218 protein-coding genes, 5 tRNA genes and 1 pseudogene (1 of these 224 cut by a window edge) are annotated in these 228,872 nt (G+C 56.7%); 82 read left to right on the top strand and 142 right to left on the bottom strand.

The features are described from left to right. Together znuB and znuC are read right to left on the bottom strand one after the other, a co-directional pair. Positions 1-267 carry the 5' portion of a zinc ABC transporter permease subunit ZnuB gene (znuB, locus tag CPJ18_RS09825; protein WP_103657948.1) on the bottom strand. Its footprint begins 552 nt before the window's first position, so 267 of the gene's 819 nt are visible here — the first part of the coding sequence; it begins with the start codon at positions 265-267; its stop codon lies beyond the left edge, outside the window. Next, the gene (gene znuC, locus CPJ18_RS09820; RefSeq protein ID WP_103657869.1) at positions 260-1,156 is read right to left on the bottom strand and encodes a zinc ABC transporter ATP-binding protein ZnuC; all 897 of its coding nucleotides are present in this window, start codon (positions 1,154-1,156) and stop codon (positions 260-262) included. The genes znuB and znuC overlap by 8 nt, the downstream gene beginning before the upstream one ends. 103 nt (positions 1,157-1,259) lie before the next feature. Between znuC and znuA the strand changes: the two genes are divergently transcribed. Beyond that, the gene (znuA, locus tag CPJ18_RS09815) at positions 1,260-2,246 is read left to right on the top strand and encodes a zinc ABC transporter substrate-binding protein ZnuA (protein WP_103657868.1); all 987 of its coding nucleotides are present in this window, start codon (positions 1,260-1,262) and stop codon (positions 2,244-2,246) included. Between the two features lie 82 nt (positions 2,247-2,328). After that, positions 2,329-3,534, top strand: coding sequence for a GTP-binding protein (locus CPJ18_RS09810; protein ID WP_103657867.1), 1,206 nt, complete (start codon positions 2,329-2,331; stop codon positions 3,532-3,534). Between the two features lie 107 nt (positions 3,535-3,641). On the opposite strand, the gene CPJ18_RS09805 is transcribed toward CPJ18_RS09810, so the two are convergent. From CPJ18_RS09805 to CPJ18_RS09795, 3 genes are all read right to left on the bottom strand, one after another. Beyond that, on the bottom strand, positions 3,642-3,968 hold the full coding sequence (locus tag CPJ18_RS09805; protein ID WP_103657866.1) for an RcnB family protein: 327 nt from the start codon (positions 3,966-3,968) through the stop codon (positions 3,642-3,644). Positions 3,969-4,146: 178 nt separating this feature from the next. Beyond that, positions 4,147-5,181, bottom strand: coding sequence for an L-glyceraldehyde 3-phosphate reductase (mgrA, locus tag CPJ18_RS09800; protein ID WP_103657865.1), 1,035 nt, complete (start codon positions 5,179-5,181; stop codon positions 4,147-4,149). 90 nt (positions 5,182-5,271) lie between these two features. Next, positions 5,272-7,734 carry a beta-mannosidase gene (locus CPJ18_RS09795; protein WP_425353156.1) on the bottom strand — a complete coding sequence of 821 codons (2,463 nt, stop codon included), beginning with the start codon at positions 7,732-7,734 and terminating at the stop codon, positions 5,272-5,274. Between the two features lie 413 nt (positions 7,735-8,147). Here CPJ18_RS09795 and CPJ18_RS09790 point away from each other — a divergent pair, with 413 nt between their 5' ends. After that, positions 8,148-9,206 carry a LacI family transcriptional regulator gene (locus tag CPJ18_RS09790; RefSeq protein WP_103657946.1) on the top strand — a complete coding sequence of 353 codons (1,059 nt, stop codon included), beginning with the start codon at positions 8,148-8,150 and terminating at the stop codon, positions 9,204-9,206. A 50-nt stretch (positions 9,207-9,256) separates the two neighbouring features. Here the strand turns inward: CPJ18_RS09790 and eno are convergent, their stop codons facing one another. Next, positions 9,257-10,531, bottom strand: a complete 1,275-nt coding sequence (gene eno / locus CPJ18_RS09785) for a phosphopyruvate hydratase (protein WP_103657864.1) — start codon at positions 10,529-10,531, stop codon at positions 9,257-9,259. A gap of 225 nt (positions 10,532-10,756) precedes the next feature. After that, positions 10,757-11,605, bottom strand: coding sequence for a 3-deoxy-8-phosphooctulonate synthase (gene kdsA / locus CPJ18_RS09780; RefSeq protein ID WP_103657863.1), 849 nt, complete (start codon positions 11,603-11,605; stop codon positions 10,757-10,759). A gap of 274 nt (positions 11,606-11,879) precedes the next feature. On the opposite strand from kdsA, the gene lexA reads away from it, so the two are divergent. Beyond that, positions 11,880-12,602 (top strand): transcriptional repressor LexA, encoded by a 723-nt coding sequence (gene lexA / locus CPJ18_RS09775; RefSeq protein WP_103657862.1) that lies wholly within the window; start codon positions 11,880-11,882, stop codon positions 12,600-12,602. Between the two features lie 391 nt (positions 12,603-12,993). Next, positions 12,994-13,671, top strand: coding sequence for a glutathione S-transferase family protein (locus CPJ18_RS09770; protein ID WP_103657861.1), 678 nt, complete (start codon positions 12,994-12,996; stop codon positions 13,669-13,671). Between the two features lie 23 nt (positions 13,672-13,694). On the opposite strand, the gene CPJ18_RS09765 is transcribed toward CPJ18_RS09770, so the two are convergent. After that, a complete protein-coding gene (locus CPJ18_RS09765) occupies positions 13,695-16,181 on the bottom strand; it encodes a ComEC/Rec2 family competence protein (RefSeq protein ID WP_245445375.1) in 2,487 nt (828 codons plus the stop codon). A gap of 261 nt (positions 16,182-16,442) precedes the next feature. On the opposite strand from CPJ18_RS09765, the gene gltA reads away from it, so the two are divergent. Next, positions 16,443-17,732: a citrate synthase gene (gene gltA, locus CPJ18_RS09760; protein ID WP_067643142.1), complete on the top strand. Its 1,290-nt coding sequence runs from the start codon at positions 16,443-16,445 to the stop codon at positions 17,730-17,732. A 90-nt stretch (positions 17,733-17,822) separates the two neighbouring features. Here gltA and CPJ18_RS09755 read toward each other — a convergent pair whose 3' ends face one another. The 19 genes from CPJ18_RS09755 to CPJ18_RS09665 form a co-directional block, all read right to left on the bottom strand. Next, positions 17,823-18,554, bottom strand: a complete 732-nt coding sequence (locus tag CPJ18_RS09755; protein WP_103657860.1) for an amino acid ABC transporter ATP-binding protein — start codon at positions 18,552-18,554, stop codon at positions 17,823-17,825. Then, entirely contained in the window at positions 18,532-19,191 is a 660-nt protein-coding gene (locus CPJ18_RS09750) for an amino acid ABC transporter permease (protein ID WP_077122659.1), read from the bottom strand. Before CPJ18_RS09750 ends, CPJ18_RS09755 begins: the two co-directional genes overlap by 23 nt. Continuing rightward, the gene (locus CPJ18_RS09745) at positions 19,188-19,859 is read right to left on the bottom strand and encodes an amino acid ABC transporter permease (RefSeq protein ID WP_103657859.1); all 672 of its coding nucleotides are present in this window, start codon (positions 19,857-19,859) and stop codon (positions 19,188-19,190) included. Before CPJ18_RS09745 ends, CPJ18_RS09750 begins: the two co-directional genes overlap by 4 nt. Before the next feature lie 72 nt (positions 19,860-19,931). Continuing rightward, complete coding sequence (locus CPJ18_RS09740) at positions 19,932-20,717, bottom strand: transporter substrate-binding domain-containing protein (protein ID WP_103657858.1); 786 nt, start codon at positions 20,715-20,717, stop codon at positions 19,932-19,934. Positions 20,718-20,728: 11 nt separating this feature from the next. After that, positions 20,729-21,433 carry a GntR family transcriptional regulator gene (locus tag CPJ18_RS09735; protein ID WP_103657857.1) on the bottom strand — a complete coding sequence of 235 codons (705 nt, stop codon included), beginning with the start codon at positions 21,431-21,433 and terminating at the stop codon, positions 20,729-20,731. 133 nt (positions 21,434-21,566) lie between these two features. Continuing rightward, complete coding sequence (gene lpxB / locus CPJ18_RS09730) at positions 21,567-22,763, bottom strand: lipid-A-disaccharide synthase (RefSeq protein ID WP_103657856.1); 1,197 nt, start codon at positions 22,761-22,763, stop codon at positions 21,567-21,569. Beyond that, positions 22,760-23,626: an LpxI family protein gene (locus tag CPJ18_RS09725; protein WP_103657855.1), complete on the bottom strand. Its 867-nt coding sequence runs from the start codon at positions 23,624-23,626 to the stop codon at positions 22,760-22,762. Before CPJ18_RS09725 ends, lpxB begins: the two co-directional genes overlap by 4 nt. Positions 23,627-23,629: 3 nt before the next feature. Next, positions 23,630-24,442, bottom strand: coding sequence for an acyl-ACP--UDP-N-acetylglucosamine O-acyltransferase (gene lpxA, locus CPJ18_RS09720; RefSeq protein ID WP_103584092.1), 813 nt, complete (start codon positions 24,440-24,442; stop codon positions 23,630-23,632). Next, positions 24,439-24,906: a 3-hydroxyacyl-ACP dehydratase FabZ gene (gene fabZ, locus CPJ18_RS09715; RefSeq protein ID WP_077100982.1), complete on the bottom strand. Its 468-nt coding sequence runs from the start codon at positions 24,904-24,906 to the stop codon at positions 24,439-24,441. Before fabZ ends, lpxA begins: the two co-directional genes overlap by 4 nt. Beyond that, positions 24,899-25,963, bottom strand: a complete 1,065-nt coding sequence (lpxD, locus tag CPJ18_RS09710; RefSeq protein ID WP_103657854.1) for a UDP-3-O-(3-hydroxymyristoyl)glucosamine N-acyltransferase — start codon at positions 25,961-25,963, stop codon at positions 24,899-24,901. The genes fabZ and lpxD overlap by 8 nt, the downstream gene beginning before the upstream one ends. Positions 25,964-26,012: 49 nt before the next feature. Then, positions 26,013-28,361 (bottom strand): outer membrane protein assembly factor BamA, encoded by a 2,349-nt coding sequence (gene bamA / locus CPJ18_RS09705; RefSeq protein WP_103657853.1) that lies wholly within the window; start codon positions 28,359-28,361, stop codon positions 26,013-26,015. A gap of 201 nt (positions 28,362-28,562) precedes the next feature. Next, positions 28,563-29,696: an RIP metalloprotease RseP gene (rseP, locus tag CPJ18_RS09700; protein WP_103657852.1), complete on the bottom strand. Its 1,134-nt coding sequence runs from the start codon at positions 29,694-29,696 to the stop codon at positions 28,563-28,565. Positions 29,697-29,726: 30 nt separating this feature from the next. Further along, complete coding sequence (locus CPJ18_RS09695) at positions 29,727-30,560, bottom strand: phosphatidate cytidylyltransferase (protein WP_077100990.1); 834 nt, start codon at positions 30,558-30,560, stop codon at positions 29,727-29,729. Then, positions 30,560-31,303, bottom strand: a complete 744-nt coding sequence (locus tag CPJ18_RS09690) for an isoprenyl transferase (RefSeq protein WP_077100992.1) — start codon at positions 31,301-31,303, stop codon at positions 30,560-30,562. Before CPJ18_RS09690 ends, CPJ18_RS09695 begins: the two co-directional genes overlap by 1 nt. 61 nt (positions 31,304-31,364) lie before the next feature. Continuing rightward, positions 31,365-31,922 (bottom strand): ribosome recycling factor, encoded by a 558-nt coding sequence (gene frr / locus CPJ18_RS09685; protein WP_077100994.1) that lies wholly within the window; start codon positions 31,920-31,922, stop codon positions 31,365-31,367. Between the two features lie 65 nt (positions 31,923-31,987). Beyond that, positions 31,988-32,710: a UMP kinase gene (gene pyrH, locus CPJ18_RS09680; RefSeq protein WP_067644183.1), complete on the bottom strand. Its 723-nt coding sequence runs from the start codon at positions 32,708-32,710 to the stop codon at positions 31,988-31,990. Positions 32,711-32,912: 202 nt separating this feature from the next. After that, positions 32,913-33,839, bottom strand: a complete 927-nt coding sequence (gene tsf / locus CPJ18_RS09675) for a translation elongation factor Ts (RefSeq protein WP_077100996.1) — start codon at positions 33,837-33,839, stop codon at positions 32,913-32,915. Between the two features lie 244 nt (positions 33,840-34,083). Beyond that, a complete protein-coding gene (rpsB, locus tag CPJ18_RS09670; RefSeq protein ID WP_067643195.1) occupies positions 34,084-34,863 on the bottom strand; it encodes a 30S ribosomal protein S2 in 780 nt (259 codons plus the stop codon). Between the two features lie 192 nt (positions 34,864-35,055). Beyond that, on the bottom strand, positions 35,056-35,904 hold the full coding sequence (locus CPJ18_RS09665) for a cell envelope integrity EipB family protein (protein WP_103657851.1): 849 nt from the start codon (positions 35,902-35,904) through the stop codon (positions 35,056-35,058). A 115-nt stretch (positions 35,905-36,019) separates the two neighbouring features. Between CPJ18_RS09665 and CPJ18_RS09660 the strand changes: the two genes are divergently transcribed. From CPJ18_RS09660 to CPJ18_RS09645, 4 genes are read left to right on the top strand one after another with little or no spacing between them, the layout of a single operon-like run. After that, the gene (locus tag CPJ18_RS09660) at positions 36,020-36,490 is read left to right on the top strand and encodes a RidA family protein (RefSeq protein WP_103657850.1); all 471 of its coding nucleotides are present in this window, start codon (positions 36,020-36,022) and stop codon (positions 36,488-36,490) included. Next, positions 36,487-37,227, top strand: coding sequence for a glycerophosphodiester phosphodiesterase family protein (locus CPJ18_RS09655; RefSeq protein ID WP_167397868.1), 741 nt, complete (start codon positions 36,487-36,489; stop codon positions 37,225-37,227). The genes CPJ18_RS09660 and CPJ18_RS09655 overlap by 4 nt, the downstream gene beginning before the upstream one ends. Continuing rightward, entirely contained in the window at positions 37,224-38,414 is a 1,191-nt protein-coding gene (locus CPJ18_RS09650) for a GNAT family N-acetyltransferase (protein WP_103657849.1), read from the top strand. Before CPJ18_RS09655 ends, CPJ18_RS09650 begins: the two co-directional genes overlap by 4 nt. A gap of 24 nt (positions 38,415-38,438) precedes the next feature. Beyond that, the gene (locus CPJ18_RS09645; protein ID WP_103657848.1) at positions 38,439-38,858 is read left to right on the top strand and encodes an HIT family protein; all 420 of its coding nucleotides are present in this window, start codon (positions 38,439-38,441) and stop codon (positions 38,856-38,858) included. Here CPJ18_RS09645 and CPJ18_RS09640 read toward each other — a convergent pair. From CPJ18_RS09640 to cckA, 7 genes are all read right to left on the bottom strand, one after another. Then, positions 38,839-39,777, bottom strand: coding sequence for a phosphatase PAP2 family protein (locus CPJ18_RS09640; RefSeq protein WP_167397867.1), 939 nt, complete (start codon positions 39,775-39,777; stop codon positions 38,839-38,841). The two genes, CPJ18_RS09645 and CPJ18_RS09640, sit on opposite strands and share 20 nt — an antisense overlap. Positions 39,778-39,842: 65 nt before the next feature. After that, the gene (locus tag CPJ18_RS09635) at positions 39,843-40,190 is read right to left on the bottom strand and encodes an AzlD domain-containing protein (RefSeq protein ID WP_153366743.1); all 348 of its coding nucleotides are present in this window, start codon (positions 40,188-40,190) and stop codon (positions 39,843-39,845) included. Further along, positions 40,187-40,942, bottom strand: coding sequence for an AzlC family ABC transporter permease (locus CPJ18_RS09630; protein ID WP_103657942.1), 756 nt, complete (start codon positions 40,940-40,942; stop codon positions 40,187-40,189). Before CPJ18_RS09630 ends, CPJ18_RS09635 begins: the two co-directional genes overlap by 4 nt. Positions 40,943-41,012: 70 nt before the next feature. Next, entirely contained in the window at positions 41,013-43,523 is a 2,511-nt protein-coding gene (gene clpA / locus CPJ18_RS09625) for an ATP-dependent Clp protease ATP-binding subunit ClpA (protein ID WP_103657846.1), read from the bottom strand. Positions 43,524-43,533: 10 nt separating this feature from the next. Next, positions 43,534-43,887: an ATP-dependent Clp protease adapter ClpS gene (gene clpS / locus CPJ18_RS09620; protein ID WP_077101015.1), complete on the bottom strand. Its 354-nt coding sequence runs from the start codon at positions 43,885-43,887 to the stop codon at positions 43,534-43,536. A gap of 186 nt (positions 43,888-44,073) precedes the next feature. Next, positions 44,074-44,715 carry a helix-turn-helix transcriptional regulator gene (locus CPJ18_RS09615; protein WP_167397866.1) on the bottom strand — a complete coding sequence of 214 codons (642 nt, stop codon included), beginning with the start codon at positions 44,713-44,715 and terminating at the stop codon, positions 44,074-44,076. Positions 44,716-44,888: 173 nt separating this feature from the next. Then, the gene (gene cckA / locus CPJ18_RS09610; RefSeq protein ID WP_077122678.1) at positions 44,889-47,480 is read right to left on the bottom strand and encodes a cell cycle histidine kinase CckA; all 2,592 of its coding nucleotides are present in this window, start codon (positions 47,478-47,480) and stop codon (positions 44,889-44,891) included. Positions 47,481-47,838: 358 nt separating this feature from the next. Here cckA and CPJ18_RS09605 point away from each other — a divergent pair, with 358 nt between their 5' ends. The 3 genes from CPJ18_RS09605 to CPJ18_RS09595 all read left to right on the top strand — a co-directional run bounded on the left by CPJ18_RS09605 (position 47,839) and on the right by CPJ18_RS09595 (position 51,321). Beyond that, positions 47,839-49,026, top strand: a complete 1,188-nt coding sequence (locus tag CPJ18_RS09605; protein ID WP_103657844.1) for a flagellar biosynthetic protein FliO — start codon at positions 47,839-47,841, stop codon at positions 49,024-49,026. 142 nt (positions 49,027-49,168) lie between these two features. Further along, a complete protein-coding gene (locus tag CPJ18_RS09600; RefSeq protein ID WP_167397865.1) occupies positions 49,169-50,107 on the top strand; it encodes a DMT family transporter in 939 nt (312 codons plus the stop codon). 86 nt (positions 50,108-50,193) lie between these two features. Continuing rightward, complete coding sequence (locus CPJ18_RS09595; protein WP_103657941.1) at positions 50,194-51,321, top strand: S-(hydroxymethyl)glutathione dehydrogenase/class III alcohol dehydrogenase; 1,128 nt, start codon at positions 50,194-50,196, stop codon at positions 51,319-51,321. Between the two features lie 255 nt (positions 51,322-51,576). Here CPJ18_RS09595 and CPJ18_RS09590 read toward each other — a convergent pair whose 3' ends face one another. From CPJ18_RS09590 to coaD, 6 genes are all read right to left on the bottom strand, one after another. Next, complete coding sequence (locus tag CPJ18_RS09590) at positions 51,577-52,725, bottom strand: aminodeoxychorismate synthase component I (protein ID WP_103657842.1); 1,149 nt, start codon at positions 52,723-52,725, stop codon at positions 51,577-51,579. 22 nt (positions 52,726-52,747) lie between these two features. Then, positions 52,748-53,878: a tRNA guanosine(34) transglycosylase Tgt gene (gene tgt, locus CPJ18_RS09585; RefSeq protein WP_103657841.1), complete on the bottom strand. Its 1,131-nt coding sequence runs from the start codon at positions 53,876-53,878 to the stop codon at positions 52,748-52,750. After that, the gene (queA, locus tag CPJ18_RS09580; protein ID WP_103657840.1) at positions 53,878-54,960 is read right to left on the bottom strand and encodes a tRNA preQ1(34) S-adenosylmethionine ribosyltransferase-isomerase QueA; all 1,083 of its coding nucleotides are present in this window, start codon (positions 54,958-54,960) and stop codon (positions 53,878-53,880) included. Before queA ends, tgt begins: the two co-directional genes overlap by 1 nt. A 157-nt stretch (positions 54,961-55,117) precedes the next feature. Continuing rightward, positions 55,118-55,627, bottom strand: coding sequence for a peptidylprolyl isomerase (locus tag CPJ18_RS09575; protein ID WP_077101028.1), 510 nt, complete (start codon positions 55,625-55,627; stop codon positions 55,118-55,120). A gap of 35 nt (positions 55,628-55,662) precedes the next feature. Continuing rightward, on the bottom strand, positions 55,663-56,232 hold the full coding sequence (locus CPJ18_RS09570; RefSeq protein ID WP_077122683.1) for a peptidylprolyl isomerase: 570 nt from the start codon (positions 56,230-56,232) through the stop codon (positions 55,663-55,665). Positions 56,233-56,259: 27 nt separating this feature from the next. Next, the gene (gene coaD / locus CPJ18_RS09565; RefSeq protein WP_103657940.1) at positions 56,260-56,754 is read right to left on the bottom strand and encodes a pantetheine-phosphate adenylyltransferase; all 495 of its coding nucleotides are present in this window, start codon (positions 56,752-56,754) and stop codon (positions 56,260-56,262) included. Between the two features lie 430 nt (positions 56,755-57,184). On the opposite strand from coaD, the gene CPJ18_RS09560 reads away from it, so the two are divergent. The 8 genes from CPJ18_RS09560 (at position 57,185) to CPJ18_RS09530 (ending at position 63,796) form a co-directional block, all read left to right on the top strand. Continuing rightward, a complete protein-coding gene (locus tag CPJ18_RS09560) occupies positions 57,185-57,364 on the top strand; it encodes a hypothetical protein (protein WP_077101031.1) in 180 nt (59 codons plus the stop codon). Positions 57,365-57,408: 44 nt separating this feature from the next. After that, the gene (locus CPJ18_RS27445) at positions 57,409-57,543 is read left to right on the top strand and encodes a hypothetical protein (RefSeq protein WP_281063037.1); all 135 of its coding nucleotides are present in this window, start codon (positions 57,409-57,411) and stop codon (positions 57,541-57,543) included. A gap of 243 nt (positions 57,544-57,786) precedes the next feature. Continuing rightward, positions 57,787-59,682: a peptidylprolyl isomerase gene (locus CPJ18_RS09555; RefSeq protein WP_103657839.1), complete on the top strand. Its 1,896-nt coding sequence runs from the start codon at positions 57,787-57,789 to the stop codon at positions 59,680-59,682. Between the two features lie 25 nt (positions 59,683-59,707). Beyond that, on the top strand, positions 59,708-60,721 hold the full coding sequence (gene trpD, locus CPJ18_RS09550; protein WP_103657838.1) for an anthranilate phosphoribosyltransferase: 1,014 nt from the start codon (positions 59,708-59,710) through the stop codon (positions 60,719-60,721). A gap of 10 nt (positions 60,722-60,731) precedes the next feature. After that, the gene (trpC, locus tag CPJ18_RS09545) at positions 60,732-61,547 is read left to right on the top strand and encodes an indole-3-glycerol phosphate synthase TrpC (protein WP_103657837.1); all 816 of its coding nucleotides are present in this window, start codon (positions 60,732-60,734) and stop codon (positions 61,545-61,547) included. Further along, a complete protein-coding gene (moaC, locus tag CPJ18_RS09540) occupies positions 61,544-62,026 on the top strand; it encodes a cyclic pyranopterin monophosphate synthase MoaC (protein ID WP_103657836.1) in 483 nt (160 codons plus the stop codon). The genes trpC and moaC overlap by 4 nt, the downstream gene beginning before the upstream one ends. A gap of 61 nt (positions 62,027-62,087) precedes the next feature. Next, positions 62,088-63,305 (top strand): molybdopterin molybdotransferase MoeA, encoded by a 1,218-nt coding sequence (locus CPJ18_RS09535; RefSeq protein WP_103657835.1) that lies wholly within the window; start codon positions 62,088-62,090, stop codon positions 63,303-63,305. 14 nt (positions 63,306-63,319) lie between these two features. Next, positions 63,320-63,796 (top strand): pyridoxamine 5'-phosphate oxidase family protein, encoded by a 477-nt coding sequence (locus CPJ18_RS09530; RefSeq protein ID WP_103657834.1) that lies wholly within the window; start codon positions 63,320-63,322, stop codon positions 63,794-63,796. 63 nt (positions 63,797-63,859) lie between these two features. Here the strand turns inward: CPJ18_RS09530 and CPJ18_RS09525 are convergent, their stop codons facing one another. The 6 genes from CPJ18_RS09525 to CPJ18_RS09500 all read right to left on the bottom strand — a co-directional run bounded on the left by CPJ18_RS09525 (position 63,860) and on the right by CPJ18_RS09500 (position 69,830). Continuing rightward, positions 63,860-64,573 carry a DNA helicase gene (locus CPJ18_RS09525; RefSeq protein WP_103657833.1) on the bottom strand — a complete coding sequence of 238 codons (714 nt, stop codon included), beginning with the start codon at positions 64,571-64,573 and terminating at the stop codon, positions 63,860-63,862. Positions 64,574-64,767: 194 nt separating this feature from the next. After that, positions 64,768-65,637: an ornithine carbamoyltransferase gene (locus CPJ18_RS09520; protein WP_103657832.1), complete on the bottom strand. Its 870-nt coding sequence runs from the start codon at positions 65,635-65,637 to the stop codon at positions 64,768-64,770. Between the two features lie 18 nt (positions 65,638-65,655). After that, a complete protein-coding gene (locus CPJ18_RS09515) occupies positions 65,656-67,284 on the bottom strand; it encodes a CTP synthase (protein ID WP_103657831.1) in 1,629 nt (542 codons plus the stop codon). 157 nt (positions 67,285-67,441) lie between these two features. Further along, positions 67,442-67,891, bottom strand: coding sequence for a preprotein translocase subunit SecG (gene secG, locus CPJ18_RS09510; RefSeq protein ID WP_103657939.1), 450 nt, complete (start codon positions 67,889-67,891; stop codon positions 67,442-67,444). A 102-nt stretch (positions 67,892-67,993) separates the two neighbouring features. Next, entirely contained in the window at positions 67,994-68,764 is a 771-nt protein-coding gene (gene tpiA / locus CPJ18_RS09505) for a triose-phosphate isomerase (protein WP_103657830.1), read from the bottom strand. A 184-nt stretch (positions 68,765-68,948) separates the two neighbouring features. After that, positions 68,949-69,830 carry an alpha/beta fold hydrolase gene (locus tag CPJ18_RS09500; protein WP_103657938.1) on the bottom strand — a complete coding sequence of 294 codons (882 nt, stop codon included), beginning with the start codon at positions 69,828-69,830 and terminating at the stop codon, positions 68,949-68,951. A gap of 172 nt (positions 69,831-70,002) precedes the next feature. Between CPJ18_RS09500 and parE the strand changes: the two genes are divergently transcribed. From parE to CPJ18_RS09475, 5 genes are all read left to right on the top strand, one after another. Then, positions 70,003-72,069 carry a DNA topoisomerase IV subunit B gene (gene parE, locus CPJ18_RS09495; RefSeq protein ID WP_103657829.1) on the top strand — a complete coding sequence of 689 codons (2,067 nt, stop codon included), beginning with the start codon at positions 70,003-70,005 and terminating at the stop codon, positions 72,067-72,069. Positions 72,070-72,178: 109 nt separating this feature from the next. Then, entirely contained in the window at positions 72,179-72,448 is a 270-nt protein-coding gene (locus tag CPJ18_RS09490; protein WP_103657828.1) for a BrnT family toxin, read from the top strand. Next, on the top strand, positions 72,426-72,680 hold the full coding sequence (locus CPJ18_RS09485) for a BrnA antitoxin family protein (protein WP_245445374.1): 255 nt from the start codon (positions 72,426-72,428) through the stop codon (positions 72,678-72,680). Before CPJ18_RS09490 ends, CPJ18_RS09485 begins: the two co-directional genes overlap by 23 nt. A gap of 159 nt (positions 72,681-72,839) precedes the next feature. Beyond that, the gene (grxD, locus tag CPJ18_RS09480) at positions 72,840-73,175 is read left to right on the top strand and encodes a Grx4 family monothiol glutaredoxin (RefSeq protein ID WP_077101464.1); all 336 of its coding nucleotides are present in this window, start codon (positions 72,840-72,842) and stop codon (positions 73,173-73,175) included. 135 nt (positions 73,176-73,310) lie between these two features. Continuing rightward, positions 73,311-74,519 (top strand): multidrug effflux MFS transporter, encoded by a 1,209-nt coding sequence (locus CPJ18_RS09475; protein WP_103657826.1) that lies wholly within the window; start codon positions 73,311-73,313, stop codon positions 74,517-74,519. 66 nt (positions 74,520-74,585) lie between these two features. Here the strand turns inward: CPJ18_RS09475 and CPJ18_RS09470 are convergent, their stop codons facing one another. From CPJ18_RS09470 to CPJ18_RS09450, 5 genes are all read right to left on the bottom strand, one after another. Next, positions 74,586-75,410: an inositol monophosphatase family protein gene (locus tag CPJ18_RS09470; protein WP_077116871.1), complete on the bottom strand. Its 825-nt coding sequence runs from the start codon at positions 75,408-75,410 to the stop codon at positions 74,586-74,588. Positions 75,411-75,433: 23 nt separating this feature from the next. Beyond that, positions 75,434-76,261, bottom strand: a complete 828-nt coding sequence (locus CPJ18_RS09465; protein WP_103657825.1) for an inositol monophosphatase family protein — start codon at positions 76,259-76,261, stop codon at positions 75,434-75,436. A gap of 46 nt (positions 76,262-76,307) precedes the next feature. After that, a complete protein-coding gene (ttcA, locus tag CPJ18_RS09460; protein ID WP_077116875.1) occupies positions 76,308-77,186 on the bottom strand; it encodes a tRNA 2-thiocytidine(32) synthetase TtcA in 879 nt (292 codons plus the stop codon). 71 nt (positions 77,187-77,257) lie between these two features. After that, entirely contained in the window at positions 77,258-78,187 is a 930-nt protein-coding gene (locus CPJ18_RS09455; protein WP_077116877.1) for a glutaminase, read from the bottom strand. 62 nt (positions 78,188-78,249) lie between these two features. Continuing rightward, positions 78,250-80,118: a L,D-transpeptidase family protein gene (locus tag CPJ18_RS09450; RefSeq protein WP_483416160.1), complete on the bottom strand. Its 1,869-nt coding sequence runs from the start codon at positions 80,116-80,118 to the stop codon at positions 78,250-78,252. 458 nt (positions 80,119-80,576) lie between these two features. Here CPJ18_RS09450 and fumC point away from each other — a divergent pair, with 458 nt between their 5' ends. Next, entirely contained in the window at positions 80,577-81,968 is a 1,392-nt protein-coding gene (gene fumC / locus CPJ18_RS09445) for a class II fumarate hydratase (protein ID WP_103657936.1), read from the top strand. A gap of 314 nt (positions 81,969-82,282) precedes the next feature. Beyond that, positions 82,283-83,347, top strand: coding sequence for a GGDEF domain-containing protein (locus CPJ18_RS09440; protein WP_077116879.1), 1,065 nt, complete (start codon positions 82,283-82,285; stop codon positions 83,345-83,347). A 25-nt stretch (positions 83,348-83,372) separates the two neighbouring features. Here the strand turns inward: CPJ18_RS09440 and CPJ18_RS09435 are convergent, their stop codons facing one another. The 3 genes from CPJ18_RS09435 to CPJ18_RS09425 form a co-directional block, all read right to left on the bottom strand. After that, positions 83,373-83,981: a pyridoxamine 5'-phosphate oxidase family protein gene (locus CPJ18_RS09435; protein ID WP_103657935.1), complete on the bottom strand. Its 609-nt coding sequence runs from the start codon at positions 83,979-83,981 to the stop codon at positions 83,373-83,375. 63 nt (positions 83,982-84,044) lie between these two features. Continuing rightward, complete coding sequence (locus tag CPJ18_RS09430; RefSeq protein ID WP_103657824.1) at positions 84,045-85,862, bottom strand: monovalent cation:proton antiporter-2 (CPA2) family protein; 1,818 nt, start codon at positions 85,860-85,862, stop codon at positions 84,045-84,047. Positions 85,863-85,899: 37 nt separating this feature from the next. Next, complete coding sequence (locus CPJ18_RS09425) at positions 85,900-86,268, bottom strand: gamma-butyrobetaine hydroxylase family protein (protein WP_077116885.1); 369 nt, start codon at positions 86,266-86,268, stop codon at positions 85,900-85,902. A gap of 179 nt (positions 86,269-86,447) precedes the next feature. On the opposite strand from CPJ18_RS09425, the gene moaA reads away from it, so the two are divergent. The 5 genes from moaA to mobB all read left to right on the top strand — a co-directional run bounded on the left by moaA (position 86,448) and on the right by mobB (position 90,840). Further along, entirely contained in the window at positions 86,448-87,437 is a 990-nt protein-coding gene (gene moaA / locus CPJ18_RS09420) for a GTP 3',8-cyclase MoaA (protein ID WP_245445382.1), read from the top strand. 142 nt (positions 87,438-87,579) lie between these two features. Then, complete coding sequence (locus tag CPJ18_RS09415) at positions 87,580-88,482, top strand: DMT family transporter (protein ID WP_103657934.1); 903 nt, start codon at positions 87,580-87,582, stop codon at positions 88,480-88,482. Beyond that, the gene (locus CPJ18_RS09410; protein ID WP_103657822.1) at positions 88,479-89,699 is read left to right on the top strand and encodes a multidrug effflux MFS transporter; all 1,221 of its coding nucleotides are present in this window, start codon (positions 88,479-88,481) and stop codon (positions 89,697-89,699) included. The genes CPJ18_RS09415 and CPJ18_RS09410 overlap by 4 nt, the downstream gene beginning before the upstream one ends. Beyond that, positions 89,699-90,325 carry a molybdenum cofactor guanylyltransferase MobA gene (mobA, locus tag CPJ18_RS09405; protein ID WP_103657821.1) on the top strand — a complete coding sequence of 209 codons (627 nt, stop codon included), beginning with the start codon at positions 89,699-89,701 and terminating at the stop codon, positions 90,323-90,325. Before CPJ18_RS09410 ends, mobA begins: the two co-directional genes overlap by 1 nt. Next, complete coding sequence (gene mobB / locus CPJ18_RS09400) at positions 90,322-90,840, top strand: molybdopterin-guanine dinucleotide biosynthesis protein B (protein ID WP_103657820.1); 519 nt, start codon at positions 90,322-90,324, stop codon at positions 90,838-90,840. The genes mobA and mobB overlap by 4 nt, the downstream gene beginning before the upstream one ends. 50 nt (positions 90,841-90,890) lie before the next feature. Here the strand turns inward: mobB and CPJ18_RS09395 are convergent, their stop codons facing one another. The 13 genes from CPJ18_RS09395 to CPJ18_RS09335 form a co-directional block, all read right to left on the bottom strand. Then, positions 90,891-92,489 (bottom strand): LysM peptidoglycan-binding domain-containing M23 family metallopeptidase, encoded by a 1,599-nt coding sequence (locus CPJ18_RS09395; RefSeq protein WP_245445373.1) that lies wholly within the window; start codon positions 92,487-92,489, stop codon positions 90,891-90,893. 297 nt (positions 92,490-92,786) lie between these two features. Next, complete coding sequence (locus tag CPJ18_RS09390; RefSeq protein ID WP_167397864.1) at positions 92,787-93,440, bottom strand: protein-L-isoaspartate(D-aspartate) O-methyltransferase; 654 nt, start codon at positions 93,438-93,440, stop codon at positions 92,787-92,789. Continuing rightward, positions 93,437-94,213, bottom strand: a complete 777-nt coding sequence (surE, locus tag CPJ18_RS09385) for a 5'/3'-nucleotidase SurE (RefSeq protein WP_103657817.1) — start codon at positions 94,211-94,213, stop codon at positions 93,437-93,439. Before surE ends, CPJ18_RS09390 begins: the two co-directional genes overlap by 4 nt. A 167-nt stretch (positions 94,214-94,380) precedes the next feature. Continuing rightward, positions 94,381-95,664 carry a serine--tRNA ligase gene (gene serS, locus CPJ18_RS09380; RefSeq protein WP_103657816.1) on the bottom strand — a complete coding sequence of 428 codons (1,284 nt, stop codon included), beginning with the start codon at positions 95,662-95,664 and terminating at the stop codon, positions 94,381-94,383. Positions 95,665-95,756: 92 nt separating this feature from the next. Continuing rightward, entirely contained in the window at positions 95,757-96,569 is an 813-nt protein-coding gene (tatC, locus tag CPJ18_RS09375; RefSeq protein ID WP_077101085.1) for a twin-arginine translocase subunit TatC, read from the bottom strand. Then, positions 96,566-97,363, bottom strand: a complete 798-nt coding sequence (gene tatB / locus CPJ18_RS09370; RefSeq protein ID WP_103657815.1) for a Sec-independent protein translocase protein TatB — start codon at positions 97,361-97,363, stop codon at positions 96,566-96,568. The genes tatC and tatB overlap by 4 nt, the downstream gene beginning before the upstream one ends. 58 nt (positions 97,364-97,421) lie before the next feature. After that, positions 97,422-97,655, bottom strand: a complete 234-nt coding sequence (locus tag CPJ18_RS09365; protein ID WP_077101088.1) for a twin-arginine translocase TatA/TatE family subunit — start codon at positions 97,653-97,655, stop codon at positions 97,422-97,424. A 158-nt stretch (positions 97,656-97,813) separates the two neighbouring features. Beyond that, on the bottom strand, positions 97,814-98,545 hold the full coding sequence (gene scpB, locus CPJ18_RS09360) for an SMC-Scp complex subunit ScpB (protein ID WP_103657933.1): 732 nt from the start codon (positions 98,543-98,545) through the stop codon (positions 97,814-97,816). Continuing rightward, positions 98,535-99,380: a segregation and condensation protein A gene (locus CPJ18_RS09355; RefSeq protein ID WP_103657814.1), complete on the bottom strand. Its 846-nt coding sequence runs from the start codon at positions 99,378-99,380 to the stop codon at positions 98,535-98,537. The genes scpB and CPJ18_RS09355 overlap by 11 nt, the downstream gene beginning before the upstream one ends. A 50-nt stretch (positions 99,381-99,430) precedes the next feature. Beyond that, a complete protein-coding gene (gene nagZ / locus CPJ18_RS09350) occupies positions 99,431-100,447 on the bottom strand; it encodes a beta-N-acetylhexosaminidase (RefSeq protein WP_103657932.1) in 1,017 nt (338 codons plus the stop codon). A 257-nt stretch (positions 100,448-100,704) separates the two neighbouring features. Next, positions 100,705-103,623, bottom strand: a complete 2,919-nt coding sequence (locus tag CPJ18_RS09345; protein WP_103657931.1) for an SPOR domain-containing protein — start codon at positions 103,621-103,623, stop codon at positions 100,705-100,707. 66 nt (positions 103,624-103,689) lie between these two features. Then, positions 103,690-105,447 (bottom strand): arginine--tRNA ligase, encoded by a 1,758-nt coding sequence (argS, locus tag CPJ18_RS09340; protein WP_077101478.1) that lies wholly within the window; start codon positions 105,445-105,447, stop codon positions 103,690-103,692. Between the two features lie 74 nt (positions 105,448-105,521). Continuing rightward, positions 105,522-106,739: a deoxyguanosinetriphosphate triphosphohydrolase gene (locus tag CPJ18_RS09335; RefSeq protein WP_103657813.1), complete on the bottom strand. Its 1,218-nt coding sequence runs from the start codon at positions 106,737-106,739 to the stop codon at positions 105,522-105,524. 177 nt (positions 106,740-106,916) lie between these two features. Between CPJ18_RS09335 and erpA the strand changes: the two genes are divergently transcribed. Both erpA and xth read left to right on the top strand, forming a co-directional pair. Beyond that, positions 106,917-107,246, top strand: coding sequence for an iron-sulfur cluster insertion protein ErpA (gene erpA, locus CPJ18_RS09330; RefSeq protein WP_067643356.1), 330 nt, complete (start codon positions 106,917-106,919; stop codon positions 107,244-107,246). Between the two features lie 95 nt (positions 107,247-107,341). Beyond that, complete coding sequence (gene xth, locus CPJ18_RS09325) at positions 107,342-108,139, top strand: exodeoxyribonuclease III (protein ID WP_103657812.1); 798 nt, start codon at positions 107,342-107,344, stop codon at positions 108,137-108,139. 165 nt (positions 108,140-108,304) lie between these two features. Here the strand turns inward: xth and exoR are convergent, their stop codons facing one another. From exoR to CPJ18_RS09295, 6 genes are all read right to left on the bottom strand, one after another. After that, positions 108,305-109,099 carry an exopolysaccharide production regulator ExoR gene (exoR, locus tag CPJ18_RS09320; RefSeq protein ID WP_077101098.1) on the bottom strand — a complete coding sequence of 265 codons (795 nt, stop codon included), beginning with the start codon at positions 109,097-109,099 and terminating at the stop codon, positions 108,305-108,307. A gap of 42 nt (positions 109,100-109,141) precedes the next feature. Then, positions 109,142-109,393 carry a hypothetical protein gene (locus tag CPJ18_RS09315; protein ID WP_245445372.1) on the bottom strand — a complete coding sequence of 84 codons (252 nt, stop codon included), beginning with the start codon at positions 109,391-109,393 and terminating at the stop codon, positions 109,142-109,144. Between the two features lie 227 nt (positions 109,394-109,620). Next, positions 109,621-110,829: an OmpP1/FadL family transporter gene (locus tag CPJ18_RS09310; RefSeq protein ID WP_103657811.1), complete on the bottom strand. Its 1,209-nt coding sequence runs from the start codon at positions 110,827-110,829 to the stop codon at positions 109,621-109,623. Positions 110,830-111,268: 439 nt separating this feature from the next. Then, positions 111,269-114,112 carry a valine--tRNA ligase gene (locus CPJ18_RS09305; RefSeq protein WP_103657810.1) on the bottom strand — a complete coding sequence of 948 codons (2,844 nt, stop codon included), beginning with the start codon at positions 114,110-114,112 and terminating at the stop codon, positions 111,269-111,271. A 152-nt stretch (positions 114,113-114,264) separates the two neighbouring features. Continuing rightward, a complete protein-coding gene (locus tag CPJ18_RS09300) occupies positions 114,265-115,185 on the bottom strand; it encodes a PopZ family protein (protein WP_103657809.1) in 921 nt (306 codons plus the stop codon). Between the two features lie 213 nt (positions 115,186-115,398). Beyond that, complete coding sequence (locus CPJ18_RS09295) at positions 115,399-116,070, bottom strand: protein-L-isoaspartate O-methyltransferase family protein (protein WP_103657808.1); 672 nt, start codon at positions 116,068-116,070, stop codon at positions 115,399-115,401. 247 nt (positions 116,071-116,317) lie between these two features. Here CPJ18_RS09295 and CPJ18_RS09290 point away from each other — a divergent pair, with 247 nt between their 5' ends. The 6 genes from CPJ18_RS09290 (at position 116,318) to CPJ18_RS09265 (ending at position 119,804) form a co-directional block, all read left to right on the top strand. Next, entirely contained in the window at positions 116,318-116,470 is a 153-nt protein-coding gene (locus CPJ18_RS09290) for a DUF3309 family protein (protein ID WP_077101108.1), read from the top strand. A 143-nt stretch (positions 116,471-116,613) separates the two neighbouring features. After that, positions 116,614-116,687 (top strand) — tRNA-Cys (locus CPJ18_RS09285). 180 nt (positions 116,688-116,867) lie between these two features. Next, positions 116,868-117,155, top strand: a complete 288-nt coding sequence (locus CPJ18_RS09280; protein ID WP_077101109.1) for a hypothetical protein — start codon at positions 116,868-116,870, stop codon at positions 117,153-117,155. A gap of 73 nt (positions 117,156-117,228) precedes the next feature. Then, on the top strand, positions 117,229-117,474 hold the full coding sequence (locus CPJ18_RS09275; RefSeq protein WP_077116970.1) for a DUF982 domain-containing protein: 246 nt from the start codon (positions 117,229-117,231) through the stop codon (positions 117,472-117,474). Positions 117,475-118,039: 565 nt separating this feature from the next. Next, complete coding sequence (locus CPJ18_RS09270) at positions 118,040-118,813, top strand: competence/damage-inducible protein A (protein ID WP_103657807.1); 774 nt, start codon at positions 118,040-118,042, stop codon at positions 118,811-118,813. 145 nt (positions 118,814-118,958) lie between these two features. Next, entirely contained in the window at positions 118,959-119,804 is an 846-nt protein-coding gene (locus CPJ18_RS09265) for a universal stress protein (protein WP_103657806.1), read from the top strand. Between the two features lie 166 nt (positions 119,805-119,970). On the opposite strand, the gene CPJ18_RS09260 is transcribed toward CPJ18_RS09265, so the two are convergent. The 4 genes from CPJ18_RS09260 to CPJ18_RS09245 form a co-directional block, all read right to left on the bottom strand. After that, positions 119,971-120,744, bottom strand: coding sequence for an amino acid ABC transporter ATP-binding protein (locus tag CPJ18_RS09260; RefSeq protein ID WP_077101118.1), 774 nt, complete (start codon positions 120,742-120,744; stop codon positions 119,971-119,973). 10 nt (positions 120,745-120,754) lie between these two features. Further along, positions 120,755-121,912, bottom strand: coding sequence for an amino acid ABC transporter permease (locus tag CPJ18_RS09255; RefSeq protein ID WP_103584147.1), 1,158 nt, complete (start codon positions 121,910-121,912; stop codon positions 120,755-120,757). Positions 121,913-121,915: 3 nt separating this feature from the next. After that, positions 121,916-123,112, bottom strand: coding sequence for an amino acid ABC transporter permease (locus CPJ18_RS09250; RefSeq protein ID WP_103657805.1), 1,197 nt, complete (start codon positions 123,110-123,112; stop codon positions 121,916-121,918). A 100-nt stretch (positions 123,113-123,212) separates the two neighbouring features. Beyond that, a complete protein-coding gene (locus tag CPJ18_RS09245; RefSeq protein ID WP_153366745.1) occupies positions 123,213-124,235 on the bottom strand; it encodes an amino acid ABC transporter substrate-binding protein in 1,023 nt (340 codons plus the stop codon). A 444-nt stretch (positions 124,236-124,679) separates the two neighbouring features. Between CPJ18_RS09245 and CPJ18_RS09240 the strand changes: the two genes are divergently transcribed. Then, positions 124,680-125,867 (top strand): cystathionine beta-lyase, encoded by a 1,188-nt coding sequence (locus tag CPJ18_RS09240; RefSeq protein ID WP_103657804.1) that lies wholly within the window; start codon positions 124,680-124,682, stop codon positions 125,865-125,867. A gap of 107 nt (positions 125,868-125,974) precedes the next feature. Here CPJ18_RS09240 and CPJ18_RS09235 read toward each other — a convergent pair whose 3' ends face one another. Both CPJ18_RS09235 and CPJ18_RS09230 read right to left on the bottom strand, forming a co-directional pair. Next, positions 125,975-127,144, bottom strand: coding sequence for an FAD-dependent monooxygenase (locus tag CPJ18_RS09235; RefSeq protein ID WP_103657803.1), 1,170 nt, complete (start codon positions 127,142-127,144; stop codon positions 125,975-125,977). A gap of 25 nt (positions 127,145-127,169) precedes the next feature. Next, the gene (locus CPJ18_RS09230) at positions 127,170-127,415 is read right to left on the bottom strand and encodes a zinc-finger domain-containing protein (protein ID WP_103657802.1); all 246 of its coding nucleotides are present in this window, start codon (positions 127,413-127,415) and stop codon (positions 127,170-127,172) included. Positions 127,416-127,567: 152 nt separating this feature from the next. Between CPJ18_RS09230 and CPJ18_RS09225 the strand changes: the two genes are divergently transcribed. The 6 genes from CPJ18_RS09225 (at position 127,568) to CPJ18_RS09200 (ending at position 130,976) form a co-directional block, all read left to right on the top strand. Then, on the top strand, positions 127,568-128,356 hold the full coding sequence (locus tag CPJ18_RS09225; protein WP_103657929.1) for an alpha/beta fold hydrolase: 789 nt from the start codon (positions 127,568-127,570) through the stop codon (positions 128,354-128,356). Between the two features lie 134 nt (positions 128,357-128,490). Beyond that, positions 128,491-129,315, top strand: coding sequence for a serine O-acetyltransferase (gene cysE / locus CPJ18_RS09220; protein ID WP_103584152.1), 825 nt, complete (start codon positions 128,491-128,493; stop codon positions 129,313-129,315). Between the two features lie 118 nt (positions 129,316-129,433). Continuing rightward, on the top strand, positions 129,434-129,637 hold the full coding sequence (locus tag CPJ18_RS09215) for a DUF3126 family protein (protein WP_067642622.1): 204 nt from the start codon (positions 129,434-129,436) through the stop codon (positions 129,635-129,637). Between the two features lie 157 nt (positions 129,638-129,794). After that, positions 129,795-129,983 (top strand): hypothetical protein, encoded by a 189-nt coding sequence (locus CPJ18_RS09210; RefSeq protein WP_103657801.1) that lies wholly within the window; start codon positions 129,795-129,797, stop codon positions 129,981-129,983. A gap of 5 nt (positions 129,984-129,988) precedes the next feature. Beyond that, positions 129,989-130,576, top strand: a complete 588-nt coding sequence (locus CPJ18_RS09205) for an ATPase (RefSeq protein WP_103657800.1) — start codon at positions 129,989-129,991, stop codon at positions 130,574-130,576. Positions 130,577-130,901: 325 nt separating this feature from the next. Further along, positions 130,902-130,976 (top strand) — tRNA-Glu (locus CPJ18_RS09200). Positions 130,977-131,064: 88 nt separating this feature from the next. Here the strand turns inward: CPJ18_RS09200 and recJ are convergent. The 5 genes from recJ to gatC all read right to left on the bottom strand — a co-directional run bounded on the left by recJ (position 131,065) and on the right by gatC (position 135,840). Further along, positions 131,065-132,867 (bottom strand): single-stranded-DNA-specific exonuclease RecJ, encoded by a 1,803-nt coding sequence (gene recJ, locus CPJ18_RS09195; RefSeq protein ID WP_167397871.1) that lies wholly within the window; start codon positions 132,865-132,867, stop codon positions 131,065-131,067. Between the two features lie 96 nt (positions 132,868-132,963). Further along, positions 132,964-133,164, bottom strand: a complete 201-nt coding sequence (locus CPJ18_RS26580) for a hypothetical protein (protein ID WP_146258668.1) — start codon at positions 133,162-133,164, stop codon at positions 132,964-132,966. A gap of 237 nt (positions 133,165-133,401) precedes the next feature. After that, a complete protein-coding gene (locus CPJ18_RS26575; RefSeq protein WP_146258667.1) occupies positions 133,402-133,683 on the bottom strand; it encodes a hypothetical protein in 282 nt (93 codons plus the stop codon). Between the two features lie 330 nt (positions 133,684-134,013). Further along, the gene (gene gatA / locus CPJ18_RS09180; RefSeq protein ID WP_103657928.1) at positions 134,014-135,495 is read right to left on the bottom strand and encodes an Asp-tRNA(Asn)/Glu-tRNA(Gln) amidotransferase subunit GatA; all 1,482 of its coding nucleotides are present in this window, start codon (positions 135,493-135,495) and stop codon (positions 134,014-134,016) included. Positions 135,496-135,552: 57 nt separating this feature from the next. Then, positions 135,553-135,840, bottom strand: a complete 288-nt coding sequence (gene gatC, locus CPJ18_RS09175; RefSeq protein WP_077116997.1) for an Asp-tRNA(Asn)/Glu-tRNA(Gln) amidotransferase subunit GatC — start codon at positions 135,838-135,840, stop codon at positions 135,553-135,555. Positions 135,841-136,094: 254 nt separating this feature from the next. Between gatC and CPJ18_RS09170 the strand changes: the two genes are divergently transcribed. After that, on the top strand, positions 136,095-136,952 hold the full coding sequence (locus CPJ18_RS09170; RefSeq protein ID WP_103657797.1) for a M48 family metallopeptidase: 858 nt from the start codon (positions 136,095-136,097) through the stop codon (positions 136,950-136,952). 52 nt (positions 136,953-137,004) lie between these two features. On the opposite strand, the gene CPJ18_RS09165 is transcribed toward CPJ18_RS09170, so the two are convergent. Further along, positions 137,005-137,709: a metal-dependent hydrolase gene (locus CPJ18_RS09165; RefSeq protein ID WP_077101154.1), complete on the bottom strand. Its 705-nt coding sequence runs from the start codon at positions 137,707-137,709 to the stop codon at positions 137,005-137,007. 83 nt (positions 137,710-137,792) lie between these two features. On the opposite strand from CPJ18_RS09165, the gene CPJ18_RS09160 reads away from it, so the two are divergent. Together CPJ18_RS09160 and ruvX are read left to right on the top strand one after the other, a co-directional pair. After that, complete coding sequence (locus tag CPJ18_RS09160) at positions 137,793-138,095, top strand: alkylphosphonate utilization protein (protein ID WP_103657796.1); 303 nt, start codon at positions 137,793-137,795, stop codon at positions 138,093-138,095. A 10-nt stretch (positions 138,096-138,105) separates the two neighbouring features. Next, positions 138,106-138,597, top strand: a complete 492-nt coding sequence (ruvX, locus tag CPJ18_RS09155; protein WP_103657795.1) for a Holliday junction resolvase RuvX — start codon at positions 138,106-138,108, stop codon at positions 138,595-138,597. On the opposite strand, the gene CPJ18_RS09150 is transcribed toward ruvX, so the two are convergent. From CPJ18_RS09150 to CPJ18_RS09145, 3 genes are all read right to left on the bottom strand, one after another. Next, positions 138,537-138,866 carry a DUF6105 family protein gene (locus tag CPJ18_RS09150; RefSeq protein WP_077101159.1) on the bottom strand — a complete coding sequence of 110 codons (330 nt, stop codon included), beginning with the start codon at positions 138,864-138,866 and terminating at the stop codon, positions 138,537-138,539. The two genes, ruvX and CPJ18_RS09150, sit on opposite strands and share 61 nt — an antisense overlap. After that, the gene (locus CPJ18_RS26780; RefSeq protein WP_153366750.1) at positions 138,863-139,024 is read right to left on the bottom strand and encodes a hypothetical protein; all 162 of its coding nucleotides are present in this window, start codon (positions 139,022-139,024) and stop codon (positions 138,863-138,865) included. The genes CPJ18_RS09150 and CPJ18_RS26780 overlap by 4 nt, the downstream gene beginning before the upstream one ends. 203 nt (positions 139,025-139,227) lie before the next feature. Further along, positions 139,228-139,872 carry a TetR/AcrR family transcriptional regulator gene (locus CPJ18_RS09145; RefSeq protein WP_103657794.1) on the bottom strand — a complete coding sequence of 215 codons (645 nt, stop codon included), beginning with the start codon at positions 139,870-139,872 and terminating at the stop codon, positions 139,228-139,230. Between the two features lie 401 nt (positions 139,873-140,273). On the opposite strand from CPJ18_RS09145, the gene CPJ18_RS27440 reads away from it, so the two are divergent. Beyond that, positions 140,274-140,399, top strand: a complete 126-nt coding sequence (locus CPJ18_RS27440; protein WP_281063036.1) for a hypothetical protein — start codon at positions 140,274-140,276, stop codon at positions 140,397-140,399. 12 nt (positions 140,400-140,411) lie between these two features. Here the strand turns inward: CPJ18_RS27440 and CPJ18_RS27165 are convergent. From CPJ18_RS27165 to CPJ18_RS09130, 3 genes and pseudogenes are all read right to left on the bottom strand, one after another. Then, a pseudogene (locus CPJ18_RS27165) lies at positions 140,412-140,580 on the bottom strand (type II toxin-antitoxin system HicA family toxin). 31 nt (positions 140,581-140,611) lie between these two features. After that, complete coding sequence (locus tag CPJ18_RS09135; protein WP_103657927.1) at positions 140,612-140,854, bottom strand: DUF1902 domain-containing protein; 243 nt, start codon at positions 140,852-140,854, stop codon at positions 140,612-140,614. A gap of 104 nt (positions 140,855-140,958) precedes the next feature. Beyond that, positions 140,959-142,611, bottom strand: a complete 1,653-nt coding sequence (locus tag CPJ18_RS09130) for an acyl-CoA dehydrogenase family protein (protein WP_077101167.1) — start codon at positions 142,609-142,611, stop codon at positions 140,959-140,961. A gap of 153 nt (positions 142,612-142,764) precedes the next feature. Between CPJ18_RS09130 and CPJ18_RS09125 the strand changes: the two genes are divergently transcribed. The 10 genes from CPJ18_RS09125 to rpmG all read left to right on the top strand — a co-directional run bounded on the left by CPJ18_RS09125 (position 142,765) and on the right by rpmG (position 154,913). After that, entirely contained in the window at positions 142,765-143,706 is a 942-nt protein-coding gene (locus CPJ18_RS09125) for an aspartate carbamoyltransferase catalytic subunit (protein WP_103657793.1), read from the top strand. Then, complete coding sequence (locus CPJ18_RS09120) at positions 143,703-144,995, top strand: dihydroorotase (protein WP_103657792.1); 1,293 nt, start codon at positions 143,703-143,705, stop codon at positions 144,993-144,995. Before CPJ18_RS09125 ends, CPJ18_RS09120 begins: the two co-directional genes overlap by 4 nt. 33 nt (positions 144,996-145,028) lie before the next feature. Next, positions 145,029-145,646, top strand: a complete 618-nt coding sequence (gene plsY, locus CPJ18_RS09115) for a glycerol-3-phosphate 1-O-acyltransferase PlsY (protein ID WP_167397863.1) — start codon at positions 145,029-145,031, stop codon at positions 145,644-145,646. A gap of 33 nt (positions 145,647-145,679) precedes the next feature. After that, positions 145,680-146,822, top strand: a complete 1,143-nt coding sequence (gene dprA / locus CPJ18_RS09110) for a DNA-processing protein DprA (protein WP_103657791.1) — start codon at positions 145,680-145,682, stop codon at positions 146,820-146,822. Between the two features lie 445 nt (positions 146,823-147,267). Beyond that, entirely contained in the window at positions 147,268-149,979 is a 2,712-nt protein-coding gene (gene topA, locus CPJ18_RS09100; RefSeq protein ID WP_103657789.1) for a type I DNA topoisomerase, read from the top strand. Continuing rightward, on the top strand, positions 149,976-152,327 hold the full coding sequence (gene rnr, locus CPJ18_RS09095; RefSeq protein ID WP_103657788.1) for a ribonuclease R: 2,352 nt from the start codon (positions 149,976-149,978) through the stop codon (positions 152,325-152,327). The genes topA and rnr overlap by 4 nt, the downstream gene beginning before the upstream one ends. A 19-nt stretch (positions 152,328-152,346) precedes the next feature. Further along, complete coding sequence (locus tag CPJ18_RS09090) at positions 152,347-152,787, top strand: DUF983 domain-containing protein (RefSeq protein ID WP_103657787.1); 441 nt, start codon at positions 152,347-152,349, stop codon at positions 152,785-152,787. Positions 152,788-152,838: 51 nt separating this feature from the next. Further along, positions 152,839-153,474 (top strand): NUDIX hydrolase, encoded by a 636-nt coding sequence (locus tag CPJ18_RS09085; RefSeq protein ID WP_103657786.1) that lies wholly within the window; start codon positions 152,839-152,841, stop codon positions 153,472-153,474. 9 nt (positions 153,475-153,483) lie between these two features. Beyond that, positions 153,484-154,656: an MFS transporter gene (locus tag CPJ18_RS09080; RefSeq protein ID WP_077101186.1), complete on the top strand. Its 1,173-nt coding sequence runs from the start codon at positions 153,484-153,486 to the stop codon at positions 154,654-154,656. An 89-nt stretch (positions 154,657-154,745) separates the two neighbouring features. Continuing rightward, complete coding sequence (rpmG, locus tag CPJ18_RS09075) at positions 154,746-154,913, top strand: 50S ribosomal protein L33 (RefSeq protein WP_003496403.1); 168 nt, start codon at positions 154,746-154,748, stop codon at positions 154,911-154,913. Between the two features lie 791 nt (positions 154,914-155,704). Here the strand turns inward: rpmG and CPJ18_RS09070 are convergent. Continuing rightward, complete coding sequence (locus CPJ18_RS09070) at positions 155,705-157,072, bottom strand: PleD family two-component system response regulator (protein ID WP_103657785.1); 1,368 nt, start codon at positions 157,070-157,072, stop codon at positions 155,705-155,707. 15 nt (positions 157,073-157,087) lie between these two features. Then, positions 157,088-157,459, bottom strand: coding sequence for a response regulator (locus CPJ18_RS09065; RefSeq protein WP_067642545.1), 372 nt, complete (start codon positions 157,457-157,459; stop codon positions 157,088-157,090). Positions 157,460-157,589: 130 nt separating this feature from the next. On the opposite strand from CPJ18_RS09065, the gene CPJ18_RS09060 reads away from it, so the two are divergent. Further along, positions 157,590-157,898, top strand: coding sequence for a DUF3572 domain-containing protein (locus tag CPJ18_RS09060; RefSeq protein ID WP_103657784.1), 309 nt, complete (start codon positions 157,590-157,592; stop codon positions 157,896-157,898). Positions 157,899-157,902: 4 nt separating this feature from the next. On the opposite strand, the gene CPJ18_RS09055 is transcribed toward CPJ18_RS09060, so the two are convergent. Together CPJ18_RS09055 and CPJ18_RS09050 are read right to left on the bottom strand one after the other, a co-directional pair. Beyond that, positions 157,903-158,178 carry a BrnA antitoxin family protein gene (locus CPJ18_RS09055; RefSeq protein WP_077117031.1) on the bottom strand — a complete coding sequence of 92 codons (276 nt, stop codon included), beginning with the start codon at positions 158,176-158,178 and terminating at the stop codon, positions 157,903-157,905. Further along, positions 158,144-158,566 (bottom strand): BrnT family toxin, encoded by a 423-nt coding sequence (locus CPJ18_RS09050; protein ID WP_245445370.1) that lies wholly within the window; start codon positions 158,564-158,566, stop codon positions 158,144-158,146. The genes CPJ18_RS09055 and CPJ18_RS09050 overlap by 35 nt, the downstream gene beginning before the upstream one ends. Here CPJ18_RS09050 and CPJ18_RS09045 point away from each other — a divergent pair. From CPJ18_RS09045 to CPJ18_RS09035, 3 genes are all read left to right on the top strand, one after another. Further along, on the top strand, positions 158,565-159,851 hold the full coding sequence (locus CPJ18_RS09045) for a DNA polymerase IV (RefSeq protein ID WP_103657783.1): 1,287 nt from the start codon (positions 158,565-158,567) through the stop codon (positions 159,849-159,851). The two genes, CPJ18_RS09050 and CPJ18_RS09045, sit on opposite strands and share 2 nt — an antisense overlap. 133 nt (positions 159,852-159,984) lie before the next feature. Beyond that, positions 159,985-161,214 (top strand): L,D-transpeptidase family protein, encoded by a 1,230-nt coding sequence (locus tag CPJ18_RS09040; protein ID WP_245445369.1) that lies wholly within the window; start codon positions 159,985-159,987, stop codon positions 161,212-161,214. A 90-nt stretch (positions 161,215-161,304) separates the two neighbouring features. After that, entirely contained in the window at positions 161,305-161,595 is a 291-nt protein-coding gene (locus CPJ18_RS09035) for a hypothetical protein (protein WP_103657923.1), read from the top strand. Positions 161,596-161,611: 16 nt separating this feature from the next. On the opposite strand, the gene dnaE is transcribed toward CPJ18_RS09035, so the two are convergent. The 25 genes from dnaE to CPJ18_RS08910 all read right to left on the bottom strand — a co-directional run bounded on the left by dnaE (position 161,612) and on the right by CPJ18_RS08910 (position 189,142). Continuing rightward, the gene (dnaE, locus tag CPJ18_RS09030) at positions 161,612-165,106 is read right to left on the bottom strand and encodes a DNA polymerase III subunit alpha (protein ID WP_103657782.1); all 3,495 of its coding nucleotides are present in this window, start codon (positions 165,104-165,106) and stop codon (positions 161,612-161,614) included. A 425-nt stretch (positions 165,107-165,531) separates the two neighbouring features. Then, the gene (locus CPJ18_RS09025; RefSeq protein WP_103657781.1) at positions 165,532-166,215 is read right to left on the bottom strand and encodes an ABC transporter ATP-binding protein; all 684 of its coding nucleotides are present in this window, start codon (positions 166,213-166,215) and stop codon (positions 165,532-165,534) included. 15 nt (positions 166,216-166,230) lie between these two features. After that, positions 166,231-167,538, bottom strand: a complete 1,308-nt coding sequence (locus CPJ18_RS09020) for a lipoprotein-releasing ABC transporter permease subunit (protein ID WP_103657780.1) — start codon at positions 167,536-167,538, stop codon at positions 166,231-166,233. Positions 167,539-167,558: 20 nt separating this feature from the next. Further along, positions 167,559-168,881 (bottom strand): proline--tRNA ligase, encoded by a 1,323-nt coding sequence (gene proS / locus CPJ18_RS09015; protein ID WP_103657922.1) that lies wholly within the window; start codon positions 168,879-168,881, stop codon positions 167,559-167,561. Positions 168,882-169,552: 671 nt separating this feature from the next. Further along, on the bottom strand, positions 169,553-169,822 hold the full coding sequence (locus CPJ18_RS09010; protein ID WP_103657779.1) for a DUF1467 family protein: 270 nt from the start codon (positions 169,820-169,822) through the stop codon (positions 169,553-169,555). 153 nt (positions 169,823-169,975) lie between these two features. Next, positions 169,976-170,380: a methylmalonyl-CoA epimerase gene (mce, locus tag CPJ18_RS09005; RefSeq protein ID WP_103657778.1), complete on the bottom strand. Its 405-nt coding sequence runs from the start codon at positions 170,378-170,380 to the stop codon at positions 169,976-169,978. Positions 170,381-170,438: 58 nt separating this feature from the next. Next, positions 170,439-172,106, bottom strand: coding sequence for a ribonuclease J (locus tag CPJ18_RS09000; protein ID WP_103657777.1), 1,668 nt, complete (start codon positions 172,104-172,106; stop codon positions 170,439-170,441). Positions 172,107-172,298: 192 nt separating this feature from the next. After that, a complete protein-coding gene (locus tag CPJ18_RS08995; RefSeq protein WP_103657776.1) occupies positions 172,299-173,069 on the bottom strand; it encodes a biotin--[acetyl-CoA-carboxylase] ligase in 771 nt (256 codons plus the stop codon). Then, positions 173,066-174,511 (bottom strand): NADH-quinone oxidoreductase subunit NuoN, encoded by a 1,446-nt coding sequence (gene nuoN / locus CPJ18_RS08990; RefSeq protein ID WP_103657775.1) that lies wholly within the window; start codon positions 174,509-174,511, stop codon positions 173,066-173,068. Before nuoN ends, CPJ18_RS08995 begins: the two co-directional genes overlap by 4 nt. An 18-nt stretch (positions 174,512-174,529) precedes the next feature. Next, positions 174,530-176,041, bottom strand: a complete 1,512-nt coding sequence (locus tag CPJ18_RS08985; RefSeq protein WP_077101207.1) for an NADH-quinone oxidoreductase subunit M — start codon at positions 176,039-176,041, stop codon at positions 174,530-174,532. Continuing rightward, positions 176,041-178,038: an NADH-quinone oxidoreductase subunit L gene (nuoL, locus tag CPJ18_RS08980; RefSeq protein WP_103657774.1), complete on the bottom strand. Its 1,998-nt coding sequence runs from the start codon at positions 178,036-178,038 to the stop codon at positions 176,041-176,043. The genes CPJ18_RS08985 and nuoL overlap by 1 nt, the downstream gene beginning before the upstream one ends. Positions 178,039-178,045: 7 nt before the next feature. Then, positions 178,046-178,354, bottom strand: a complete 309-nt coding sequence (gene nuoK, locus CPJ18_RS08975) for an NADH-quinone oxidoreductase subunit NuoK (RefSeq protein ID WP_077101210.1) — start codon at positions 178,352-178,354, stop codon at positions 178,046-178,048. A 30-nt stretch (positions 178,355-178,384) separates the two neighbouring features. Beyond that, on the bottom strand, positions 178,385-178,999 hold the full coding sequence (locus CPJ18_RS08970) for an NADH-quinone oxidoreductase subunit J (protein ID WP_077101212.1): 615 nt from the start codon (positions 178,997-178,999) through the stop codon (positions 178,385-178,387). 135 nt (positions 179,000-179,134) lie between these two features. Then, positions 179,135-179,626: an NADH-quinone oxidoreductase subunit NuoI gene (gene nuoI, locus CPJ18_RS08965; RefSeq protein ID WP_103657773.1), complete on the bottom strand. Its 492-nt coding sequence runs from the start codon at positions 179,624-179,626 to the stop codon at positions 179,135-179,137. Positions 179,627-179,664: 38 nt separating this feature from the next. Further along, the gene (gene nuoH, locus CPJ18_RS08960) at positions 179,665-180,708 is read right to left on the bottom strand and encodes an NADH-quinone oxidoreductase subunit NuoH (protein WP_067652772.1); all 1,044 of its coding nucleotides are present in this window, start codon (positions 180,706-180,708) and stop codon (positions 179,665-179,667) included. Positions 180,709-180,720: 12 nt separating this feature from the next. After that, complete coding sequence (gene nuoG, locus CPJ18_RS08955; RefSeq protein ID WP_103657772.1) at positions 180,721-182,802, bottom strand: NADH-quinone oxidoreductase subunit NuoG; 2,082 nt, start codon at positions 182,800-182,802, stop codon at positions 180,721-180,723. 174 nt (positions 182,803-182,976) lie between these two features. Beyond that, on the bottom strand, positions 182,977-184,281 hold the full coding sequence (nuoF, locus tag CPJ18_RS08950) for an NADH-quinone oxidoreductase subunit NuoF (protein WP_067652768.1): 1,305 nt from the start codon (positions 184,279-184,281) through the stop codon (positions 182,977-182,979). A gap of 11 nt (positions 184,282-184,292) precedes the next feature. Then, positions 184,293-185,417, bottom strand: a complete 1,125-nt coding sequence (locus CPJ18_RS08945; protein WP_077117056.1) for an NADH-quinone oxidoreductase subunit E — start codon at positions 185,415-185,417, stop codon at positions 184,293-184,295. Between the two features lie 16 nt (positions 185,418-185,433). After that, positions 185,434-185,688 (bottom strand): hypothetical protein, encoded by a 255-nt coding sequence (locus CPJ18_RS08940; protein ID WP_103657771.1) that lies wholly within the window; start codon positions 185,686-185,688, stop codon positions 185,434-185,436. Further along, positions 185,688-186,878: an NADH-quinone oxidoreductase subunit D gene (locus tag CPJ18_RS08935; RefSeq protein ID WP_077101220.1), complete on the bottom strand. Its 1,191-nt coding sequence runs from the start codon at positions 186,876-186,878 to the stop codon at positions 185,688-185,690. The genes CPJ18_RS08940 and CPJ18_RS08935 overlap by 1 nt, the downstream gene beginning before the upstream one ends. Next, positions 186,875-187,477 (bottom strand): NADH-quinone oxidoreductase subunit C, encoded by a 603-nt coding sequence (locus CPJ18_RS08930; protein ID WP_103584181.1) that lies wholly within the window; start codon positions 187,475-187,477, stop codon positions 186,875-186,877. Before CPJ18_RS08930 ends, CPJ18_RS08935 begins: the two co-directional genes overlap by 4 nt. 17 nt (positions 187,478-187,494) lie before the next feature. After that, a complete protein-coding gene (locus CPJ18_RS08925; RefSeq protein ID WP_067652756.1) occupies positions 187,495-188,079 on the bottom strand; it encodes a NuoB/complex I 20 kDa subunit family protein in 585 nt (194 codons plus the stop codon). Beyond that, positions 188,070-188,435, bottom strand: coding sequence for an NADH-quinone oxidoreductase subunit A (locus CPJ18_RS08920; protein ID WP_042619792.1), 366 nt, complete (start codon positions 188,433-188,435; stop codon positions 188,070-188,072). The genes CPJ18_RS08925 and CPJ18_RS08920 overlap by 10 nt, the downstream gene beginning before the upstream one ends. Positions 188,436-188,945: 510 nt before the next feature. Next, positions 188,946-189,022, bottom strand: a tRNA-Asp gene (locus CPJ18_RS08915). A 43-nt stretch (positions 189,023-189,065) separates the two neighbouring features. After that, positions 189,066-189,142: transfer RNA gene (locus tag CPJ18_RS08910), tRNA-Asp, on the bottom strand. 548 nt (positions 189,143-189,690) lie between these two features. Here CPJ18_RS08910 and CPJ18_RS08905 point away from each other — a divergent pair. Then, positions 189,691-189,766 (top strand) — tRNA-Val (locus CPJ18_RS08905). A 547-nt stretch (positions 189,767-190,313) separates the two neighbouring features. Here CPJ18_RS08905 and CPJ18_RS08900 read toward each other — a convergent pair. Beyond that, positions 190,314-191,114 carry an NAD-dependent epimerase/dehydratase family protein gene (locus CPJ18_RS08900; protein WP_077117064.1) on the bottom strand — a complete coding sequence of 267 codons (801 nt, stop codon included), beginning with the start codon at positions 191,112-191,114 and terminating at the stop codon, positions 190,314-190,316. 293 nt (positions 191,115-191,407) lie between these two features. Between CPJ18_RS08900 and kdgD the strand changes: the two genes are divergently transcribed. Together kdgD and CPJ18_RS08890 are read left to right on the top strand one after the other, a co-directional pair. Beyond that, positions 191,408-192,313, top strand: a complete 906-nt coding sequence (gene kdgD, locus CPJ18_RS08895; protein WP_103584183.1) for a 5-dehydro-4-deoxyglucarate dehydratase — start codon at positions 191,408-191,410, stop codon at positions 192,311-192,313. After that, on the top strand, positions 192,310-193,446 hold the full coding sequence (locus tag CPJ18_RS08890; RefSeq protein WP_103657770.1) for a mandelate racemase/muconate lactonizing enzyme family protein: 1,137 nt from the start codon (positions 192,310-192,312) through the stop codon (positions 193,444-193,446). Before kdgD ends, CPJ18_RS08890 begins: the two co-directional genes overlap by 4 nt. A gap of 218 nt (positions 193,447-193,664) precedes the next feature. On the opposite strand, the gene CPJ18_RS08885 is transcribed toward CPJ18_RS08890, so the two are convergent. The 5 genes from CPJ18_RS08885 to clpP all read right to left on the bottom strand — a co-directional run bounded on the left by CPJ18_RS08885 (position 193,665) and on the right by clpP (position 201,663). Further along, positions 193,665-195,860, bottom strand: coding sequence for an esterase-like activity of phytase family protein (locus CPJ18_RS08885; protein ID WP_103657769.1), 2,196 nt, complete (start codon positions 195,858-195,860; stop codon positions 193,665-193,667). A gap of 222 nt (positions 195,861-196,082) precedes the next feature. Next, complete coding sequence (hupB, locus tag CPJ18_RS08880) at positions 196,083-196,376, bottom strand: DNA-binding protein HupB (protein ID WP_448726493.1); 294 nt, start codon at positions 196,374-196,376, stop codon at positions 196,083-196,085. Between the two features lie 183 nt (positions 196,377-196,559). After that, positions 196,560-198,977: an endopeptidase La gene (gene lon / locus CPJ18_RS08875; RefSeq protein WP_103657768.1), complete on the bottom strand. Its 2,418-nt coding sequence runs from the start codon at positions 198,975-198,977 to the stop codon at positions 196,560-196,562. A 415-nt stretch (positions 198,978-199,392) separates the two neighbouring features. Next, the gene (clpX, locus tag CPJ18_RS08865; RefSeq protein ID WP_103657766.1) at positions 199,393-200,670 is read right to left on the bottom strand and encodes an ATP-dependent Clp protease ATP-binding subunit ClpX; all 1,278 of its coding nucleotides are present in this window, start codon (positions 200,668-200,670) and stop codon (positions 199,393-199,395) included. 360 nt (positions 200,671-201,030) lie between these two features. Next, positions 201,031-201,663: an ATP-dependent Clp endopeptidase proteolytic subunit ClpP gene (clpP, locus tag CPJ18_RS08860; RefSeq protein WP_077117071.1), complete on the bottom strand. Its 633-nt coding sequence runs from the start codon at positions 201,661-201,663 to the stop codon at positions 201,031-201,033. A 485-nt stretch (positions 201,664-202,148) separates the two neighbouring features. Between clpP and CPJ18_RS08855 the strand changes: the two genes are divergently transcribed. From CPJ18_RS08855 to CPJ18_RS08845, 3 genes are all read left to right on the top strand, one after another. Beyond that, the gene (locus CPJ18_RS08855) at positions 202,149-203,360 is read left to right on the top strand and encodes a GGDEF domain-containing protein (protein ID WP_245445368.1); all 1,212 of its coding nucleotides are present in this window, start codon (positions 202,149-202,151) and stop codon (positions 203,358-203,360) included. A 68-nt stretch (positions 203,361-203,428) separates the two neighbouring features. After that, positions 203,429-205,186 (top strand): gamma-glutamyltransferase, encoded by a 1,758-nt coding sequence (gene ggt, locus CPJ18_RS08850; RefSeq protein WP_103657764.1) that lies wholly within the window; start codon positions 203,429-203,431, stop codon positions 205,184-205,186. A 41-nt stretch (positions 205,187-205,227) separates the two neighbouring features. Further along, a complete protein-coding gene (locus tag CPJ18_RS08845) occupies positions 205,228-206,475 on the top strand; it encodes a cytochrome P450 (protein ID WP_103657763.1) in 1,248 nt (415 codons plus the stop codon). Positions 206,476-206,490: 15 nt separating this feature from the next. On the opposite strand, the gene CPJ18_RS08840 is transcribed toward CPJ18_RS08845, so the two are convergent. Further along, positions 206,491-206,847 (bottom strand): cupin domain-containing protein, encoded by a 357-nt coding sequence (locus CPJ18_RS08840; RefSeq protein WP_103657762.1) that lies wholly within the window; start codon positions 206,845-206,847, stop codon positions 206,491-206,493. 45 nt (positions 206,848-206,892) lie between these two features. Next, positions 206,893-208,152 carry a glycerate kinase type-2 family protein gene (locus CPJ18_RS08835; protein WP_103657761.1) on the bottom strand — a complete coding sequence of 420 codons (1,260 nt, stop codon included), beginning with the start codon at positions 208,150-208,152 and terminating at the stop codon, positions 206,893-206,895. 145 nt (positions 208,153-208,297) lie between these two features. Here CPJ18_RS08835 and CPJ18_RS08830 point away from each other — a divergent pair, with 145 nt between their 5' ends. Beyond that, entirely contained in the window at positions 208,298-208,531 is a 234-nt protein-coding gene (locus CPJ18_RS08830; protein ID WP_077117083.1) for a flagellar basal body-associated FliL family protein, read from the top strand. A gap of 9 nt (positions 208,532-208,540) precedes the next feature. Here the strand turns inward: CPJ18_RS08830 and CPJ18_RS08825 are convergent, their stop codons facing one another. Further along, complete coding sequence (locus CPJ18_RS08825) at positions 208,541-210,268, bottom strand: ABC transporter ATP-binding protein (RefSeq protein WP_103657921.1); 1,728 nt, start codon at positions 210,266-210,268, stop codon at positions 208,541-208,543. A gap of 224 nt (positions 210,269-210,492) precedes the next feature. On the opposite strand from CPJ18_RS08825, the gene CPJ18_RS08820 reads away from it, so the two are divergent. After that, entirely contained in the window at positions 210,493-211,686 is a 1,194-nt protein-coding gene (locus CPJ18_RS08820; RefSeq protein WP_103657920.1) for an AI-2E family transporter, read from the top strand. A gap of 6 nt (positions 211,687-211,692) precedes the next feature. Here CPJ18_RS08820 and CPJ18_RS08815 read toward each other — a convergent pair whose 3' ends face one another. Further along, on the bottom strand, positions 211,693-212,148 hold the full coding sequence (locus tag CPJ18_RS08815) for a GNAT family N-acetyltransferase (RefSeq protein WP_103657760.1): 456 nt from the start codon (positions 212,146-212,148) through the stop codon (positions 211,693-211,695). A 111-nt stretch (positions 212,149-212,259) separates the two neighbouring features. Between CPJ18_RS08815 and CPJ18_RS08810 the strand changes: the two genes are divergently transcribed. Continuing rightward, a complete protein-coding gene (locus CPJ18_RS08810) occupies positions 212,260-212,670 on the top strand; it encodes a hypothetical protein (protein WP_077101251.1) in 411 nt (136 codons plus the stop codon). A 2-nt stretch (positions 212,671-212,672) separates the two neighbouring features. Here CPJ18_RS08810 and CPJ18_RS08805 read toward each other — a convergent pair whose 3' ends face one another. The 3 genes from CPJ18_RS08805 to CPJ18_RS08795 form a co-directional block, all read right to left on the bottom strand. Continuing rightward, positions 212,673-213,824: a DUF2336 domain-containing protein gene (locus tag CPJ18_RS08805; protein WP_153366754.1), complete on the bottom strand. Its 1,152-nt coding sequence runs from the start codon at positions 213,822-213,824 to the stop codon at positions 212,673-212,675. Between the two features lie 131 nt (positions 213,825-213,955). Beyond that, positions 213,956-214,564 (bottom strand): flavin reductase family protein, encoded by a 609-nt coding sequence (locus CPJ18_RS08800; RefSeq protein WP_103657758.1) that lies wholly within the window; start codon positions 214,562-214,564, stop codon positions 213,956-213,958. After that, positions 214,564-215,145, bottom strand: a complete 582-nt coding sequence (locus tag CPJ18_RS08795; RefSeq protein ID WP_103657757.1) for a nitroreductase family protein — start codon at positions 215,143-215,145, stop codon at positions 214,564-214,566. The genes CPJ18_RS08800 and CPJ18_RS08795 overlap by 1 nt, the downstream gene beginning before the upstream one ends. 109 nt (positions 215,146-215,254) lie before the next feature. On the opposite strand from CPJ18_RS08795, the gene CPJ18_RS08790 reads away from it, so the two are divergent. Then, positions 215,255-216,235 carry a hypothetical protein gene (locus CPJ18_RS08790; protein ID WP_103657919.1) on the top strand — a complete coding sequence of 327 codons (981 nt, stop codon included), beginning with the start codon at positions 215,255-215,257 and terminating at the stop codon, positions 216,233-216,235. A 12-nt stretch (positions 216,236-216,247) separates the two neighbouring features. Here CPJ18_RS08790 and CPJ18_RS08785 read toward each other — a convergent pair whose 3' ends face one another. The 5 genes from CPJ18_RS08785 to CPJ18_RS08765 form a co-directional block, all read right to left on the bottom strand. After that, positions 216,248-216,559 (bottom strand): type II toxin-antitoxin system RelE/ParE family toxin, encoded by a 312-nt coding sequence (locus tag CPJ18_RS08785; RefSeq protein WP_103657756.1) that lies wholly within the window; start codon positions 216,557-216,559, stop codon positions 216,248-216,250. Then, a complete protein-coding gene (locus CPJ18_RS08780) occupies positions 216,559-216,819 on the bottom strand; it encodes a CopG family ribbon-helix-helix protein (RefSeq protein ID WP_103657755.1) in 261 nt (86 codons plus the stop codon). Before CPJ18_RS08780 ends, CPJ18_RS08785 begins: the two co-directional genes overlap by 1 nt. A 127-nt stretch (positions 216,820-216,946) precedes the next feature. Next, positions 216,947-218,959, bottom strand: coding sequence for a threonine--tRNA ligase (gene thrS, locus CPJ18_RS08775; RefSeq protein ID WP_103657754.1), 2,013 nt, complete (start codon positions 218,957-218,959; stop codon positions 216,947-216,949). A gap of 115 nt (positions 218,960-219,074) precedes the next feature. Continuing rightward, the gene (yidD, locus tag CPJ18_RS08770) at positions 219,075-219,434 is read right to left on the bottom strand and encodes a membrane protein insertion efficiency factor YidD (RefSeq protein WP_103657753.1); all 360 of its coding nucleotides are present in this window, start codon (positions 219,432-219,434) and stop codon (positions 219,075-219,077) included. 3 nt (positions 219,435-219,437) lie between these two features. After that, a complete protein-coding gene (locus CPJ18_RS08765) occupies positions 219,438-219,878 on the bottom strand; it encodes an iron-sulfur cluster assembly scaffold protein (protein ID WP_103657918.1) in 441 nt (146 codons plus the stop codon). A 261-nt stretch (positions 219,879-220,139) separates the two neighbouring features. Between CPJ18_RS08765 and folE the strand changes: the two genes are divergently transcribed. The 3 genes from folE (at position 220,140) to CPJ18_RS08750 (ending at position 222,408) form a co-directional block, all read left to right on the top strand. Next, on the top strand, positions 220,140-220,766 hold the full coding sequence (gene folE / locus CPJ18_RS08760) for a GTP cyclohydrolase I FolE (RefSeq protein ID WP_077101265.1): 627 nt from the start codon (positions 220,140-220,142) through the stop codon (positions 220,764-220,766). 125 nt (positions 220,767-220,891) lie between these two features. After that, positions 220,892-221,365, top strand: coding sequence for a phosphoribosyl-AMP cyclohydrolase (gene hisI, locus CPJ18_RS08755; protein WP_103657917.1), 474 nt, complete (start codon positions 220,892-220,894; stop codon positions 221,363-221,365). Between the two features lie 89 nt (positions 221,366-221,454). Next, the gene (locus tag CPJ18_RS08750; RefSeq protein WP_103657752.1) at positions 221,455-222,408 is read left to right on the top strand and encodes a patatin-like phospholipase family protein; all 954 of its coding nucleotides are present in this window, start codon (positions 221,455-221,457) and stop codon (positions 222,406-222,408) included. 12 nt (positions 222,409-222,420) lie between these two features. Here the strand turns inward: CPJ18_RS08750 and CPJ18_RS08745 are convergent, their stop codons facing one another. Both CPJ18_RS08745 and CPJ18_RS08740 read right to left on the bottom strand, forming a co-directional pair. Next, complete coding sequence (locus tag CPJ18_RS08745) at positions 222,421-222,855, bottom strand: CBS domain-containing protein (protein WP_103657916.1); 435 nt, start codon at positions 222,853-222,855, stop codon at positions 222,421-222,423. A gap of 157 nt (positions 222,856-223,012) precedes the next feature. Next, on the bottom strand, positions 223,013-223,762 hold the full coding sequence (locus CPJ18_RS08740; protein WP_103657915.1) for a rhomboid family intramembrane serine protease: 750 nt from the start codon (positions 223,760-223,762) through the stop codon (positions 223,013-223,015). Between the two features lie 231 nt (positions 223,763-223,993). Here CPJ18_RS08740 and CPJ18_RS08735 point away from each other — a divergent pair, with 231 nt between their 5' ends. The 3 genes from CPJ18_RS08735 to CPJ18_RS08725 all read left to right on the top strand — a co-directional run bounded on the left by CPJ18_RS08735 (position 223,994) and on the right by CPJ18_RS08725 (position 226,427). After that, positions 223,994-224,551: a PAS domain-containing protein gene (locus CPJ18_RS08735; RefSeq protein ID WP_103657751.1), complete on the top strand. Its 558-nt coding sequence runs from the start codon at positions 223,994-223,996 to the stop codon at positions 224,549-224,551. Positions 224,552-224,644: 93 nt separating this feature from the next. Continuing rightward, on the top strand, positions 224,645-225,256 hold the full coding sequence (locus tag CPJ18_RS08730) for a PilZ domain-containing protein (RefSeq protein WP_077117113.1): 612 nt from the start codon (positions 224,645-224,647) through the stop codon (positions 225,254-225,256). 562 nt (positions 225,257-225,818) lie between these two features. Continuing rightward, on the top strand, positions 225,819-226,427 hold the full coding sequence (locus CPJ18_RS08725; RefSeq protein WP_103657750.1) for a transglutaminase-like cysteine peptidase: 609 nt from the start codon (positions 225,819-225,821) through the stop codon (positions 226,425-226,427). A gap of 117 nt (positions 226,428-226,544) precedes the next feature. Here CPJ18_RS08725 and CPJ18_RS08720 read toward each other — a convergent pair whose 3' ends face one another. Both CPJ18_RS08720 and CPJ18_RS08715 read right to left on the bottom strand, forming a co-directional pair. Further along, positions 226,545-226,979 carry a DUF1489 family protein gene (locus CPJ18_RS08720; protein ID WP_103657914.1) on the bottom strand — a complete coding sequence of 145 codons (435 nt, stop codon included), beginning with the start codon at positions 226,977-226,979 and terminating at the stop codon, positions 226,545-226,547. A 55-nt stretch (positions 226,980-227,034) separates the two neighbouring features. Then, positions 227,035-228,438 (bottom strand): L-serine ammonia-lyase, encoded by a 1,404-nt coding sequence (locus CPJ18_RS08715; protein ID WP_103657749.1) that lies wholly within the window; start codon positions 228,436-228,438, stop codon positions 227,035-227,037. Positions 228,439-228,872 lie beyond the last annotated feature (434 nt).

Here is a 228,872-nt window from a genome sequence, read left to right as displayed (position 1 = left end):
AATGCCCAGCAGCGCATCCGACGATAGAGCCTGACGCTTTTGCAGAAACAGCAAAATCAACGACACCACGGATGCAACGATGAAGACGCTGACAATCAGGTTGAGTTGAAATAGCAGGGATAGCGCCACGCCCAGCAGCGCCGAATGCGCCATTGTATCACCGAAATAAGCCATGCGGCGCCATACGACGAAGCAACCCAGCGGACCCGCCATCAGCGCCACGCCCACACCGGCAACCATGGCCCGCACAAAGAAATCGTCAAACATGCCGGGCTCCATGGCTATGGTGGTCATGATCATGATGATCGTTGCCGCAGCCGCAATCATCCGCATGATGATCATGCTCATCATGGTGGTGACCGTCTTCCGGATGACAATGGTCTGTCACCGATCCATCCGCATGCTGCACCCGACCATCCGGCAAATGCGTGTGATCGTGCTGGTGACTGTAGATGGCCAGCCCCTTTGCCGCGTTACCACCGAACAGGCGCATATATTCCGGGCTTTGGCTCACGGCTTGGGGCGTTCCCCGGCAGCAGATATGACCGTTCAGGCAGATCACCGTATCCGTCTCAGCCATGACGATGTGCAGATCGTGCGAAATCAGCAAAATACCGCAACCGGTGGAATTTCGGATATTTTTGATGAGGTCGTAGAGCGCAATCTCGCCAGAGAAATCCACACCCTGCACCGGCTCGTCCAGCACCAGCAGGTCCGGCTTGCGGGCAATGGCGCGGGCCAGCAATGCGCGCTGGAATTCACCGCCAGACAGATGCTGCACCTCCGCTTTCGCCAGATGGGCAATACCGGTGGCGTTCAAGGCAGCGTCTATTTCACGTGGCGGCAATTGCCCCGTCAGGGTCATCAGACGATAAACCGTCAGCGGCATCGTCCAGTCGACCGAAAGCTTCTGCGGCACATAGCCAACTCTCAGTCCGGAAATGCGTGAAACGCTGCCCTCGTCCGGCTTCAGAACACCGGTTGCCATTTTCGCGCTGGTGGATTTGCCAGACCCATTCGGCCCGATCAGCGTGACGATCTCGCCGCGCCGGACGGAAAACTCCACGCCGCGCACCAGCCAGCGGCCATTGCGCTGAACGCCGGCGTTGGAAAGGGAAACGAGATTGTCGTCACTCCGGGCCGGAGAATGAAGCATGTGTTTTTCCAATTGTCGCTGTTGCCTATGGCTATCGCATACGTTATAGCGTTACGCAACATATGTAATAACATAACAATTCCATACAAGTGGAGCATACCGCATGAAATCTATCGCCGCCATTCTTCTCGCATCCGCAGCCATGATCGCCTCTTCAAACGCCATGGCCGCACCCAACGTGGTGGTTTCGATCAAGCCCATCCATTCCCTGGTGGCTGCAATCATGGACGGCGTGGCTGAGCCGACATTGATCGTGGATGGCGGTGCTTCCCCGCATACCTACAGCCTGAAGCCTTCCAACGCCAAGGCGATAGAGGGTGCAGACGTGGTGTTCTGGGTCGGTGACGGCCTGGAGAAATTCCTCGAAAAGCCGCTCCAGTCTTTGGCAGGTAAGGCGACGGTGGTGGAACTGGATGACGCCAAGGGCATCGAAAAACTCAAGTTCCGCGAGGGTGGCCCGTTCGAGGCCCATGATCATGAAGAGCATGAAGGCCACGACCATGCGCATGAGGAAGGTCATGACCACAAGCATGAGGCGGAGCACAGCCATGATGACGGGCATGATCATGACGAAGGTGAATATGACATGCACCTGTGGTTAGACCCTGCCAATGCAAAAGCCATGGCTGTCGAAATTGGCAAGACGTTGATGACCGCAGATCCCGGCAATGCCAAGACCTACCAGGACAACACCAAGAAGCTTGTCGATAATATCGATGCGCTGGACAAGGAAATCGCTGCGACTGTCGAGCCCATCAAAGACAAGCCCTTTGTCGTTTTCCATGATGCCTATCAGTATTTCGAGCATCGTTACGGCGTGAAAACCGCGGGCTCGATAACGGTCAGCCCGGAAAACACACCCGGCGCGGATCGCATCAAGCAGATCCACGCCAAGGTGAAGGAGCTGAACGCGACCTGCGTGTTTGCAGAACCTCAGTTCGAACCGAAGCTCGTCAAAGTCGTGACTGAAGGCACAAATGCAAAGTCCGGCACGCTCGATCCGGAGGCCGGCACACTGAAGGCTGGGCCGGACCTGTATTTCCAGATGATGCGCGGTATCGCGACATCGTTGAAAGATTGCCTCTCGTAACACCGACAGCGAATAGGAAGGTGGCGCTTTGCCGCCTTTCATTTTACCCAGCAATGTAATAATATTACATAAGGAAGATTCCATGGCTGAAAAACTGCCTGTAACCGTCTTGTCGGGTTTTCTCGGCGCGGGAAAAACCACTCTTCTCAACCACATCCTGGCCAACCGCGACGGACTACGCGTTGCCGTTATCGTCAATGACATGAGCGAAGTGAACATCGATGCGGCACTCATCAGAGATGGTGACGCCAATCTTTCCCGCACGCAGGAACAGCTTGTGGAAATGACCAATGGCTGCATCTGCTGCACTCTGCGGGACGATCTCTTGAACGAAGTCCGGCAGTTGGCGCAGCAGAACAGGTTCGATTATCTGCTGATCGAATCCACCGGCATCGCAGAGCCCCTGCCCGTCGCCGCGACGTTCGATTTTCGGGACGAGGATGGGCAAAGCCTGTCTGACGTTGCCAAATTGGATACGATGGTGACCGTCGTCGATTGCGCCAATCTGCTGAAGGACTATGGTTCGGCGGACTTTCTGGCGGATCGCGGCGAGACAGCCGGTGATGGTGACAACCGCACTCTTATCGACTTGCTGGTGGAGCAGATCGAATTCGCCAATGTCGTGATCCTGAATAAGGTTTCCATCGCGACAGAGGCAGAGCGCGATGCTGCTCGAAAGATCATCGTCGGCTTGAACCCCGATGCGAAACTGATCGAAGCCGATTTCGCCAAGGTTGAACCCAAAAGTGTTCTTGGCACCGGTCTGTTCGATTTTGCCGAAGCGGAAACGCACCCCCTATGGTTCAAAGAGTTGCACGGGTTCAAACAGCACATTCCAGAAACCGAAGAATACGGCATTCGCTCTTTCGTCTACCGCGCAAAGCGCCCTTTCGATCCGGCTCGCTTCCACGCCTTTATCAACCGGGAATGGCCGGGCGTCATTCGCGCCAAGGGCTTCTTCTGGCTTGCTACTCGCCCAGACCATGTCGGAGAAATTAGTCAGGCCGGTGCGCAGGTCAAGACTGGCAAGATGGGGCTGTGGTGGTCATCCGTACCCAAACAGCATTGGCCGGAAGACCCGGGTTTCGAGCGGATGCTGGCACCCTATATGGATAATATCTGGGGAGATCGGCGGCAGGAAATCGTCTTTATCGGTGCCGACCCAATGAGAGAGGTAGAGCTTCGCGCGGCACTCGATGAGTGTCTGGTCAAGGCAAAGGTGTTTACGCCGACCGCTTGGTCTCATATGCAAGATCCGTTTCCAGACTGGAGTTGGAAAGCGGCATGAGGAAAGTATCGAATTTCCGCTGTACTGATGTCACGGATGACATCGCCTCAAATGAAAACTGCGGCCATGGACAAAGTCCACGACCGCAGATGACTTCGAGTTACGGCTTAACGAGCGCCGGACAGTCCGATGATGATGCCGTTGGCAACGTTGATCAGCAGGTACTGATTGTCGACGCGAACCCAACGCTGGCCGCGACCTGGCTCTCTCAGGCTATGGCGGCGATAATCACGGCGATCGATTACATGACGACGTTCCGCCGCAGATAGGCGCTGACCACGGTCCCAGCGATGCTTCTTGATGATCACCTTCTTGGTGGTGACGCTCCGCTCCATTGTTCTATTGCCCGGGCGATCATCGTGGCGGCTCTGCGCCTGCGCCATGGGGGCTGCAAGAACGGTGGCGGCGAGAAGGATGGAGAAGAACTTTTTCATCGGTGTTTCCTTTCGTGAAGTGATGGGCTGACCCTATCGTCACAACAATGAACGGAAACTGAATTCTGAAATTACAATTCTGTAATGGTTGTTAATGGTTAGCGCGATCACTTAAAGTTTATGAGGACTGGAAAATATGGAAAAAGGCCGCCCCGGATGCTCAGGGCGGCCCTTTCGTTTATGCCTTCAGTTCAGCGGATTTTGCCCAAAGATTGATATCCGCATCCTTGGCAAAGTGGTCGATCTCGGCCAGCTCTTCGGTGGTAAAATCGGGCTTCTCGAGTGCCTTGACGCAATCTTCGACCTGCTCTGGACGGCTGGCACCGATCAGCGCGGTGGTAATGTGGCCGCCACGCAGCACCCAAGCAATGGCTATCTGTGCCAGCGTCTGGCCACGTCGTTCCGCAATCGCGTTCAGTCCGCGAATGTTCTCGATGTTGCGCTCGTTGAGGAAGGCAGGGTTCAGCGACTTGCCCTGGCTGGCGCGGCTCGCATCCGGCACCCCGCCCAGATATTTCGTCGTCAGCATACCCTGCGCAAGTGGAGAGAACACGATGGAGCCGATGCCGAGCTCCTCCAGCGTATCGACCAGACCATCCTCTTCGATCCAGCGGTTGATCATCGAGTAGCTGGGCTGGTGAATAATGCAGGGCGTTCCAAGCTCTTTCAGAATAGCGGCCGCCTCACGCGTACGCTGCGAGTTATAGGAGGAAATACCGACATAAAGTGCTCTGCCTGACCGCACGATATGATCCAGCGCGCCGCAGGTTTCTTCCAATGGCGTGTCGGGGTCGAAACGATGCGAATAGAAGATATCCACATAATCCAGCCCCATGCGCTTCAGGCTCTGGTCGCAGGACGAAATCAGATATTTGCGGCTGCCCCACTCGCCGTAAGGGCCCGGCCACATGTTGTAACCGGCCTTGGAAGAGATGACCAACTCATCGCGATAACCAGCGAAATCGGTTTTCAGGATCTCACCAAAAGCGGTCTCGGCGCTGCCGGGAGGCGGGCCGTAATTGTTGGCGAGATCGAAATGGGTGATGCCGAGATCAAAGGCCTTTCGGCAAATATCCTGCTTGGTCTTGTGCGAAAAATCATTGCCGAAATTGTGCCACAGGCCCAACGAAATCGCCGGAAGCTTCAGCCCTGATGTGCCGCAATGATTGTATTTCATGGACGCGTAACGGTTTTCAGCCGGTTGCCAAGCCATGGATATTCCTCCCTAAACTGCTGTAAGCCTGCGAAAGAACTCCGCAGGTGTGATGTGGTGGTTCGAACTTAAAGAGATGCTGCCTCCGTATCAACCTTGCGATTGAGATGAAAACAGATCGAAAATCTTAAAAACAGGTCGTGACGTCTGCGCCTTATCGGTCGCTGCGAAAACGATGCGTCGTGTTTCTCCGGCAGCCAGATCGAACAGGTTGTCGGAATATCGCCCGGCCACATCGGCCTCGATCATCACGAACAGCGCAAGCCCGGTGGCGCTGATCTCTAGTTCGAACTCGCCGTCGCCCAGCGGTTTGACGCTGTAATCAAGACCGGACGGCTGAAGATCAATTGCCTTATAGATATCAGGGACGTGGTGTCCTTCGCCCGTCATACCGTTTGAGGCGATGAAGTTCCAGGAGAGCAAGGCACCCTCGGCCAACTGTTTCATATCGATTTCCGTCATGATGACGGCTGCATCCGGCCCGCAGGTGCCGCTTGCGGATTTCAGCGGCGTGCGCGTTCCATCGGTCGAAAGCGCGAAGATATTCATATCGATCTCCACCTCTTCCGCCGTGTCGTTGACGGTGGAAAATCGCACGGTGCTGCCGTCTTCGGATGGAATGGCGGACACCGTCACGGGCTGGAAGAAGCGCCGTGCGGCGTAGTGCAACGCTTTCCAGCTACCGCCGTAATCCAGGCTCGACCAGGAGGCCACCGGCCATGTGTCGTTCAGCTGCCAGTACAACGTGCCCATGCAATGGGGTTTGAGCGAGCGCCAATATTCCACTGCCGTTTTGATCGCCAGAGCCTGCTGCACCTGGCTGATATAGACGAAATTCTCGAAGTCCTTCGGAAAACGAAAATAGCGGAACATGGTCCCCGCAATCCGCTCATTGCCGCCCGCGTTCTTCTGGTGAAGCTCGATCACCGGCGATGAGATGTTCATGTCCTTTTCGTCCGCATAGGTGCGGATAACAGGCATGGACGTATAGGACTGGAAACCGAATTCCGAGCAGAAGCGTGGCTTCACGGCACGGTAATTGTCGAAAGACTTGTTCTCGTGCCAGACGGACCAGTAATGCATGTCGCCGGAACCATCGGCGTGCCAAGCATCGCCGTAATCCAGATAACCAGACGCCGGGCTGGATGGCCACCATAGGGCAGACGGCGCGGCCTTCTTGAGCGCCTTCTCGATGGTTCGGTTCAGCCGATCATAGGCGACCAGATATCGGTCGCGGTTATCGCGGGACTCTTCAAACCAGTTGAGCGCACCGACGAGTTCGTTGTCACCACACCACAGTGCGATCGACGGATGCGACGACAAACGCTTCACCTGATAATCGACTTCGTGCTCGACATTGTCGAGAAACTCGTCCGTACACGGATAGAGATTGCAGGCAAACATGAAGTCTTGCCACACCATCAGGCCCAGCCGGTCGCAGAGATCGTAGAACCAGTCCTGCTCGTAGAAGCCGCCGCCCCAGACGCGGATCATGTTCATATTGGCTTCGACGGCCGAGGACAGCAAATCCTCGGTCTTTTCCCGGCTGGTCAGAGACTGCAAGGCGTCGGCCGGAATCCAGTTCGCGCCACGGCAGAAGATTTCCCGCCCGTTGATGCGAAAGGCAAAGCGGCTTCCCGCTTCGTCCTTGTCCGTCAGCAGCTCCACAGTGCGAAAGCCAATCTGCCTCGTTGCGGTTTCATCCGGCAATTCAACGGTGAGTGTGTAGAGCGCCTGTTCACCACTGCCCGCTGGCCACCAGAGCTTGGGTTTTTCCACGAAGAAAACGTGTCGAATCACCGTCTCACCGGCGTGAACACCGCAATCAAGCCGCAGCCTTTCATCGCCAAGCGAAAGATGAACAGGCACGCTGGCAGGCTGCGCGGCATAGAGAGTGAGATCGACATGAAGCTCAACACCGCCATCGACATGATGTTGCGAGGTGCTGACATGTTCGATGCGCGCCGTATCGAGACGTCGAAGGGCAATGGTTCCATAGATGCCGAGCGGAGCGAGCGCGATATTCCAGTCCCACCCGAAATGGCACTGAGGTTTGCGCAGCATATTGCCATGTGGAATCGGAGAATTACCGGGGTGATAAGGAACGTAGAACGGCTGTGCTGCCTGTCGCTCCGCGCCAGCCGTGATGCTGGAATGAAAATGGATGCGAATGGTGTTTTCGCCGGGCCGCAGGGCTGCAGCGACATCCGGTCTATAACGACGAAAGCAGTTGTCGGCGGAAAGCACCGGAACATCATTTATGAAAACGACAGCAACAGTGTCGAGATAGTCGATATCCAAATACCAGTCGGCATCGGCATCATCCAGCTGAAAGCTACGCTCGATAACCCAGTCACGGTGACCAACCCACTGCACATCATTTTCGTTACGCCCGAAATAGGGATCGGGAATGACCTTCGCTTTATGCAAAGCCGTGTGCACATCACCCGGAATGTTGATACGGGCGTGATGGTCGCCTTCAGCGGAGGACAGTTTCCATTCGCCGGAAAGATCGATTGCAACGTCGTTTGCGTAAGAAGATGTCATGTCCATGCCCTGTCATTTCGTGATGCACCGTCGTGAGGAAACACTGAATCGGCATTCAAACACCCGTGCTCGCCTTTTCAAGGGCAAGGTTGAAAATGCCTGACTGCTATCTTTGGCATGTCTCCTCATCCTCCTCCGGCAACGTTACTGTAAAATTTGCGAGGCGTCACGAGTGATTGAGTTGGGGCGCGATGATTATCAAATAAGAATAAAAATATTGAAATAAATACAGCAACTTACATAGGTTTTCTTACGTGAAATCGGGCAACATCCACTCCTTTTGGACGATATTTTTCTCGGTATCACAAGGTCTTCAGACGCTTAAAGTCGCCCGATCATTCACGACCGGAGCGTCCGCGCTTTGCAAGGACAAAAAACCAATCTACCATAGTCTCCCGCAAGGTATGGCGAGTGGCGACATGAATGATGGCATAGAGACTGAACCCGGCGGGCAACCGCTACCGGGCAATGAGCGCCCAACGCTCAAGACAATCGCCTTGATGACAGGCCTTGGTATCACCACTGTTTCCCGGGCCTTGAAAGACGCGCCGGACATCGGCGCCGACACCAAGGAGCGGGTGCGCCAAGTCGCACAGCAGATCGGCTATCAGCCAAACCGCGCGGGCGTTCGTTTGCGCACCGGCAAGACCAACGTCATCGCACTGGTGCTGAGCGTGGATGAGGAGCTGATGGGCTTCACCACCCAGATGGTGTTCGGCATCACCGAAATTCTGTCCAGCACGCAGTACCATCTGGTCGTCACGCCCCATACCCACGCCAAAGACCCGATGATCCCGATCAGGTATATTCTCGATACCGGCTCTGCCGATGGCGTCATCATTTCGAAGATGCAGCCTGATGATCCGCGTGTGCGTTTCATGACGGAGCGCAACATGCCGTTTGCCACCCACGGGCGGACGGATATGGGCATCGTCCACCCCTATCATGATTTCGACAATGAGGCTTACGTCTATGAAGCCGTGAGGCGGCTTTCCCAATGCGGGCGAAAGCGCATTGCCGTCCTTCTGCCTCCGGAGCAATTTTCATATCACGATTACGCACGTCATGGGTTCGATAGAGGCCTGCGCGATTTTGGCCTCACAGAGTTTCCACTGACGAGCATCAGCAACGACACACCGCTCGATCAGATCAGGGACGAAAGCAGGGCACTGATGCTGAGTGACGATTGTCCTGATGGGTTGGTGTCCATTAGCGGCAGTTCCACCATCGCCTTCATCGCGGGCATAGAGGAAACCGGCAAAAAGATCGGCACGGATATCGACGTCGTCTCCAAGCAGTCCGCGGATTTTCTCAACTGGCTGCGTCCGGAAATTCACACAATGAATGAGGATATCAAGCTGGCTGGCCGCGAACTGGCGAGAGCATTGCTGGCCCGTATCGATGGAAAACCGGCGGAAGGCTTGCAGACCCTCAGTCAGCCGGTGTGGTCAAGCCGCGCACCGAAGTTCAACACATAAAAAAGGCCCGGAGCGATCCGGGCCTCTTGTTCAAATGTCGTTCGCGAAGCTTAGCCGCGCAGGATGGAGCGACCGGCATAAGCTGCCTGCGGACCCAGCATTTCCTCGATGCGGATCAGCTGGTTGTACTTGGCCAAACGGTCAGAGCGCGACAGCGAACCGGTCTTGATCTGTCCGCAATTGGTCGCAACCGCGAGATCGGCAATCGTGGAGTCTTCCGTTTCGCCGGAGCGGTGAGACATGACGGCGGTATAACCAGCCTTGTGCGCCGTTTCGACAGCATCAAGCGTTTCCGTCAGCGAGCCGATCTGGTTGACCTTCACGAGAATGGAGTTGGCAACGCCCATCTTGATACCATCACGAAGGCGGGCCGAGTTGGTCACGAACAGATCGTCACCAACCAGCTGAACCTTGGAGCCGATCTTGTCGGTCAGGTACTTCCAGCCATCCCAATCGTCTTCGGCCATGCCGTCTTCGATGGAGATGATCGGGTATTTGGCTGCCAGTTCAGCAAGGTAATCCGCCATGGCTTCAGGCTCGAGCGTGCGGCCCTCGCCTTCCATCTCGTATTTGCCGTTCTTGAAGAACTCGGTGGAGGCGCAATCGAGAGCCAGCGCAACGTCGTCGCCTGGTTTGTAACCTGCCTTTTCGACGGACTTCATGATGAAGTCGAGAGCCTCAGGCGCGCTCTTCAGGCCCGGCGCAAAGCCGCCCTCATCACCCACATTGGTGTTGAAGCCCTGTGCCGACAGTTCCTTTTTAAGAACGTGGAAGATTTCAGCGCCGATACGGACCGCGTCACGGATGTTTTCCGCGCCAACTGGCATGATCATGAATTCCTGGAAGTCGATCGGATTGTCGGCATGTGCGCCGCCATTGATGATGTTCATCATCGGCACAGGCAGCAGATGCGCGTTCGGGCCACCGACATAACGGTAAAGCGGCAGGCCAGTCGTTTCGGCAGCAGCCTTGGCAACAGCCAGGGAAACGCCGAGGATGGCGTTGGCACCGAGGCGGGACTTGTTTGGTGTGCCGTCAAGCTCGATCAGGGTCTGGTCGACATGAATCTGGCTTTCGGCATCGAAACCGCCCAGCGCGTCGAAGATTTCGGTGTTGACCGCTTCGACTGCCTTTTCAACGCCCTTACCGAGGTAGCGCTTGCCACCATCACGCAGTTCTACGGCTTCGTGCGCGCCTGTCGATGCGCCCGATGGAACTGCTGCACGACCGAAAGAGCCGTCTTCCAGGTAGACATCGACTTCGACAGTCGGATTGCCACGGCTGTCGAGAATTTCGCGTGCGATGATATCGGTAATGGCTGTCATGATCTCTCCCTTGGGACTGGAACAGGATTTTTCAGTTGCCTGTCTTAAAGTGCATACCGAAAACTGTGAAGCGCTTTTCGAATGATCGGCGCGATAAACAGGGCGACGGAATAGCGACTCGATGTGAAATTCTTCAGTCGCTGTAGACGACGCGCAAGAAATTACAATGACGGTGCCCGTTTCAGGCACCGCTTTTCAATAAAAGCCGATTGAGGCCAAAACCCGTCATGCAGATTTGGCGATATCGTCAAAGGCTAGCAGCTTTTCGAGCAATTTCGGCATGTCCTTCAGGTGAACCATGTTCGGCCCATCCGATGGCGCGTTGTCCGGGTCCTCATGTGTTTCCACGAAAAGACCCGCAATGCCGACGGCAACAGCAGCACGCGACAATGTTTCCACGAATTCGCGTTGACCACCCGTCGAACCGCCCTGCCCGCCCGGCTGCTGCACGGAGTGGGTAGCATCGAAAACAACCGGCGCGCCCAGAGATGCCATGATCGGTAGGGAGCGCATATCGGACACCAGCGTATTGTAACCGAAGGATGCACCGCGTTCGCACAGCAGCACATTCGGGTTGCCGCTATCGTTCAGCTTCGCCAGAACGTTCTTCATATCCCACGGCGCCAGAAACTGGCCTTTTTTGACGTTGATGACGCGACCGGTCTTGGCAGCTGCCACCAGCAGATCCGTCTGACGGCTGAGAAAGGCTGGAATCTGCAGAATATCCACGACGGGCGCAACGATGCCGCATTGTTCTTCCGTGTGAATATCCGACAGAACCGGAAAGCCGAACTGCGTCTTCAACTCGGCAAAAATTTCCAATGCCTTGTCGATACCGATGCCCCGCTGGCCGGAGAGAGACGTGCGGTTGGCCTTATCGTAAGAAGACTTGTAAACCAGCCCGATACCCAGCTTGCCACACAGCTCTGACAACGTTTCCGCAATCATGAATGCGTGGTCGCGGCTTTCCATCTGGCAAGGCCCGGCGATCAGCGAGAAGCGTTCTGTATTGGAAAAAGAAACCGCCTTGGAGCCCTGCCCCGCAACGACTTTCAGATTGTTCGTTACACTCATCGTCTTTCCTTGCAATAAAGCGGGCGATTCCGATGGTGCAGACCATCGAGATACTCCCTCATCTTTCGTTGGCCACGCATTTAGCAGCAAGGCGGGCCAGAGTCACGGTTTAGGTCCGCGCAAGACCATCTGATGATGCTGATTTCACGCATCAACAGATGCTTCAATGAATTTCACCGAATTTTAAGGGATTGCAGAACACATATGGAACATATAGTGTTCGTTCTGTATTTGTTTCGCGAATCTTAGCCTCTAATTCCAAGGGTGTTTCTTCATGCTCACGCGCAAACAGCAGGAATTGCTTCTGTTCATTCATGAAAGAATGAAAGAGTCCGGCGTGCCGCCATCTTTCGATGAAATGAAAGATGCACTCGATCTTGCTTCAAAATCAGGTATCCATCGGTTGATCACCGCACTCGAGGAGCGCGGTTTCATTCGCCGGCTACCGAATCGGGCGCGTGCTCTGGAGGTTATCAAGCTTCCCGAATCCTATTCGCCACAAGCCAAGCCTCAACGCGGGTTTTCACCCAGCGTAATAGAGGGTAGCCTGGGCAAATCCAAGGTGGCTGAACAGCCGTCCCGTCCCGTAGCGTCCAACGACAGCGCACCCAATTCCGTTAGCGTCCCAGTTATGGGCCGGATAGCTGCTGGTGTGCCGATTTCCGCAATTCAAAACAACACCCATGACGTTGTCGTTCCAATGGACATGTTGGGTTCTGGCGAGCACTACGCGTTGGAAGTCAAAGGCGATTCGATGATCGAAGCCGGTATTTTCGATGGTGATACGGTCATTATTCGCGATGGAAGCACTGCAAATCCGGGCGACATCATTGTGGCTCTGGTTGATGACGAGGAAGCAACGCTGAAGCGCTTCCGTCGCAAAGGCGCTTCCATTGCGCTGGAGGCTGCAAACCCTGCCTACGAGACGCGAATTTTCGGACCGGACAGAGTGAAAATTCAAGGCAAGCTGGTCGGTTTGATCCGCCGTTATCATTGATATACCGCGGGCATGCGTTGTCATGCCCGCTACTCAAATCATGTTTTGACAGTCATAATATTCCTGCCAGCCTGTCTGAAATATCCATTTAGAACCACGGAAAAAATCGCGGCAGTTAGGCTGCAAAAGCTATATTCATTAGCCGGGTCACGAAATCCGTGAATTTGGCGTATCCCGATCTCTTTGCATCTGAGAATCACGACGTCGCTGTGTGCCTCGCGCTCGTCTTATCGAAGATCGAACGAGTTGTGACCTATGTTGGCGTACCTAAATGCTGTTTTTGAGTGGGTCTGTCGCGGCCATCAAATAGTTTGATGAGCACTATCACTCCGGCGGTCTGTATCAGGTTTATTGCGTGCCGTATTGATGGGCGATAACGGGGAATATTGACGTGTATGATCTTTACATAGCCAACAAGAATTATTCTTCATGGTCCCTGCGGCCATGGGTTTTGATGCGAACCTTGAAGATTTCGTTCAACGAAAAACTCGTGCAGTTTGGCACGTCGAACCACGATTTCACGCGCTTCTCTCCGTCGGGAAAGGTGCCCTGCCTCGTAGAAAACGACCTGACCGTATGGGATAGCTTCGCCATCGCTGAATATCTGGCAGAGCGCCATGATGGTGTGTGGGCAAGTGATACCAAAGCGCGCGCATGGTCGCGCTCGGCGACTGCCGAGATGCATTCCGGTTTTCAAGTTCTGCGCAACGAACACCCCATGAGCGTCGGGTTGCGTATACGACCGTCGTCCATCAGCGAACCCCTGCAGAAAGACATATCCCGAATAGATGCGCTCTGGCAGGAAGGCTTGTCAGCCTTTGGCGGTCCGTTTCTGGCAGGGGAAAACTTCACCGCCATAGATGCGTTCTACTGCCCCGTTGCATTCCGGTTCCAGACCTACTCTACACCTCTGTCAGTGGAGGCCGAAGCTTACAAAAATCGTCTCCTTTCCCTTTCCACCATGCAGGAATGGCAGGCTGCTGCCTTGCTGGAAACGTGGCGAGATGCGGGTCACGAGGCTGAGGCGCGGGCGGTGGGAGAATGGACAGCGGACCTGCGCGCCAAGTAGTGGATGGAGACAACTGCCAAACGCTATGGGTCTAGCGCCAACATATTTTCGATATGCGCAGGCAACTCGGGATCGAAGTCCTCGCTGCGCCAATCATAACTGCGATGCATGGTCCATGATCGATCCTGACCCTGCATCGCAACCTTCGCCCGTAGAACGGGGTTACCTTTACGACCAAGCCAGACTTCCATTGAGCCGGTACGTCGTAATGTTTCCTGACTGATCAGGATCGCACCGGACCGACAGGCGGCGAATGGCACTCTGCGTGTCGTCACCACCAGATCGGCAACGTCGCATGCTGTTCCCGTCAGCGCAGTGTTGGAAATAACCGCGACAGTGACGCCCTTCTGCGACTTCGCCACACACCACATATCTTTGCGGCAGGTGAATATATCCGTGGCACCAGTTGCTGCTCGCATCTCCTCGGCAGCCCTCGACTTTTCGATATCGCTCAAACCCGCCGCACGGGTCTGAGCGCTGATCGCTTCCTCTGCATCGTCACCAGCAGGTGACGCGACACGCTCCAGCATTTTGGGTGCGACATGATGCGGTGGGAGCGGCACGGCCCTTTGCCATTGCTCGTAAACGAAGCCGGAGGCGCGTTGTTTGGTGGATGCAACTGTCTCTGCGGATGTCAGTGCGACCAACGAACCGTCCTCATAGATCAGCAGGTCCGGTTTATCGCGCCCCTGCTCGATCACGAGCATGGCAAAGCTGGCGGCTATGAAGGGCAAACCAATCAAGGCAAGCCGTGTGCGAAGCAGTGCCAGCAGCAGGAAACCCGTTGTTGAAATCGCTAGAAACCAGCCGTTTTGCCGTCCAATCGTCTCGTCACCGCCCCAACTCGACACTGTCCTGGCAACTTCGATGACCATCGCCATGCCATAGCCCATGATTTTCAGGAATGGAGCGTCAAGTCCGAACGGCATCAGCAGCATGCCGATCAGCGCAAACGGCATGACGATCAGAGACATGATCGGCATCGCGGCAAGATTTGCTGCCAGCCCATAGGTGGTGATGCGATGAAAATGCTCGATGGAATAGATTGCCGTCGATATGCCACCGATCAGTGACGTGATCACCACCCCGCCGATGATCGTCGCAGCCTTGCTGCCTATCGATAACCACCATGGTGGCCGGGAGATGACGAGACGCTCCCGCTCGCCGCGCCACCGGCTCCAGAACGCATACGCCGAGACGAGCGCGAGCGTTGCTGCAAACGACATTTGGAAGCTCGGCCCCATAACCTCGTGCGGCGACAGAACGATGATGACGATCGCCGAAAGTGCCACGTTGCGCAGGCTGATCGACGGCCTGTCCACCAGCACCGCAAACAGCATGATTGACATCATCAACCAGGCCCGCTCTGCGGACACCGCAAACCCCGAGATGAGATAATAGGCCAGTGTCATCAAAAGCGCTGCAAAGGCAGAGATTTTCTTGACCGGCCAGCGCTGGGAAAACCCGGGAAACAGGCTGAACACGGTTCGCATTCCGATAAAGAAAATGCCAGCGGCAAGCGCCATATTCAGCCCGGAAATCGCAACGATATGCGCCAGACCGGAAACCCGCAGAGCCTCCATCGTCTCATTGGAAATAGCACGTCTCTCATCGGTGATAATCGACGCGGCAAACGCACCCGCATCACCACCGATCAGGTCACGAATGCGTTGAGCGATATGGCTGCGAAGTTGGTAGAGCCATGTATCGGCATCCTGCATGAAGCTGCTGGCACCCGGATCATCTGGATTTGCGGGCAGTATTCTGGGTGCCCCATAGAAAAATCCCGTCGCACCAACACCATTGAAGAAGGACGCAAATGCAAAGTCGTTGAGGCCTGGCAGAGCTGGGCCGGAGGGCGGAGAAAGGCGGGCTTTTCCGCTGACTGTCTGGCCGATGAGGACTGCATCATGTCGACTTCGGGCCACCACGGAAATTCGCTCCGGCGGTCGCGAAAGCGTCGGTTCGGACGTCGATTTCAAGGCGACGACATATCGCCACGATCCCCGTGCGTCCAGTTCGCGACGCTCGACGGTTCCGGTAATCGTCGTGGTCACCGGTGTGTCCAGCATCACGGTCCCTGCCCTGCCCGTTTCCCAATCGGCAAGCAGCATGCCGAACAAAAACAAGGCGACCGCTTTCAAACCAGCAGACATGACGCCAGGGCGATAAAACAGCGCACAGGCCGCTATCGCAAAGCACACGGCCTCCCAGAGAATGAACTGTGTCGAAGGTGTCACCGACAAAGAAAACCAGAACGCGGCACCTGCCGCGATGAGAACGGGAACGAAAAGAAAGTCCTGGCGATGGGAAACCTCTTCCTCCAGACAGCGTCCGAGCCAGCCTCTCAGTCGTAATATCGGACGACGGGGAGAATGAGAGCCGCGTCCCTCAATCGTCAGTGATCGGTTTGACGTGTGCAGGGGCAACAGTAGCTCATCGAGTTCCGTCTGCGCAACGGTGCTCGTTTCCGCGAGGCGGAAATGCTGCTTTTCTTCGTGTGTATTCACGTACCGCCGCCCCCTGCCGCAGAGGGTTAGTTTGCAACCCTGAAAAGCAGATTGCAACCATTTGCGCGATTAAGGAAGCATTGACCTAGAATGAAACACTCTGCCGTGGAAATGCTTCATTTCGAGATATTGACGTGCCGCAATGCACAATTTGCCTTTTGGATAGCTTGGCTTTATCGCGCGGATCATATAGCTAAATCGCTGACGCTTAAACTGGCTGATGCGTCACCCCGCATCGCCTGCATATTTCGGAGGTATGGTATGACGGAAACTAGCGCGACAGTGACACTCGGCGATAAAAAGGTCGATCTTCCTGTCCGAGAAGGCACGATCGGACCGAAGGTTGTAGATATCGGTACGCTTTACAAGAACACCGGTACCTTCACTTACGACCCGGGCTTCACGTCCACTGCCTCTTGCGAATCCAAGATCACCTATATCGATGGCGACGAAGGTGTTCTTCTGCACCGCGGCTATCCCATCGAGCAGCTGGCAGAACAGGGCGACTTCCTCGAAACCTGCTATCTGCTGCTTTACGGCGAACTGCCGACGACGGCACAGAAGAAAGACTTCGACACCCGCGTAACGCGCCACACCATGGTGCATGAGCAGATGAGCCGCTTCTTCACCGGCTATCGCCGCGATGCCCACCCGATGGCCGTCATGTGTGGCACGGTTGGCGCTCTGTCAGCCTTCTATCACGACTCGACTGACATCACCGATCCGCATCAGCGCATGGTCGCCTCGCTGCGTATGATCGCGAAGATGCCGACGATTGCGGCAATGGCTTACAAATACCACATCGGCCAGCCCTTCGTTTACCCGAAGAACGATCTGGATTACGCCTCCAACTTCCTCAACATGTGCTTTGCCGTACCTTGCGAAGACTACAAGGTCGATCCGGTACTGGCCCGCGCCATGGACCGCATCTTCATCCTGCATGCCGACCATGAGCAGAACGCGTCGACATCGACCGTGCGTCTTGCCGGCTCTTCGGGTGCAAACCCGTTCGCATGTATCGCAGCGGGCATCGCATGCCTCTGGGGCCCTGCGCACGGCGGTGCCAACGAAGCCGCGCTCAACATGCTGAACGAAATCGGTTCGGTTGATCGTATTCCTGAATACATCGCTCGCGCCAAGGACAAGAACGATCCATTCCGCCTGATGGGCTTTGGCCACCGCGTTTACAAAAACTACGACCCGCGCGCCAAGATCATGCAGAAGACGATGTATGAAGTGCTGGAAGCCACCGGCAATGGTGACGACCCGATCATGCAGGTTGCGCTGGAACTCGAAAAGATCGCTCTTTCCGATCCATACTTCGTCGAAAAGAAACTCTACCCCAACGTCGACTTCTACTCCGGCATCACGCTGAAGGCTCTCGGCTTTCCGACGACCATGTTCACCGTTCTGTTTGCCCTGGCCCGCACCGTCGGCTGGATCGCCCAGTGGAACGAAATGATCGAAGACCCACAGCAGCGCATCGGCCGTCCACGCCAGTTGTATACGGGTGCCGCAAAGCGCGATTACACGCCGGTTTCCAAGCGTTAAGTTCAGCAGCATCGATAAGAATCATAAAGCCGGGCCAACGCCCGGCTTTTCTGTTGCTACAAAGCTCAAAAGCTTAATTCCACCACGCTTTCAATGCGCAGTCACGCCCAGAAACTGTTTCAACTCCGGCGTCTTGGGTGCCGAAAAAACCTCCTCCGGGGGGCCTATCTCATGAACCTTGCCTTCATGCATGAAGACGACCCGTGAGCAGACATCGCGGGCGAATTTCATTTCGTGGGTTACCATGACCAGCGTCATGCCTTCTGCGGCCAATTCCCGTACCACGGCCAGAACTTCCGAGACGAGTTCCGGGTCGAGGGCAGACGTGATTTCGTCACACAAAAGCGCGGTGGGCTGCATGGCCAGTGCCCGGGCAATGGCAACACGTTGCTGCTGGCCACCCGACAGTTCGTCGGGATAGGCATCGAATTTGTGGGCCAGACCGACACGCTCCAGCATCTTGCGTGCCAGTGCTTCTGCGTCCGTCCTCGGCGTTTTCTTCACAACGGTTTGCGATAGCATGACATTTTCGCCGACATTGAGATGCGGAAACAGATTAAACTGCTGAAAGATCATGCCGACCTTCAGCCGCAAGGCTTTCAGGTGAAGCTCGTCATCGATGAACTGAGCACCAGCCACAGAAATCGCGCCAGACGAGATAGTCTCGAGACCATTGATGCAGCGCAATAGCGTTGATTTTCCCGATCCGCTCTTGCCGATGATCGCGATGACCTCGCCCGGAGCGATATCCAAATTGATGCCTTTGAGAACCTCGTTGCTGCCGAAGCTTTTGCGGACTTCAGTGATTTCGATGAGCGACATTGAGCTTCCTTTCGAGGATCTGGCTGCTTTTCGACAATGGCCAGCACAGAGCGAAATAAATGAGGGCAACGAGGCCATAAACGGTGAAGGGCTGGAACGTGGCGTTGGTGACGATCGTGCCTGCTTTGGAAAGCTCCACGAAACCGATGATCGAGGTAACCGCCGTTCCCTTGATGACCTGAACCGCGAAGCCGACCGTGGGTGGAATGGCCACCCGCATGGCCTGCGGCAGAATGACATAGCGCATTTGCTGCAAGCGCCCCATGCCAAGGCTGGCGGATGCTTCCCACTGCCCCTTGGACACAGCCTCGACGCATCCGCGCCATATCTCGGTGAGGAATGCCGCAGCCCAAAGGATGAGCGTCAGTCCGGCAGCCAGCCAGGCCGGAACATCGATGCCGACCAATCCCAACCCGAAGAAAGCGATGAAAAGCTGCATGAGCAACGGCGTTCCCTGAAACAGCTCCACGTAATATTTGGAAAAGACCCGCAGGGATTTCTTTCTGGAAATGCGCATAAACAAAAGCAAGAGACCGACGGCTGCGCCGCCGAGGAAAGACACCAGCGAAAGAAGAACCGTCCAGCGGGCTGACAACAGTAGGTTTCGCAAAATATCCCAAGTGGTGAACTCGATCATCGGGCACTCCTTCTGGGAAAGATGAAGCCGCCAACAACCAGAAGCAGCTGCCGCAACAAAATGGCGAGCGCGAGATAAATGACCGTCGATACCATGTAGGCCTCGAAGGCGCGGAATGTGCGCGACTGGATGAAATTGGCGGCGAAGGTCAAATCTTCCGCGGCAATCTGCGACACGACAGAAGAGCCGAGCATGACGATGACGACCTGCGATGAGAGGGCGGGCCAGATGCGCTGGAGCGCTGGTACGAGCACGACGTGACGGAAGGTTTCGAACCGCGTCATGGCAAGGCTCGCTCCGGCCTCGAACTGACCTTTTGGAGTCGCCTGAATACCGGCGCGAATGATTTCGCAGCTATAGGCCCCGAGATTGACGACCATGGCGATATTGGCCGCCGTCAGTTCGTTCAATTGCAGGCCCAATGATGGCAGGCCGAAGAAGATGAAAAACAACTGGATGAGAAACGGCGTGTTGCGGATCATCTCCACGTAAACAGCAATCGGCGGACGCAGCCATGTCGGCCCCAAAGCCCGCACCCATGCGCAAAAAATGCCGAGCGAAATTCCCAGCACACCACCGATGGCAATCAGCTGCAGCGTGATGAGAACGCCCTTCACGATTGCCGGATAATATTCGAGAAGCCACCCAAACTCGAAGGTGTAGTTCACGTTGGTTCCTTTCGAAAAAATACAAGGAACCGCGCCCTGCTCGATGACAGGGCGCGACTTTTAAAAATTGATTCAGAGATCTTTAGGCAAATCGGTTTTCAGCCACTTCTGGGCAATCGCATTGAGGCTGCCGTCGGCTTTCGCAGCAGCAAGGATCGCATCGACTTTCTCACGCAAAGCGGGCTGGTCCTTGTTGAGGCCGATATAGCAAGGAGAGTTCTTGATGAGGAATTTCAGTTCCGGCCGCTTTGGCGGGTTCTTTTCCAAAATAGCAGCCGCAACGACGTTGCCGGTCGCAACCGTTTCCACCTGCCCAGACAGGAAGGCCGAGATGGTGCCGTTATTGTCTTCATAGCGCTTGATGGTGGCATCGGCTGGCGCGATCTTCGTCAGTTCCAAATCCTCCACAGCACCGCGTGTGACGCCGATCGTCTTGCCCGACAGGTCTTGGGCCTTCTCGATCTTTACGGCATCAGGTGCGAAAACGCCGTTGAAGAAGGGTGCATAAGCAACCGAGAAATCGATTACCTTCTCGCGGTCGGCATTCTTGCCGAGGCTGGAAATAACCAGATCGACTTTGTTGGTCTGGAGATAAGGAACTCGGTTCGCGCTGGTAACCGGTACAAGTTCGGTTTTCACGCCCAGCTTTTCAGCAATCAGGTTGGCGACATCGATGTCGTATCCACGAGGTGCCATGTCGATTCCGACGCTACCGAATGGCGGGAAATCCTGCGGAACCGCAACACGGATCGATCCGCGCGCAGAAATATCGCTCAAGGTATCCGCCGAGGAAGGAGCGGCGAAGCTCACACTGGCGGCGAGAGCTAAGGCAGCGAAAAATGTACGTCTGTTGAACATTATGAAATCTCCTAAATGGTTGCGTGAAGGGCAGGAAGGGAAAGTGAACTGCGAAGATTGGAGTATTGGTCGCGCTGGCGCGTCAGATCGAGGCCTGTTTCGACCTCGTCCAGATGCGTGGCTGCAAGGTCTGCCGCCTTGGAAAAGTCACCCGCATCCATCGCCTCGAACATGCGGCAATGTCCCTCGTGAGACTGGGCTGCGTGAAAATCCGATTGGTACAACATCGAAATAAGAATGGTGCGGGCGGTCAGGTCGCGCAGGAGGTCGGCAATGATTTCGTTTCCGGCAATTTCGGCAATACGAATGTGGAAATCGCCCATCAGGCATGTCAGCCGTTGCCGATCGCAAGCAGCCATCGCGTCCTTTTCTTCGCTCAAGTGATCGAGAAGAATTTGGCGACCCTCTGGGGGCAGCCTCGTCATGCTTCGCAACAGACCGCACTCGATGACGCGCCGCGCCTCGTAGACTTTAATCGCCTCCTCGGCCGACGGCTCTACGACGAACCAGCCGCGACGTGGACTGACCTTGACGACGCCACGGCTGCCAAGACGCATCAGCGCTTCGCGTATCTTGGTGCGCGACACACCATAAATTTCTGCGAGCTGACTTTCGCCCAACCGGGTTCCGGGGCGTATTCGAGCGGAAAGAATGCCGGAAACGATGGCCTTTTCTATCGCAGTTTGGTCGGTGTCGGGTGCATGTCTATCTTGCATACAAGATGGAAAAGCAAACGATGTGCCAATTGATCAGCACAAAAGATCGCAGGCCTAATCATCTCGACAGGTCGGCAGAACAGTGATTTTTGATTATTTTTTAAGCTGGGCCGATTTGGACACCGGTCAAATATTATGCGCCACGGCCAAAGGCACCAGTCTTGCTGCGATAGACAGACAGCAAAATCTCAGCACCAACCTCGCCCGGAGGACGCTCGGTGCGCAGACGCTCCTGCACCAGCGCAAAACCTTCCAGCATGGCCCGTCGCTGGAGCGTATTGGACGACAGTCGCTCCGCCCAACGCAGCATGGAACCTGCGCGAACCACTTCGTTGATATACTCCGGCACCACGGCATAATCTGCAATCAGGTTGGGCAGAGCCCCCGTCCAGGTCTTGATGCGCCTGCTCAGCATGGTGAAGATCCAGTCCGTTTTGTAGACTGAAACCACCGGCACATGGGCCAGCGCAAGCTCCAGAATAACGGTTCCAGACGCGGCAATGGCAGCATCTGCCTCAGCAAACGCCTGCCACTTGAAGGCTGCACCCGTATCGATCTGAGGGCGGACATGATCCGGCCAGGACGCCGCAAGCCCACGGATCAAGCTTTCCTGTCTGGGCACCGTTGGAAGAACAAATCGTGTAGGCCCATTTCGCTCGACGAATGCCTGCGCCGCGTCCCTGAACGGCTCCATCAACCGCGTGATTTCGGTCGACCTCGAGCCAGGCAGCAGAAGAATGGTTCTTGGCTCTCCCAAGCCAGGCAGAGGTCGCGCGGCACGCTTTGCACGGACCTCTAGTAGATCAGCATCAACGCTCAGCCGATGGCCGACGAATGTTGTCGGCGGGCCGCCAAGGCGTCGCATGGTCTCAGGCTCGAACGGCAGCAGTGCCAGCACGTGATCGACATAGGACAGCATCGCCGTTGCGCGGTATTCTTTCCACGCCCAGACGCTTGGGCAGACGTAATTGATAACCGGCAACTGCGGCAACGCTTTGCGTACACGCTTGGTAACGCGGTGCGTGAAATCCGGGCTGTCGATGATCAACAAAACATCCGGCTTTGCGGCAATAATCGCATTGGCCGTTTCCTTGATTCTCGCGATCATCTGCGGCAGTTTTTTCAAAACTTGCGTGAAGCCCATGATCGACAATTCGGAGTAATCGAACAGCGAAACGAGGCCTTCTGCGATCAGGCCATCCCCGCCGACGCCGACCAGTTCGACACGGCCCGGATATTGCTGCTTCAAGGCTCGCACCAGATCCGCCCCCAGCAGATCGCCTGAGACTTCCCCGGCGATCACCGCCAGTTTGAGAACGCTGTCGGTCACATCATCTCTCCCGCAAGGCCCACATCTATACCACAGACGAACAACCCGGCATCATCGGCAGCCCGCAACATGACCTCACGGTCCAGCACGAACGCCCTGCCCGCTTCGACCGCTATGCCGGCAAGCCCGGCCTTCGCAGCATTTTCAACGGTGGATGGACCAATGGTTGGTAAATCGGCGCGAATGTCTTGCTGCGGCTTGCACAGCTTGACCAGAACGCCTTTCCTGCGGCTGGAGATGCGCCCCTCTGCGCGTAAAAAGGCAACGCGCGCCAGCATGCCATCGGTCCCCTCGACGCCTTCCAGCGCCACGAGGCGCCCGCCGACGGAGACAGAGCCCTGCCCTACGTCCAGCGCGCCGAGTGCGAGTGCGGCCTTGGCGGCCTTGGCGATATCCCTGTGGTCATCGTCCCCTGGCGCGACTTTACCGAGCGCACCCGTCGTTGCCAGCAGAGCCGGCGCAATCTCATGCGCACCGATAACCCGTGCGCCCTGCGCTTCAATCAGCCTGATCACCATTTGCAGCACCGTATCATCACCACCGGACAACAGGGTGCGGATGATGGACGGCATTTTTGCGATCATTTTCAAGTTGGGGCGAATCTCTCGCCACTCAGGGCGCCGCGAAACGCCACCCGATAGCACGACGCGGTCGATACCCTGTGCAGACAGCAGTTTACCGAGCGCCGAAACATCGCCAACGCTGATCGAGACACTTTCGAACTTCGTCCAGTCAAGATCGGCTTCGTTTTTCAAACGGATGATGAAGGGCGTCTCACCTGACTGTTGCGCGGCCTCCGCCACATAGTAAGGAAGAAACCCACTACCAGCGATGATTGCCAGCCGCCCCGCACCCTGTGTCACAGCCTATTTTCCACGGTGGGGCGAGGAAATTGCCCTATCATTGGCAGCAGCAATAAAGTCGATGATTTCAAGCGCCTGCGGGCACTCCAGATATTCATCTCGGATGGCGGCGGCGTTCGTGCGAACATTGCCCTCACTCTCGAATATCTGCTTGTAAGCACGGCGAACCTTGTGAATTTCAGCACGCTCGATGCCTGCGCGCGTCATGCCGACGATGTTCAGACCGCTCAAAATACCGGGATTGCCATTCAGCATCCCATAGGGAACGACATCGTAGCTTACGGCGGACAGCCCGCCGATAAAGGCTTGGCGGCCAACACGCGTGAACTGATGTACGGCAGAGCCGCCACCCAGAATGGCCCGGTCCTCGATCGTCACGTGACCCGCCAGCATGACGTTGTTGGACAGGATGATATTATTGCCCAGACGGCAATCATGCGCCACATGCGCATAGGCAAGGAACAGATTGTTGTTGCCGACAACAGTGGTGCCGCCATGTTCGACGGTACCGGTGTTCATCGTCACACCTTCACGGATTGTGCAGTTTTCACCGATGACCAGCGTCGTGTCGACCGCGCTGTGGTGTGCACTCTGCGAATCGCCGCCAATCACGGCCGACGGCCAGATTTTCGTGCCCTTGCCGACTGTGGTCGAGCCCAGCACGACGACGTGGCTGATCAACTGAACATCATTATGCAGCGTAACTTTGGGGCCGACATGGCAGAACGGGCCGACGACGACGTTTTCACCGATGACCGCACCGTCTTCAATGAAAGACATCGGGTGAATTTTGGCCGAAGCCGCAATCTTGCTCATTGCTGATCCTCGGGGATCATCATTGCTCCGATATCGGCTTCGGCAACCAGAACACCGTCAACCTTGGCATCGCAGTGGAATTTCCAGACATTGCCGCGCTGGCGCTGCTTGACGACATAGATTTCCAGCCGATCGCCTGGTACGACAGGCTTGCGGAAACGCGCATTGTCGATCGTCATGAAATAAACGAGGTTGCCACCATCGCCCTGCTTGCGCGCACAGATGGCACCCGCCGTCTGCGCCATCGCTTCCACGATCAGAACGCCCGGCATGATGGGACGATCCGGGAAGTGACCCGTGAAATGTGGCTCGTTGACCGTCACGTTCTTGATGCCAGTTGCCGAGTTATCAGCGTCGATATCGATGATCTTGTCGATCAGCAAAAATGGATAACGATGCGGCAGCAGCTTCATCACCTCGAGGATGTCAGCCGCGCCAAGCGCCGTCTTTGTCTCTTCAGACATTCTTCTCTCCTGTCTTCTTGTCTCGCTCCTCAGCACGGGCCAGCAACTCGGCCATATCGCGCAGGAAATGTTTGAGTGGCCGCGCCGGCACGCCGCCATATTTCGCGCCCGCCGGCACGTCGGCGACAACGCCGCTCATTGCCGCAATCTGCACGCCGTCTCCAATGGTGATATGGCCGTTGATACCGCTGGCACCGCCAATCATCACACCATCGCCAATGCGAGTGCTGCCGGCAATGCCGACTTTGCTGACGATGCCGCAATGACGACCGATGCGCACGTTGTGACCAATCTGAACCTGATTGTCGATTTTCGTACCTTCACCAATCACCGTGTCGTCCATCGTGCCACGATCAACCGTGGTGTTGGCACCAATCTCGACATTATCCTGAATGATGACGCGACCGATCTGCACGATCTTGATCATACCGCGCGGCCCCGGAGCGTAACCAAAACCGTCCTGCCCGATGCGCGCACCGTTGTGAATGATCACGCCATTGCCGATCAAAGCCGAAAGAATGCTGGCACCGCCTGCGATCGTGCAATCACGCCCAATCTGAACGTCTGCCCCAATGACCGCACCTGGTCCAATCCGAGTACCTGCGCCGATATGGGTATTCGCGCCGATAACAGCGAATGGCTCCACCACAACCCCCGCCTCCAGCTTCGCGGATGGATCGACATGAGCGGCGGCGGAAATTTCGGTCTCCTGCCCGGCGATCGCCGATGGCTTCATCGCGGAAGGATGCAGCAACGCTCCCGCCTGCGCAAAAACCATATGGGGATTTTTGGAGATAAGAGCCGGAATATGATCAGGAATGAGCCCTTTGAGAGCCGTGTCACAAATGACGGCTGCAGCCTCACACGTCAGCAACTCATCCCGGTTTCGACGCGAAAGAATGTAGCAAAGCTGATCGGACTTCGCGCGGTAAACAGGCGCAATCGAACGCACCAGGCGATCACCCGCAGCCTCATCAGACAGTTCCGCCCCAAGACGGTCTGCGATGTCTCTCAATCGCATGCCATCATGGGGCGGAAAAAAAGCATTATATTCCATCAGCCGGATACTCCAGAACGTTCAAACTCGCAGTTCTGGACTGCCGATATCAGAAAGTGTTGGACATGCCAAACCGGAAATTCTGCACTTCGTCGTAGTCTTCCTTCATGAAAGGAACTGCATAGTCTACGCGCAGAGGACCAAACGGCGAAGCCCACATCAGACCGATACCAGCAGATGCACGGATCGAGCTATCGTCCTGCACGTTTTCACCAGCAGCAGTACGAACCTTATTGCCATAAAGCGTACCAGCATCAACGAAACCGGCAAGGCGCAGACCGAAGTCTTCAGGAACGCCAGGCATAGGAGCCGTCACTTCAGCAGAGGCTGCAAAGTACGTCGTACCACCGATGGCGTCATCACCGATGCGCGGGCCAATACCGTCATTCTCGAAGCCACGGATCACGCGGCCGCCGATTTTGAACTGATCGAAAACAAGCAGATTGTCGCCAGTCGGGGCAACATAACCAGCCTGACCCGTGATCGAACCGATAATGTCGTACTCGTCAGACAGCGTGTGGTAATAACGAGCCTTCGCATAAATCTTGTAATACTCGGAGTCACCACCAAGACCTGCAAATTCGTTTGTCAAAGCACCTTGCCAGCCTTCGCGTGGCATGTTGCGGTCGTCCAAGGAATTGTAGGCGAGCGTGTTGGAAATGATCGATTGCGTCCAATTGCCGCCATTGATCAAATCAACGTAAGGGCTAGCCAGGTTCACATAGTTACCCGCACCATCGACATCGTCGTAACCAGATTTTCCATCATACTTGATCTGCTTGTACGTGTACTTGAACGTCGTCGCCAGATTTTCCGTGATGGGTGCAGTTACGCGGAGCGCAAAGCCCTGCTCATCATAGTCATAGTAGTCTTCGTTCGAGCTCTGGCTCTTGAACAGATCGAAACCTGCGGCAAGGCGATAGCCAAGGAAGTAAGGCTCGGTGAACGAAAGGTTGTACGTACGCGCGTCGTCCTGGCCGGCACCAGCAGCAATACGAATGTACTGGCCGCGACCAAGGAAGTTCTTTTCTTCGATCGATGCTTCAAGAAGCGCACCATCGTTCTGGGAATAACCAGCACCGATACCGAACGAGCCGGTTGCCTGATCTTCAACGTCAACCACGATCACGACGCGGTCAGGAGCGCTGCCCTGCGATGTGCCGATGTTGACCTTGGAGAAGTAGCCGAGTGCTTCGAGACGACGCTTGGCAGCACTGACAACCGTCTGGTTGAAAGCATCGCCTTCGCTGATGTCGAATTCGCGACGGATAACATAATCACGCGTACGTGTGTTACCGCGGATTTCGATACGCTCGACATATGCACGCTCGCCCTGATCGACGATGTAGGTCACACCAATGGTGTTGCCAGCCATGTCACGGTCGCCACGCGGCGTCACGCGTGCAAAAGGATAACCTTCTGCGGAGACGCGCTTGGAAATGGCTTCGATGCTCTGCTGAACTTCTTTGGCGCTGTAACCAGCACCGGACTTGGTTTCGACCAGACCCTGCAGCTCAGAACCATCGACACCTGGAACGGTGGATTCGACAGCCACATTACCAAATGCATAACGCTGACCTTCGTCAACGTTGATCGTGATTGTGTATTCGTTGGTCGCTTCATCCAGAACCGCGTCCGAAGACGTTACCCGGAAGTCGGCATAGCCGCGGTTGTAATAGAACTGGCGCAGCGCTTCTTCGTCAGCGCGCAACTTGTCCTCATTGTAGACATCCTTACGCGTCAGGAACGACAGCATGTTGGATTTCTTGGTGTTGAGAACGGCAGCAAGACGGCCATCGCTATAAGCGTTGTTACCGACGAAATCGATGCGAGCGATCTTCGTGCGTTCACCTTCGTTGATGACGAAAGCAAGGTTGACGCGACCCTGACCGACATTCACGACCTGTGTCGTAACCTGAACGTCACTACGACCAATGGCAGCATAGGCGTCCTTGATGCGCGCAATATCGGCAGTCACGAGTGTCTGGTCGTAAGGACCGAGAGACTGCGTCTGAACGATACCCTGAAGCTTGTCGTCCTTGATCTTGCGGTTGCCGTTGAAAACGACCTGGTTGACAAGATTGTTCTCGCTCACCGTCACAACGAGCGTCTTACCAGAAACGCTCATGCTGACGTTGGAAAAATAACCCGTCGCATAAAGGCGCTTGACCGATTCATCGATGTCAGCGTTGGAAAAATTCTGACCGGGAGCGATCGTGATGTTGGACCGCACAGCGTCCGCGCCGGAGCGCTCAGCGCCACGCACGTCAACTCTGCTGATGACAGCCGCATTGGCAACTCCAGAAGAGACGAGCACTCCCAGAACTGCAACCGAAGAAACACCAGCAGACAGCGCAACCGCCGACACCGCGTTCAAAAACTTTGAACCAGCCTTCATTTTTAATTCTTACCTTTTCCCGTTGTCCCTCAGCGGGCGGAACCCGACTCCGGCCATCTGTCGTCGTTTTACCTGCTTTTCCTCTACAAGCAAGCCCGACCGTTAATTTCTGTTTACTTCGCAAGCTACCGTGGCTCAATCGCCACTTTGGCATCAAAACAAGGTAAACGCCCCGTTAAAAAATCAGCTCTAAAACCCCATTCAGCCAATCAAGCTGCTGATATCATTCCAAGTCGCAAAAACCATTAGACTGAAAATCATTACCATTCCAATACGGAAAGCAAACTCCTGAGCACCCGGTCCAAGCGGTCTGCCACGCACGGCCTCGATGGCGTAAAACACCAGATGGCCGCCGTCCAGAATCGGGACCGGCATCAGATTAAGCAGGCCAATCGAAACAGAAAGCAAGGCCGCAAGCTGAATGACAGCTGCAAAACCGAGAGATGCCATCTGACCTGATGCCTGAGCGACACGCACAGGACCGCCGAGTTGATCTGCATTCATGCGACCAGTGACGAGGTTGCCGATATAGGCAAACGTGCCGGTGACGACGTGGCCGGTCTCACGCACACCTTCAATCAGCGCCTCAGTGGGCGAATAGGTGACGTGACGGAAATTGCCGCGGGTCTGGTCGGTGACGATGCCGATAATGCCCAGCTCCATCTTGTTGCCGAACTGATCCTTCGTCTCGGTTCTGGTCGGCACCATGGGCAGAACGATATCCTGACCGTTTCTTTCCACAGTCACGGTGATGGGCGTGCCTGGACGAACAGCAACGTAGCGACGAACATCCTCGAACGTCTTGACGGCTTCACCATCGATGGCGACCAGCCTGTCACCCGCCAAAACACCGGCGGACTGCGCCACACTGTTTTCGCGCACTTCGGAAACGATCGGATCGGAAATCATGCGGCCGTAAATGGCAAAAAGCGCTGCAAAAATCAGGATTGCCAAAATGAAATTCGCGATAGGGCCAGCAGCGACGGTTGCCGCCCTTTTCCACAACTTTGCACCGGCAAGCGTCTGCGCGCGCTCTTCCAGCGTCAGGTTGACAAGGTTGTCAGTGTCCGGCTTGCTGGCGACATCCTCGTCGCCGAAGAATTTCACGTAACCGCCAAGAGGAACAGCCGAGATTTTCCAGCGGGTTCCGTGCTTGTCGGTAAAGCCGACCAACTCAGGGCCGAAACCGATGGAAAAAGCTGTGGACCGTATGCCGCACCAGCGGCCGACCAGATAATGCCCCATCTCGTGAACGAAGACGAGAAGAGAAAGCACGAGAATGAACGGCACCATATAACCGGTCAAAAATCCAACCGTCGCCGTCACCATATCCATATTTTCCAAGCCTTTCGCTCAACGCTATAATCAGAATCCAGGCAGAATTCCGCTACCTGATCCTGGTACATCACCGGTTATCGCCGCGTGAACGACAGCAATGAGGAATACGGTAAAGCAGGCAAAAACAAGACCGTCAACCCGGTCCATGAAGCCGCCATGCCCGGGGATGAGATGGCTGGAATCCTTCACCTTGAAGCGGCGCTTGATAAAGGATTCGAACAGGTCGCCAATCTGGCTGAAAACGGACAAAGCCAGCGCCAGCGCCAAGACGACGACCCCGATCCGTCCATGGTAGATTGCCGAGACCGCGCCGCCCGCCACGACACCTGAAACCGTACCACCGATGGCGCCGGACCATGTCTTGCCGGGCGAGATCGATGGCGCCAGTTTCGGCCCGCCAATGGCACGACCGACGAAATAAGCCAGAATATCCGTTGCCCAGACAATGGCGAAGACGAACACCATGGCAACAATGCCCGTTGGTTCCTCACCACGGATGGCCGCAAGCGAGATGCCGCTGAGCCCGGAATAGATCATACCGCCGACAAGCCACCAGTTTTTGCCGCGCAGGACTGGAAACAAAGCTGCGGTCAGCGTAAAGCCAGACAGCAACGGCAGATCAAGAGAGGGCTCCCCGAAAATCGTGTTGCCGCTGATCACCGCAATGGCAAACCAACCCCAGGCATAGCCAGTCGGGTTGGTATCGGACAGTTTGGTGATGGACGTCCACTCGTAATAGATCAGCAGCGACAGAACGCCGGCAAAAAGGCGGAACATCATTCCGCCATACCATGTGGCGGTCAGAATAACGGCAGCCAGCACGAGGGCGGATATGATCCGCAGCTTGAGTTCGCGGCTCATTACGCGCCCGCCAGGGCGACTTGATCCGGCAGACCGCCGAACCTGCGGTCGCGCGTCATATATTGATCGATTGCGGAAAAGAATGTCTTGCGGTCGAAGTCCGGCCAGTAATCGGGAATGAACAGAAACTCCGAATAGGCAGCCTGCCACAACAGAAAATTGGACAGACGCTCTTCGCCACTTGTGCGGATGATGAGATCCGGATCCGGAATTCCCGCCGTATCAAGACGTGCGGTAATGGCGTCTGGGGTAACCGCGGAAACGTCGATCTTGCCAAGGGCTACGTCCCTGGCAAGGGAGGCCGCAGCGCGCGCAATTTCGTCACGAGAGCCGTAGTTAAACGCAATGACCAAGGTCAGCGCCGTGTTGTCACGCGTCGTCTGTTCGGCTTCCGTCAGCAATGCGCTGATATCGTCGTTCAGGCCTTCGCGATCACCGATCACGCGAATGCGAACATTCTCTTTGTGTAGATCGGCAAGGTCCCGGCGAATGAAAGCCTTGAGAAGCCCCAGCAGATCGCTGACTTCGGTAACCGGCCTGCGCCAGTTTTCTGAGGAGAAGGCGAAGAGTGTGAGATATTTCAGCCCGCATTCGCCAGCCGCCCTCACCGTCTCGCGCACGGCCTCGACCCCGCGCCGGTGCCCCATGATACGGGGAAGACCGCGCTGCTTGGCCCAACGCCCGTTACCATCCATGATGATGGCAACATGCTCAGGCAGTGAGGAACGTGTAATGTCCGACATCTCGATCCAGTTTAAGCAACGCGGAAGATAAAATAATACACAGGGTTGGCGATAACGCCACCTACACCTGCATGATTTCTCTTTCCTTCTCGCCAAGCAAGCGATCAATGTCCGAAATCGTATCATCGGTCATTTTCTGAACCTTTTCAGACAGCGAACGGCTTTCGTCCTGACCGATGTCACCATCCTTTTCGGCTTTTTTCAGACCGTCCATACCATCGCGGCGAACGTGGCGGATCGCGACCTTAGCCTTTTCGGCATAATCATGCGCGACCTTGACGAGCGACTTGCGGCGCTCTTCATTGAGCTCCGGCAAGGGAATACGCAGGTTCTGGCCATCGACGATCGGGTTCAGGCCAAGGTTCGATTCGCGGATTGCACGGTCGACGGCGCCAACCATGGACTTGTCCCAGATGTTCACGCCCAGCATGCGGGCCTCGGGAACCGTGATATTGGCGACCTGCGACAATGGTACGCGCGAGCCATAGGCATCAACCGTCACGGGGTCGAGAATGTTTGCCGAAGCGCGCCCGGTGCGAAGCGATGCGATATCGCTTTTGAAGGCATTGATCGCGCCATCCATGCGACGCTTGATATCGTTGATGTCAGTACCACTCATATTCATACTCCGTCAGTTCTGGCCTTACCGGCCCAATTTCACACCGTGGAATCAGCGCCCGGCCATCATTTGTCGTGCACGATGGTCTTGCGACCGCCGCCCGTCAATATTGCTGCAAAACCGCCCTTCTCGTGAATGGAGAAGACGATGATGGGAATGTGGTTTTCACGGGCAAGCGCAACAGCGGCGATGTCCATGACCGCAAGTCCCTTGCCCAATACTTCCGAGTGAGTCAATTCGTCAAAGCGGGTCGCCGTCGGGTCTTTCTTCGGATCGGCAGAGTAGATGCCATCAACCTGCGTACCCTTGAAGATTGCCTCGGCACCCATTTCCGCTGCGCGAAGTGCTGCAGCAGAGTCAGTCGTGAAGAACGGGTTGCCGGTGCCGCCCGCAAAAATCACGACTCGGCCCTGCGCCATGTGGGACAGTGTGGCGCGCTGTGAGAAGCTTTCGCAAATTTCCGGCATGGCGATGGCCGAGAGAACGACGGTGTCGATGTCGAGCTTGCGCAGAGAGGTCGCAAGCGCCAGTGCGTTGATGACGGTCGCCAGCATGCCCATATGGTCGCCGGTGACGCGGTCTCCACCCTTGGAGGCCACAGCAACTCCGCGGAAGATGTTGCCGCCGCCAACCACGACGCCAACTTCGACACCCATGGCACGCGCCTCGGCGATATCGGAGGCAATACGATCTGCAACAGCGACGTCGATCCCGAAACCCTGATCGCCCATAAGGGCTTCGCCCGACGCCTTGAGAAGAACCCGTTTATAAAGCGGCTTGGAAGACATCATGACTCCTTAAAGCATGTCGCGCACGGTCAAATGTTTGTTTGCAATGACACATGCGAAAACCAGAGGAAGCTACACCGACCGGACAAATCCAAAAGACTGCCCTGCCCGCGCAGGATATATATAACCGGAACGCGGATACACGAAGGGCACCGCGTTGTCACGCGATGCCCCGTAGTTTTCCCAGGTTTGGGTAAAGAGATCAGCCCTTGGCGACCGCAGCAACTTCAGCAGCGAAGTCGGTTTCTTCTTTTTCGATGCCTTCACCAAGCAGCAGGCGAGCCATGCCGACGACTTCGATCTTGGCACCGGCTTCTTTTTCGGCTTCCTTGACAGCGTCGCCAACCGTGATGTCAGGGTTGATGACGAAGGCCTGCGACAGAAGAGCAACTTCTTCGAAGAACTTGCGCATACGACCGTCAACCATCTTTTCGATGATGGCTTCTGGCTTGCCGGATTCACGAGCCTGTTCGATGAAGACGTTACGCTCGCGCTCTGCAACGGCGGCGTCGACTTCTTCAGAACGGATGGCAAGTGGGTTGGTCGCAGCAATGTGCATGGCAATCTGACGGCCGATGGATGTCAGAACAGCCTTGTCGCCTTCGGACTGCAGTGCAACAAGAACGCCAAGCTTGCCAATGCCGTCGCCAGCAGCGTTGTGAACGTAGGTCGCAACAACGCCGTGCTTGACTTCGAGCAGAGCAGAGCGACGAAGCGTCATGTTTTCGCCGATCGTGGCGATTGCGTCCTTGATGGTGTCGGCAACAGTCTTGCCGGACGCTGGGTAGGTCGCAGCAGCAACCGCGTCAACAGAGCCGTCAGTCGTCAAAGCAACCGAAGCGACGCCACGAACGATGTCCTGGAAGGCGTCGTTACGGGCAACGAAGTCGGTTTCGGAGTTGATTTCAACGACAACAGCCTTGTGACCGGCAGAAGCAATACCAATGAGACCTTCAGCAGCTGTACGGCCGGACTTCTTGTCAGCCTTGGCAATACCCTTGGCGCGCAGCCAGTCGATTGCAGCTTCCATGTCGCCGCCGGTTTCAGACAGCGCCTTTTTGCAATCCATCATGCCTGCGCCAGACTTCTCGCGCAGTTCCTTTACCATTGCGGCTGTAATTTCGCTCATTGTGTGCCTCTTGCGGTTCGTCGGTCACGGCGCCATTGCGGCACGACCTAAATCGGATTTTGGGAACGAATGTACCCGGAACTGTGACAGCCTGATGAAAAGGCCATCACGAAACGTTTTAATTTCACGCGTTGCCGTGAAGGACTGCGTGATTGAAACGAACAAGGCCGCCGAACTTTTCTAGTCCAGAACGGCCTTGTCTCGTCTCATGGAGAAGGCGGCATATCCATGCCGCCTATAAGCTTTATTCGGCAGCTGTCTCGGCTGCTGCTTCTTCAAGTGCTGGCTCGATCGGAGCTTCTTCAGAAGCGCCGATGTCACGACCGGAAGAACCCTGCTGACGTGCGATACCGTCGATGGCTGCACGGGCAATCAGATCGCAATAGAGCGAGATTGCGCGCGACGCATCGTCGTTACCTGGGATCGGGAAGTCGATCTGGTCTGGATCGCAGTTCGAGTCGATGATAGCAACGACCGGAATGCCAAGACGCTTGGCTTCTTCGATCGCGATCTTTTCCTTGTTGGTGTCAACAATGAACATCAGGTCAGGAACGCCGCCCATATCGCGGATACCGCCGAGTGCCTTTTCAAGCTTCTCGCGTTCGCGCTCAAGGTTCAGGCGCTCTTTCTTGGAGTAGCCAGATGCGTCGGAGTTGAGGATTTCGTCGACCTTGCGCAGGCGCTGGATCGAGTTCGAAATCGTCTTCCAGTTGGTCATCATGCCGCCGAGCCAACGCGAGTTGACGTAGTACTGAGCGGAGCGCTTTGCGCTGTCTGCGATGATTTCCGAAGCCTGACGCTTCGTGCCGACGAACAGAACGCGACCGCCACGGGCAACCGTGTCAGACACGACCTGAAGGGCGCGCGACAGCAAAGGAACTGTCTGAGCCAAGTCGATGATGTGAATGTTGCTGCGGTCGCCGAAGATGTACGGCTTCATCTTTGGGTTCCAGCGATGTGTCTGGTGACCAAAGTGAACGCCAGCTTCCAGAAGCTGACGCATAGTGAAATCGGGCAATGCCATGCCTAGTTATCCTTTTCCGGTTGAACCCCCGCGAAGCAAACAGCACCATCAAGATGGCACCACCGGGCGGAACGAACCGGATTTCTCCCGGAACATCCCAAGCTTCGCGTGTGGAATGGTGTGCCGCATACAGGCAGATTCTTCGAAAAGCAAGCTTTTATGCACAAAATTACGAAAACAGATCGATGCGTTTCAGCGGATTGGCTTGTTATCGCAGTTTTCCGCCTGAAGAATATCCAGCTTGGCAAGCTTGCCCGTCAAAACGAAATCGCCGTAATCCATGGTCAGGTCACGGGTGATTCCATTTTCATAGAGCTTGAACGACATGCGGTAGATCGGCAGAGAGTCCGTGCCTGCCTTGTCGTTATAATAGGCAATCGTGACCGGCCAGAAGGGCGTTTTGGCGAAGTCACCGGCCATGCTGACATCGGGGTCCGCGTCGCCGTCTTTGGGCACCTGCTGCTTGCCAACCAGCGTAGAGGTGATCAGGCTCTCATCTCCATCGTCAGATCCATCGAACACCCGCGATTCGAAGATGCGCTTTCCAAGCTTGGCGTTTTCGATAACCTGGAACATATGTTCGGTTGGAAACTCGCCAGCGGCAAGATCGATCTTCCTGGCGTCCGGCTTGGTCAAATCGATTTTCATGGTGCCATTGGCGTCGGCAGCTGAGCCCGTGACTTCCTTGTCCAGCTTGTCATCGGTAAAGGACTTGGTCTCGAACTTGAATGTCTTCGACGCAGCATCTTCGAATGTCGTCGTCTGCTGGTCGGTCATACGCACCGCGTCGCCGGTATTGATCTGCGTGACGAAGCGGAAATCCGTCTTGTAGCCTTTGCAGGAAGACCCGGTGAACTCGTACACCATTCTGCCCGTCATGCCCTCGATGCCGGAACGGTCTGATGCGTCCTTCAACTCCAGGTCATACACGGCGCGGTGGGAAATCAGGTTCGGAATATTGGCAGGCACGGCACTTGCGACCTCAGGAGCCACGATAAAAGCACCGGAAGCAAAAGCAACTGCGAGGTTCCTAACAAACATTCAATATCTCCTGTTGGACTCACTGCTCATATTGTACAAGCAATCGCCCGGCTTTTGGACATCATGATCTGTCTGCCGGATTTTTGAAAGATTTACAACAAAAGCGGAGACGAAAATGTCGGATGCCATCGAAGCTCGCCTCAAGGACCTTGGCTACACCCTGCCTGTTGCCGCAGCACCCGCTGCAAACTACGTCCCATTCACTATCAGCGGTAATCTGCTCTATATTTCAGGCCAATTGCCGATGGAATCCGGCAAGGTTGCGGTCACGGGCCATGTGGGTCGCGATGTCGACGTACCAACCGCCCAACGCGCGGCTGAACTGTGCGCCATCAACATTCTCGCACAGATAAAGGCAGCCCTCAATGGCGATCTGTCCAAAGTACGTCGCGTTTTGAAGCTCAATGGCTTTGTTGCGTCCGTCCCTGAGTTCACCGAGCAGCACCTCGTCATCAACGGTGCCTCGAACCTCATCGCCAATGTATTTGGCGATGCTGGTAAACACGCGCGTGCAGCCGTCGGCATGGCCTCCCTGCCCTTCAATGCCGCAGTTGAAATCGACGCCATCTTGGAAATCGACGTATGACTTTGAAGCTCTCATGGTTGACGGAAACGCCAATCGCCCATCGCGGCTATCATGACCAGAACAAGCTGGTGTGGGAAAATACGCTGACCGCATTTTCCCGTGCCATCGAAGCCGGTTTCGCCATCGAATGCGACCTTCAACTGGCCTCCGATAGTGTACCCGTCGTCTTCCACGACGACGAGATGACGCGGTTGACAGGCATAAAGGGCGACGTGCGGGAACGCACATCCGGCGAACTCGGCCTTTTGTCTGTTGGCCAGACGAAGGACAAGGTACCGACGCTCAAGCAGCTTTTGAAACTCTGCGCTGGCAAGGTCCCGCTCGTTCTGGAACTGAAGGGTCGCGAAGCCGCCGGCATCGATGACGGGTTTGCAGAAACCGTTCTGGAAATGCTGGAAGGTTATGAGGGCCATGTTGCGCTCATGAGCTTCGATCATCACTTGCTGAAAGACCTGAAAGCCGCCGGCTCGCCCTGGCCTCTCGGCTTGACGGCGGAAGGTGCCAAACCGGAAAACTTCTTCAAGCATGACGAAGCCATGCAGATCGGCCTCGATTTTATCTCCTATGCCTGGGCACATTTGCCAAACAGCTTTATCGAGGCGCAAAAAAAACTTGGGCTTCCCATCATTACCTGGACGGTAAGGGATGAAAATGGTCGCGAGACATCCTATAAATATGCTGACCAGATAACGTTTGAGGGTTTTGACCCGAAAGAAAGCGTTCCAACCAGCGCATGAGCGAAGAATATTCCATTCGCGTAGAGCAGTCCTTTAGGGATATTGACCCGGAAAGCTGGAACAGGCTTTCCGGCACGTCGAAATCTACGCGAACGGAAGACTACAACCCCTTCATATCGCATGCATATCTGCTATCCATGGAGGAGTCAGGATCGGCGACCTCCAAGACTGGCTGGCGCGGTCATCATCTGCTTTTGGAGAAGGGCGATGGTACGCTGTCCGGCGCAATACCGGCCTATTTGAAGAGCCACAGTCGCGGCGAATATGTTTTCGATCAGGGTTGGGCAGATGCGCTGGAGCGGGCGGGTGGAAACTATTACCCCAAGCTGCAATGTTCCGTGCCTTTTACGCCCGCAACCGGGCCACGGCTGCTGACGAATGGCATCGACAGCGCTGCCTTCAAACAGGTTCTGGCGTCCGGATTGAGGCAGGTCACGGAACGTCTGGGCGTATCATCCGCGCATGTCACCTTCGCGCCGGAGGATGATGTCAGTGCGCTAGAGGATGAGGGGTTCCTGACCCGCACGGATCAGCAATTCCACTTCATCAACAATGGCTACCGCGACCACGCGGATTTTCTGGATGCGTTGTCATCGCGCAAACGTAAGAGCCTGAAAAAAGAGCGCCGTTCCGCGCTGGAAACCGGCATCGAAATCGACTGGCTGACCGGCAGCGATCTGACCGAAGACGTTTGGGATCAGTTCTACGCCTTCTATATGGATACCGGCAGCCGCAAATGGGGCCGTCCGTATCTCACCCGCGAATTCTATTCGCTGATCGGCCAGCGCATGGCTGACGATATTCTGCTGGTCATGGCCAAGCGTGAAGGCCGGTATATTGCCGGTGCCATCAACTTCATCGGCGGTGACGCTCTTTATGGCCGGCACTGGGGTTGCATCGAGGATCATCCCTTTCTGCATTTCGAGGTTTGTTACCACCAGGCCATCGACTTCGCGCTGTCCAAGGGACTGAAACGCGTCGAGGCCGGGGCACAGGGTGAGCATAAGCTGGCGCGCGGATACACGCCGGTGACCACCCAATCGGCCCACTTCATCACCCATCCAAGCCTGCGCAGAGCCATTGCCGACTATCTGGAGCGCGAAAAGAGCGAAGTGCAGGAGATCGGCGACTATCTCGATGAACACAGCCCGTTCCGTAAGGGCGACCGGCAGGAAACCGACGAATAGTCGAGCAGACACGAGGAACAATCCATGACCTACGACACCAACAATATCTTCGCCAACATCCTGCGCAACGAAATCCCTTGCGTGAAGGTCTACGAGGACGACGATACATTGGCCTTCATGGATGTAATGCCGCAAGCGCCCGGCCATGTACTGGTCATCCCAAAGACTGGCTCACGCAACATTCTGGATGCCGATCCCAAGATCTTGGCAAAAACGATCGCCGTGGTTCAGAGAATTGCCGTTGCAGCGAAAGAGGCGTTCGACGCCGACGGCGTTTACGTCGCGCAGTTCAACGAACCTGCCGCAGGCCAGACGGTGTTCCACCTGCATTTCCATATCGTCCCGCGCAAAGAAGGCGAGCAGATGAAGCCTCACAGCGGCGCCATGGCTGATGTGGCATTGTTGAAGGCGCAGGCTGAGAAGATTAAAGCGGTTCTTGCTTGATGTTGAGAGGGTTGTTGGCTTCTGAAGCGGACAGCCGTGACAGCAGTTTTCCAGCAAGCAGATAAGCGACCACGAACATGACGATACCGCCAAAAACATCGCTGAGGTGATGGCCACCATGCACGAGAATGGCCGGCACCATGGCGATGTTGACCAAGGCTACGAATGGAAAAATCCATTTGAACCTTGCCATGAACACGACGGCCATACACGCCATGACCGTATGGAATGATGGGAAGCCGATCAGGCCGAGTACGTTCGCGGGTGAGATGTAACTCGGTCCGTCGCGGCCGAGGCGCAGCAGTTCTTCGCCATATTGCGGCGTCACTCCCAAGTCGATCTTGGACAAGATGTCAGGCGAGATCGCATAGAGTGTCGACGGTCCAAATGTTGGAAAGAGCGTCCAAATCGCGATGCACCCCGATACACCGATGACGCCTGTCAAAAGAAAATGCCACAATGCCTTTGCCTTGCCGGAAAAGCCAAGAAGCAAAACAACGAACACAAGCTGCGGAAGCGAGCTGAAATACACCAAAAAGAGTGTCTTCGAAACGACAGGCCACTGCGATGCCAACGTCACAGCGTCAGGCCAGCTATAACCCAGCGCCGCATCAATTTGCACGAGCATGGAATCGAAGGGTAATGAGCGGATTGGCAGCAAAAGGTAATTGAAGACGGAAGCGACCAACGTAAAGATGATAAACAGACCCGAGGCACCCAGTGCGAGTGCGATGCGTTCCTCTCCCCGTAAGACCCGATAATATTGACCGCCAGCAATAAGTGCCAGGCCGACACAAGCTGGAAGCGCGTAGCCAAACCAATCCACCGCCACGCTCTTTACGAGCAGGAGCGCGATATCCAGCACCGCAATTCCAGCAATGAGGGAAGCAAAAAAACGTTCAGCCGGCAACCACCGCATGGGCATCTCCATTACGGTGAGTTTTAGAACCAAAGCCTGAAATTCGCGTAAATGCGGCTGTGGCCTTATCGTAAATCCAGAGCCACCAAGCCGAGCGTCAACAACAGCAATGGCACGACGACACCGACAAGAATGCGTTGCCCAGCCATCAGAAAGACCGCAAAACCAATCCCCGCAGCGCCAATACGCAGCCACAGCGGAGTGTGCTCCAGCGTTCCCGTGGGGAAAACGATCAGCTTTGCCGTCACCGCCATGACGAGAGCGGTCGCGACTGCCCTCACCCAGTTGAGTGTTTCCGAACCCTCTTTCAGCCGGTTGCCAGCGAGTACGCCCAGCCAGCGCCAGAGGTCCGTGGCGATCCAGCCTGCGATGGCGATGAAGAGATAAGGTGCCCACCACGCGTCGGTTATCATGGCTCACCCTCCGCCGTTGCAGGTTCGATTTTGCGGCGGAACCAGAAACGGTCGATGAGATAAGCCAGCGTTCCGCCGCCGATACCGGCGTAGAGAATATCGAATTCCGGCTCGATGACGGCGAATAACGGACCGCCAATCACTCCGATCACAAATGCGACCTTGACGACCGAATGTCGTGCAGACGCCCAGATGGACGACACGAAATAGACCGGCGTCAAAAAGAAGAGAACACCGGCGACGACTGGCGGAAAAGCGGCAACCACGCCGTAGCAGACAGCAACGATCAGCGCATTGATGAGTGTCAGCGTCATGCCGAAGCCTGCAAACCAGGCCACCCTCGCCTCACGCGGCACCTTGCTCAGGTTCTGTGTGGCAAAGACCCATGCGGTAATGGCGACAAAATGGGAGAGGAACAGCAACAGCCATGTCGGCGTCTTTGCGGTGCGCATTTCCGGCACGATGGACGCCACCATCGGCATCATGCGGATGGATGACAACGTCACCACCAGAAAGCAGGTCGCCAGCCCCGCGCCGCTGGTCATGGCACCAATCAGGATCATTTTCGCCGGTAGCGCCCAGATCGTCAGCGTCATGAAAACAGCTTCACCTCGAGTCACGCCCGATTCAAGTGCAAAGGCACTGAAACCCACGAATGATGTCATGAGGATGAGAGAGGGGAGCGAAAAAATCCCCTTCATTCCTCGGATAAACCAAAGATAAAGAGGTTCTGCTTCGCTTTCTAAGGGCATGTCTGCTTCCGGTATCGACATAGAAAATGCCGGGCGCAAACCCGGCACTTATCGTTAATTGAAAGTCATATCACTTCTTTTTAGGAACCTTGGGCACCGTGTTGGCCTTGCGACGCGGCTTGGCGTTCTCGTCCACCTTATCGGTTTCCGCTACGACGGTCTCTGCTTCTGCTTCCGGTTCCGCCTTTGTGGCTTTTGCCTTGCTCTTGGCTTTGCCAAGAGATTTGGCAGCCTTCAGCTCGGCTTCCGGCTTCGGCTTCACGGGTGCCGTTTCCGACAGAACATTCAGCTTCAGACCTTCAGACCCATCATCGTTCTTGCCCATGGCAACGCTGACGACACCACCCTTCTTGAGCTTCCCAAAGAGAATCTCGTTGGCAAGGGGCTTCTTTATGTATTCCTGAATGACGCGGCCGAGCGGACGCGCGCCCATTTTCTCGTCATAGCCCTTCTCTGCCAGCCAGGCGATGGCATCCTCATGCAGGTCGAAAGTGACATTGCGTTCGGAAAGCTGCGTTTCCAACTGCATGACGAACTTCTGAACCACCTTGTGGATAACGGCAGTCGGCAGCGGCGAGAACGGAATGATCGCATCCAGACGGTTGCGGAATTCCGGGGTGAACAAGCGGTTGAGTGCTTCTTCATCCTCACCAGTACGCTTGGAAGAACCGAACCCGATGGCGGATTTGGCCATTTCCGACGCGCCCGCATTCGTCGTCATGATGAGAATGACGTTGCGGAAGTCGATCTTCTTGCCGTTGTGGTCCGTCAGCGAACCGTGATCCATGACCTGCAACAGAATGTTGTAGATATCCGGATGCGCTTTCTCGATTTCGTCCAGCAACACGACGGAGTGCGGATGCTGATCCACGCCATCGGTCAAAAGTCCACCCTGGTCGAAGCCGACATAGCCGGGAGGTGCACCGAGCAGGCGCGATACGGTGTGCCGCTCCATATATTCCGACATATCGAAGCGCAGCATTTCCACGCCGAGAGAGGCGGCAAGCTGCTTGGCAACTTCCGTCTTGCCGACGCCGGTCGGGCCGGAGAAGACGTAGGAGCCAATCGGCTTGTTGGGCTCGCGCAGACCGGCACGGGCAAGCTTGATCGCGGTGGACAGCGCCTCGATGGCGATATCCTGACCGTAAACCACCGAGCGCAGTTCTTTTTCCAGATTGGCGAGAACCATCTCGTCATCCTTCGATACTGTCTTGGCCGGAATACGCGCCATCGTCGCGATAGTTACTTCGATCTCCTTTTCGGTGATCAGCTTGCGACGCTTGGATGGTGGCAGCAGCATCTGTGCCGCACCCGTCTCATCGATGACGTCGATTGCCTTATCTGGCAGCTTGCGGTCAGAGATGTAACGGGCCGAAAGCTCCACCGCAGCCTTGATGGCTTCGTTGGAATAACGCAGGTGGTGATAGCTCTCGAAATAGGGCTTCAGGCCCTTCATGATTTCGATAGCATCTTCGATAGACGGCTCGTTGACGTCGATCTTCTGGAAACGACGGACAAGCGCCCGATCCTTCTCGAAGAACTGGCGATATTCCTTGTAGGTGGTCGAGCCGATGCAACGGATCGCACCGGAGGAGAGAGCAGGCTTCAGCAGGTTGGACGCATCCATAGCACCACCAGACGTCGCCCCCGCACCGATGACGGTATGGATTTCATCGATGAACAGAACAGCACCGGGAAACTCTTCGAGTTCCTTGACGACCTGCTTCAAACGCTCTTCGAAGTCACCGCGGTACCGGGTACCGGCCAGCAATGTGCCCATATCCAGCGAGAAGATCGTATCGTTCTTCAACGCTTCCGGCACTTTACCTTCAACGATTCGTTTGGCCAAGCCTTCGGCAATCGCCGTTTTACCGACGCCTGGGTCACCGACGTAAAGCGGGTTGTTCTTGGAGCGACGGCACAGAATCTGAATGGTGCGGTTCACCTCGGCATGACGGCCGATCAGCGGATCGATCTTACCGCCACGCGCCTTGTCGTTGAGATTGACGCAATAGGCCTTCAGCGCATCCTGCTGTTTTTTGGGTCCAGCACTATCTTCTTCGGAACCGGTGTTACGGGCCGGCTTGGCTTCGTTTTCGTTTTCTTCCGCGCCACGCGGCGTGCGGGTCTGCGATGTCCCGGGACGTTTGCCGATGCCGTGGGAGATGTAGTTGACCGCGTCGTAGCGGGTCATTTCCTGTTCCTGAAGGAAATAGGCGGCGTGGCTCTCGCGCTCGGCAAAAATCGCGACGAGCACGTTGGCACCGGTGACCTCTTCGCGTCCCGACGATTGAACGTGGATGACGGCTCTCTGGATAACGCGTTGGAAACCGGAGGTTGGTTTTGAGTCCTCGTCGTAACCTGTGACGAGATTAGAGAGTTCACTGTCCACATAATCGACGACGGTCTTGCGGAGCGCGTCGATATCGACGTTGCAGGCACCCATAACGGCGGCAGCGTCTGCGTCGTCTATCAAGGCCAGCAACAGATGCTCAAGCGTCGCATATTCGTGATGACGCTCATTTGCGAAGGTCAATGCCTGATGCAGCGCCTTCTCTAGACTTGGGGAAAAAGTTGGCACGTTGCGATCCTCATTTCTTTTCCATGACGCACTGTAGCGGGTGCTGGTGCTGTCGGGCGAAATCCATGACCTGACTTACTTTTGTCTCTGCGACCTCATATGTGAATATGCCGCATTCACCGACGCCGTGCTGATGCACATGCAACATGATGCGGGTCGCTCCTTCCCTGTCCTTCTGGAAGAAACGCTCCAGAATGTGAATAACGAACTCCATGGGAGTATAATCGTCGTTCAGCAAAAGAACACGGTAAAGATTAGGCTTTTTCGTTTTTGGTTTTGTGCGGGTGATAACGGAAGTTCCGCGGTTTGTGCCGCCATCTTCCCCTTCGCTATCGCCTTGCATGTAGATCGACGTCGCGATCATCTTTCATCATTCTCCAGATCAAACTCGCACTAGTTTTTCGACGGCGAGCCAGAATTTCGCTAACCTTTATTTAGGTCGTTACAGAGTGATTTTAAGCCCCCCGCACCGCACTGCAATCACTAATACGTTCACTCGCAATGAAAGTGTGAAGAGAAGCGTGACCCAAAGGGATTTGCGCAAGCCCTCCTAACGCGCCAATCCTCGCCTCAGCGTGACCGCAACGGCATGTTCAAAGGTCGCAACCTCCATCTTGCTGCAAATCGAAGAAACCAGATAACTTATCGTAATACTGGAAAGACCTATTTTTTCTGCGATGACATCGAAACCATCACCGTCTACGGCAAGAAAAAGCACCTGCTTCTCAAGGCCGGAAAGAGGTTGTCTCGCTTCAGTTTTCGCACGACCGATGATCGCCAGGCGGACATGCAGGTGAAACACCAGCACGTTCAATTGCTCGAGCTCATCGATATCGACACACGCGCGATCTCCTAAAAAACCGATGAGGCGCGGCCAGGATGAAATACCGAGCGCAGGAAAGCTAATTCCCATCGTTATGCCGGTAGCACGAAACATCTCTGCGGTTTCTGCAGTAATTTCGCCTATGGCTTGCTTCTGTATTATATCCCATGGCATCGGCCCCAAAGTTCCTGGCAAATGCTGCGAAAGCTGGGCGACGAAATTCGTCAGGCGGTCTTCTATTTTATAGGAAACGGCTGCTGGAACATTCGATGGAAAAAGAAACGAGATAGGCTCCCCTTCGTCCAGACGCGATGTATCGAACACGCAGTAATACTGAAATCCAAACAACTGCTGGATTTCAGTCAGCATCAGGCCGACCTCTTCCACCGTGTTCGTTTTCTGCAGTCTGATGAGAAGGTCCTCGTGAATTTTAAGCCTCTGCATCAAAAGAAATGGCCATCCGTTAGGGACAGGATGGCCGGGCGAACGACCAAGTCAGCTTGGCGCTCCAGCGGAAAGAGTATTGTGACAGGCTATGCCTGTCAATTTTCACTATCCAGCATCTCGCGTACCGCCACGGCCAGTTGCTTCAGCGAAAACGGTTTTGGCAAAAAGCCGAACTTTGCATCGGCCGGAAGGTTCTTCGCGAAAGCGTCTTCGGCATAACCGGACACAAAAATGAACTTCATGTCGGGGTAGGTTTTGCGCAACTCGCGCAACAAGGAAGGCCCATCCATTTCCGGCATGACGACATCCGAAACGACGATGTCGACTTTACCCTCGAGCTCCTCCAGCACTTCCAGTGCTTCGGTGCCGGAACCAGCCTCGTGAACCGTATAACCACGCGTTTCCAGCATGCGCTTGCCGCCGCGTCGCACCGCCTCTTCATCTTCCACAAGAAGAACGACGGCTGAATTCCCCGTAAGGTCCTGCGGCTCTTCCTTGACCAAGGCCTTAGCCGCAGCATCCGCGGCAGCCTGAGCCGCTTCGCCTTCAAGTGGCGCTACCACTTCTATGATGTGGCGCGGCAGGAAGATACGGAACGCCGTTCCTCTTCCCACTTCCGAATCCGGGTAGATGTAACCGCCGGACTGCTTGACGATGCCGTAGACCATGGAAAGACCAAGACCCGTGCCCTTGCCGACTTCCTTCGTCGTAAAGAAGGGCTCGAAAATCTTGTCCATGATTTCGGGTGGAATACCCGTGCCGGTATCCGCAACCTCGATCATGACAAGGTCTTCGGCTGGAATATCCGAGCGTCCAAGCGCGACGACATCGTCCACGGACATATTGCGGGTGATGATCTTGATCTTGCCGCCTGTAGGCATCGCATCGCGCGCATTGACGCAAAGGTTGATCAGAACCTGCTCGAACTGCGAAAGGTCTGTTTTGACAGGCCAGAGATCGCGGCCGTAATCCACTTCCAATTTGACGTTGGTGCCCGATATCAACCGGTCGACCAGCATGCGCAGATCGCCAATGACGTCGGTCAGGTTCAGCACCGCCGGACGCATGGTCTGCTTGCGGGAGAACGCCAGAAGCTGCCGCACGAGAACGGCTGCACGGTTGGCATTGCGCTTGATTTCCATCAGATCGGCAAAGCTGGCATCGGCAGGTCGCGCCTGCAACAGAAGATGGTCGGATGAAAGCAGAATCGCCGTCAGCACGTTGTTGAAGTCATGCGCGATACCGCCCGCCAATGTGCCGACCGCATTCATTTTCTGCGTCTGCGCCATTTGCGTTTCGAGCGCTTTCTGCTCGGTCACTTCGATGGCATAGACGATGGCAACCTCTTCCGGCGCCTCATCGTCCTGATCGATGACCGCATGGACGTAGAAACGGAAATGCCGCGTCTCGTCGGTTGGGTGGCGCGAATCGAATGGCGCGATATCGCCCTGACGGTCCTTGGCCGCGTCGATGGCCTGCAACAGCTTCGGCTTGTCATTATCCAGCAGAACCGCATCGAGAACGACACCATTGTCGATATCGTCACGCCCGACAACGCCGGAGAAGAGCTTCAGGAACGGCGCGTTGGTGCGCAGAATGCGACCATCGCCATCCAGCGAGGCAATCGCCATCGGCGTATTGTTGAAGAAGCGCGTGAAGCGCATGGCAGATGCCGACTCGGCGTTTTCCTTGCCCTTGGAGCGCATAAGCACGATCGTGCGGCTTTCGCCCGGTGCACCGTCCCGTGTCGCGGTAACCTGATGCACCAGCCTAGCTGGCATGCTCTGACCGTTCACCCGGCGCATATCGAGATCGAGCATTTCGGTGCGGTTGGTGCCCGCATGCGGCTGGACTGACTCGATCAGCGCCATGCCCTCACCCGCCACGATATCCGAAACCGTCAACGAACCGGGAGAGAACTGCGCAAGATCTATCCCTAGCCATTGCGAGAGCGTGGCGTTGAGATAGACGATTTCGCCTCTCTTGCCCGCGGAGAAGAAGCCAGCAGGGGCGTGATCGAGATAGTCGATGGCGTTCTGCAACTCGCGGAAAAACCGTTCCTGATCTTCACGCTCCGTGGTGATGTCGGCGATCTGGAAAACATGAAGATCGTTGCCGCTGGCATCCTTCAGCAGCCTTGCCTTCAGGCGATACCAATGCGGACCGGACTGCGAAGTGGTTTCGCTCAATGGCTTCAGAAGACGAAACTCTTCGTAACCGTCCTTGCCCTCGCGAAGTGCGTTGATCAGCCTGTAGAGCGCCTCGGTCGATTCCCGATCGCGGGAGAGCAATGCTTCCAGGCTCTGAATTTCGGTTGCCTTCGTCGCACCCGTCATCTGGCAATAGGTCGCGTTGGCATAGACCAACCGACCCTTCGGATCGGTGATCAGCGTTCCATCCGGATGGGACGACAGAAACTGCCGCGCCATGCCATCGGATTGAGATTGTGGCATGACCTCGATGAAGCCGATGGCCGACGACACCAGAAAAAAGATGCCGAGCATGGCCAGAACGCCGAGAATGCCGAGGACGACCTCGTTTTCCAGCGAATCCTTGAAATAGACGAAAGCGACGGCTGCTGCGACGAGAACGAGTGCCAATAGCAAAATGCGCAGAAGGGTGCCGGATCTTGCCCGCCTGTCCACCAACGGGAAGTCATTGTCGCTGGCTTGGCTCACCTTGGTCATAGAGGCTCTAACCCTTGCAATTTTGCCGACCCATGGACATTCGAAGACAAATACTCCGAACGGAATCGCTTTTGTCTATCCCTTGTAGCAATTTGCCGAAATGTCAAAAAGCTCCGCCGCACCATAAACCTTTGCCAATACACAACGAATACGGCTGATTTCATGCGATATCGGTCTCTGCGTGGCCGCTTTGCCACGCCGAAAGACGCCCACCTGACCAACACGGCAGCATTTTCATGACGGGATGCTGATAAAAACTTGTGCTCAGCGCAAAAAAATCGTCTTTTCGCTTCAAACCGCTTGAAAAAATCAGGTACGGCAATCATTTGCCCTCCAAAAGACCAAAGGGACTGGCTCAATGATGGAAGAATTTATCGGCACTTATGGCAACAACCTGATTGTTGCTGTCGTCGGTGTCGGCGTGGCACTTCTGGCAATGGCCATCATCATGTGGCTCATTCGCAGACGCGGTGGTTCTTCTCCCTTCATTCGCGGCGGCAAGAACCGTCAACCCCGTTTGCAAGTGCTGGACGCCACGGCCGTCGATGCCCGCCGCAGGCTGGTTCTCGTGCGTCGCGATAATGTCGAACACCTCGTCATGATTGGCGGCCCAACCGACATCGTTATCGAAAGTGGAATCGGCGCCATTCCGATCATGAGAGACGTGCGCGATCCGCAGGACGACCTACTGCAGGCACCACCCCAGGAAAAATCCATCGCTTCGAACCGCCCAAGAGCTTTGACGTCTGCGAAAGACGAAGACATTCGTGCAACAGCACCCATCGCCACAGCTGCTCCAGCTCCGGCCGCAGCAACCGCACCGGTCGCTCAGCCTAGGCCAGAGCCAAAACCTGCGCCGAGCGTTGCGCCACCTCGGCCAATCGCCGCAGCTCCGCCAAAGCCTACCGCTCCTCCCATTGTTGCTGCACCACCAGCTCCTCCCGCTCCGCGCCCCGTTCAGCCGGCATCGCAGCCTGTGCCAGAGGCCGCGCCTGCTCCAAAGCCGGTCGCCAGAGAGCCCATTTCCCCACCTCTGACTGCCGCCGTCGTTCCTGCCGTGACAGCCGCCTCCCTACAACAAGAACCGGTCGCAAAACCAAGCACGCCCGAACCTGTCGTCGTTCAGCAGGCAGCACCGCCGCCCGTCGTTGTGACGCCGCCACCCGTAGCTGCGCCTGAACCTGTCATCGATCAACACAACGCGGTCGATTTCCTCGATGCAGCGCGGGAGCGCGTGTTGCCGACGTTCCGCACCGCCACCCCGCTGACCGCCACCGCTAATATCGCAAAACCGGAACCTCTGGCACCCGGCGAAAGCGGTGCGGTCTTTGGCGATCAGTTGACGAGCGATTTCGAAAGCTTCCTCGAAGCGGAAATCGCCAAGAACAATGCTGCGGAAGCACCTGATGTCAGCCTCGAGCCAAGACAGCAGCGGGAGTTTACAGAACCCGTTTCCCCACCAGCACCGGGTACATCGACCGACCAGGACGTCCAGAAGGAAATGGCGCGCATTTTCGGTGAGATGGCCGTCACCCGCGACAAATAATCCTCGCCGCTACGGCCTCATCTGGGAACTGCCTGACGGCCTGCCGATACCCTCGGCGGGCCGTCGGTTTTTGCAGTCCCTAAGCGTTGTAATTGCTTCGCGACTCTGATCAACGTCGCTGACGGGAACAAAGGGTGATCGAATGACCGCGTCGGCAACAAGCGCAACGGCATTAAAGGGCATGCTGATCATGGCGGGCTGCATGATCGTGCTGCCGGTTATGGATGCCATTGCCAAATACATGGCCGTCAGTCAGGGCATGTCGCCCGCGCAGGTGACGTTCTACCGCTTCTTCTTCCAGCTCGTCTGCACCCTGCCCCTGCTGCTGATCATGTCGCCTCGCGCACTTCTCTCCGCCAAGAGACCATGGCTCAATCTGCTCCGTGGCGTCTTGCATGCGGCGGCGAGCCTGGCCTTCTTTGCCGCGGTCAAATACATGCCGCTGGCGGACGTGTTTGCGATCTATTTCGTCGAACCCTTTTTGCTGACAATGATGTCGGCGCTGTTTCTGGGCGAGAAAGTCGGCTGGATGCGCTGGTCAGCAATTGCCGTGGGTTTCATCGGCGCGATGATCGTCATTCAACCGAGCTTCGAGGTCTTTGGATGGACGTCACTTTTGCCGGTCGCCTGCGCTTTTCTCTTCACGCTCTACCTCTTCCTCAATCGCGCGATGGGCGATGCGGACAGTCCGCTGGTCATGCAGACCATGGCGGGCATTGCCGGTACGGTGTTCATGGGCGTAGCGCTGTTGCTTGGTCATGGACTGGGCGATGTGAACTTCGAAATGTCGCTGCCCGGCTGGGGCCATGGCCTGGCGCTTCTGGTTCTGCTCGGCTCGATATCCGGTTACATGCACCTTCTCGTCGTAAAGGCCTTTCGTCTTGCGCCGGTGTCGCTGCTGGCGCCTTTTCAGTATTTCGAAATCATTTCCGCGACGGTTCTCGGTTACGTCCTGTTTTCAGACTTCCCAACCGCGTCGAAATGGCTCGGCATCGTCATCATCGTCGCGTCCGGCCTTTTCATTATCTGGCGCGAGCGCCGGGCTGCAAACAAGACGATCACCGAGGTCGCAGAAGTTTGACGAATATGGGCTCTTGCCCTTGTTCCAGCCGTTGAGGTCGGGCAAAAGTCTTCTCGACTTATATGCATACAATCATGGAGACGAAAATGGACGTTCGCGCCGCAGTCGCTGTTCAGGCAGGCAAGCCACTGGAAATCATGACGGTTCAGCTGGACGGTCCACGCTTTGGCGAAGTGCTGATCGAGGTCAAGGCGACCGGCATCTGCCACACAGACGATTTTACGTTGTCCGGCGCAGATCCAGAGGGCCTGTTTCCAGCCATCCTGGGCCATGAGGGCGCAGGGATCGTGGTTGATGTCGGTCCGGGTGTCACATCGCTGAAAAAGGGCGACCACGTCATTCCGCTTTACACGCCGGAGTGCCGTGAGTGCTATTCCTGCCTCAGCCGCAAAACCAACCTGTGCACCTCTATCCGCGCCACCCAGGGCCAAGGCCTGATGCCGGATGGCACTTCGCGCTTTTCCATCGGCAAAGACAAAATCTTCCACTACATGGGCTGCTCGACATTCGCCAATTTCACGGTCCTGCCGGAAATTGCACTGGCCAAAGTCAACCCGGATGCTCCATTCGACAAGATTTGCTATATCGGCTGCGGCGTGACGACGGGCATCGGTGCCGTCATCAATACGGCCAAGGTTGAAATTGGCTCAACGGCAATCGTCTTCGGTCTGGGCGGTATCGGCCTCAACGTATTGCAGGGCCTTCGCCTTGCCGGTGCCGACATGATTATCGGCGTCGATATCAACAATGACCGCAAGGCCTGGGGCGAAAAATTCGGCATGACGCACTTCGTCAATCCGAAGGAAGTCGGCGATGACATCGTGCCTTACCTCGTCAATCTGACCAAGCGTAACGGCGACACCATCGGCGGTGCGGACTACACATTCGATTGCACAGGCAACACCAAGGTCATGCGTCAGGCGCTGGAATCCTCACATCGTGGCTGGGGCAAGTCAGTCGTCATCGGCGTGGCCGGTGCCGGTCAGGAAATCTCCACCCGTCCGTTCCAACTCGTCACGGGACGCAACTGGATGGGCACCGCCTTCGGTGGCGCACGCGGCCGCACGGATGTTCCAAAGATCGTTGACTGGTACATGGATGGCAAAATCCAGATCGACCCAATGATCACCCACACCATGCCGCTTGAAGACATCAACAGAGGCTTTGAGATGATGCATTCCGGCGAGAGCATCCGGGGCGTGGTTGTTTATTGATTGATTGATCAATCAACGCTGTCCTTCGGCGGAAGCGCCGGAGGACATTGCTATCAGGACCAGACGACTTTACGCATGTCGCGCCCCTAACCTCCTCATTCCTGTGCTTGTCACAGGAATCCAGTCGTCGTGCGTCTGCACGGCGAAAAGACTCTTCTCAGCCCAAAGACTTGGGCTGGCTGGATTCCTGTGACAAGCACAGGAATGAGGGACGATAGGGCGGTGGCGGACTGACATGTGACGACAGTCTAGAAGCTAAACCAGCCGCTTCTCACCCGTAGCAAACTTCGCCTTCAGCAAGCACTCGTCGTATTCCGCATCCGCCGTCGAATCGAACACGATCCCGCCGCCAACATTGAAGGTCGCCCTGCCACCCTCGAACAAGGTTATCGTGCGGATCGCGACAGAAAAGCGCATGTCACCACCGGGTGAAATCATCCCAATTGCACCGCAATAGACATTGCGCGGACCGATCTCCAGATCGTGAAGGATCTCCATCGCCCGCATCTTCGGCGCACCCGTTACCGAACCGCAGGGGAAAAGTGCCGCGAAAACATCCTCTACCGTCATGTCGGGCAGAAGCTTCGCCCGCACATGGCTCACCATCTGGTGAACGGTGGGATAGGTCTCGATCTCGAAAAGTTTCGGGACATCCAACGTGCCGACTTCGCCAATGCGCGAAATGTCGTTGCGCAGCAGATCGACGATCATGCGGTTTTCGGCGAGCGTTTTTTCGTCCTTCAACATCCCGGCAACCAGCGCGGCGTCCTGTGCCGGTGAAGCGCCGCGCTTGATCGTTCCCTTCATAGGATGCGTTTCGATCCAGCCGTCCTGCACCGCGAAAAACAGCTCGGGTGATCGCGACAGGATGACGGGGCCGCCGAGGTTGACGAGGGCTCCATATTTCACCGGCTGCCGGTCGATCAGCGACCAGAAGGCCGTGAGCGGATCGCCGTTCCAGCGGGCGTGGACAGGCATGGTGAGATTGGCCTGATAACAATCACCCTGCCGCAAATGCTGGTGCAGCTTTGAAAACTGCTTTCGGTAGTCTTCAAGGGTCCATCCGGGTCTGATGTCGCTTAGAAAATCATCCGCACTGATGAGTGGACCGGGGCTCGCCTGCTTCACATCACCGGCTGGTGATGTGAACACGCCGAAGCACAGCAACGGCACATCGCGCTTGGCACCCGCCAGCGGTGCCAGCTTTTTCTCGAAGAGATAGCCCGCCTCATAGGACATGTAGCCAGCGAGGTATTTGCCTGCGGCTCGCGCAGCCTGCATTCGGGCGAGAGCGGGAAAAAACTCTTCCGCCTCATGCGCAACGATCATCTCTTCCGGATCGGTAAACAGCGTTACCGAGCCGGTCGTGTCATCGCGAAAAAGCACATAGGGTGCGGTCAGCAAATCCGTTCAATCCCTCAAAACGTCAGATGGGATCGATATCGCCTTTCGCCCACATTTCAATGGTCTCAGCGTAGAAATCCGCAAAGCGGCCTTCTTCGATGGATTTGCGGATGCCCTGCATCAGCTCCTGATAATAGGCAAGATTGTGCCAGGAGAGCAGCATGCCGCCCAGCGCCTCGTTGGAGCGGGCGAGATGATGTAGATAGGCGCGGGAGTAATCACGCGATGCCGGGCAGTTGGACTGCTCGTCCAGCGGGCGCATATCTTCCGCGTGGCGGGCGTTGCGAATATTCACGCGGCCGCGCCGGGTGAAGGCCAGACCGTGGCGACCGGAACGGGTCGGCATGACGCAGTCGAACATATCGATGCCGCGCGCCACGGATTTCAGAATATCATCCGGCGTGCCGACGCCCATCAGATAGCGCGGCTTTTCGGTCGGTAAAACCGGTAGGGTGATGTCGAGCATGCCGAGCATGACTTCCTGCGGCTCGCCCACGGCAAGACCGCCGACGGCGTAACCCTTGAGGTCGAGTTGCTTCAAACCTTCCGCCGAGCGAATGCGCAAGTCCGGCTGGTCTCCGCCCTGCACGATGCCGAACATGGCTTTGCCCGGTTGCTCGCCAAATTGAACGCGGCAACGCTCGGCCCAGCGTAGCGACATTTCCATGGCGCGCTCGATTTCCTTGCGCTCGGCAGGCAGTGCGATGCATTCGTCCAGCTGCATCTGGATGTCCGAATCGAGCATGCCCTGAATTTCGATAGAGCGTTCCGGTGACATATGGTGCAGCGAGCCATCCAAATGGCTTTTGAACGTCACACCCTTTTCGTCCAGTTTGCGTAGGCCAGACAGCGACATGACCTGAAACCCGCCGCTATCCGTCAGGATCGGGTGCGGCCATCGGATCAGCTCATGCAGACCGCCAAGACGTTGAACACGCTCCGGGCCGGGTCGCAGCATTAGGTGGTAGGTGTTGCCCAAAATGACATCGGCACCCAGTTCGCGCACCTGCTCCAGATACATGGCCTTGACGGTGCCAACCGTTCCGACCGGCATGAAGGCCGGTGTGCGGATTGTGCCGCGCGGCATGGCCACTTCGCCAAGGCGCGCGCCGCCGCTGGTTGCTTTGAGGGTGAAGGTGAAGTTCTCTTGCATCAAATTTTCCGGAAAAGGAGGCTGGAATCGCCATAGGAATAGAAACGGTAACCGGTCTTGATCGCGCGGCCATAAGCCTCGCGCATCGTTTCCAGCCCGCAGAACGCCGACACCAGCATGAACAGCGTCGATTTCGGCAGATGAAAATTCGTCATCAGAATATCGACTGCCTTGAAGCGATATCCCGGTGTTATGAAGATGCCGGTTGGACCGGACCAGGGCATGATCTGCCCATCATCGGTAGCCGCACTTTCGATCAACCGCAGCGAGGTAGTACCAACGCAGACGATACGCCCACCCCTCGCCTTGACCGCATTCAATTTGGCCGCCGTTTCCTCGGAGACGGTGCCGATTTCGAGGTGCATCTTGTGCTCCTCGGTATCATCGGCCTTAACGGGCAGAAACGTGCCAGCGCCGACATGCAGCGTCACGAAGTGCCGCTCGATACCCGCCGCGTCCAACGCTTCGAACAGAGCGGGCGTGAAATGCAGGCCTGCGGTGGGAGCCGCAACGGCACCTTTTTCGCGAGCGTAGATCGTCTGGTAGTCAGTCTGGTCCTGCGCGTCTTCCTGGCGCTTAGCCGCAATGTAGGGAGGAAGCGGAATATGGCCGACGGAGGCGATGGCCTCGTCCAGAACGGGGCCGGAGACGTCGAATAACAGGGTGATCTCACCCTCCTCGCCCTTCTCCTCGACCGTCGCCTCAAGGAAAGCAAGGCCGCAGGCATTGTCACGCTCGTAACCAAAGCGGATGCGGTCGCCCTGCTTGATGCGCTTGCCGGGCCGCGCGAAAGCCTTCCAGCGGCTGGCATCAGCGCGCATATGCAGCGTGGCAGACACCGCCGTCTCCGGCGCACCCTCCCGCAGACGCACACCTTCGAGCTGGGCGGGAATAACGCGGGTGTCGTTGAAGACAAGCGCATCGCCGGGCTTCAGAAAGCTCGGAAGATCGAAAACCTGATGGTCCGTCATGCTGCCTGCATTCGGATCGACCACGAGCAGACGCGCACTGTCGCGCGGGCTGGCCGGGCGAAGCGCGATGTTGTCGTCAGGAAGGTGGAAGTCGAACAGGTCTACACGCATGATGGGCTCTTAGAGTTTTCGCGACTGGTTCCCGTGCTACGCTTTCGTCTTCCCTCATTCCTGTGACGAGCACAGGAATGAGGGAGAAACGGCACCAGAATATCAAAACCCGCCCCGCAGTTGCCTGCGAGGCGGGCCAAATGTCTATATCCTACGCTCAGGCTGCAGAAGCAAGGCGGATGGAGACGATGGAATCGGGATCCTTTACAGGCTCGCCGCGCTTGATCTTGTCGATGGCTTCCATGCCTTCGATGACCTGGCCCCAAACCGTGTACTGCTTGTTCAGCCATGGGCTGTCGGTAAAGCAGATGAAGAACTGCGAGTTGGCAGAATTCGGGCTCTGCGAACGGGCCATGGAGCATGTGCCGCGAACGTGAGAAATGGCGGAGAATTCGGCCTGAAGGTCAGGCTTTTCAGAGCCGCCCATACCGGCACGTGCCGGGTTGAAGCTTTCAGAACCCTTCTTGCCGAACTTCACGTCGCCGGTCTGCGCCATGAAATCGGTGATGACGCGGTGGAAGACAACGCCGTCATAGGCCTGCTCGGACACCAGTTCCTTGATGCGCGCAACGTGGCCTGGGGCCACTTCCGGCAAAAGCTGGATGACGACCTTACCGGTCGTTGTTTCCATGATGAGGGTGTTTTCCGGATCCTTGATCTCGGCCATGGTATCTCTCCTTCTAGTGTGGCTTTCGCCCGGTTTTATTTCTTGCCGACGGTAACTTTGATCATGCGGTCAGGGTCGGTCACTTCGCCGTTTCCACCCTTACCACGCTTGATCTTGTCTACGAATTCCATGCCGGACACGACTTTGCCGACAACCGTATATTGTCCGTTGAGGGACGCGCCCTTGTCGAACATGATGAAGAATTGCGAGTTGGCGGAATTCGGGTCCTGCGAACGTGCCATGCCAACCGTGCCGCGCTCGAACGGAACCTTGGAGAACTCCGCTGGCAAATCCGGCATATCGGAACCGCCTGTACCCGCGCGCTGGGCGCTGAAGGACTTGGCCATATTGCCGTACTGCACGTCACCCGTCTGGGCCATGAAGCCCTGGATCACGCGGTGGAAAGCGACGTTGTCATAAGCGCCCTTTTCGGCCAGCGCCTTGATCTGCGCGACGTGCTTGGGGGCGACTTCCGGCATAAGCTGTATGACAACAGGACCGTCCTTCAATTGAATGGTCAGAAATTCGGCGGCAGACGCCAGGCTGCTGGCAGCAATCGCGCTGATGAACAAGACGCCAGCGAAGGCAGATCGAAGCAGTTTCATTGGATGGGCTCCAGATAAAGGGCTGAATTATCTCTTCAGCTTGCTGTTAAGGGCTTCAAGCACGGCTTGCGGCACAAACGCTTCCACATTGCCGCCCATGGAGGCGATCTGGCGAACCAATGTGGCGGTAATGGGCCGCGATGCCGTTCCGGCGGGAAGAAAAACGGTCTGGATGTCGGGTGCCATCTGCCTGTTCATGCCCGCCATCTGCATTTCGTAATCCAGATCCGTGCCATCCCGAAGGCCGCGAACCAGAAGGCTGGCACCGTGTTCACGGGCGGCGTCCACGACAAGATTACCAAAAGAAACGACCTTCAGACGGGACGCGGCATCCGGCACGACATCATTTAGGGAACGACGAATGAGGTCGGCACGCTCATCAAACGTAAACAATGGTGCTTTGCCCGGATGAATACCAATCGCGACGATCACTTCGGACGCGACGTTCAGTGATTGAATCAGAACGTCGAGATGTCCGTTGGTCATCGGATCAAAGGATCCGGGATAAAAGGCAATCGTCATATCGCTCTCGATATTTCCGCGCGGCGTGCAAATGAATGTGCCGCCTTTTGTCATGGAAGACCGGGCTTCGCAAGACCTTGGGGTAGCAAGCATCCTGTGACGCACCCGTTGGAGGTGCCTGAACAGCGTATGAATGCACCATTCAGGGTGGCTTCAAACCGCATCGCTATAACGGTCTCATCGAATGGCAACGGGCGTCAAACCCCAATCGGAGACGGAAATGCTGGTTTTCATGATGGTCCTGGCAATCGCGACATCCCTCGTCGTTGAATATGTCTTTATGGATTGACGTGAACTGCCGACTTTCTGAACGCCAGATGAACGAAGCATTCAAGCAAGCTTCACAGGCGCAATGCTAATCGATTTTTAACAATTTAGCGGAACTGGATTCAGTATCGCGCGTTCAAATCCCAGGTAAAGGAACAGACAGATGTTTATCAAAGAAAAACAGTCTACTTCGGCTAAGATCGGCGTGATCAGCACAGCTTGGACAATGTTGGTTATTGCGATGCTGGCAACGACGTTCAGCCTTTACGGACAAAAGACACAGCAGAACGGCCCTGACTATCCTCAGCTTACCGCCCGCAGTCAGTATATGAACTACTACTGATCCGTCGGGAGTGATATAGCTACCACCTCTGGAGTTATACTTCCATGCTTACATTCTTGACAGTGCTTATAGCCCTCATCAGCGTAATGTTTGTTGCATCAGTCATCTCGGTGGTGACGGAAACCCGCAAGGAAGGAGAGGACTTCAGAGAGATGATGGAACGCAACAAGGCGTTCTGATCGCGCCAAAAGTGTCCCATACCAACAGTTTTCGACCCCAAACAGCCGCCCATTCGTGAGGCGGCTTTTTTGATGTCACCGTCATCCGCATCGATAACACGGCACCTCAAACCCGCTTCCTCACGCCATCGTTTGCAAACAGGCGCTTTTCAACGGAATTTAGCCTTCAATTTCAAAGTGGATTGATTTAAGGAAGCCCCATAGACCCGGCTAATGGGCAAATATTGTGAGGTTTGCATAACGATGCTCGATTCCCTGAGAAATGCTTCTCGAACTTTGGCGGCAAAGATTCTTCTTCTCCTCCTCGTCCTTTCCTTTGGCGTGTGGGGCGTTTCCGCTTCTCTGGTGTCGACGAACTCGCATGCCGTGATGACGGTTGGCGACCAGACGGTGACGCCGAACGAGTTCCGTTTTGCCTATCAGCGCCAGCTGGCAGATGTTGGCCGCCAGTTCGGCACGCGTCTGACGACGGAGCAGGCGAAAGCATTCGGCATCGACCGCCAGGTGTTCAGTCAGCTTTCTGCGGGTGCCGCGTTGGATGAGCTCGCATCGAAGATGAACCTCGGCCTCTCCGAAGACCGTCTGGCAACGTTGATTGCTGAAGACCCCGCCTTCAAGTCGCCCAGTGGCCAGTTCGACCGCAACCTGTTCAGCCAGCGTCTGCGCGGCGCAGGTTTCAATGAAGATGATTACGTCAAGGAACGCAGCAAGGTCGCCGTGCGTGGCCAGATCGTCGATGCTGTTTCGGATGGCTTCAAGCCGCCGCAGGTCTTGGTCAATGCGCTGAAGCAGTATCGTGATGAGCAGCGCTCCATTGAATACGTCCTTCTGTCGAATGCCAATATCGATCCAGTCAAGGCACCGGGTGACGATGTGCTTGCCGCATGGTTCGAAAAGAACAAGGCGCAGTACCGCGCACCGGAATATCGCAAATTCACCTATGTGAAGCTCGAAGCAACCGACATTGCCGATCAGGGCGCGATTACCGATCAGCAGATTTCTGATTACTATGAGGCCCACAAGGATAGCTTCCGCACGGCCGGACGTCGCACCATCGAGCAGCTGACATTTGCCGATAAGGAAATGGCGGAAGCAGCGGCCGCACAGATTCGCGCCGGTACCACGACCTACGATCAGGTCGTGAAAGATCAGGGCAAGCAGCCCGCAGACGTAACGCTTGGCGAATTCACAAGAGACACCGTTCCTGATCCATCGATTGCCGATGCGGCTTTCGGCATCCAGAAGGATGGCGGCGTGTCTGCGGTTCTCGACGGTGCCTTCGGCCCGGTTATCCTGCGCGTGACCGGCATCAAGAACGAAAGCATGAAGACGCTGGATGAGGCGAAGGAAGAAATTCGCACCACACTTGCCACGACGAAAGCTGCTGAAGAACTGAACAACGTTCATGACCGTTACGAAGATTTGCGTGGCGGCGGCGCGTCCCTGACGGATGCGGCAACTCAGCTCAACCTCAAGCCAGTGACCGTAAACGCCATCGATTCCAACGGCGGCGACGAAAAGGGCAACCCGGTTGAAGGTCTCCCGACCCCTGCCCTGTTGGCCGAAGTCTTCAAGGCCGAACAGGGTGGCGATGCGCCTTCCGTCAACATCGGTCGCGATGGTTACGTCTGGTTCGATCTTCAGCAGATTACTCCGCCACGTGACCGTACGCTTGACGAGGTCAAGGAACAGGTCGTTGCCGACTGGACCGCAGAGCAGCAGCGCACGGCGTTGACCGCAAAGGCGGATGAGTTGAAGGCTCGCGCCGAAAAGGGCGAGGCTCTGGCCGCGATCGCCGGTGAAATGGGTCTTGGCGTTGAAACCAAGATGGGCCTTCGCCGCACCAGCGAAGATGCAGTTCTGGGTCAGCAGGCCGTGTCTGCCGTCTTCGCCGGCGCGCAGGGCCTCGTTGGCGCAGCACCGGATACGGAAGGTTCCAGCCGCATCCTGTTCAAGGTCACCGAAGTCAACACCACGACGCCAACGGATGCGCTCGACAACAGCGACCAGCAGATTACCGCCATGGCAAATGCTGCTGGCGACGATATGCTGGACCAGATGGTCAACCGCCTCCAGAACGATTACGGTGTGACCATCAATCAGGCTGCGGCCGATCAAGCCATGACCGCTGCTTACTAAGCCACTATCCGGGGGACATGAGGACATGGCTGAGCTGAAGCCGCTGATTGCCAAGGTTGCCAATGGCGAAAGCCTGAACCGGGACGAGTCTCGTCAGGCGTTCGACATTCTGATGTCGGGCGGCGCAACGCCATCGCAGATCGGTGGCTTCCTCATGGCCCTGCGCGTGCGCGGAGAAACCGTGGATGAAATCGTCGGCGCCGTGTCGTCCATGCGTTCGCGCATGCTTCCCGTCACCGCGCCTGCCGACGCCATGGATATCGTCGGAACCGGCGGCGATGGCCTTGGCACCTACAACATCTCCACGCTCGCTTCCATTATCGTGGCAGGCACCGGCGTACCTGTTGCCAAGCATGGCAACCGCGCCTTGAGTTCAAAATCAGGCACGGCGGATGCGCTTTCAGCACTCGGTGTGAAACTCGATATCGGACCGGAACTGATCAGTCGCTGCGTCAGCGAAGCCGGTCTCGGCTTCATGTTCGCCCAGCTTCACCATTCCGCCATGCGCCATGTTGGCCCCAGCCGGGTGGAGCTTGGCACACGCACCGTCTTCAACCTGCTCGGACCTCTCTCCAATCCGGCGGGCGCGAAGAAACAATTGCTCGGCGTCTTTTCGCCACGCTGGCTCGTGCCGCTGGCAGAAGTGCTGCGTGATCTCGGCTCCGAAAGCATCTGGGTCGTTCACGGTGACGGTCTGGATGAAATCACCACCACCGGCACCACACACGTGGCAGCACTTGAGAATGGCAAGATCAGAACCTTCGATCTAACGCCAAAGGATTTCGGCGTTGATGTCGCCAGCATCGAAGACCTCAAGGGCGGCGATGGCATTGCCAATGCGGCCGCTCTTCGCGGCGTTCTGGGCGGAGCCAAGAACCCTTATCGGGATATTTCCCTGTGCAACGCCGCTGCCGCTCTGGTGGTCGCAGGCAAGGCCGAAACATTGTCAGATGGCATGAAGATCGCAAGCGCCTCTCTGGAGGATGGCAAGGCCGCTGCGGCCCTCGACAGGCTGGTTGCGGTTTCGAACGAGGAGTAGGGGCAAGCCCATGAGCGACATTCTGAAAAAGATCGAGGCCTACAAGCGCGAAGAGATCGAGGCTGCGAAAGCCAAGGTATCCCTGGCCGATCTCAAAGCCATGGCTGCCGATCAGACCGCACCGCGCGGTTTTTACAATGCGCTGAAGCGCAAACAGGCGGATGGCACATTCGGCCTCATTGCGGAAATCAAGAAGGCCAGCCCATCCAAGGGTCTCATCCGCCCGGATTTCGATCCGCCCGCTCTGGCAAAAGCCTATGAAGCCGGTGGTGCCGCCTGCCTTTCGGTGCTGACCGATACGCCGAGTTTTCAAGGCGCGCCGGAATTTCTGACGGCTGCGCGTGACGCCTGCGCCCTGCCCGCGCTGCGCAAGGACTTCATGTTCGAAACCTATCAGGTCCATGAAGCTCGCGCCTGGGGTGCCGATTGCATTCTTCTCATCATGGCATCGCTTTCCGATGACGAAGCCAAGCGCCTGGAAGACGAAGCCTTCTCGCTGGGCATGGATGTTCTGGTGGAAGTGCATGACGAGGAAGAGACCGAACGGGCGCTGAAACTCGCCTCTCCGCTGCTCGGCATCAACAATCGCAACCTGCGCACCTTCGACGTCAGCCTGGAAACCAGCGAGCGGCTGGCCTCGATGGTTCCTGCCGACAAACTGCTGGTCGGCGAAAGTGGCATCTTCACCTTCGAAGACTGCACGCGCCTCCAGACATCAGGCATAACGACATTCCTCGTTGGTGAAAGCCTGATGCGCAAGGATGACGTCGCAGCTGCCACCCACACGCTGCTGACAGGCCGCAACGACATTCTGGCAGCCGAATGAGCGACGATCTGAGCCTCACCCATATCGGTGCGTCTGGCGAAGCGCATATGGTCGATGTCGGTGACAAGGCCGAAACCATACGCGTTGCGGTCGCCGAGGGTTTCGTGAAGATGAAGCCGGAAACGCTGTCGCTGATCCGCGATGGCAATGCCAAGAAAGGCGACGTGATCGGCACGGCGCGTCTGGCCGGCATCATGGCCGCCAAGCAGACATCCAACCTCATTCCGCTGTGCCACCCCTTGATGCTGACCAAAGTCTCGGTGGATATTTCCGAGGATGACGCCCTGCCCGGCCTGCGCGTTCAGGCCACGGTAAAGCTGTCCGGCAAGACGGGCGTCGAAATGGAAGCACTGACCGCAGTTTCCATCGCGTGCCTTACCATCTACGATATGGCGAAAGCCGCCGACAAAGGCATGGAGATCGGCTCCATCCGCCTTTTGGAAAAAACGGGCGGAAAATCCGGTCACTTCAAGGCCTGAACAGAAGAGTGAACGTGGCACTGCCGGATTTATTCAGGCGGCCACAGGAAGAGGAAACGCCATGAAACCCCTCTTGCCCGTTGCTGAAGCCCAGGCGCGATTGCTGGGTGCTGCAACACCTGTCACAGCCATTGAACTCGTAGCGCTGGCAGATGCAGATCAACGCGTTCTCGCCCGCGATCTGCACGCCCGGCTCACGCAGCCACCTTTCGATGCTTCTGCCATGGATGGATATGCGCTGAGAGCAGCAGATGCCCCGCAGATGGGCTCGACTTTGACCGTTATCGGCACGGCAGCAGCGGGTCATGCCTTTTCCGGTACAGTCGGTGAAGGTCACGCCGTGCGCATCTTTACCGGCGCGCCGTTGCCTGAAGGTGCCGACGCGGTTCTCATTCAGGAGGATGCCGAGCTTCTCGACGCTGGCAAGATCCGCACCACCTTCGACGTCACCGCAGGGAGACATATTCGGCCCCGTGGCCAGGATTTCCTGGAAGGCGAAGCGGTACTGAAGGCGGGAACGGAACTGGCTTTCACGGACATCACCGTCGCCGCTGCCATGAACCATGCGGAGCTTGCCGTCTATCGCAAGCCTGTCATCGCCATTCTGGCAACGGGTGACGAACTGGTGCCACCGGGCGGGGCCCCCAAAGCCGCGCAGATCATCGCCTCGAACACCTTCGGTGTTTCGGCCCTAGCCCGCAAAGCCGGTGCCGACATTCTCGACCTCGGCATCGTGCCAGACGACGCAACCCTCATTCGCGCCGCAATCGACAAAGCCGTGGCTGCCCGCGCCGACGTTCTCGTCACACTGGGCGGCGCCTCCGTTGGTGATCACGATCTTGTTCAGGCGGCATTGAAGGCACAAGGAATGGTGCTCGACTTCTGGCGCATCGCCATGCGCCCCGGCAAACCGCTGATCGTCGGCTCGATAGGGGAAATGCAGGTGCTGGGCCTGCCCGGCAACCCCGTCGCCAGCCTCGTATGCAGCCTGCTCTTTCTGGAACCCCTCATCCAAAAACTGAGCCACCGCCCAATCGCCCCCCGCGAAACAACCGCCAGAACCGCCACGACACTCAAAGCCAACGATATCAGGCAAGACTATCTCCGCGCTCGAATCATCGGCCACGAGAACGGTCAGCAAGTTGTCGAAGCCTTCACCAAACAGGATTCAGCGATGATGAAAATCATGGCGCAGTCAGATTGTCTGATCGTACGCGCGCCGTTTGCTCAGGAGTTGGAGGCTGGTGGGGAGTGTGTGGTGGTTAGGTTGCGGGCGTAGTTGGGAGAATTCCGATGAACACAATCAATGAAGCGATCCAAACCGACATAGATAACTCTGTCTTATGTTGGCTCGCCACAGCAGATTCGTCGGGCGTTCCAAACGTAAGTCCTAAGGAAATTTTTTCGAGTTATGGCGAGGATCGTATCATCGTCGCTGATATTGCCTCGGCCAATTCCGTCCGAAATATTCGCGCCGACCCCAATGTCTGCGTCAGCTTCATTGATATCTTCCGCCAACGTGGATTCAAGATTGTAGGAACGGCCGTTATCATTGAGAAGGACGATGCCAATTTTGCGATCGTTGGCGCACAGGTACTGCAAATGGCTGGCGACGATTATCCAATCCAGCGCATCATCTCGATTGAAATTACGAAAATTTCACGCATTTGGGCTCCAAGCTACAAGCTCTTTCCCGACAGATCAGAGGCAGACCGCATGCGAGGCGCATATGACGCCTATGCCGTTACGCCAAACGCCGTGGCGGAATGATGCCTTCAACATTATGGGGAAGGCCGTCGCAACTTTTCTATGCTGCCACGACGGCCCTTGGCACTAAGCTACCTTTTTAAAATCCATCTCGTTTCCATGCAAAAAGCATGTTTTGGTAAAGAGACCCAGATCGATATCATTGGGTAGACGAATGTCGTTGATGTCAGGAAGTCGCTTCGCATCCGGGTCGAAAGATCGGTCGATTTGAGAGACAAAGACCACGATTGCCCCAGTCCTTCTCGCAAATTCAGCAAGAGCCAAAACCTGCTCCGAAAGCGGTGGCTTGCTTCGGTCTTGGTCCAGGATTTGGAGGAAATCGATAACGATGACACTTCCTCTTTCCACGCCTGTAAGATGCTGGATGATGTAATCGGCACTGATTGCATTGGACGTCATGATCTGGAGCGTATCGGCAACCTCAGAATTGCCTTTACTGATCGTGCGGATGTGCTGCCAGGCCTGTTGTTCCGTAAACTCGAGCGTGAACAAAATAGCTCGTCTTTTATCCCGAAGTGCATCCACTAAAAGGCGCAAAGCAAATCTTGTCTTGCCCTGCCCGGGGCGACCAGCCACCAGCAGCATGTCGCCATCGTGCAACCGATCAAGTGCTTTCTCCGGCTCTTTCAGTGCCATGTAATGCGAGGACAGCAGGCTCCAGCTTGCAAAGCCTTCTTCCCGAGCTATCGCGTCCAATGTCGTGTGCAACGGCATTTTCTGATCGCGGGCCATAAGCTTTGCCCGACGTTTCAACTGAAATATGGGTGCAGATAGTGTCATCGATTGACCTCCTCTACGAGCCGTACGCGCAACCCCTCCTTATGCGTCGCTCGAACAGGTGGTTCGATGATAGTCAGGTCACCCCATACGGACAGTACTTCCCCGATAGGAGGGAGGAGGCGTGGGTCAAGCCTAAACCAATGCTAGCGCTCGTGGTGATTCGGTTCAAGCATGTGTGTGGGTCGGCAGCTCTTTCAGGGCTCGGAAACCACCCATTCCAACAAAGCGTTCTGGGCGTGGAGCAAGTAAGCCTTCGCCACTTGGCTCTGGCAAAGCATATGTTCCATGGCGTCGTCACTCACTTCCCTGCCTCGCTCCACGGGCGGACACGGAAGAAAAATGGCATCAGTTTTGAGCTGATCCAGAACGGCTGCGGTTATGCGGAACTGCTTCAATTGCTCTGGATCGCCATCGCGCACCCAGGAATCAGTAATAACGACATCCGCATTCATCAACTCCCGCATATCGGTGCTCGCGCGAAAACGCTCATTCAGCAGCCGCTTTTCGCGAACATGCCATTGTTGAGGATAGACCTGCACGACGTCGATGGGTAACGCGATGGATGCCTCGACCCAAGAGCGCAGAATATTGGCGTCGGGTGCCACGCACACCACTTTCAGGCCTTCGATATTACCGCGCTGACGTTTAATATAGCTCAGATCACCCAGCGTTTCACACGGATGATTGGATGTAGTACGGGCATTGATCACAGGTGCCTTTGAGCAAGCATCTAACTCTCTCAATGTTTCGAGAGATCGCGTGCGCAAGATGAGAATATCGAACCAGTTGTCGAGATAGCCGGCCAAATCGGCTGTCGTTTCACGCACGTCGAATTGGACGGGAGGTTGTACGCTCAATCCGCCCATGGCTTGAATACCAAGATCGAACGCAGTCGTGTTGCGCCAACCCGTATCAGCGGCAATGACCGCCAAACGTTTTCCCGCCAGGCATTGCGGCATGGTCCTCAACGACCAAGCCCGCGCTAATTCCTCGGCACGGGCTATGATTGCGTTCAACGTGTCTGCATCAAGCTGATGGAATTCCAGAAAACTCTTCTTTGTCATCGTTTTCCGGGATGCTCCTCAAACCAACCGGCTCCGCTCCAGCGCCGCTTCAATAAAACTCGCAAACAAAGGATGCGGGTCGAGCGGGCGGCTCTTAAGTTCGGGGTGGTATTGCACGCCGATGAACCATGGATGGTCAGTGTACTCAACTGTCTCAGGCAGAACGCCGTCCGGGGACATGCCGGAGAAGACGAGGCCGCAGTTTTCGAGGCGGTCTTTGTAGTCTACGTTGACTTCATAGCGGTGGCGGTGGCGCTCGGAGATATCCGTGGAGCCGTAGATTTCGGCGATCTTGGTGTCTTTCTTGAGCGATGCCTTGTAAGCACCCAGACGCATCGTGCCGCCGAGGTCGCCGGCCGCGTTGCGCTTCTCAAGCTCGTTGCCCTTGACCCACTCGGTCATCAGGCCAACGACAGGCTCCGGCGTGGTGCCGAATTCGGTAGAGGAGGCCTTTTCGATGCCAGCCAGATTGCGGGCCGCTTCCACGACTGCCATCTGCATGCCGAAGCAAATGCCGAAGTAAGGCACCTGACGCTCACGGGCATATTGGGCCGCGCGGATTTTGCCTTCAGAGCCACGCTCACCGAAACCGCCGGGAACGAGGATGGCATCGACCTTTTCGAGATACGGTGCTGGATCTTCCTTTTCGAAGACTTCCGACTCGATCCATTCCAGATTGACCTTGACGCGGTTGGCAAAGCCACCGTGATGCAGGGCTTCGATCAACGACTTATACGCGTCCTTGAGGCCGGTATATTTGCCGACGATCGCAATCGTCACTTCGCCTTCCGGCGTGTGGATGCGGTTGCAGACCTCTTCCCACTGCTCCAGGCGTGGCTTTGGCGCAGGCTCGATGCCGAAGGCGGCCAGCACTTCGTTGTCGAGGCCTTCCTTGTGGTAGGCAATCGGAACGTCATAGATGTTGGCCACGTCAAGCGCCTGAATGACAGCGGATGGACGCACGTTGCAAAACAGAGAAAGCTTGCGGCGTTCGGCCTCGGGAATTTCCCGGTCGGCACGCACCAGCAGAATATCCGGGTGAATACCCAGCGCCTGCAATTCCTTGACGGAGTGCTGCGTCGGCTTCGTCTTCAACTCGCCGGCTGCAGGAATGTAAGGCATCAGCGTCAGGTGAACGAAGATGGCCGTGCCGCGTGGCAGGTCGTTCTTGGCCTGACGGATCGCCTCCATGAACGGCATGGCTTCGATGTCGCCCACCGTGCCGCCGATTTCGCAGATGACGAAGTCGTATTCCTCATTGCCTTCGGTCACGAAATTCTTGATTTCGTTGGTGACGTGCGGAATGACCTGCACCGTCGCGCCGAGATAATCGCCGCGGCGTTCCTTGTCGATGATGTTCTTGTAGATACGACCCGTGGTGATGTTGTCGGTCTTGGTGGCCGAACGTCCTGTAAAGCGTTCGTAGTGACCAAGATCGAGATCCGTCTCCGCGCCGTCATCGGTCACGAACACTTCACCGTGCTGGGTGGGGCTCATCGTGCCGGGGTCGACATTGAGATAGGGGTCAAGTTTGCGAAGTCGCACCCGGTAACCACGGGATTGCAACAACGCTCCGAGTGCTGCAGCGGCAATGCCCTTACCAAGAGAGGAGACCACGCCGCCTGTTATGAATACATATCGCGCCATGGGATTCACCGGTTACCTTTAATTGAGTGATTCCGCCAGCCAAAATTTATGTCAGAGCGCATTCATCTGTTGATGACGCGACACGGCATGGCCGGAATGTGAACAAAAGAAAACCGGCAGGCTTTTGGCCTGCCGGAGTGTTATGCGTCAACCGGGTTTATTGGCCGGTCGGAACTGCGTTCGAATTGGCCGGGGCTGGTGTTGCCGGAGCCGGGGTCGCTGGTGGCGGCGTCGTTGTCGACGGGGCGGCAGCGCCGTTGGTCGATGATGGCACACCGTTCTGAGCCGGAGCAGCAGGCGTCGAAGACGATGGCCCAAGCGTATCGAGAATGCCGTTGCCCTGACCCTGTGTCGCCGGAATGCGATCCAGAATATCCGTTGGGCGCGCTTCGTAGCGTGTCAGAAGACCAAGGCCGAGAGACGTGACGAAGAACAGCGCCGCAAGGATGGCTGTTGCGCGCGTCAGCGCATTGGCAGTGCCGCGCGCGGACATGAAGCCGGAGCCGCCGCCGATACCAAGGCCACCGCCTTCGGAGCGCTGAACCAGAACCACACCGACGAGCGCCAGCACGATCATGAGATGAATAACAATCAGTACGTTCTGCATGACAATCCATTCCATGCCCCGTTTGGAGCACAATGAAGAAGTTTGCGGCTCTTTACATGAGGCGAAAGCGTATTCCAACCCCCTGCGAGACGAAAGACGACATCAAGCCGTCAATTGCTCATATGCCGCGTAGATGGAGAGAAAATCGGACGCTTTCAAGCTGGCACCACCAATCAGCGCGCCATCGACATTCTCGACGCCCATCAGTTCCAGCGCGTTGGTTGGCTTGACCGAGCCACCGTAGAGAATACGCATGCCCTGCCCTTCCGCACCGAAGCGCTTGACCAGTTCCTCACGCATGAAGGCGTGCGCTTCCTTAACATCCTGCGTGGTCGGCGTCAGGCCGGTGCCGATGGCCCACACTGGCTCATAGGCAATCACGGTGTTTTCTGCCACAGCCTCGTCCGGCAGAGAGCCGGAAAGCTGGCGCTTGAGAACATCCAGCGTCTGGCCGGCTTTGCGTTCATCCGCCGTCTCGCCAATGCAGATGATGGCGACCAGTTCCGCCGCATAGGCCGCAGTGGCCTTGGCGCGAACCAGATGGTCGGTTTCGGCATGGTCCGTGCGGCGCTCCGAGTGGCCGACGATGACATGGGTGCCGAAGCAATCGGCAATCATTTCAGCGGAAATATCACCCGTATGGGCACCCGACGGGTTCTGGTGGCAATCCTGCGCGCCGATCTTCAATGGGCTGTCATCGCACAGCGCCGTTGCCACATAAAGTAGCGTGGAAGGCGGGCAGATCAGTGCGTCCACCTTGTCCGAAAGTGGACCTTTGACACCCTCGGCCATCGCTTTGATCTGATCAAGCGAATCGCGTGTTCCGTTCATCTTCCAGTTTCCAGCGACGAGCGGGCGAACATCAGGGGTCATGGGCGATCTATTCCTCTTAACTTCAAAAGCGCTCACCAAAGTGCAAGCGCTTATGGCGGCCAGTTTCCATTATGTCTTAAAGGCTAGCGATTGTATTTGGTACAAAAAAGAATGCTTTTGGTTCATAACATTGGTTAAAATCGCAGCAATTCGCTTGTTTTCGTCGTTTTGACGCCATCCCTGCTCAATGCGTGACCAAAAAATTCAGCACCGCACGCCAGTCCGTCATGCGTACCGGGGTACCGTGGGTGCCGGATTGATAGAGCGTGAAGCGTGTCGGCTGGCCAGCTTTCAGCAATGTGCGGAAAATACCCGCCTGCTGCTGCGCCGAATAAACCTTGTCTTCGCTGCCATGCGTAAACCAGACGGGCTTTTTGGCTTTCGCAAAAACGCTTTTGGGAAAGTCCGGGTCAACCGCACCGCCAAGAATTGCCATGCCCTTGAGATTCGACACTGCCTGCGCATCGCGGCTGATACCATAGCAAATGAAACTGCCCATGGACGCACAGGCGAGAATGACGGGACGCCCGCCGGAATTGGCGTTTGCATCAGCAATTAATGCGGTAATATCCGCCACGCCCTTCTCATCGAAGCTACGCACGCTCGGCGCATAATAGGTGCCGCCATTGGCAACCGCCAAATTCTTCAGTCGATTGAAATTGCCGCCGAAGGTATAGTCATTCATGCCCAGCCTGCGATCGCCGCCGCGACCGTGAATGAAGATCACTGTGAAGGCCTGACCGGTTGCCGCACCAACGCGACCAACCTCCAGCGCCCTGCCCCCAACCGCGACTGTCTCCAGCTCTTGAAACTTCTTCGGCGCAAGGTCGACATATTGGCGCTTCACCCGTCGCTCCGGCGTATCGTCGCGCCCATTGATGTCACGCATTTCCTGATAATCGATAATTTCAGACGCGCCATTATCGCCTGTGGAAAGCACCGGCTGGTTGGAAAACAGCTCGTCCTTGAAGGGTTTCAGCGGCCCGCTGCTGCTTTGTGCAGAGGCTGGCACGATGGCAACAGACAGGCAAAAAAGAGTACAAAAGGTGAAGATAGCTGTGGACATGCCTTGAGGAACCATTTCATTTGAGCCAGAACACTTGCCATCCGGGCAAGCGCGGCGCAATCCTTGGACGACGCGAAAACCGATCATCCGTGCTTGAGTAGCAACATTGGGTTGCCGTTGTGGCAAATCATATGCCTGCTCGCATGGCCAAATTCTGACTGAACTGGGCACAATGGACGACAGCAACGATCTTTTTTCAAGCCAATCCGCTGCAAAGCAACAGGAGCCGGAGCCGCGTGAACCGGCGCTCACGCCTGTGGTGAAAGCTGTCGCCAGCGCGCCGAAGCCTGCGGTCGCAACCACCTCGTCCGAGCAGGAATATGGTGCTTCGTCCATCCGGGTGCTGGAAGGGCTGGAGCCCGTGCGCATGCGTCCCGGCATGTATATTGGCGGCACGGATGAAAAAGCGCTGCACCACCTGTTTGCCGAAGTCATCGACAACTCCATGGACGAGGCCGTCGCCGGCCACGCCAATTTCATCGAAGTCCACCTGGACACCGAAGGCTTTTTGACGGTCAGCGACAACGGTCGCGGTATTCCCGTGGAAAACCACCCGCAGGTTCCCGGCAAGTCCACGCTTGAAGTCATCATGACCAAGCTGCATGCGGGCGGCAAGTTCGATGGCAAAGCCTATGAAACGTCGGGCGGCCTTCACGGCGTCGGCGTATCCGTCGTCAATGCGCTGTCCGACCTACTCGAAGTGGAAGTGGCCCGAAACCGCAAGCTTTATCGCCAGCGTTTTTCACGCGGCATTCCCATGGGCGGTCTCGAAGAACTGGGCGATGTGCACAATCGTCGCGGTACGCGCGTTCGTTTCCATCCCGATCCGCAGATTTTTGGCGACCACGCAAAGTTCGACCCGGCCCGCATTTTTCGCATGGCGCGTTCCAAGGCCTATCTGTTCGGCGGCGTCGAGATACGCTGGAGCTGCGATCCCGGCATGGTGCCACCGGACGGTGACATTCCGGAAAAGGCTGTTTTCCACTTCCCCGGTGGCCTGAAGGATTATCTGGCGGCAACGCTGGGCAAGGACTTTACCGTTACTCGCGAAATCTTTTCTGGCAAGACGGAAAAGACCGGCGGTCACGGCGCCATGGAATGGGCCGTGACTTGGTATGGTGGCGATGCCCAGCTGCATTCCTACTGCAACACCATCCCCACGCCTGAAGGCGGCACCCACGAGGCTGGCCTGCGCATCGCGCTGACCAAGGGGCTTAAGAACTACGCCGAACTGACGCAGAACAAGCGCGCCCGCGAGATCACCACCGATGACGTGATGATCTCAGCCGTCGGCATGCTGTCCGTCTTCATTCGCGAGCCGGAATTCGTCGGGCAGACGAAGGACAAGCTGGCAACCGTCGAAGCCCAGCGCATCGTTGAAAACGCGCTACGTGACCCATTCGACCATTATCTCGCCGGCAACCCCAACGAAGCGGCAAAGCTTCTGGATTGGGTCATCGAGCGCTGCGAAGAGCGTCTTCGTCGCCGCAAGGAAAAAGAAGTCAACCGCAAGACCGCCGTTCGCAAGTTGCGCCTCCCCGGCAAGCTGGCGGATTGCTCGCAGAACACAGCCGAAGGTGCCGAGCTTTTCATCGTCGAGGGTGATTCGGCTGGCGGTTCGGCCAAGCAGGCGCGCAACCGCGCCAATCAGGCCATTCTGCCGTTGCGTGGTAAAATCCTCAACGTCGGCAGTGCCAGCCGCGAAAAGCTTTCCGCCAACCAGCAGATCGCCGATCTCATCCAGGCACTCGGTTGCGGCACCCGCACCAAGTACCGCGACGAGGATTTGCGTTACGAGCGCATCGTCATCATGACCGATGCCGACGTAGACGGCGCGCACATTGCCTCGCTGCTGATCACCTTCTTCTATCAGGAAATGCCCGAACTCATCCGCGGCAGCCATCTCTATCTGGCCGTGCCGCCGCTCTACGTCATTCGTCAGGGTGCCAAGACGGTCTACGCCCGCGATGACGTGCATCGTGCCGAGCTGATGGAAACGGTCTTCAAAGGCAAAAAGGTCGAAATCGGCCGCTTCAAAGGCCTTGGCGAAATGATGCCGGCGCAGTTGAAGGAAACCACCATGGACCCATCCAAGCGCACCCTTCTGCGCGTGGAAATCGATGACGTGGATTTCGAAGGCACCCGCGAAGCCGTGGACAACCTGATGGGCACCAAGCCCGAAGCCCGCTTCCGCTTCATTCAGGATCGTTCGGCATTCGCGGAAAATCTGGATATTTGAGATAGTGGTAACCTATACCCTGATCCGGATATTATGAAAGGGGTGCCTTAAGTTTGCGTCCCCAACAGTATGTATATTGCAATTCACCCACTTAAATCGTATATACAATATGGAAATTGAATTCGACCCTGCCAAAGATGAAATCAATATCGAAAAGCACGGGATGTCTCTTTCTCGAGCGGTCGATCTCGAAATTCTTGCCTTCGTTGAGGATGACCGTAACAGATACGGAGAGGTTCGATACCGGGCATGGGGCCTGATTGATGGCAAACCACATTGCCTGGCCTTTACGCACCGAGACGGACGACTACGCGCGATCAGTCTTCGTCGGGCGCACAAGAAGGAGTATGACAGTTATGTCAAACAAAACAGTCATTGATGCCGACAATCCGGAATGGACCGATGCCGATTTCGGGCGTGCAAAACCTGCGTCGCAACTGCCTGATGATATCGCGGCGTTTTTTCCCAAAACACGCGGCCAGCAAAAAGCACCGACGAAAATTCCCCTCTCCATTCGCTTGAGCCCGGAGGTGGTGGACCATTACAAGGCGACAGGCCCCGGCTGGCAGGCGCGCATTGACGACGTATTGAAAAAAGCTGCTGGTCTCTGATCAGCCCAGCTCGTTCTGTCTCGTATACCGACCAACGCACAGACGATATGCGCGATCCGCTTGGATTTTTTGCCATTCATGGCTGGAAATCGCCCGCCACCATGTTATTTAAGAACAAACGAAGCAGCGGCCTTGAACCGCGTGTGAAAGGAAATGGCCATGAGCGGCATTCACGAAATGATCGACGGCGAAGTGAAGAGCAACGATATCGTGCTTTTCATGAAAGGCACCCCGCAGTTCCCGCAGTGTGGTTTCTCCGGGCAGGTCGTACAGATCCTCGATTACCTCGGCCTGCAGTATAAGGGCATCAACGTGCTTGCCGACGCAGATCTGCGTCAGGGCATCAAGGATTACGCCAACTGGCCCACCATTCCGCAGCTTTACATCAAGGGTGAGTTTGTTGGCGGCTGTGACATCATAAAAGAGATGTTCCAGTCGGGCGAGCTTCAGGACCAACTTCAGGAACAGGGTATCAGCGTCCGCGGAGCGGCCTGATTCCGGCCGGGATAACCCGGCCCCCCTACTTTTAAAAACATGTCTAGGCGTTGCCCCAAGCAACGCCTTTGCCGTTCTTTTGGGACAACGTCTGTGACAAATCTTTCACAATCTGATCCGGCGCGCGCCATCTCCATGGGGCGCACGGAATTTATCGGTCTCGCAGCCGCGCTCATGGCGCTGAACGCACTCGCCATCGACATCATGCTTCCTGGCTTGCAGGAAATCGGCGCGTCGCTGGGTGTCGATAATGAAAACCATCGGCAATATGTCATCTCGGCCTATCTGCTGGGTTTTGGCATTTCGCAACTGTTCTACGGCCCGATTGCAGACCGCTTCGGTCGTCGCAAACCCATGCTGTTCGGCCTCGGCATCTATATTCTCTCCTCCATAGCGGTGATCTTCGTTCCGTCCTTCGCAGGCCTTCTCGTCCTGCGCTTCATTCAGGGCATCGGTTCGGCAGCAACACGCGTCATTACCATTTCCATCGTTCGTGATATTTACGGCGGACGACAGATGGCGGAAGTCATGTCGCTGATCATGATGGTGTTCATGGTCGTACCGGTCATCGCACCGGGTACAGGACAGATCGTGCTGTTTTTCGGTGATTGGCATCTGATCTTCGGCTTCATGGCTGCAATTGCCGCCATCGTTACCGTCTGGATGTATCTGCGTCTGCCGGAAACTCTGCACCCTGAAGACGTGCGTCCGCTTACCGTCGCATCTGTCCTGCAGGGCTTCAAAATCGTTCTCACGAACCGCGTGGCGCTTTGCTACACCATCGCCAGCACCGTCATCTTCGGCGCGCTGTTCGGCTTCATCAACTCGGCAGAACAGGTCTATAAGGGCATTTATGGACTTGGTGCCTGGTTCGCTGCTGCCTTTGCCGGTGTGGCCCTGTTCATGGCGCTGTCGTCCTTCCTCAATTCCCGCCTCGTCGGTCATTTTGGAATGAGAAAGCTGTCGCATGGCTCGTTGATCGGCTTCATCGTCATCACATTCGTGTGGCTGATGGCGCAGATTTTCGGACCCCAGCCCATGCCGTTCTTCCTGTTTATCGTGATGTTCGCCTTGGCGATGTTCCAGTTCGGCCTCATTGGCTCGAACTTCAACTCTCTGGCCATGGAACCGCTGGGTCATGTCGCCGGTACGGCCTCATCGGTCATCGGCTTCATGAGCACGATCGGCGGCTCTATGATCGGCGCGGCCATCGGCCAGGCTTTCGATGGCACGGCTCTGCCGATGGTGGGCGGCTTCTTCATCGTTTCCGTCGTGGGCCTCAGCTTCGTGCTGCTTGGCGAAAAAGGTATCCTGTTTCATCCACAGAACAAACCGACACATTGAAAATACCAAGAACGCAAAAGGCGCGGATGGAGACATCCGCGCCTTTTGCGTTTCAACAAGCTCCGCTTAGACCGTGAAAATCTTCTCGCGCAACAGTTCCCATGTCTCTTCATTGGGTGCCAGCAGAAGACCGCCGCTGGTGTGGTGCGGAAGATAGGGCGAACCATCGAAGCGGGCAGCGTAAGCACCCGCCTCCTGCGAGATCAGCGTGCCGGCCAGATGATCCCATGGCATCAGTTTGTTATACATCAGGAAGTGCATGTGGCCGCCGCAGAAGGTGCGGTATTCGTGGGCTGCACAGCGGTAGCTGGTGAACAGGCGCACATCGGCCAGATTGTTCAGCAAACGGCGGCGCACATCGCCCTCGAAATAGCCGGTATTGGCAATGCCGACCATTTGCGAAAGTTCGGGCGCAGGCACGACATTCATCTGGCTCTGCGATCCATCGGCGCTGCACATCCATGCGCCGGAGCCCTTTTCAGCGATGACCCAGTCATTGCCCATGGGATCATAGATGATGCCCGCGACCGTCTCACCCTTCGATACAACGCTTAGCATCACGCCAAAGAGCGGCAGACCGGCAGCGAAGTTGAAGGTCCCATCGATGGGATCGACAACGACGGCAAGATCTGCCTCGCCCAGCTTGGTCAGAAGCGATGGGTCGGCCGCAACGGCTTCTTCACCCACGAAAAGTGCATCCGGCATGAATTCGGCCACCCGGTCACGAATCAGACGCTCAGCAGCCTCATCGGCCTCTGTCACGAGATCGATGGCTTCCGTCTTTATGCGCACGTCACCCTCGCCCAGATTGCGAAACCTCGGCATGATTTCCACACCTGCCGCCTCCTGAAGGGCATTGGCAAGCGATGCGATGTCGAGTTCAACGGTCATGGGTGTTCCTTCCTAGTATCAAATCAAAGGCCGACGATTTCGCGGCGTATCATCTTCCAGCTGTCCTTATCTGGGGCGGACAGAATGCCGCCTGACAGATCGCCGGGGCGGTAGGGGGTGCCATCGAACTTGGAAGTGTATCCGCCCGCTTCCTGATGCGTCAGCACACCGGCCAGATGGTCCCACGGCATCAGCTTTTCATGGCCGATGAAGTGAATCTTGCCGCTGGAAACCAGCCAGTATTCATGCGCCGAGCAATTCAGCGAAAGCGCCATCTTGGTCTTGGTCATGTTGGCGGCGATCACCGGGCGGCGCTCTTCGAAACTGTGGCCCCAGGAAAAAACGCCAACCATCTGAGAGAGATCGACAGGCTTTGCCGCCGTCACTTTCGCTTCGCTGCCGTTCTTGCGTTTCAGCGTTGCGCCCGCACCTTTAACCGAAACAATCGTATCACCCATGACAGGGTCGTGGATGATGCCCGCGACCGTTTCCCCTTTTATGGTAACGGCGAGCAAAGTACCGAATGCGGGCAGACCGGATGCATAATTGAACGTGCCGTCGATCGGGTCGATCACGAAGGCAAGCGGCGCATCGACAAGTGCTGGAATAACCGAATGGTCGGCATCATAGGTTTCTTCGCCAACGATATGGGCTTTTGGAAAACGTTCCAGCAGAGCAGCGGTGATGCGCTTTTCCGCCAGAATATCCGCCTCGGTCACGAGATCGATAACGGAGGTTTTTTCGGAGATGTCGGAAGCGCTCAAATTACGGAAGCGCGGAATGATGTCGTTCACCCCGGCGTCTGCAACGGTCGAGACAAGGAATTCAAGATCGGAATCGGAAAGTGTCATGAAGCATTTCTTTTAAAAATGGGAAGAGCTTCCACGACCTAATCTCCTAGCATGACGGATCGGTGACAGTCAGGCCTGCAAAATCGAAAAGCTTGGTGTCGAGCAGATGAGAGGGGTTAACGTGCGCCATGGCGCGCAACATCACATCCTTGCGGCCCGGCATCCGTCGCTCGATATCGGCCAGCATGTCTTTCATGGCATTGCGCTGAAGACCGTCCTGCGAACCGCACAGGTCGCAGGGAATGATCGGAAACTCCATCGCAGTCGCAAACTTCGCCATGTCCTCTTCCGCGCAATAGGCCAGCGGACGCAGCACCATGACATCGCCTTCGTCATTCATCAGTTTCGCCGGCATGCCCGCAAGCCGCCCGCCATGAAACAGGTTCATAAAGAAGGTTTCGAGTATATCTTCGCGATGGTGACCCAGCAGCAGCGCATCGCAGCCCTCTTCACGGGCAATGCGGTAGAGATTACCGCGCCGCAGCCGCGAACAGAGCGAGCAATAGGTGCCACCCGCAGGCACCTTTTCCTTCACGATGGAATAGGTATCGCGATACTCGATACGATGCGGCATGCCGATCTTGGTCAGATAGTCCGGCAGGATATGCTTGGGGAAATTCGGCTGGCCCTGATCGAGATTGCAGGCGATGAGTTCGACCGGAAGAAGGCCGCGCCATTTCAAATCCAGCAGCAGCGCCAGCAGTCCATAGCTGTCCTTGCCGCCAGAAAGGCCGACCAGCCAACGCTTCTGGCCTTTCAGCATATCGAAATCATCAAAGGCCTGGCGCACATTGCGCAACAGCCGTTTGCGCAGCTTGTTGAACGAGACGGAGCGTGGTGCATTGGCGAACAGCGGATGCGCGCCACCCTGCTCTTCAGGCTCGACGCCTTCGGGCATGTCATCGATGTCTGCGGCAATGTTCATGGCAATCTCGCTTGGTCCTGAACGCGCGTCAGCGTTCCAGGTTCAGGGAATGCCCGCATATGCCGTGAAGATCAAGCCCCGAATACGGACCAGCCCATTTCGTTTGCCAGCATTTCCAGCGCAACAGAGCCCAGAGCCGAATTGCCGACTTCATTGAGGCCCGGCGACCAGACGGCGATGGACGCCTTTCCGGGTGCCACGACCAGAATGCCGCCACCCACGCCGCTCTTGCCCGGCAGACCGACATGATAGGCAAAATCGCCCGAGCCATCATAATGGCCGCAGGTCAGCATCAGCGCGTTGATGCGCCGTGCCCGTTTTTCCGAAACCACGGAGTGGCCAGTCACGGGGTTGCGGCCACGATTGGCCAGAAACAGCCCTGCCCGTGCCAGTTGCACGCAGTTCATGGACAGCGCGCACTGGTGAAAATAAACGCCCAGCGTATGATCGACCGGATGGTGCAGATTGCCAAAACTGCTCATGAAATTGGCCAGAGCGAAGTTTCTATAGCCGGTCGTCTGCTCGGATTTCGCAACCCTGTTGTCAATGGAAATCGTCTCGTCATCGGCCAGGTAGCGCACGAAGCGCAGCACCTCGCCAATCGCCTCACGCGGCTGGTGGCCCGCCAGAACCATATCGGTAACGACAATGGCACCGGCGTTGACGAAGGGGTTGCGTGGAATGCCCATCTCCCGCTCCAGCTGAACGATGGAGTTGAAAGCAGAACCGGAGGGTTCGCGCCCTACCCGCTTCCACACACTCTCTCCCGTCTTGCCCAGCGCAAGTGTCAGCATGAACACCTTGGAGATACTCTGTATCGAAAACTGCACCTTTGCGTCGCCAGCCACAAAGGTTTGACCGTCCACGGTGGTCACGGCAATGCCGAACTGCTTTGGATCGACCTTGGCAAGCTCGGGAATATAATCGGCCACCTTCGCGGCACCCAGTCGCGGCTGCATTTTTTCGGTGATGGAATTGATAACCGTCTGAATGTCCCGCATTGCCCCTGCCCTCATAAAGAAAAAGCGCCCGTGAAGGCGCTTTTGATGTTGTAATATATGCCTTAGATCGAAGACGCACGCGCCTTCGTCGTCGTGTCGAACGCCTTCATGACGTAGCTGTCGCGATCATAGACGTCGTCGAAATACTGCACGTGGCCGTCCTTGTCCGGCCATGCCGTGAAGTAGGACACGTAGACAGGAACCTTGCCCGATACCTGAACAGCGCGGTTCTGGCCTGCAGCAATCTGCTTGTTCACGTTGTCCATGGTCGTGCCGAGAACGGCAGCAGCCATGCGACGTGGATCGACCAGACGGATACAGCCGTGGCTCAGCGCACGCATATCGCGGTTGAAGAAGCTCTTCGCAGGCGTGTCATGCATGTAGATGGCATGTGCGTTCGGGAACAGGATTTTCAGGTCACCCAGCGCATTGTCGCTGCTCGGTGGCTGGCGCACGGAAACCGCATTGGTGGAGCCGTACCAGTTCACCTCGGAAGACGAGACCGAACGACCGTTGACCTGAACTTCGTAGCCCAGACGGTCCAGGTAAGACGGATCGCGGCGCAGCTTCGGCAGCATCTCGTTGATGATGATCGACTGCGGAACGCCCCAGTAAGGATTGAATTCAACCGTCTGGATTTCGTCCTGGAAGAAGTAGGTCTGGTTCGCCTTGGAACCGATGACCACCTTCATGCCGAAGTCCTCGACACCTTCATTATGATAATAAGCCATGAACGCAGGCTGGTTGATGAAGACGAACCGGTCGCCCAGATCGGCTGGCAACCAGCGAACCTGTTCCATGGCCACTTCCAGCTTGGCGATCTTGGCTTCGTTGCTGTCGCCGGTCATGGCGCGCACGGTTGCACGGCCAATAACACCGTCAGCCTTTAGGCCGTTTTCGCTCTGGAATGCCTTGACCAGATCAACGAGATCAGGCGTGTATTCCGGCGTCTGCTGGTAGCTGGAGAGCGTCGAGGCATGGCCAGTCTTCAAAGTGGCGGAAGAGCGATGCTCGATAGCCTTGACGACACTTGCCATATCGGCGTTGTTTTCACCGGGCTTGAGAACGAGATCGGCAGGCACGACGACCTTGTTGTCGGCGTCCTTGTCTTCATCCCGCAGCTTTGCCAGCTCGGCTTTCAGCGCCTGATATTCAACGTTGGATGGCTCACGGCTGCGCAGATAGGCAGCAACATCCGGGCTGAGGCTGGCAAGCTTCAGAACCGGCGTCAGATTGACCGTCTTGCACTTGAAATCATGATAGCCGGACAGCTTGTTCGGATCGACGCGACCGCGTGTCGTGTCCTGCACATAGGCCAGAACCTTGGCCGAAAGCGCCAGTTCAAACTGCATCATGGCAGGAGGAATGGACTGCTGTTCGGAAACGGATGCGTTCTGCACCTGAGCTGCCGGTTCTGCCGAAATGCTGGCTGTCACGTCCTGCGAAGGCGCGGAAATGCTGTAGTCGGTTGGGTTGAGACCGCTGTCACCGACCTTTTCAAAAAATGCGAGAACGGCGCTGGCGCGCTCATTCAGATCGCCATTCGAAACCCAGATCGGCTGTCCGCCTGCGTTGTAGTAGGATTCCAGCGCCTTGGCGATTTCGGGCGTTGCCGAGAGCTTAACGCCTGCAAGACCAGCGGAAAACTTCGACGTGTCGACAGCGCGCGCGCCATCGGCCTTGTACGTATAATATCGAGGGCCGGAAACACGCGGCAATGGCTCAGGATCGACATCGCGTGTGGATGCGCTGCCCTGCATAGTTGTCGTAACACCCGGCAGACCGCGATCCTGGCGCTCACGCTCGACCTTGCCTGGTCCACCACGCAGAAGGTCCATGAGGGTCACTGCACCGGCCGAGCCGGGCATCGCCGCCGAAACGGAAAGTCCGAGAGCCAGTATGAATGCTGCCGATGATTTTCCAGAAGTGATTTGCAATTTATTCCTCGCCGCATCCCGCGCCATCATTCATCGAGGCGCATATAAAGAGTATGTGTCTGTCTAGCTGATTGGTCTGCTTTTGGAAAGAAAACGCACGAAGTCCAATCAAGTGCCAGACATGAGTTTCCGTCACGAAAAAATCGCTTCGGCATGGTGCCCACGTTTGGCGAGAATAGTTAAATTTCTCTTTAATTTCCTAACATTGCGCAAACAAGTTTTCGACAGTGGTGCCAATGATGGCATAAAATCCACGCAATCGAACGACGTGACAGAAAAGCCACGCGCCCGGACTTTCGGGCCGGATGTCTGCGTTTGAAGTCCCCTGGGAAATATGGTGCCACACCGCAGGACAGGCTTTCCATGATTGCGCTATCGCTTTATATGTCTGCGCGCGCAAGGCTGGCGGAGAAGCTGTCTTGGCGCTGGACCGCACAGGAGAGGCAGGACTGATGACAGCCACACGCACCGAAACCGACACATTTGGCCCTATCGACGTTGCAAGCGACCGTTATTGGGGCGCTCAGGCACAGCGTTCACTCGGCAACTTCAAGATCGGCTGGGAAAAGCAGCCCGCCTCCGTGGTTCGTGCGCTCGGCATCGTCAAGCAGGCTGCTGCCCGCACCAACATGGCGCTAGGCGGACTGGACACACAGCTGGGCGAGACCATCATCAAGGCCGCGCAGGAAGTCATCGATGGCAAGCTCAACGATCACTTCCCGCTCGTCGTCTGGCAGACCGGTTCCGGCACGCAGTCGAACATGAACGCCAACGAAGTCATCTCCAACCGGGCGATTGAAATGCTTGGCGGCGAGATGGGCTCCAAGAAGCCGGTTCACCCCAACGACCACGTCAATATGAGCCAGTCGTCCAACGACACCTACCCGACGGCCATGCACATTGCCTGCGCTGAGCAGATCGTTCACCACCTGTTGCCAAGCCTCAAGCACCTGCATGCAGCACTCGACGCCAAGGCCAAGGGCTTTGCCCACATCATCAAGATCGGCCGCACCCATACGCAGGATGCAACACCGCTGACATTGGGTCAGGAATTTTCCGGTTATGCAGCTCAGGTTGCTTCCGCCATCAAGCGCATCGAACTGACATTGTCAGGCCTTTATGAGCTGGCGCAGGGCGGCACTGCTGTCGGCACAGGGCTCAACGCACCGGTCGGCTTTGCCGAACAGGTTGCGGATGAGATCGCCAAAATCACCGGACTGCCCTTCATCACTGCGCCTAACAAGTTCGAAGCTCTTGCAGCCCATGACGCCATGGTCTTCTCGCATGGTGCGATCAACGCGGCGGCAGCAGCGCTGTTCAAGATCGCCAACGATATCCGTTTCCTCGGCTCCGGCCCACGTGCTGGCCTTGGTGAACTCGCTTTGCCAGAAAACGAACCCGGCTCCTCCATCATGCCGGGCAAAGTCAATCCGACACAGTCGGAAGCCTTGACGCAGGTTTGCGCGCATATCTTCGGCAATCAGGCAGCAATCACCTTTGCGGGCTCGCAGGGTCACTTCGAACTCAACGTCTACAACCCGATGATGGCATATAACTTCCTGCAGTCCGTTCAGTTGCTGGGCGATGCAGCCGTGTCCTTCACCGACAATTGCGTCGTCGGTATCGAAGCCCGCGAAGACAACATCAAAAAGGGTGTCGAGAACTCATTGATGCTGGTGACGGCGCTGAACAGCAAACTCGGCTATGACGCCTGCGCCAAGATCGCCAAGACCGCTCACAAGAACGGCACGACACTTCGCGAAGAAGCCGTCGGCGGCGGATACCTGTCGAACGAAGAATTCGACCAGTATGTTCGCCCAGAGAACATGATCGGCCCCAAGTAACGTCGAAATCTGGAAACGGCTCTTACGGGCCGTTTCCAACCATCTTAGAATACTGGACACCTTTAAAAATATTCAAGAATTTTACATAGCTATAAGAAATTACCTCTATAAATTAGCCCGTAAAATGGTATGGGAAATGGCCCCTTCTGCTTTAGGCGATTCTAATTATAAAAATAAGCGTCCGCGGATGGATTGAGGTATTTGATGATACGACTTTCTCACAATCAATATTGATTTTCGTCACCGAAGCTTTCCAAAAGGAAATCTGAAAGACGAGTGGGATAGATACTAACTTTACTACCGGGAGTGACTTGATGAGTACGACATCAACGCCGAAGGCACCTGATATCGCAGCGCAGATTCTCTTTGCAATGCGTAATATGGGTGTTGTACCCATTCCAAGGAACTATAACCTCTTCTATGAGGCCTATATCGGATCAAACCCTGCTTTGACCCGTGACCTCGCTGCATTGGGCACACTTGCGACGCAGGAAGAACTGGACGAACTCGGCGCGCGTTATTTCGACCATACTCATAGTCAACTGCTCGAATCTGCGCGAGAAAAACTTCACTCCGAACTGAATGCGCTTCTGGTGGTCTTGCAACATGAGCAGACATGCCTCGAGAACTACAATCGTATTCTGGATGAAACCCGGGCCGGTATCGCGGATAAAAATCAATCCAGCACACATCTTCTGCGCACGGCCATTTCCATGCTGGTGGATGCCACCGGCAATAAGATGACGGAAAATGAAACCACATTCAAAAACGTGGATCGTCACGCCGCCGAAATGCAGCAGGTCCGGCTTGAGCTTGATGAATACAAGCGCATTGCCAACACGGATTCCCTGACGAGGCTCTCCAATCGGCGGGCGTTCGATGACAAGCTGGCTTCGATGTACGACACCAGCATCGGTCTTCATCTATCTGCGCTGGTGCTGCTGGATGTCGATAACTTCAAGCGCATCAACGATACCTTCGGTCATCCGGTGGGCGATAAAATCCTGGCGAGCGTCGCTTCGATCATCAAAGCCAATGTCCGCAAGGACGGTTTTATCGCCCGAAGCGGTGGCGAGGAATTTGCGATCATCCTCGATGGCAACAATCAGGAGGAAATCCATGCGGTCTGCGAGCGTATCCGCACGTCGCTGGAGAAGACGCCGTTCCGCAACTCCAAATCCGGTGTCGATTACGGACAGGTAACGATCTCCATCGGTTACGCGCTCGCCTCGCAGGCGCAAAACCCTGGTGAGCTATATGCACGCGCCGATACCGCCATGTATCACGCCAAGGAAACCGGTCGTAACCGCACCATTTTCTTCGAGGACGGCATGCAGAAGAATTATGCCAACAAGAGTTGGCTTATTTACAAGCAGTGAGCCGAGGTCTCGGCTCTACCGCTGCTCACCACATGGTCTTGGCTGCCCGTTCCGGCCATTCACGGTCATAGGTTTCCTTGTCGAAATCCGCCTTCGCGGCTTTCAGAAGCGTTCCGGCTGTCGGCAAGGCTGCGGGATCAACGAAGTTTTCCGCGTTCCACAATTCGGAACGGATGAGCGCACGCGCGCACTGAAAATAGACCTCATCGATCGTGATCACGGTAACTGTGCGTGGATGCTTTCCGTCCATCTCGAAACTGTCGAGCAGCGCAGGGTCGATGGACACGACGGCCTTTCCGTTGATCCGCATCGTCGTGTTGGAACCGGGAATGAGAAACATGAGCGCCACCCGCGGATCGCGCACGATGTTCAGCAGCGAGTCGATGCGGTTGTTGCCGCGCCAGTCCGGCAGCAGCACGGTCTTTGCATCCGCAACCCTGACAACTCCGCCTTTGTCACCGCGCGGTGAGCAGTCCATACCTTCCGGCCCGACCGTCGCCAGCGCCACAAATGGCGATGCTTCGATCATCTGTTTGTATTCAGCCGTCAGCGAAGATGTGACCTTTACGACAGATGCTTCGGACGACTCACCGTAAATCGTCTTCAAATCTTCCACAGAGCGAATAATCGTCATGATGAACTCCTTCTCCACAGTCCCGCTTGAACAGGACTGTCACGACAATGATGTGACAGCGCGCTAGCTATCCTCTCGCGCCTCTTCCCGCGCTTCGCGTTCGGCACGCTCACGCGCCGTGCGCGCTGCGACGATATCGGCAGGTTGCGCATTGCCGCGAATGAGAGAGCGTCCGGCATACACGCCACCCACCACCTCAAGCGCAAAACGCTCCTTGTCGACATCACGGAATTCCTCGATCAGGCGTTCTGCCAGATCAGTCTCCTCACCGATCGCGGTCAGCACTTTTTCGCTGAAATTGAGCGCAGATTCGTATGTCTCGCGGATCTGATAATCCACACCTGCCTTCAACAGATCGAGCGCATGGCCGCGATCATAGGCCCGCGCCAGAACAGGCACCAAAGGAAACTCGTGCTTGACGATCTCTGCAATGCGAATGGCCGCTTCCTTGTCGTCCACGCAGATCAGCACCGCACGGGCCGAGCCCGCACCTGCCGCATGCAGAATCTCGGCGCGGGAGCCATCACCGTAATAGACCTTGAAGCCGAAACCGGAGGCATCGCGCACGAAGTCGGCATCCTTGTCGACCAGCGAAAGCGTATAACCACGCGCCAGAAGCGGCTGGCTGACGATCTGGCCGAAGCGACCAAAGCCGATCATGAGGATGCTGCCGTCAACATCTTCGGGCAGATCGAGATCACCGGTTTCGGGCGCTTTCTTCGGCACGATACGATCATGGGCGATGACCATCAGCGGCGTCAGGATCATGGAAATGATAATGGTCGCCGTCAGCACGGCATTGGCTTCGGCATCGAGGATACCTGCAGCGACGGCTGCGGAATAGAGCACGAAGGCAAATTCACCGCCCTGCGCCATCAACACCGCCCGCTCGATGCTTTCGCGCTGGCATGTGCCCACCACACGCGCCACGCCATAGATCAGCAGTGCCTTGATGAGCATGTAGGCAACGACGCTCATCAGCACGAGTTGCCAGTTGGCCGCAATCACCGTCAGGTCGATCGCCATGCCGACGCCTAAGAAGAACAGGCCAAGCAGAATGCCACGGAAGGGCTCGATATCCGCTTCCAGCTGATGGCGGAAGGACGATTCGGACAGCAAAACACCGGCCAGAAATGCGCCCATGGCCATGGAAAGCCCGCTGACCTGCATCAGCAGTGCTGATCCGAGAACAACCAGCAGGGCCGCAGCCGTCATCACTTCGCGGGCGCCGGACGCGGCGAGCAGCCGGAAGAACGGGTTGAGCAGATACCGGCCGGCAAGGATCAGCGCGACGATGGCGGCAAGCGCAATCCCGATAGAGGTGAACCGCTCCGTCAAAGTCACGGTCTCGCCGCCCGCACCGAGGAACGTCACAAGCACCAGAAGCGGCACAATGGCCAGATCTTCGAACAGGAGGATTGCAATGATCCGCTGGCCCTTCAACGTCGACATGCTGTTGCGCTCCTGCAGCATCTGCATGACGATGGCGGTGGATGTCAGTACGAAGCCGGTGCCCGCGACGAAAGACGGGATCAGCGAAAATCCGAGCGCAAGGCCGATCATCGTCAACCCTGCCATGCAGGTCAGTACCTGCAGAGCACCAAGCCCGAAAATATCCTTGCGCATGGACCACAGCCGCGAAGGCTGCATTTCAAGGCCGATGATGAAGAGGAACATCACCACGCCGAGTTCGGCAATATGAATGATGGCTTGCGGATCCGAGAATGCTCCAAAACCGAAGGGGCCGATGACTAAGCCGGCGGCGAGATATCCCAGCACCGAGCCCAGCCCGATACGTTTGAAGATCGGGGCCGCGATGACGCCTGCCGCCAACAGGACGACAACTTGCGCCAGATCATTTGCATTTCCCTCGACCGCCAAGTGTCACCCCCGTAACGTCATGAAATATTGTCTTCTGCTACCGGATTTTACGGTCCCGGCTCAAGCCTTTTTCAGCCAGTTCCTGCTCATAGGCACTGAACAGAGTGTCACCCTTTTCCCCCAGCTCGAACAGATATCGCCATGTGAAAATTCCACTGTCATGACCATCATCGAAGGCGATGCGCACGGCGTAATTTCCTGTCGCGACAACGGAGCGGATCGTGACGTCCCGTTTGCCTGGAACGGTTATCTTCTGGCCCGGCCCATGACCTTGAACCTCGGCGGAGGGAGACAGCACCCGCAACGTCTCCGCCGGTAGATCGAACGACTGCTCATTGTCGAAGGTGACGACAAGATGTTTGCGATCTTTGGAGACCCGCAATTCGGTCGGCCAGGGCTCATTCATCTTTTCATTTCCAAACCGTGATATATCCCGCACACTTACGACCTTGTCTGCACTGCGGCAAGGCATTACATGGTAAGATAAGACAGCAGACACAGCGCAGATTGATTGGAGATTTCAGGTTGAACAGCTTTCTCGGAGCGCTCCAGCCAGCGACATCCTTGAACGAAAGCACGAGCCCGATGGTTGACCCCTTCGGACGCGCTGTTACCTACCTGCGCGTCTCCGTCACAGACCGCTGCGATTTCCGCTGCACCTACTGCATGTCCGAGCACATGACATTCCTGCCAAAGAAAGACCTTCTGACGCTGGAAGAGCTCAATCGGCTCTGTTCAGCCTTCATCAAAAAAGGCGTGCGCAAAATCCGGCTGACGGGCGGCGAGCCGCTGGTGCGCAAAAACATCATGCATCTGGTGCGCGACCTCGGTCGCCAGATCGATGCTGGCATGCTGGACGAGCTGACGCTGACCACCAACGGATCACAGCTGGCAGCTCACGCAGCTGAGCTATATGATTGCGGCGTGCGCCGCATCAACGTGTCTCTTGATACGCTCGACCCGGATAAATTCAAGCAGATCACCCGCTGGGGCGATTTCTCCAAGGTCATGAACGGCATCGATGCCGCATTGGCCGCTGGCCTCAAGATCAAGCTGAATGCCGTAGCACTCAAGGATTTCAACGAGCACGAAATCCCCCACCTCATGCGTTTCGCGCATGAACGCGGCATGGACCTCACCGTCATCGAAACCATGCCGATGGGCGAGATCGAGGAAGATCGTACGGATCGCTATCTGCCGCTTTCGCAGGTCCGCGCATCGCTGGAAGAACAGTTTACACTGAGCGATATCGGCTATCAGACCGGTGGCCCGGCGCGTTATGTCTCGGTGAAGGAAACCGGCGGCAGGCTCGGCTTCATCACGCCGATGACCCATAATTTCTGTGAAAGCTGCAACCGTGTTCGCCTCACCTGCACCGGCACACTCTACATGTGTCTGGGCCAGGACGACGCTGCGGATCTGCGCACGGCGCTGCGCGCATCCGACGACAATGCCCTGCTTTCGCAGGCCATAGATGATGCGATATTGCGCAAACCCAAGGGCCACGACTTCATCATCGACCGCACCCACAAACGCCCCGCCGTCGCCCGCCACATGAGTGTCACAGGCGGCTGATGTTTCCCAGCGTATGATGATCGAATAATTCGATTGAATTCAAATCCCCACCATGTCACCACCTTATATTAGAGGAGTGGGCGGAGTCGTCATACGTGCATTGCACGGGTAGCGGCACCGTTGCGGATCTGGGATTGGAATGATGGCATTGACGGACAATACACGCGGTGCGTTGCTTATGGCGCTCGCGATGGCCTCGTTTACGGTCAACGACGCCTTCACCAAATCCGTCACTCCCTATATCAACACCGGCCAGATCCTGTTCGTGCGCGGCCTTATGACCTGTGCTCTGGTCTATGTCATCGCCCGCCATATGGGCGCGCTCAGACCCATCAAGACATTGCTGCGGCCCATCATCGTGCTGCGCTGCCTTTGCGAAGTCTCGGCGTCCATTCTCTACCTCAACGCACTGGCATTGATGGGCTTTGCCAATATCTCGGCAATCATGCAGTCCTTACCACTGGCGGTTACGCTGGGTGCCGCGCTGTTCCTCAACGAGAAGGTCGGTTGGCGGCGGTGGACGGCTATCCTAGTGGGTTTCCTGGGTGTTTTGATCATTATCCGGCCCGGTCCGGATGGGTTTACCACCGCAGCGCTTCTGGTCGTCGGTTCCGTATTCGTCACCGCCGGGCGCGATCTCCTGACACGGCGCATGTACACGGATATCCCGTCGCTGACGGTGACCATGACCACCTCCTTCGTCAACACTTTGATCGGCGCGGCACTCATCATACCGTTCGGCGGCTGGCAACCGATGGATGGCTACGTCTGGTCACACCTGTTCGCAGCGGCCGTTCTGGTCGTCATCGGTTATCAGGCCGTGATCCTCTCCATGCGCAGCGGCGATATCGCCTTCGTCGCACCTTTCCGCTACACCAGCATGATCTGGGCATTTTCCATCGGCTATTTCGTGTTCGGCGAGAGCCTGAATTCATGGATACTGCTCGGTACGGCGATTATCATCGCGTCCGGCCTCTACACATTCTACCGTGAGAGCAGACGTCACCAGCCGCCGATTGCTAAGACCTCGACGAGAATACAATGAGCGCCGCCCTTTTCCTGAACAGATCGACGCCACCGCATGTCGCCACCCTCGTTCTTATCGCAGGCGTTGCAGCACTGTGCATGAACATTTTCCTGCCGTCGCTTGCCGCCATGGCGGTGTATTTCGAAACGGATTACGCGGTCATGCAGTTTGCCGTGTCCGGCTATCTGGCAACGACGGCGCTGTTACAGCTCGTCATCGGCCCGCTGTCCGATCTTTTCGGTCGTCGGCCCGTATTGTTGGCTGGCTTTGCCTTGATGGTCATCGCCACCCTCATCTGCGCATTGGCGCCCAACATCACCGTCTTCATGTTCGGGCGAATGTTGCAGGCGGTCGTTGCATCCGGTTTCGTGCTGGCACGCGCCATCGTCAGAGACATGGTGCCTGCAAACCAGGCCGCATCGATGATCGGTTACGTTACCATGGGCATGTCCGTCGTTCCCATGGTCGGTCCGACGATCGGTGGCTTTCTCAATGATTTCGCCGGCTGGCAGGCGAGCTTTGTGCTCGTCGCCTTTTGCGGTGCTGCCATGCTGATCCTCATCTTCTTCGATCTAGGGGAAACCAACCGCCAGAAATCCGCAAGTTTTTCGGCCCAGTTCCAAGCATGGCCGCAATTGCTGAGATCGACACGCTTCTGGGGCTACGCGCTGACCTCCACATTCTCATCCGGCCTTTTCTTCTCCTTTCTGGGCGGCGCTCCCTTTGTGGGAAGCGTGCTCTACGGACTGACACCGGCGACGCTCGGCATGCAATTTTTCTTCATGGCCAGCGGCTATATGTTCGGCAACTTCCTTTCCGGTCGTTACGCGCAACGCGTCGGCATTTCCAGAATGATGCTGGCCGGTAACGGCATTGCGGCATTGGGCATCATCGGTGCCATCGCCCTGCCCTATCTCGGACTGAGCAGCCATTACGAATTCTTCCTGCCACTGGCGCTCATCGGCATTGGAAACGGCGTGACATTGCCCAGCGCCAATGCGGGTATGGTCAACGTCCAGCCTCATCTGGCCGGTTCGGCATCTGGCCTGGGCGGTGCACTGACGATTGGTGGCGGGGCCGGTCTGGCGGTGCTTGCCTCCTCCCTCTTATCGAAGGAAGCGGGTACAACGCCACTGCTGCTGGTCATGTTGCTGAACGCAATCCTCGCGCTTGCCGCAAGCATATATACCGGCAGGCAGGAACGTCGCCATAACCAACAGCAAAGCGGGACGTGATGATCGTGTCTGACATTCCCGGCCTTATCCTGGCCGGTGGCCTTTCCCGACGTATGGGAACGAACAAGGCGCTGAGCCCACTCGGAGGCAAGCCGCTGATGTCTCACGTCATAGACCGTGTGACACCGCAGGTGACGACGCTGGCCCTAAACGCCTCCGAGAGCTGGGCTGACACCTTTGGCCTGCCGCTCGTGCCCGACACCAAAGCGGGTCATGCCGGTCCCCTTGCAGGCATTCTCGCTGGCATGCGCCATTTTGCAAACCAAGCGCCGCAAGCGACACATTTTTTGACAGTCCCGGCAGACAGCCCTTTCTTCCCATCGGATTTGGTAGCCCGCCTTATCGACCATGTCACCGGTGAAAACGCCATCGTCATCGCCGCATCGACTGGGCAGGTGCACCCAGTCTTCGGGCTATGGCCGATTGCAATTGCAGATGATCTGGAGACCTGGCTTGGGGATGACCGAAACCGCCGTATCCGCAGCTTTCTGGCGCGTCACCCGACGATCGGCGTTTCGTTTCCGCCCATCGAAAGCCTGACGACTTCCATCGATCCTTTCTTCAACATCAATACGCCCGACGAGCTTGCGACCGCGGAAACCTTCTTCAAGAGCATGAGTGCATGACCCAGAAAGTATTCGGTATTTCCGGCTGGAAAAACTCAGGCAAGACAGGGCTCGCCGTTCGCATCGTCACGGAACTGACGGCGCGTGGCTACCGCGTCTCGACCATCAAACACGCGCACCACGATTTCGATATCGACAAGGTGGGTGCCGATAGCTGGCGTCATAGAAATGCAGGCGCGCACGAAGTCACGATTGTTTCCGGCACACGCTTCGCCATCATGCACGAGCTGCGCGGCGCCCCTGAACCATCATTCGAAGATATCCTCGCCCGCATCGCGCCGTGCGATCTGGTGTTGATCGAGGGCTATAAATACGAGCCTGTGCCCAAGATCGAAGCGCGCAGGCTGGATGCGGCAAAGACCGAGCCGCTTGCGCCCAGCGATCCGCATATCATCGCCATCGCCGCCGATCATGCCGTTCCCGGCACCACGCTGCCGGTGTTCGATCTGGACGACACGGCCAGCATCGCCGATTTCATCGAAAAGACCGTGGGCCTGGTGAGACCTGCACAATAAAAAAGCCGGGCGTTAACCCGGCTTTTTCTTACCCCTTGAAACGCACTACCCTATTCAAGGAAAGAGGATGGGTTCACCGGTGTCGCGTCCTTACGGACTTCGAAGTGAACCTGCGGACGCTTTGCGCTGCCCGTCATGCCTGAAGTGGCAACCGTCTGGCCGCGCTGAACCTTCTGGCCGCGCTGAACATCCAGGCTTGCGGCATTGCCGTAAACCGTGACCCGACCGTCATCGTGACGGATAAGGACGGTGTTGCCGAGCTGCTTCAGACCGTTGCCGGAGTAGATGACCACGCCGTTTTCAGCAGCCTTGATCGGTGTTCCCTCTGGCACGGAGATGTTGATGCCATCATTGCGGCTGCCATCGACGTTTTCACCGAAGCCGGAGATCACAGCGCCGCGAACAGGCCAGCGATATTTGCCGATACCGGTGGATTCTGGTGCGATGGAAGCCATATCCGACTTCTTCTCGACGTCGCTGACGCTTGCTTCGGCAGATGGTGCCTTTGGCACTTCAGCCTTGGCAACAACTGGCGTCTCAACAGGCTTGGATGCAGCCGGTGCCTGATGCTGAACAGAAGCCGTCTTGATACCGTCGGTGCCAGCACCTGGAATTTTCAACGTCTGGCCAATGCGCACGCTTCCGTCGGTGATGCCGTTAGCGGACTTCAGGTCAGCAACTGAAACGCCGTTTGCACGGGCGATCTTCGCAAGGCTGTCGCCAGCCTGAACCTTGTAGCCACCGGTTGGCGGAAGCGGCTTGCCACCGGGAGGTGTCAGCTTACCGGCCTCTGCCGAAGCCTTGTCACGGGCAGCGTTCTGCGATGGCAGAACGGCAACGTTGTTTTCCTGACCGCGTGTCGGTGTCGGGCCGTTGTTGTTCTTGCTCAGGTCGATATTGTCGGATGCAGCGCGGGCGGCGTTGCGGGACTGACCGAACTTCGGAATGACGATCGAACGACCGGGGGCCGCAGCTGAGGCGCTGGAAAGACCATTGGCCTCAAGCAGAGCCTTCTCGGGAACGCCGTAACGCTTGGACAGTGTTGCAATCGTCTCGCCAGACTTCAGCGTGACAGACGACGCACCATCGGTGTGCCAGCCGGCAGCAGGCTGTTTGATGGAGCCGGTCGAAAGTGTATCGGCGCGGTTTGGATTGGTCGGACGAGCAGAAGCCATGGATGGCGCAGAACTGCCTGTCGCGGATGGGAATGGCTGCTGCATCGCCTCGCGGCGTGTTGCAGGTTCGCGGCTCGACGATGGCGACGGTGCAGAAAGTTCTGCACGCTGCACAGGTGCCGAAGACGATGCTGCACGGGCCGATGAAGGCTGCACGGAACCGTAACCGCCGCCGTTGTTTTGCGGGTAAGGCTGGTTCATCGCAGCGTTCTGGTTGGCATAGCCACCCTGCGGCGCTGCGTTACCATAACCACCACTGCTCACATCACCCTGCGGGACTGGAGACTGCCCGTAAGCGCCTCCTGCATTGCGTGCTGGAATGGATGCCGTTGTCATTTGGTCAGGCCCACTGGAAAAGAGCCCGCCAAATCGCGTCGCGTCGGAGCTACACCCCGTTGCGACGCTTGCCAGCAATGCCGCTGCGAACATCTTTGCGATTGATTTTCCGATTTTAGGCGAATTACTCATACGCATGACTCGATCTACACTGACGCCAACCACCGCATCGGGATCGATCCGGCTGAAACTACACTCTGCAAGGCCCCTCTCCCGTGACGGGAAAACCGTGCGTTGATGGAGATGATTAAAGCGCGTTAGTGTTACCACGCCGTTAAAACGTTAAGGCGTTCACGTCTTTTTTGACACTTCGATAACCATGACAAGGGCGAAAAAGCCCGCATTTCCGCGCATTTTTGCGGAAAAATCTTTTTCATTCAATATGTTGATAAAAATCAGAATTCGTTTCGCTAAACCGAACGAAATGTCATTTTGCTACAAATAGCGGGCAATGTGGGTTTCGATGGGCAGGTACGGCGTTTCGAAAAGCTCTTCCTGCTCAAACCGGCTGCCGGTCTTGGAAAACCGTGTCATCACGCAACGCCCGTCTTCCATCATGATCGGGGCAATCATCATTCCGCCGGATACGATCTGCTCGGTAAAGAAGCGTGGCATGGCCGTAAATGCAGCCGTGGAAACGATTCGGTCAAAGGTACCCTCGCCCATCAAACCGTTAGAGCCATCAGCCTGACGGATCACCACATTGCGGATGCCGAGATCGTCCATCCGGTTCTGCGCCAGCTCCACCAGCGTCTTATAGCGGTCGATGGAGACGACCCGCTCACAGCGGCGGCCCAGGATTGCCGTCATGAAACCGCTGCCGGTGCCGATTTCCAGAACGCGCTGGCCGGGCTTGACCTGAAGCCGGGCGACCGTCTTGACCACCATATCTGCGCTTTCCATGAAAGCACCGCAGTCAATCGGGATGGTGCGGCTGGAATAGGCTTCCGCAGCAAACTGTGCTGGCACGAATTGCGACCGCGGGCACTGCTCCACCGCTGTCAGAAGATCGATGTCGGAGATGCCTTCGGCTCTCAACCGCAGGACCAAGGCTGCAAACCCTTCTTTCTCCACCATTGCGGATTTCACTCGCCTGCTCCCAGTCCAAGCGCTTTCTCGACGCGAGCCTTGGCCGTGTAGTCGGTCAGATCAAGCTTCAGTGGCGTCACCGAGATACGGCCATCCTTGATGGCGTGGATATCGGTCCCTTCAAGGAAGTCGCCCAGCCGCTCGCCAAAGCGCAGCCAGTAATAGGGCAGACCGCGACCGTCCTGCCGCTGCTCGACATTCATGCCGAAATCAAGCTTGCCCTGGCCCGTGACGCTGACACCCTTCACATCGGCAGGCGCACAATTGGGGAAGTTCAGATTGAGGAATGTTTCCTTCGGCAGATCGACATCGATCAGCTTGCGAATAATATCTGGCGCATAGGTCTCGGCCACTTCCCACGGCACCACGCGTTCCGCATGGCCGGTATGGACATAGGCCTGGCTGAGCGCAAACGAGCGGACACCCTGCAACGTGCCTTCGATGGCACCCGCAATCGTGCCGGAATAGGTCACGTCATCGGCCATGTTGGCACCGGAGTTGACGCCCGACAGCACAAGGTCTGGTTTACCCGGCAGCACTTCACGAACGCCCATGATGACGCAATCGGTCGGCGTGCCGCGCAACGCGAAATGCTTGTCGGAAATCTTGCGCAGACGAAGCGGCTCGGACAGCGTCAGCGAATGCGCCAGTCCGCTCTGGTCCGTTTCGGGTGCCACGATCCAGACATCGTCGGAAATCGTGCGGGCGATGCGCTCCAGCACCGCCAGCCCCTCAGCGTGAATACCATCGTCGTTGGTCAGCAATATTCGCATGGTGCTCTCCCGCTTTAGTTCTTTAGATAACATCTCCCACTTCCGTCACCCCGGACTTGATCCGGGGTCCAGCCGTCGCGCGTCTGCGCGGCGAGAAGAGTCTTTTGCCTTGCAGACGCAATGCACTGGATCCCGCATCAAGTGCGGGATGACGGAACGTTAAGTGTTCAAACAGCCTTCTCGATCCGCGTCAGCCCACCCATGTAAGGCAGCAGCACGTCTGGAATCGTCACCGAACCATCCTCATTCAGGTAATTCTCAAGAACCGCGATGAGGCAGCGACCGACAGCCGTGCCGGAACCGTTGAGCGTATGAACGAACTTCGTGGCCTTCTCGCCCTTAGCCCGATAACGCGCATCCATGCGTCGTCCCTGGAAATCACCACAGACGGAGCAGGACGAGATTTCGCGGTAGGTATCCTGCCCCGGAAGCCACACTTCGAGATCGTAGGTCTTGCGTGCGCCAAAGCCCATGTCGCCGGTGCACAGCGTCATGGTGCGGAAATGCAGTCCGAGACGCTTCAGCACTTCCTCGGCGCAGGCGGTCATGCGCTCATGCTCTTCGACAGCGCTTTCCGCATCTGTGATCGACACGAGTTCACACTTCCAGAACTGATGCTGGCGCAACATGCCGCGCGTATCGCGACCGGCCGAACCGGCCTCCGAGCGGAAGGATGGCGTCAGGGCGGTAAAGCGCAGCGGCAGCTTTTCCTGCTCCAGAATTTCACCGGAAACGAGATTGGTCAGCGTGACCTCGGCAGTTGGTATAAGCCAGTAGCCATCTGTCGTCCTGAACAGGTCTTCCGCAAATTTCGGCAGTTGGCCTGTGCCATACATCGCTTCATCGCGCACCATCAGCGGCGACGACACTTCGGTATAACCATGTTCCGAGGTATGCAGGTCGATCATGAACTGACCAAGCGCACGCTCCAGCCGGGCGATCTGGCTCGTCAGCACCGTAAAACGCGAACCGGAGAGCTTGGCCGCACGGTCGAAATCCATGTAGCCCAGCGCTTCACCGATTTCGTAATGTTCCTTGGCAGCATGGTTCCAGCCTGGCTTTTGACCGACGACACGCGCGACGATGTTGTCGTGCTCGTCCTTGCCGACAGGCACATCATCAAATGGTATGTTGGGAATGCGCGACAGGGCATCAGTCAGTTCAGCCGAAACCTGACGATCCTCTTCCTCGAGGCGCGGCATGCTATCCTTGATGTCAGCGACTTCGGCCTTCAGCTTTTCCGCAAGCTCGGTGTTCTTCTGCGCCATGGCAGCACCGATTTCCTTGGAGGCCGCGTTACGGCGCGATTGCATCTCCTGCAATGTCTGGATAACGGAGCGGCGCTTCTCATCCAGCGCAATCAGCATGGCGGACTGTGGCTCGGCATTACGCCGTGCAAGGCCAGCGTCAAAAGCTTCGGGGTTTTCGCGTATCCATTTAATATCGTGCATCGTGGTTCCAGACCGTAATTTGCATCATGTTTTGAAAAACAAAACGCCGGGACATAGAGCCCGGCGTCTGAAGAATATCCTGACGGAAACCGTCAGTCGTCACTGGAATTTCCAAGCTCACGGCCTGCATTTTCCTCAGCGCGCTTCTTCTCCACGAGTCGAGCCAAATGTATGGAAATCTCGTAGAGAAGGATTGCGGGCAACGCAAGACCGATCTGGGACATCGGGTCCGGCGGCGTCAGCACAGCGGCGACGATAAAAGCAGCGACGATGGCGAATTTGCGCTTTTCCTTCAGCCATTGGCTCGTCAACAAGCCAACACGCGCCAGAAGCGTGGTGACCACGGGCAACTGGAAAACCAGACCGAAGGACAACACCAGCGTCATGATGAGGCTAAGATATTCCGACACCTTCGGCATCAGCGAAATCGCGACCTCGCCGTCTTCAGGCAATTGCTGCATGGCAAGGAAGAACCACATGACCATGGGCGTAAAGAAGAAGTAGACCAGCGCACCGCCCAGAAGAAACAGAAGCGGCGAAGCAATCAGAAACGGCAGGAAAGCAGCACGTTCATTCTTGTAAAGCCCCGGTGCCACGAACTTGTAGAGCTGCGAGGCGATAACGGGAAACGAGATTACCAAGGCACCGAACATGGCGACCTTGATCTGCGTGAAGAAGAATTCCTGCGGCGCGGTATAGATCAGCGATGACTTCGCAACATCCAAACCAGCCCAGATCACCGCCCATTTGTAGGGAATGACCAGCAAGTTGAAGAGATGCTTGGCCACAGCAAAGCAACCCAGAAACGCCACGAAGAACGCACCGATCGACCAGATCAGGCGGGTGCGCAACTCCATGAGGTGTACGATAAGCGGCTGCGGCTTATCATCGGAATCGGCGCTCATGCTTCACCCTTTTTGGCCTTGGCCAATTTTGTTGTCTTGGCAGGCGCTGCTGTCGCCGTCTTTTCCGTGGTGGTCTTGCTCACCATAGCCTTGGCCTTTTCAACCACGGGCTTTCCAGCCGCGACGGTAGCCTTCGCAGCCTTGACAGTTGCGGACTTCGCAGCAACCTCGGTCAGGACGGACGGCTCGCTGGAAGGCGGTGCTGCCGGTTTGGCGCTGGCAGATGCAGTTGCCTTGGCCGAAACCGTTTTCGGTGCACGCTTCGGTTTTGCAGCGACTGTCTCAGCCTCGATTTCCTGAACGGATTTTTCTGCCGCTGGTTTGCGGCTCCGCTTTGGTTTTTCCACCGCAGCCGTAGCAACGGCCGAGGACGCAGCTGCAACGACAGGCGCATCTGCAACAACTGGCGGCCCGTCCGGCAGCTTCATCTCAGGCTCGCTCAAACTAACCGCCGGAGCACCGACAGGCGCACTGGTGGCGGGTGAGCTTGTCGACGTCGCACCCTGAAGATCAGAGCGGATTTCATTGCCCAGTTCCCGCAGAGGGTTCATTGCATTGCGCAAGGAATTCGTCGGGTTGAGATTTCGAACGTCGGAAATCGTCTGGCGCACATCGTCCATGTCAGCCTCTTTCAAGGCCTCATCGAACTGCGAACGAAAATCACCCGCCATCTTGCGCAGACCGGCCATCGTCTTACCGAAAGCGCGGATCATAGGCGGCAAGTCCTTGGGACCGACGACCACGATCAGCACGATCGCAATCACCAGCAACTCGCTCCAGCCGATATCAAACATAACAATGCTCCTGACACGCGCGATAGTGCGGCCCGCTTAGGCCGCGCTTAGAGATCAATTACTTGATCTCGTCAGCCTTGTGGTCGACCGTCTTGGAATGCACAGTCGTGGGCTCTGGCGCGGTATCGTGATCTGCCGGGCGCGGCGTGCCGTCTTCGTCAGCCATGCCTTTTTTGAAGCTCTTGATGCCCTTTGCAACATCGCCCATCAGTTCCGGAATCTTGCCGCGACCGAAAAGGACCAGCACGATGACCAGAACGATCAGCCAATGCCACACACTAAAAGAACCCATAACGCAAACTCCCTGAATTTTGCTTTGAACCGATGTAAGACGTTTGTTCAGCTTTTTCAAACACCAAAATGTCTATTCAACAAACGAAGAGAACTATAAATCCACCAGAGTGCAGAATGCTGGCAACTCTTCGTGATCGTCTTGGCAAGGACGTGCAATCACCGTTCAGGCTCGTCTCCACTTGGAGCCAACAGCCCGAGTTCTTCCAAATCGAGTTGCGTGATCGGATCTTCATCTTCGGTCAGATCGTCGCTCATCAACGGAATGGGAATACCGAAATTGGACGGGATGCGGCCGGACAGCAGTCCTGCCCCCTTCAACTCGTCCAGCCCCGGCAGATCGCGCAGTTCCTCCAACCCGAAATGATCGAGAAAATCGATGGTCGTTCCCATCGTAACCGGTCGGCCCGGTGTGCGGCGGCGCCCACGAAACCGCACCCAACCGGCCTCCATCAGCACATCCAGCGTGCCGCGCGATGTCTGAACGCCGCGGATTTCCTCGATTTCCGCCCGGGTCACCGGCTGGTGATAAGCGATGATCGCTAGAACCTCCAGCGCCGCACGCGACAGCTTCTTGGGCTCCTTCTCGTCGGTGCGAATAACGAAAGAAAGATCGCCTGCGGTTCTGAACGCCCAGTTTCCGCCAACCTGTATCAGATTGACGCCGCGATCATCGTAGGAGGTTTTAAGGTTTGCCATCAGCGCTGGCACGTCGATGCCCTTGGGCAGACGCTCGGCCAAAAAGGATTCGGAGACTGGCTGCGCGGACGCAAAGACGAGTGCCTCGGCAATCCTCTGCGCCTCTTTCATCTGCCGCTCGGTGACCGTGGGTTCGTATCCCACCCCATCTGCCACAACAATATCGTCATCCGCTTCGGGTTCACTCGACATCATCAGTCCTTTCAGCGGAATGGAAACCCCTGCCCAAGCCCTTGCGCATGAAAAGCGGCTGGAACGCGCCGTCCTGACGGATTTCCAGCGATCCCTCACGCACCAGCTCCAGCGAGGCGGCAAAGGCGCTGGCCATAGCGGTCGCCCGCATCGCGGGGTCTGCCACATATTGCAACAGATAGCGATCCAGCGCCGTCCACTCGCCGATCTCGCCCAGCATCGACGTCAGCAACTCACGTGCATCCACGAGCGACCAGACCTGACGCTTCTCGATGGTCACCTGCGTAATCGCCTGCCTTTGGCGAAGAGAGGCATAGGCGCTGAGCAGATCGTAAAGGCTTGCCTCGAACGACGAGCGGCTTTTGTGCGGAATGTGTTCGGGCGCACCACGTGCGAAGATATCGCGGCCCAGATGGTGGCGGTTCACCAGCCGTTCGGCGGCATCGCGCATGGCCTCAAGCCGCTTCAGCCGGAAGGCCAGCGTCGCCGCCATTTCTTCGCCGCTTGGGCCGTCATCCTTGCTCTGCTGCGGAATGAGCAGCTTGGATTTCAAAAACGCCAGCCATGCCGCCATGACGAGGTAATCGGCAGCCAGCTCGATGCGCACCCGCCGCGCCTGATCCACGAAAACAAGATATTGCTCGGCCAAGGCCAGCACGGAAATGCGTGACAGATCGACTTTTTGGGTGCGGGCAAGATGCAGCAGCAGATCGAGCGGGCCTTCAAAGCCCGCCACGTCGATCATCAATGCCGCTTCGCCAGTGGCGCGTTCTGGTTTGATGTCTTCCCAGAGCTTTTCCATCGGCGCGCTGCCGCGCGATTTGTCTGCCGCCATTATTCGTCCACCGGGCAACCCATCATCAGGACGCCCGGCCCGGACGCCTATCAGGCAACCGTCAGCATGGCGTTGAACTCGTCTCTCAGCGCTGTTTCATCACCATCATCAACCACCGGAAAACCGGCTTCGACAGCAGCAGCACGTTCAAGAGCCCGACCGGAAAGAACGGGAACCTCTTTCACGACCTGTAGCATTTCACTCATCACACCATTGCAATGCAAGACTATATCGCAGCCACCCGCAACAATATTGGCAGCTCGCTCCCCAAGCGTTCCCTTCAGGGCATTCATGGAGCTATCATCGGAGATCAACAGACCGTCGAACCCGATCACGCCACGGATGATTTCATCGATGACCTTGGGAGACGTCGTGGCCGGGCGTTCGGCATCGATGGCGGTAAACACCAGATGCGCGCTCATCGCCATCAGTTCTTTGTTGAGTGCGCGGAATGGCACGAAGTCATGAGCCTCCAGCTCAGCCAGCGGCACGTCCACGACGGGCAACTCATGGTGCGAATCGACAAGGCCGCGCCCGTGGCCGGGAATGTGCTTCATCACAGGCAACATGCCGCCCACCTTCAACCCGTCCGCCGCCGCCTGCCCCATCGCAGAGACAAGCGCCGGATCAAAACCGTATGCCCGGTTGCCAATGACGTTGCTGGCACCTTCCACCGGCACATCCAGCACCGGTAGGCAGTCGACATTGATGCCCAGCTTCATCAGGTCGAACGCATGCAGACGCGACATCAGCCACGCGGCACGCAGGCCTTGTGCCTTGTCACGCAGGTAGATTTCACCCAGCGCCTGCGCATTGGGGTAGGATTGCAGCAAAGGCGGACGAATGCGCTGAACACGCCCACCCTCCTGATCGATCAGCACCGGCGCATCCGGCCTTCCGACGGAATCACGCATCGAAGCGACGAGGTCCGTGATTTGTTTGATGTCACCGATGTTGCGTCCGAACAGAATGAACCCCCAGGGACGCTCTGCCTTGTACAGAGCGATTTCATCTTCCGTCAGGGTAAGGCCGCTGCAGCCAAGGATCATAGCTTTGGATTCAGTCATGGATTTGTCCTGCATGAAACGCGATTGGGCAAAGAAAAAACGGGGAGCTCGTTGTCCCGAACTAGGACCTCTCCACCGTCATCCTCGGGCTTGACCCGAGGATCCAACGAACCACGACGTCCAATGTGGGCAGATCCTCGGGTCAAGCCCGAGGATGACGTCGCGGGTTGGGGGAAAGAAGCGGATGACTTGAGACCTGCCATCAATAAAGCCGGGACAGCGATACCATCCCGGCTTCTTATTTTTTTAAGTCTTAATCAACGCGCAACCAGGCAGCTACCACCGGCAGAGCGGAAGCGCTCGCAAAGTGCTGCGGCTTCGTTCTTGTCGCCTGCTGGAATGCGAACGCGGTAGAACGTACCCTTGCCTGCGATTTCAGCGGCCTTGATGTCCACGCCACGACCACCGATGACGGAGCCGAACTTGGCCGACAGGTTCTGGTAAGACTTCTGCGCTTCGGCCTGGCTTGGGAGCGAAGCAACCTGCACGTAATAGCCGCCCGTGGAAGAGGCGTTTGTCGCGGCAGTCGGAGCAGCAGCGGTTTCCTGTGCAGGCTGCGAAGCCGGTGCCGGGCGAACATTGCCCTGGTTGGTGACAGTCGCAACGACATTCGCTGGCTGTGCGGCCGGGCGAGATGCAGGCAGCGGTGCCGCCGTCTGGGCAGGTCTTGCTGCTGCCGCGGCAGGTGCTGGCGTCTGGGCAGGCTGCTCAGGAGCAACAGGCACACGCGAAGCAGCGATGACGGCAGGCGCACCTTCCGTGCGGCCAGCGGCCTGTGGGGCGGCAAGCTCATCGACCTTGTCAGCCTGCGGTGCAGATGCGGCAGGGGCAGGAACCTCCTGCGCCACCAGCGTGCCATCAGGCTTGACGATCATGGTGCGCACCTTGCGTGGCGACACATTGACCGGCGATCCAGCCTGATTTTCCGCAGACTGCGCTTTCTCTTGCGCCGACAACAGACGTGGGTCTTCCGTTTCACCAACCGGCGTCGAAGACGTCGCGTCCATCTCGTCGTTTTCGCCTTCCAGCGGCAACTGCTCAGGGATCAATGTGCGCTGAACGACATCGACAGGCTGCTCGCTGCTGGAAATCAGCGAAGGCTGCTTCGGATCGGCAGGTGCGCCACCGGCAACGCGGTCATAGACGGCCTTGTCCTGGTTGGGCACAACGCGACCACCCGGATTGTCCGGCACGACCTTCGTCGGTTCGCTATCTGCGGCAATGATAACTGGTGCGCCGTTCGAGCCCTGGCTGGAAGAGCCTCCGAACATCAGCGCGTAGGTGCCACCACCCACAAGCACGACGCCGAGAACGGCAGCCATGGGAACAAGCCAGCGACGCGCGCCACCCCGTTCTTCGTCGCTGTAACGCACAGCTTGCGAGATATCTGTCGTCGCAGCTCTGTCGCCCGATGGCCGTGTCTCGGCAGCTTCCTGCATGCTGCGGCGGAAATCCTGCTCGAGCGCACGCTCGAACTCATCGACCTCTTCCTGCGAAGGCTGAGGCTGACGTGCGGCGGCAGCATTTTTGTTGCGATCAAGTCCACCCGTCATGGCAGGCGTAAACAGCGATGCCAGTTCGGTATCGAGATCGAGATCTTCTTCCTGACGGCGCGGCGCTGGTTTCGGCTCGAACACGCCAACGGGCAGTTCCGGCACTTCCATCTCGGTAATGGTTTCCGGCTGATCTTCCGTCTCACCAATCTGCGATGGATCGAATGGCAGGCTCTCCAGCGTGGCTGGCGGCGCAACAACCACCGGTGCCACAGGGCGCGGCGCTTCCTGACGAACAACTGGAGGCGCAACGACTGGCTGAGGGCGCGGAACGACAGCGGCTACGGGAGCGAGCGTCGGTGTGACGACAGGCTTTGGCTGCACGGGTGCCGGAGCGGCTGGTGCCACTGCAACGGGAGCGACCGGCACATCGATATTGGCGATTTCCGACAAATCGAGATCGAAATCGATATCATCGAGAGCAAGTTCGAAGTCGTCGTCCTTGAACGTATCGAAGTCGCCAAAATCCGGTTCGGCCTTGGCAACGGGCTGTTGAAACGCTGGTTCTACGCGGGCCGCAACAGGCGGCACAATTGCCGCAACCGTAACGGCGGGTGCAGCGGAAACAACGGGCTCCATCCGCGCCACCGGTGTGGCAGCGCTGACGTCCCTGTTGCTGATTTCATATTTCGCAACGTCGTAGATCAACTCATCCATCGCAGACATCTTCTGTCCGACTGGAAGCGCTGGCTCGACATGGTTGGCAGGTGCCACCAATGGCTGCGTGAACAGCTCTGCGACAGGTGCCTGCGCGATAACGGGCTCCACCGGCTGCGGCACAACCGGGGTGGCGCGAGGCGCACCGAAATTGGCGAGCGGGAGACGCAAACTGGAGTAATCCAGAGAAGAGCGGCGCGCGATGGGCGGCGGCGACGGTACCGGCGGGGCCACCTCTTCAGCCACAGACATTTCCAGCTCGCTGGCAAGATCGATCGCCACCTCGCCGGATGTCTCTGCCATAAGCTCCCAATTCGGCTCCTGGGCCGCCTGTGGCGCAGGATGGTGCTGCACAGGCTCTCCGCTCACAGGCTGGTATGCAACCGGCTCGGACGCGGGCTCTTCGTATTGCTCGACATACTGTTCAACCACAGCGTGGCTGATGGGCTCGACATAGGCCGGAGCCTGATCGACAACTGGCCCCTGATGCGACTGACGATGTGCGACGTCGAAAAGAGCGGCAACCGAATCCGGGTCATCCCTGAAATCATCGCGCAAGTTCGACATTGCGGCGGCATCCGACGCGTGTTCGGCAACCAGATACTCTTCCGTCTCAGCAGGGGCATATTGCTCCACTGGAGCAAGTTCCGGCTCCTTGCGGGCAAAAACCGATTCGACACGCTGCATGAATTCGTTAGCCGGAACGGGAGAGCGAACATCGTTCGCCGCATCCAGCGCTACCGGCTCATAGCGGGGGGCGTCGTAGATCGCGAACTCGCGAAGCAATTCATCTTCGAGGTTGAATTCGGGTTCCCTGCGCTCCGCCGGGTGCTGCGCAGCCGGGGAAGCGACATGGGAAGGACGATCCTCTTGGCCAACCAGCCGTGCCAATTGTGCCAAAGGATCGTTGTCAGCGAATTCTTCTGTCCGGTCGTCCCGGTTATACGCGACATTTTTTTCGACCATTACGTGTTCCACCATCTACGCATCACAGCACTTGCCAGCGTATTGTGAGCAAATAATGGTGAGATGTTATCGCATTTCGTCAGGTGCGTCCGCTCCTAAAAGCGTCAATCCAGACTTGAGTACGTTTGCGACAGCATTCACCAGCCCTAACCTGGCAACGCTTAATTCTCGGTTTTTATCGTTAACAAAACGTAATTCTGGCTGATCTTTACCTTTATTCCAATGTCCATGGAAGGAACTGGCCAGATCATACAGGTAAAATGCAAGGCGATGAGGCTCATGATTGAGCGCGGTTGATTCGATCAGACGCGGGTACTCAGCCAGTTTAGCAATCAGCTGCAACTCATTGACATCATTTATCAAAGACGCGCCGGATACCAGCTCTTCCTTTGACACATTCAGGTCAGAAAATGCCTCGTTTGCCTGCCGGAAAACCGATTTGCAACGAGCATGCGCATATTGCACATAAAATACCGGATTGTCTTTCGATTGCTCCGTTACTTTGGCAAAATCGAAGTCCAGAGGCTCGGAATTCTTCCGATAGAGCATCATGAATCGCACCGGGTCGCGCCCGACTTCATCCACAACGTCCCGCAATGTGACGAAATCGCCGGAGCGTTTCGACATTTTGACCGGCTCGCCATCACGGAAAAGTTTGACGAGCTGGCACAAGAGAACCGTCAGTTTGGACTTTCCTTCGGACACAGCCCGCGCAACCGCCTCGAGACGTTTGACGTAACCGCCGTGGTCAGCACCCAGCACGTAGATCATCTCGCCGAAGCCGCGATCATACTTGTCCTTGAAGTAGGCAACATCGGCAGCGAAGTAAGTGTAGGAGCCGTCGGACTTGATCAGCGCCCGGTCCATGTCGTCACCGACTTCGGTGGAGCGGAACAGCGTCTGTTCGCGATCTTCCCAATCGTCAGGCAACTCGCCCTTCGGCGGCGGCAGGGTACCCTTGTAGACGTGGCCCTTGAAGGTCAGGTCGTTGATGGCAGACTGGATCGGACCACCATTACCGGCATGCAGGGTGCGTTCCGAATAGAACACGTCATGCTTGACGTTCAGCGCCGCCAGATCTTCGCGGATCATCACCATCATCGCGTCGATGGCCTTGTCCTTGACAATAGGCAGCCACTGCTCTTCCGGCATCGCCCGCAGCTTTTCACCGAATTCATCGGCCAGCGTCTGGCCAAGCGGCACCAGATAGTCACCCGGGTACAGACCCGGCGGAATGGCACCGACATCTTCGCCCAGCGCTTCGCGGTAACGCAGGAACACGGACCGCGCCAGGACATCGATCTGCGAACCCGCATCGTTGATGTAATATTCCTTGGTCACGCCGTAGCCGGCAAAGGCCAGCACGTTGGCCAGCGTATCGCCCACCACAGCACCCCGGCAATGGCCGACATGCATCGGTCCGGTCGGGTTTGCGGAGACATATTCGACGTTGATCTTCTTGCCCGTGCCCACGGTCGAGCGGCCATAATCCGCCCCTTGGGCGATCATGTTGGCCAGCAGGCGCTGCCAGTAAGCGACGGAAACACGGATGTTGATGAAGCCAGGGCCAGCGACGTTGACGCTGTCCACGTCCTCGTCCTGCTCCAGCGCCGGAACGATGAGTTCGGCCAACGCACGCGGATTGGTGCCCAGCGGCTTTGCCAGCACCATGGCCGCATTGGTCGCGACATCTCCGTGGCTTGGATCGCGCGGCGATTCCACAGTGATGCGGCCGAAATCGACAGTATCGCGATGGGCTTTGACGAGATCGATCGTCTCAAGCGCGTTTTTGATTCTGGTATCGAAATCGGCAAAAAGGTTCATCATCAATATACCTGCGCGAAAGGCTGTCATTTTGGTCCCGGCAATCCGGAAATCGGGTTCGCGGTTGCCGCTGCCTACCGTAAATCGGGTGTCTGGTCAAACAGCCGCTGGTGGGCTTTCAGTGCATAACTGTCCGTCATACCGGCCAGATAATCCCCGACATGCCGGGCTTTTGCCGCCACGCTCATGCCCGGAATGCTGTCCACCCAGTAGTGACTTTGCATTTCGGCGGGCGTTTCCATGTAGCGGTGGAAAAGATCCGTGACGATCTGCGTCGCCCCTGCCCTGATGCGCATGATATCGGCGTGGCGATAGATGTGGGCAAACAACAGTTTCTTGATCTGCTTGTCCGTTTCCGCCATGTCGGACGAGAACGTTGCGACAGTATAATCAGCCCCGCGAATATCCGCCGCAGATTTCGGCTTAAGCTTGCTCAGGTTCTGCTGCGCAACGCCAATGACATCCTCCACCATGCGGGTAATCTGCCGACGCATGATTTCATGGGCGAAACGGTCGTCTTCGAGATTGGGATATTTTGCCCGTACTTCCGCCATCAGACTGCTCAGAAACGGCACCTCCTCCAGCATGTCGAAGGTCAGATATCCGGCGCGTAGACCATCATCGATATCGTGGGTGTTGTAAGCGATATCATCGGCAATAGCCGCCACCTGCGCTTCGAGGCTGGCAAATGTGCCGATTTCCAGGTCCTGCAACTCGCAATATTCGAGAATCGGCAGCGCAACGGGACCATGACCGCCCTTGGCGTTTTCGCCGATCAGCGGGCCATTGTGCTTGACCAACCCCTCCAGCGTTTCCCATGTCAGGTTAATGCCGTCATATTCGGCGTAGCGACGCTCCAGCTTGGTCACGATCCGCAAGGATTGGGCGTTGTGGTCGAAGCCGCCATAGGGCTTCAGCATCGCGTCCAGCGCATCCTCGCCGGTATGCCCGAATGGTGTGTGGCCGAAATCGTGAACCAGCGCCACGCCTTCTGCCAGATCCTCGTCCAGCTTCAACGCGCGCGCCAAGGCCCGGGCGATCTGCGCAACCTCCACCGTGTGTGTCAGCCGGGTGCGATAATGGTCGCCGTCAGGGCTGATGAACACCTGCGTCTTGTGCTTCAGGCGGCGAAATGCGGTGGTGTGGACGATGCGGTCACGGTCACGTTGAAAATCGGAACGGGTCAGGCTGGAAGCTTCAGGAAACAATCGGCCACGCGTCGTCCAGGGATCGGTGGCATAGATCGCCCTCTCTCCGCTTCCGAAACCCAGTGCACGTTGATCGATTATCATGACTTATCCTGCTGTGCGGCCATTGACCTTTTCATCTACCCTTCATACCTATCCTGAAGGTTGCCGCAAAGCGTCATCGCGACACGACAACGCTATAGACCGTTAATTTGACTGGTTTATAATGGACTTCACACAAAACTTTGCTCTCCGGTTCTTGAACCCGGCAGGAGAAAACAAATGACCACCGACATCACGCTTTCCGAATCCGCCGCAAAACGAATCGCCCAGATCGTCGCCGCCGAAGATGGCAAACAGGCACTGCGCGTGTCCGTAGAGGGCGGCGGCTGCTCCGGCTTTTCCTACAAGTTCGATCTCGACAGCGACGCGACCGCTGACGACATCGTTATTTCCCGCGACAACGCCAAAGTGCTGATCGACAGCATGTCCGTCGTCTATATGGAAGGTTCGGAAATCGACTTCGTCGATAACCTGCTCGGCCAGTCGTTCCAGATCAAGAACCCCAACGCGGTCGCAAGCTGTGGCTGCGGCACCAGCTTCTCGATCTGATCCCGGCCCTTATTACGCCTGTTGAAACAATGAAAACGGGTGGCATTCGCCAGCACTTGGTTTAAAACGGACTCCATCAAACAATGGAATGTCCGATGAAGATTGCGACCTGGAACATCAACGGCGTCAAGGCGCGTATCGAAAACCTCTGCCAGTGGCTGAAGGATTCGAACCCTGATATCGCCTGCCTTCAGGAAATCAAATCCGTCGATGAAAACTTTCCCCGTCATGAGATCGAGGCGCTCGGCTACAATGTCGAAACCCACGGTCAAAAGGGCTTCAACGGCGTCGCACTTCTGTCCAAGATGAGACCGGACGAAGTCAATCGCGGCTTGCCGGGAGACGACGCTGACGAACAGGCGCGTTTCATCGAAGGCGTTTTCTCCGTTGCCGGCGGCGTCATCCGCGTCTGCTCGCTTTATCTGCCCAATGGCAACCCGCCGGATGACCCGGTCAAATATCCCTACAAGCTGGCATGGATGGAGCGCCTGCACCGCTTTGCGCAGGACCGCCTCCTTCTCGAAGAGCCCCTCATCCTGGCAGGCGATTACAACGTCATTCCCGAACCCTTCGATTGCTACGACCCAAGAGCATGGGAGGGCGACGCACTGTTCCTGCCTAAGACACGCGCAGCCTTCCGCAGGCTGGAAAACCTCGGCCTGACAGACGCAAGCCGCGCGACGACGGATGAGGCAGGACTGTATACGTTCTGGGATTATCAGGCCGGTGCCTGGCCGAAAAACAATGGCATCCGCATCGATCACCTGATGCTGTCATCAGAAGCCTCAGACAGGCTGCAATCGGTCTCCATCGAAAAGCACGTCCGCGCCTGGGAAAAGCCGTCCGACCACGTTCCGGTTTGCGGATATTTCGATTTTCAGCAAGCGTCTTGAAGATCAGATAGCGATTAAGCTAATCACTCTATCCTCGTCATGCTCGGGCTTGTCCCGAGCATCTAACCACGTTTGATCTTGGGGTTCGTTAGATCCTCGGGTCAAGCCCGAGGATGACGACTCAAATGAACGAACCGCCCAGTCATCGGCTCATGCCGATTGCAATCAGTCCGCGTCACCCGCAGAAATATTCTGCGCCAGCGATATCGCAACACGTCTGTCGTCCTCAGCAGCCACCGAGAAGGCCTGTTCCTGCATGTTCTGTATCCACTTGCAGTTGACGGCAGAACACTTGTCCAGCGCAGCCGTCATGAAAGCGAGGCCGCGTACAGTCTGGCCTTCCTGAAACAGCAGATTGCCGAAAATGGACATGGCACCAGCATGGCCGTGCTTGCGGGCCTGGTTCAGCCATTTCTTGGCCTGCTGAGCATCGGAACGACCGCCCTCGCCTGCCAAAATCATCTGGGCAAGTTCAAACTGTGCCTCGGCAACACCGAAGGTGGAGGCAACCTGAAAGTAGAGCTGGCGGGCCTGGGAGAGATCGGTCTTGACCGGGCTGCCCGGAATTCCATGGCGGTAATAATCTGCCAGAGACAGCAGGGCATTGACGAAAAAGCCCGTGTCTTCCGAGCCCGGCTCGACGCCCTGGCTGGCAATTTCGCTGTAGATCTTGAAAGCTTCGAAGTCGTTTTTCGCAACACCGTCGCCATAGGCATACATGTTGGCGAGCGCCCAGCGTGAGCCGGTGTGGCCCTTTTCAGCGGCATAACGATACGCTTCGACCGCATCGTCTTTCTTGCCGCTCTTGTAGGATTTGAAGCCGAATTTGAAGAGGTCGAACGGACCGGATTCCTTGGTGACGCCAGAATTGATATCGAAAGCTGCAGCAGGCATTGCCAGCGCTGCAAGCAATAGTCCGGCCCACAGTGGCCTCAAAACATTGGTGTCACATTTCAGCATTTAAACCGACTTCTCTCACTCTTCCCGGCGTATAGCGAATACTCACGCAATACTGCAAAGCCAATTCAAACGCGGCTGCGATTTTAAACCACACTGCGTCTTTCCAGCCGCACTTTTGACTGTGCTGCCAGCGATCATCTGCGGCGTTAAATCAGTCTCTGCATGAAAACAGATATAAGCGCCGTTTCCGGCAACATAACGGCGTTTCAAGGCCGTCAGGATGGCATCCAGCAAGACAGGAACATCTATTCCCGATTTTACTTGCTTAGACACTGAATCCACATCCGTTTTCACGTTAACCACTTCCGCAGAACCACTTTAGACGCCCGTATATTCTTCCACGCCCCGCGTTCTTGAAGACAGACAAGCAACTTGTTTGTGGCGGGAAATGGACAAATAAGTCCGCATTCTTACGCTACGTGAAGGTTGCAGAAATTTGTTGCCAAATCGTCACATTTTTTTAGGCAGACAACAAAAAACCCGGCCTTGTGAGGCCGGGTTAGATTTGGAGTGAATGAAGGTTAAAACTTTACTTTTAGAGAAGTTGAAACAGCAGCGACAATATCATTGCCAAAATCATATGAAACGCCATTTCCTAAAACGACGCCACCACTGGTAATTGGACGTGAGCTGCCACTCGTCAACAAACCGATCGCACCGGCGACGCGTAATTCAACGTTTTCGGTCAGGGCATGTTGCACACCAGCGCCCAGCGTCCATGTATCGGTCTGCGTCCCAAAGCCCTCAGACGTGCCTCGGTCCCAAGTCACTGTTACGGCACCACTCCACTGATCGTTGAACTTGTGACCGACGCCACCAGATACGGTCCATCCGTCACGATAGCCGAGATCAAGTGAAGTGCCTCGTCCACCTGCACTGCAAAGTCCCAATACAGCGTTATTGCAATAGAACGGTATCGTCGTGAACTGACTCCAGTCAGTCCATTTTACCGAACCTAGTGCCAACCAACCCGGCGCGATCCCGGTTTGAAACTTTAATTCCAGAGAATCCGGCATATCTTGCGAGCCATGAACGCCCACGACCGGTCCACCCAGCGCCGCGACTTGCGACAGATTGAGCGTTCCAGTGATGTCATCCAGCTTAACAGCACTGTTATAGACCAAGCTTGCACGAAGCGCATATTCTGGAATTTCGTAAGCTACACCAGCACGCCATCCCCATCCGTCACCTTCGAGGTCCAGCCTACCAACGCCTGTGCCGCCGCCGCCAGCTGGAGTTACCTGACGCTCTTTGAAGCCAGAGAGCTCCTGATAAAAGCCACCACCAATAAATCTCAACTGGCCTTTGCCTACATCAAACTTATAAGAGCAAGTCAGAGCATAGTTATCGCTGTCAACTTTGGTTTCGATATTTTCACCACGCCCGGCCCAAGTGTTGCCTGGCTTGGTGTGAGCTCCCCAAGGCTGCGAATAATCAGCCATACAATCAATTGCATCACCAAAGCCCGCTTTAAGCCCTATTCTGGGAACCCAATAATTCTCTGTATCGTCAGCAGTCGTCGAACCAGGAAATGCTCCGGTAACATTCTTCAACTTACGCTGAGGCGCAACAAACGTCGCCGTCGATTCAGCCGCAAATCGTGAACTGTCAAAAAGCAGGTCAATATTGTATCCGCCGCGTTCAAGACCACCCGCAAAAGCAGGCGTGATCGACGTGATACCGATAGCAAGGCCCAAAGCGCCGCTTATAAAATGATTTTGTGTTGCCATCTCTCTCCCCAATCAAGGCAATATCGTGTGCCGAAGGTGCAGTGCTTTGAAAAAAAAGACAATCTGCCGCACTGGTATCGATCCTTTTTGCAGTGCAAAAATAACTTACGTAAAATGCTGATCAGCCCTGCCCGACGGGAACATGTTGGGTCATTATTCTAATGAATTGTGATTAATACCCTTAAAGATGGAATGATATGCCAGCAAGCGGGCAAAGTGTGGCCTGAGCACCACATCCACAATTTTCACATGGAAATGCCACGATCTCGCCGCCTTGGGCGCGGTTGGGGCAAACGCGGGCAGATAGCGCGACAAATCTGCAGCCCCCGAATCTTCGGCACCGGGATACCGGCGTTTCTCGTTTACACGTTCAACGTGAAAAGGGCGCTCTTCTGTGGGAAAAGCGCCCTTTGCCAATCTCTGTATTGCCGTCTTTTAATCAGCCAGCTTCGTTGACGCGCTGAAGTGCCGTCCGCAGACTCTTGATTTCCACTTCCAGCTCGGCCTTGCGCTCACGGTCGGCAGCGACGACGGCGGGATCGGCATTGGCTACGAACTTCTCGTTCGACAGCTTCTTGTCGATGCGCTCCATTTCCGCATCCGCCTTGCCGATGGCCTTGTCGAGACGCGCCCGTTCGGCACCGACGTCGATCAGGTTGCCCAGTGGCACGCAAACCGTCGCCTCGCCCAGCACGACCTGCGCAGAGCCCTTCGGCGCGACATCCGCGGCGAGAATCTCATCTGCACGCGCCAGACGGCGGATCGCTGCGGAGTGACGATCAAGCCGCGATTCCGTCGTTGGGTTCGCACCAACGATCACCAGCGGTGCCGTCGCGCCCGGCGGAACGTTCATTTCCGCCCGGGTCGAACGAATGCCGGACACGAGATCAACCAACCAGTTGATTTCAGCCGCCGCTGCATCATCCCGGAACGTCGGAACAGGCCAATCCGTGTGGCACAGCAGGCCCTGACGCGCTTCGCCCTCGCCCGCCGTATGCTCCCACAATTCTTCCGTCATGAACGGCATGAACGGATGCAGCAGCTTATAGATTTCTTCCAGAACGAAGGCAGCGCAAGCCTGCGCTTCGGTCTTGGCAACCTCGTCATCGCCGCTGAAAACAGGCTTCAGCAATTCCAGATACCAATCGCAGAACTGGTTCCAGACGAAGCGGTAAAGCGCACTCGCCGCATCATTGAAACGATAATTCTCGATTGCCGTCGTCACCTCTTTTGCCGCATCGGCAAGTTCGGTCAAAATCCAGCGGTTGATAGTCTGTGTCGTCGCTTCCGGCAGGAAGTGCGGATCACGCTTCACGCCGTTCATTTCGGCAAAGCGTGTCGCATTCCACAGCTTGGTGCCGAAATTGCGATAACCGGCAATGCGGGCCGGATCGAGCTTCACGTCACGCCCCTGCGCCGCCATAATGGCCAGCGTAAAGCGCAGCGCATCCGCACCATACTCGTCGATCAGGTCAAGCGGATCGATGACGTTGCCCTTGGACTTCGACATCTTCTGGCCGTTCTTGTCGCGAACCAGCGCATGGATGTAGATCGTGTGGAATGGCTCGACAGGATTGCCGGCATCGTCCTTCATGAAATGCAGGCCCATCTGCATCATGCGCACGACCCAGAACGGAATGATGTCGAAACCCGTCACCAGAACATTGGTCGGATAATAGCGCGCCAGCTCCGGCGTCTTTTCCGGCCAGCCCAGCGTGGAGAACGGCCACAGCGCAGACGAGAACCACGTGTCCAACACGTCTTCGTCACGCGTCAGGATCTCACCCGGCTTGAAGTTCTCAAGCTTCTCCTCGACCCAGGCCTTCCACGGACCTTCATGGGCGATATAGTGCTGGATAGCGGCCTGAAGCGCTTCTTCCTCGGTCTTCTCAACAAAGACCTGACCATCCGGGCCGTACCATGCCGGAATCTGGTGACCCCACCAGAGCTGACGCGAAATGCACCAGGGCTGGATATTCTCCATCCACTGGAAGTAGGTGTTTTCCCAATTCTTCGGCACGAAGTTGGTGCGGCCCTCGCGCACAGATTCGATGGCGGGCTTGGCCAGCGTCTTGTTATCCACCCACCATTGCTCTGTCATGCGCGGCTCGATCGGCACGCCGCCACGGTCGCCATGCGGCACCATGTGCTTGTGCGGCTCGATCTTGTCGAGAAGTCCAGCCTCTTCGAAAATCTCTACGATGATCTTGCGCGCCGTGAAACGGTCCTGGCCTTCGAGGCGATCCCACGCACCGTGCAATGCAGATGGGTGATCGAGACCCTCGAGGAAGTCCTCGTTTTCCTTGATAGTAATGGTCGCATCGATATTGAGAATATTGATGGCGCGCAGCCCCGCACGCTTGCCGACCTCAAAGTCGTTGAAATCATGCGCAGGCGTGATCTTGACGGCACCGGTTCCGGCTTTCGGATCGGCGTAATCGTCGGCGACGATCGGAATCCTACGACCGACGATCGGCAGAATGACATGCTTGCCGATCAGCGCCTTATAGCGCCCATCGTCCGGGTTCACGGCAATGCCCGTGTCACCCAGCATGGTTTCCGGACGTGTCGTGGCAACGACGATATAATCGCGCGTCTCGTATTCAAGTGGTTGCCCGCGGTCATCCCACTCGCATGGATATTGATAGGTCACGCCCTTTTCGAGCGGATAGCGGAAGTGCCAGAGATTGCCCTTCACTTCCAACTGCTCGACTTCCATATCGGAAATCGCGGTCAGCAGCTTCGGGTCCCAGTTCACAAGGCGCATGTCCTTGTAGATCAGACCTTCCTTGTACAGCGAGACGAAGACTTCCAGAACGGCCTCGGACAAGCCCTCGTCCATGGTGAAGCGTTCACGCGACCAGTCGCAGGATGCGCCCAGACGCTTCAGCTGGTTGAAAATCAACCCGCCGGATTCTTCCTTCCACTGCCAGACCTTCTCGATGAACGCCTCACGGCCCATCTCGCGGCGGCCTGGAAGCTGGTTTTCCATCAGCTTGCGCTCGACCACCATCTGCGTGGCGATGCCCGCATGGTCCATGCCTGGCTGCCACAATACGTCCTTGCCGCGCATGCGCTCAAAACGGACCATGATGTCCTGAAGCGTGTTGTTGAGCGCGTGGCCCATGTGCAGAGAGCCGGTGACGTTCGGCGGCGGTATCACGATTGTGAACGTTTCCGCGCCCGGCTTTGCGTTCGCACCGGCGCGAAACGCGTTGGCCTCATCCCAGGCCTTGGCAATTTTGGGTTCTACGGATGCGGAATCGTAGGTCTTTTCGAGCATTTACTGGCCTGAATTCTAGAGTTCTGTGTAGATTTTTAATAAGGATGGGTGGTCGAGAGTCAACAGCTTCAGGATATTTCACCAACCAAGCTTAGCAAACAAAAAAGCCGCCCCTGCTATAGAGGCGGCTAATATTCCAATATCTCGACTTTTTAACGACGCGGGCCGCGTGCCACGCGTTCGATCTCTTCCCGCACCAATCGCTCGACCAGCGTTGGCAAGTTGTCTTCCAACCAGTCCTGCAACATCGGGCGCAGCATATCGTGCGCCATCTGCTCGACTGTCGGACGCTCGACGCCATCGAACATTTCGGCCAGTTCACCGAAAGACTGGGCAATCTGCGCGCCAGCGGCGGCGGAAATCAGGTTCAGCGAAAGGCTGTTGTCCTGCTGGGCAGGAGCTTCCTGCGTTGCCAATGCTGGCTGTTCCGCTACGATTTCCGGCTGAGCCTCAACAGGTGCAGATGCAGGCGCAGGCCCCGACTGTTCCGGCTCCACGGCACCACGAAGCTCAAGGCCTTCCCAGCCCGGCAATGGGCGTGTTTGCAACTCGGCAACAGGCTGTACGGGCGCTGGTGCCTGTTGTGGCTGGCGAACGGGTGCCGGCGGCGCAACATTCAACAGCGGGCGCAGATCGTTCGGGCGCTGTGGGCGCTCCTGCTGAAACGTTGCCTGCGGCGCGGACGGCGTTTCCACCAGTCGCTGAGCTGCCAAGCCCTGCGGGCCAAGCGCTGCATTGCGATCTGCGGCAGCGCGCACGCGCGCAGCAACATCGGCCAGAGACATCGTCTTTTCAGCCGCATCTGCTGCTGCCACGTCACCGCGCGGTGCTGCCTGCGGTTCATATTGCTGGCGCGCGCCATAAGCCTGGTTCGCGGCGGGTGGCACGTGAGCTGGCGGGCTGGCGAGTTCAGCCGCGAAAGACGACGTGGCTTCCTCCTCCTCGTCATAGACCGGAGGCAATGGTGCCGAAAACGCGTCCCCGGAAGCAGGTTCGTTGCTTTCGATAATTCGGCGAATAGACGCCAGAATTTCTTCCATGGATGGTTCGCGCGCGACGTTGGGCTGAGCCATTTTTATCCCCGATTTCCACGTTCAAGACGGAACGGAGCATACCCGCACTCCGAATCACCTTCACTGTAGGGCACCGGGGCTCAGAAATGAATCCTCGCAGGCCCAGTAAGCTGCTTGTTACACAGCTTTATTTCGCGTTTCGCAGGCAGAAAATAAAAATGCCGAACCTCGAAAGGCCCGGCATCTGGTCGTTCTACCAACGGTTTGCGATGATCAGAAAACGAATTCGCGAGCCTTTCCAAAGCCTGGAACCGGCTTGACCGAGGCATTGAAAAACGAGGTGGACGACGTACCCTTGCCATCGCGACGATAAACCGTCGCCTTGGCCGAGTTGCCGTAACCGACAACGGCAATAAGACGTCCGCCATCATGCAGTTGATCCAGCAGCGCAGACGGCACTTCCTCGACCGAACCATTGATGAAGATGACGTCGTAAGGCGCTTCCGCAGCATGACCCTTTGCAAGCTCACCACTGACCGTCGCAACATTGTCGTAGCCAAGCGCTGACAGCGTCGCGGTGGCGCTGGCGCTCAGTTCTTCATCGGACTCGAGTGAAACAACGGAGCCAGCCAGTTGCGAAAAAAGCGCGGAGACATAGCCTCTGCCGCCGCCGATTTCCAGCACGACGTCATCCTTGGTGATGGCGGCCAGTTGCAGCAATTTTGCCAGTGGCGAAGCCTTCATGATGTAACGCGGAGCCAGTCCGTCCTTGGCCGGACAGATCTGCAAATCCTCATCCGCATAGGCAATCTGCTTCACGCCAGCAGGAACGAACTCCTCGCGCGGCACTGCCAGAAACGCCTTCAATACAGAATGCGAGGTCACATCGGTCGTGCGCAACTGGCTGTCGACCATCTTGCCGCGTGCGGTTTCGAAATCCATCATGTCGTTTTCGCCTCAAATACAAGCTCGACGCAGCCTGAAATTCAGACCACTGTGGGTTACCGTCTTAATTGCCTGCGCCGCCGCTTTCAAGCACAAGCGCACGCACGGAACGCGAAAAAGGCAAGTTGTGGCTTTCGCCACCAAATTCACCACCCAACGGCACGAAAACTCCCCTCAAGCGGGAACTTTTTATCCGCCTAATCATTGATAACGGACTGGAAACGCTCAACAACATCTGGAGGCCAGCATGCTCGGCACAATTCTCGTCATCCTGCTTATTCTGTTCCTGATCGGCGCTCTGCCAAACTGGGGCTACCATAATTACGGATATGGTCTTTCGGGCGGCCTTGGCCTCGTTCTCGTTATCGTGCTGGTTTTGGTCCTTCTCGGCCGCATCTGACACGATTTGAAAAGCCGCATCGCTCTAGAAAAGAGCATGCGGCTTTTCCACGAAACTTCTTCCGCTTTTTCAAACCTACCCTATTGCGCGGAAAATGGATTCGTTCTAAATCCCCGCCATAGCTTGAGCAATCAGGCTCGTGAGGCCTCGTGGCGGAGTGGTGACGCAGAGGACTGCAAATCCTTGCACCCCGGTTCAATTCCGGGCGAGGCCTCCAAAACAACTCACCAAGATATCAAAGATTTGCATCAGTTTGTTAAAGTGGATCATTCCCTCCACCGCAAACTCGTTTTATGCCGTCGCATTCATTGCGGAACATCGTTCTTTCCCAGCAGTTTACCGGTCCAACGGACTTTGCATAATGATATGCAATCAAAGCGATATTTGGGAGAGCGCCATGAAATTGACCACCGCCATAGTCAGCGCAGGACTGGCACTCGGTCTTGCCGGATGCACGACAACGATATCACCCTCAAGCTACGAGCCTATCCCTGGCAGCATTACCTATAACGGGCAACCCCGTACAAAGCTGACCAAATCGCCCATCGGCAGCACGTTTACGCATAACTTCCGCCGCTTCGATGACCGGGTTATTGAGACCTATCAAATCCAACCCGATCGCTCTTTGAAGATCATCGATCGCCGGATCGTGCGCGACTGGTCGTTCCTGGGTCGTGACGACTGAGAAATTGCCGATTGAATAGCGCCCGATAAGCTTCTAAACGCTGTTTTCAGTATTGAAACTTGCGGGAAACATCATGCAGACGCTTTGGACAAAACCGGTTCTCGTCGCGCTGGAAGAGCCAGGCGTCTATGTGACCATAGATTCGACCCAGGCTGCCTCCTGGGCACTGATCGAGGACTGGCCGGAAGAGGACGGCGAGATGCTGGATCGTGCCCTTCTTATCTTTGCGGCAGTCGATGCCGGTAAAAAGAAGCCGGAAGATGCGCGGAAAGCCTTTATCGATGCCGCCATCGAGGCCGGGCTCGACATCAAGTCATAATGACGCAGATGCGTTTTTTCTTTTAAAATTCGGACCTCGTGCCGATAAGATGCGATGATCAAATAAGCCGAGGCATGACACTTAATGAAGAAGTTCGTTTTCATCCTTATTCTGGCCTGCCTCGTCCTGAGTATCGTCGGGCACTGGATTTTTGCACTCGTGGTCATGTAAGCAAAGTTGCCAGGCGAGAAACGCTTGGCAAATCTTTACAATTCATGCGCCTGTCACGGAACTTCGTTAAGTTTTGCACGTTCTTCTTCCACGAACGATGGAGGGTAAAGCGATGCGCGACGGTCTCAACAGTCTGCTTGAAGTCTCAATGCTTGGTTTTGTAATTGTTACTTGCCTGATGATGATCAATCCCATCATCTGACATCCGATCTATTTCAATTTTGAAAAACGTTAACTTAAAAGTAACGAGACAAAAATGCGGCCTTTGTGCCGCATTTTGTTTGTCGATTTGCCGACACGACATGAACGCAGAAACACGTTTTCATTCGCCGCCTTATTGAATTCGTCGCTCAGAGCGCTAACGTTATGGAATATCCCTTTGTGAGTGACCCGAATGCCTGAATCCTCCCACGCCTCCACCATCGTTTCCGCTGCCATGCTCGCCATCGGCGACGAGCTTTTATCGGGGCGCACCAAGGATAAGAACATCGGCCACCTCGCGGATGTGCTGACGATGTCGGGGATCGACCTCAAGGAAGTCAGGATGGTCGCGGATGAAGAAGCGGCAATCGTCGAAGCGCTGAATGCCTTGCGCGGGCGCTACGACTACGTCTTCACATCAGGCGGAATCGGTCCCACGCATGATGATATCACCGCCGACGCCGTCTCAGCCGCCTTTGCCGTGCCGTGCGAGCATGATGCCGAGGCCATGCGCCTGCTGGGCGATATGTACCGCGTTCGGGAGATGGAATTCACCGAGGCGCGCAAGCGCATGGCGCGCATGCCGCGTGGCGCAACGCACATTGTTAATCCGGTTTCGGTCGCGCCTGGCTTCATCGTGGAGAACGTCTACGTCATGGCAGGCGTGCCGCAGGTGTTCCAGGCCATGCTGGACAATGTTATTCCCTCCTTGCGCACCGGCTCCAAAATCCTGTCGCAGGCGGTGAGTTCGCCATTTGGCGAGGGTGACATCGGCACGCCGCTGACCAAGGTTCAAAAAGCCCATCCCGAAACCAGCATCGGCTCCTATCCCAAATATGATGGCCAGCGTTTCTCGACCGAGATCGTCGTCCGCGCCCGTGATGCTGGCGCACTCAGTGCAGCTGCTCAAGACGTTGCCGCCATGATAGAAACGATCACGCGCGAGAAAGCGGCCCGTTCGGCTTGAAGGCTTGAGAGCCTCAGTCGTTTAACCAGACGCACTTGATCGCAATCACAGTTTCGAGGTCCAGAAGGCGTCATCTGCAAACTTAAAGAGAAGCACTGCTCTCTGATCCCACCGGGCAATGCTCACCACGATGAGGAGTCTGATCATGGGTTACAAGACCATACTGGCAGTCATGGACACTGCGGAAAACGCGCGCAAGCTCGGAGATTTCACGGCCTCATTGGCCAATACGTTTTCATCGCATGTCATCGGCCTGCACATGGAATCCTTTGCGACCGTACCTCTTGTCGCGCCGATGGAAATGCCAGATCCCGCAACCGTCCAGGCGGTACAGGAAGTCGCCCACCAGGAAACGACCGACGTCGGTCTGATCTTCAACGAAAAAATGGCTGCCGAAAACATCTCAAATGAATGGCGCAGCTTCGTATCGTCGGTCGGATATTCTTCCAACACCGCCATTCAAAGCGCCCGCAGCGCCGACATCATCATCGCCCGCCAGACCACATCGTCGCCATTGTCCGATAGCAGCGCCGATATCGACAATTTCCTCTACGAAAGCGGCCGCCCCGTTCTTCTCGTGCCGCATGTGTTGGACCAGCCAAAGCCGATCAAACGGGTGCTTGTGGCATGGAACGGTTCACGTGAAGCCACCCGCGCCACATTCGATGCGCTACCCTTCCTGATCGCCGCGGAAAGTGTCGAGATATTCTCCGTTGGCGCTGCCGATGACGAAACGCAATCCGGCGCGCTGGCGGGATCAGAGATTGCGTCCACCCTCGCCAGGCACGGCATCAACGTCACCGTGACCTCGCAGGAAAAGGGCCACGGGGTGTCTGCCGAAAAAGCAATCGAGAAGCGCCTTTCCGACAACAGCATCGACCTGCTGGTCATGGGTGCCTATGGCCACTCCCGTTGGTGGGAAATGCTGTTTGGCGGCGTTACCCGCACCCTGCTGGACAAGATGACCGCACTGACATTGCTGTCGCGATAGCCGCGATTTTCAAAGGTCCAGATAAAAAACAAAACCCGCCGAGTGATCGGCGGGTTTTGTGTTGATACTATCATCTGTACTCTCAGCCGTTATCCTCGGACTTGACCCGAGGATCCCATCACGTCGATCAGGATGAGAGAGCAGCGGCGCTGCCCCAACAAATCCATCAATGCAAAATCTGGCTCAGGAACAGCTTCGTACGTTCATGCTGCGGGTTGTCGAAGAATTCGGCTGGCGAGTTCTGTTCTACGATCTGGCCCTGGTCCATGAAGATGACGCGGTTGGCGACCTGGCGAGCGAATCCCATTTCGTGGGTGACGCAGATCATGGTCATGCCGTCTTCGGCCAGACCAACCATCGTATCGAGAACTTCCTTGACCATTTCAGGGTCGAGCGCCGAGGTCGGCTCATCAAACAGCATGATCTTCGGCTTCATGCACAGCGAGCGGGCAATTGCCACACGCTGCTGCTGACCGCCGGAGAGCTGGCCCGGATATTTGTGAGCCTGCTCAGGGATCTTGACGCGCTTCAGATAATGCATCGCGATCTCTTCGGCTTCCTTCTTGGGTGTCTTGCGAACCCAGATTGGCGCCAGCGTGCAGTTTTCCAGAATGGTCAGATGCGGGAAGAGGTTGAAGTGCTGGAACACCATGCCAACTTCGCGACGTACTTCATCAATCTTCTTCAGGTCGTTGGTGAGCTCGATACCGTCAACCTGAATGCTGCCCGATTGGTGTTCTTCCAGACGGTTGATGCAGCGGATCATCGTGGACTTGCCCGATCCCGAAGGACCGGCCACAACGATGCGCTCGCCCTTCATGACCTTGAGGTTGATGTCACGCAGCACGTGAAAGTCACCATACCACTTGTTCATGCCGGTGATTTCAATCGCAACATCGGTTGCGGAGACGGCCAGTTTTTGTGCTTGGGTTTCTGCCATGATTTTCCCCTTATTTCTTATGTCCGGTGTCGAGGTGCCGTTCCATGAACAGCGAATAACGCGACATGCCGAAGCAGAATATCCAGAATATGAAGCCGGCGAAGATATAACCGGTCATAGGTGTGACGGGTGTCGACCAGTTCGCATCCGACTGGTTGAGATTGACGATACCGAGGAGATCGAACATGCCGATGATATAGACCAGCGAGGTATCCTTGAACAAGCCGATGAAGGTGTTGACGATACCAGGAATGACCAGCTTGAGAGCCTGCGGTAGAATGATCAGCCGTGTCTTCTGCCAGTAGTTCAGGCCCAGCGAATCCGCACCTTCATATTGCCCCTTCGGAATGGCCTGCAAGCCGCCGCGAATGACTTCCGCCATATAGGCCGAGGCAAACAGCGCGACACCGACCAATGCGCGCAGGAATTTGTCGAAGGTCCAGCCGTCGGGCAGGAACAGCGGCAGCATGATGCTGGCGAAGAACAGGATGGTGATCAGAGGAATGCCGCGGATGACCTCGATGAAGGTCACGCACAGCGTCTTGATGACCGGCATGTTCGAGCGACGGCCCAGCGCCAGCAGAATGCCGAACGGCAAGGATATCGTAATGCCGCAAAACGACAGGATCAGCGTCACCATCAATCCGCCCCACAGTGGCGTTTCGACATATGACAGACCGAAATGGCCGCCAAGCAGCAAGAAGAATGCCACCACAGGCAGGACGATGAACAGCAGAAGAACGTTCAGACCCTTGTAAGGTGCCTTTGGAAGGAGCAACGGGATCAGCAGCGCGGTAAAGGCTGCCAGTACAAGAAGCGGACGCCAGTATTCGGACGATGGATAGCGGCCGAACATGAATTGCGCGAACTTCGCATTGACGAAAGCCCAGCATGCGCCGGACTGTCCGTCCGGCAATGCGCCGCCCTGTGCCACGGTCAGGCAGGCCGTGCGGTCCGTACCCGTCCATGTCGCGTGGATGAACAGCCACTGCACAAGCGGCGGGATGATGTAGGCCAGGAACGCGATTGCCAGCACGGTGAAGACGATGTCTTTCGGTGTAGCGAACAGCTTGGTGCGCAGCCAGTGGGTGATGCCCACCTGGCTGGAAGGAGCGGGCTCCGGTTGGACCATATTGGCGCGAACATAAGAGATTTGATTGGTTGTCATTGCTTATCTCTCCACCAGCGCCATTTTCGCGTTGAACCAGTTCATGACCAGCGCGGTTGTCAGCGACAATGAAAGGTAGACCACGAGCCAGATGGCCACGACCTCGACGGCCTGCCCTGTCTGGTTGAGGATGGTACCGCCAACAGCCACGAGATCCGAGAAGCCGACGGCAACCGCCAGCGAGGAGTTCTTGGTCAGGTTGAGATACTGGCTCGTCAGCGGCGGGATGATGATGCGCATGGCCTGCGGCACGACGATGAGACGCGTGATGTTGTTGCCACGCATACCCAGCGCACTTGCAGCTTCCGTCTGCCCCTTCGCAACGGCCTTGATACCGCCACGAACGATTTCGGCGATGAAGGACGCTGTATAGAAGGACAGCGACAGATAGAGCGACAGAAACTCGGGCGCGATGACCGATCCACCGCTGAGGTTGAAGCGTCCGGCAACGGGATAATCGAAGGTCAGCGGTGCGCCCATAGCAAAAAACGCCAGAACCGGCAGACCGATGATGATCGCAGTGCCGACGATGCCGGTGCGAAACGGTTGACCCGTCTTCATCTGGCGGGCCTTGGCCCAGCGGTAGACGAAATAGGTGATGACGATGCCGACAAGGAACGCCACCGGAATGAGCCAGGAACCTTCGCCCCAGACCTGCTTCGGATAGAAGAAGCCACGATTGTTGAGAACCGTTCCGAGAGGCAGCTGAAGCGAGTCACGCGCCTGCGGCAAAATGGTGATGACGCCCTTGTACCAGAAGAAAATAACCAGCAGCGGCGGGATATTGCGGAAGATTTCGACATAGGCCTGAGCCAGCTTGGAAACCAGCCAATTGTTGGACAGTCGCGCGATACCGACGATGAAGCCAACGATGGACGCCGTGATGATGCCGAGAAACGCCACCTGAAGCGTGTTCAGGATACCAACGACCAATGCCCGACCGAAGGTGCTGTCATTGCTATAGGCGATCAACGACTGGCCGATATCGAAGCCAGCTCTGCCATTAAGGAAGCCGAAGCCGGACGAAATGTTGGCGCGCTGGAGATTGTGAACGGTGTTGGATGCAATCATCCAAACAAACAGCACCAAAAGAAGGACTGTAACGACTTGATAAAAAATCGACCGCGCTTTCGGGTCGTAAATAATGGACGTCGCGCTTTTTGCGCTCGACGGTTGCGATTGGAGCGCGTTGCCTGCCATCGGCACCCTTTCCCTCTATATGCTCTTTGCGAGCTTATTTATAATTCCGGGAGGCAGAGCTTTGGCCCTGCCTCCCGCAAAAGCAGTCTTTTAACGGCTATTAGCGAACTGGAGGAGCGTACTGAAGGCCGCCCTTGTTCCACAATGCGTTCAGGCCGCGCTCGATCTTGAGCGGCGAACCAGCGCCAACGTTGCGATCGAAGACTTCGCCGTAGTTACCGACGTTCTTGATGATGTTGTAAGCCCATTCATTGGTCAGACCGAGGTCTGTGCCGATCTTCGTGCCTTCTTCGGTGCCGAGAAGACGCTTGATGTCAGGGTTTGCAGCAGACTTCTGCTCATCGACGTTCTTCGAAGTGATACCGAGCTCTTCGGCGTTGATCATGGCGTAGTGAGCCCAGCTGACAACGTCGAACCACTGGTCGTCGCCCTGGCGAACGGCAGGTCCAAGCGGCTCCTTGGAGATGATTTCAGGCAGAACGATATTTTCGTCCGGTGTCTTCATCTTCAAACGGATGGCATAAAGGCCGGACTGGTCGGTGGTGTAAACGTCGCAACGGCCGCTATCGTAAGCGGAAGTCGCGTCGGATTCCTTTTCGAACACAACAGGGTTGTACTGAAGGTTGTTGGTCTTGAAGTAGTCGGCGAGGTTAAGCTCGGTGGTCGTGCCCTGCTGAACGCAGACGGCAGCGCCCGAAAGCTCCAGAGCCGACTTGACGTTGAGCGCCTTCTTCACGACGAAGCCCTGACCGTCATAGTAGTTGACGGTGCGGAAGTTGAAGCCGAGCGATGTGTCGCGGCTGACTGTCCATGTGGTGTTACGTGTGAGGACGTCGACTTCGCCAGACTGAAGCGCAGGGAAACGGTCCTTGGATGTGAGTGGGACGAACTTTGCCTTCTTTGCATCACCGAAAACGGCGGACGCGATAGCGCGGCAATAGTCAACGTCGATGCCCGACCATTCACCCTTGTCGTCCGGGTTCGAGAAGCCTGGAATACCAGAGCTTACACCGCAGGTTACAAAACCCTTGGACTTCACGTCAGCGAGCGTGGCGGCAGATGCAGCCGATGCAGCTCCGAGAATTGCTGCGCCAATGGCGGCCGACAGAATTGCCTTTTTCATTTTTTCCCAACCTTTGTTTCTTATTCGTCATCAGAAGAAAGCCGTATATCTTGTCGTATACGAGCAGCTCCCCGCCTCACCTCCCGGTGCGCTCATCTATCACAATCGCAATTGCCGTCACGGTCAAGTCTTGCCCTCAAGAATTGTGTCCAAAAAACGGAATTTTTCAAAAAACGTCCTTTTTATGGGCAATTGTCTAATAAATACGCTAAAAGAGATTAAAAACTGCTCAGGCTGTCAGGCAGATAGACTGAATTTGCGCGTATGGGTAACCCATTCGGGTATCGAAACACCTCACGCGTTGTCATTTGCAGGAAGCGATGCGACATCCTTGTGAAATCCTGGGCGATTCACCAGCCCAACACGTTGCGGATAACGAAGTCTTGACCGCAACAGGCTTTCAGGACCATTTTCCATCCATCGATCAGTGAGAGACATTTCAGCATGACATCCAAAGACGGGTTCCTCAACGCCGCCGGTGACAACACGCGCCTGGCCCATCTCGGCAATGACCCGACCGCCTATCACGGCTTCGTCAATCCACCCATTGCGCGTGGATCGACCGTGCTTTTCCCGGACGCGCAAACGCTTGTTTCAGAAGACCAGAAATACACCTACGGAACACACGGCACGCCCACGACCGATGCGCTGTGCGACATGATCAATGCCCTGGAGGGGTCGGCAGGTACCATTCTTCTGCCGTCCGGCCTTGCCGCCGTGACGGTGCCGTTTCTTGCCTACTTGTCGGCAGGTGACCACGCGCTGATCGTTGATTCGGTCTATTTCCCGACCCGCCGGTTCTGCAACAGAATGCTGAAACAATATGGCATCGAGGTTGAGTATTACGACCCAGCCATCGGCGCTGGCATCGAATCCCTCATTCGCCCCAACACCCGTCTGTTGCATCTGGAAGCTCCCGGCTCCAACACCTTCGAGATGCAGGATGTGGCGCTGATGTCGTCCATCGCCCACAAATATGACTGCGTCGTCACCATGGACAACACATGGTCCACGCCGCTCTACTTCAAGCCGCTGGATCACGGCGTCGATGTCTCCATTCACGCCGCGACGAAATATCCGGCAGGCCATTCCGATATTTTGATGGGCTTCGTTTCCGCCAATGAAAAGCACTGGAAGAAACTGAATGAAGCCAACCGTGATATCGGCCTCTGCGTAACCTCCGATGATGCCTATCAGGTGTTGCGCGGCATGCGCACCATGGGTGTGCGGCTGGAACATCACCGCAAGAGCGCGCTCGAAATCGCGCAGTGGCTGGAAAGCCGAGATGATGTTTTGCGGGTCCTGCACCCTGCCCTTCCCAGCTTCCCGAGCCACGATCTGTGGAAGCGAGATTTCAAAGGTTCCACCGGCGTCTTTTCCTTCGTGCTGAAGTCAGACGCAAACCGCTTCACGGAAACATCGCACGCCTTCCTCGACGCGCTGTCGATCTTCGGTCTCGGTTTTTCCTGGGGCGGCTACGAATCGCTGGCCGTTCTCGTGTCGCTCCGAGATCGCACCATCGCCAAAGGCCCGACGGAAGGCCCTGTCATCCGCCTGCAAATCGGCCTCGAAGACGTCGCCGACATCAAACGCGATCTGGAGACTGGGTTTGATGCGGCGGCTGGAGCCTAAACATCAATCCATCCTCTAGATTCGTCATCCTCGGGCTTGACCCGAGGATCTAACGAACCCCGACATTAAATGTGGGTAGATCCTCGGGACAAGCCCGGCGACAAGCATCAAAGTCCTTCGGCCCGATACCCATACAACCAGTCGAAATCCGCCAGAAACGCTTCTGGCGGCCTCATCAACAGCAGCACATCGCGCCCCAGCCGCAACGGACCACGGGCGTGATAGGCAAACTTGTTCAGCGCCGCCCGCTTGCGCGCCTTGTCGACGCGTGGACTGCGATACGCCTCAAACGAAGCCAGCGCATCGCCCAAAGAACGGTCGCGGGTAACGAAGGCCGCAAGCTCGAACGCATCCTCGATTGCCATCGCCGCTCCTTGTGCTGCAAACGGCATCATCGCATGCGCGGCATCGCCGATCAGAACCGTATCGCGGCCATTATGCCACCTGCCCTGCCCAGCCTGAAACAGCGGCCAGAATGTCGGCTTGGAGGCGTGCTGCAGCATGTCCGCAAAGGCAGGGTTCCACAGGCCGAACTGCTTTATCAGCAACGCATGCTGCTCACCCTGCGCCTGCGCCTTCCATGTGTCGCCGGGGTTCGCACCCGTCGCAATCGCCACGATATTGAAGCCGCCCGTCTCGGCCAACGGATAGGCCACCAGATGCGCCGATGGCCCCAGAAATGCCGTCACCGACTGAGGTGTCAGAAAATCCGGAATATCGCCCTGTGGAATAGTGAAACGCCAGGCGATATTGCCGGAAAATGTCGCCGTCGGGCTTCCCGGAACCGCATGACGAGCGCTCGACCAGACGCCATCCGCACCGACGATCAGGTCATGTTCCTGAAAGGTGATAGCGGTGATGGTGGCATGGTCGACTACGTCCAGCCGCTTGCCGAGATGCAGATGGCACAGCGGATTTTGCTGCACCGCAGCCAGAAGCGCGCCCTGCAGCGTTGCCCGGTGCAGCGCACCGTAAGGCGCACCCCAGCGCTGCCGCGCCACCGCCCGCATGGGCAGGGAAACAAGCCGCTTGAGCGATTTTCCAGAGGCAAGGTCAACCGTCTCCGGCTCCAGCCACTGCGCTTCGATCTGCGGCAGCACGTTCAGCGCATCAAGGATACGCGCGGCATTGGGTGAGATTTGCAGGCCTGCGCCGACCTCTTCCAGCTGTTCCGCCTGCTCGATGATATCGCTGCGGATACCATATCTGGAAAAAGACAGAGCGGCGGTGAGACCGGCAATGCCGGCACCGATAACAGCTACGGATTTCACGGGCATGGAGCGCCCCAGTCTGAAAGAGAGATTAGGCGGCTTTCACGTGGAAAACGCAGCCGGGAGGGTTGGTCTGCGTGGCCTTGATCGACGGATTGTAGCGATACAGCGTCGAGCAGTAGGAGCAAACCTTCTCGTTGTCGTCACCCATGTCGATAAAGATATGCGGGTGGTCGAACGGCACGGACGCGCCGGTGCACATGAATTCCTTGACGCCGATTTCGATCACGGCGTGTCCGCCATCGTTCTGGAAGTGGGAAATGGTATGCCCGGCCATAATCGTCTCCAAATGCAACTTCGTGGGTGAGCTCGCGCTCAGCTTTTGCGGATATGTAACCTCAAATGCTTTTGACCTCCACAGAAATCATCGCGCAATATGTTCAACGCTGCGATTTCCTGACATATGGTGCGCAAAAAAGGATGTCCTTGATGAATCTCAATGTCCCGCAGTTTTTGTCCTACTCCCGCGATGGTCTGCAACTGGCCTATTTCGATGAGGGTGACCCGTCTGGCTTTCCGGTTCTTCTGATCCACGGCTTCGCCTCCAGCGCCTCGGTCAACTGGGTTCATCCCGGCTGGGTAAAAACGTTGGGCGATGCGGGATATCGCGTTATCGCGCTGGACAATCGCGGCCACGGTGCAAGTGACAAGCCGCATGATGCCGACGCCTATTACCCCGCAACCATGGCCGCGGATGCCGTCGGCCTGCTGGACCATCTCGGAATATCCGAAGCGCATGTCATGGGGTACTCCATGGGCGCGCGTGTTTCCGCCTTCGTCGGCATGGCCCACCCGGAGCGCGTCCGCTCGCTGGTGTTCGGCGGCCTTGGCATTGGCATGGTGGATGGCGTCGGCGACTGGGACCCGATTGCGGACGCCCTTCGCGCACCGTCTCTGGATGTCGTCACCCATGAGCGTGGCCGCATGTTCCGCGCCTTTGCCGACCAGACGAAAAGCGACCGCATCGCGCTGGCCGCCTGTATCGAAACCTCCCGCGTTCTCGTGACCCGGCAAGAGGCAGCAAAGATCGACATCCCGACACTGATCGCCGTTGGCACCAAGGACGACATTGCCGGTTCCGGCGAAGAGCTGGCGCAGCTCATGCCACACGCCAAAGCCATCGACATTCCGGGCCGTGATCACATGCTTGCCGTGGGCGACCGCGTCTTTAAAGCAGCCGTGCTGGAATTCTACCGAGATATCGACGCGCAAGGCTGACCAGAGAACGGTTTTCCAAAAAGCCTTCAGAAAAACTGATGCTTTCGCGTCTTTAACCGCGTTGGTAAATCACCATTTCTAGGCGACACTTTTTTCTGTATAAATGAACGACACCAATCCAAGGGAGACCAGTCATGGTCGCACGCATAGAGGTACGTCAGCAGGATCAGCTATCCGTTGTCGATCCCATATGGGGCAGCCTGCTGAACGAAGCAGGCGCTGCGGCAGCGCAAGATCCGCTGCTATCGGCCTTCTTCTATTCCACGATTTTGAACCATCATTCGCTGGAAGCCTGCGTCGCCTATCGTATCTGCGAGCTGCTCGACCACCCGGATATGCAGGCCGTTCTGCTGCGCCAGACGTTTGAAGAAATGCTCAATGACTGGCCAGAATGGGGCTCCATTCTGCGCGTCGATATTCAGGCCGTTTACGACCGCGACCCGGCCTGCACGCGCTTCATGGAGCCTGTGCTGTATTTCAAAGGCTTCCAGGCCATCCAGACCCACCGTCTCGCCCACTGGCTGTGGCACAAGGGACGTCGCGATTTTGCGCTTTACCTGCAAAGCCGCGCATCGAGTGTTTTTCAGACGGATATCAACCCCGCAGCGCGCCTCGGTAAAGGTCTGTTCCTCGATCACGCGACGGGTCTCGTCGTCGGTGAAACCGCCGTTATCGGCGACAACGTCTCCATTCTGCACGGCGTCACACTCGGTGGCACCGGCAAGGAAGGCGCTGACCGCCACCCGAAAATCCGCAGCGGCGTGCTGATCGGTGCGGGCGCAAAAATTCTCGGCAATATCGAGATCGGCAGTTGCTCGCGCATTGCCGCCGGTTCCGTCGTTCTCAAGCCCGTACCGCCCAACGCGACCGTCGCCGGTGTGCCAGCGCGCGTGGTGGGAGACGGTGGCTGCAACGAGCCTTCGCGCATCATGGATCAGATCATCGGTGCAGATATCTGAGGCGCTGATTTGGTGAGGCGTCCGCCAGGATCATGCGGACGATTTGCCTCTTTGACTTTACTTTCGCCTTTAAGCCATGCCAAAAGCGGCGCAACGTGAACCGCACAGGAGAAGACTGGTGAAAGCCGAGGAAATCAAAAAGCTCGACGCCTATTTCAAGCGCACCTTCAACGAAACGCTGGCCGTCAAAGCCCGCCCCCGCAAGGATGATTCGGCAGAAGTCTATGCTGGCGAAGAATTTCTTGGCGTCGTTTACATCGATGACGAAGACGGCGACCGCTCCTACAATTTCTCCATGGCGATCCTCGACGTCGATCTATAATCACCTACCGGTGACACCATGATTTCGAAACCGCCCGCGACGAATGTCTGCGGGCGGTTTTGCATTCGGATAGGGTCTACAAATAGAACTGAAGGCAGGCATTGGCACACCCCTTTAAAAGTCGTATATTGCGGCTGGATACACATTTGAGGTTGTGATGCTTCTGGAACTTCTAAAAGAAAAACGTGAAGCAATCAGACAGATTGGCGATGACGCCGCCGCGACTGGTCTAAAGCTCGGCATCGAGCCATCGTGGATTGTCTACGAAAAGATTTACGCGGACTCTAAGTCCGGTGAAGAGAAGCTCGCGAAAGTGACGCATCAAAAACAACGTGCTGCGCGATAGCGAAGATGAAGCCGAGCTGTATTATTCTGGCGGGCCCAAACGGCTCTGGAAAATCCTCGATATATGAAAAGCTTCAGCCTCCCGGTCGGTTTATAAACGCTGATAATATAGCTTCGTCATTAAACCCAAGTCTTCCCGTGAATATCAAGCGGGTTCGGGCTGGAAGAGCTACCGTTTCGCTCATCGACCAAATGATATCGAGCAAAGACAGTTTCGTATTCGAAACGACGCTTAGTAGTAGCCACTCGATCGATACGATGCAGAAGGCGAAACGGGCTGGTTTCCACGTAGGTCTAATCTACGTCATACTTTATCGCGCAGAACAAAACATTGAACGGGTTCGTTTTCGGGTCAAGAATGGCGGTCACGATATTCCGACCGTCGACATCATCCGCAGATACAAGAAATCACTCGATAATCTTCCGAAAGCGGTCGCGTTAAGTGACGAGGGTGTCGTGATCGATAACTCTGAACGGGAACCGCTATTCCTCGCCGAATTCCGGCGCGACGGCCAAATCACACACAAGCACATTGCTACAGATGGCGAAACAGAACTTCACATGCGTCTGAACACGATCATCACCAACGCATGATGACGCCCAACAGCGTTCAAAACTGGTCATAAACGCCTTCATTTTTTTAGAATCGATCATCGGAACCAATTCTTTGCTGCTCCGTTATTTCCACGTCCCCCGATGAAGCGTGGGGTTAGACATAAACGGGACGCCCCCTGATCCCCGGTTTAATCCCACGCTTCCCCCTCTCCCAAAATGCTTTCAACAAAACCGCCACGTTGGCGAAGTTTTCCACAGAGAGTTCCGTGGTGACTGAATAAAAATGTCATTGAAATGCAAAAAAGTGGAAATAGGCGCTTGCGGAGAATCCGGTGCCTGACTATAAGGGCGCCACACACGGTATGCGCCCTTCGTCTATCGGTTAGGACGACAGATTTTCATTCTGTAAAGAGGGGTTCGACTCCCCTAGGGCGTACCACTCTCTCCAATATATCATAGCGATACGAGCATTGTTAAACCAGAGTGTAAGCACGTCTGCGCGCAACCGTTGTGATTGGGCGAGCGCGCTACGGCGCTATGGCAGCGTCCAGAACGCGAAGCTGGACTCTTTTTTGACCTTGCCACTGATCAGCCCCCAGCGTGCCTGCAACATGGATCTGGCGACCCCGCGCATTCATTAGCATCTGACCCAGAGGCGCATCCGCCGCCCGAAATGCGATGCCATCCAGCCGTGAACCATCCAGTGCTTCGAGGGTGATCTTGACATGGGAGGTGCCGACCACACGAACGTCGCGCAGGCGGTGGGCGGGCACGGCGAAGATGGGCTGCGAATGGCCGGAACCGTAGGGCCCTGCCTGCTCCATCTGTTCGACCAGCGCCAGAGTAGCACCCGATGCACCGATTGCGCCGTCGATCTTTAGCACGCTGTTTTCGACCAGTTGAAAAACAGTTTTCTGCGCTGCCTCTTCAAAGAAGGTTCGCAGGCGGCCGAGGTTGGCGCGCTCCACCGTCAAGCCAGCGGCCATGGCATGGCCTCCACCCTTGACCAATAGACCGGCGTCGACAGCATTGCGGACCATGCGACCCATATCGAAACCGTTGATGGAGCGGCCAGAGCCGGAGCCCTTGCCCTGCGAGTCAAACGCAATGGCGAAGGCCGGGCGACGGAAGCGGTCCTTAAGGCGCGAGGCAAGAAGTCCGACGATGCCGGGGTGCCAGTTCTCGCGCGCGGTGACGATGACGCCTGCACCCGTGCCATCACCATATTCGAACAGAGCCTCGGCCTCGGCTTCCGCCAGCATGACAGCTTCCATGGCCTGGCGCTCTCGGTTCAGCTCGTCCAGCTTCTCGGCGATGACCTCGGCCTGAGAAGCATCATCAAGCGTCAGCAGGCGACTACCGAGGGCCGCATCGCCAATACGCCCGCCGGCATTGATGCGCGGGCCGACCAGAAATCCGAAATGATAGGGTGTCACAGGGCCGCCAAGACCGGCCTTCTTGAACAGCGCGGCAAGCCCGACATTGTTCATATGGCGTGCGGCAATCAGACCCTTTACTACATAGGCGCGGTTCAGACCTTTCAGCGGCACGACATCGCAAACCGTCGCGAGTGCAACGATGTCGAGCAGGGACAAGAGGTCCAGCGTGTAGGCGCGACTGTCACGCCGGTCCTTCAGCACCCGCAGCGTGGCGACCAGCACGAGAAACACGACGCCTGCTGCGCAGAGATGCCCCTGCCCCGAGAGATCATCTTCCCGGTTCGGGTTGACCAGCGCCACCGCAGGCGGCAATTCGGTACCGACCTGGTGATGGTCGATGACGACAACATCGGTCTTCGCATCGCGAGCAGCGCCAAGCGATTCGTGGCTGGTGGAGCCGCAATCGACGGTGATGATGAGCGTCGCGCCATTGGCCGCTAGCTGCTGCATGGCGGCGGGGTTGGGGCCGTAGCCTTCGAAAATACGGTCGGGAATATAGATTTCGGGATCCAGCCCGAAATGATGCAGGAAACGATACATCAGCGCCGACGAAGAGGCACCATCGACATCATAGTCGCCGAAGATCGCCACCTTCTCATTGCGCTTTATGGCGTCAGCAATGCGCTCAGCTGCCTTCTCGCAATCGGTGAGCGTCAACGGGTCAGGCATCAGCGAGCGGATGGTGGGGTCGAGGAACGCAAGAGCATCATCGACACCGACGCCACGACCCGCAAGCACGCGGGCGACCAGTTCGGGGATGCCGTGGACCTGCGACATGGCCAGAGCGCGGTTCTGCCCGGCCTGATCCAGCCGCGACATCCACTTCTGCTCCGTTGCCGACCGATCGACACCGAGAAACGCTCTCGGCACGGTATCGACCGCTTCATTCATCGCCATGCGTCAGCTTACCCATCCAGCCGGTTGTTTCGTAACGGGCTAAAGGCCGAGCCCGGCTTTTTCAAGGTAAATTATGCACGGATACCCCGCTTACCAAAGCGGCATGAAGATGAAGGCGGCAAAACCACAGAAAGCGGCGGCGAAGAGACAGGGCACCAGCCAGTCGCGCTCCTGATCCCGCATCTCGAATTCAAGGCTGCGGAGATTATCGTTTGCACCCAACCGGCGTGGCTTTCGAGTGGTCTCCGGCCGGACGAAATGGTCGTCTTTGAACAGTATGGTCGCTTTCACGTCTGCGCCTCCCTTCGCTTGGTGAACTCACATCAGGATATCATCACATTCCCGGCTTTTGCAAAGCTTTCGATTGTCAAATAGCCCGGCGACACGATGGATAAGCTTCGCCGTTCACGCGGCGCGCTCACGCCCGTGTTATGTTCACTCGATCCGGAGAGCACACGCAAATGCGGTGATGTCTCTGGTATGTTTCGTTCTTTGGCTCCGCATCTGCGTGGCCTCTGGCATTTCGGTTCAGTCGTCGTCTCTCCACCGGTAGGCAGGCGTACCCGCCGGTGGAAAGTGAGGTTCAGTCGGGCCTTGAACGGTCCCGGCTTCGCCCCACATGGTCGTTCTACAAGCCCTGCCGCTGCGGTACCGAACCTTGAAGGGAATCGGGTAGCGACCGTCGGGTCTGTCGTCATGGTAGCCTTGGCCGCCACCCGCACGTTCCGGGTGAATGCCAACGCTTCCTGCGCCCTCGCCCGCACTGTCTCGCGATACAGTGCGGTTGGGACGCGGGTGAATTGTAGGCATGGGTTTTGGGGCGTGGAGAAAAAAGTTTTTAATTTTGTTACTGACGAAGTCGAGGGGCTGTGGGTGGGGTTTACCCCCCTCTGCCCTGCCGGGCATCTCCCCCACAGGTGGGGAGATCGAATCGTTGAAACCTCTCGCCCATCTTTAAGGCTGCGGATAAAGCGAGGAGCAAGCGTCTAGCCGATCTCCCTCCTTGTGGGGGAGATGTCCGGCAGGACAGAGGGGGGGTAAGCGCCACCCGCAAACACTAAATATCTGCGCCCGCTCGCCTCACAGAATCTGCTCCAGCAGAACCTCTGCAATTCCAGAGGGCTAGAATTTTAACTCCGCTTACCACCACTTCACAGGCGTAAACTTGCCCGCTGCCTGTTCAATCGCATAGGCCGTCTTGAACAACGTCTCTTCCTCGAATGGCTTGCCAATGAGCTGGAGGCCGAGTGGCAGGCCCTTGCCGTCGAGACCGGCTGGAACGGACATGGCGGGCAGGCCGGCCATGTTGACCGTGATGGTGAAGACGTCCTGGAGGTACATTTTGACTGGATCAGCTGCCAGTTCCTTGTCGCCGATTTCGAAGGCTGACGATGGGGTTATGGGAGCGAGAACCGCATCGACGCCGTCGTGGAAGACGGTCTCGAAGTCGCGCTTGATGAGCGTGCGGACCTTCTGGGCCTTGAGGTAATAGGCATCGTAATAACCGGCTGATAGCACATAAGTGCCGACCATGATGCGGCGTTTGACTTCCGAACCGAAACCGGCGGCGCGGCTTTTCTCGTACATATCGGCAATGTCCTTGCCGTCAACACGCAGGCCGTAGCGAACGCCATCGTAACGGGCAAGGTTGGACGAGGCTTCGGCAGGTGCGACGATGTAATAGGCTGGAAGCGCGTATTTCGTGTGCGGCAGCGAGATGTCGACAATTTCCGCACCGGCGTCCTTCAGCCATGCAATACCCTGCGCCCAGAGCTTTTCGATCTCTTCCGGCATGCCTTCGACGCGGTATTCCTTGGGAATACCGATCTTGAGACCCTTCAGCGACTGGCCGATGGCCTTCTCGTAATCCGGCACCGGCAGATCGACAGAGGTAGTGTCCTTGGCGTCGACGCTGGCCATGGATTTCAACAGAATGGCGGCATCGCGTACGTCGCGGGCAATCGGTCCGGCCTGATCCAGCGACGACGCATAAGCAGCGATACCCCAGCGCGAGACGCGGCCATAGGTTGGCTTGATGCCGACAGTGCCGGTGAAGGCTGCGGGCTGGCGAATGGAGCCGCCGGTATCGGTGGCAGTAGCACCAGCGCACAGATGCGCGGCGACGGCGGCAGCGGAACCACCGGAGGAGCCGCCGGGTACGAGCTTCTTTTCCGAACCATTGGCACGCCAAGGGTTGACGACCGGGCCGTAATAGGAGCTTTCATTGGACGAGCCCATGGCGAACTCATCCATGTTGAGCTTGCCGAGCATGACGGCACCGGCGTCCCACAGGTTCTGGGTGACGGTGGATTCGTATTTCGGTTTGAAGCCATCCAGCACGTGAGAGCAGGCCTGGGTGTGGACATCGCGAACCGCAAAGAGATCCTTGACGCCGAGTGGAATGCCTTCCAGAGCACCGGCATTGCCAGCGGCCAGCTTTTCGTCGGAAGCCTTGGCCATTTCGCGCGCCTTTTCAGGCGTAACGGCGACATAGGTGTTCAGCGCTTCGTTGGCGGCATTGACGGCGGAGAGATAGGCATCCGTCAGTTCAACGGCGGAAAAATCCTTGGCCTTCAGCTTGTCGCGGGCTTCGGCAATGGTCAGGCTTGTCAGGTCGGTCATATCGGCAACGGCTTTCAAAACTTTTAGATCGGGCAAGTGGAAACGGGCTGACGCAGCCTATTCAACCACTTTCGGAACGAGGAAGAAATTGCGGTCGGTGTTGGGCGCATTGGCCACGATATCTTCGGCCTTGCTGCCATCGCTGACGACGTCGGTGCGCTTCTTCATCGCAACCGGGGTCACTGACGTCATGGGCTCGACGCCATCGACATTCACTTCCGAAAGCTGCTCCACGAAACCAAGAATGCCATTCAACTCGCCAAGCATCTTCTCGGCTTCTTCTTCGCTGACGGCAATACGGGCTAGGCGCGCAACGCGCTTCACGGTGGCAAGATCGACGGACATGGTTCTACTCCAGTCAAGAATTTTCCTATTCGCTATAATGACCGCGCCCGCAGTTCGCAACCATCATTGGGCAACGAAACAATGCAGGAAATAATATTCGCTTTATGCGGGAACTTATAATCTTGACGCGAGTTTTCGCGCGGGGCGTAGCGCCTCATTTTATATAAACAAGTCATTTGCAGCAGGAGGCGGGTGGGGCCTCTTCTTTTTAAGCCTCAACGCTTCTCGATCATGCTGTTTAACGGGGGTTAAATATGAATTTCGACATATCCAAAGTGCGTCATTCGAAAGAAAAGACGTACGGTTTTCTCACGCTGCTTATCGGCACGCTGGTGTGGCTGGGGCTCGCGGCTGGCATCCTCTACATTGCGACAACGGAGAGCATCGGAATCCTCTTTGTTTTCCTGTTCTACATTCTCATCATCTGGTTTTTCTCTTACGTCGCACGCTCTTTGGTCCGCGCCTATATGATGGGCCACTACGTGCTGGTCAGCGAACAACAATTTCCCCACCTTCACAAGATGGTGGCTGAGGGCGCGCAGAAGCTGGGTTTGAAAGAAGCACCGCGGGCGTTCGTGTACAATTCCAGCGGCGTGATCAATGCAATGGCGCTGACGCTGGTTGGTCGCACCCGCTACATTTGGCTCACATCGGCCCTAATCGATTCCGACGATGAAGAGCAGGTAAGATTCGTGATCGGCCATGAACTGGGCCACCACGTTGCGGGCCATCTGGACGAGCCATGGAGCTTCCTGCGCCTGCCCGGCCTTATCGTTCCGTTTCTGGGCCAGGCCTATTCCCGCGCACGTGAACTGACCTGCGACCGTGTTGGCCTCGTGGTTTCCGGCAACCTGAAGTCTTCCCGCACCGCTCTTCAGATGTTGGCCTGCGGCAGTGCCAAGCTGAATGCACAGATGAACCCGAATGCTTTTGAAGAGCAGGACAAGATGGTGCCGTCCATTGCCGGCTTCTTCCTCAACATCTTCTCGCTCTACCCGCGCCACACACGGCGTGTGGCAGCGTTGAGCGAGTGGAAGAATGCGCTGAGCGGCATTCCTTCCGCGCCTTCCCGGACCGTGCAGACGGGACGTGTCGAACCTCAGATCGCTTGAGGACATGACAACTGAAAAAGCCCGACAGGTTATGCCTGTCGGGCTTTTTTCGTTAGAACGTCAGGGTCTGGCCAACGCCCGGCACATCGACTCGGCTCTGAGAACCATCCATACCGGTCTGGAATTTTTCCGGAGTCTGATCAATGATGCCAAACGTGCCGTAGTGGCAGGGTATGACGTTGCGGAACTTGAAGAAGCGCTGGCAGGCAAGAGCCGCCACCGCGCCGCCCATGGTGAAGCGATCGCCAATCGGGACAAGGCCGATATCGGGTTCGTGCAACTCGTTGATCAGGGCCATATCCGAGAAGATATCGGTATCGCCCATGTGATAGACGGTCGGGCCGTCTTCGAAATGCAGCATCAGGCCGTTGGCGCTGCCGAGGGAGTGCGACACACCGTCTTCGGTGATTTGCGCGGATGAGTGCAACGCGTTTGTCAGGGTGGCGGAGAAGCCATCGAAGGTCACCGTGCCGCCAGTACCCGCCATCTCGATTTTCTGGACACCCCGGAAGCTCAACCATGCGGCAAGGTCGGCGTTGGCCAGCACGGTCGCGCCGGTGTCTTTCGCCAGCTGAATGGCATCGCCAACGTGGTCACCGTGGCCGTGGGTCAGGAGAATATGCGTGATACCGTTTGCGGCATCCTTGCCATTTTGGTCGGCAAAGCTGGGATTTCCAGTGAAAAACGGGTCGATGAGGATTTTTGCTTTGCCGGTTTCAATGCGAAATGCGGAATGGCCGAGCCAGGTGAGTTTCATGAAGTTCTCCTTTGTATTGCCGGTAGAGTGTGACATAGGACGGGCCATATCATGGGACGGCCCACCTTTTTCGGATTGCGAAGATGACGACAGATAATGACGAATATGTGTATGACGAGGCGACCGGTGAATGGCGCCCTGCCTCCGAAATTGCAGCACAGACGGCCACAACCAACGAAGTGCGCGACGCCGCAGGCAACATTCTCGTCGATGGCGATTCCGTTTCTCTGATCAAGGATTTGAAGGTCAAGGGTGCCGGTACCACGTTGAAGCAGGGCACCGTCATCAAGTCTATCCGTCTGACGGATAATCCCGAAGAAATAGATTGCAGGCACGACGCGATCAAGGGTCTCGTGCTGCGCACCGAATTCGTGCGCAAACGCTGAGAACGACACCATGGCGACGCTGACAATCGAGGAACTTGCGGGCTTTTTACAGACTGGACAGGCCATTGCCGGGCTGGACCTTGGCACCAAGACAATCGGCCTTGCCATGTCGGACCTGTCGCGACGTTTCGCGACCCCTCGCCCGGTTCTAAAGCGCGTGAAATTCACCGCCGATGCGCAGGTGTTGCTCGATTTCGCGGCCAAGGAAAAAGTGGCCGCGTTCATCATCGGCCTTCCCACGAATATGGATGGCTCAGCGGGCCCGCGCGTTCAGGCAACGCGCGCCTTTGTGCGCGCGATGAGCGACAAAACCGACCTGCCCTTCGTCTACTGGGACGAGCGACTGTCCACCGTGGCTGCCGAACGCGCACTTCTGGAAATGGATGTGTCACGTGCAAAGCGGGCGCAGCGTATCGATTCGGCCGCTGCCAGCTTCATTCTTCAGGGTGCGCTGGACAGGCTGTCGGCTCTTGGCAGGGACGCTGCTGCTTTCGATGCCTGACGATTGCGCCACCAGGCGGCGATTGCCTTGCGCTTGCGAAAACCGATAATGCCAAAAACAATCAGGCTGTCGAACGCGATGGCACGCGCGACCAGCGGCGGTATGGTTTCTGGCGCGATACCCAGCACGTTGCCGTAAATCTTGAAGACAAGGTCGTGGCTTTCCCGGGTGAGCATGAAGAAGCCGAAGCTCATGTCGTAATAGGACAGGAAGTACCACGCACCGAGAAACGCGACGGGGCCTGCCCACAGAATCAGAAACCACTTCATGCCGTCTGCCCTCGCCAAAAGAAGGTATCCGGCACGGCGGCGATGACCGCCCAGCGCAAACAGGCCATCAGGCACAGGTTCACCGTTGGCGCATCGATGTCCAATGGCAGCATTGCAAAGAACGTCATCATGACGATCAAGGATATCCAGCGGGGCACGGCGGTTCCTTTTCATACGCCCACGGGCGCATGGTTAATAATTTATTAAGATAATGATCTTCGCCTCTTCAGTGGGCAAATAAAAGTTTCGTTTATGGTTAACGAACAATGAAGGGCTGTGGATAAACTCGCAGCCTCACCGTAACAACGCGCAGGCAGGCGTTAAGGTCCAATCTAAAGTTGCGGGACGGCTCTGGCCGCTATCAACCGTAGACGCCGCGAACGATCCGCTTTACGGCTGTGCCGATCTTGTCCCAATCCCGCGTGGTTTTCAGCGCGACCCCGGCAAACTGACCGTTTGTAGCACCACTGATGACCAGATGCTGGATGGCGGCGAAGAGGACGGCATTGACGGCAGCGGTATCGAGACCCTTTGGGGCTTCCAGAGAACCACGCATTTTATCCAGCCATTTGGACAGCGCCTTTGCCCGCGCATCCGCCAGTTGCTTGACCTGGGGCGTGTGTTCGGACACTTCCCAGGCAATGATCTTGCAGACCAGCGGATCGCTACGCAGCGCATCCAGATAGGATAGCGCCAGCCGCTCCATCAGGTCGCCATAGGTCAGCACAAACATGCCGCCGGTGTCTTCGGGAATACGATCCTTCACCCAGGAGCCAAGGTCCTCACCGATGGCGGCGATCAGCCCCTCGAGCCCGCCGAAATAGCGATAGATCAGCTGCTTGTCGCACCCTGCCCGCCGCGCCACGGCATTGATGCCGAAGCCCTGAAATCCCTCCTGCGCCAGCAAGGCTTTGGCAGCTAAGAAGATGGCCTTCTCGGTCGCGGCGCGGTCTTTGACGCGCTTTTCAGGAGCAGCCTCAACAGCAGTATCGTCCATTGCCAGCATGTTCCCGCAACTCTCCGCGTGGTGACTTTGTCAACGCAGTTAGCAAAGGGTTAATTCAAGGACAATGCGGGGAGTGGTGGCGAGGTGAAGGTTCTTGTGGATGAAGGGTAGCGCACTTCCAATACTCGTTCGCCGAAGCTATGGTTTCAACCTCTGAGGGAATGGAGTTGTCGACACGTGTCTCTTGTCCATAATGAACGTACGAAGCTTCTTGCGAATTCTCTTGACCGAGCTTCAACGGCTTGCGTCGTTGCTGGCCTTATCGGGCCAGCTGCAAGCATCGCCAATCACGTAAGCGGCTCTCCAGAATTATCGATAAGCACTGCCATTGGAACAGTGATTTGGCTTTCCGCAGCAGTTGCATTACATTTGTTGGCAAGACGCACCCTTGGAGGGCTAAGATGATGACTGGAATGGAAATCTTCTTCTACATTGCTTTGCCAGCGAGTATTGTAATCGCTGGCTGGATCGCCGTTCGCCTCAATGAACGCGACGATAAAAAGACGCGGCTTCATCCCGGCGAATAATAAATTTTAAGATCAAAATGCATTTGGAAGACCAGCCTGTTTCAGCGTCTCATTGGCGGTATGGCGAGACTTGGTGCCATGATCGATTGTGAAGTGCCGGTTGGTTAGCGGGCTGGAACCATATGTCGTGGTCGCCTTTTCTCGGCCTCACAAAATAACATCCGGCTTCCGTCAAAAGCATTTTCAGTTCACGGAGAACCCGGCCATGACAATCAGAAAGCCGGGTTAGGAATTTTTGCGAGATGTTCGGCCATGAAATGAATGGGAATTTCCGGCAAGTCGGAATCGACACCGTTCAGTTCAATCAGATCAGTGATTGCGGCCAGAGCCTTCTTTTCCAGAAGCTCTACGGTCTCAGCTCCAAGAGCCAAGCCATCTATATCGTGACTTGAGGCTACCCAAACGCCTGCGTCTTCATCCCACAAGGCACGCACGATAATAGAAACGGTCTTCATGCGAGATCGCTCCCTGAGTTGCCCAGAACTTTCCTCACCATATAAAAGAAAGTCTTTCAAATTCATATGGTGCTACCAGTAAAAATTGAAAGCTATTGTCCGCCTCAAGCCGCAGGCGGATACAACAGATCAATAATATACGTCGGATCAAACCGGCTATCCAGCATACCGTATGTATGGCGCCAGCCGCCGGCCAGGCGGGTTTCCAGGAAGGCGTCGGCGATGCGGCCGGCACCGATGCGGCAGAGTTCGGCGGCGGCGGCAGCGAGTGCGAATTGTTCGACCAGCAAGCGGGCGGCACCTTCGTCTCGTTCGCAGAGCGCAATTGCGGCGCGCAGGACTTCGGTGGTTTTTTTGCCGGACGGGCCGAGATCGCGTTCGAGCGTCTCAAAAACAAGATCGAACAGCTCCCTGCCGCGCTGGAGAACGCGCAGAACATCCAGCGCCATGACGTTGCCGGAACCTTCCCAGATGGCGTTGACCGGGGCTTCGCGGTAATGGCGGGCGATGGGGCGATCTTCGACGTAACCGTTGCCGCCGAGGCTTTCCATGGCTTCATAGATCAAGGCAGGCGCGATTTTGCAGCACCAGTATTTGACAATCGGCGTCATGACCCGTGCATAGGCGGCTTCGGCCGGATTGTTGCGAGCGCTGTCGAAAGCAGATGCCAGGCGGAAAGAGAGTGCAGTTGCAGCGGCCACATCCAGCGCCATATCACCAAGCACGCGCGTCATTACTGGTTGGCTGACCAGCGGCTTGCCGAAAACATTGCGGCCACGGGCGTAATGCACCGCCTCCGCCAGAGAAGCGCGCATCATGCCGGCGGAGGCCAGCGCGCAATCCAGCCGGGTCAATGTCACCATGTCGAGAATGGTGCGGATACCGGCACCGGGCTCGCCCAGCAAATAGCCGAAGGCATCGGTAAATTCGACTTCGGCAGAGGCATTGGAGCGATTGCCGAGCTTGTCCTTCAGGCGCTGGAAATGCAGGCCATTGGCCGATCCGTCTTCCAGAAAACGCGGCACGAGGAAACAGCCCATGCCGTCGCCCATTTGGGCCAGCATGACGAAGCCGTCGCTCATGGGAGCAGACAGGAACCATTTGTGGCCGGACAGGCGGTAGATGCCCTCGCCCACCCGCTCCGCAGTCGTACGGTTGGCGCGCACATCCGTGCCGCCCTGCTTTTCCGTCATGCCCATGCCGATGGTGACGGCCGTCTTCTGCATGGCGGGCTTTTGCGACGAATCATATTTTCGCGACAGGATTTTCGGTGCCCACTCCTTCTGCACACGCGGCGAGCCCATGAAGGCGGCAACAGAAGCGTGGGTCATGGTCAGCGGGCAGAGATGGCCTGCCTCGAGCTGCGCGGTGAGATAGAATTTCGTGGCGCGGGCCTTATGCTCGTTGCCGCGTGTCTCGGGCGTATTTTCCCAGGCACTGCTGTGCAGGCCGGATGCCATGGAACGGCGCATCAGCGCGTGCCAAGCCGGGTGAAACTCCACCTGATCCAGCCGCTCACCGCGTGGGCCGTGGGTGTGCAGCTTCGGCGCGCTGACATTGGCCATGCGGGCCAGTTCCTGCGCTTCCGCCGATGTCACATAGCGACCAATTTGGTCGAATTCATCACGCAACGGGCGCGAAAGACTGGAGGTCAAATCCACGATCAACGGGTCTGAGCGATAGGCATTGATGCCGGACCAGAGGTTAGGCTGGTTCAAATCGGCAAGCTGTTCTTCGGTCCGGTTCATATTCGTCATCGCGTGGCTATATCGGGATTCGCATTTTATTGCATGTATTCGGTGGCCCCGGCTTATCGCATGCTTGCCGACAAAGCCACCTGTCTTTATAGACCCGTGGACTAAGCCCGCAGCGCGGCGATAAGCTCTATTGCGACCCGGAGGACAGTTCCCATGGTCTATTTTCCCCACCGCCACCTTCTGGGCATAAAGGGGCTATCCCACGAGGATATCACCACTCTTCTCGACAAGGCCGATGAGGCGGTGCAGATCAGCCGCCAGCGCGAGAAGAAAACCTCGACCCTTCGCGGGCTGACGCAGATCAACCTTTTCTTTGAAGCCTCCACGCGCACGCAATCCTCGTTCGAACTGGCCGGAAAACGCCTCGGTGCCGATGTGATGAACATGTCGGTCGGCAATTCATCCGTCAAAAAAGGCGAGACGCTGATCGACACGGCCATGACGCTGAACGCCATGCGCCCCGATGTGCTGGTGGTTCGCCACTCCTCCGCAGGTGCCGCTGCCCTTCTGGCACAAAAGGTTGCCTGCTCGGTGGTCAATGCCGGGGATGGGCAGCACGAACACCCGACACAGGCGCTGCTGGACGCATTGACGATCCGCCGCACCATCGGCAGGCTTTCGGGCATTACCGTCGCAATCTGTGGCGACGTGCTGCATTCGCGCGTTGCCCGCTCCAACATCATTCTGTTGAACCAGATGGGTGCGCGGGTGCGCGTTGTCGCCCCGCCGACACTGCTGCCAGCGGGCATCGCGGATATGAGCGTGGAAGTGTACCACGACATGAAGGAGGGCCTGAAAGGTGCCGATGTTGTGATGATGCTGCGTTTGCAGCGTGAGCGCATGTCCGGTTCCTTCGTGCCTTCGGTGCGCGAATATTTCCATTATTATGGTCTCGATGCCGAAAAGCTGAAGGCTGCCAAAGAGAACGCGCTGGTCATGCACCCCGGACCGATGAACCGCGGCGTCGAAATCGCCTCCGAAGTGGCGGACGGTCCGCAGAGCGTGATCGAGAGCCAGGTGGAAATGGGCGTGGCTGTGCGTATGGCGGTTATGGAAACCCTTCTTCTTTCGCAAAACCAGGGAGAGCGCGTATGAGCACCGCAACCGTTCTCAAAAATGTCCGCATCATCGATCCATCCCGCAATCTGGATGAGGTCGGCACTGTTATCATCGATGCCGATGGTAAAATCCTGGCCGCTGGTAAGGATGCGCAGAATCAAGGCGCGCCTGAAGGTGCTGTCGTGCGCGATGCCAAGGGACTGGTCGCGACGCCCGGTCTGGTCGATGCTCGCGTTTTCGTCGGCGAACCCGGTGCCGAACACCGCGAAACCATTGAATCCGCATCACGCGCAGCAGCAGCCGGTGGCGTGACCAGCATGATCGTGATGCCGGATACCGATCCTGTCATCGATGACATTGCGCTGGTGGAATTCGTGAAGAAGACCGCGCGCGACAAGGCGCTGGTCAATGTCTACCCGGCAGCGGCGCTGACCAAAAGTCTGCGCGGCGAAGAGATGACTGAGTTCGGCATGCTGAAAGAAGCAGGCGCCGTCGCCTTCACCAATGGTCGCAAGGCGTTGTCAGATACAGCCGTGCTGCGCCGTGCGATGACCTATGCCCGAGAGCTGGGAGCCGTGATTTCGCTGGAAACCCGCGACCAGTATATCGGTCACGGCGATATGAACGAGGGGCTGTTTGCAAGCTGGCTTGGCCTATCTGGCATTCCCAAAGAAGCCGAAATCATTCCGCTGGAGCGCGACCTGCGCATCGCAGCGCTGACCCGCGCCAACTACCACGCCGCCAAGATTTCCGTGCGGGAATCAGCCGATGCTATCAAGGCCGCCAAGGACAGAGGCGTGAAAGCCACCTGCGGCATTTCCATCAACCATCTGACGCTGAACGAAAACGACATCGGTGAATACCGCACCTTCTTCAAGCTTTCCCCACCACTGCGCTCCGAAGACGACCGCATGGCCATGGTAGACGCGCTGAAGGACGGCACCATCGACATCATCGTCTCCTCGCATGATCCGCAGGATGTGGACACCAAGCGCCTGCCGTTTTCGGATGCAGCCAGCGGTGCCGTCGGTCTTGAGACCATGCTGTCGGCAGCGCTGCGTCTCTATCACAGCGACCACGTGCCGCTGATGCGCCTGATCGACGCCCTCTCCACCCGCCCCGCTCAAATCTTCGGGCTGGATGCGGGAACACTGAAACCGGGTGCCAAGGCCGATATCACGCTGATCGACCTCGACGAGCCATGGCTGGTTTCCGAGAAAAATCTGGTATCAAGGTCCAAGAACACGCCATTCGAAGACGCCCGCTTTACCGGCCGCACGGTTGCGACCTATGTTGCTGGCAAGCTGGTTCATTCCATACAATAAGAACGACACGAATAAGATCGAGGGGACATCGGAATGAACGCATTGACTGATTGGCAGACTGCGCCTGCGCTTCTCGCTCTGGCTGCCGTGATTGGCTATTTGCTTGGATCTATTCCGTTCGGGTTGCTCCTGACGCGGGCGGCTGGGCTGGGGGATGTTCGCAAGATTGGCTCTGGCAATATTGGTGCGACCAATGTTTTGCGCACGGGCAACAAGAAGCTGGCGGCCGCGACGTTGTTGCTGGATGCGTTGAAGGGCACTGCAGCGGTGCTGATTGCCAATGCGCTGTGGGGTTATGAGGCCTCACTGGTTGCTGGTTTCTTTGCGTTTCTTGGGCACCTGTTCCCTGTGTGGCTGGGCTTTAAGGGCGGCAAGGGCGTTGCTGTCTATATCGGCGTTTTGCTGGGCGTTGCACCCTTGATGATGCTGGCCTTTGCGGCGATCTGGATTGCGACGGCTTTCCTCACGAAATATTCCTCTCTTTCCGCACTGGTTGCAATGCTTGTCATTCCGGTTGCATTGTGGATATTAGGACCGGAGAAGACGGCTCTGCTGGTAACGCTGCTCAGCGTTATCTCCTGGTACATGCACCGGGAAAACATCAAGAGGTTGCTGGCGGGGACTGAAAGCAAGATCGGTAAAAAGGGCTGAGGCGAACCGTCTCGCCCTGATGGGGGTTGAGACATGCCGCACGATGGCGATACCAAACGCGGCATTGCGTTGACCGACAGGCAACGCGTTGCATGGTTGCGGCTGATCCGTAGCGATAATATCGGTCCCGTCACCTTTCGCGAACTCATCAACCATTTCGGCAGCGCCGAAAAAGCGCTGGACGCCCTGCCCGATCTTTCGCGTCGGGGCGGATCGGCACGCAGTCCGCGCATTGCCACGGTGTCAGAAGCGGAACGGGAGATCGATGCTGCGGAGAGATTTGGCGCGCGGTTCGTCGGTATTGGTGAGCCGGATTATCCGCCAGCGCTGCGCGAAATAGACGGCGCACCGCCGATTATTTCGATGAAGGGTTCGGGGCGCACGGCGATCCGGCCTTCTATCGGCATCGTCGGGTCGCGTAACTCCTCCATCAACGGGTCGAAGTTTGCGGCCATGCTGGCACGCCAATGCGGCCAGGCCGGATATAGCATTGCGTCTGGTCTTGCCCGCGGCATCGACGCCGCCGCCCATGCTGCGAGCCTTACCACCGGCACCGTGGCAATGCTGGCGGGCGGGCTCGATAAACCCTACCCTCCGGAAAACCTGAGGCTGCTGGATGAAATCTATGGCAATGACGGCACCAGCATCAGTGAAATGCCATTTGGCTGGGAGCCACGCGCGCGGGACTTTCCGCGTCGCAACCGGCTGATTGCGGGCGTTTCCATGGGTGTGCTGATCGTGGAAGCCGCGGACAGGTCCGGCTCGCTGATAACGGCACGGCTTGCAGGTGAATTCGGACGCCTCGTCTTTGCTGTTCCGGGCTCGCCGCTGGATGCGCGTTGCCATGGGACCAACCGGCTGATCAAGGATGGGGCAATGCTGGTGACGGAGGCTGCCGACATATTGGACGCGCTGCGGCCCCTGATGGAGCCGATGCTACCCATTCAGCATGTGGCGAGTGAAAGCTCCGAGGATATCGACATATCACCACCCGGTGACGATGACCGCAGCATCATTGCGTCGGCGCTTGGACCATCACCCGTGGAGACGGATGACATTATTCGCCATACGGGGTTGCCAGCATCCACCGTCTATCTGGTGTTGCTGGAACTGGACATTGCCGGTCGGCTAAATCGGCATTCCGCGGGTCGTGTTTCGCTTGTCATGGCTGACTGACAGCTCTCGCCGGCCTGACTGAATGTCGCCCGCCTCAATATAAGCCGTTTCTATGAGGTAACATAGCATGTCGGCACCCTCGCGTTCGCCGACTATGCGCAGTTCAGCCAGCATCTGCCTGATGTAAGCAAGATTTTCCGATGTCTGCTGCTGCCTGCTCTGGCTGCTGTTTTGTGCGCTCACGACCATATTGACCTCAATTGAACCAATGGAAAGCGACGTTAGGAAAAAGAGCGTCGCTCAACTGGAGCAACCATAACTTGTTTATCTTTAATTGCAAATGAGAATTAAATCCCCAAAAAGTTGCATCGTGTTGTAATGGCAGAAAAACGCCCCTTGCCTCTTGACCCAAGCGCATTACCTGTCCATGTCGAAATAAAGGTAGCGTTGTTGCGGCTCAAAAGCGGCAAGGCATGTTAACGGGCAAGTTCCGAAAGAAGAAAATATGAATGTCGTCGTCGTAGAATCTCCGGCAAAAGCCAAGACGATCAACAAGTATCTTGGCCCAGGCTATAAGGTGCTCGCATCGTTTGGCCACGTTCGCGATCTTCCCGCGAAAGATGGTTCGGTGCTTCCCGATCAGGATTTCGAAATGCTCTGGGAGGTCGATCCGGCTTCGCAAAAGCGCATGAAGGAAATCGCCGATGCCGTGAAGGCCTCCGACGGATTGTTTCTCGCGACCGACCCGGATCGCGAAGGGGAAGCCATTTCCTGGCACGTTCTGGACCTTCTGAAAAAGAAGAAGGTGCTGGGCGACAAGCCGGTGAAGCGCGTCGTTTTCAATGCCATTACCAAGAAGGCCGTGCTGGATGCGATGGCCGATCCGCGCGATATCGATATCCCGCTGGTAGATGCGTATCTCGCCCGCCGTGCACTGGACTATCTCGTCGGCTTCAATCTTTCTCCCGTTCTGTGGCGCAAGCTGCCAGGTGCGCGTTCGGCTGGCCGTGTTCAGTCGGTATCGCTGCGTCTGGTCTGCGACCGGGAATCGGAAATCGAGCGTTTCGTTTCGGAAGAATACTGGAACATTTCGGCACTGTTGAAGACGCCGCGTGGCGATGACTTCGAGGCGAAGCTGGTGTCTGCCGATGGCAAGCGCCTGCAGGCCAGATCGGTGAAAACAGGCGATGACGCCAACCGGCTAAAGACATTGCTGGAAGGTGCGACCTACACCGTGGATACGGTCGAGGCCAAGCCGGTCAAGCGCAACCCCGGCCCTCCGTTCACGACATCGACGTTGCAGCAGGCCGCCTCATCACGCATGGGCTTTTCCGCCTCGCGCACCATGCAGGTTGCGCAGCGTCTTTACGAAGGTATCGACATCGGCGGCGAGACTGTCGGTCTCATTACCTACATGCGTACCGATGGTGTGCAGATGGCACCGGAAGCCATCGATGCAGCCCGCAGCGCCATTGGCGAACAGTTCGGTGCACGTTATGTACCGGAAAAGGCGCGTATTTATTCCACCAAGGCCAAGAACGCCCAGGAAGCCCACGAAGCCATTCGCCCGACGGACTTCAGCCGCACGCCGGATCAGGTCAAGAAATACCTCGATGCCGACCAGTTGCGTCTTTACGAGCTGGTCTGGAAGCGCGGTATCGCCAGCCAGATGGCGTCTGCTGAGATTGAACGGACCACGGTCGAGATTCTGGCCGAAAACAAGGGCGAGAAGGCTGGCCTTCGTGCTGTCGGTTCGGTTATTCGCTTCGATGGCTTCATTGCCGCCTATACCGACCAGAAGGAAGATGGCGAGCAGAGCGACGATGGTGACGAAGATGGCCGTCTGCCGCAGATCAATGCCCGCGAAGCCCTCGCCAAGCAGAAGATCAATGCCAGCCAGCACTTCACCGAGCCGCCACCGCGTTATTCGGAAGCATCGCTCATCAAGAAGATGGAAGAGCTCGGCATCGGCCGCCCTTCCACCTATGCGGCAACGCTGAAAACGCTGAGCGACCGCGAATACATCATCGTCGACAAGCGCAAGCTTGTACCGCATTCACGTGGACGGCTGGTGACGGCGTTCCTCGAAAGCTTCTTCACCAAATACGTGGAGTACGACTTCACCGCCGATCTGGAAGAAAAGCTCGACCGGATCTCGGCAGGTGAACTGGACTGGAAGCAGGTTCTTCGCGACTTCTGGAAGGACTTCTTCGCTCAGATCGAAGACACCAAGGAACTGCGCGTTACCAACGTGCTGGACGCGCTGAACGAAGTGCTGGCACCGCTGGTGTTTCCGACCCGTGAAGATGGCTCCGATCCACGCATCTGCCAGGTGTGCGGCACGGGCAACCTTTCGCTGAAGCTCGGCAAATACGGCGCTTTCGTCGGCTGCTCCAACTACCCGGAATGCAATTTCACCCGCCAGCTAAACTCGGATGGCGCGGAAGCAGAAGCTGCGGCGTTGAACGAGCCGAAGGCGCTGGGTGCGGACCCGCATACGGGCGAAGAGCTGACATTGCGCTCCGGTCGTTTCGGACCTTACATTCAGCGTGGCGATGGCAAGGAAGCCAAGCGGTCGTCGCTGCCGAAGGGCTGGGCGCCTGACGACATCGATCACGAGAAGGCGTTGGCACTCATCAACCTGCCGCGCGACATCGGCAAGCACCCAGAAAGCGGCAAGATGATTTCGGCGGGACTTGGTCGTTATGGACCGTTCCTGCTGCATGATGGTGGTTACGCCAACCTTGAAAGCATCGAAGACGTATTCTCCATCGGCCTCAACCGCGCAGTGACAGTGATTGCCGAGAAGAAGGCATCGCCGGGCCGTGGACGTTCGTCCACTCCTGCTGCGTTGAAGGAACTGGGCGACCATCCGGATGGCGGCGCGATTACCGTGCGTGATGGCAAGTATGGCCCTTACGTCAATTGGGGTAAGGTCAATGCGACCATTCCCAAGGCGCAGGCACCTGACACGGTGACGCTGGACGAAGCGCTGGTGCTGATTGCCGAGCGCATTGCCAAGACCGGCACCGGCAGCAACGGCAAGCCCGTGAAGGCCAAAAAGGCCGCAGCGCCGAAGAAGGCCACCAAGGCTGCGAGCGCCGATGGCGAGACGAAGGCCAAGCCTAAGGCGGCAGCGAAACCAAAAGCGGCTGCAAAGCCCAAAACAGCGGCCAAACCAAAGGCAGCACCAAAAGCGAAGAAGGCAGAATCTTGAGCAAAGCACCGCGTAAGACATCCGGCTCGGCGGGCGATGGCTTCGGCCGCACCGGTCGCGGGAAAAAAGTTCTCGAATCTGCTGGTATCATCCACGGCGAGGTTCCGCCACGCGACGTGCTGCTAAAGTTCATCGCTGAGCATCCTGATCAGGCCTCCAAGCGCGAAATCGCCAAGGCCTTCGGGCTGAAGGGCGAAACGCGTATCGTTCTTAAGGCTCTGCTGAAAGAGCTCGAGACCGATGGCATGGTGCACAAGAGCCGCAAGTCATTGATGAAGCCAGGTGGGCTACCGCCTGTGACCGTGCTCGACATTACCACCCGCGACAAGGATGGCGGCCTGATCGGTCGTCCCGCCGAATGGCCGGAAGAGAACGGGGCGGCGCCTGCCGTCATCATTCGCCAGTCCTCTGCCGACCGCCAAAAGGGCAAGGCGCCGGTGGGCGGCATTGGCGACCGCGTGCTGGCAAAGATTTTCCCGTCCAAGGAGGCCGGTGGCCCCGCCTATACGGCGCGCATCATCAAGCTGATCGATAGACGTCAGGGCGGATCGCTGGGCGTGTTCAAGGAAACGCCGGGTGGCGGTGGCCGCCTGATGCCGATCGAGCGTCGCGGCGATGAAATGGTCATCGATCCCGATGGTGTCGGCGATGCCAAGGACGGCGATCTGGTAGAGGTGGAAACCTCTCGCAACAGCGGTCGTTATGGCCTGCCGCGCGCCAAGGTTCTCTCCGTCGTGGGCTCTGTCGCGTCTGAAAAAGCGATCTCGATGATCGCCATTCATGCCCACGGCATTCCGCATATCTTCCCATCAGACGTGCTGGCCGCTGCTGATGCCGCCAAGCCTGCGACGATGGCGCACCGTGAAGACTGGCGCAAACTGCCACTCATCACCATCGACCCAGCGGACGCCAAGGACCACGACGACGCTGTCTATGCCGAACTGGACCCATCGCCCGACAACCCGGATGGCGTGATCGTGACGGTCGCGATTGCCGATGTGTCCTACTACATCCGTTCCGGCTCACCGCTGGACCGTGAAGCGCTGAAGCGCGGAAACTCCGTCTACTTCCCGGACCGCGTCGTGCCGATGCTGCCGGAGCGTATTTCGAACGATCTCTGCTCGCTGAAGGAAGGCGTGGATCGCCCTGCTCTTGCCGTGCGGATGGTGTTTTCCAAGGAAGGCCGCAAGGCCAGCCACACCTTCCACCGTATCATGATGAAGAGTGCGGCGAAACTCTCGTACCAGCAGGCGCAGGCCGCGATTGACGGTAACGCTGATGACAAGACCGGCCCGATGCTGGAGCCTATCCTGCGTCCTCTGTGGCATGCCTATGAGGTGATGAAGATCGGTCGTGACCGTCGTCAGCCGCTTGAGCTGGATATGCCGGAACGCAAGATCATTCTGAAATCCGATGGCACGGTCGATCGGGTGCATGTTCCTGAACGTCTCGATGCGCACAAGCTGATCGAAGAAATGATGATTCAGGCCAATGTCTGCGCCGCTGAGACGCTGGAGCTGAAAAAGCAGCGTCTGGTCTACCGCGTGCATGATGCGCCGACGATTGCCAAGCAGGAAGTGCTGCGCGAGTTTCTCACCACCATCGGCTTTTCACTGGTCAAGGGCGGGCAGGTTCGCGCCAACTCCTTCAACGGTATTCTGGCGCGCGCAGTCGATACGCCGCATCAGATCATGGTCAACGAGATGGTGTTGCGCTCGCAGAGCCAGGCGATCTACAGCCCTGACAATATCGGGCATTTCGGCCTGAACCTGATGAAATACGCGCATTTCACCTCTCCGATCCGTCGTTACGCCGACCTTATCGTGCACCGTGCGCTGGTGGGTTCGCTGGGCTTGGGTGAAGGCGGCATCACGCCACAGGAAGAGGCGACGCTGGCCGATGTGGCTGCTGAAATCTCGACCTTCGAGCGGCGGGCCATGGCGGCTGAGCGCGATACGGTCAACCGGCTGATTGCTCATCATCTTTCCAAACGCGTGGGCGAGGAGTTCGAAGGTCGGGTCGGCGGTGTCACCAAGGCGGGACTATTTGTCGCGCTGCCACAGTTTGGTGCTGACGGCTTTGTTCCTATATCTACGCTGGGTACGGACTATTACATCTATGACGAGGCGCATCAGGCTCTGACGGGTGAAAAGACCGGACTTGGCTATCAGCTGGGCGATACGGTTCAGGTTCGCCTTGCTGAGGCCGTGCCGCTTGCCGGTGCCTTGCGGTTTGAAATGTTGAGCGATGGCAAGAAACTGCCGACAGCGACACGTTCCTTCCACAAGACGACGCGCCGCACCAGCGGCCCGACACCCGGCACGAGGCCACCACGCAGACGCAGATAACAGTCCAGAGGACAAGCGCATGACGACGACCGAGACGCAGACAGTGCAGTATGGTGGCAAACCGGAAGAGCGTCCGCTGGGTCGTTCGATCATGCGCGGCATGCTGAGCCGTTGCCCGGCTTGCGGCAACGGCCGTTTGTTTCGCGCTTGGCTGAAGCCTGTCGACAATTGCGCGTCCTGTGGCGAAGACATGCACCATCAGCGTTCCGACGATCTGCCGCCCTATATTTCGATCATGATTCTCGGCCACGTCGCGGTCGGCGGTTTCATGATGACAGATACGGTGTTTCTGGTGCCGATGTGGGTTCACTTCGCTATCTGGGTGCCAATCACAGTTCTCGTCGCGCTGCTGACGATCCAACCGATCAAGGGCGGCGTCATCGGCCTGCAATGGGCCTTGAAAATGCACGGCTTCAGCAATGAGCCGGAGAAAAAGCAGATCGACGGTTCGTCTCATTGATCCGGCGTGGCACCCGTGCGTTCCGAGCCATCGCCTGAGACCTCGCCCTACATGCGTCCCAAAGATGCAGCCTCCATCCTTCTTCTCGACAGGTCGAAGGACGGTATACGCGTGCTGGTTGGCAAACGCAGCAGCGCACATGTGTTCATGCCTGACGTGTTCGTGTTTCCCGGTGGACGACGGGATGCCCGTGACCACGCTTTGCCCTATAGTGGCGATCTGCACCCAGCCGTCCGTGACAGACTTATCCGCGCCGCTTCCCGGCCATTGACGGTCTCAGGCGCGCGCGCACTGGCGCTGGCGGCCATTCGTGAGCTGCATGAGGAAACCGGCCTGCGCTTCGGCAATGCCGCAGGTGAGCCGCAACCACCCGATCTGTCCCGCCTGCGCTTTGTCGCGCGCGCCATCACGCCGCCCGGCAGAATAAGACGTTACGATACGCGCTTCTTCTGCTGTTTTACCGATGAAGTTGGCGTGGATCCCGCCGCTATCAGCGATTCGGAAGAGCTGCTGGACCTGCAATGGCTTGACATTTATGACAATACCAGTCTGAACATGGCGCCGATTACGCGCATGGTTCTCGAAGATGTCACAAAGTTCATGATAGGTGATCATTCGTTACAATTCGAAAGCCCGGTGCGACAATATTTCGAGCGTCGCGGCATATTTATTCGTGGCTTTCTATAAAAGGTCTCCATGTCACATCCCAAATGCGACGCCGACGATATTCACTGGCCATCGCTTATTGCCGCCATATCCGCCATCAGCGCCGTCGGCATCGCCATCGGGCTGGGTCTACCGCTTCTGAGCATCATTCTCGAGAAGCGCGGCATCTCTTCCACGATGATCGGCCTCAACACTGCAATGGCCGGTGTCGCCGCGATGATGGCCGCCCCCATCACCAGCAGGCTGGCGCATGAATGCGGTGTGGCCCGCACCATGATGACCGCAGTTGTCGTCTCGGCCATCAGCGCCTTGGGTTTTTACTTTGCAGACGCGTTCTGGATGTGGTTCCCGCTGCGAATCGTCTTTCATGGCGCAACGACCATGCTGTTCATCCTGTCGGAATTCTGGATCAACGCCGCAGCGCCACCCAAACGGCGCGGCCTTGTGCTGGGAATGTATGCGACAGGCATGGCCGTTGGCTTTGCCGGTGGGCCATTGCTGTTCTCAGCGCTTGGCAGTGATGGCATAACGCCGTTTCTGGTTGGCTCTGCGATCATCTTGCTGGCTGCGATTCCCATCTATCTCGCGCGGCATGAAAGCCCGGATCTGGACGAAAAGCCGAACCACCATTTCGTGCGCTACATCTGGCTTGTGCCAATGGCGTCTGCTGCGGCCTTCGTCTACGGCTCTGTTCAGGCGGGAGGGCTCTCGCTGTTTCCGGTCTATGCGACTCGCGAAGGTTTCAGCGAATCGCAGGCCGCCCTGCTGCTGACCGTAATGGCCATCGGCAACATGGCATTCCAGATTCCCATCGGCATGCTCTCCGACCGTATCAAGGACAGACGCATACTTTTAGGGCTCATGGCGCTGACAGGCGTCATAGGCACGCTTGCGCTGCCTTTGCTGGTGGATAACTGGATGTTGCTGTCATCTATGCTGCTGCTGTGGGGTGGCTGCGTATCGGGCATGTATACGGTGGGCTTGACGCATCTGGGCTCTCGCCTGACCGGCTCGGACCTCGTTGCGGCCAATGCGGCTTTCATCTTCTGTTACGCCGTCGGCACCATCGCCGGCCCACAGACAGTCGGCATTTCCATGGATGTTCTCGGAACTGATGGTTTTGCATGGGCTTTGGCGATGTTTTTCGCGCTTTACGTGGTTCTTTCCATTGCCCGTTCGGTTTTCGGATCAAAACAGACTTGACTTTTCAGGCGCGATCCGTAGTTTCGCGCCAGATTTAGCCGGGGTCCAACAGGGCCGCGGACTCACTATTTGTTAAAGGCAGGACGACTATGGCGAAAGCTACAACAATCAAGATCAAGCTGCTGTCGACGGCCGACACCGGTACTTTCTACGTCACCACCAAGAACAGCCGTACGTTCACGGACAAGATGACAAAGACGAAGTACGATCCAGTCGTACGCAAGCACGTTGAATTCAAGGAAACGAAGATCAAGTAATTTCCTTCGCATAGCATGCAAAAAGACGCGCCCTTCGAGGCGCGTTTTTTTATGCCTGTGATTCTCGCAAAACCAACTCGATGACCATGACGAACGCAGCCTGCGGCCAGTGGCGCAAGCCGTCAGATATTCAAATGGTAAATTGGTGGAGAACAGGAAAGTGGGTCGACCGGGACAGCAATGACAGTACGAGGAACCGTTCACTGCGTCACCGGTCGACCAACCCCAAGACCCAGGAGATGCGGCGGACCTGAGCACCATGGGGTATTCAAACAGTTTGCTTTCCATGAAGGAAAGACGTCGTCCGAAGACCACCTCTTCTGCTTGATCACAACGACTGAAACGAGCCGCCAGTGCAGAAGTTATCTTGTTGATGAAGTGTTGCGCACGGCCCGAATAAAATCAACAAGTTATTAATCGAATGACCTTTTCATCTGTCGATATGGTTAAATATCCCGCGATGACACAAAGAAATTCATGAATTAGTGCATAAAGATACATAATAAAGCCCATCAATATTACTGGGAAAACCGTATACATTCAAAATGATGTTTAAAAAGATTCCCCACGCGTCGCAAAAATGCGAGCAAATATAGAGATCGTTCGCGCCTGGTGAGATTCAGAATGCAATTCTATTCTCTAAACCGAGAGGGATCGCAGCCGCATGGTGACGAAAATTCAGAAGTATCACTTAGCGATGTTACAAAAATAACATCGGCATCACGAATGCGATAGGTCAACACTATTATTGTGGATAACGATCAGCTCACGACATGAATTTGAGCTGAGAGCTAAGCCGCAGAGGCGACCACGCGGTTGCGGCCTGAGCTTTTCGCTTCGTACATGGCCCGGTCTGCCTGCCGCATCAACTGCTCGGGCGTTTCCACCGATCCGGTGTTGGTGGCTATGCCCAAGGACGCCGTCAGGTGAAGTTCCCGGCCGGAGCGAAGAACGAAAGGCTTGTCCTCGATGATCGAGCGCAAGCGCTCTGCAACGGCGGAGGCCATCTCGACCGACGTGTCAGGCATGACGACGACGAACTCTTCACCACCATATCGGCATGCGAGATCGGCACCGCGCACGGTCGATCGGAGCCGCGTCGCAAATTCGCGCAGCACCTCATCGCCCGCATCGTGGCCATAGGTATCGTTGACCTGCTTGAAGCGATCGATGTCGGTGATGCAGACGGACAATGACCGTTCGCGTGCGACAGCCCGGTTGAACAGAATTTTCAGGTGATTGTCGAGATAACGGCGATTGTTGAGGCCCGTCAGGGCATCGATGACGGCCAGCTCCATCGTCTGATCGAGATTTTCGCGCAGCCTGTTGTTGAACCGCTTGCGTTTGATCTGCGTCAGTGTGCGAGCCACCAGTTCATTCGGGTCGATCGGACGAACGATGTAATCGTTGACGCCAAGCTCCAGCGCACGCACGATCATCGCCTCGTCGCCCTGCTCCGTCACCAGCAGCAAGGGCAGGAAGCGTGTCCGCTCCAATGAGCGAAGCTGCGAACAAAGCCGCAGAGGGTCGAAATTATCGAAATTGGAATTGACGATGACCATCTCGTATTCGTTTTCGGCAGCCTCGAACAAAGCCGCGGCCGGATCCGTCAACGCGAATACTTCGGCAACCGGCTTCAGCGCCTTGATGATCCGTTCCTGCGAACTGGCACGGCCATCGATCAGCAGAACACGGCCCGGCTGCTCGATCTGAGCAGCCTCGGAGATCGGATCTGCCGCGCCAATGGATTTTGCCGTCTGCGCCCGCGTCCGCAATTCGTCGCTCATGGTCTTGAGGCGCACGAGGCTTTTGACACGGGAAATGAGCTGGAGATCGTTGACGGGCTTCGTCAGAAAATCATCGGCACCGGCCTTCAATCCACGGACGCGATCCGCGGCCTGATCGAGCGCCGTGACCATGACGACGGGAATATGTTCCGTCGCCGGATTAGCCTTCAGGCGCTCACAGACCTCGAAGCCATCCATGTCGGGCATCATGATATCCAGAAGGACGATATCGACCTGCTCGCTGTTGCAGATCGCCAATGCCTTGGTGCCATTGTCTGCGCACAGAACGTCGAAATATTCAGCCGACAACCGCGCCTCGAGCAGCTTCACATTCGTCGGAATATCATCAACGACCAGAATTCTCGCAGTCATTCGTCCAACCCTGCTTCACATATCGCCAAGATATGTTTTGATCGTTTCGATGAATTTCGGGACTGAAATGGGCTTGGAAACATAGGCTTCACATCCGCCCTGACGGATCCGCTCCTCGTCACCCTTCATGGCAAATGCCGTGACCGCGATGACGGGAATGACGTGAAGCTCGTCATCTTCCTTGAGCCATTTGGTGACTTCAAGGCCTGACACTTCCGGGAGTTGAATGTCCATGAGGATAAGATCGGGACGGTGTTTACGCGCCAGTTCCAGCGCTTCCATGCCATTACGCGTTTGAATGGTGGTATAGCCAGACGCCTCGATCAGGTCGCGAAAGAGCTTCATATTCAGCTCATTGTCTTCAACTATCATGACCTGCTTGGGCATGGACCAGTCCTCGTTTCGCTTTGAAACCTATTCATGGACATATAGGGTGTCCGGAGAACCGATTCCATTATCCCCCTAGAACGGTACGCTAGTGAGATTTGGTTGAGAAATAGGTAACTTCAGTAAACAAATGTCGCACGATACGAAAAACAACAGGGTCGCCTTGAAAGACAGCCACGAAACGGCGATCGCCATACTTGGCTGGTTGGCAAGCGAGCCGGATATGCTTGGGCGTTTTCTGGCCCTGACAGGTCTACAGCCCAACATGCTGCGACAGTCCGTCAACGATCCCGGCTTTCTCGCAGGCCTCACGGATTTCGTCATGAGCCACGAACCGGACCTGATGGCATTTTGCGCAGCGACCGGCACGAAACCCGAGGATGTCGAAGCCGCATGGCACCAATTGTCCGGGCCGGGGCTGAGTTCTGGCGAGTATTGAGCTCTCAGGATCGCTGGGAGCCCCGTTTCAATACCGTCTGAGCATAGGACTCCAGCACGGAGTTCATGCGGGTTTGATACCCTTTACCTGTGGCCTTGTAGGCCTCAACGACCGACTTCTTCACCCGCAACGTAATCTGTTGCGTTCCTTCGGGTTCGACATATGTCGCATTCTGCCAGAAGGTTTCGTCAAGTTCGGGAATATCGCTGTAGTCTATTTCATCGTCAGGCAATGCGGCGAGTTGCTCAAGGGTCAACTCTTTTTCGTACTTCTTCGTCATAGCGCCTCCTTTCTCGGCGATTGGCTGAACGGGCAGAAATCAATCTCGTCTTTCCTGCGCGATCGGTATGGATGACAGCCAACACCACAAGGCCGTCAATCTGACCGATCGAGTGGTATCGCGTCTCCGCATAGTCATTCCGATCATCGATCCAAGTTAGAACCGGTCCGTCAAATATTCGAACCGCAAGCGAGAAGCCTATGCCGTGCTTTTCCACATTGAGTGTGTTCTTTTCCTTGTCCCATTCAAACATGCGCAACCTTGGAACTACAATTGTAACTACTTTATCGAAAAATGCTATGGAAGATCTGTGTCGCAGGATGCCCTCTTGAGCACGCAAAAGCAAAGGATTAAGGTACTGAACGTTCCCTTTTTGTTTCTGAGCCATGGCCGCTTCACTTTCGACCTATGATCCCGGTTTCTGCCGAGACTGTCTGGCTGGCCAGCCGGAGGGGATGAGGCGTTGCCGTATGTGTGGCAGCCCTCGCCTTGTCTACCATGACGAACTCTATGACCTCCCCATTGCCCACATCGATTGCGATGCGTTTTATGCATCGGTGGAAAAGCGCGACGATCCGGAGCTTGCAGACAAGCCGCTGATCATCGGTGGTGGCAAGCGGGGTGTGGTTTCGACGGCATGTTACATCGCCCGTATTCATGGTGTTCGCTCTGCCATGCCGATGTTCAAGGCGCTGGAGGCCTGTCCGCAGGCTGTGGTCATCAAGCCGGACATGGAGAAATATGTGAAGGTTGGTCGCGAAATCCGCGCCATGATGCAGGATTTGACGCCGCTGGTTCAACCGATCTCCATCGATGAAGCGTTTCTCGATCTGTCCGGCACAGAGCGGCTGCACCATGATCCGCCTGCCCGCGTGCTTGCCAGCTTTGCCCGGCGGGTGGAAAAGGAAATCGGAATTACCGTGTCTGTGGGGCTTTCCTACTGCAAATTTCTGGCGAAGGTCGCCTCCGACCTGCAAAAGCCACGCGGGTTTTCCGTCATCGGCGAGAAGGAGGCGATGGCCTTTCTTGGCAACCGCCCTGTCACGACGATCTGGGGCGTGGGGAAAGCCTTTGCGGCGACGTTGGAAGCGGATGGCATCCGCATGATTTCACAGTTGCAGGAGATGCAGGAAAGCGACCTGATGCGCCGTTACGGCTCGATGGGACAGCGCCTGTTTCGGCTTTCGCGCGGCATAGACGACCGGGATGTCCACACCAATGATCCTGCCAAAAGCGTGTCTTCCGAGACGACCTTCTTCAACGATATGTCGCGCCATGACGACCTGGTGCCAATCCTGCGCTCGCTCTCTGAGAAGGTGGCGTGGCGACTGAAGAAGAACATGGTTGCGGGTCACACAGTCGTTTTGAAAATGAAAACGGCGGATTTTAAATCCCGCACCCGCAACAAGCGACTGGAAGACCCGACGCAGCTGGCCGACAGGATATTTCGCACTGGCCTCTCGCTGCTGGAAAAAGAAACGGATGGCACGAAATTCCGGTTGATTGGCATCGGCGTGACGGACCTTTGCAATCCCGATCTCGCCGATCCGCCAGACCTGGTCGATAAAAATGCGGGACGACGGGCCGCCGCAGAAGCGGCCATGGACAAGCTGCGCGACAAGTTCGGCAAGGGCACGGTCGAGACCGGCTACACCTTCGGTACGAAAAAATAAGCGTCGTACACGGCGTCGTGAACTTTATTTAAAAGTTTCCTTAAATCCCAACGGCTATTGTTGTGAGACTTGCCCTTAAGGCTCCCGTGCCCGCCGTTTTCGGTGGCATGTTTTGTATTGCGTTGGAGTGAACATGATGTTGCGTGCGTTTGTGGGAGCCTGCCTCCTCTCGACTTCCGTTCTGGTACAATCAGCCCTTGCCGGCGATGTGCGCAGCTTGCAGATCATCGTTTCAAAAAACGAGCAGACACTCAGCCTCTATGAGGACGGCGCTTTGATCTCGACCTCGCAAGTCTCGACCGGAAAATCGGGCCACGAGACGCCGAGCGGAATTTTCTCCATTCTGGACAAGAAGAAATATCACGAATCCAACATCTACTCCGCCGCTCCCATGCCGTTCATGCAGCGCCTCACATGGTCGGGCATAGCGCTTCATGAAGGACGAGTGCCGAACTATCCCGCCTCACATGGCTGTATCCGCTTGCCGACAAAATTTGCAAAATCGCTGTACGGCATGACGACGCGTGGAGTGCATGTCATTGTTTCCAATGCGGATGTCGCGCCACGCGCCATCAACCACCCTGCCCTTTTGCAGCCCAAAAACAAAGATCAGGAAGGGCTGATGTTGTCAGACGTCGAACTTCGTCCGGCCAATTTCGACGCGTCGCTGAAGCTGGTGGAAGTTGCCGTCAACCAGACGACAAGTGCGGTCAAGCCGGCGGCTGTGCGAGAAGCGGAAGGCTCTCCTTTGCGCATCCTCATCACCCGCCGCGGTGACCGCGAGAAGATCATGGATGCCCAGAATTTGCTGACGACGATCGGCTTCGACGCAGGCGTGCCGGATGGCTATGCCGGGCAGATGACAGTCAGCGCCATCAATGGCTTCAAGCGCTGGAAAGACCTCAAGACCACCGGCCCGCTTTTGACGGATGATTTCATCGATGCACTCTATGCGTCGGCTGGCGCTGAGGCGGCACCAAACGGACAGATCATGGTTCGGCAGGATTTCAAGCCGCTGTTCGAAGCGCCGATCCACATCAAGGACCCGCATGTCGCACTCGGCACCCATTTCTTCGAGGTGATAGACGTGGACCGGAAAAGCGGCAAGGCGCAGTGGAACGGGCTGACGCTGGAAAACCACCTGCCAGCGGGCGCGAAAAAGCGTCTTGGCATCGATGAAGAGAATGCGCCGGGCACGTCCGATCAGCTGCGTGCTGTTCTGGACCGCATCGATATACCGACACCTGTTCGACAGCAGCTGGAGGCATCGCTTTCAACGGGCAGCTCCATCACCGTATCCGATCTCAGCCACGGGCTGGAAACAGGACAGGGAACGGACTTCATCACCATCACCCGTGACTGACGGACCGAGACCCGACCAATTCAGAGTTTCTGGAACGAAGTTTGAAAAATGGCGTTGAACTGGCATCACATCCTGCGTGGGAGCCAGAAAATGAACATCAAATATGTAGCGGCGGCAATTCTGGGATTGGCCTGTGTCTCGGCAGCCGAGGCACCGCAAAATTATAGGGTCTATGCCGGGCCGGACGTAACAAGCGACCCAATTATCCTCGAGGTCTATGACCGGGCCCTGGCGAACTGCACCTATGAGGCCAGCACGCCAACACGTGGCACCGTTTACACCGCCTCTTACATCTACAACGCAGCGCTTAGAGCATGCCTCTCACGCCATGGCTTCAGCGACCGCGGCAGCAATGCCTATCCGACCAACAGCCTGTTCTAGAACTGGTTGTCTCGAACTAGATTAGCTCGACATCAATGACGCCTGCGGCGGAGCGGAAGGCTGCGCCGATTTCAGGCGAGATACGATATTTCCCTGGAAGTTCAACTTCGATCTCTCGCTGACCGTCATCCTTGATGACGACGAAATAAACAGCACCATCTCCCCGGTTGAGGTGAGGAACCAGTGTCTTCAGCGGGCTGGAATCGCGGATGAAGACGCGCAGCGCCTTTTGCATTTGGACGGATTTCTCCTCCAGCGACTGAGCCGTCTGAATGCGAAGGCCGATGCCCTCCGGCCGCTCTTCCGCCTGCACAGTGACAACAAGCGATTTGCCGACCTCCAGCAGATCACGATATTGAGCAAGGCCTTCGGAAAACAGTACGGCCTCATACTGGCCGGATGCGTCGGAGAAGGTGACGATACCCATCTTGTTGCCGGTTCTCGTCTTGCGTTCCTGCTTGCCGGTGACGGTGCCAGCCAAACGACCAGCGGTGGCACCCTGTTTCACGGCGGCGGTAAAATCGGCAATGTTCTGAACCCGCAGCTTATCAAGAACGGCGCGGTAGGTATCCAGCGGATGGGCGGTCAGATAGAAGCCCAGCACCTGATATTCTCGCAGCAGCTTTTCCGATGCGAGCCAAGGCTGGTAGGCAGGAAGCACGAGCTTCTCCGGGCCGCTTGCGCCACCTGAACCGAACATATCGTGCTGACCGCTGACCCGGCGGCTCTGCGCCAGTTGCGCATAACCGATGATACGGTCCAGCCCGCCGATCAGCTCCGCGCGGTCCTTGCCGAAGCAATCGAAGGCACCGGCATTGATGAGGCTTTCGAGAACGCGGCGGTTGATCTGTTTGGGGTCGATCCGCAGGCAGAAATCTTCGAGGCTGGCGAAAGGTGTTTCGCCGCGCGCTTCGACGATGTGATCAACCGCGCCTTCACCAACACCCTTCAGCGCCGCCAGCGAATAATAGATGCGGTTTTCGCCGGGCTCAAAACGACGGTGCGATGTCTGCACCGACGGCGCGACGATCTCGATTCCCATCCGGCCAGCATCCTGGCGGAAGTCGTTGACCTTTTCGGTGTTGGCCATATCCAACGTCATTGACGCCGCCAGGAATTCGACCGGGAAATGCGCCTTCATATAGGCGGTCTGGTACGACACGATGGCATAGGCGGCGGCGTGGGATTTGTTGAAGCCGTAATTCGCAAACTTCGCCAGCAGATCGAAAATGGTGTTGGACTGCGCTTTCGACACATCGTTGCGCATCGCGCCTTCCACGAAACGTTCGCGCTGCTGGTCCATTTCCTCCTTGATCTTCTTACCCATGGCGCGGCGCAGAAGATCGGCTTCGCCGAGCGAATAGCCAGACAGAACCTGGGCGATCTGCATCACCTGTTCCTGATAGACGATAACGCCCTGCGTTTCCTTCAGCAGGTGATCGATGGTCGCATGGATCGACTCGATCTCTTCTTCGCCGTGTTTACGGGCATTGTAGACCGGGATGTTTTCCATCGGTCCCGGACGATACAGCGCAACAAGCGCAATGATGTCCTCGATGCAGTCCGGGCGCATGCCGATCAGCGCCTTGCGCATGCCCGCACTTTCCACCTGGAACACGCCGATGGTTTCGCCGCGCGACAGCATCTCGTAGGTCTTCACATCCTCCAGCGGAATGGCCGCCAGATCGACAGCAACGCCGCGCCTTGCAACGAAATCCACCGCCACTTTCAAAACCGTCAGCGTTTTCAGTCCAAGAAAGTCGAACTTCACCAGCCCGGCACTTTCGACCCATTTCATGTTGAACTGCGTGACCGGCATGTCCGAGCGCGGGTCTCGGTACATCGGCACCAGCTTCGACAGCGGGCGGTCACCGATGACGATACCGGCGGCGTGGGTGGACGCGTGGCGATAGAGACCTTCGATCTTCTGGGCGATATCGAGAAGGCGCGCGACGACCGGCTCCTTGTCGGCTTCTTCCTGAAACCGCGGCTCTTCCTCGATGGCTTTGGACAGCGTCGTCGGGTTGGCCGGATTGTTCGGCACCAGCTTACAGATGCGGTCCACCTGCCCGTAGGGCATTTCCAGCACACGGCCGACGTCGCGAAGCGCCGCACGGGCCTGCAACGAACCGAAGGTGATGATCTGTGCCACCTGCTCACGGCCGTACTTCTTCTGCACGTAACGGATCACCTCTTCGCGGCGATCCTGACAGAAGTCGATATCGAAGTCGGGCATCGATACGCGTTCCGGATTGAGAAAGCGCTCGAACAGCAGCGAGAAGCGTAGCGGGTCGACGTCGGTAATCGTCAGCGCATAGGCGACGAGCGAGCCCGCACCTGAACCGCGGCCCGGGCCAACCGGAATATCCTGGTTCTTGGCCCATTTGATGAAGTCGGCAACGATGAGGAAGTAACCGGGAAACTTCATGCGCTCGATAACGCCGAGCTCGAAGGCCAGCCGGTCGCGATATTCCTGTTCAGTATAGCCCGGTGCCATTCCGAGCGCTGCCAGCCGTTGATCCAGACCCTCGACCGCTTGCCGGCGCAGTTCCTGCCCCTCGGCACGGTCGGCCTCATCGGGATCTTCACTGGCACCGGTGAAGCGCGGCAGGATAGGTCCGCGTTTTTTCAGGACGTAGGAGCAGCGCTGGGCAATCTCGATGGTGTTTTCCAACGCTTCTGGTAGGTCGGCAAACAGCGCCATCATCTCTTCTCGGCTTTTGAGATAGTGGTCGGGCGTCAAGCGAAAACGGCTATCATCGGAAACGATGGCGTTGTGAGCCACGGCCATCAAAGCATCATGAGCATCATAATCCGCGCGTGTCGGAAAGAACGCTTCATTGGTGGCGACAAGCGGAACATCATGTTCGTAGGCCAAAGTCACCATGCGACGCTCATGCACACGATCAAAATTGCCTTGACGCTGCAGCTCGATATAAAGCCGGTCGCCGAACAGTTCCTTCAGGGCAAGAAGCCGTCTGGTCGCCTGAGCCGTATGACCTTCTTTGAGAGGCATATCGATCGGACCACCCGATGCACCGCTGAGGACGATCAGGCCAGCATTGTCGCCCTCCTCCAGCCACGCCTTGGTGATGCAGACAGAGGGCCCGGTGGTTTCACCATCCAGATAGGCACGGCTGATCAGGTCGACCAGACGCTCGTAACCTTGCGCATTGGCAGCCAGCACCACGATTGCCGGCAGCTTTGCCAGATTGTTATGCCCCCGCTTGTCATCGGTGGCATCCTGCATGTCGATGGACATCTGGCAGCCGATGATGGGCTGCAAGCCTTCGTCTCGCGCCTTTTCGGAAAACTCCAGCGCGACGAACAGATTGTTGGTATCAGTAATTGCAATGGCGGGCTGACCGTCAGAAACGGCCTTCGCCATGATTTTCTTCAAGGGCAACGCGCCCTCGAGAAGAGAATAGGCCGAGTGCACACGCAGGTGGACGAAGCCGGGCGTCTTCAGGTCTATACCGGCGGTTCCGCCGCTTACTAAAATCTCGCCCATCAACCGTCATCCCGTCATTCTGAATCAGCGGGATTTTCGGATTTCCTGACGGCAATGTCCACTGCCCACAGGTAGCTTTACACGTCATTTCATTTATGAAACGACGCTGACTTATCACATAGAAGTGAGGATTACCGAAAAGCTGGTAACAAAAACAGCGATGGAAGCGAAGGCAGCAATGTCACGGATGATGTCGGTCATTTGTCTCTCCATACTCGTTATGTTCTAACTTTGTTCTCATTTCGTTTCGTTGTCAACTGCTTATTTCGGGGTCTCGCCTTGTCAACGCGTGCGGAGTCGCGGCGGTTCCGCATGCGATTCGCGGCAAGCCGTTGAGTCCAAATGACAAAACCCCGCACAGCAAATGCTGCACGGGGCTTGTTGAATCTTAGGGTATGGACTGTGAGGGCCTGTAAGCCCGCAGATCAGAACTCGACGATCTTGCCTTCGCTCAAGGTGACACGGCGGTCCATGCGGGCTGCGAGGTCGTGGTTATGGGTCGCGATCAAGGCTGCAAGCCCGGACTGACGTACCAGCGCTTCCAGCGCACCGAACACGTAGGATGCTGTCTCCGGGTCTAGGTTGCCCGTCGGCTCGTCGGCTAGCAGCAACAGCGGTGCATTAGCCACGGCGCGTGCGATAGCGACGCGTTGCTGCTCACCACCGGATAGCTCGGACGGACGGTGATCACCGCGGTGACCGATGCGCATATAGTCCAACAGGGCCGCTGCCCGCTCGCTTGCTTCCGCGTGGGGCAGACCGGCAATCAACTGCGGCATCATGATGTTTTCGAGCGCGGTGAACTCCGGCAGCAGATGGTGGAACTGGTAGACGAAGCCGATATCGCTTCCACGGATCGACGTGCGCTCCTCGTCAGACAGATTGCCGCAGGAACGACCGTTGATGAACACCTCGCCTGCGTCTGGATGCTCCAGCAGACCCGCCAGATGCAGCAGCGTGGATTTACCGGTGCCAGAGGGTGCGACGAGCGCGACAATTTCGCCGCTTCTCAATTCAAGATCGGCATTTTTCAGAATGGAAAGGCTGGTTTCGCCCTGACCGTAGGTCCGTTCCACGCCGGAAAGCCGCAACGCTGTTTTCTTTGCCATGGTGTGAAGCAGTCCTTATTCGTAACGCAGGGCTTGCACAGGATCGAGCTTGGAAGCCCGCCATGCCGGAAAGATCGTTGCCAGGAACGACAAGGTCAGCGCCATGGCGACGACGGTCAGCGTTTCGCTCAGCTGCATTTCTGCTGGAAGCTGGCTGAGGAAATAGAGCTGCGGATCGAACAGAACCGTGCCTGAAATCCATGAGAAGAACTGCCGGATCGATTCCACATTGAGACAGACGAGAACCCCAAGTCCGACGCCCGCAAAGGTGCCGACCATGCCGATGGCAGCACCCGTCATGAAGAAGATGCGCATGATGGAGCCGCCACTGGCACCCATGGTGCGCAGAATGGCGATATCGCTGCCCTTGTCCTTCACCAGCATGATGAGGCCGGAGATGATGTTGAGCGCGGCCACCAACACGATCAGCGTCAGGATCATGAACATGACGTTGCGCTCCACCTGCAAGGCGGAAAAGAAGGTCTGATTTCGCTGTCGCCAGTCGGTGATATAGATCTGCCGCTCGGCTGCCGCTTCTACCAGAGGCCTGATGCCATCGACATTGTCAGGGTGGGTGACGAACAGCTCGATGGACTGCACGATGCCTTCCTGATTGAAATAAAGCTGCGCTTCCGAAAGCGGCATGTAGATCATCGAGGCATCATATTCCGACATGCCGATCTCGAAGACACCTGAGATCGTATAGGATTTGACGCGTGGGTTGACACCCATCGGCGTCACGTCACCTTCCGGTGATATCAGGGTAATCTGGTCACCGGCTGTCACGCCCAGCTGGGATGCGAGGCGCGAACCGACAAGAACGCCCTGCCCCGACATGAAGCCGACGAGATCGCCGACCTTGATATTGCCGGAGACTTCCTTGATCTTCTCGATGTCTTCTGCACGAACGCCGCGCACCAAAGCACCGCTGCCCGCACCGCCGCGACCGGACGCAAGCGTCTGCCCCTCGACCAGTGGCAGCGCCATGGTAACGCCGGGAACGCCTGCAAATCTCTTCGCCAGAACGTCATAGTCCTTCAGCGGAGAATCGATCGGCTGAACTATCATGTGGCCGTTGATGCCGAGAATGCGGGAAATCAGCTCCGTGCGGAAACCGTTCATCACGGCCATCACGATGATCAGCGTCGCCACGCCGAGCATGATGCCGACGAAGGAGAAACCCGCGATGACGGAAATGAATGCTTCCTTACGGCGCGAACGCAGGTAGCGCCAAGCCACCATGCGTTCGAAGGCCGAAAATGGTCGGGCGGACCTACCCTTTACGGATGAGCCTGCACCGTTATCAGCCTCGGCTTTTGCCATGTCGTCTCCCTATCGGCTCTTCAGCCAAGCACTCTGTTCATTGCCGCTTCGATGGTCACGGTTTCGCGCGCGCCGGTCTTGCGGTTCTTGACCTCGACTTCACCGGCCGCAACGCTGCGTGGACCAACGATGATCTGCACCGGCACGCCAATGAGATCAGCCGTTGCAAATTTCTGGCCCGCACGGTCGTCCGTGTCGTCGTAAAGAACATCCTTGCCGGCGTTCGACAGCGAGTAATACAGCTTTTCGCAAGCCGCATCACAGGCAGCGTCACCAGCCTTCATATTGATGATGACGACGTCGAAAGGCGCAACCGAGTCCGGCCAGATGATTCCGTTCTCATCATGCGATGCTTCAATGATGGCGGGAACAAGGCGTGTGGGGCCAATGCCGTAGGAACCCATGTGGACAAGGTGTTCCTTGCCATCCGGTCCCTGAACCTTGGCACCCATCGGCTCGGAATATTTTGTGCCGAAATAGAAGATGTGACCGACTTCGATACCACGCGCAGACAGGCGCTCGCCCTCGGGGATCGCATCAAATGCCGCTTCATCGTGCATTTCTGATGTCGCAGCGTAATCCGTCGTCCACTCGTCGAAAATGCCCTGAAGACCGGCGACGTCATCAAAATTCGTATCGTCGGAAGGAATACCGCGATCCAGGAAGCTCTTGTGGCAGAACACTTCCGATTCACCGGTATCGGCCAGAATGATGAATTCATGGCTGTGATTGCCGCCGATAGGTCCGGTATCGGCGCGCATAGGAATGGCGCGCAGGCCCAGACGCGAGAAGGTGCGCAGGTAGGCGGTAAACATCTTGTTATAGGAGTGGATCGCGTCTTCCTTCGTCAGATCGAAGGAATAGGCATCCTTCATCAGGAATTCACGCGAGCGCATGGTGCCGAAACGAGGGCGGACCTCATCACGGAACTTGAGCTGAATATGATAGAGGTTCAAAGGCAAAGTCTTGTAGGACTTTACATAGGACCGGAAGATGTCGGTGATCATCTCCTCATTGGTCGGACCATAGAGCATCTGGCGGTCCTGACGGTCCTTGATGCGCAGCATTTCCTTGCCGTAGTCATCGTAACGACCGCTTTCCTGCCACAGCTCCGCCGTCTGAAGCGTCGGCATCAACAGCTCGATCGCGCCGGAACGATCCTGTTCTTCACGAACGATCTTGTTGACCTTATCCAACACGCGCTTACCCAGCGGCAACCAGGAATAAATGCCCTGGCTCTGCTGACGCACCATGCCTGCACGCAGCATGAGGCGATGCGAGACGATTTCCGCTTCCTTGGGATTTTCCTTGAGGATGGGCAAAAAGTAACGGCTAAGACGCATGGTGGTTTCCATTCTGTGGCGAAACACCGATTTTACACGGGAATCGCCGGAATAAAGGGACATTTGCGCCGTACATAGCGGTTTCCGCAGCAGAAAGAAACCCGCCCTCAAGCGCCTTGCCCTGTTGATGCCAACTCCGCACCGCGATTCTTTTAAGGCCGCAATTCCGGTGTCACGCAAGACCCGGCGGCACGCTCGATGTCAGGTACAATTGTGCTTCGTGGCCCTTCTGCGGCCAATTTGTGAGACGACTTTCGCCCCTGAACGGTTACAGGAGGAATATTATTGCCGCTAAACTGCGACATATCGCTTCAGGAGGAATTTTCTGCCGACTGTAACAAATATGCAAAAAATCTGATGACAACTGCCTATGTTTGAGCTAGTTTTGGCTTACAAAAGAGGCAGGAAGTTTAAATTCTTGTCATTTTCGCGGTCAGTCTTGGGAGGATGAGATCTTAGGCGCGTTTAGGCGCAGCCCCGGTAACGGTTACAGATCACGCGAAACTAAAGAACAAGGCTGAAAAGCCTTGTTTTTTTTTGCTTTCAGTTACCCGCGCCCAAGCCACCGAGCAGATTTTGGCTTAATCATGGCAGCCAATGTTGCAAGGGCGGCAGTGCCAACCGTACTGCTTCCCTCTATGGCGGGTCTCCGTGACAGTCGGATGACGAAATCAGTCGTAAATGGGTATGATGCGCGGCAGATCATCCATGGTGAAGCCAAAATACCACGTTGCCAGATACCATATGCCGCAGATGAGCAGAGAAATTAGCGTTGTCAGCAAGACCATTTTACCACCGCTGAAATGCGAAGGCGCACTGGCAACGGTTCCAAGCGCCACATTTCCATCCTCGGATTGCGTGCGCAGACCAATCGGCAAAACAATGAACAGCACCGTCCACCAGACGATGAAAAAGACGGCAAAAGCCGAAAGCCACGGCATAGAATAAACCTCCCGTTATAAACACCCGACTTCTTTTCTTCCTAGTTCCTGTGACAAGCACAGGAATGAGGAATAACAAACCGCTTAACACTTCTGCGCCAGATACTCTAACGGGATTTTACACGAAATCGCGGATGTGGCGCGCGCGTACCGTTACACCTGTTCAATCTCTATCAGCGTACCGAAGAAGTCCTTCGGGTGGAGAAAAATTACCGGCTTGCCGTGCGCGCCGGTTTTCGGCTCGCCGTTGCCCAGCACCCTCGCCCCCTGTTGTATCAGGTGGTCGCGCGCGAGGATGATATCGTCCACTTCGTAACAAATGTGGTGCATGCCGCCGGAAGGGTTCTTTTCCAGAAAGGCGGCAATTGGTGAGCCGTCACCAAGAGGTTCCAGCAGTTCCACCTTCGTGTTGGGTAACACGATGAAGACAACCGTAACGCCGTGCTCCGGCAGTTTCTGCGGCTGAGAGACGGCAGCACCCAAGGAATCGCGGTAGGTTGCGACTGCGGCTGCCAGATTTGGCACTGCAAGTGCCACGTGGTTGATACGACCGAGCATGCCTTCCTCCCAAAAACGACGGTCGAAGCGCCCTGCGCCTCGACCTGCATATTCGACGTTACACCTTCGTCACGAAGACAGTCACGATTGGTTTCTTGCCCCAGACCTGATTGGCCGTGGCGCGAACAGCGCGGCGGATGGATTCCCGCACGACGTTCAAGTCTTTGCGGCGCGCGCGTGGAATGCTTTCGACGGCGCTGAGCACGGCGTCATAAAGCGTGTCTTCCATGGCTTCGCCTTCGTCATCGAACTCCGGCAGACCGAACGGAACGACATCCGGATCGCCCTGGAAATCAAATCGGCTGTCCAGCAGGACATTGATCGAAACGTGGCCTGCGAAGGAAAGCTTGCGGCGATCGCCAATGCCCATTTCCTCGAAATCACCCACGAGGCGACCATCCTTGAAGACGCGGCCATGCGGTGCGTCGTCGATAACCTCGGCAGGACCGGGTGCGAGGCGCAGAATGTTACCGTTGCGAACCTTCGGAACCTGTCCAATGCCGGCCTGCTCGGCCAGCAACTTCTGTGCCACCAGATGTGCGGCTTCGCCATGCACGGGAACGAGAATTTGCGGCTTTACCCACTCGTACATCTGCAAAAGCTCATTGCGACGGGGGTGGCCCGACACGTGAACGAGTGCTTCATTATCGGTAATGATATTGATGCCCTGCTCAATCAGGCCGTTCTTGATGTCCTGAATGGCTTTTTCATTGCCGGGAATAGCACGGGACGAGAACACCACCGTATCGCCGGATGCGAGCGCGACATTGCGCATCTCATCCCGCGACAGTTTCGCCAACGCCGCCCGAGACTCGCCCTGCGAGCCCGTGAGAATGACGACGACCTTGTTGCGGGGAATATAGCCATATTCATCTTCGGCCAGAAACGGCTTGATGCCTTCCATGATACCGAGGTCTTGCGACACGTTGACCACGCGCTTCAGCGACGAGCCGAGCAGCAGAACCTCGCGGCCCGCACGTTCGGCAGCCTGTGCGATGGAGCGAATCCGCCCGACATTGGAGGAGAAGGTCGTGATGGCCACGCGTCCTTCGGCGTTTTCGATGATCTGGCGCAGACCTTCCGACACCTGCTCTTCGGATGGCGAAACACCATCGCGCAGCGCATTGGTGCTGTCGCACATCATCGCCAGCACGCCCTCTTCACCGACGGCGCGAAAACGGGCTTCATCGGTGAAAGGTCCGAGCGATGGCGCGTGGTCAATCTTCCAGTCACCCGTGTGCACGGCATTGCCAAGCGGGGTGCGAATGACGAGCGACATGGGTTCGGGAATCGAGTGGTTGACGCCAATGGCTTCGATCTCGAACGGGCCGACATTGATGCGGTCACCAGCCTTGAACGGGGTGATCGGGATATCGGCGCGCGTGCCTTCGTAATTGCGCTTGGCTTCCAGCATGCCCGCGGTAAAGCCGGACGCGTAGACCGGAACCTTCAGGCTTGGCCAGAGATCATTCAGCGCGCCGTAATGGTCCTCATGCGCGTGGGTGATGATGATGGCTTTGAGGTTGTTGCGTTGCTGTTCGATGAAGTTGATATCGGGCAGCACGAGGTCGATGCCCGGCAAGTCCAGCCCAGCAAAGGTCACGCCGCAATCGACCATGATCCACTCGCGTTTGGCCGCAGGGCCGTAACCGTAGAGCGCAAGGTTCATGCCGATTTCACCAACGCCGCCGAGCGGCAGGAATACGAATTCGTCTTTTGTCGTCATTCTGTGTTTTGTCCAATCATGGTCGCTGCCGCCGCGCAGTGAAGCGCGCCCGGGTGAAGCGATAAGCACCGGTTTTCATCTTGCGACCCGACACAGCCGATGCGGGGCTGAAAGGGCGTCCTGCATTTACCGAGCAGCAGACATGCTCCAGATTCGAGTGGCGAACGTCGGCGCGTTTAAGCACCGTACGGTTCAGCCGAAAAAGACGTCGCCAGCAGCGATGGAGCGCAAAGGCCCATCATCCTCTTCCAGCAGCAGGAAACCATTATCATCAATTCCGGCAAAACGCCCGCGAATAGACCGGTCGGGCAGATTGACGGAAATCGGCTCGCCTATACCGCAAGCGGCAGCACGCCACAGACGCACGATTTCGCTAACGCCCTGCCCGCGGTTCCATAGGCCAAGAACATAGGCGGCCTCGCGAAACAGATGGGCAAAAAGCTCATCCGGGCCACAGGACGCGCCGTGTTGCCCGAGACGTGTGACCGGATAAGCCGGATTATCGGGCATATGGGCGATGTTGATGCCGATGCCGATGACCAGCGCCGTGCGCCCATCGGCCAGCGTTTCGGCCTCCATGAGGATGCCGCAGGTCTTTTTGCGTCCGATCAAAATATCGTTCGGCCATTTGATTTCCAGCGGTGCGCCGCCGGGTGGCAAGACAGCACCGACTGCCCGATAAACCGCCAGCGCGAAGGCAAGCGGCAAAGCGCCGATGCTTTCCATCGGCGAAGGATCGATCAGGAGAAGAGAGGCGTAAAGATTGCCGGGTTCCGAAACCCAGGGCCTGCCGCGACGGCCACGACCGCCGGTCTGCTTACCAGCAGTGACCCAGAGATTGCCGGGATCACCTGCTCTGGCGCGGCTGAAGCATTCGACATTGGTGGATGATGTCTCCACCAATGCCTCGTGCCGGAAGTCGTCCAATGACCTCAGGCCCGTTTTCTGCAAAGTCTCGCTCAAAAGAACGTCTTAGCTGCGGCATCAACCGCGTTGCCGAGTGCACCACCGAAGGCGATGAAGGCGACGACAAAGAGACCGGACAAAGCGTAGACGATACGCAGTTCGCCGGACGCCTTTTCGAAACCGCAGTCCTTGGCGTCATCGAACCACATGACCTTGACGATGCGCAGGTAGTAGTAAGCACCGACGACCGAAGCAATCACACCGATGACAGCCAGCGGGTAGAGCTTGGCTTCAATGGCTGCGAGGAAAACGTAATATTTTCCGAAGAAGCCAGCCAGTGGCGGAATGCCGGCAAGCGAGAACATCATGGCCGTCAGGACCAGCGCCATGAACGGATTGCTGGACGCCAGACCCGAGAGATCGTCAACGCTTTCGACATTGCCGACTTCCTTGCGGCGCATTGCGAGAATGCAGGCGAAGGTGCCGAGCGTCATGCCCATGTAAACGGCCATGTAGATCAACACGCCCGAAACGCCAGCCTGTGTTCCCGCAGCCAGACCAACAAGGGCATACCCCATGTGGCTGATCGAGGAATAGGCCATCAGGCGCTTGATGTTCTTCTGGCCGATAGCGGCAAAGGCACCGAGCAGCATCGACGCAATCGAGATGAAGACCACGATCTGCTGCCAGTCGGCAAAGACCGGCTGGAACGCGTCGATGACGATACGAACGAAGATCGCCATCGCACCGACCTTGGGAGCAGCAGCAAGGAACGCCGTAACAGTCGTTGGCGCACCTTCATACACGTCGGGCGTCCACATGTGGAACGGCACGGCGGAAATCTTGAATGCGAGACCGGCGAGAACGAAGACCAGACCAAACACGAGACCGAGCGAACGGGTCTCGGACGCCAGCACGGTTGCGATTTCGTGGAAACCTGTGTTGCCGGTAAAACCGTACACCAGCGACATGCCGTAGAGCAGCATGCCCGAAGACAGAGCGCCGAGAACGAAATACTTCAAACCGGCTTCCGTGGAGCGCAGGCTTTCACGGTTGATGGCGCAGATAACGTAGAGCGCCAGCGACTGAAGCTCCAGCGCCATATAAAGCGAAATCAGGTTGTTGGCCGAGATCATCAGGAGAATGCCGAGGGTGGCTAGAACCAGCAACACCGGATACTCGAAACGACCGATCGGCTCGACGCGGCCGTGGCCGACCGACAGGATCATGGCGACGATGGAGCCGATCAGCGCCAGCACCTTCATGAAGTTGCCGAAGGCATCTGCGACGTAAACGCCGCCAAAGGCCTCGCCGGTCGCAGGTGCAAAGATGATCCAAAGACCGACGACGACCAGAAGAGCCACGGAAAGGCCCATGACCGTATTGGTCGACTTGTCCCCGGAGAAGACCCCAATCATGAGCAGCGCCAGAGCGCCGACCGCAAGGATCAGCTCGGGCGTCGCGATGCGCAGACTGGCAAAAAGAATTTCAGCGGTCATGTCCTACGGGTCCTGTCGTCAGTTCAGAGAAAGCGCAACATTCTGCGCTGCCTGCAATGCGGCCGTATAATTATTGATCAAAAGGTCCACCGATGCTGCCGTAGCATCGAAAACCGGTGCCGGGTAGACGCCGAAGAAAATCGTCAGCGCCACCAGCGGGTAGAGAATGATCTTTTCGCGGGTCGAAAGATCGAGCAGAGACTTCAGGCTTTCCTTTTCCAGCGCACCGAAAATGACGCGGCGATAGAGCCATAGCGCATAGGAGGCGGAAAGGATGACGCCCGTTGCCGCAAACAGCGCGACCCAGGTGTTGGCACGGAACACGCCGACGATCGTCAGGAATTCACCAACGAAGCCGGATGTGCCGGGCAGACCGACATTGGCCATGGTGAAGACCATGAAGGCGACGGCATATTTCGGCATGTTGTTGACGAGACCACCATAGGCGGAAATCTCGCGAGTATGCAGGCGGTCATAGACGACGCCGACGCAAAGGAAGAGCGCGCCGGAGACGATACCGTGGGACAGCATCTGGAAGATCGCGCCCTGCACGCCCTGAACATTGGCGGCGAAGATACCCATTGTCACGTAGCCCATGTGAGCGACGGACGAATAAGCAATCAGCTTCTTGATGTCGTCCTGCATCATCGCGACCAGCGAGGTGTAGATGATAGCGATAACGGAGAGCGTGAAGACGAAGGGCGCAAAGTAATCCGACGCAATCGGGAACATGGACAGCGAGAAACGGATGAAACCGTAACCGCCCAGCTTCAGCATCACGCCAGCCAGAATGACCGAACCAGCCGTCGGTGCCTGAACGTGTGCATCAGGCAACCATGTGTGGACAGGCCACATCGGCATCTTCACAGCGAAGGCTGCAAAGCAGGCAAGCCAAAGCCAGGTCTGCATGCCGGCCGGGAAGCCGTGCTTCAGCAGTTCCGTCATGTCAGTCGTGCCAGCCTGCCAATACATCGCCATGATGGCGAGCATCGTCAGAACGGAGCCGAGCAGCGTGTAGAGGAAGAACTTGTAGGAGGCATAAACGCGATCCTTGCCGCCCCAAACGCCGATGATGATGAACATCGGAATAAGTGTGGCTTCGAAGAAGACGTAGAAGAGAACGGTATCCAGCGCGACGAACACGCCGACCATGACGACTTCCAGGAGAAGGAAGGCAATCATGTATTCCTTGAGGCGCTTCTCGATGGAGTTCCAGCTGGCCAGTACGCAGAATGGCATCAGGAACGTCGTCAGGATGACGAACAGCATGGAGATGCCGTCGACGCCCAGATGATAGGCGGCGATCTTGCCGAACCAGGCGTGCTTTTCGACCATCTGGAAGCCCGGGTTCGAATTGTCGAAACCGATCCAGATGAACAGCGACAGCACGAAGGTAAAGACCGTCGTCAGCAGCGATACGTTGAGAATGTTGCGGCGTCCAAACGGGCCGTTCTCATTTGTCAGAAGCAAAAGCACCACGCCGACCAGCGGCAGAAAGGTGACCGTTGAAAGAATAGGCCAATCGGTCATCACAGGGCACTCCCGAGCATCATCCAGGTGACAAGCCCGGCAATACCGATCAGCATCGCAAAGGCATAATGATAGAGGTAACCGGATTGCAGACGAACGACGCGGTTGGTCACGTCAGCCACGCGCGCGGCAATACCGTTGGGTCCATAGTGGTCGATAACCGCCACGTCGCCCTTTTTCCACAGGAAGCGGCCAAGCGCCTTTGCCGAGCGGACGAAGAGGAAATCATAGAGTTCATCGAAGTACCACTTGTTGAGCAGGAACTGGTAGAGACCACGGTTGGTCTCGGCCAGACGCTTCGGTGTCTCAGGCGACTTGATGTAGAAGTACCAGGCGGTGACAAAACCGAGTGCCATGGCAACGAACGGGCTCCACTTGACCCACAATGGAACGTGGTGGAACTCTTCGAGGATTTCGTTGGACGGAAGCGTAAACAGTGCACCCTTCCAGAATTCCGCATATTCTTCACCGAAGAAATGGCCCTCGAACACGACGCCAGCCAGAACCGCACCAACGGTGAGAACAAACAGCGGGATCAGCATAACCATTGGCGATTCATGGACGTGGTGCATGACATCTGCGGAAGCGCGTGGCTTGCCGAAGAAGGTCATGAATGCCAGGCGCCAAGAATAGAAGCTGGTGAACAGGGCGGCAATAACCAGAAGCGTGAAGGCAAAACCGGCGACCGCATTGTGCGAGGCATAGGCGGATTCGATGATCACGTCCTTGGAGAAGAAGCCCGCAAAGCCAATCATCGTACCGGGAATACCAACGCCTGTGAGCGCCAGCGTACCGACCGTCATGGTCCAGAACGTGATGGGGATGTGCTTGCGCAGACCGCCCATGTGACGCATGTCCTGCTCACCATCCACGGCGTGAATGACGGAACCGGCGCAAAGGAACAACAGCGCCTTGAAGAAGGCGTGCGTGAAGAGGTGGAACACAGCGGCACCATAAGCGCCGACGCCGAGCGCCACGAACATGTAACCGAGCTGCGAACAGGTCGAGTAAGCGATGACGCGCTTGATATCGTTCTGCACCAGACCGACGGTCGCCGCAAAGAAGGCAGTGATCGCGCCGACGAGCGTCACGACAGTCAGGGCATCCGGTGACAGTTCAAAGATCGGAGACATGCGGGCAACGAGGAAGACGCCAGCCGTGACCATGGTCGCGGCGTGAATGAGCGCCGACACAGGTGTCGGGCCTTCCATCGCGTCCGGCAGCCATGTGTGCAGCAGGAACTGAGCCGACTTACCCATGGAACCCATGAACAGCAGCAGGCAGACACCGGTCAGCGCATGCGCCTTGTCCAGCTGCATGCCGAACAGGTTGATAACGACATCCGTAGACGCTGCGCCATCGGCAGGCAGATAGGTGCCGGCGGCCGCGAAGATGGTCTCGAAGCTGACCGAACCAAACAGCACGAACAGACCGGAGATGCCGAGAATGAAGCCGAAGTCACCAACGCGGTTGACGATGAAGGCCTTCATGGCGGCAGCAGAGGCGGATGGCTTCTTGTACCAGAAACCGATCAGCAGATAGGACGCCAGACCCACGCCTTCCCAGCCGAAGAACATCTGCAACAGGTTGTCGGATGTGACCAGCATCAGCATGGCGAAAGTGAAGAGCGACAGATAAGCGAAGAAGCGCGGACGATGCGGATCGTGATGCATGTACCCGATGGAGTACAGGTGAACCAGAGTGGACACGGTGTTGACGACCACGAACATGACAGCTGTCAGCGTGTCGATACGGAATGCCCATTCGACATCGATGCCGCCGGACTGGATCCAGCGCAGCACGGTGACCTTAATGACTTCGCCAGGTTCGTGGCTGAGAAGCGCGACGTTGATGAACACGACCCATGACAGGATCGCGACGATGATCATCAGGCCGGTGGTGACATATTCCGAGGCTTTGGCACCGATGGAGCGACCGAAAAGGCCAGCGATCAGGAAGCCGATCAGCGGAAGAAAGACGATAGCTTTGTAAATCATAGCCTTATCAGCCCTTCATCATATTGACGTCTTCCACGGCAATCGATCCGCGGTTGCGATAGAAGACAACGAGTATTGCAAGACCGATGGCCGCTTCCGCAGCGGCAACAGTCAGAATGAACAGCGCGAAGACCTGGCCCACGATATCGTTGAGGAACGACGAAAACGCCACCATGTTGAGATTGACCGCAAGCAAGATAAGCTCGATCGACATCAGAATGACGATGACGTTCTTACGGTTGAGAAAAATACCGAAGATGCCGATCGTCAAGAGGACCGCGCTGACCGTCAGGTAATGGGAAAGACCGATTTCCATAATATTATGTTCCTTGGATCCGTTCGCGCCTTAGATGCCCTGACCCGGCTTGACCTTGACCGTCGTAACAGCGGTCTTCGGATCGCGGGCAACCTGCTTGGAAATGTCCTGCCGCTTGATATCGGTGCGGTGACGCAGGGTCAGCACAATCGCGCCGATCATCGCCACCAGCAGCACCAGACCGGCGAGCTGGAAGAAGTAGATGTAATTCGTGTAGAGCACGTCACCGAGTGCGGCCGTATTGGCGCGCTCTGCCGGGTTCGGGATCGGCATGGTGATCGACTTTGCAGCCACCGGGTTCAGCACACTGCCACCGATGACGATGATGAGTTCGGCGGCCAGGATGATACCGATCAATGCACCGACCGGCGCATATTGCAGCACACCGGAGCGGAGCTCGGCGAAATCGACATCCAGCATCATCACGACGAAGAGGAACAACACCGCCACAGCGCCGACATAAACCACCAGCAGGATCATGGCGAGGAATTCTGCACCCGTCAGCAGGAAGAGCGCCGCCGCGTTGAAGAAGGTCAGAATGAGGAACAGCACCGAGTGAACGGGGTTCTTCGAAGCGATGACCATAAACGCAGACGCCACGGCGACGAAGGCGAAGATGTAAAAGAATACAGCGTGCAGACCCATGTTGGTGCCTTTTTGTCCTCACCGGACAAACGCGACCCTGAAGCCGCATGCCCGTTTCATTCCCGTCAGCGAAAACCGACAGGCAGTGACTGTTTTACCCACTCCGAAGCAGCGCTCCGAAGGAACCATGCTGCCTTAACGGTAAGGCGCATCCAGAGCAAGGTTGCGAGCGATTTCACGTTCCCAACGGTCGCCATTATCGAGAAGACGCTGCTTGTCGAAATACAGCTCCTCGCGGGTTTCCGTTGCGAATTCGAAGTTCGGACCCTCAACGATGGCATCAACGGGGCATGCTTCCTGGCAGAAGCCGCAATAAATGCACTTTACCATGTCGATATCGTAACGAACCGTGCGGCGCGTGCCATCGTTGCGGCGCGGGCCAGCTTCGATGGTGATGGCCTGGGCAGGACAGATCGCTTCGCACAGCTTGCAGGCGATGCAGCGTTCTTCACCGTTGGGGTAACGACGAAGCGCGTGCTCACCACGGAAGCGCGGGCTGACCGGACCCTTTTCGAAAGGGTAGTTCACTGTCGCCTTCTGTTTGAAGAAGTGACGCATCGTCAGGAAGAAGGCACCGACGAATTCCTTGAGGAACAACGAATTGACGGCTTGGGTAAGACTGGCCATCTCAACCTCCAAATCTACAAGCGAGGACTACGGACATCTTATGCCCCCGCCGTCAGCTTGAGTACGAATGCAACAATCACGACCATGGCGAGCGACAGCGGGAGGAAGACCTTCCAGCCGAGACGCATCAACTGGTCATAGCGGTAACGTGGAACGAATGCCTTCACTAGACCGAACATGAAGAAGACCATGCCACCCTTCAGGATGAACCAGATGATACCTGGAACCCAGTTCAGGAACCAGACATCCACGATAGGAAGCCAACCGCCCAAGAACAGGATGGTCGTCAGGCAGCACATCAGAACGATGGCAGCATATTCGCCCAACATGAACATCATGTACGGGGTGGAGCCATACTCCACCATGTGACCGGCCACAAGTTCCGATTCCGCTTCCGGCAGATCGAAGGGTGGACGGTTGGTTTCAGCCAGCGCCGAAATGAAGAAGACGATGAACATCGGGAACAGCGGCAACCAGTGCCAATCCAGGAACGATGCCGGCAGGCCAAGCGACGTGCCGATGCCGGAATGCTGCGCGTTGACAATGTCCGTCAGGTTCAGCGAACCGACGCAGAGCAGAACGGTGACAATGACGAGGCCGATGGAGACTTCGTAAGACACCATCTGCGCGGCGGAACGAAGGGCACCAAGGAATGGATACTTCGAGTTGGAAGCCCAGCCACCCATGATGATGCCGTAGACTTCAAGCGACGAGATCGCGAAGATGTAGAGAATTCCGACATTGATGTTGGCAATCACCCAGCCATCCGCAAATGGGATGACGGCGTAGGTTGCCAGAGCCAGCGTCACTGCAACCAGCGGAGCCAGCAGGAACACGGCCTTGTTGGCACCGGATGGGATGACCGGTTCTTTCAGAATGAACTTCAAAAGGTCTGCGAAGGACTGGAAGAGACCGAAAGGACCAACGACGTTGGGACCACGGCGCAGCTGAACGGCTGCCCAGATCTTACGGTCGGCAAGCAGAAGAAAGGCGATCGACACCAGCAACAAAACGAGAAGAAGCAGGGACTGGCCGACAATAATCAGCGCTGGCCAGACGTAGCTCCAGAAAAACGATTCCATAGTCCCCTACCCTTACTCTGCCGCAGCCTTGAAGTTGTTGCGGGCCAATGCGGAACATTCGGCCATCACGGCGGACGCTCTCGCAATCGGGTTCGTCAAATAAAAATCCTTAACCGGCGAGGCAAAGCCTGCCTTGTTGAGGGTGCCAGCCTTTGTCGCCAGCGCTTCGATGCCTGCCACGTCGGCTACGGCAATCTCGTCTGCATCGGCAAAGTGCGGATGCGCGATGTAGAGCTGAGCGCGCAGTGCAGAGAGCGAATCGAACGGCAGCTTGTGGCCGAGAACGTCTGACAGTGCGCGCAGGATCGCCCAGTCTTCGCGGGCTTCACCCGGTGCGAAACCAGCGCGGTTGCCCATCTGCACGCGGCCTTCGGTGTTGACCCAGATACCCGACTTTTCGGTATAGGCCGCACCCGGCAGGATGACATCGGCGGCCATTGCGCCAGCATCACCATGCGAACCGATATAGACGGTCAGTTTTGCAGTCTTTGCAGAGAGGTCGATTTCGTCTGCACCGAGCAGGAAGAGAACCTCCGACGATGCCGCGATGGAAGCCGCGTTGGCCGCCTTGTCTGCCGGAACGAAACCGATATCCAGACCACCAACGCGGGCAGCAGCCGTGTGCAGAACCGAGAAGCCGTTCCATTCAGCCGAAACGACGCCGACTGATACGGCGAGCTTTGCAGCCGCAGCCAGCACAGCAGCACCGTCTTCACGCGACAGAGCGCCCTGCCCGACGATGATCATCGGGTTCTTCGCAGCCTTCAGCTTTTCGATGAAGCTGTGCGAACCGGACGCCAGATCGGACAGCGTATCCGTGCCGGAGCCGAGATATTCATAGTCGTAACGCAGCTCGCTTGCTTCACCGATGACAGCGATCGGGAAGCCGCCACGGCGCCAGCGCTTGCGAATGCGTGCGTTAAGCACGGAGGCTTCGTAGCGTGGGTTGGAGCCGATGATCAGCAATGCGTCGGCATGTTCGATGCCTTCGATGGTAGCGTTGAACAGGTAGCTTGCGCGACCGAGCGATGGATCAAGCGCCGTGCCATCCTGACGGCAATCGACATTGGTCGAACCCAGCGATGCAAGCAGCGACTTGAGTGCGAACATTTCTTCGACGGAGGCCAGATCGCCAGCAATAGCGCCGATCTTCTCACCAGATGTGGAAGCAACAGCAGCCTTGATAGCACCGAAAGCTTCGCCCCAAGTTGCGGGCTGCAAGCGGCCGTCCTTGCGGACGTAAGGCTTGTCGAGACGCTGGGTCTTGAGGCCGTCCCAGATGAAGCGGCTCTTGTCGGAAATCCACTCTTCGTTGATGGCTTCGTTGACGCGCGGCATGACGCGCATGACTTCGCGGCCACGGGTATCGACGCGGATGGCAGAGCCGAGCGCATCCATCACGTCGATGGTTTCGGTCTTGCCGAGTTCCCATGGACGAGCGGTGAAGGCGAAAGGCTTGGAGGTCAGCGCGCCAACCGGGCAAAGATCAACGACGTTGCCCTGAAGCTCCGATGTCATCGCCTGCTCGAGGTAAGTCGTGATCTCGGCATCCTCGCCGCGACCGATCAGGCCGAGTTCGGAAATGCCGGCAACTTCGGTGGTGAAGCGAACGCAGCGCGTGCAGTGAATGCAGCGATTCATGACCGTCTTGACGAGCGGTCCGATATATTTGTCTTCCACGGCGCGCTTGTTTTCAGAATAGCGCGAGCCAGGAATACCGAAGGCCATCGCCTGATCCTGGAGGTCGCATTCGCCACCCTGGTCACAGATGGGACAATCAAGCGGGTGGTTGATGAGCAGGAATTCCATCACGCCTTCGCGGGCCTTCTTGACCATCGGCGTGTTGGTGAAAACTTCCGGCAATTCGCCATTCGGGCCGCCACGAATATCGCGAACGCCCATGGCGCAGGATGCGGCAGGCTTGGGCGGTCCGCCCTTCACCTCGATAAGACACATGCGGCAATTACCCGCGACCGACAAACGCTCGTGGAAACAAAAGCGCGGAACTTCGGCACCAGCCTCCTCGCACGCCTGCAACAGCGTGAAATGATCCGGAACCTCGATCTCTTTACCGTCAACCTTGAGCTTTGTCATGGTCCTACTTACGTCCTGTTGCCTGTTCGTCCCGCACAGTCTCGTACGGTCCGCAACAAATCCTGATGGCGTCCGGCCAAAGACTCGATACGGCCAAACGCTTCGACATGTATGGGACCGGTTACACCCGTTCCCCGCCGCTCGCAACACCCTTCCGGTGTTACTCCGCCAGTGTTACTCGGCAGCCTCAAGCACAGCGCCATCATCCATGGCTCTGTAGGTGTATTCGTCGATCCGCTTTTCGATTTCCGGACGGAAATTGCGGATCAGCGCCTGGACCGGCCATGCAGCGGCGTCACCCAGCGCACAGATGGTATGGCCTTCGATCTGCTTGGTCACTTCGAACAGCATATCGATTTCGCGCTTCTGCGCGTTGCCCTTGACCATGCGTTCCAGCACGCGCCACATCCAGCCCGTGCCTTCACGGCATGGCGTGCACTGGCCGCAGCTTTCATGCTTGAAGAAGGCCGCGATGCGGGCGATGGCCTTGATGACGTCGGTGGACTTGTCCATGACGATCATGCCGCCGGTCCCGAACGAAGACTTCACTTCGCGCATGCCATCGAAGTCCATGATGGCGTCCTTCATGTCCTCACCGCGAACGATGGGGCATGAAGCGCCGCCTGGAATGACGCCGAGCAGATTGTCCCAGCCGCCACGAATGCCACCGCAATGACGCTCGATCAATTCCTTGAACGACAGACCCAACGCGTCTTCGAATGTGCAAGGGCGCTCGACATGGCCAGAGACCATGAACAGCTTAGTGCCGACATTGTTCGGACGACCGATCGAGGAGAACCACGATGCACCACGACGAAGGATGGTCGGCGCGACGGCGATGGATTCAACGTTATTAACGGTCGTTGGGCAACCATAGAGGCCCATATTGGCTGGGAACGGAGGCTTGAGACGCGGCTGGCCCTTCTTGCCTTCGAGGCTTTCGAGAAGCGCCGTTTCCTCACCGCAGATGTAGGCACCTGCGCCATGGTGAACGTAGATATCGAAATCCCAGCCGTTCTTGTTGTTCTTGCCCAACAGACCGGCGTCGTAGCATTCGTCGATTGCCGCCTGCAGCGCTTCGCGTTCGCGCATATATTCGCCGCGAACGTAAATATAAGCGGTATGCGCGCTCATGGCGAAACCGGCGATCACGCAGCCTTCGATCAGCGTGTGCGGATCGTGGCGCAGAATCTCGCGGTCCTTGCAGGTACCAGGCTCTGATTCATCGGCATTGACGACGAGGTAATGCGGACGGCCATCGCTTTCCTTCGGCATGAAGGACCATTTGAGGCCTGTCGGGAAGCCAGCACCACCACGACCACGAAGGCCGGATGCCTTCATTTCGTTGATGATCCAGTCACGGCCCTTTTCGATGATCTGCTTTGTGCCATCCCAGTGGCCGCGCGCCAACACGCCCTTCAAAGACGTGTCTTTGAGGCCGTAGAGATTGGTAAAGATGCGATCCTGATCTTTTAACATGCTTGACCTCTTTACCGCGGCTTCTTGCCGAAGACCCTGATGTATTCGGCTTCGCCACCCTTGGCGAGCGCCTCGGCCTGACGTACCCAATCATCGCGATCGATACGACCCTTGAAATTCAGATAGCTATCGACCCACTCACGTTCTTCGGCAGACCAGCCGGCAACCTGCATGTAGGTGAAGATGCCGAGCTCATTGAGCGTAGCTTCGATTTTCGGGCCAACGCCGGAAATCAGCTTCAGATCGTCGGCCTTTGCGGGACGCTCGATCTTGGCCGGACGGTTCTTGTCCTCCAGCGATGGCTTTGGCGCGGTTTTCACCTCACCAGACCCTTCTTTCGCGGCATCCTTGGCGTTGTCTTCAGAGGCCTTTGGGTCGGTCACAGGTGTCTTCAACTTAGCATCCGACTCTGCTGCCGTCGTCTTCGGCTTTGCAGCTTCGGATGGCGCAGGTGCAGGTGTCGCGGCTGGAGCCGCCGTTGCAGGCGCTTCCGCTGGCTTGTCGAGATTGGAGCGATCCGGCTTCGTCTCTTCCGTCAACGTCGTCAGCGGACCGATCGGAGCCGACAAATGGCGGTCGATCTGCGGGCCCGGTTTGACGGTGTCGCCCTTGCCGGCCTCGAACGTGTCGATGATCTCTTCCAGACGCTCTGGCGTCAGGTCTTCATAGGCATCCTTGAAGATGATGACCATCGGCGCGTTGACGCAGGCACCCTGACATTCCACCTCTTCCCAGGACAGCGTACCGCTCTCATTGGGTGTCAGTGGATCATGGTGGATCTTGTGGCGACAGACATCCATCAGCGCTTCGGAACCACGCAACATGCAGGGCGTGGTACCACAGACCTGAATGTGTGCTCTGGTGCCGACTGGCTTGAGCTGGAACTGCGTATAGAAGGTCGCGACTTCGAGCACGCGGATATAGGCCATATCCAGCATGTCGGCGATCTTCTCAATACAGGCGCGGGTAACCCAGCCGTCCTGCTCCTGCGCGCGCATCAACAGCGGAATGACCGCGGACTGCTGACGCCCTTCAGGATACTTCTGGATCGTTTTTTCCGCCCATGCGGTATTGTCCGCGTTAAACGCGAAACCCGTGGGCTGGACCTGATCTTCGGCTAGTCGACGAACGGACATACTTCCTCACGCCCCATCAGTTTAACGACTCGCACCGCGATTTCGTCACCGTGACGAATTCGCAGGCATAGGCCGTTTTGTCTTTTTGCATGAACACAATGAATTTTCCGCCATTGGGAAGTGAGGACTTTATCTCGTATCCCTGTGACAGAAGTTGTTTGACAGATGATGAACCGCCGCCTGCCTGCGAAGACACGCCCTCTTCCGCCGTCTGGGCGAAAACGGGTGCCGTCGCGGCAACAAGAGCCGATATGGCCAGCGGCAAACGCATCAGCGGTCGACCTCCCCGAACACGATGTCCAGAGAGCCGAGAACGGCCGTTACGTCGGCAAGCTGATGGCCTTTGCAAAGGAAGTCCATGGCCGCCAGATGCGCGAAACCCGGAGCGCGGATCTTGCAGCGGTAAGGCTTGTTCGAACCATCGGCAACCACATAGACGCCAAACTCGCCCTTCGGCGCTTCGACGGCTGCGTACACTTCACCTGCGGGAACGTGATAACCTTCGGTGTAGAGCTTGAAGTGGTGAATCAAGGCTTCCATCGAACGCTTCATCTCGCCACGCTTGGGCGGAACGACCTTGCCATCGAGCGACGACACGGCACCGATGCGGTGCTTGCCCTGCAAAAGCTCGACGCACTGCTTCATGATCTTGATCGATTCGCGCATTTCCTGCATGCGGATCAGATAACGATCGTAGCAGTCACCGTTCTTGCCGACGGGAATGTCGAATTCAAGATCGGAATAGCACTCGTAAGGCTGCGCACGACGCAAATCCCAGGCTGCACCCGAACCGCGAACCATGACGCCGGTAAAGCCCCATGCGAACGCATCTTCGAGCGAGACGACGCCGATATCGACGTTACGCTGTTTGTAGATGCGGTTGTCGGTCAACAGTCCCTCGACATTGTCGAGGAAGGTGATGAACGGATCGCACCACTTGCCGATATCATCGACCAGCTCAGGCGGCAGGTCCTGGTGGACGCCACCTGGGCGGAAATAGGCAGCGTGCAGACGGGCACCCGAAGCGCGCTCGTAGAACACCATGAGCTTTTCACGCTCTTCGAAGCCCCAGACCGGCGGCGTCATCGCGCCCACGTCCATGGCTTGCGTCGTAACGTTCATGATGTGCGACAGGATGCGGCCGATTTCCGAGAAGAGAACGCGGATCAACTGACCGCGCATCGGGATTTCCAGACCGAGAAGCTTTTCCACAGCAAGCGAGAAAGCATGCTCCTGGTTCATCGGCGCAACGTAATCGAGGCGGTCGAAATACGGCAAAGCCTGAAGATAGGTTTTGGTCTCAATCAGCTTTTCAGTGCCGCGGTGCAGAAGTCCGATATGCGGATCGACGCGCTCCACGACTTCGCCGTCGAGTTCGAGGACAAGACGCAACACGCCGTGCGCGGATGGGTGTTCTGGGCCGAAGTTGATCGTAAAATTGCGAACGTTATGTTCTGTCATGGCTTTGCCTTTTCATCGCCCGGAAGAACATAGTCTGTTCCTTCCCAAGGGGAGAGAAAGTCGAAATTACGGAATTCCTGCTTCAGCTCGACCGGCTCGTAGAGAACGCGCTTCAGCACGTCATCATAGCGCACTTCCACAAAGCCCGTGACCGGGAAATCCTTGCGCAGCGGATGACCTTCGAAACCATAGTCGGTCAGAATGCGGCGCAGGTCGGAATGGCCTTCGAAAGGAATGCCATACATATCCCAGGCTTCGCGCTCGAACCATTCCGCGCCGATAAAAACAGATGTCGCAGATGGTACGGCTTCGTCTTCTGCCGCCTGAAGCTTGATGCGAACACGCAGGTTCTGGCGCGGCGACAACAGGTGATAGACGACATCGAAACGCTTTTCGCGGCTCGGCCAGTCGACACCACAGATGTCGATGATGTTGACGAAACCGCACTGCACATCATCACGCAAAAACGTCAGAAGCGCGATGATGTTGTCCGGTGTCGTGTTTAGCGTCAGTTCGCCATAGGCAATGACAGACGATTCCAGCAGGGAACCGCGTACTTCATTCACATAGGCCGAGAGATCGTTGAGAGCTTCGCTCATTTATAAGTCCTCTGCCCTTAACGCTCGATCGTACCGGTACGCCGGATCTTCTTCTGCAGCAGAAGCACGCCGTAAAGCAGTGCTTCCGCCGTGGGGGGACAGCCCGGCACGTAGATATCGACGGGAACCACACGGTCGCAACCGCGAACAACGGCGTAGGAATAGTGGTAGTAACCACCGCCATTGGCGCAGGAACCCATCGAGATGACGTAACGCGGCTCCGGCATCTGGTCATAGACCTTGCGAAGCGCAGGTGCCATCTTGTTGGTCAGGGTGCCGGCAACGATCATCACGTCCGACTGACGTGGTGAAGCGCGCGGCGCAACGCCGAAACGTTCCATATCGTAACGTGGACCGGAGGCCTGCATCAGACCTTCGACGGCGCAGCAGGCGAGACCGAACTGCATCCACATCAAAGAGCCGGTACGCGCCCAGGTAATCAGGTCATCGGTCGTCGTGACCAGAAAACCCTTATCCGCAAGTTCGTCGTTGATCTCGGTGAAGTAGGCGTCATCGCTGCCAACTGGCTTGCCGGTGGACGGATCGACGATGCCTTTTGGCTTCGGTGCGACCAGCGTCGTGTCGTTATGAACTACGCCCATTCCAGTGCCCCCTTCTTCCATTCGTAGATAAAGCCGATGGTGAGAACGCCGAGGAACACCATCATCGACCAGAAGCCGAACCAACCGATTTCACCGAAGGACACAGCCCACGGAAACAGAAACGCGACTTCGAGATCGAAGATGATGAAGAGAATCGACACCAGATAGAAGCGAATGTCGAACTTCATGCGCGCGTCATCGAACGCATTGAAGCCGCACTCGAAGGCGGACAGCTTTTCAGGGTCGGGGTTCTTGTAGGCAACGGCGAAAGGCGCAATCAACAGCGCCAGACCGATAACAAGCGCGATACCAATGAAGATTGCGATCGGAATGTAGGAACTGAGGAGTTCAGTCATTGTCTCTTCCTTACTCGACCGAGCGTCGAGCATACCCCTTTGGAAACGAGAATCCGCAGGGTCGAAAATTATGTTGCAACGCCGCAGTGGTTATCCCAGCCAAGCGCGCTCTGCAAGAGATTAAGTGTCATTTCGATCCAAACGTGACTTGGAGCAGCCGCTATTATATGCACACAACGTCGCAAACACCAGGATTCATCGCGCTAAGTCATTAAAAAACATAAGCAATCAGACTGTATCAGCCGCCACCAAATTGTCGCATATTTTTGCGCTTCAAAACGGCTTGAAGCCGACCAAAACGACTCAAAAAACATGACTCAAAGACGCAAGAAATCACCCGCCTGAAACGATGCCGAAGAGGTGCTTTGCGGGCATAGTTCATATGCAAAGCGCGACGACAAGTCGCGCAGAAAACACGGCATATGGACTTGTGAAAACTTGATTTTAAGGATTTTTACGCAACCAGTGCGATCTTAAAGGAGAACATTTGCTTCTGCTATGAGAAGAAAATGGCGCGAGTGACGGGGCTCGAACCCGCGACCTCCGGCGTGACAGGCCGGCACTCTAACCAACTGAGCTACACCCGCGCATTATATCGGATCATGCGATCCGTCGTTTTCGAGGAAGGAATGGCGCGAGTGACGGGGCTCGAACCCGCGACCTCCGGCGTGACAGGCCGGCACTCTAACCAACTGAGCTACACCCGCATATTCCTTAAAGACTGGCCGAAACCCGCCTCACGAACTCGCCTCGGCTGTTCGTTGAGCGGCTAACTAAGACGTTCGTGTTGGGGTGTCAAGCAGCTTTCACGACAAAAGAATAAGCTTGAGCATTTTGGTTTGACAAAGACGCGAAGAGGCCCGGTTTCCCGGTACTTTTCCCATTTCAGTTTTTTGACTCCAGGCCGAGGCACTTATCCACAGACACCGAAGATCATATGTGATCCGCTCTGCATCCGACACATTTCATTGGAAGATTCGCGACTAAAGCCTTCTCTATCGCTCTGAACTCTGAATGCCGCGCATGGGGAGTGCGCACCGGAAGTCCCTCCCCCAACTTGCCGTCTTGCAAAAGCACCACCGATACGGAATGGCTGTTTCCCTGGTTTCTGACAGACAAGAAGCCCTCGACGCGAAACCGAGTTCTCATAAAAATCGAAAAAAACAAAAAAACTTCACAAAAGCTCTTGCGGTTTTTTTCCGATACCAATACATCACGGCCACCGACGCGGCAGACACAATCTGCAAGACGCGGAGGGCGATTAGCTCAGTTGGTAGAGCGCCTCGTTTACACCGAGGATGTCGGCGGTTCGAGTCCGTCATCGCCCACCATTCATCTAGAAAATCTCAGATAGTACAAATCGGCTGCTTTAACATCAGTTCTTTGCGACTGAGTTTGCGTGCTGGTCACTCATGTCATCAGTGCCGACTCGGCCTCATTACAGGGTGCATGGGTGACCGTGCGTTTACCGGATGACGCATAGGTACCATGGCTGCATCCGCAGCGCCTCCCGTCACTTGTTCTGCTCAAGCGCTTAAGAAACGGCAACGCCGCTTGGACAAAGTAATGATCTCTTAACGATAGTTTTGACTTGTCGCGCCGTTGCGTTTTTTCGAGACAAAGTGGCGCGTTGAACCCATGAATTTACCCGTTAGATTCAATATTTCTAAATAAATTGTCTCCCATAATCATAGCGTCGGCTTCATGATGAAGTCGCGTTTTGATGGGATGAACCATGTTTGCGAACTCAATCGTAACGCTGGCGCTTATCGCGCTGCCAATCTACTTCTTTTTCCGCTGGGTACAGTACGACTCGGAGAGGCAGGACAAGTAGAAGTAGAACGTCCCCTGCCCCTCCCCACGCGTTAAACGTAGACGTCAACCATCCGCTGGATGGCCGTAGGTGGTGAATCCGCCACCTTGATAAATGTGGGCTGGATCTTTCGGATCCTCTTTGCCCGCTTGCGCAAGTAACTCGGCGCGCCACTTCGCCGAGCTATCCTGTGGCTTCCACCCCAGGAAGGCCGTATTGCCGTTATCCCACCAGCTTTCCTGATTGTCGGATGCCCCATAGACCACAGCGTGGCCCAGACGCGGCGCTTCGAACCCGCGCGCGCAGAGCAACACGAAATCCGCAGCGCTCAGCCACGTTGCCAGCATGCGTGTCGTCTTCGGCTCGTCAGTGAGCGAGCCGATTCTCACCGATAGAGTTTCCTGCCCGAACTTATCGAAATAAAAGCTCGCCAGATTTTCACCGAAGCACTTTGAAACGCCGTAAAGAGAATCAGGACGCACCGGCGAGGTGCTGTCGAGCTTCTCGTCGCGGCGATAAAAACCGATCGTGTGGTTGGAACTGGCGAATATGATCCGTGGCTGGCCGTTTTGACGCGCCGCCTCGTAGAGGTTGTAAACGCCCTCGATATTGCCCTTGAGGATAAGCTCGAAGGGTCTTTCAACCGAAATGCCACCAAGATGAATGATGCCATCGACACCGGCGACAGCGGCATCGACTTCTGCGCGGTTCGAAAGGTCGCATTTGATGAAGGTCTCGTGCGCGGCCAAGTCGGTCACGTCAACCATATCGGACAGCACGACCCTCTCTGCCATGTCCTTCAATAGCGGGCGAATGGCCTTGCCCACACCGCCAGCAGCGCCCGTCAGCAACAAAGTCTTCAGCATGTTTCCTCCACATCGCCACGCCAAACGCTGAAACGGCGCTCACTCGTAGTCATACATAAATTCATCTGTTATCGTATCTCTACGTCATCATGGCTGAGTTTTTCAAGGGTCTTTGTTCATAGCAAGCACGGGGCTGAGGGTTTGACTTTTGACATTAGTCCAAGCCTCCGGAGATTATTGCCGTCGAAAATTTCGGCTCGAATTCAGTTAACTTGTATTATAAGTTCTTGACGAAGATAATATCTCGAATATTATCGCCGCAACGAACAATCGGAGACACGAAATTCATGGCTATGGACCCACAGGAACTGAAGGTTGCACTTGGTGCGGGCCTTCTCTCTTTCCCCGTAACACCCTTCAGCAACGATGGCGAATTCAACGAAAAGCCCTATCTCGATCACGTCAGCTGGCTCTCCGGCTTCGATGCGAGCGTTCTGTTTGCCGCGGGCGGCACGGGTGAATTCTTCTCGCTTGCTCCTGAAGAAGTCGGCACAGTCGTCAAGGCTGCAAAGTCCGCCGCCGGTTCGGTTCCAATCGTTTCGGGCTGTGGTTACGGCACCAAGATCGCCATCCAGATTGCCCAGAGCGCCGAAAAGGCCGGTGCCGACGGCATTCTGCTTCTACCCCATTACCTGATGGATGCCTCGCAAGCTGGCCTCTATGCGCACATCAAGGCTGTGTGTGATTCCATCTCCATCGGCGTCATGGTCTACAATCGTGACAACTCGATTCTGACGGCTGAAACACTGCAAAAGCTTTGCGATAGCTGCCCGAATCTGGTCGGCTTCAAGGATGGCTCCGGCGATATCGGCCTAGTGCGCAAGATCACCGCAACAGTTGGCGAGCGATTGACCTACCTCGGCGGCATGCCGACAGCTGAACTGTTTGCCGATGCTTATCTTGGTGCTGGCGTGACGACCTATTCGTCTGCCGTGTTCAACTTCGTGCCAGCGCTTGCGCAGGAATTCTACAAGGCGCTGCGCGCGGGCGACCGAGCAACGACGGATCGCATTCTCATTGATTTCTTCTACCCGTTCATGGACATCCGTAACCGCCAGAAGGGCTACGCCGTTTCCGCCATCAAGGCTGGCGTCCGCCTGATGGGCTTCGATGCGGGTCCGGTTCGTGCGCCGCTGACAGACCTCACAGAAGAGGAAGTGGGCATGATGGAAGCGCTGATTGGACCTTACAAGCCATGAAGATAGAGGCGGTCCGCACTCATCTGCTCGATTACAAGCTGGCTCACGCCTTCGAAAGCGCGTCCATGCGCTTCGACAGGCGCATCCACTGCCTTGTGGAGATCATATGCGATGACGGCACCGTGGGCTGGGGCGAATGCCTCGGCCCGGCAAAGCCGAATGCAGCCGTTGTGGCAGCTTACACCCCTCACCTCATCGGCAAAGACCCGCTCGATATCGAGATCATCTGGCATCAGCTCTACAATCTGCTGCGTGACCAAGGCCAACGCGGCCTGACAATAACAGCGCTCAGCGGCATCGATATCGCGCTTTGGGATATCAAGGGCAAACGCTTCGGCACATCCGTGTCGCGCCTACTGGGTGGTCGTTTTCGTGAAAGCGTTCAGGCCTATGCCACCGGCTCGTTCCGCAAGGATGGTGTCGATGCGGTCTCGGATGTCGCAGCGGAAGTTGCGGGTTATGCAAAACAGGGTTTTCACGCGGTCAAGATCAAGATCGGCTTCGATGTGGTGGAAGACATTGCCGTCATCCGCGCCGCGCGCGAGGCGGTTGGCCCTGATGTCCGTATCATGATCGACGCCAATCACGGTTACGACGCGCTCGAGGCCATCGAGGTGGGCAAGGCGCTGGCACCGCTTGGTATCGACTGGTTCGAAGAGCCTGTCGTGCCCGAACAGCTGGATGCCTATCAGGCCGTTCGCGCCGGTCAACCCATTCCGGTGGCCGGTGGCGAAACATGGCACGGGCGTTACGGCATGCGTGCGCCACTGGAAAGTCGGGCTGTGGACATTCTTCAACCCGATCTTGCCGGCAGCGGCGGTTTTTCTGAAACCAAACGCATCACCGACCTCGCAACGCTCTACGGCGTTCGCGTCGTTCCGCATGTCTGGGGAACCGGTGTCGCTATCGCTGCTGCCCTGCAATTCATGGCCTACCTGCCGCCAGACCCAGCCCGCCGCAATCCGCGTCCGCCGATCCTAGAGTTCGACCGTACGGAAAACCCCTACCGCCAGGCCGTGCTGACCAGCCCGCTGGATCATGTCGATGGCGTGGTTCAGATACCGGATGGTCCGGGGCTGGGCATCGAGATCAACCGCGATGCGTTGGAGCAATATGCTTTGAAGGACGTGTGATTTCTCATTGAGAGAATAACGAAAAAGCCGGGCGTCAGGGATGACGCCCGGCTTTTTGTTTGTTGGGTGCTTCCTACTCCGTCACCCCGGACCTGATCCGGGGTCCAGTGCGATCAAGTCCTGATCGCAAAAAGACTCCTTCTCGCCGCAGACGCAGCGAACTGGATTCCGGCTCAAGGCCGGAATGACGGAGAAATAAGCCTTGCAGCTTATTAAGCTTAGTTCGTACCCTTCAGATCGACCGGGAAGAACAGCGTCTCACCAGAGGAATCATCCACGCCGTCATTGTCGGTCACGGCAAATGCCTTACCGGACTTGTCGAAGGCGAAACCTTCCAGCTTGTCTACGACGTAGCCGTTCTGTGCCTTGAGGTCGGGCAAGAAGTCGTGGACTTCGGTCTTTTTGACCAATGGCAGCTCGCCACCGATTTTGCCGGGCTTCAGGTCGGCAATCGCGACGCTGTAGAGCTTCTTGATCTTTGCCTTGTCGCCGATCAGGTTGTCTCGCTCGACGATGTAAACATTGTCGCCGTGGGCGGTGATTTCAGACAGACCGACCCAGCCATCCTTGGTCTTGTCCAGCGGATAGTGCACAGCGCCCCATTCCTTGGACTTCAGATTGTAGGACACGAGTTTGACCATGCCCTTTTCGTTCTTGCCCCATTCGCGCTGAACGGCCATCCACAGCGTGGCCTCATCACCCTTGCCGATCAGGGTGATGCCTTCGAAGCCGAAGCGGGTTTCGCCTTCCAGCAGGTCTTTCGGAAGAGCGATTTCGGTCTTGATTTCACCCTTGGCGGTGACGTTGTAAAGCGCATGTGGAACGAGCTTGTCGCTGTTGCCTTCGGACGCGACCCAGAAGCCGCCTTTACCATCAAGCGTGATGCCTTCCATATCCAGCTTCTGCGCTGGCTGGCCGTCGCGCTTGACGCGCAGGACGCTGGTAATGACGGCAGGCTTCTTTGTGGCGTCGATCGTGTAGATCGACGGCTGGTTGCCGTAGACGGAGTCGGAGATGGCATAGAGAATGCCATCCTTTTCCGCATCGCCAACGAGGCCGGAAAGAGCGCCCCAACCAATGGGTGCACCATCGACTGTGGCCGAGGTGAGTTGCGGATAAGCCGCCTGCCCTTCCGAACGCTCATAAATCATGACGTGCGAACGTGCTGCACCATCTTCCACCAGATCGGCTTCGTTGGCTGTGACCAGCAGGTTGCGCGATGGAATGGCGACAGCACCCTCAGGCGAGATACCTGATGGAAGGATCTGTGTCAGCTGCGGCTCGCCGCCCGTGTCCTTGTAAACGCCGACGACGGACGCACGCTCAGCCAGGACGAAGAAATACTTGTCGTTGCCGAATGTTGCGGCTTCCAGGCCTTCAGGCTCGATGCCTTTCGCCTTGGACCGCTTTTCCGGGTAGTGGCCGATGGCCGCAACCGCATGCTCGAAGGACGAGCCAGCTTCGTAAAGCAGCTTCCCAGTCTTGTCGAAAATCGTGAAGCCGCGCGAACCGCCCTGCCAGTCGCCCTCGTTGGCGATGACGATGCGGTCATTGTCCAGCCACTTCACGGCGTCGGGCTCGCGCTTGCGCGCGTCCTGCTTGTCGGTGAACTTCAGCTGACCATCGGTTTTGGTGTCGATGCCTGTCAAATCGACAGTACCGGCGGAAAAATGGCTCGTGACCTTGCCGCTTTTGCCATCAACGATCACGATATGGTTGTTTTCCTGAAGCGTCAGGGCAATCTCACCATTGGCATTGATGGAAACGAATTCCGGCTCTGGATCCTCAGGGGAGATTTCGGCAAGACCGGTAACGTCGATCTTCTTCAGCGTCGAGCAATCCGGCGCGCCATCCTTCAGTCCGATGGTGACGAGGAAGCCTGCGGGCATCTGTGGGAGTGCGCCGTCATTGACCTCTTCATCGCGCTCGTTTTCGATGGCAATGGCAACGAAGCTCTCATCCGGGGAAACGGCAACCGAGTCTGGCTGGCCACCGAGCTCGCAGCTTGCTTCGATCTTCTTGGTCGCGATATCCACCGTGACCAGTTTACCAGACGGCTTCACGAAGCTCTCAGACGTGTTGACGCCCGCCAGAACTTTTGCACCTGATACCGTAACCGAGGTCGGCTCGCCATCCATCATCAGCGCGCCAAGGGCCTTTGGAGCCTTTGCGTCCTTGATGTCAACGAAACCGATGCCGCCAAGCGGGCTGTCGGAATAGATCAGCGTATTGCCGTCTTCGCTGGCCGTAACGATTTCCGCAGACGTCGTCGTCTTCTCATCCTTGTCGGTAGGAAGGTTCAAAGCGACCGGAAACGAGGAGATGCGGTTGAAGACCTGCTCGGCGGCGACGGGAAATGCGGCGGAAGCGAAAAGCGCTGCGGTCAGCGCAGCACTCGAAAAACGAAATGTCATGGTGTCCCCTTCAGTGCACTGGAAAAATGCATGAGTGGGCTTTTGCGACATGGACGTGACAGGCCAATGACAATCAGAAGGTGATGATAAACAAAAAGCCCGGCTTGAAGCCGGGCTCTTCGCATTTCTTCGGCGTTCTTTCGCAAAACTGCGCAAACAGCCAAATTTTCCTCGTAGACCTCGAAACCGTTCGCCCGCCGCGGGCAAACAGCCTCTTGAAACTTAGGAGTTAACAGCTTCCTTCAGGCCCTTGCCTGCGGAGAACTTTGGTACGTTGCGAGCCGGAATATCGACTTCTGCACCCGTGGATGGGTTACGACCCTTCGAAGCTTCGCGACGGCTGACAGTAAAGCTGCCGAAGCCAGCGAGACGAATATCGCCACCGCTCTTCAGTTCGTTCTGTACAGTTTCGAAAACTGCGTCGACCGCAGATGCGGCATCAGCCTTCGTAAGACCAGCCTTTTCGGCAACTGCAGAAACGAGCTCATTCTTGTTCATGTTTCCACCCCTTTCAATGGTTTGAAACGACTCAAATTGGATCGGCGCAGAATACTTATCTATTCGCGCACCGCCACCCAAAAGCGCCGGAATGGCCTGAAAAACAAGGGGTCCAGAGTTCTTTTCACAAAAAAGGCTGGCATTTCTGCCAGCCTTTTGACGATTTTGTGCTAATTTAGCATCATGATCTGCGGTCGCAACTCAATGCGCGATTGTCTGACCGGCATCATCGACGCCTTCAACAGTTGCAATAACCGGCGTCTCGATGCTGCCATCCCACTCGATCGGCTCTGGCATACGCACCAGCGCATGACGCAGAACTTCACCCATACGCGCGACCGGGATGATTTCCATCTCGTTCTTCACGTTGTCAGGAATCTCGGCCAGGTCCTTGGCATTTTCTTCCGGGATCAGCACCGTCTTGATGTTGCCGCGTAGCGCTGCAAGCAGCTTTTCCTTCAGGCCGCCGATGGGCAGCACACGGCCGCGCAGCGTGATCTCGCCGGTCATTGCGACATCCTTGCGAACAGGAATGCCGGTCATGATCGAGACGATCGCCGTTGCCATACCGACGCCGGCAGACGGGCCATCCTTCGGTGTCGCACCTTCGGGAACGTGAACGTGAATGTCCGACTTGTCGAAACGAGGCGGTTCGATCCCGAAATCCACCGCGCGCGAGCGAACATAGGATGCCGCGGCCGAAATGGATTCCTTCATCACTTCCTTCAGGTTACCGGTCACGGTCATGCGACCCTTGCCCGGCATCATGACGCCTTCGATCGTCAGCAATTCGCCGCCAACTTCCGTCCACGCCAGACCGGTAACGACACCAACCTGATCTTCGCCTTCGGCTTCACCGTGACGGTATCTTGGAACACCAAGGTAATCGTTGATGTTTGCAGCCGTAACGGCAACAGACGTCGACTTGCCCTTGATGATCTCGGTCACTGCCTTGCGGGCGAGTTTCATCAACTCACGCTCAAAGCTGCGAACACCGGCTTCGCGGGTATATTGCTGGCTGATGGCCATCAGGGCATCGTCGCTCACGGAAAACTCTTCCGGACGCAATGCATGTTCCTTGATTGCCTTGGGCAGCAAGTGACGCTTGGCGATTTCGCGCTTTTCGTCTTCCGTGTAACCGGCAATTCGAATGACTTCCATACGGTCCATCAATGGGCCTGGAATGTTCAGCGTGTTGGCGGTGGTCACGAACATCACGTCCGACAGGTCATATTCCACTTCGAGATAGTGGTCCATGAATGTGGAGTTCTGTTCCGGATCCAACACCTCCAGCAAAGCAGACGACGGATCGCCACGGAAGTCCTGGCCCATCTTGTCGATTTCATCGAGCAGGAAGAGCGGATTGGCCTTCTTTGCCTTCTTCATCGACTGGACGATCTTGCCAGGCATGGAACCGATATAGGTCCGACGATGGCCGCGGATTTCCGCTTCATCGCGAACGCCACCCAGCGCCATACGCACATATTCGCGACCTGTTGCCTTGGCGATGGACTTCGCAAGCGAGGTCTTACCAACGCCTGGAGGGCCAACGAGGCACAGGATCGGACCGCGGATTTTTGAAGCACGGGCCTGCACGGCCAGATATTCGACAATGCGTTCCTTGACTTTATCGAGGCCGAAATGATCCAGCTCGAGAACCGCTTCGGCAGCGTTCAGGTCCGTCTTGATCTTGGACTTCTTGCCCCATGGCAGACCAACCAGCCAATCCAGATAGTTGCGCACGACGGTTGCTTCCGCAGACATCGGGCTCATCTGGCGCAGCTTCTTCATCTCCGCATCGGCCTTTTCCTTGGCCTCCTTGGAGAGCTTGGTCTTGGCAATGCGCTCTTCCAGCTCGGCCATCTCGTCACGGCCATCTTCGCCGTCGCCGAGTTCCTTCTGGATCGCCTTCATCTGTTCGTTCAGGTAGTACTCGCGCTGCGTCTTCTCCATCTGGCGCTTGACGCGCGAGCGGATACGCTTTTCGACCTGCAGAACGGAAATCTCGCCTTCCATGAAGCCGAGTGCCTTTTCGAGGCGCTGCTTCACGCTCACCGTTTCCAGCATTTCCTGCTTTTCGGTGATCTTGATGGACAGATGAGAGGCAACCGTATCGGCCAGCTTTGAGTAATCATCGATTTGTCCGGCAGCACCAACGACTTCCGGCGAAATCTTCTTGTTGAGCTTCACGTAGCTTTCGAACTCGGAAACTACAGAGCGAGACAGCGCCTCGTTCTCGACAGGATCTTCCTCCGGCTCGTCCAGCAATACCGCTGTCGCTTCGTAGAAGTCTTCGCGGTCGGTGTATTCTTCGATCTTGGCGCGGCCTTTGCCTTCGACCAGAACCTTGACCGTTCCATCAGGCAGCTTCAGAAGCTGCAACACGTTGGCGACGGTGCCGACCTTGTGAATGGCAGATGTGTCAGGATCATCATCGCTGGCGTTGATCTGGGTGACCAGCATGATCTGCCTGTCCGAGCCCATGACTTCTTCCAGCGCACGAATAGACTTTTCCCGCCCGACGAATAGCGGAACGATCATGTGCGGGAAAACGACAATGTCGCGCAGAGGGAGTACGGGATATGTACCGCCAGATGCAGCAGACGTAATGTTCGTCATATCATTTCCTTTCAATGGCCTCTCTTGGGAGAGACACTTGCCGGACTATCTTGTGGGAGTTTCCGGCATATTCTTTGTCGTGACTGAAAGTGGAGTTCGCCACCGTCATTTTCAAGTCACAACAGCAGATACCCTTCCGTCCTGGACGGGATAAAACTTCAAATACGCTACACGCAACAATACGCTTTATATTTTCCGTTTTCCGCCCGCCACACCGAATCGGAAAAAGCAGCCGACATTCAAAAAAACGTCATATCGCGCTGCAAATCACTTCTAAAACTTTATCAGGAAAGCGCAATCCGCTCCAAACGCAAAATCGGATCACGACGCCATAATGCAACCTTTCCCGTGCATAAAACGCAAAAAAGGCCCACTTGCGGTGGGCCTTTCCATTTCAACGACGTGCGTTTGAAGCTTATGCCGAAACGTTGGCTTTTTCTTCCTGACGATCCGCATAGATGTAGAGCGGACGTGCGGCACCACTGACGACTTCGTCGGAGATGACCACTTCGCGAACGCCATCCAGTGTTGGCAGTTCGAACATCGTGTCGAGCAGGATTTTCTCCATGATCGAACGCAGTCCACGAGCACCGGTCTTGCGGGTAATCGCACGACGCGCGATTTCGCGAAGAGCATCGCCCTGGAATGTCAGTTCGACATCTTCCATCTCGAACAGGCGCTGGTACTGCTTGATCAGAGCGTTCTTCGGCTCCGACAGAATCTGGATCAGCGCATCTTCATCCAGGTCTTCGAGCGTCGCCAGAACGGGCAGACGGCCGATGAATTCAGGTATGAGGCCGAACTTGACCAGATCTTCCGGCTCCAGTTCGCGCAGCACTTCGCCCACACGACGATCGTCTTCCGCCTTTACCGTTGCGCCAAAACCAATGGAGGTCTTTTCGCCACGCGCAGAAATGATCTTGTCGAGACCGGCAAACGCACCGCCGCAGATGAACAGGATGTTGGTCGTATCCACCTGCAGGAATTCCTGCTGCGGATGCTTGCGGCCACCCTGTGGAGGAACGGATGCAACCGTGCCTTCCATGATCTTCAGAAGCGCCTGCTGAACGCCCTCGCCCGACACGTCACGCGTGATGGACGGGTTGTCGGACTTGCGGGAAATCTTGTCCACTTCATCGATATAGACGATGCCGCGCTGAGCGCGTTCAACGTTGTAATCGGCAGACTGGAGAAGCTTGAGGATGATGTTTTCAACATCTTCACCCACGTAACCGGCTTCCGTCAGCGTCGTCGCGTCAGCCATGGTGAAGGGAACGTCGATGATACGGGCCAAGGTCTGGGCAAGATAGGTCTTGCCGCAGCCGGTCGGTCCAACCAGCATGATGTTCGACTTCGCCAATTCGATGTCGCCGTTCTTGGAAGAATTCGCAAGGCGCTTGTAATGGTTGTGAACAGCCACGGACAGGATTTTCTTCGCCTGCTTCTGGCCGATGACATATTCGTCGAGAATCTTGATGATGTCCTGCGGGGTGGGAACACCCTCGCGCGATTTCACCATCGAGGTCTTGTTCTCCTCGCGGATGATGTCCATGCACAATTCGACGCATTCATCGCAAATGAACACTGTCGGCCCGGCAATGAGTTTCCGGACTTCGTGCTGGCTCTTGCCGCAGAATGAACAATAGAGTGTATTCTTAGAGTCGCCGCCGTTGCTGCCGCTGACTTTGCTCATATCACTTTCCTTCCAGCACGCCGCTGGTCCGCCAGGCGGATCGCGGTCAACTTACCGTCTGCCAACACGCCCGCTTTCCATAAGCTTTCGTATCGGCTTCGTTCCCGGGGCACTAACCGCATCAGATTGTGAACCTGAAACGGCGGCAACGAATTCCCCTTCAGCCACCGAAGCGACTATCGCTCCGGTTTTATTCGTCATTCGCCCCGTCATCAACCCAAAACGGATTTTTCGAGGCGACTCAAAGCTACGTCATAAAAATTCAACACAGCCTTAATATCTACTATTAGCGCTTTATTTTGTGGTTTAAACCCCCGATTTTCACTTCGCGGGTTCAAACAACAGTCATAAACGAAACGCTTAGCTGGCGATTGCGCCTTCCATCTCCTGACGCGAGGTCAGGATTTTGTCGATGACGCCCCAGTTCTTGGCCTCGTCCGCGTCCATAAAGTGGTCACGGTCCAGCGTGTTTTCAACTTCATCAAGCGTACGGCCCGTGTGCTTCACGTAGACTTCATTGAGGCGACGCTTCATCTTGATGATATCGCGCGCATGGCGTTCGATATCGGAAGCCTGGCCCTGGAAGCCGCCGGACGGCTGGTGAACCATGATGCGCGCATTCGGCGTGCAGAAACGCATGCCCTTTTCGCCAGCGGCGAGAAGCAGCGAGCCCATGGACGCAGCCTGACCAACGCACAGCGTGGAAACGGCCGGACGAATGAACTGCATCGTATCGTAGATCGCCATGCCGGCGGTTACGACGCCACCTGGCGAGTTGATGTAGAGCGCGATTTCCTTCTTCGGATTTTCCGATTCCAGAAACAGCAGCTGCGCGCAAACCAGCGACGCCATATGATCTTCCACCGGACCGGTGAGGAAGATGATACGTTCCTTGAGAAGGCGTGAGTAAATGTCATAGGACCGTTCGCCGCGATTGGTCTGCTCCACAACCATCGGCACCAGAGCCATGGCGGTATCAACTGGATTTGTCATGTCCGTCCTTTGTCAACTCTTACCCGGAGGCATCAGCACCCGGAATCAATTCAATTCGTGTACTCACTACATAGAGTGTGATGACACCGTTCTTCAAGGCTCGACGGCGTATATCCTTAATGACGTCCCGGCAAATTTCCCATGCCGCCATACTAGGCCGCCCGAAATGACGCCATACGAATTGATACGGTCGCATCCGTCATCAACGGCGAAACGGCAATTTGGTCAACCAATTCTTAAATTCAATATAAATATACACGCTCAACCTTTCGTAGCGTGAAGTAGAAACGACTTCTTAGGGATTAAACATAGATACTGCCGCCCGACCGATCTGCATCTCGATGATGCTTCAGGTTTTGCAGGACATTCATCTTCACGCGGAAATCTGAGCGCCGAACGATGCGCGCATGTGTTTCCTCATTCACGCCGAGACAGACAGGGATAGTGCAGTGCTAGACGCTAAAACAGGCATGCTTATCTGGTCCATGCAAACATTGACCCTCGCCGCCGTTCTGGCGGTGCTGTGGCTGCATAATCCGTCGAAGAAATATCATCTGTGCTTCGCATCCGGTTTCGCACTTGTCGGCATCGGCGCCATTCTCGTATCTTTGCGCGGGCAGATACCCAACTTCCTTTCGATCCAGGTCGGGAATACGATTTCACTGGCCGCATTCGGCTTTTGGCTTGCTGGTCTTTTGAAACTCGAAGACCGCAAGATCGACGGCTGGATCGCCATTCCCGCGCTCATATGGGTGGCTTTCATGTTCGTGCCGCCGGTTCGTGACAGCATGGAAGCCCGGATCATCCTCTATCACATCTGTGCCGCCGTTGGTTATTTCATGCTGGCCGGCGTTCTGGTGATGTCGAGCGAATACATATCGAAAACACGCAAGGTGCTGATTGGCGCACTGATCGTCCAGGCTTTCATGGGCGCGATAACCGCGTCGCTGGTAATCCCCTACAATCTGGCAACCGGACAGGTGGTGCCGCTGACGGCACCTGTTGCTGTGGCGGGGTCCTTCGGCTTTATCGTGCTGCTGATGATCAGCGTCAAAATGTTCATGGAAGATACCGAACGCCGTCTGCAACACCTCGCCATGACGGATCATCTGACCGGGACCTTGAACCGCCGTGGCATGACCGACGCCTTCGAGATGTTGAAAACGAAGGCTGGCAGCAAATCCCGCCACATCGCTCTCATCCTGTTCGATATCGATCACTTCAAGAACATCAACGACAGGTATGGCCACCAGTGCGGCGATGAGGTGTTGGTTCGGTTCTGCGCAGAGGCAGGCGACATCGTTCATGGACAAGGCGTTTTGATCCGCATGGGCGGCGAGGAATTCGCCTGCCTGATCGAAACCGACGATCCATCGAAAGCTGCAATCCTGGCGGAAGCCATCCGCATCCGCTTCAGCCGTCTCGCACTGTTTGGAGACAACGAAAGCTTCTTCGCAACGGTCAGCGCCGGTGTTTTCTACCAACGAGCCCCTGATGCCGATCTCGACGCGATGCTGACCATGTCCGACCGCGCGCTGTACGGAGCCAAGAAGGAAGGCCGCAACCGTACCGTCGTGCGCGAAGGGTCTATGAACATCGTCATGCCCGCAGACGACCGCGACGAAGACCCATGCGATAACAACGCCGACCGCCAGGTTGCCGCCCTCACCCGCATTACCCATATCGCAAATCGATAAACCACGACTTGACCTCGACGCGCTTGCGATCCCATCATGGCATCTGCGCAAGCGTTGGAGGTTTCGTCATGTATGTCGGGTTTTTCACCACCCTTCTGTTATCAGCAACAGTGGTTGCAGGCTCTGTTCAGGCCCAGCAGGCATCGGACACGATAGCCCCGGAAAAGGCGACAGGCACGACCAACGCTGCCCGTGTGGAGACGAAAAACTACATGGTCGCCGCCGCCAATCCGCTGGCTGCCGAGGCAGGCCGGAAGGTGATAGCCGATGGCGGCAATGCCATCGATGCCATGGTGGCCGTGCAGACGGTGCTGGGGCTTGTAGAGCCTCAAAGCTCCGGCCTGGGTGGCGGTAGCTTCCTCGTCTATTACGATGCCGCCGCAAACAAGATTACCACATTCGATGGGCGCGAAACCGCGCCGATGGAAGCGACACCAAAACTGTTCCTTGATGAAAGCGGCCAGCCGTTGAAGTTTCTGGATGCGGTGATTGGCGGGCGCTCCGTCGGTACGCCTGGCACGGTGCGATTGCTTTCCGATGTGCACAAGAAATACGGCACGAAACCCTGGGCCGGACTTTTTAGCCCCGCTGAAAAGCTTGCGAAAGACGGCTTTCAAGTCTCACCCCGCCTTGCATCCCTGATTGCAGCGGACGGAGACCGACTGAAGAAATATGAAGGAGCGCGTGGGTATTTCTACGATGCTGACGGCGCACCGCTGAAGGCAGGTGCCGTGCTCAAAAACCCAGCCTATGCGCAAACGCTGAACACGATTGCGACCAAAGGAGCGGATGCCTTTTATACCGGGCCGATTGCCGAGGCGATTGTCAAAACGGTTCGGGAAGCGAGCGGTAATCCCGGCGTTCTGTCTCTGCCCGATCTGGCAAACTATCGCACGAAAGAGCGCGAGCCGGTCTGCGCGAAATACCGCGCGCTTGATATTTGCGGCATGGGACCACCCTCCTCCGGCGCTGTCGCCGTGGGTCAGATATTGGGCGTTGTTGAAAACTTCGACATCAAGGCGCTTGGGCCGGATAATGTCGAAAGCTGGCGGTTGATCGGAGATGCGCAGCGTCTGGCCTTTGCCGACCGCGAACGTTACCTGGCCGACCCGGATTTCATGCCTTTGCCCATCAAAGGTCTGCTGACAAAGGATTATCTCGCCACCCGCGCTTCGTTGCTGGATGGAGAAAAGGCACTTGCTCCCGATGCCGTCAAAGCAGGCGAGCCGACATGGGATCACGCCCTGCTGTTCGGCCGTGGCCCGGCGCTGGAAATGCCGTCCACCAGCCATTTTGTGATTGTCGACAAGCAGGGCAACGTTCTCTCCATGACGACGACCATCGAAGGCGGCTTCGGTTCGCGCCTGATGACCAACGGCTTTTTACTGAACAACGAACTGACGGATTTCTCCTTCAAGACCCATGACGGCAGCCTGCCGGTGGCCAACCGCGTGGAGCCCGGCAAGCGCCCTCGCTCCTCCATGGCACCGACAATCGTGATGAAGGATGGCAAGCCGCTGATGGCCATCGGCTCACCCGGCGGCAGCCAGATTATCGGTTATGTTGCGCAGGCTCTGATTGCCTATATCGACTGGGGCATGCCGGTCGAAAAAATTGTCGCGCAACCACACCTCATCAACCGTTTCGGCACCTATGACATCGAAGCCGGGACGGATGCGGAGAAGTTCGCAGAGCCATTGAAAGCAATGGGTTACGAGGTGAAGCCCGGCGAGATGAACTCCGGCCTGCACGCCATCGAAATCACCGCCAACGGCCTCGTCGGCAGCGCCGATCCGCGCCGTGAAGGTGTGGCCGTCGGCGAATAGAATCGCTTCCGTGAAGGGTAGGTTTGCGCTAGAGATCGGGCATGAAAAACGTGCCTGATTTCCTCCGCATCGACACCGACACTCGCTCGGTTTCACTCGACGCCCGCAATCCAGATTTCTACAGCGACCCCAACTCCGTCTACGCGGCGTTGCATGCGCACTGTCCCACATTTTACTGGGAGGAGCAGAAGCAATGGTTCTTCACCGGCTATGACCACGTGAACGCATTGCTGCGGGACCGCCGTTTCGGACGGCAAATCCTGCATGTCGCAACCCGCGAAGAACTTGGCCTGCCAGAGCCTCTCGAACACGTCCGTCATTTCGATGCGGCCGAGCGCCATTCGCTGCTGGAGATAGAGCCACCGGAACATACGCGGCTGCGGACGCTGGTAAACCGCGCCTTCGTCTCTCGCCATGTCGAGAAGATGAAGCCGGAAATCGAAGCGCTGGCCAACGGGCTGATCGATCGTTTCGAAAAAGACGGCAAGACGGAGCTATTGTCGTCGTTCGCTGATATCATTCCCGTGACGATGATTGCGCGGATGATCGGCATTCCCGAAGAAGTGGGCCCGCAACTGCTGAAATGGTCGCATGCCTATGTCGGCATGTACATGTTCAAGCGCACCCGCGACGATGAACTGGCAGCCGACATCGCCGCAAAGGAATTTGCCGATTACGTCCGCAGCGTGATTGCAGAGCGCCGCGCGGAACCGAAAGACGACCTGCTCAGCCACATGATCCATACGGAGCATAAGGGCCAGTACCTCACCGACGACGAATTGATTTCGACCACCATCGTTCTGCTGAATGCTGGCCACGAGGCCACCGTCCACCAGATCGGCAATTCCGTCCGCGTCATCCTCGAAAGCGGCAGCGACCCTGCTTTGCTGTTTCAGGACGAGAAATCAACCGAGAGAACGGTGGAAGAAACACTACGTATCGGCGCGCCCGTTCACATCTTCCAACGCTGGGCGCTGGAGGCGGTCGAGATCGACGGCATCACCTTCAAGCGCGGCGACAAAGTCAGCCTCATCCTCGCCGCCGCCAATCTCGACCCACAAAAATTCACCGACCCGCTTATCTTCAAGCCCTACCGCGCCGAGGCCCCCAACCTATCCTTCGGTGCCGGCATCCACTTCTGCATCGGCGCACCGCTGGCAAGGCTGGAACTCAACATCGTGTTGCCGCTGCTGTTCAAGCGCTTGCCGGGGCTACGCATAGCGGAACAGCCAAAGGTGAAAGACGTCTATCATTTCTATGGGCTGGAGCGGCTGGATTTGGTTTGGTGACACCTGTCGCGCTGACTATAGCCTCACCACATAATCCTTGCGCGTCGTCTCCACCACTTCCCATGTGCCTTTGAAACCCGGGCGGATGATGTGGCGGTCTCCGGATTTGAGGTGGATGGGCTGGCCGTTGTCTTCGGTCAGGATCGAGTGGCCTTCGAGGATGCTGAAATATTCCCACTCGTCATATTCGACGCGCCATTTGCCGGGGGTGGATTGCCAGATTCCAGCGTAGATGCCGCCGGTGGCTTCTTCGATGCTCCATGTGGTGAACTTCGGGTTGCCGGAAATCAGACGGTCGGGGGCTGGTGCGCCGTCTTCTGGCTGGATCGCGGCGAGGTCGCCATCTGGCTTGAAGTTGAGAATGTTCGTCATGAGCGACTTTCCTGATTTGATATTTTCATCCTGTGGTCTGCCGGATTACTCCAGTAGAAACGCCCGGAAATCATTGACGTTTGTCCCTGTCGGGCCCGGCACGAAGAGATCACCTGCGAGATCGAAGGCGGACCATGCGTCGTGGCCTGATAGAAGTGCGCGAGCATCGCCGCCCGCAGCGCGAATGCGGGTGATGCTATCGCCATCGCAAAACGCGCCTGCGTTATTTTCCGAACCGTCGATGCCGTCAGTATCTGCCGCAAGGGCGGTCACGCCCGTGATTCCCTGTAGATCGAGCGCGGCAGACAGCAAAAATTCGGCGTTGCGTCCACCCTTGCCATAACGACCGCTGCCGATCGTCACCGTGGTTTCTCCGCCGGAAAGCAGCAACAAAGGCTTGTCGAACGCGCCATTCACGGCAAACTCCCGGGCGAGCGCCGCATGCATACGGCCCACGTCCTTCGCCTCGCCTTCAATGGTATCGGACAGGATAAGAGGATGCACGCCCCGCTGCCGGGCAAGCTCTGCCGCTGCGTTGAGAGAGACGCGTGACGAAGCGATGACATGGACTTCGTTTGCAGCAAAAATCGCGTCCGTCGGTTTTGGCGCTGTCGCGTAGCTGATTCTTTCGATCATCCGTTCTGGCAGGTCGATTCGGTAGGCGCGGATGGTGTGCAAAGCTTCGTCGGCATCGCTTTCATCGGGCACGGTCGGACCCGATGCCACGAATGCCGGGTTGTCACCGGGGACATCTGACACAACTAGAGAAACGACGCGAGCGGGATAGGCCAGCGCGGCAAGTCTGCCACCCTTGATGCGAGAAAAATGCTTGCGCACCACATTCATCGCAGAGATCGGCGCGCCGGATGCTAGCAGCGCTTCATTGAGTGCGATCTCATCAGCCAGCGTGAAACCCTCGGGCGGTGCGGGCAAAAGAGCCGAGCCGCCACCGGAGATCAGTGCGATGACCAGATCATCCGCCGTCAGCCCTTGAACATGCGCCATCAGCGACTGCGCGGCATAAAGGCCGGCGTCGTCCGGGACGGGGTGTGCAGATTGGAGAACCTTGGTGCGGTGACATTCTGCGATCGGGCCGTGGCGCGCGACGACCAGTCCGTCGAACGGGTGCGGCCATGCGCGCTCGAACGCCTGCGCCATCTGGCTTGCCGCCTTGCCTGCACCGATAACGATGGTGCGGCCTTTTGGACGCTCCGGCAGGTGTCTTAGGATCGCCTCATAGGGATCAGCAGCCTTGACCGCTGAGAAAAACAACTCCTCCAGCAAAGCGCGCGGATTGGAAATCAAATCGGTCCTCCATCGGGCATCTAACGTGGCGTTTCGCCGACACAATGACGGGCGTCATCCGTCACTGCAAGGTCATCCCGTTGAACTTCGCACGGAGTTACGCGTTGGCCCTAGCAGCAAAGATTCGCAAAACCAGGGGGATGACATGTCCAACACAGAAAATCTCGGACCGGAATATCACGACGATAAAAACAAGGACCGCTTACGCGGTCGCAAGATCATATGGTCGCGCCGCAAATCCAGCCCCTGGACGTTTACGATGCTGATCATCGTGGTATTGATCGTGGCGGCAGGTGCCGTCGCTGTTACCTATCTCGTCAATTCACATCCGGGAAAACCGGAGGCAAACCCGACGATTGACACGCCAGCAGCGCGGTAATCGGCACACTCACACCAGCAGTTGAGCGCCGAATTGCGCTTCGTAAAGGCGGCTGTATGGCCCTTTTGAAGCCAGAAGCGCGTGATGATCGCCCGTTTCAACGATGCCGCTTTCATCCACCACAACGATGCGTGACGCGTCGCGGATAGTTGCCAGTCTGTGGGCGATGACCAACGTCGTGCGGCCCTGGGCGAGCTCCGCAAGCGATTGCTGGATGGCTCTTTCCGTTTCGGTATCGAGAGCGGATGTTGCCTCGTCCAGAATGAGAATCGGCGGGTTTTTCAGGAACATGCGCGCAATCGCCATGCGCTGTTTTTGACCGCCAGAGAGTTTCGCACCGCGTTCGCCGATAACAGTGTCCATGCCATCGGGCATATCCTGAATCACGCTGTCCAGCCGGGCTCTGCGTGCGGCTTCCCAGATATCCGTTTCATTCGCACCGAGACGCCCGTATTCGATGTTTTCGCGGATCGTTCCACCAAACAGAAACACGTCCTGCTGGACGATGCCGATCTGGCTGCGCAGTGACGCAAGCGTCATGTGCCTGATATCGATGCCATCGATGCTGATCGAGCCGCCCGTGACTTCATAAAAACGCGGTAGCAGCGAGCACAGCGTGGTCTTTCCCGCGCCGGACGGACCAACGAACGCAACCGTTTCGCCCGCCTTGATCGTCAAATCAATGTTGCTGAGAACCTGCTTTCCATCGCTATAGCCGAAGCTCACATCCTTGTACGCGATTTCGCCGCGCAAGGCCGGTGCAACGATAGCGTTGGGTGCATCGGCAATATCCGGATCGGTATCGATCAGTTCTGTAAACCGACGAAAACCGGCAATGCCCTTGGGATAGGTTTCGATGACGGAATTGATTTTTTCGACCGGGCGGAAGAACACATTGACCAGCAACAGAAAGCCGATGAACCCGCCACTCGTCAGATCACCAGTCAGGACGAACCATGCGCCGCAGATCATGATGATCATCTGCGTCAGACGCATGCTCATGTAACTCAGCGACGTGCTGGCCGCCATGATCTTGTAGGCGTTGAGTTTGGTCTGGCGGTAGTTCTGGTTATCCTGTTCGAACAGCGCGCGCTCGTGATCTTCATTTGCAAATGCCTGAACGACGCGCATGCCACCGACATTTTCCTCGATGCGCGCATTGAACGCGCCGACACGGCCGTAGAGCGCGCGGAAATTATTGGTCATGCGGGCACCGTAGCGGCTCGTCACCCACGCCGTTACAGGCACAATGGCGGCGGTGATCAGCGCCAGCGGCACATTGACCGACATCATCAGCAGGAAAGCGCCGAGAAAGGTCATGATGGCAATGAACAGGTCTTCAGGCCCGTGATGCGCCACCTCGCCTATTTCTTCGAGATCCTTGGTGAGTCGCCCCACCAGATGACCAGTTTTCTGATTGTCGAAGAACCGGAAGGACAGCTTCTGCAAATGATCGAACGCATGTCTGCGCATATCCGTTTCGATATTGATGCCCAGCATATGTCCCCAATAGGTGACAGTCGCCATTAACCCGGTGTTCAGCACGTAGATTACTAGAAGACCGATGGATGCCATCAGGATGAGCTGCCAGTCCCCCGCTGGCATCAACACATCCACGAAGACCTTGACCGCCATGGGAAAACCGAGTTCCAAAAGGCCCGAAAGCACGGCGCAGGAGAAATCGAGAATGAACAGACCCCTGTAAGGCCGGTAGTAGGAGAAGAAGCGGCGAAGCATGTTTTTGTCCATAACGGCGCGAAGCCGCCGTAAAGTTGTAAAATCAGCCTTCAACTCTCATATTTGTTTCCGCAGGCCAAGGCGCGTTGCGTTATTTTTAAGAAAATGCCCCGAATAAATGAGCGAACACTATAAAAACGAAATGGTGATGTAATATGTTGTAAACTGTCCACTAAATGATGACAGAATACGATCCATTCGGGGAATGCGAAAGAGACGCCGTTTTGACGAAAATCGACAATCATAGAAAAAGCGGAGAGCCGCGTTGGCTAAGCCCGGCCACCCACGCTCGTACTGCACTCGTACCGTCCATTTCAGCCGCCCGTTGGCTCCTGTTTCTGATTGTCGCTGCTGGCATCTATTTCTTCTATGGCTTTCTTGTGCCCGTCTTGGCGGCACTCGTCATCGGTTTTGCCAGCTGGCCAGTCTATCGTGAACTGCTTCGTCGCGTCGGCGGCAACACCACGGTGGGTGCGACAATCGCGTTGCTTCTCATCATCGCTTTCCTCATTGTTCCCATTTTCATCGCCGCCTCCTACACCGCCAGCGAAGTTCGCGAATGGTTCGGCTGGGCGGTGGAAGTCAACAAAACCGGCGCTCCCGTGCCCGAATGGATTGCTGCCCTGCCCGGCGTTGGCGCATGGATGAGCGAGCAGTGGGTTCGCTACATCGGCACACCCGGTGCCATCGGCGAAGTCATTCAACTCGTCAGTGGTGCCAATATCGGCAATATCTACCGCGCCATCGTGGCGGCCGGGAATGGTGCCTTCCACCTTATCCTAACGCTGCTTTTCATGCTGATTGCGCTGTTTTTCGTCTATCGCAACGGCGTGAGTTTCGCGCGCCAGATCGACCTGGTTGGAGAGCGCATTTTGCCCACGCGGTGGGAACGCATTTCCCGCGTCGTTCCGGCCACGATCAGCTCCACGGTCACAGGCATGACGCTGATCGCGATTGGCGAAGGCATCATTCTGGGCATCGCCTATTGGATCGCAGGCGTTCCCTCGCCCGTCACGCTGGGTGTTTTGACCGGTGTCATGGCGCTCATTCCCGGTGGTGCGCCGCTGTCCTTCACTTTGGTGTCCGTCTATCTCGTTGCCAGCGGTTCCGTAACCGCAGGTATCGCGCTGTTCGCTTGGGGCTCTATCGAGCTTTTCATCGTCGACAAAACCATCCGCCCGCGCCTTGTTGGCGGCCCCATCAAGCTGCCGTTCCTGCCGACCTTCTTCGGTCTGGTCGGCGGCGTGAAGACAATGGGGTTCCTCGGACTGTTTATCGGTCCGGTCCTGATGGCGTTGCTGGTTGCGGTGTGGCGGGAATGGGTGCGCGAAGTGGAGATATCGGCAATCGAAGCCGACATGGCCGAGACCACGGCGGAGATCGATGAACCTCCACCGCTGCGAAAGACCGCGATCTAATCGGCTTTAAAGCGTCAATTCCATGAACATGCTCAGGGGGTCAGGCTTGTACGGCGGGAAGGGTTCGATTTCTACGAAGCCCGCCTTACGGTAGAGCCCGATCGCTTCCGGTTGGCTGATTCCGGTTTCCAGACGGATGGCCGATAGTCCCAGCCCCTGCCCGCGCGCGATAACAGCCTGCATCATCAACTTACCGATGCTGAGCCCGCGCGCTTCCGGATCAACGAACATACGTTTGATTTCGGCCGTGCCGTCCCCCGCTTCCACAAGTGCGCAGCAGCCGACAATCGTGCCTTCATTTCGCGCCACGAAGAATGACGCATTCGGCTTCTCAAGCGCGTCGAGATCCACCATGTGGTTGCTTTCCGCCGGATAAAGCGAGGCCATGTAGGCGTTCGACATCTCCATAAGACGTTGGATTTCCGGCTGGCGCGGATGCTCGAGTTTGATTTCAACTGACATTGTATTTCCGTTAATTTTTCTGAATGCCCAACTGTTCGTCGCAATAAGACTGCAATTGCGTTAGATCACTCCGGTTTGTAGGATTCTCCGGCCAGAGGCAACAGAGCGAAAATGCGAACAGCGCTTGTTTTAATGACCATTCTCGGCTGCGACGACAGTGCGACCGATTGCCAGCACATCGCCACGCTTCAACAACGTTGGACGAGCATAGAACTGTGCGATGCCGAATCGGAAAAACAGCTCGGCAATTTTGCGAATGCGTCCTATCCGGTCATCGTCGCCGTTTGCCAGACGCCCGAAACGCCAAAGAACGAGACGGCGAAAGCCGATGCACAGACGCCGGATGTATCTGGCGTCGCGCCTGCTCTCGCACCGCAGGAAGAACAGACCCTGACACAACGCGCCATTGGCCGCGTTCGCAAGATTTTGCCGTCCACGGAAGGCGTCAAGGAAGTGCTTGGCAAGCCGGTGCGCATGGTGGAAGACAGCTATTCCTGGATCGCCCGGCGCTTCACAAAATAAGTTTATGCGGCTTCCTCGACCAGATCGATTGCCAGAGAACGCGCACGCTGCCGCTGCTGGGTAATCTGCAACTTCTCGACCATATGCAGAAGCTCACGCATCGTGGCGTCACCATCCACATGCGCAAACTTGGCCAGCAGTCCCGACGACAGGTCTGCGACGGGATTGGCATAAGGTGCGTCGGATGCGTTGCGCCACAACAGCGTCGCCTCCATGAAAATGTCGAGCACCGCACCGAACAGACCGGTTGAGTGATAGAGAGCTTTCAGCGCGTGGTGCCGCCCAGTGGCGAGAATGGAGCGGACTTGCCTCTCCTCCAGTCCCGACAGGTTGGAGATGGCCTGCGCAAAGAAATCCAGCTTGCCCGAGCAAAGCGTGTTCATCAGAAAAGCGGGTGTCAGCCCGCCGCCGGCACGCAAATGTTCGACCAGCATGGGTGTGGCTTCGCTCGTCGCGTCCCCGGCAATCAGTACCGTTGCGGTTTCGGAGGCATCACGAATGACGCCAAGTGCACGATGCGGTGTCATGGCGTAACAAACCAGATCGGATGCTGCCAAGGCCGCACCGATATGCCCGACGAGAGCGTAGCGAACATCGGCTGGCAGGTCATCGCGCCGCAGCAACAGGTCGCGAATCTCGGCTTCCTGTGCATGACGTTCGGCGATACGGCGCAACGTGAAAGGCGTTATGCAGGCGCTGCGGTTCTCCAGAAGAACGGAGAGTTCAAGAAGCTCACCAATCTCGGAAAGGGCAGCGCAAGCGCCAGCCTCCAGATAAGGACGGGCCGCAATCATCGCCCGCGTGATGGGGGTGCCGTTGCCCACGAGATCGACCAGATCCGTGTCTCGCAGCACCGGCGAATGGATGATGACGAGACAGGCGATTTCAGGCTGATCCTGAGCCAGAGAGAAAATGATATGCCGCGGTGCTTCGTCTGAATATGCCAGCGCTTCCGCCAGAGCGAGCCGCACCTTGGGTGAAGGATCATCCAGCAGATACGTCATCGCGTCATGCGCGCTGTCATACCGATCCAGAGGCAGCGAGGATTGCAAGTAGGCTTTGGCAAGCGTGGTGGCTGCCTTCGACCTGTCGGTCGACCCGGCTTTTTCAGACCAACGAAAAAATGCTTTTACGATCACCCTGCGCCCCACCAATAGACAATGCCGACTGTTTCAGCGGAATCGATTCGAACACGAATCTGGACCCTGCCAACTGAAGCGACACTAGGAGCAAAAGGTTTACGTTTGGTTCACCATATAAATTAACCGGTTGAAGATGGGTGTCGTCAGCGCCCACCCGGCCGGACAAGCTGGAAGACGTCCGCACCGCCGTCGCAATAGTCCATGTAACCCATGCGGGCGACGGGCCGTGCGCGACCCATGTCGATGCGGCCATTTTCGATCACCGCCTCGTTGATATGAATACCAACGACCTGCCCGAAAACCACCCAGGACTCGGATTCGGCACCGTTGACATCAATCGGTCGAATAATCTGCGTCACCTGGCACTCCAGAGCCGCGAAGGCTTCCGCGACATAGGGCGCATCCACAAGCTCGCACTGCTTGGCCGTCAAGCCAGCAATCTCGAATTCGTTCACGCCATACTCTACGGGAGCGGACGACGCGTTCATCTGCTCCACCAGGTTGCGGCTGACCAGATTTGCGGTGAAGACGCCGCTTTCCTCGACATTGCGCACACTGTGCTTATGGCCGCTGGACGAAAACATGATCAGTTTCGGCGTGTCTGAAACGGCGTTAAAGAACGAATAGGGCGCGAGGTTGAGCGAGCCGTCACCGCCCTTCGACCCTATCCAGCCAATCGGCCTGGGTGAAACAATGGCCTTGAACGGGTCGTGAGACAGGCCGTGACGATTGGTGTCGGTGCTATAAAACATCAGGCCTCACCGACCCACGTTACGACGTCTGCAAGTTCAGGACGCGGGCGCTCTATGGGCGGGAACGTTGTGGAACCGATGTGAATAAAGCCAGCGATTTTTTCGCCGGACTTCACACCCAGTTCCGGCCAGATGTCTTCATCGAAGGAGACCCACTCGGACAACCAGTTGGCGGCATATCCGTAGGCATTGGCAGCCATCAACATGTTGAGGCAAACAGCGCCGGCCGACATGATCTGTTCCCACTCCGGAATTTTGGCGTGAGGTGCTGCCGTGCTGACGACCGCTACAACAACAGGGGCGCGGGTGAAGCGGGTGCGCTCGACCTCCTGCTGGTCCGCACCAATATCCGGCGTCTTTTGGAGTGAGAGCTTCAACGCCGCCTCGCCCAACCGCTTGCGCTCCTCACCGCGATAAACGATGAAGCGCCAGGGAGCGAGCTTTCCATGGTCGGGTACACGGACTGTGAGACGTAGGATATCTTCAAGTTCGGCCTGATCAGGCCCCGGTTCTGCCAGTTGCAACGCCGGGGTGGAACGGCGAACCTTCAGGTAGTCGAGGAGCGTAATATTATCTTTCATCTCAGAACCGATCCATTCTCGTACATATGAAATTATGGGCCTTGAAATCGCCACCGCGTTGGGCTTGAAGTGGTGCCAGAAAAACAAGAAGTCAATCCGGTTGAGTAAAATGACATCCATCAAAATTGCGGCAGGCCTTTCCATGGCGCTCGTTTCGGCCGCGCTTCCGCATGGTGTCGCGTTTTCGCAAGACGCATTCAAGGATTTCAAACAACTGGGCGGCACGCCAAAGATGCCGAAGCTGAACGCGTTCACTGCTCCTTCCGCACCTGACACCGAGACAACCACGTCACGCGATATCGTCATGGAAGCAAAGTTGACCAATGACGGCCAGCCGATGATGGAGGGACTGGCCTGGCGCGTGTTCAGCCCTATGCCTGGCCCTGATGGAAAACTGCCCATGCTGGCCAGCTCCGATGGTGGCTCAGCCGAGTTTCATTTGTCTCCCGGCGACTATTTCGTCAATGTATCCTTCGGTCGCGCAGGCGTAACGAAAAAGCTCAACATCCCCACCAGCGGCAAGATCGAAAAGCAGGTCCTGATCCTCGACGCAGGCGGCTTCGTGTTGAATGCCGTGGCCGGGACCGACAAACGCATTTCGCCCAACCAGCTCAAATTTTCAGTCTATTCTTCCGACACGCAGGAAGATGGCGAGCGCCGTCTGGTCATGTCGGACGTCAAGCCCAACACCGTCATTCGCCTCAACGCAGGCACCTACCACGTCGTATCCGAATATGGCGGCATCAATGCCGTCGTGCGCGCGGATATTCAGGTGGAAGCGGGCAAACTGACGGAAGCGACGCTCCAGCACCACGCCGCTCAGGTCACGCTGAAACTCGTATCCGAACATGGCGGCGAAGCCATTGCCGATACCGCATGGTCGGTGCTCACAGGCTCCGGCGACATCGTCAACGAAAGCGTCAGCGCCTTCTCCACCATGGTCCTGGCCGACGGCGAATATACCGCCATCGCCCGCAACAAGGACAAAGTCTATCAACGCACGTTCAAAGTGGCCGCCGGTAGCGACTCAGACGTGGAAGTGCTGATGAAGGACCAAGCCCCGGAAGAGACGACCGGCGATTTTGAGTGATGCCGGTCACATCTATTCGAAATCTTCGTCCGGCTCCTGTGTAGGAGTCAGAGGTCGCATCCGGCCGTGTCTTATTGCAACAATCTCAATGACATCGGCTTTTCGCGTATAGTCCATCAAGTAGTCACCGAACACCCACGTCTTGTATCCGGGAACGGGAAGCTCTTCGCTTTCCTTGCCCATGTCTGGAAAGGTTTCCAGATTGCGCCGCGCATCGATAAAGGCGTTCGTAAAGCGCGTTGCAGCAGCGAGACTTCTGCTTTTTAGGTACTGAACTTCGTTTCGCAGATATGTCGCTGCCGAACGCGAAATAATGACGCGCATCAGGCAGCCTTTTCGGACGAAGCTCTTTTCAAATCAGCGATGACATCATCGACGTTCTCATGATCGCCATCATCGATTTCTTGCCGCCCCAGCCTGACAGCAAGAATGTCGGCACCTTCGTTCAACAGATACGTTTTAAGCGCTCGGACGATGATCCAGCTCCGAGACCGCTCGGTCGTTTCAGCTATGGCTTCAATTTCCGCCAAAACTTCCTGCGGAATGCGCAGGGTGATGGGATTGGAAAGAGCTTGCTTTGTCATTCAATCCTCCTGAAATCTGTATTTCATTGTAATACAAATCAAGCTTATGGACCATAAAAAAACACCCCCGGAACTTGGTTCCGAGGGTGACTGATTAGCATACCGATTTCGAGACCGTAGGTAGACGTTACGCAGCTTTCGCCTTGGCAGCCTTCGCCGCACGCTTGCGTTTCACATCCGGTGGTGTTGCCTCATCCATCAAGTTCGCAATCGCCTCATCAAGCGCATAGGATGTCTGGGCCTGAGACCCCAAGCGGCGGATGTTGACGGTGCGTTCTTCGGCTTCTTTCTTTCCGCAAACGATGATGACCGGGACCTTGGTGACCGAGTGTTCGCGGACCTTGTAGTTGATCTTCTCGTTGCGGAAATCGGTTTCGACCGACAGGCCCGCATCGCGCAGAGCTTCGGCGACTTCACGACCGTAATCGTCAGCATCAGAGGTAATCGTCGCGACGACGACCTGCTGAGGTGCGAACCACAGCGGCATGTGACCAGCGAAGTTCTCGATGAGAATGCCGAGGAAGCGCTCCATCGAGCCGCAGATGGCGCGGTGGATCATGACCGGCTGGCGCTTTTCGGAGGCCTGATCGATGTAGAAAGCACCGAAGCGTTCCGGCAGGTTGAAGTCTACCTGCGTGGTACCGCACTGCCATTCGCGGCCAATGGCGTCTTTCAGCGTGTATTCGAACTTCGGACCGTAGAACGCGCCTTCGCCCGGCAAAATGTCGGTCTTGATGCGGCCTTCGGACTTTTCTTCGATGGATTTCAGAACATCGGTCATGACGCTTTCAGCGCGATCCCAAACGTCGTCGGAACCGACGCGCTTTTCTGGGCGTGTGGACAGCTTGACGACAATTTCCTCGAAGCCGAAGTCCTTGTAGACCGACAGAATGAGGTCGTTGATGCGCAGGCATTCCGCCGCCATCTGTTCTTCGGTGCAGAACACGTGCGCGTCGTCCTGCGTGAAGCCGCGAACGCGCATCAGGCCGTGCAGCGCGCCGGATGCTTCGTAACGGTGAACGTTACCAAATTCCGCAAGGCGAACAGGCAGTTCTCGGTAAGACTTCAATCCGTGCTTGAAGATTTGAACATGGCCGGGGCAGTTCATAGGCTTAAGCGCGAAGACGCGGTTATCCGCTTCCTCGTCTTTCGGATGGGTGAAGGCGTAGGCCGATTTTACGGCGAACATGTTTTCCTGGTACCAGCCCCAGTGACCGGAGGTTTCCCACAGCGAAGCGTCCAGCACCTGCGGCGCGTTGACTTCCTGATAGGTGCCTTCGAGGTTGCGGCGCATATAGGCCGTCAAAGTCTGGAACATGCGCCAGCCCTTGCCGTGCCAGAACACGACGCCTGGACCTTCTTCCTGAAAATGGAACAGGTCCATTTCGCGGCCCAAACGACGGTGATCGCGCTTTTCGGCTTCGGCGAGAATGTGGAGATACTGATCCAGCTCTTCCTGTGTCGCCCATGCGGTACCGTAGATGCGTGTCAGCATCGGGTTGTTGCTATCGCCACGCCAATAGGCACCGGCCACCTTCATCAGCTTGAAAGCCGTGCCGATCTGTCCTGTGTTGGCCATGTGCGGGCCGCGGCAAAGGTCGAACCAGTCGCCCTGATAGTAAATCTTCAGGTCCTGACCTTCGGGAATGGCATCGATCAGTTCGATCTTGTAGTTCTCGCCCTTGGCAGCGAAGACTTCCTTGGCCTTTTCACGCGACCAGATTTCGCGTGTGAAAGGCTTAGAGCGACCGATGATCTCCTTCATCTTTTTTTCGATCTTCGGCAGATCTTCCGGTGTGAAGGGCTCGTTCTTTGCGAAGTCGTAATAAAAGCCGTTTTCGATGACGGGGCCGATCGTCACCTGTGTGCCGGGCCACAGTTCCTGCACGGCTTCGGCCATGACGTGAGCGGCGTCGTGGCGGATCAGTTCAAGCGCACGCTTGTCATCACGGGTGACGATCTCGATCTTGCCATCGATGATGGTGTCGGAAAGGTCGCGCACAGTGCCATCCAGCGCAATCGCGACGGCCTTCTTTGCAAGCGACTTGGAAATAGATTCGGCAACATCTCGCCCGGTCGTACCGGGGGCATACTGGCGAACGGAGCCATCGGGAAATGTAAGGGAAACGGCGTCAGACATTATAATTCTCCTGTCCAGTCCCGCCAACGAATGCGGGTGGTTTTCATGTATAGCGATAAGTAGGTGCTCACTTATTCAACGCGGCTTTTTAACCGCGTTCTACCGATGGGTAAAGTCAGTTTGCTTCTCGGGACTTCGACGCGCAAAAATACCGCCATGGCGTGTACCACTTCTGTTGCGATGCCAACCTCTCCGCCACAGGATCAAGCCCGCTGGTACCCCCCGGCCCGCACCGGGCGACGCGGAACAGGGTCAACCAACCCCCGGCCCAAAAGCCGTGCCGGGCAAAGGCCTCATAGCTATATTCGGAACAGGTCGGAATATGCCGGCAGGAATTGCCGATGAAGCCTGAAAATACCAACTGGTAGAGGCGAATGAAGCCCATGCCCAGCAAACGGCCCGGTGTCTTGCGAAACGGTCCTGACCAGTTTCGGGAACGTGCTGTTGTATGCTGGCAGTTCGGCTCGTTGCACACAGCTCAGGCCGGAACGCGCTGATCTGCCTCGATCTGGTCGAGACAGTCGCAGATCGCATCGAAGGTCAGCATGGTGGAAGCATGGCGGGCCTTGTAGTCCTTGACGGGCTTCAGAACACGCATGTCCTCGAAACGACCATCCGGGCCTTCACCGCCCGCCGTCAACATTGCCAGCATATCGGTTCGCGCTTTGCGGACTTCATCGCTGGTCGCGCCGACAACATGATGGGCCATGATGGATGAAGAGGCCTGCCCCAGAGCGCAGGCGCGCACCTCATGCGAAAAATCCGTTACCACTCCGTCGCGCAGCTTGATGTAAACCTTGACCTTCGAGCCGCAGAGCTTCGAATGTTTCTGCGCGCTGGCATCCGCATCCGGAATATCGACCGTCAGGGGAATGTTGCCAGCGAACTCCAGAATGCGGTTGTTGTAAATGTCATCCATGTGATCGTCCATTTGCGCAGGATTGATTTTTCAAACACTGCGTCATCAGTGGTAAGGCTTTTCTGCGTGCCGTCATCATTATATGTTATGAGACACCAGCGTCATCAAGGTGCGGCGATTTTAATCATCGCACATCGAAAAAGCGATGACAGACTTGCCAAATTGCCTGAAAACAACCAGATAGCAGGCGCGGCATCTTTACAAGTCATGCCGTAACCAAGTTCAGGTGCGGCGTTTCAACCGCATCGGGAGACCTAAGAGATGGATGCAATCGTGAAGAATTTCCCCGGTGCAGGCACACCCAACGGTGCAGCAGACCTGCGCCCTACGCAGGCTGAAGCCGAAGATGCCGTGCGCGTTTTGCTACGCTGGGCGGGAGATGATCCCAACCGCGAAGGCCTGCTCGACACGCCAAAGCGCGTTGCGAAATCATACCGTGAACTGTTCAGCGGTTACGATCTCGACGCAAGTGACGTGCTGGGAACGACATTCGAGGAAGTCGGCGGTTACGACGACATCATTCTAGTACGCGACATCCCGTTCCATTCGCATTGCGAACACCACATGGTTCCGATCGTCGGCAAGGCGCATGTCGCCTACCTGCCGGCGGGTCGCGTGCTGGGGCTTTCCAAGATCGCTCGCGTCGTTGAAATTTACGGCCGTCGCTTGCAAACGCAGGAAACAATGACGGCGCAGATTGCGAACGCGATCGAAACGACGCTGAAGCCACGGGGCGTGGCCGTGCTGATCGACGCCGAACATATGTGCATGTCCATGCGCGGTGTACGCAAGCAGGGTTCGACGACGCTGACCACCAGCTTCACCGGTACATTCAAAGCCGAAGCCGCGCAGCAGGCCCGGTTCATGACCATGGTCTATAGCCGCTGATCCCAGCGCCAGCCTTATAGGGCGACGGCGGAAAACCGCCTCGCTTCCAGTGCTCCAAGTTTACTCATGCATCTGAATGTCCGAAGCCATTCGAGCTTTCGGACATTGCTGCAATGGAGGTCTCCATGTCGTCTACATTTCCCCCCGCCCCTGCGGATAAGGAAACACTGGAATCAGCGGGTTCGTTCTCGCCCAAGTTCGATGCACATGGCCTCGTCACCGCCGTTGTCACAGACATTAAGGACGGCGAATTGCTGATGGTGGCGCACATGAATGCGCAAGCACTGTCCTTGACGCTCGAAACCGGCATTGCGCATTACTATAGTCGCTCTCGGAATAAGATTTGGAAGAAGGGCGAAACGTCCGGCAATCTCCAGACCGTAAAGGAAATCCGCACGGACTGCGACCAGGACGCCGTTTGGCTGAAAGTCTCGGTGGCTGGCCACGATGCGACCTGCCATACGGGCCGACGCTCATGCTTTTATCGCACAGTCACGCTGGAAAACGGCAAGGCCGTAACCACGATTACGGATGATGTCAGGCATTTCGATCCTGCAAAAACCTATGGTTCGCCCGAAAATCTCCTCACAAAAGACTGATCTTTTTCGTCCTGTCTCCTTTCGCTACGAAATCATAGGATTTGCGCGGTATACTGGCACCTCGTGCATCTGCTTGGGAGTGGGAATAGATGTTGGGTTGGGGACTAAATCGGGAAAATCCGGCGGCAACGGCGAGTTTGGAAAAGATCGAGCAGCAAACTCCTGCCCAGACACCTCGAATTCCTGCAAACCGCATTGCGCTGGCACTCGGTGGCGGCGCGGCACGCGGGTGGGCGCATATCGGCGTTTTGCGGGCGCTAGATGAGGCTGGCGTCAAAATAGGCATGATCGCCGGCACATCAATCGGGGCGCTGGTGGGTGGCTGCTATCTCGCGGGCAAGCTGGACGAACTCGAGGAATTCGCGCGATCTCTAACGATGCGCCGCATCGCGGGTCTACTGGACCTGACGATTGGTGGCGGTGGGTTGTTTGGTGGCATGCGGTTGACCAAGCGCATGCAGGAACACCTCGTCGGCCTCAATATCGAAGACCTCGAACATCCGTTCATCGCAGTCGCGACAGAGCTTAAAACCGGTCATGAAGTGTGGGTGCATCAGGGCGATCTGATCACGGCCCTTCGCGCGTCTTACGCATTACCCGGCATTTTCGAACCGGTGCGCTGCAATGGACGGACGTTGATCGACGGTGCGCTGGTCAACCCTGTTCCGGTTTCCGTCTGCCGTGCCTACGAGCAGGCGCTGGTGGTGGCGGTGAACCTCAACTACGATATTTTCGGTCGCTCCGCCGTCGTCAAACACAGCGCCGGTGCTTGCAGCCAGGAAACCACCGTGAAGACGCCAGCAGAGTCATCATCGCGCATTGGACTGCCGGGCGTCATGGTGCAGGCATTCAACATTATTCAGGATAGAATTTCACGCGCCAAGCTCGCGGGCGATCCGCCCGATCTAACGTTGCACCCGCGCATCAACCACATTGGTCTTTCGGAATTTCACCGCGCTGCCGAATCGATAGAGCGCGGATACGAAGAAACGCGCTCCCGAATTCCGGAACTGCAACGCATGCAGCAGGTGTTTCAAACCTGAGAGCCGTAAGCCTTATCCAGCGATATAAGCCTTGATATGTTCGGCTTCCGCCTCGATTTCGCTGATGCGCGCTTTAACGACGTCACCGATGGAGATGATGCCAACCAGACGACCGCCTGCCTCCACCGGCAGATGTCGGAAACGACCGCCTGTCATCAGTTCCATCAGATCATCGGTGCTCGATCCCTCGTGACATCGGGTGACGTTCTTCGTCATGACGTCGGAAACCTTGGTCTGCAGAGCAGCGGAGGCATGGGCTGCGATGGCCTTGACCATGTCGCGTTCTGTGAAGATGCCGAGAATGGCACCGGCGTCATCGGTAACGACGACAGCACCGATGCGGTGTTCATGCAGGGTGATCGCGGCGTCTCCGAGCGACAGGTCCGGCCTGACGGTTACGACCTCACGGCCTTTGAGGTCGAGAAGTTCTTTCACAAATATCGCCATGTTTCCTCCTGTCCGGCTGATCTTTGAACCGCGCGCAATGTCTCCTCCACGGCGCAGGCGGTTCACTTACAAGCCGATGGTGCGCCACGAGCCTATGGAAAGCAATAAATTTCCGTGGGCTAAAAAGCTTCAATCGATTGAGAGAGACCGTAGGTACCTAAGCGCGCGGGATGATCTTGCGATCAAACAGGCCGAAGAACAGGAAACCGAGCAGGAACCCGAAAATATGGGCATCCCAGGCAACCTCACCGCCGACATCCCCCATAAGCGGAATTCCGAAAGCGATGAGCAGATTGCCGAACAGCCACATCAAAGTGAAGATGAGGACCGTGCGATTGGAAAGCGACTGAAGAATACCTTGCCTCGGCAGCAGGTGCCCAATGGACGGATGGTATCCGCCGCCATGTGCTGGAAAGACGAAGCGGCACGCCGCGCCCATCAGCGCCGACACAACACCGGATGCGCCGATCAGCACCGTGGCGTCCCCCCAGTGAAGGAATGTATGTCCGAAGGCGGCAACAGCGGCAGAGACACACCAGAGCAAAGTGAAACGCAATGTGCCTATTCGGCGCAGAACGGGAGCGCCAAACGCCATCAGCCACAGCCCGTTGAAAAGGATGTGCTCTATGCCACCGTGTAAAAACGAATATGTGATCGGGGTCCACAGCCACTCTAGTCCCTGCTGCGACAAGGGCATGGCGTAGCGCAGGGGAATGAAGCCGAAGGTGAAGATGAACCAGCCATAACCATCGTCGGACAACACGTAGGTCGAAACGACATGTACCGCGATCAACAGGCCGATAACGGCCACGAGAGCGCCAGGCAGGTTAAAAACCGGTGTTTTCTGACGGACCTCCGGCGGCGCTGGATCATTCGCCTGTGGTGTCTCACCCTGGTTGTCCGTCATTGGCCGATCTTCCTTCCCGTCGCGTCCGTATGTTCTCGTGCGAGCAATATAGTAACGCTGCCGGAAAAAGAAGCGCCGACGATACGTCACGGCTGCAACCAATAAAGGCTGCGAGGGATTGTGATGACCGAGCGCGTGGCATGAAAATCGCAAGGACATCTTCAGCACCGCAAATGAACGCGGCATCTGTTTCGAATTGGAACAGGTGCCCTGCGGGACGGAGACTATGTCATGAAGACGAATGCAAGCCTGGAGATTTACTCCTATTGGAACGAAATTCGGGGCAATCGCCCTGCACCGCTGCGTGGCGAGATCGATCCCTCGCAAATTCGCCATGTGCTGCCCGACCTGTTCGTTCTGACCGACCTGGGTGATGACGCTCCCGTGTTTCGTTTGACGGGAACGCGCCTCTATAATCTCTTCTGTCGCGAACTGCGCGACACGCCGTTTTCCATGATGTGGCAGCCGGAGGCCGCTTACGAAGCATGCCGCATCGCCAACGGCGTGTTTCAACATGAGAGGCCGGTTATCTTCGATCTTTGGGCCGAAAGCGCCAGCGGCCATACCGCCCAGGAATTTGAAATGCTGCTTCTGCCGCTGGAGGCCGAAGCACACTTCCCCTCTCGCCTGCTCGGCGCGCTCGTCTCCGACCCACCACTGGCAGATTTCGGCCAGCCGTTCAAACCTCTGGAGCTGACACGAAGCCGACTGCTGGAGGTGCCAGCTTCCCATACATTCGTTGAACCCCCGGCGTTTGATAGCGCTATCAACCGCTCCGTCTTTTTATGAGAATGAATGCGAATATTCGCAGGTTATTGCGGAACGGTCTGTTAACTCGACACATATAAAGGAGAATGATCATCCCTCTTTATTGTGCCGCCCATGTTCTCATCTCGATCAACCACTGTCGCCTTTGCAGCACGTACTGCGGAACCGAACCCTGTAGAGGTTGTGTCGGTGGGCTTGTCAGGTCGGTTGATGGTTCCTTCACAGGAAGAGTATGATTGCACCGCGAATGAAATGACGGCTGAGACCGCGCGCATCACGTGCTTCGTTCGCCCCAGAAACGGCGATCGCATCATTGCCTATCTTCAGCACATCGGTCGCATCGAAGGCATCGTCAAAGCACTGACGGCGGATGGCTTCACCATTGCCATCATGGCGACCGAACGCAAACGCGAAAAGCTGGCCGCGCAACTGGCATGGGTCGCCAAGCGTCAGGCTCTTGGCCTTCCGGAAGACCGCCGTCATGACCGCCTGACACCGCGCAACCCAATTGCCGATCTTCTGCTCAGCGATGGTAATATCGCCCAATGCCGCATCATCGACCTTTCGCTGTCGGGTGCTGCTGTCGAGATCGATGTTCGTCCGGCACTTGGCACAAATGTGCGGCTTGGCAACATGGCCGGTCGCATCGTCCGTCACTTCATGGAAGGCGTGGCGATCGAATTCGACTCTGTTCAGTCACGCGACGCGTTGATCGAGTTTCTCTGACACTCAAAATTTTCGCTCGACATAACCGGCAGCGCATAGCGTGAGCCGGTTTTTTTGTGCCCTAAACTGGCCCAGACCGAGGTTCACGCACAGTCCCTTCCTGAAACAGCACGTAAAAACCCGCAAACAACCTGTGCCATTGTGGGAAAACGAAAATATTTTCGAGAAAAAGCAGAAAAAACAGCCTCGAAATGACACAAATGCTACAATCAAAGATAGAAATTCACATCCTTTGATTGATTTCGATGCCTGAAAATCACATATGCGGCTACTGAAGTATAGTCAAAGAATAGTTTAAACGTGCCAATACCCCTCAAACTGGCACAGTACCATTAACCAGATCGCTCCATAAAGTTCAATTTTACAAAGACTTAGAGAGATTTAAAATTGAAAATTCTAACCGAAACGATAAAATTCTAATCAAATTTTCTTCAAATACAGATCAAAACTAATTCAAATAAAGCGCTGTTTTTCCTAAATTTAACATCGAATTTGAGCGCCGTTATTTGCGGGCGGTCAAAATATCGCTGGCATTCTTCTCCTCACAACGGGGAGACAAGAAATGAAAAAAATCAGCCGTTTCGGATTTTTGATCGCAACATTGATCGCAGGTGCATTTGCGGGACAAGCAGAAGCATCGCCAGCCGCAGCAATGCGCATCATGGGCAAGGCCAACCCACCAATTGGTCATTATGAATTCTGCCAGACGTATCAGAGCGAGTGCCAGCCGACATCTGCCGACAGAGGCCCGCTGAGACTGACGGAAGAAAACTGGAAGATGATCCTGGACGTGAACTACACGGTCAACACCACGATCACGCCAATGACAGATATGGAAATTTACGGCGTTGAAGAACGCTGGGCTTACCCGACGACCGTCGGCGATTGCGAAGATTATGTTCTGCTAAAGCGCAAGATGCTGATGAACAAGGGCATCTCCCCGTCTGACCTGCTGATAACGGTCGTTCTTCAGCCAAATGGCTCTGGCCACGCAGTTCTCACGGTCCGCACCGACCGCGGCGACTTCATTCTCGACAACCTGCGCAACAAGGTCATGGACTGGTCCGAGACGGAATATACCTACCTCAAGCGCCAGGACAGCACCAACCCAGGCCGCTGGGTCAAAATTCAGGATGGCCGCGCTGTAAACGCTGTCGCCGGTATCAAGTGATAAGTGAGGTGGGCGATTAGCCCACGCTCGACGCATGCTTATGGCCGGTCTAGTCACCCCGTTGGACCAGACCGTGCCAGAGCCGGTTCCGTTGCCCCGGACCGGCTCTTTTTTTGCCTATAGCAAACCGAGTTCAGCCAGTTCGCGCCGCAGATCGGAGGGCAGATCGTCGGACATGCCTGCCCCGCCTAAATCACGCGGGGCTTCCTCGGTTTTTAGGTAGCGCCAACCTTGAAATGGCCGCTTGGGCGCTGGCGAGGTCTCGATGACCTCCGGCCCAAGCACCAGATCGCAACGGCTGATACCGTCTTCCCCTTTGAACGAGCGGACATCCAGAAGTGTCTGGCGTGCCTGTACCTGGCCCTTGATCACCCAATAGAGCGAGCCGCCATCCAGCAGTTCCTCTGCGCGTTTGGGAAACATGCGGGTGGTGTGGACGCTATGCGGTTCGAGGCCCGCTGCAATTGCCGTAAGGGCGCGTCGGGAGACCCACTCACGCAAATCCTCGATGGAATCAGCGCCAACACAAAGCTTGATAAGATTTAGAGACATGCGGCCTATCAAGGCCGTTTGGGCTCTTGCGTCAAGCATTGATAAGTTGTGATGTTCAGCATTCCACCACATTAACGGCAAGGCCACCGGTGGAGGTTTCCTTGTATTTCTCGCTCATGTCATTGCCGGTCTGGCGCATGGTTTCGATGCAGGCATCCAGCGGCACGAAATGCTCGCCATCCCCCTTCAGCGCCAGCGATGCGGCAGTAACCGCCTTGACCGCGCCGAGGGCATTGCGCTCGATACAGGGAACCTGAACCAGCCCGGCGATAGGGTCGCAGGTCATGCCGAGATGATGCTCAAGCGCGATTTCAGCCGCATTCTCGATCTGGGCAGGCGAGCCGCCCATGACCGCAGCAAGCCCCGCAGCAGCCATGGCAGCAGCGGACCCCACCTCCCCCTGACAGCCGACTTCGGCACCGGAAATCGAAGCATTGTGTTTGATGATGCCGCCAATGGCCGCCGCCGTCAGGAGGAAGTCCCTGATGTCATCCACTGTTGCGTCGTCATGAAAATGGCGGAAGTAGCGAACAGTCGCTGGCACCACGCCCGCAGCGCCATTGGTGGGGGCCGTCACGACGCGACCGCCGGAGGCATTTTCCTCATTCACCGCCATGGCGTAGACGCTCAGCCAGTCATTTGCCAGCAGCGGATTGAGCCGGTTGCTGCGCCATTCGGCATTGAGCTTGTCATGAATGGAGCGCGCACGGCGCTTGACCTTGAGACCACCGGGCATGATGCCCTCGCCTTTCAGACCGCGTTCGATACAGCCATTCATCGCGTCCCAAATCTGGTCCAGCCGCTCGTCCAGTTCCTGACGGGAAATGACAGTCTCTTCATTGGCGCGCTTCATCTGCGCAATGGTGCGACCAGAACGCTCCGCCATCTCAAGCATCTGCTTGGCGCTGGCAAAGGGATAGGGAACCTTAGGCCCGTTATCGACCGTCTTGCCGCGCTGACGCATCGCTTCCAGCTCGGTGTCCGTCACCACGAAACCACCGCCGACTGAATAATAGATGCGTTTGAGCAGCATCCGGCCCTGCTTGTCGTAAGCAGAAAACGTCATGCCATTAGCGTGGCCCGGCAACGGGTTCTTCTTGTCGAAGATCAGATCTTCAGCAGGGCGAAAAACATAGGAAGGATGACCCGCCGGCGAAACCAGGCCGGTTGTTTCAACATCGGCAACGATGCGGTCCATCGCATCCGGGTCAACCAGATCGGGACGCTCCCCATTCAAACCCAGCACCACCGCACGTCCAGAGCCGTGACCGATGCCGGTAAAGGCCAGAGAACCGTGCAGGCTGACCTTGATGGAAGAGACGACAGCACCGGATGGTCGTGGCCAGTCGTCCGACAGAATTGTTTCCAAAAAGCGGTTTGCAGCCGACATCGGTCCCATCGTATGTGAACTGGAGGGTCCAATACCGATTTTGAACACATCGAAAACCGAAAGAAACATATCTGCCTGCCCTATGTATAGACGTATTGGGTCAGTCTATCTGAACCATCGTAACGTGTCATATCAAAATGGGCATGAAATGCACTGAGCGCGACATACGGGTGCCGCAAACGAAAACAGCACGGTTTCTGGGAGAAACCGTGCTGCGATATCTGAAAATTTAAGAGAGATTTTTACGGGCTACCAAAAACGTAGGTCAATGCGAGAAAAGCGGCAAAACCTGCAAGTGCGCGAAATGTTACGGCCCAGCAGGATTTCTGTGCGGTTTCGTCCATGATTACTCCAGCGTGTTACTCTCGGGCCGTTCATGCGTCGGCCAGTGGGTGAACCATTTATTAAAAACTTGTGACAAAGGCAAATGCAAAAAACGGCTAAAGCAAGGCGTATTTGCCGATCTGCCATTCACTCACTGCATAGGTACAATAAAAAACAAG

The organism is Agrobacterium rosae (genome assembly GCF_002915175.1).
In the GTDB taxonomy this organism is placed as follows: domain Bacteria; phylum Pseudomonadota; class Alphaproteobacteria; order Rhizobiales; family Rhizobiaceae; genus Agrobacterium; species Agrobacterium rosae.
Note: the sequence above shows the minus strand (reverse complement) of the source record. Positions and strands in the feature narration are given on the sequence as shown.

What these genes read in the sequence shown, in the direction of transcription:
- znuC (WP_103657869.1), bottom strand. Translation starts at nt 1,156, where the DNA reads ATGCTTCATTCTCCGGCCCGGAGTGACGACAATCTCGTTTCCCTTTCC.
- znuA (WP_103657868.1), top strand. Translation starts at nt 1,260, where the DNA reads ATGAAATCTATCGCCGCCATTCTTCTCGCATCCGCAGCCATGATCGCC.
- CPJ18_RS09810 (WP_103657867.1), top strand. Translation starts at nt 2,329, where the DNA reads ATGGCTGAAAAACTGCCTGTAACCGTCTTGTCGGGTTTTCTCGGCGCG.
- CPJ18_RS09805 (WP_103657866.1), bottom strand. Translation starts at nt 3,968, where the DNA reads ATGAAAAAGTTCTTCTCCATCCTTCTCGCCGCCACCGTTCTTGCAGCC.
- mgrA (WP_103657865.1), bottom strand. Translation starts at nt 5,181, where the DNA reads ATGGCTTGGCAACCGGCTGAAAACCGTTACGCGTCCATGAAATACAAT.
- CPJ18_RS09795 (WP_425353156.1), bottom strand. Translation starts at nt 7,734, where the DNA reads ATGGACATGACATCTTCTTACGCAAACGACGTTGCAATCGATCTTTCC.
- CPJ18_RS09790 (WP_103657946.1), top strand. Translation starts at nt 8,148, where the DNA reads ATGAATGATGGCATAGAGACTGAACCCGGCGGGCAACCGCTACCGGGC.
- eno (WP_103657864.1), bottom strand. Translation starts at nt 10,531, where the DNA reads ATGACAGCCATTACCGATATCATCGCACGCGAAATTCTCGACAGCCGT.
- kdsA (WP_103657863.1), bottom strand. Translation starts at nt 11,605, where the DNA reads ATGAGTGTAACGAACAATCTGAAAGTCGTTGCGGGGCAGGGCTCCAAG.
- lexA (WP_103657862.1), top strand. Translation starts at nt 11,880, where the DNA reads ATGCTCACGCGCAAACAGCAGGAATTGCTTCTGTTCATTCATGAAAGA.
- gltA (WP_067643142.1), top strand. Translation starts at nt 16,443, where the DNA reads ATGACGGAAACTAGCGCGACAGTGACACTCGGCGATAAAAAGGTCGAT.
- CPJ18_RS09755 (WP_103657860.1), bottom strand. Translation starts at nt 18,554, where the DNA reads ATGTCGCTCATCGAAATCACTGAAGTCCGCAAAAGCTTCGGCAGCAAC.
- CPJ18_RS09750 (WP_077122659.1), bottom strand. Translation starts at nt 19,191, where the DNA reads ATGATCGAGTTCACCACTTGGGATATTTTGCGAAACCTACTGTTGTCA.
- CPJ18_RS09740 (WP_103657858.1), bottom strand. Translation starts at nt 20,717, where the DNA reads ATGTTCAACAGACGTACATTTTTCGCTGCCTTAGCTCTCGCCGCCAGT.
- CPJ18_RS09735 (WP_103657857.1), bottom strand. Translation starts at nt 21,433, where the DNA reads ATGCAAGATAGACATGCACCCGACACCGACCAAACTGCGATAGAAAAG.
- lpxA (WP_103584092.1), bottom strand. Translation starts at nt 24,442, where the DNA reads ATGAGCAAGATTGCGGCTTCGGCCAAAATTCACCCGATGTCTTTCATT.
- fabZ (WP_077100982.1), bottom strand. Translation starts at nt 24,906, where the DNA reads ATGTCTGAAGAGACAAAGACGGCGCTTGGCGCGGCTGACATCCTCGAG.
- lpxD (WP_103657854.1), bottom strand. Translation starts at nt 25,963, where the DNA reads ATGGAATATAATGCTTTTTTTCCGCCCCATGATGGCATGCGATTGAGA.
- bamA (WP_103657853.1), bottom strand. Translation starts at nt 28,361, where the DNA reads ATGAAGGCTGGTTCAAAGTTTTTGAACGCGGTGTCGGCGGTTGCGCTG.
- rseP (WP_103657852.1), bottom strand. Translation starts at nt 29,696, where the DNA reads ATGGATATGGTGACGGCGACGGTTGGATTTTTGACCGGTTATATGGTG.
- CPJ18_RS09695 (WP_077100990.1), bottom strand. Translation starts at nt 30,560, where the DNA reads ATGAGCCGCGAACTCAAGCTGCGGATCATATCCGCCCTCGTGCTGGCT.
- CPJ18_RS09690 (WP_077100992.1), bottom strand. Translation starts at nt 31,303, where the DNA reads ATGTCGGACATTACACGTTCCTCACTGCCTGAGCATGTTGCCATCATC.
- frr (WP_077100994.1), bottom strand. Translation starts at nt 31,922, where the DNA reads ATGAGTGGTACTGACATCAACGATATCAAGCGTCGCATGGATGGCGCG.
- pyrH (WP_067644183.1), bottom strand. Translation starts at nt 32,710, where the DNA reads ATGTCTTCCAAGCCGCTTTATAAACGGGTTCTTCTCAAGGCGTCGGGC.
- tsf (WP_077100996.1), bottom strand. Translation starts at nt 33,839, where the DNA reads ATGAGCGAAATTACAGCCGCAATGGTAAAGGAACTGCGCGAGAAGTCT.
- rpsB (WP_067643195.1), bottom strand. Translation starts at nt 34,863, where the DNA reads ATGGCATTGCCCGATTTCACTATGCGTCAGCTTCTGGAAGCTGGCGTT.
- CPJ18_RS09665 (WP_103657851.1), bottom strand. Translation starts at nt 35,904, where the DNA reads ATGTTTGTTAGGAACCTCGCAGTTGCTTTTGCTTCCGGTGCTTTTATC.
- CPJ18_RS09660 (WP_103657850.1), top strand. Translation starts at nt 36,020, where the DNA reads ATGTCGGATGCCATCGAAGCTCGCCTCAAGGACCTTGGCTACACCCTG.
- CPJ18_RS09655 (WP_167397868.1), top strand. Translation starts at nt 36,487, where the DNA reads ATGACTTTGAAGCTCTCATGGTTGACGGAAACGCCAATCGCCCATCGC.
- CPJ18_RS09650 (WP_103657849.1), top strand. Translation starts at nt 37,224, where the DNA reads ATGAGCGAAGAATATTCCATTCGCGTAGAGCAGTCCTTTAGGGATATT.
- CPJ18_RS09645 (WP_103657848.1), top strand. Translation starts at nt 38,439, where the DNA reads ATGACCTACGACACCAACAATATCTTCGCCAACATCCTGCGCAACGAA.
- CPJ18_RS09640 (WP_167397867.1), bottom strand. Translation starts at nt 39,777, where the DNA reads ATGCGGTGGTTGCCGGCTGAACGTTTTTTTGCTTCCCTCATTGCTGGA.
- CPJ18_RS09635 (WP_153366743.1), bottom strand. Translation starts at nt 40,190, where the DNA reads ATGATAACCGACGCGTGGTGGGCACCTTATCTCTTCATCGCCATCGCA.
- CPJ18_RS09630 (WP_103657942.1), bottom strand. Translation starts at nt 40,942, where the DNA reads ATGCCCTTAGAAAGCGAAGCAGAACCTCTTTATCTTTGGTTTATCCGA.
- clpS (WP_077101015.1), bottom strand. Translation starts at nt 43,887, where the DNA reads ATGATCGCGACGTCGATCTACATGCAAGGCGATAGCGAAGGGGAAGAT.
- CPJ18_RS09615 (WP_167397866.1), bottom strand. Translation starts at nt 44,715, where the DNA reads ATGCTGACTGAAATCCAGCAGTTGTTTGGATTTCAGTATTACTGCGTG.
- cckA (WP_077122678.1), bottom strand. Translation starts at nt 47,480, where the DNA reads ATGACCAAGGTGAGCCAAGCCAGCGACAATGACTTCCCGTTGGTGGAC.
- CPJ18_RS09605 (WP_103657844.1), top strand. Translation starts at nt 47,839, where the DNA reads ATGATGGAAGAATTTATCGGCACTTATGGCAACAACCTGATTGTTGCT.
- CPJ18_RS09600 (WP_167397865.1), top strand. Translation starts at nt 49,169, where the DNA reads ATGACCGCGTCGGCAACAAGCGCAACGGCATTAAAGGGCATGCTGATC.
- CPJ18_RS09595 (WP_103657941.1), top strand. Translation starts at nt 50,194, where the DNA reads ATGGACGTTCGCGCCGCAGTCGCTGTTCAGGCAGGCAAGCCACTGGAA.
- tgt (WP_103657841.1), bottom strand. Translation starts at nt 53,878, where the DNA reads ATGCAAGAGAACTTCACCTTCACCCTCAAAGCAACCAGCGGCGGCGCG.
- queA (WP_103657840.1), bottom strand. Translation starts at nt 54,960, where the DNA reads ATGCGTGTAGACCTGTTCGACTTCCACCTTCCTGACGACAACATCGCG.
- CPJ18_RS09575 (WP_077101028.1), bottom strand. Translation starts at nt 55,627, where the DNA reads ATGGCCGAGATCAAGGATCCGGAAAACACCCTCATCATGGAAACAACG.
- CPJ18_RS09570 (WP_077122683.1), bottom strand. Translation starts at nt 56,232, where the DNA reads ATGAAACTGCTTCGATCTGCCTTCGCTGGCGTCTTGTTCATCAGCGCG.
- coaD (WP_103657940.1), bottom strand. Translation starts at nt 56,754, where the DNA reads ATGACGATTGCCTTTTATCCCGGATCCTTTGATCCGATGACCAACGGA.
- CPJ18_RS09560 (WP_077101031.1), top strand. Translation starts at nt 57,185, where the DNA reads ATGTTTATCAAAGAAAAACAGTCTACTTCGGCTAAGATCGGCGTGATC.
- CPJ18_RS27445 (WP_281063037.1), top strand. Translation starts at nt 57,409, where the DNA reads ATGCTTACATTCTTGACAGTGCTTATAGCCCTCATCAGCGTAATGTTT.
- CPJ18_RS09555 (WP_103657839.1), top strand. Translation starts at nt 57,787, where the DNA reads ATGCTCGATTCCCTGAGAAATGCTTCTCGAACTTTGGCGGCAAAGATT.
- trpD (WP_103657838.1), top strand. Translation starts at nt 59,708, where the DNA reads ATGGCTGAGCTGAAGCCGCTGATTGCCAAGGTTGCCAATGGCGAAAGC.
- trpC (WP_103657837.1), top strand. Translation starts at nt 60,732, where the DNA reads ATGAGCGACATTCTGAAAAAGATCGAGGCCTACAAGCGCGAAGAGATC.
- moaC (WP_103657836.1), top strand. Translation starts at nt 61,544, where the DNA reads ATGAGCGACGATCTGAGCCTCACCCATATCGGTGCGTCTGGCGAAGCG.
- CPJ18_RS09535 (WP_103657835.1), top strand. Translation starts at nt 62,088, where the DNA reads ATGAAACCCCTCTTGCCCGTTGCTGAAGCCCAGGCGCGATTGCTGGGT.
- CPJ18_RS09530 (WP_103657834.1), top strand. Translation starts at nt 63,320, where the DNA reads ATGAACACAATCAATGAAGCGATCCAAACCGACATAGATAACTCTGTC.
- CPJ18_RS09525 (WP_103657833.1), bottom strand. Translation starts at nt 64,573, where the DNA reads ATGACACTATCTGCACCCATATTTCAGTTGAAACGTCGGGCAAAGCTT.
- CPJ18_RS09520 (WP_103657832.1), bottom strand. Translation starts at nt 65,637, where the DNA reads ATGACAAAGAAGAGTTTTCTGGAATTCCATCAGCTTGATGCAGACACG.
- CPJ18_RS09515 (WP_103657831.1), bottom strand. Translation starts at nt 67,284, where the DNA reads ATGGCGCGATATGTATTCATAACAGGCGGCGTGGTCTCCTCTCTTGGT.
- secG (WP_103657939.1), bottom strand. Translation starts at nt 67,891, where the DNA reads ATGCAGAACGTACTGATTGTTATTCATCTCATGATCGTGCTGGCGCTC.
- tpiA (WP_103657830.1), bottom strand. Translation starts at nt 68,764, where the DNA reads ATGACCCCTGATGTTCGCCCGCTCGTCGCTGGAAACTGGAAGATGAAC.
- CPJ18_RS09500 (WP_103657938.1), bottom strand. Translation starts at nt 69,830, where the DNA reads ATGTCCACAGCTATCTTCACCTTTTGTACTCTTTTTTGCCTGTCTGTT.
- parE (WP_103657829.1), top strand. Translation starts at nt 70,003, where the DNA reads ATGGACGACAGCAACGATCTTTTTTCAAGCCAATCCGCTGCAAAGCAA.
- CPJ18_RS09490 (WP_103657828.1), top strand. Translation starts at nt 72,179, where the DNA reads ATGGAAATTGAATTCGACCCTGCCAAAGATGAAATCAATATCGAAAAG.
- CPJ18_RS09485 (WP_245445374.1), top strand. Translation starts at nt 72,426, where the DNA reads ATGTCAAACAAAACAGTCATTGATGCCGACAATCCGGAATGGACCGAT.
- grxD (WP_077101464.1), top strand. Translation starts at nt 72,840, where the DNA reads ATGAGCGGCATTCACGAAATGATCGACGGCGAAGTGAAGAGCAACGAT.
- CPJ18_RS09475 (WP_103657826.1), top strand. Translation starts at nt 73,311, where the DNA reads ATGGGGCGCACGGAATTTATCGGTCTCGCAGCCGCGCTCATGGCGCTG.
- CPJ18_RS09470 (WP_077116871.1), bottom strand. Translation starts at nt 75,410, where the DNA reads ATGACCGTTGAACTCGACATCGCATCGCTTGCCAATGCCCTTCAGGAG.
- CPJ18_RS09465 (WP_103657825.1), bottom strand. Translation starts at nt 76,261, where the DNA reads ATGACACTTTCCGATTCCGATCTTGAATTCCTTGTCTCGACCGTTGCA.
- ttcA (WP_077116875.1), bottom strand. Translation starts at nt 77,186, where the DNA reads ATGAACATTGCCGCAGACATCGATGACATGCCCGAAGGCGTCGAGCCT.
- CPJ18_RS09455 (WP_077116877.1), bottom strand. Translation starts at nt 78,187, where the DNA reads ATGCGGGACATTCAGACGGTTATCAATTCCATCACCGAAAAAATGCAG.
- fumC (WP_103657936.1), top strand. Translation starts at nt 80,577, where the DNA reads ATGACAGCCACACGCACCGAAACCGACACATTTGGCCCTATCGACGTT.
- CPJ18_RS09440 (WP_077116879.1), top strand. Translation starts at nt 82,283, where the DNA reads ATGAGTACGACATCAACGCCGAAGGCACCTGATATCGCAGCGCAGATT.
- CPJ18_RS09435 (WP_103657935.1), bottom strand. Translation starts at nt 83,981, where the DNA reads ATGACGATTATTCGCTCTGTGGAAGATTTGAAGACGATTTACGGTGAG.
- CPJ18_RS09425 (WP_077116885.1), bottom strand. Translation starts at nt 86,268, where the DNA reads ATGAATGAGCCCTGGCCGACCGAATTGCGGGTCTCCAAAGATCGCAAA.
- moaA (WP_245445382.1), top strand. Translation starts at nt 86,448, where the DNA reads ATGGTTGACCCCTTCGGACGCGCTGTTACCTACCTGCGCGTCTCCGTC.
- CPJ18_RS09415 (WP_103657934.1), top strand. Translation starts at nt 87,580, where the DNA reads ATGGCATTGACGGACAATACACGCGGTGCGTTGCTTATGGCGCTCGCG.
- CPJ18_RS09410 (WP_103657822.1), top strand. Translation starts at nt 88,479, where the DNA reads ATGAGCGCCGCCCTTTTCCTGAACAGATCGACGCCACCGCATGTCGCC.
- mobA (WP_103657821.1), top strand. Translation starts at nt 89,699, where the DNA reads ATGATCGTGTCTGACATTCCCGGCCTTATCCTGGCCGGTGGCCTTTCC.
- mobB (WP_103657820.1), top strand. Translation starts at nt 90,322, where the DNA reads ATGACCCAGAAAGTATTCGGTATTTCCGGCTGGAAAAACTCAGGCAAG.
- CPJ18_RS09395 (WP_245445373.1), bottom strand. Translation starts at nt 92,489, where the DNA reads ATGCGTATGAGTAATTCGCCTAAAATCGGAAAATCAATCGCAAAGATG.
- surE (WP_103657817.1), bottom strand. Translation starts at nt 94,213, where the DNA reads ATGCGAATATTGCTGACCAACGACGATGGTATTCACGCTGAGGGGCTG.
- serS (WP_103657816.1), bottom strand. Translation starts at nt 95,664, where the DNA reads ATGCACGATATTAAATGGATACGCGAAAACCCCGAAGCTTTTGACGCT.
- tatC (WP_077101085.1), bottom strand. Translation starts at nt 96,569, where the DNA reads ATGAGCGCCGATTCCGATGATAAGCCGCAGCCGCTTATCGTACACCTC.
- tatB (WP_103657815.1), bottom strand. Translation starts at nt 97,363, where the DNA reads ATGTTTGATATCGGCTGGAGCGAGTTGCTGGTGATTGCGATCGTGCTG.
- CPJ18_RS09365 (WP_077101088.1), bottom strand. Translation starts at nt 97,655, where the DNA reads ATGGGTTCTTTTAGTGTGTGGCATTGGCTGATCGTTCTGGTCATCGTG.
- scpB (WP_103657933.1), bottom strand. Translation starts at nt 98,545, where the DNA reads ATGTCGAGTGAACCCGAAGCGGATGACGATATTGTTGTGGCAGATGGG.
- CPJ18_RS09355 (WP_103657814.1), bottom strand. Translation starts at nt 99,380, where the DNA reads ATGGCGGCAGACAAATCGCGCGGCAGCGCGCCGATGGAAAAGCTCTGG.
- nagZ (WP_103657932.1), bottom strand. Translation starts at nt 100,447, where the DNA reads ATGACTGAATCCAAAGCTATGATCCTTGGCTGCAGCGGCCTTACCCTG.
- CPJ18_RS09345 (WP_103657931.1), bottom strand. Translation starts at nt 103,623, where the DNA reads ATGGTCGAAAAAAATGTCGCGTATAACCGGGACGACCGGACAGAAGAA.
- argS (WP_077101478.1), bottom strand. Translation starts at nt 105,447, where the DNA reads ATGAACCTTTTTGCCGATTTCGATACCAGAATCAAAAACGCGCTTGAG.
- CPJ18_RS09335 (WP_103657813.1), bottom strand. Translation starts at nt 106,739, where the DNA reads ATGATAATCGATCAACGTGCACTGGGTTTCGGAAGCGGAGAGAGGGCG.
- erpA (WP_067643356.1), top strand. Translation starts at nt 106,917, where the DNA reads ATGACCACCGACATCACGCTTTCCGAATCCGCCGCAAAACGAATCGCC.
- xth (WP_103657812.1), top strand. Translation starts at nt 107,342, where the DNA reads ATGAAGATTGCGACCTGGAACATCAACGGCGTCAAGGCGCGTATCGAA.
- exoR (WP_077101098.1), bottom strand. Translation starts at nt 109,099, where the DNA reads ATGCTGAAATGTGACACCAATGTTTTGAGGCCACTGTGGGCCGGACTA.
- CPJ18_RS09310 (WP_103657811.1), bottom strand. Translation starts at nt 110,829, where the DNA reads ATGGCAACACAAAATCATTTTATAAGCGGCGCTTTGGGCCTTGCTATC.
- CPJ18_RS09305 (WP_103657810.1), bottom strand. Translation starts at nt 114,112, where the DNA reads ATGCTCGAAAAGACCTACGATTCCGCATCCGTAGAACCCAAAATTGCC.
- CPJ18_RS09300 (WP_103657809.1), bottom strand. Translation starts at nt 115,185, where the DNA reads ATGGCTCAGCCCAACGTCGCGCGCGAACCATCCATGGAAGAAATTCTG.
- CPJ18_RS09295 (WP_103657808.1), bottom strand. Translation starts at nt 116,070, where the DNA reads ATGATGGATTTCGAAACCGCACGCGGCAAGATGGTCGACAGCCAGTTG.
- CPJ18_RS09290 (WP_077101108.1), top strand. Translation starts at nt 116,318, where the DNA reads ATGCTCGGCACAATTCTCGTCATCCTGCTTATTCTGTTCCTGATCGGC.
- CPJ18_RS09280 (WP_077101109.1), top strand. Translation starts at nt 116,868, where the DNA reads ATGAAATTGACCACCGCCATAGTCAGCGCAGGACTGGCACTCGGTCTT.
- CPJ18_RS09275 (WP_077116970.1), top strand. Translation starts at nt 117,229, where the DNA reads ATGCAGACGCTTTGGACAAAACCGGTTCTCGTCGCGCTGGAAGAGCCA.
- CPJ18_RS09270 (WP_103657807.1), top strand. Translation starts at nt 118,040, where the DNA reads ATGCCTGAATCCTCCCACGCCTCCACCATCGTTTCCGCTGCCATGCTC.
- CPJ18_RS09265 (WP_103657806.1), top strand. Translation starts at nt 118,959, where the DNA reads ATGGGTTACAAGACCATACTGGCAGTCATGGACACTGCGGAAAACGCG.
- CPJ18_RS09260 (WP_077101118.1), bottom strand. Translation starts at nt 120,744, where the DNA reads ATGGCAGAAACCCAAGCACAAAAACTGGCCGTCTCCGCAACCGATGTT.
- CPJ18_RS09255 (WP_103584147.1), bottom strand. Translation starts at nt 121,912, where the DNA reads ATGACAACCAATCAAATCTCTTATGTTCGCGCCAATATGGTCCAACCG.
- CPJ18_RS09250 (WP_103657805.1), bottom strand. Translation starts at nt 123,112, where the DNA reads ATGGCAGGCAACGCGCTCCAATCGCAACCGTCGAGCGCAAAAAGCGCG.
- CPJ18_RS09245 (WP_153366745.1), bottom strand. Translation starts at nt 124,235, where the DNA reads ATGAAAAAGGCAATTCTGTCGGCCGCCATTGGCGCAGCAATTCTCGGA.
- CPJ18_RS09240 (WP_103657804.1), top strand. Translation starts at nt 124,680, where the DNA reads ATGACATCCAAAGACGGGTTCCTCAACGCCGCCGGTGACAACACGCGC.
- CPJ18_RS09235 (WP_103657803.1), bottom strand. Translation starts at nt 127,144, where the DNA reads ATGCCCGTGAAATCCGTAGCTGTTATCGGTGCCGGCATTGCCGGTCTC.
- CPJ18_RS09230 (WP_103657802.1), bottom strand. Translation starts at nt 127,415, where the DNA reads ATGGCCGGGCATACCATTTCCCACTTCCAGAACGATGGCGGACACGCC.
- CPJ18_RS09225 (WP_103657929.1), top strand. Translation starts at nt 127,568, where the DNA reads ATGAATCTCAATGTCCCGCAGTTTTTGTCCTACTCCCGCGATGGTCTG.
- cysE (WP_103584152.1), top strand. Translation starts at nt 128,491, where the DNA reads ATGGTCGCACGCATAGAGGTACGTCAGCAGGATCAGCTATCCGTTGTC.
- CPJ18_RS09210 (WP_103657801.1), top strand. Translation starts at nt 129,795, where the DNA reads ATGCTTCTGGAACTTCTAAAAGAAAAACGTGAAGCAATCAGACAGATT.
- CPJ18_RS09205 (WP_103657800.1), top strand. Translation starts at nt 129,989, where the DNA reads ATGAAGCCGAGCTGTATTATTCTGGCGGGCCCAAACGGCTCTGGAAAA.
- recJ (WP_167397871.1), bottom strand. Translation starts at nt 132,867, where the DNA reads ATGAATGAAGCGGTCGATACCGTGCCGAGAGCGTTTCTCGGTGTCGAT.
- CPJ18_RS26575 (WP_146258667.1), bottom strand. Translation starts at nt 133,683, where the DNA reads ATGCCTACAATTCACCCGCGTCCCAACCGCACTGTATCGCGAGACAGT.
- gatA (WP_103657928.1), bottom strand. Translation starts at nt 135,495, where the DNA reads ATGACCGACCTGACAAGCCTGACCATTGCCGAAGCCCGCGACAAGCTG.
- gatC (WP_077116997.1), bottom strand. Translation starts at nt 135,840, where the DNA reads ATGTCCGTCGATCTTGCCACCGTGAAGCGCGTTGCGCGCCTAGCCCGT.
- CPJ18_RS09170 (WP_103657797.1), top strand. Translation starts at nt 136,095, where the DNA reads ATGAATTTCGACATATCCAAAGTGCGTCATTCGAAAGAAAAGACGTAC.
- CPJ18_RS09165 (WP_077101154.1), bottom strand. Translation starts at nt 137,709, where the DNA reads ATGAAACTCACCTGGCTCGGCCATTCCGCATTTCGCATTGAAACCGGC.
- CPJ18_RS09160 (WP_103657796.1), top strand. Translation starts at nt 137,793, where the DNA reads ATGACGACAGATAATGACGAATATGTGTATGACGAGGCGACCGGTGAA.
- ruvX (WP_103657795.1), top strand. Translation starts at nt 138,106, where the DNA reads ATGGCGACGCTGACAATCGAGGAACTTGCGGGCTTTTTACAGACTGGA.
- CPJ18_RS09150 (WP_077101159.1), bottom strand. Translation starts at nt 138,866, where the DNA reads ATGAAGTGGTTTCTGATTCTGTGGGCAGGCCCCGTCGCGTTTCTCGGT.
- CPJ18_RS09145 (WP_103657794.1), bottom strand. Translation starts at nt 139,872, where the DNA reads ATGCTGGCAATGGACGATACTGCTGTTGAGGCTGCTCCTGAAAAGCGC.
- CPJ18_RS27440 (WP_281063036.1), top strand. Translation starts at nt 140,274, where the DNA reads ATGATGACTGGAATGGAAATCTTCTTCTACATTGCTTTGCCAGCGAGT.
- CPJ18_RS09135 (WP_103657927.1), bottom strand. Translation starts at nt 140,854, where the DNA reads ATGAAGACCGTTTCTATTATCGTGCGTGCCTTGTGGGATGAAGACGCA.
- CPJ18_RS09130 (WP_077101167.1), bottom strand. Translation starts at nt 142,611, where the DNA reads ATGACGAATATGAACCGGACCGAAGAACAGCTTGCCGATTTGAACCAG.
- CPJ18_RS09125 (WP_103657793.1), top strand. Translation starts at nt 142,765, where the DNA reads ATGGTCTATTTTCCCCACCGCCACCTTCTGGGCATAAAGGGGCTATCC.
- CPJ18_RS09120 (WP_103657792.1), top strand. Translation starts at nt 143,703, where the DNA reads ATGAGCACCGCAACCGTTCTCAAAAATGTCCGCATCATCGATCCATCC.
- plsY (WP_167397863.1), top strand. Translation starts at nt 145,029, where the DNA reads ATGAACGCATTGACTGATTGGCAGACTGCGCCTGCGCTTCTCGCTCTG.
- dprA (WP_103657791.1), top strand. Translation starts at nt 145,680, where the DNA reads ATGCCGCACGATGGCGATACCAAACGCGGCATTGCGTTGACCGACAGG.
- topA (WP_103657789.1), top strand. Translation starts at nt 147,268, where the DNA reads ATGAATGTCGTCGTCGTAGAATCTCCGGCAAAAGCCAAGACGATCAAC.
- CPJ18_RS09090 (WP_103657787.1), top strand. Translation starts at nt 152,347, where the DNA reads ATGACGACGACCGAGACGCAGACAGTGCAGTATGGTGGCAAACCGGAA.
- CPJ18_RS09085 (WP_103657786.1), top strand. Translation starts at nt 152,839, where the DNA reads ATGCGTCCCAAAGATGCAGCCTCCATCCTTCTTCTCGACAGGTCGAAG.
- CPJ18_RS09080 (WP_077101186.1), top strand. Translation starts at nt 153,484, where the DNA reads ATGTCACATCCCAAATGCGACGCCGACGATATTCACTGGCCATCGCTT.
- rpmG (WP_003496403.1), top strand. Translation starts at nt 154,746, where the DNA reads ATGGCGAAAGCTACAACAATCAAGATCAAGCTGCTGTCGACGGCCGAC.
- CPJ18_RS09070 (WP_103657785.1), bottom strand. Translation starts at nt 157,072, where the DNA reads ATGACTGCGAGAATTCTGGTCGTTGATGATATTCCGACGAATGTGAAG.
- CPJ18_RS09065 (WP_067642545.1), bottom strand. Translation starts at nt 157,459, where the DNA reads ATGCCCAAGCAGGTCATGATAGTTGAAGACAATGAGCTGAATATGAAG.
- CPJ18_RS09060 (WP_103657784.1), top strand. Translation starts at nt 157,590, where the DNA reads ATGTCGCACGATACGAAAAACAACAGGGTCGCCTTGAAAGACAGCCAC.
- CPJ18_RS09055 (WP_077117031.1), bottom strand. Translation starts at nt 158,178, where the DNA reads ATGACGAAGAAGTACGAAAAAGAGTTGACCCTTGAGCAACTCGCCGCA.
- CPJ18_RS09045 (WP_103657783.1), top strand. Translation starts at nt 158,565, where the DNA reads ATGGCCGCTTCACTTTCGACCTATGATCCCGGTTTCTGCCGAGACTGT.
- CPJ18_RS09050 (WP_245445370.1), bottom strand. Translation starts at nt 158,566, where the DNA reads ATGGCTCAGAAACAAAAAGGGAACGTTCAGTACCTTAATCCTTTGCTT.
- CPJ18_RS09040 (WP_245445369.1), top strand. Translation starts at nt 159,985, where the DNA reads ATGATGTTGCGTGCGTTTGTGGGAGCCTGCCTCCTCTCGACTTCCGTT.
- CPJ18_RS09035 (WP_103657923.1), top strand. Translation starts at nt 161,305, where the DNA reads ATGAACATCAAATATGTAGCGGCGGCAATTCTGGGATTGGCCTGTGTC.
- dnaE (WP_103657782.1), bottom strand. Translation starts at nt 165,106, where the DNA reads ATGGGCGAGATTTTAGTAAGCGGCGGAACCGCCGGTATAGACCTGAAG.
- CPJ18_RS09025 (WP_103657781.1), bottom strand. Translation starts at nt 166,215, where the DNA reads ATGGCAAAGAAAACAGCGTTGCGGCTTTCCGGCGTGGAACGGACCTAC.
- CPJ18_RS09020 (WP_103657780.1), bottom strand. Translation starts at nt 167,538, where the DNA reads ATGGCAAAAGCCGAGGCTGATAACGGTGCAGGCTCATCCGTAAAGGGT.
- proS (WP_103657922.1), bottom strand. Translation starts at nt 168,881, where the DNA reads ATGCGTCTTAGCCGTTACTTTTTGCCCATCCTCAAGGAAAATCCCAAG.
- CPJ18_RS09010 (WP_103657779.1), bottom strand. Translation starts at nt 169,822, where the DNA reads ATGCCGTGGCTTTCGGCTTTTGCCGTCTTTTTCATCGTCTGGTGGACG.
- mce (WP_103657778.1), bottom strand. Translation starts at nt 170,380, where the DNA reads ATGCTCGGTCGTATCAACCACGTGGCACTTGCAGTGCCAAATCTGGCA.
- CPJ18_RS09000 (WP_103657777.1), bottom strand. Translation starts at nt 172,106, where the DNA reads ATGACGACAAAAGACGAATTCGTATTCCTGCCGCTCGGCGGCGTTGGT.
- nuoN (WP_103657775.1), bottom strand. Translation starts at nt 174,511, where the DNA reads ATGACCGCTGAAATTCTTTTTGCCAGTCTGCGCATCGCGACGCCCGAG.
- CPJ18_RS08985 (WP_077101207.1), bottom strand. Translation starts at nt 176,041, where the DNA reads ATGACCGATTGGCCTATTCTTTCAACGGTCACCTTTCTGCCGCTGGTC.
- nuoL (WP_103657774.1), bottom strand. Translation starts at nt 178,038, where the DNA reads ATGATTTACAAAGCTATCGTCTTTCTTCCGCTGATCGGCTTCCTGATC.
- nuoK (WP_077101210.1), bottom strand. Translation starts at nt 178,354, where the DNA reads ATGGAAATCGGTCTTTCCCATTACCTGACGGTCAGCGCGGTCCTCTTG.
- CPJ18_RS08970 (WP_077101212.1), bottom strand. Translation starts at nt 178,999, where the DNA reads ATGGGTCTGCACGCTGTATTCTTTTACATCTTCGCCTTCGTCGCCGTG.
- nuoI (WP_103657773.1), bottom strand. Translation starts at nt 179,626, where the DNA reads ATGGCCAGTCTTACCCAAGCCGTCAATTCGTTGTTCCTCAAGGAATTC.
- nuoH (WP_067652772.1), bottom strand. Translation starts at nt 180,708, where the DNA reads ATGGAATCGTTTTTCTGGAGCTACGTCTGGCCAGCGCTGATTATTGTC.
- nuoG (WP_103657772.1), bottom strand. Translation starts at nt 182,802, where the DNA reads ATGACAAAGCTCAAGGTTGACGGTAAAGAGATCGAGGTTCCGGATCAT.
- nuoF (WP_067652768.1), bottom strand. Translation starts at nt 184,281, where the DNA reads ATGTTAAAAGATCAGGATCGCATCTTTACCAATCTCTACGGCCTCAAA.
- CPJ18_RS08945 (WP_077117056.1), bottom strand. Translation starts at nt 185,417, where the DNA reads ATGTCCGTTCGTCGACTAGCCGAAGATCAGGTCCAGCCCACGGGTTTC.
- CPJ18_RS08940 (WP_103657771.1), bottom strand. Translation starts at nt 185,688, where the DNA reads ATGCGTTTGCCGCTGGCCATATCGGCTCTTGTTGCCGCGACGGCACCC.
- CPJ18_RS08935 (WP_077101220.1), bottom strand. Translation starts at nt 186,878, where the DNA reads ATGACAGAACATAACGTTCGCAATTTTACGATCAACTTCGGCCCAGAA.
- CPJ18_RS08930 (WP_103584181.1), bottom strand. Translation starts at nt 187,477, where the DNA reads ATGAGCGAAGCTCTCAACGATCTCTCGGCCTATGTGAATGAAGTACGC.
- CPJ18_RS08925 (WP_067652756.1), bottom strand. Translation starts at nt 188,079, where the DNA reads ATGGGCGTAGTTCATAACGACACGACGCTGGTCGCACCGAAGCCAAAA.
- CPJ18_RS08920 (WP_042619792.1), bottom strand. Translation starts at nt 188,435, where the DNA reads ATGACTGAACTCCTCAGTTCCTACATTCCGATCGCAATCTTCATTGGT.
- CPJ18_RS08900 (WP_077117064.1), bottom strand. Translation starts at nt 191,114, where the DNA reads ATGCTGAAGACTTTGTTGCTGACGGGCGCTGCTGGCGGTGTGGGCAAG.
- kdgD (WP_103584183.1), top strand. Translation starts at nt 191,408, where the DNA reads ATGGACCCACAGGAACTGAAGGTTGCACTTGGTGCGGGCCTTCTCTCT.
- CPJ18_RS08890 (WP_103657770.1), top strand. Translation starts at nt 192,310, where the DNA reads ATGAAGATAGAGGCGGTCCGCACTCATCTGCTCGATTACAAGCTGGCT.
- CPJ18_RS08885 (WP_103657769.1), bottom strand. Translation starts at nt 195,860, where the DNA reads ATGACATTTCGTTTTTCGAGTGCTGCGCTGACCGCAGCGCTTTTCGCT.
- lon (WP_103657768.1), bottom strand. Translation starts at nt 198,977, where the DNA reads ATGACGAACATTACGTCTGCTGCATCTGGCGGTACATATCCCGTACTC.
- clpX (WP_103657766.1), bottom strand. Translation starts at nt 200,670, where the DNA reads ATGAGCAAAGTCAGCGGCAGCAACGGCGGCGACTCTAAGAATACACTC.
- clpP (WP_077117071.1), bottom strand. Translation starts at nt 201,663, where the DNA reads ATGACAAATCCAGTTGATACCGCCATGGCTCTGGTGCCGATGGTTGTG.
- CPJ18_RS08855 (WP_245445368.1), top strand. Translation starts at nt 202,149, where the DNA reads ATGCAAACATTGACCCTCGCCGCCGTTCTGGCGGTGCTGTGGCTGCAT.
- ggt (WP_103657764.1), top strand. Translation starts at nt 203,429, where the DNA reads ATGTATGTCGGGTTTTTCACCACCCTTCTGTTATCAGCAACAGTGGTT.
- CPJ18_RS08845 (WP_103657763.1), top strand. Translation starts at nt 205,228, where the DNA reads ATGAAAAACGTGCCTGATTTCCTCCGCATCGACACCGACACTCGCTCG.
- CPJ18_RS08840 (WP_103657762.1), bottom strand. Translation starts at nt 206,847, where the DNA reads ATGACGAACATTCTCAACTTCAAGCCAGATGGCGACCTCGCCGCGATC.
- CPJ18_RS08830 (WP_077117083.1), top strand. Translation starts at nt 208,298, where the DNA reads ATGTCCAACACAGAAAATCTCGGACCGGAATATCACGACGATAAAAAC.
- CPJ18_RS08825 (WP_103657921.1), bottom strand. Translation starts at nt 210,268, where the DNA reads ATGCTTCGCCGCTTCTTCTCCTACTACCGGCCTTACAGGGGTCTGTTC.
- CPJ18_RS08815 (WP_103657760.1), bottom strand. Translation starts at nt 212,148, where the DNA reads ATGTCAGTTGAAATCAAACTCGAGCATCCGCGCCAGCCGGAAATCCAA.
- CPJ18_RS08810 (WP_077101251.1), top strand. Translation starts at nt 212,260, where the DNA reads ATGCGAACAGCGCTTGTTTTAATGACCATTCTCGGCTGCGACGACAGT.
- CPJ18_RS08800 (WP_103657758.1), bottom strand. Translation starts at nt 214,564, where the DNA reads ATGTTTTATAGCACCGACACCAATCGTCACGGCCTGTCTCACGACCCG.
- CPJ18_RS08795 (WP_103657757.1), bottom strand. Translation starts at nt 215,145, where the DNA reads ATGAAAGATAATATTACGCTCCTCGACTACCTGAAGGTTCGCCGTTCC.
- CPJ18_RS08790 (WP_103657919.1), top strand. Translation starts at nt 215,255, where the DNA reads ATGACATCCATCAAAATTGCGGCAGGCCTTTCCATGGCGCTCGTTTCG.
- CPJ18_RS08785 (WP_103657756.1), bottom strand. Translation starts at nt 216,559, where the DNA reads ATGCGCGTCATTATTTCGCGTTCGGCAGCGACATATCTGCGAAACGAA.
- CPJ18_RS08780 (WP_103657755.1), bottom strand. Translation starts at nt 216,819, where the DNA reads ATGACAAAGCAAGCTCTTTCCAATCCCATCACCCTGCGCATTCCGCAG.
- thrS (WP_103657754.1), bottom strand. Translation starts at nt 218,959, where the DNA reads ATGTCTGACGCCGTTTCCCTTACATTTCCCGATGGCTCCGTTCGCCAG.
- CPJ18_RS08765 (WP_103657918.1), bottom strand. Translation starts at nt 219,878, where the DNA reads ATGGATGACATTTACAACAACCGCATTCTGGAGTTCGCTGGCAACATT.
- folE (WP_077101265.1), top strand. Translation starts at nt 220,140, where the DNA reads ATGGATGCAATCGTGAAGAATTTCCCCGGTGCAGGCACACCCAACGGT.
- hisI (WP_103657917.1), top strand. Translation starts at nt 220,892, where the DNA reads ATGTCGTCTACATTTCCCCCCGCCCCTGCGGATAAGGAAACACTGGAA.
- CPJ18_RS08750 (WP_103657752.1), top strand. Translation starts at nt 221,455, where the DNA reads ATGTTGGGTTGGGGACTAAATCGGGAAAATCCGGCGGCAACGGCGAGT.
- CPJ18_RS08745 (WP_103657916.1), bottom strand. Translation starts at nt 222,855, where the DNA reads ATGGCGATATTTGTGAAAGAACTTCTCGACCTCAAAGGCCGTGAGGTC.
- CPJ18_RS08740 (WP_103657915.1), bottom strand. Translation starts at nt 223,762, where the DNA reads ATGACGGACAACCAGGGTGAGACACCACAGGCGAATGATCCAGCGCCG.
- CPJ18_RS08735 (WP_103657751.1), top strand. Translation starts at nt 223,994, where the DNA reads ATGAAGACGAATGCAAGCCTGGAGATTTACTCCTATTGGAACGAAATT.
- CPJ18_RS08730 (WP_077117113.1), top strand. Translation starts at nt 224,645, where the DNA reads ATGTTCTCATCTCGATCAACCACTGTCGCCTTTGCAGCACGTACTGCG.
- CPJ18_RS08725 (WP_103657750.1), top strand. Translation starts at nt 225,819, where the DNA reads ATGAAAAAAATCAGCCGTTTCGGATTTTTGATCGCAACATTGATCGCA.
- CPJ18_RS08720 (WP_103657914.1), bottom strand. Translation starts at nt 226,979, where the DNA reads ATGTCTCTAAATCTTATCAAGCTTTGTGTTGGCGCTGATTCCATCGAG.
- CPJ18_RS08715 (WP_103657749.1), bottom strand. Translation starts at nt 228,438, where the DNA reads ATGTTTCTTTCGGTTTTCGATGTGTTCAAAATCGGTATTGGACCCTCC.